Source organism: Vibrio panuliri (assembly GCF_009938205.1).
GTDB lineage: Bacteria > Pseudomonadota > Gammaproteobacteria > Enterobacterales > Vibrionaceae > Vibrio > Vibrio panuliri.
The window spans coordinates 634,388-865,073 of sequence record NZ_AP019655.1 but is presented as its reverse complement, the minus strand read 5'-3'; the positions used below and the strand labels follow the sequence as shown (position 1 = coordinate 865,073).

Here is a 230,686-nt window from a genome sequence, read left to right as displayed (position 1 = left end):
AAGGCCTGCGTTGGCAGGCCTAACTTTCGAATATTTTAACCTTAAATGTTAGCGATTTATAGCACTTGAACGCGGTCTACTTCAATCTCAGGCGTGTTACCCCCCTCAAACTCGCCAAAAAGACGTACTTGGGTGGTCGCATCAAGTGGTTGTGCTAGATTGATGTCGTCATCCAGTTCAACTTGTACTTCTGCTTGACCATCACTGAAAATGAATTTTTCGTGGTTGATTTGACGTACCAGCTTACCTTCCACAACGACTTTTTGTTCAGTGAACATTGAACTATCGGCAAGAAGTTGAGTGAGGTTTGTTAGTTCAACCGGACCTTTGTATTGAACAGGGTTATGTTTTTGGTGGTCTCCGCCTGCAAGTGCAACGGTAGGAGCTAGGATAAGAGCAGCAATAGCGATGATTTTTTTCATGTTGTTTCCTTAGTAATATGTTTGGGCACTACGCCCTTGCTTGATGGTGCTATTAAACAACAGTGAATGTGAACCAATGCTGATTGGTGGATTCATTTTCCATTCATGTTTTTGTTAGTAATGGCTTGGGAAAGTCGATATGATTCTTTCAACTTAATCAAATAGATAGCTGGTTAAAATGCAATCACCTCTAAAAGCACTAATGGTTCAAGGCACGACCTCGGATGCAGGGAAAAGCGTCTTAGTGGCGGGCTTATGTCGAGTACTGGCGAGAAAAGGCGTTAAAGTAGCGCCGTTTAAGCCGCAAAATATGGCGCTTAACAGTGCGGTTACCAAAGATGGAGGTGAAATTGGCCGAGCTCAAGCGGTACAAGCAGCAGCTTGTCATATTGAGCCGAGCGTTCACATGAATCCGGTATTATTAAAACCTAATTCAGATACTGGCGCGCAAGTCATCCTGCAAGGTAAAGCGCTGACGAATATGGAAGCAACTGGCTATCACGACTATAAACTTGTCGCTATAAATACGGTGATGGACTCCTTCTCTCGATTACAGGCTGACTATGAAGCCGTCATGATTGAAGGGGCAGGTAGCCCAGCAGAGATTAACCTCAGAGCGAACGATATTGCGAACATGGGATTTGCTGAAAAAGCGGATGTTCCGGTGATTATCGTCGCTGATATTGACAGGGGGGGGGTGTTTGCCCATCTGTATGGCACGTTAGAGTTATTATCGAAAAGTGAACAAGACCGCGTGATTGGTTTTGTGATTAACCGTTTTCGAGGTGATATTGCGTTGCTGCAATCGGGGTTAGACTGGTTAGAAGAGAAGACCGGCAAACCTGTGATTGGCGTACTGCCATATTTACATGGTTTTGATCTTGAAGCAGAAGATGCGATTGATAGCCAACAGCAACTTGCTGGCACAGCTAAGCTCGTGGTTAAGGTGCCGGTATTCACCCGAATCAGTAACCATACCGACTTTGATGCCCTACGACAGAACCCAGATATTGATTTGCAATATGTCGGCAAAGGTCAGTCTCTCTCGGGGGCTGATGTGATTATTCTGCCTGGTTCAAAGTCGACATGCGCTGATCTTGTCTACTTACGAAGCCAAGGGTGGGACAAAGAGATTGCTCGACACCTACGCTTTGGTGGTAAGGTTATCGGGATTTGTGGCGGTTTTCAGATGTTGGGACGCAGTGTTGCCGACCCCCTTGGCATCGAAGGTGCGCCAGGTGTGACTGAGGGGCTTGGCTATTTAGATCTCGCGACGACAATGACAGAAAACAAAAAGCTGACGCGTGTGACGGGGACACTGGGCCTACTCGGTCAGAATGCTTGCGTATCAGGGTATGAAATTCATGCCGGCGTGAGCGATATTAACGAAGTTCAACCGATCACGCTTTCAGATGGTACACTTGATGGTGCGGTAAGTGCGTGTGGTCAGATTTTTGCCACCTATTTGCACGGGGTGTTTGATGACCCACAGGCCTTCTCACTACTTTGTGAGTGGATGGGTTGTAGCAATGTCTCTGTAGTGGATCATCATGCCAATCAAGAGCGAGCGATCAATCGTATTGCTGACGCAATTGAAGAACATTTAAACTTAGAGCGACTTTGGCCGGGATTAGGCAAGTAGAACCCATGTTAAGAACAATTAAAGACTCACTGTTGGCATTTGTGCTAACGGTTTTCGCCTCTTTACCTCAAGGGGCGCTTGCAAGCGAAAATAGTATCCGAGTTTACGCGGCGTCATCATTGACCAATGTGCTAAACGAGTTGATAAGCGACTACCAAAGTAAGCATAAGATTAAAATCGTCCCAATTTATGGCGGCTCGTCTTCCCTCGCTCGTCAAATCGAACAAGGCGCGCCAGCAGATTTGTTTATCTCTGCTAATGAGCGTTGGGTTGAGCATCTTGCCCAAAAGGGGATCGCCAATCCGCAGTTCATTCACGATTTTACTCACAACCAATTAGTGGTGGTTTCCGCCTCTAGCCGTGCGGTGCAGCTCGATGTCGCCCAAGTTAACTCTTGGATGGCAGCTCTTAATGGCGGCCGTTTGGCGGTTGGTCAACCTAACGCGGTGCCGGCAGGTATATACGCACAGCAATCTCTGGAATCATTGGGGGTATGGAGTGGTCTCAGCCAGCACCTTGCGCCAACAAACAACGTCCGTATTGCGTTGACACTGGTTGAACGTGAAGAAGCGCCGCTTGGCATTGTTTATCAATCTGATGCTTTGATTTCTAACAAAGTTCGTGTTGTTCATACGTTCGCTGACAAGACTCACGATCCGATACGTTATCCGTTGGTGGAGCTTACCCAATCGAGCGATGTTGCGGCATTTGCCGAGTATTTAGTGAGTGATCAAGCCAAGCGTGTGCTGACCCGCTTTGGTTTTAATTAGAGGGTTAGATTTGCTGTCAGAATACGAATACCAAGCCTTATTCTTAAGTCTGAAAGTCTCTTTGTACGCTGTTGCATGGTTAATTCCAATTGGTGTTGGTCTTGCGTGGTTACTAGCAAAGAAGCAGTTTGTAGGCAAGTCGATTCTCGATAGTGTGATACACCTGCCGTTAGTATTGCCGCCAGTTGTCATTGGTTATCTCCTTCTCGTTACCATGGGGCGACAGGGGATCATTGGGCAATGGTTGTATCAAGCGTTTGGTCTTACATTCTCGTTTAACTGGAAAGGGGCGGTGTTGGCAAGCGTGGTTGTGGCACTTCCTTTGATGGTAAGAGCGGTAAGGCTTAGTTTTGAAGGTGTTGATGCCAAGTTAGAGCAGGCGGCATCGACACTCGGCGCATCACCGTTGAAAGTATTTTTTACCATTACTTTACCCTTAACCTTGCCGGGCATTATCACCGGTACTATGCTGGCATTTGCCCGTAGTTTGGGCGAGTTCGGTGCGACAATTAGCTTTGTATCCAACATCCCCGGTGAAACACAAACCATTCCACTCGCCATGTATACCTTTATCGAAACTCCCGGTTCTGAACTTGAAGCGATGCGATTATGTGCAATTTCCATCGCGATTGCGCTGGGCTCACTGCTTGTTTCTGAGTGGTTGGCGAGACAATGTGCCAAAAGGTTGGGGGCAAAGCGATGAGTAAGCTAGCGATTGAGTTTACCCAAACGTTGGGTGATGCACATTTTGATATTAACGTTGAACTGCCCGCGCAAGGCATTACGGCTATTTTTGGTCGCTCAGGTGCAGGCAAAACATCGCTGATCAATGTTGTTGCAGGGCTGACCCAGCCGAAAACGGGTCATATTGAAGTAAACCAAAGGGTGCTGTTTAGCCACCAACAAGGGATCAATATCCCAACCCCAGAGCGTAAAGTTGGGTATGTGTTTCAAGAGTCACGTTTGTTTCCCCACTATCGCGTGAAGGGAAATCTACTCTATGGTGTGAAGCGTGTAGACCATGACTACTTTGAGCAAATTATTGATTTACTTGAATTGAGAGCATTGCTACGCCGTTATCCTGTTGAACTCTCCGGCGGGGAAAAACAGCGCGTCGCAATTGGCAGGGCGCTACTATCGAAACCCGATATTTTGCTAATGGATGAACCACTCGCTTCACTGGATTTGCCACGTAAGCGAGAAGTTTTACCGTTTCTTGAGCATCTTGCCAACAACGTCAATATTCCGATTTTGTACGTGACGCATAGCTTAAATGAAATTATCCGCCTTGCGGATCATGTAGTGGTGATTGATAAAGGTCGGGCAGTAACAACGGGGCCGATCGAGCAGGTGTGGGCTTCTAAAGCAATGCGTCCATGGCAATCTTTTGCAGAGCAAAGTACGCTGTTTGAAGCAAAGCTCGTTGAACAAATTGAAGAGTATGCGCTGTCTGGTCTTGAACTTGCGCCTAACGTCATGCTTTGGGTGCAAAAAGTTGAAGCGGATATAAATAGCCGTGTACGGCTACAAGTTCGCGCTAATGATGTCTCGATTAACTTAGATAAACCTGAACGAAGTTCTATTCGTAACGTCCTTCATGCTGAGATCTCCGATATTGAAACGCACCGTTTTGGTGACCATAGACAGAGTGTTTCAGTGAAGTTAAAGCTCGCAGAAGGGTGTGATTTGTGGGCGACAATTACAACTTGGGCAAAAGAAGAGCTGGCGCTTGAGGTGGGGATGACAGTCTATGCCCAAATCAAGGGTGTGAGTGTGACGCAACGTGATATTGCGATATCGCATTAAGCTACGCGTTTCTATGCACAAAAAGCCGCTAGTTTTGCTAGCGGCTTTTTACTTGTAGCGATATTACTTAGCGAACACGTCGGTAAAATCGCGTTTTAGAATTGGATCACGGCGTGCTTTTTTGATCTGCTTAACCATGTCTTTCACACAGTTGTGAAGAACTTGGTCTAGTAGTGAAGCGCGGTAATCATCTTTCTGCTCATCAGTCATATCTTGTGGCAGGTTCAGTGTTGGGAACTCTTCCATCACATTTAGACCAGCGAATGCCTGGCTAACTGAAACAAGTGCGTGAAACTGTTCAAAGTTATCTAAAATGTTTTGTGCACTTTTTGGTAACTCATTCCATGATTCGCGAACTGCTTCTTCAGACACTTCATGGATAGATACAACCATCTCGTACATCGCTTCAGGAACACCGTCAAACTCAATAACTTGGCGAAGTTCAGCCGAAACATTAGACAAATCGATGGTTTTTTTCTCAGATGGAGTCACGTCAGACATAGTCTTTTCTCTTTACGTTGTATATGCCGCGTAATGCTAGTTTTTCTACAATAAATGTCAACCTTAGTGGAGGATTTGAGACGTCTAAAGTATGCTTAAGTTTAACTAACTGATTTAGTTCCCAGTTTATGGAAGGATGTCTCAATTGGAAATAACAGGGTCAACAATGAAAATACTGCTGGTGGATGACGTTCAAATGGAACGTATGCAACTTGCAATCAGGTTGAAGCAACTCGGACATGTAGTTGAGATGGCGGAATCCGGAAGGCAAGCATTAGAACTCTACCCTCAGTTTGAGCCAGACTTGGTGTTGCTTGACATTACCATGCCAGAAATGGATGGTTTTGAAGTCGCGTGCAAAATTCGAGAACACTACCCAGAATGGATTCCGATCATCTTTCTTAGCTCTCACGATGCGCCTGAGATTATCGCTAACGCAATCGAATCGGGAGGAGACGACTATCTTGTTAAGCCTGTTGATAAATTGGTGTTGCGAGCCAAGCTTACTGCCATGCAGCGCATCGCGTTTATGCGGAATCAATTGAACAAAAAAACCTTGGCATTGGCTCGTGTGAATCAAGAGTTAGAAAGGCTCGCCAGTGAAGATGGCTTGACGAAAGTGCGCAATCGTCGTGATGTCGATAAGAAGCTTAGTGAAATGATCTCTGTTCATGGCCGTCATTCTGTTGCCTTGGCCGTGATTCTGCTCGATGTTGATTTCTTCAAGCCATATAATGACAACTATGGTCATATCCAAGGTGATCAGTGTTTAATCCAGATTGCGGCGACCCTGAAAGAGCAGTTCTCTCGTAACGGTGAAGTGGTAGGGCGCTATGGCGGTGAAGAGTTTGTGATTTTGCTTGGGCACAGTGATGTGTATCAAGCTGAGCTACAAGCAGAGCGGATAAAATCGGCATTAGAAAAACAAGCGATTACGCATGAGTTCAGTCAAGTTTCGCAGTGTGTTACGGTGTCACAAGGTTTGGTGAGTATTCAACCTAACGGCAGAGAGACGCCAGATCAACTGTACCACATGGCGGACAAAGCGCTTTATCAAGCGAAACGACAGGGCAGAAACCGCTATGTGGTATATGACCCTTCGATGGAATTACAAGAAAATTAATTAATGTCTAAGTTTGCTCTTTTATTACCGTTGTGTATTGCGGTAACGCTGCCTGTTGAAGCTAGAAGCTTCAACGCAGCAAAAACTTATGTTGAGCAAGCTTTTTCCGCTGGCATTGTTATGTCTGACAGCGAAGCCTTAACGCTTGGGGTGAAAAGTTTCGATCCCAATAAGTTGCTCAATATTAATAACGATCAAATCGGATCCGACCAGTCACTCGAGTATCGACGTGATCTTGTTGGGCTCTCCCTTCCGTATACACTCGATTTAGCAGATTATGGGCTAAGTCAAAACTCACAGTTGTTTCTTCGACTATCCGGGTTAAGCTCGGGGCAAAGCGTAGAGTATACGCCGGATCTTGAACCTGACTACCAACGTGAAACGATCATTGGTGGTTATGCAGCTTACCGTTATCAGTATCAATTAAGCGATGATTGGCAATTGATCCCCGGGATAGGGGTTCATTTGCAGTACTTCCATAATGATCACGACTATAGAACGCGTGCAAGCGAGCTGGTGATAAAAACACTCCTCGATGATGTCTTGTTTAACACCAGTGCATGGGCGCTATCGTATGAACCACACATTAAGTTAAAGTACGATACAGACACTGCATGGGGCAGTTGGAACGCATTTAGCTCCGCGCACTATTTTCAAGGGGTTGCTTGGGGGGAGGCAAACGAAGGTGATTTAGCCGGTCCTAAGGGATGGTATATATCCAACGGAATTGAGGCTTTCTATACGGTAAGTCACTGGGGTAACAGCGTTCAATCGTTGTTTTCAAGTATTAAACGGGTTGATATCGGTGGAGGAGCGAGTGGGCCACTGACGACAAACCACTACTATGAAGCGTCTTTGGGATGGTTGATGACACCACCGTTTGATTCTGAATGGATAGAGAACATTGGTATTGGTCTGAACTTGAACTACGGAAGTGCGTTAAAAGGTGGGAGTATTGTTGTTTACTTTAATCAGCAGTAGTCGCATCTTACTCAATATACTTCGCGCAGTTTCCTTTGAAGTCTTTGGTTAACTCGCGAGCAGCCACGGTACAGTTACGTCCATTGCCTTTTGCTTCGTATAGAGCTTGGTCTGCCGACTTAATGATCTTCTGCGTGTTCTTCTCATCGTAACTGTCGGCCAAACCGATACTGATGGTCAGTGAGACCGTGTTTTTCTCTTTTGCCTTACCGCGTTTTTTGCTGCCTTTACGGTTACTTCTTGGGCGTTCAGTGACATCGCGAATCGTTAGTTCATAGTCGGCAATATCGCGGCGCAACTCTTCTAAATGCTCAAATGCGTCTTCTGCTAATTTACCCTTAAATAGGACAGTGAACTCTTCACCTCCGTAGCGGTAAACTCTCGCCCCGCCACGTACACGTCGTAATTTACTCGCAACAAGCTTAAGAACATCATCCCCTGTGTCGTGACCATAGGTATCGTTAAATGACTTAAAGTGATCGATGTCGAGCATCGCAATTGAGTATTTACGGCCAAGGTGCTTAAGATCAGACTCAAGCGCAAGTCGCCCTGGAATACCAGTTAATCGGTCTGTAAACGCAAGTTCATAGCTAGCTGAGAGCAGATAAATTAGCAACAACAAGCCAGCAAGGCTGAAAAGGGCGCTTGATACATAGTTAATATGAAAGAAAACAAACGTTGCTGACCCAAGCAAAATAGAAGAGTAGACCGCCGCATCAACAATTCGGTTGTAACGTAGCACCAATATGGCGCAGGAGAGCACAATCGCGGTTAGATATAACACTATCACCATTGGCAAACGTGAAATCTGCTTTTCCACATGCAGTAGAGGGTAATTCGCCAAGTCAAAACCAGACTCTGCGGCATACCGTAAGGCAAGTTGACTCCAAAGTACGAACAACACTAATAAGAAAAGATAGCCGAAAAAGCTGCGACTTCTGATGGTGTTATCTTTAAACAAATAAATCGCTAAGCAAGCACCCGGTAAGGCGAAGGCGAGCAATGAGAGTTCAAGTAAGGTGGTGCCGGTTGAAAGAGAGGCTTGTAGGTAATTTTGAATCACCCAATAGCTGAGCAACATGGCGCAGGCGATCATCGCACAGCGACTTTGTTTAAACACATGGCCCAAAATCACGCATGCTGCAAATAATACGTAGGGTAAGGTTAAGCTAATACTTTGGTTAGCTAGAATGACAGAATTAACATTGTCTTGGCCAAACGCTACCAAAAGCATCAATCCGAGAGGAAATATAAATCGAAACCAACTAGCTGTTACGATTGAGAATGACATGGAATTGATGGACCCTTGGTATCAAGTAATACTACTGAAGCGTCAAGGATAACGGTATTAAATGATTTTCCAAGTGTTTTTAGTTACTAATTCGCTCAAAATTGTGGATTCGCGTGAACATTTCGCAAAGTTTTGTTTCGAATCAGAGATGCTTCAACTAAATTTGGTAACGATAGTGTGGATTTCATCCGGTCGAAAAGTCTCGCTAGCAATAAGTTAAAATCAGTATGTTATAGAAGGAGCATATCAGCATGCAGATAAGTGAAGATGTACACAACTATATGGAAAACTTAGTTGGGCAAGTGTTGGGGAAGCCGGAATACACAGAGGTGTTTGACCACGATCAGCTTGCGGATCTCGCTTGCTTGGCATTGATTCAGTTGCGTCCAGTTTACATACGTCATGATATTGATTTTCTCTCTACTTTATCTGAAGAGCGCCTTCTGACACTTAAGCAATATGCCGAAACGGCCGTGGCCTCTGCAAAAGGGATGATACTTGACGATCGCAGAAGCAATAGAACAGATGAGTTTCCGGTTGTCTTTACTAAGCCTCGCTTTGATGAGGATGCTGAGTTAGAGTGGTTCGAAAAGCCAATACTAAAAAAACGTTAAGGAGCTAACTTGGGACTATTTTCTCGTCTGTTTGGCGGTAACAAGTCAGACAAAGCCAAAGTTGAAGTGGAACCTATCGAATACAAAGGTTTTCTAATCTATCAAGAAGCGATTGAAGAATCGGGGCAGTACCGCATTGCAGGTCGTATCGAAAAAGAAATTGACGGAGAGTTGAAGACGCACCGTTTTATCCGTTCGGACGTACTTTCAAGCTGTTCAGATGCTGATGAGTTTATGCTCAAAAAGGCGCAGATGTTTATTGATCAAATGAACGAGCAAATTTTCGATTAGTATGGCGTGATTTGATAGATGTCATATAGTTAAGAACCATTAGCCGCTATGCTGATGGTTCTTTTTTTATGCTCATAAAACTAATCCTTTGTTTTTTCTTCTCTTTTTTGCGATCTGGTTAGACCTGTTTTAGCTCAGAAAATGTTGTTTGATTACATCGAAAATTGCAAAATTAATGGGTAGTTCTAATTCGAGCCAAGCAATTCTTGTATTTTTATTACAAAATGCTTGAAATTCGTGCTCTCGTTAGTTTAAAAAAGAATAATCATTGTGCCAATAGTCAAGGAATAGCTATGCAAATTGGTGTGCCAAAAGAAATACTCGCTGGAGAAACGCGAGTGGCTGCATCACCGAAGTCGGTTGAGCAGCTTATAAAGTTAGGTTTCGATGTTGTCGTTGAAACCCACGCAGGGGAGTTGGCGAGTTTCGACAATGCCTCATTTGAAGCCGCAGGAGCGAAAGTAGTATCGAAAGATGAAGCTTGGAACTCCGATATCATTTTTAAAGTTAACGCACCTATTATCGATAGTGAAAATGGTGTTGATGAGCTTGCATTGTTGAATGACGGTGCAACGTTAGTCAGCTTTATCTGGCCTGCCCAACACCCTGAGTTGATGGAACAACTTTCAAGTAAGAACATCAATGTGTTAGCAATGGATGCTGTACCTCGTATCTCTCGCGCTCAAGCGCTTGATGCGTTGTCATCAATGGCGAATATTGCAGGTTACCGCGCAGTTGTTGAAGCCGCACACGAGTTCGGACGCTTCTTTACCGGTCAAATTACGGCTGCTGGTAAAGTTCCGCCAGCGAAAGTACTGGTTGCAGGTGCTGGTGTTGCGGGTCTTGCGGCAATCGGCGCAGCGGGTAGCCTTGGGGCTATTGTTCGCGCGTTTGACGTACGCCCAGAAGTAAAAGAGCAAGTTCAATCAATGGGCGCTGAGTTCTTGGAAGTGGATTTCCAAGAAAACTCGGGTTCAGGTGATGGCTATGCGAAAGAAATGTCAGATGAGTTCAACAAGAAAGCTGCCGAGCTATATGCTGAGCAAGCAAAAGATGTTGATATCATCGTAACCACCGCGCTGATCCCAGGACGCCCTGCGCCGAAGCTAATTACCAAAGAAATGGTTGATAGCATGAAAGCGGGTAGTGTGATTGTCGACTTAGCAGCAGCGAACGGCGGTAACTGCGAATATACCGTTGCTGATCAGGTCATTACTACTGCAAATGGCGTCAAAGTGGTTGGTTATACTGATATGGTTGGACGTTTGCCAACGCAATCTTCTCAGTTATATGCGACTAACCTTGTCAACTTGATGAAGCTACTTTGTAAAGAAAAAGATGGCAACATCGACATCGATTTTGAAGACGTTGTTCTTCGCGGTGTGACAGTAGTTAAAGAAGGCGAAGTCACTTGGCCTGCGCCACCAATTCAAGTGTCGGCTCAACCAGAGCAAAAACCACAAGCGGCACCTGCGCCAGAGAAGAAAGTGGAAGAGCCAGTCTCTCCAGTTAAGAAAGTCGTTGGTCTTGGTGTTGCATTGGCGGCTTTTGGATGGGTTGCATCCGTTGCTCCAGCAGCGTTCTTAGCGCACTTTACCGTATTTGTGCTTGCTTGTGTGGTTGGTTACTACGTGGTTTGGAACGTGACGCATGCGCTTCACACTCCTTTAATGTCGGTAACTAACGCAATTTCAGGCATCATTGTAGTGGGCGCGTTGCTGCAAATTGGTCAAGGTAATGGCATGGTGACATTCTTGTCATTTATTGCGGTTCTAATCGCCAGTATCAACATTTTTGGTGGTTTCACCGTGACCAAGCGCATGCTTGAAATGTTCCGTAAAGATAAGTAGGAGTAACAGGGAATGTCTGCAGGACTAGTACAAGCAGCTTACATTGTTGCTGCTATATTTTTTATCTTAAGCTTAGCCGGCCTATCTAAACAGGAATCAGCGCGCTCTGGTAACTATTATGGTATCGCTGGTATGGCGATTGCGTTAATCGCGACCATTTTCAGCCCTGATGCACAAGGCTTCGTATGGATCATCGTTGCGATGGTCATTGGTGGTTCGATCGGTATTTTCTACGCTAAGAAAGTAGAAATGACAGAGATGCCAGAACTGGTTGCGATTCTTCACAGCTTTGTAGGTTTGGCGGCAGTGTTGGTTGGTTACAACAGTTACCTAGCGCCACCACCACCTGTGTCAATCGATGCGGCTGGTATTCATGCTGAACACGTTATTCACCTTGTGGAAGTATTCCTTGGTGTATTCATCGGTGCCGTGACCTTTACAGGCTCAATTGTTGCCTTTGGTAAGTTACGTGGTGTGATTTCTTCTTCACCATTAAACCTACCTCACAAGCACAAGATGAATCTAGCGGCTATCGTAGTTTCAACGCTACTGATGATCTACTTCGTAAAAGCAGATGGCAGTATGTTTGCGTTGATCGTGATGACATTGATCGCATTTGCATTTGGTTACCACCTAGTGGCGTCAATTGGTGGTGCTGACATGCCAGTTGTTGTCTCAATGCTTAACTCATACTCAGGTTGGGCAGCAGCGGCCGCTGGTTTCATGCTTGCCAATGATCTATTGATCGTAACTGGTGCGTTAGTAGGTTCTTCTGGTGCGATCCTTTCATACATTATGTGTAAAGCGATGAACCGTTCTTTTATCAGCGTAATTGCTGGTGGCTTTGGTCAAGAAGTGGTTATCTCTGGCGATGAAGAGTATGGTGAACACCGTGAGACCAATGCTGAAGATGTGGCGGATATGCTGAAAAATGCTAAATCTGTCATTATCACTCCAGGATATGGTATGGCGGTAGCGCAAGCGCAATACCCAGTACATGAAATCACTGAGAAACTTCGTGCACAGGGCGTAGAAGTACGCTTTGGTATTCACCCTGTTGCGGGTCGTCTTCCGGGTCACATGAATGTACTGCTCGCAGAAGCGAAAGTACCTTATGACATCGTACTCGAAATGGATGAAATCAATGATGATTTCCCAGAAACTGATGTAGTATTGGTTATTGGCGCAAACGACACGGTTAACCCTGCAGCTCTTGAAGATCCGAACAGCCCAATTGCTGGTATGCCAGTATTGGAAGTTTGGAATGCTAAAGATGTAATTGTATTCAAACGTTCAATGAATACGGGTTACGCAGGGGTACAAAACCCATTGTTCTTTAAAGAGAACACGCAAATGCTATTTGGTGATGCGAAAGAGAGTGTAGACGCTATTGCGAAAGCACTATAAGCTAAACTAAAGCATTGAAAGGTCAGCGCTATGCTGGCCTTTTTTTATGTTATAAATCTTGCAATAAAAGTGCATTTGAGTACTTATAATTGACACGAATATTACACATTGAGCATCAAGTGTTGTCATAATGGCAACGTCTGGTGGTAACTAGCTGATTTAATAAGATTTGCTTTGAAATTCACAAAGATTAAGTTTTTGGTATGCCTGTTTAGCTTCGCTTCTTTGAGCGCTAGTGCAGACACGCTACCAGAGCGTATTGATAAATTTGTTAATTTATTTAAGACCTCAGAAGCGTCAGTTTCATATGATGTGCGCGTGTTGCAGTCAGATTATCCAACGCGCTTACTGACGCCGCAGTCTATGCTGCCACAGACATCGAGCTATCCTTTAGAAGACATTCAACGCTTGTATCAACTGGCTGTGTCATGCACGGGCAAACTCCCTCTTAGCCCTTTGGTGACCGAGCCACTAGTGTTCACACGGGCGATGTGTAAAGGCTCGAACCTTAGTCTTACGTGGTTTGCTCGTAGCGGGTTAATTCACCCTGGAGGGGGAACGTATGCTAACCGTTACATTGTCACACACCCTGACCAAGTAACGGCGTTAGAGCAGTATATGCATATCCGCGAGCGACCGTTGGCAAACCAGAACACCTTACTTGGTCGCCTGCAAAGAATGAGCGAAGAGACCATCGTTGCCTTAATCTCAGGTGCGAGTATGTTTCTCGAAGGTGAAGACCTGTGGTTACGCAAAAATGATAGCTACTATATCTACCCTGAATCAGTGTGGAGCAAAAACGTTGCAGAAGCAGGTCTAAGCTTTACCTTAGGGCGAGATTCTGGTGCTTGCTTTGTCCAACGCGGAAACATTTGTTGGGATGTTGAAGATCACGCTGACATACTAAAAATCAGTATGATTGGTTTGGTGATCGCCAATATTCTCTTGGTTGCCGGATGGTCGGTGTACCGCTGGAACACCAAGCGTAAAGAGATGAAGAGTCGCATGTTGGTATTGCAGATTCTGACTCACGAGCTACGGACACCCATTGCGAGCTTATCGTTAACGGTTGAAGGGTTTCGGCGTGAGTTTGAGCATTTACCTGAATCTGTTTACGATGAATTTAGACGTTTGTGCGAGGACTCGCGACGTTTAAGGCAACTTGCTGAGGCAAGTAAAGATTACTTGCAGTCTGACAATAAGCCGCTCGCCTCGGAGTGGGTGCCGTCAGTACAGGAATGGTTAGAATTTAAGATTGAAGAAGAGTTCGATGAGCAAATTGAACTGGTGATCAATCATGACGTCGCGGCAAAACTTAATGTATATTGGTTAGGGACTTGCCTCGACAACTTAATTAGAAATGCGGTGAAATATGGCGTTAAGCCGATAAGATTAGAGGTGAAAACTTCTAATCAAAAGATTACGTTCAGTGTCATAGACCAAGGAAAACTGACTCAAAAAGACTGGCGCAACTTGCGTAAGCCTTTTGTTAGTAAAAGTGGTTTAGGCTTGGGCTTAACTATCGTTGATTCGATGGTAGGAAGAATGGGTGGTAAGATGTCACTCATTGGACCGCCAACAACGTTTATTTTGGAGATACCTTGTGAAACAAACACTGCTTCTCGTTGAAGACGACAAAAACTTAGCGGATGGCTTACTTGTTAGCCTTGAACAAGCAGGGTACGAATGTTACCACGCAGAAACCATCGCAGAAGTAGAGCAGTACTGGGCAAAATCCGATCTGGTAATTCTTGATCGACAACTGCCTGATGGCGATTCGGTATCACACTTACCGCAGTGGAAAGCGATCAAAGAGATCCCAGTGATCTTGCTTACTGCTTTAGTGACCGTAAAAGATAAAGTGGCGGGTTTAGATTCAGGGGCAAATGACTACCTAACTAAACCATTTGCAGAAGCAGAGCTTTTCGCCCGCATCCGAGCTCAGTTACGTACGCCTGATAGCTTAGAAGAAGATGACAGCAAAGTTCGCACAGAAAATCTGATTATTGACAAAAGCACGCGCGAAGTGTTTTTTAATGATCAACCAATCACACTAACGCGTACAGAGTTCGATTTATTGCTGTTCTTAGCAAGCAATCTTGGTCGAGTATTCACTCGAGACGAGCTTTTAGATCATGTGTGGGGCTATAACCATTTCCCAACAACTCGTACTGTAGATACACACGTACTTCAATTGCGCCAGAAGTTGCCTGGCTTAGAGATTGAGACGTTGCGTGGTGTCGGATACAAGATGAAAGCATGATCCGCCGTAGTTTGATCATCGCAGGTGCGCTGTTTAGCGCATCTGTCGCCTCGGAAGGCTTAACGTGGTTTGAGAGCAATACGCCATTAACTCAAACTCATAAGCATTTGTTAAACAATGACCTTCCAGCTATGTTCTCATCTCTAGTTGAAGTTTGGCAATTGGAAGAGAACGTCAATCTCGCCCCGCATCTCAATGATCTGCTTATTCAATCTCTGGAAGTTGATTGTGGTAAAGGTCTAGGAAACAAAGCGTTTCCGTCATGGCTTAAAGGTGTGCTGGTACAACGTTCAGAAATTCAAAGCCCTGGTCGAGATGCATTTCGTGCCACGGTAGAAGTGCAGTCAACACTGCCTATCTCGCGCGTTTCACTTACGCGTTGGGTCGATAAGTCAGTTTCAAATGACAACTCCTTGGAACGAATTCGAGAAAATCAAGCAGGGATCATCACCTATTCAAAGCGTTACAACATTAGCAATAAGTTAGCGATGGGGTTATATCGAATCGATATCGTTAGTGAGAACAATGAGTCTTGGAGTTCATGGCTAATTTTGGGCGATCCGAAACTATATATGACTGTCCGCTGGGCATCTAAAGATCATTGGCAAGTCGAACAAAATGCACTTCTGAACCCAAATTGCCCGTTGCCAAAATTGAATGCGGCACTTTATGACTATGTTGATGGCAAGTATAACCAAGTTTGGACCGGCAGCTATGAATCTGACTATCCAACCAGTCTGCCATTAAACGAAATCGACGCTGGTCGCTATGTTTTAGCCGTGTCGATGGCGCATCGTCGTTGGCAAGGACAGATAATCGTTGAACAAGCGCAAATAATCAGTAAAACGTACGACGTTTCGGTAGAGGAATAGCTAAAGTTAAGCGACAATGAGCCGATAGAATAACAACGCAACTAACTATTTAGCTCTGATATGAAAACCGTATACAAATTACTTCCTTTTGCCGTGGCCATGTCTATCGGCTCAGCTCACGCAGCTAACTATGCAATAGAAGCCCGCGGCGATGCTATGGGTGGCGTCGGTGTTGTTTCGGCAAACTTTTTAACGGCTCCATTTTACAACCCTGCTTTAACCGCGATTTATCGTCGAAGTGATGATGTAGGCATGATCACTCCAAGTATCGGTTTTAACTATACTGAAACTGGTAACTTCGTTGATGACCTAGAGTTTGCGCAAGACGTTGTTAAAAAAGGCGATGCGGCGAATGCGCAAAAAGCCATTGACCAGCTGAATGGTGATAGCCTTAACCTGGATATTGGTGGTGTAGTTGCGTTTGCTATTCCAAACCGATATGTAGCGGCGAATGTCTTTGGCAAACTTTACACCGAATCGCATGCGACCGCCGAACTGGGTAGTGGCAGCACTCCAATTGAACAAGCGGAGAATAGTCGTGTACGTGCAGTTAGTATCGGAGTTGCTGAAGCCGGTATTTCTCTCGCAAAATATCAGACTTTTCTAGGACAACACCTTTCATTTGGTGTGACGCCAAAACTGCAGCGAATCTATACCTACGTTTACGAAGCTGATATTAAGAACTACGACCTAAAAGACTTGCGTGATAATAGCCGTGGCGAAACCATGTTTAACATGGATGCGGGTTTTCTTTGGTTCTATGGACCAATCCGCGCGGGTATCTCAGCGAAAAATCTAATTTCACGCGATATTCAGACTCAGAACATCCCAGGAACGAATGTCTCTTACGCTTATGAAATGGCACCGCAATATACGGTGGGTGCGGGTATTGTTGCAGACTACTTTACCTTGAGTGTCGATTACGATTTAAAAGAAGAAGAGCGCTACCTCGGTTTCGACGACAACACACAAATGTTGCGAGTAGGTACAGAGCTTGACTTGATGCGTCAATTGAAACTGCGTGCAGGTTGGAAGAAAAACTTAGCATACGATGACAGCGACAGCACCGTTACTGCCGGTATCGGCTTGTCACCACTTAACTTATTTCAACTCGATGTTGGTGCAAGCTATACGAATGAAAACTCGATGGGTGCCTACATTAACTTCCTAACGAGTTACTAGAAATCTCGCAAAAATCATAATATAGTCGGCTCCTAAATTTAGGAGCCTTTTTTATGTTTGATGATTTAAGCCTAAGCCACGCAGAGCAGCAAAAAGCTGTTGAAGAAATTCAGAAGTTAATGGCGCAGGGGATAAGTACTGCAGAAGCGATTAAGATTGTTGCCGCACAAATTCGCGAGAACGCAGCAAAACAACAGCAATAGAAAAGGGCAGGAGACTGCCTTTTTTAATGTCTATCTAATGCACTATAACTAATTATTTCTCTAACAATTAAAACTCCTCCCGCTAGCCCACTAAACGTGACACGTTACAGGACGCGAAAAACTTTCAGTGTTCTTACATATCAACAATTGTTTTCATTCAAGGTTAACGTCATTAAAAACAATGATTTACAACAGGATTAAATGTTGTCGTGCGTATCTGTGTTTGGATTTTGTAATTTTATTACAAAGTCTAAGGTGGGTTATTTTACACCCAATAAATACTAGTGATTAATCCTGTTGCGTTAGCTTGTCACGTATAAAAGGGAAGAGTGCGTGCAATTACGTGATCCTGTCACATAGCTTTAAGTGAAACTATCTTGCTGTAATCTGTTTTGATTAGGATAACTAGGAGGCTGGCTTTATATACAGTGGTGGCATGGAGTTTGTTATTGAGCGACAAAAGTGACGACGTAACTAATGCGATTAACCAAGCCGCAGGTAGTTTTGCTATCTACTAAGAGTGAACCCAAGATGCTTGGCGTAAATGATGAACTCAATGTCTTCATTCGCCGTGCTTTGGCAGCATAATGAAAACCAAAAGCCAACGCTCAAGCGCATGGATGAAATAGAGCAGGTGCTCCATACCGCCAAAATTGATCGGTTAGAGCTGAGTGAAGATAAAGCTTTAAATCTTGATGAAATCAGCTTGAAAACCCGTGGTTGGAAAGATGATTTCGTGTTGGTTGTGGTGTTTATGCCTTTGCTTTTGTCGTTTATTCCAGATTACGCGCCAACGGTGCAACGTGGCTTTGAAGCGCTAGAGCATATACCACAACCTTACTGGTTTATCGTTGGCGCTGTAGTAGTGGATGTTTTAGGGATGAGAGCAATGCTTCGCTATGTGTTGGAGTATTTTGCAATCAAATTTAAGGGTAGAGCATTCATGTGACTGAATTTCTGACCACGCTCAACAACATGGGCTTTTCGCCCACGTTGATAGCGTTAATCGCAGCGCTTTGGAAGCTGGATAAACGGTTAACGATTATAGAGATTGCGTTAGACCTAAGAAATAAAATTTGAACTGATTTGAAAGAGACGCCAATTAGCTTTACAAAGCTATCTCTATTTGATATTTGATATGAGTTGAATATGCAAGCTAAGTTTGAGCATGAAGTTTCATTTCGATAGCATGATTTTAAAACTACTTAGTGTTGCGTATAATGCGAAAAACTGTAATTAAATCAGGTAAAAAATGAAGTTTACGTTTAAGAAAATTGGTTTTATCGATTCAGGTGAAGTTCAACTGGGGAACCTCACTGTAATATGTGGACGTAACAATACGGGCAAAACCTACGTTAGTCATAGTATTTATGGACTCCTTAAACAGTGTAGTTCTCAAAGAGTTTCAGTTGCAGATAGTGAGTCGATAGATCAGTTGTTTAGTGACGGAGAATGCATTATCGATGCTCCAAACATTTCAGAATTGGTCGCTAAGGTTTCTAGAGAATTTTCTAATTCATCACTGAAAGATGTCTTTAACTCGGAAGAAGATTCATTCAAGAGTGGTAGTGTGACTCTTACAGTTGAAGAGGAATGCAATCAAAAATTTGGACTTTATGAAAAGGAGCTGATTGTTAAGCTCGGTGAAGATAGTGATACGGAACTAAGAATTAAGACTAAAAATAATGAACATTCAGTCACAGTAAACTTAATTAACCCTAACGTTTCGAGAAGTTTTGTTCAATATGCGTTAGACAAAGCATTATCTTCACTTATTCTAGGTTCTTTCATTCCTAATTCATTTGTTATTACATCAGAGCGAACTGGTTCGGCTATGTTTTACAAAGACCTAGATAGCCAAGCCCATTCAATTCTTGACCACATTGTAGAATTAAAAGACAACAAGAAGTTAAACCCATTTTCACTATTACAAAAGATGCGTTCAAGATATTCTTTACCTATAAGAAGCAATATTGAAAGCATGAGATATGCTCAAGAAACTGCTAAAAATAAAAGTGAAATATTTATTGATAAAGAACATGACTATGTATTTAAAAAGCTAAGACAGATTGTTGGCGGAACATATAAAACTCTTGTTAATGGTGTATATTACGTACCGACGAAGAAAAGAAATAGGGATAAGGTAGAACTGCCAATGCATATGGCATCTTCTGCAACAAAATCTTTATACCTACTTGATTTATATTTAAGACATGTAGCTAAGATTGGTGACGTTTTAATCATAGACGAACCTGAATTGAATTTGCACCCAGATGCTCAGCGCACTCTCGCACAATTGCTTGTGAGAATCGTAAATACAGGTATAAAAATTATCATTACAACCCATAGCGATCATTTATTGCGAGAATTGAATTCATTAGTAATGCTGAGCTCTCCTAACATTGATCCAGAGGACCGAAACGACCTGTTTTCAAGGCATGGATTATCAGTTGAAGACACTATCGCTCCTCACAAGGTAAAAGCGTACGTCAACTCATCATCCACTCACAAGATTCATGAAATGCAAGTGGATGAGCTAGGCATACACATGCAATTATTTAATGATGAGATTAATAAATCAACGGACTTGTCTAAAGAGGTTTATTATTTAGTATCATGATAAATTCAATTAACAGCATCTACGACGCTAGTGTTAAGGTTAATATAAAGACAGGCAGAAGGATTACTATTTGCGAAGATGACGTTTCAGCTAAGTTGAAGAAGCTTCACCTTAAATTGTTTAGAGGGCATATGGAAGGTGGAACAAAAGTTAGAAACTCCATATTTATTGAGCTAGATAAAAACACCGAACCCCACGGAAGATTGTCATATTTTTTTTGCAAGGACGCAAAAAACGTAAACAAGCGAAGTGATTTAATTATTTATCATGATAAAGACGAGTATTTAGCTATATTGATATGCGATCTTAAATCAAGTCCAAGGGGATGTGATGACGAGAGAGCAATCAATCAATTTAGAAACTCGCGTAAATTCATACAATATGTAAATGACTTAAGATTATCTTATTATGAAACACTGAAGGAAACTAGAATCTTCTACGTTTCATTTTACCCATTACTCCCAATGCCTCAAACAACCCTGATCGGTGTTCAAAACCCACCAAAGCTTATTACATACGAACAAGGAATCAATTTAGAGCCTGTAAATATGGGCGAGAATGGAGAAGGTGAAGTTCTATGGGAAGAACTCTTAGGTAAACTGCCTTAACTTAGAGAAGCCCGCATTTAGCGGGCTTTTTAACGTCACCGTTTAAGCTTGGATGGAATCCAAGGTGCAGCTTGCATGCGACGTCCACCACGGAAAGGCAAAACATTCTCTTTAGCTGGTCGATAAATCGGGCTAGGCATGTGACCGTGTAACTCAATCATTTGTTGATATTCATCTTTCGCATAGGCAAAAGATTCCAATTCTTTAGGACTGAATTCAAGACCGGTTGGCGTGATGATCACCGCACGTTCTTCATCGATACGAAAACCACGCCAGCGAATGTCGTTAGGAAGATATGATGATGAGCAGCTTTTCAGCCATTGGATTGATTGGGTATTTGCCGGATAACCAACGGCGAATTGTAGCCGTGTTGACATGAAAATATTGAGCACCAGCATTAACGTTTGGGAATACGCGCCAAAAAAGGACGGTAAAAGCATCATAATCCATAAGAAAGCCTTAGTGTAATGATGATTTCTTTAGACAAATTTTTTATATAGAAATTATATATGCGTTTAATTAGTTATAACCGTCCGGACTCAGCGTCATGATGCAAAATGTAACAATATGTGTCAATGCGATAGACCCGTTTGATACAGCGACAAAAGAAGAACTAAATGTGATTAAGCCAATGTATTTAAAAGGATCAATCTAGAGGAATTGTCAGAATTGGCAAATGTTAAATTTAGATGCTCTTGTTAATGCAAATTTAAAATGTCCTGTTTTTCTCCCAGATAGAAATGTCCTGGTCAGAAAACGAGAGTGAAGGTTGGTTAGGTTTTATTGCTCGACGCTTTAAATGTATCAGGCTCAGTGAGTACTGGGTTGATGGCTCTAAGTTGCTCTTTCAGCACCCGTTTTTGGGTTCGACGTTTCGGGGCTTTTTTGCTTCGAGTGCGCTGCTGCTGAGCTTCGAATTCCTCTTGTTTTTGCTGGGCAAACTTCAAGGCTTGACCTAGACGCTTGTTGTCTATGATTTGGGGTTGCTGAACATGTTCTAACTTGTCGAAGGTTTTGAAAGCCAGTTTTCGGTGACCGTAAACAATCGCAATCTCTCCATTTGGGTAATCTAATATCTTTACGTGTTCGTGTGCCAGACGTGTATTTTCTTCTGTCGGTTCAATGAGATAAATAACTTTATCGTATTGAAATGTCAGCGATTTCGAAAGCTTACGAGTTTCTTGCCAACTGAAGATATCGTCCAACTCCTGCTTGGATTCGTATACTTTTCGGCGCATATCTTTAGAAAACTTTGCTGGTTTGGCAAAACGGCGGTTGCAGTCAGCGATGAAGTAGGGAAGCCATGCATTGGCGTCTTCGATGGTGTTGATGCCTTGTAAGCGCATCTCTTTTACCAGTCGATTTTGCAGCGTCAGATTCGCTCTTTCTACACGACCTTTGGCCTGAGAGCTGTTGGCACAGATAAGTTCTATACCCAGTTCATTTAATACTCGACCATATTGCGTCTGGCCAACTTTCTTGTGTTTTTCTTGATTGACTCGAAATATCGAGTGTTTATCGCTGTAAAACGCAATCGGCTTACCATGTTCACTCAGGTATTCTTGGGTTGCCAACATGTAATCAAACGCCGATTCGGTTTCACTGAACCTTAAGTTCATCAAGCGGCCAGTCGCATCATCGATGAAGACAAGTAGGCAGCATTTGTCGTTGCGTCCTTCAAACCAGTCATGGTGTGAGCCATCAATTTGAATGAGTTCGCCAAGGCAATCTCGGCGATAACGAGGTTGATAGACTCTGGGCTTACGGCGGGAGTATGGAGTCCAAAGACCGTCAGCGATCATCCATTTACGTAGCGTCTCTTTAGAAACACTCAGGTTGTGATACTCAGAGAGTTTTTCTAGCGCAAATGTAGGTGAAAAGTCGGAGTATTGCTCACGTACAATCCTTAATACTTCGGCTCGGAAACAATCATTATAGCGGTGGTTGCTTGGACGGCCTCGAGCAGCATGTGCCAAGCTTTGAGCACCATAAGTTGCCAATTGATTTAGCAAGCGTCTGACATGTCGAGTAGAGATATTTAAAATATCAGCAGCATCGACTTGTCGTAAGCGTTTTTCTCGGACATCCGTTAGGACTTTAAATCGATTAATCTCGTGATCACTCATAGCAATTAACATCAGTTTAGGTCCTCATTAGCAAACAATGATTTAAGCTTATGAGGACATTTCAAAGTTGTTCAAACCGGACATTACTATATTGCCTTTACAAGTCCAGTGCGTATTATCTGCATTATGTTAAATAAGTGTGTTAAAAGTGCATAAAATCATGCGTTTACATGCCGTGATTGCTTAACTATTCGAAATATCTATAATTTACGCTTACTTATTTTAATGCTTACGATAAATGTAATTTATTAAGAGTACATAGAACGACAAAAAACTTTTGTGAAAATAACGACAGATATTTTGCTTGACATGCATTTTTACGGGGACTTAGGCGCAGCCGCGGTCTTTTTGGGACGGTCAGAGTCAACCATCAGAAGGTGGTGTAGATGTGATACCTTGCCTGAATGGGCTCACTCTATGCTAAGGTTTAAGAATTACGGGTCTATGCGTTTGCATGGCGATAAGTGGAAACATTGGAAGGTAGACGTGGACGGCTTAACCACGCCTAATGGCAATAGGATCACACACAAGCAGTTACTTGCGTATTCTGCTTGGATTGATTCGAACCACTTTATCACCAGTGATGCAATGGCCGTTATGGCTACGAAAATAAAAAATACAACGTAACAAAACAAAAAGCCCACCAAATCGGTGGGCTTCTTTTTGCTAGGCTCCTTCAGTGGGATTAAAAACTTCCAATAGGAAATCAATTTCTTCCTGAGTAATTTTACTAGTAATATCTCTTGTTAATTTTATATCTATCAAAGCCTTAACCTCTTTCAACTGATAATCAGAAAGAGTATCAATACGTTTTTTTACTATCTCAAATTTACGTTGATTGATTTCCATAATAGTCACACACCTAACCTCAGTTATTAATGCATAACAGTAGGATTATTTTAATCATGCTGACGACTTATGACTATAGTATAACCCTACATAATCTAGTGCTACTAACGCTGCTTAATCCATTCTGATAAGGCTGCGATACATTCCTGCCTTTTCTTCCGATTTATATGTTCAAGCTAAGCAAACGCAATGATAAATACCAATAAAATATGTTAATGAAGTGTTGATTTTCTCCTATTGACTTTAAACACATGAAAAATTGATGCTGGCACTGAAATTTATATCGCATAAGTCCTATGGGATATAGGTATAGCTCGGTTTGGACATGCTTTATCTTCTGTTAGGAGGAGCATGGAATGATTAGAACAGTTGATATTATGAAAATGCTAAAGGCTCGTCACGGTAACATTTCTAACAGGGAATTAGCCAAAAAGATCGGTTTAAGCAACTACATAGTAAATATCTGCTTTAGAGGTCACTCTTTGTCAGTTGACAACGCCTTGCGCTTTGCTGATGAGTTGGGGCTAGATAGATATGCTGTATTGATTGGTAACTTATGCGAAAAGCACCTTGTTTCTCAACAAGCTAGGGAAATGCTAGCAGCGTTAATTGGCGAAGATATAAAACTAAAACCAGACCGAATAACAGAAGTCTTGAGAGAGGCTAGCAAAAAGGAGACAACACATACTGATATTTAGGTAGAACTGGTTATAAAACAAGAAGCCCACCGATTTGGTGGGCTTCATTGTATTAGTTAGTCGCTTCATTTTCGCTTTTTCGCTACGCTCTTTTTCTTAGCTGGCGTTCGCTTGGTCTTCACCGCCTTTTTCTTTGTGGTACCAGCTTTAACTACTGTGCCGCCTTTCTTAAATTTGTAGCCCTTTTTTAACTGACCGTTTGCTTTCAAACCTTCTTTAGCCATGTTCTCTATTTCCTTTCATTGAGTTAACGATTGTTTCTAATACTGTAATTCGCTTGTCTTGTTTCCAAAGCAGTGCAATCAATGCTACGCCAGCAGGTGATAAGCCGATTTCATTTAACGACTTAAACACCTCAAAAATTTCGGTCATTTCACTCCTAGCCTTTTATTTATCCAGTGTTCAAAGGCCACTCGCAACATGCGACGAAATCCGAACGTATCGATATATACCATTGCCAGCGCATACCAAAAGTATTCTGGTACATTCTCTTTTAATGCGGCAAAGCCCTCAGCCACATAAGGCGCAAAGTCAGGGATAAACGTAAGAATGAGAGGCGCTGTCGTCAGCACTAGCAAGTATTCATCTTTCCAACCACGCCCTTTCAAGCTGATTGCGTCCAAATCTGCAGCGCTTGCGTCCCCCTGCTCTATTCGCTTGGTTTGTGCATCCGTGACAGCCTGCTCTAACTGGTCTTGGCGCTCTTGTCGTTTGGCTTTGATTCTCTGCTTGTTTTTGAAATAACCTGCAATCAAACTCACGCCTTGGAGTAAAGCGCCTATCATGCTGCAATCCCCGCCAATCTCGCGCCTTTGTTCACCGTGTCTCTATCGAGATATTGACCATTCTCATGTTTGATCATGTGATAAAGCAGCTCCGGAATATCGCTTTCTAGAATTGGGGCATAAGGACTCACGCCAAGTTTAGACGCTACGTGCTCTGCGTACGCGTTTGTGTCGTTTTCAATACTTGGAGCCCAACGGTTAATGATAGCCGACACGGTTTTTAGGTTGTATCGGCGCATGTAGTTTTGAATAAGCTTAGCGGCGGCTCGCACGCCATACTCCATCGATGAGAACTTAGCAAAGCGTGGATTGCTGACACCCGTCTCAATACCAACTTGGCCGCTCCAGTTGTTGGCATTGTTAAAGTCGATGTTTAGTGGATTGTTGTTACGAAATCCACGAGGCTTTAGTAGTGTTTTTTTCATGATAATCACCATTAAAAGCAAGATGATCACAGCGACATAAATCCAATTTTTCATCTTACTTTTCCTTGTTTAAAAATCAGAACTTGGCAGTGAGGCAATCAATACTTCACGTGCTCGGTTTCGGTTGTTCATCACTTCTTTTGGAATGGCTACGCCCGTCTCGATCTTACGAACGACGTAAAAATCCGTTTCTTTCAGATAGCGATGGGCTTTCAATTCACGGTTTTGCTGCTCATCATTGATGGGCTCGATATCCAACTTAATAAATTCGCTTCCGTTCCATTGGTAGCAGAAAGGCTGCGCTAGAATTTCTTTCGTTGGCTCGATATCAAGAGTGGTCAGTTCGTCGTCATCAATTTTGATATTGATGCTCTTGATGCGACCATTTTTATCAATCTGGATCACGGTCTTTTCTCCTCTAGAAAATTAAGCGTTGATTAAAGCTAATCACTAGATAGTCATAAGCGGCATTTATCGGCGTTTTAAGCTTGATTCGCTTTGTGCCTTTGGGTACCGAAATAGTGAAAGGTTGTGGTTTATCTAGTCCGTAATGTGTCGCAAACGTGAGTCTGCAAAACTCTTTGTCTTTATCGTCTAACGCAACAAACATCAACGGCTCTCCTCGACTTGTAAACTCCATCGGTGCAGATACAGTCCCAAATATCAATTCTTGCTTTCCAGAAAGCTCGATAAACGGGCTTTCTTTGCTTTGGCTAAGCTCGATAGATTGATTGAGTTCTGACAGCCCCGTCACCTTAATTTCGTTTAACGTACCTACGGCTTTTTGACTCGCGGCGACGTCCGAGCGAGTACCATCAATGGCATCACTCAGCGCTATTTGCTCAGGAAACTCGATTTTGAATGGTGGCGGGATAATTTGACTCATGCGGTCACCTCACTAACGTAAAGTTTGCAGTTCGTAGGAATCAGCACTTCTACTTCCGCACCATTAGACAGAATAAACCCGCTAGCAGGTTCGATCTCAAAGCCACGACCAACAAAACCACCGAGCCAAATTGAAGCTTGGTTTCCTGCGTCCGCTTTCAAAATGAGCTCTTTGCGCTTGGCGTTGCCTGTGATTTTTCCTGTCGCGGTCATCGTGTCATGCGCTACAAATTTTAGATTTGGCTCTGACTGCTGCACTACGTGCACCTTTTGCACATCAGGATTTTTTTGCTGGTTTTGCACCTCCACCGCCATTACTGGCGGTAGGTTTGTAATTTCAGCTTTTACCTTTTGTGAGTCCGGTAATGAGACAGGCTGACGACCAATAAAGTTAACGGATAAACCATCTTTGATTTGTAAGTCTGCGTTGATGTCGAGCTTTGAACCGTCCACACCTGCGTTAAACGGGATTGGTGAGGCCAAGAACTCCAGCGATTCAACGTCTGAAAGATTGGTTATCGTGAATTGCGTAAACTCCTCTTCCAAGTCGAACACGTAGCCGCGGGGCATTACTAGCGGTTTACCATTGACCACCGCCGTGACTAGAGCACCCTCTTTCAGCATCAGATAGCGGCCTGTTGCTTTCACTTCGGATTGCTGGCCGTTACGTAAACGAATTTCAGTGATCATTATTTACTTACCTTTAAACACAATAATTAGGACCAGGATTAAAATGACTGAGCTGATACTGATATAGAGATATTTTTGATTATCCAAAATATCGGCAGCGCCGCCTGAGTTGTCATTTCTAATCGTCTTCTGGATACCTTCCAGCAGCTTATAATTGTTGCTAGCTTGAGAGCCTTGCAGCCCTGCAAGCGCATCTAATGAGCGATTGTTTTGCTCTTGGAATCGTTCTAAAGCGGCGCTTATCACTTGCTTATTGGTATCAAACGCTTCCTCGCTCAGTTCGTCATACTTATCAATAGCGTGCTTGGTGATGTCTTTATTAGCCTCTAACGCTTCTTGCGTGGTGCTTTTAGCCACATCGATGGCATTGTCGACACTGTCGAACGCCTCACCTGCTATACCGTCCGCAAAATCAAAGCTGGCCTTTATTGCGCCGCCGTCAAGCACATTATTGATATTGGTGTTGCTTACATTGCTACTTTGTGAGCTTCTAGAACGACTCATATCACAGCCCCCAAATCAACACGATAAGCGCCAGTATCGAAACCCTCCCCCTTGATTTCTACCGGACGAAATCGACGCCAAAAACGCACAATCGCTTTTTCATCATCCGCCACATGAAAGCGCATGGTTGTTGCGCCTGCTCGTTTTGCCGTGAGTAAAATTTCCTTCACATGCGAATGAATACCGGTGCCCAATGTCGCCATCCAAACCAGCTCTTTCCCTTCGCCACGAATGACGATGTAAAGCGAACCAAATCGCCATACCTCGCCAAGCGTTGTAAGCTCTTTGATAATGGCAGGGGTAAACCCTGCCTTTTCAAATTTGGCGATAAGCTCATGAGTCCAGACTATTTTTTGAGCCATAACACCCCCAAAACCAAAGCCACTAATAGCACCGCATAAACGGCGTAATTGCTGCCACTAGAGCCTTGATTGTTATTAAACGTGACGCTGCCACCCGTTCGACCGCCAGCAAAGTCGCCATTTTTGGCGCTTGAGGTGCCGCCTGTTATACCGCCGCCACCCGTGGAAACGCCGCCACCAATACCCGGCATCATTTCAGCCACCCTTGACGCCATGCGACAAATAAAAGCACCAACACCACGCCAATTGCGAGATAAGGCGAACGGCCTCCTTCGCCACCCGTAGCTGAATCAACGACTTCTTTTGTCCACCATGCGCCACCAATGCCACCGACAAGAAAAGGAATTAACATAAAAGGCATAAATCCCCCTTACTTAAAGGCAAAGATGATGAGTACCACGATAAGGAGCAACACACCGCCACCTATGGCGTACATTTCCATGCGTTGGCGGGCTTCTGCCTTTTGCTCTTCAAGTTCGCGGCGATTCACTTCTGCAATGCGTGCTTGCTGAGAAGCTGTGGCATTATCATTAACGGAGCGCTTGGCATTGGCTTGCGCCTCTTCGTTTGATAAATAGGCTTTACCAAGGTCAGAGCTTTTTTCTAATAGGTTGTCAAAAAAGCCGTCCCAGTACCCTTTTTGCGCTTCTGCCATAAGCCCCCCTTAAAGCTGCGGCAACTGTTCAATCTCGATAAAATCGTTATACACATCGATTTCACCGGGTGTGCGTTTGGTGATGAGTAGCTTCAAGCTGTTTCGTGCAACCGGAATAAACGCTTGCTCGTTTGCAAAGCCTGTCTCAACAAATGGCAACCAAACCCCTTTTGCTGGCGCTTTCATGTCACCAAAGCGAGCCATTTCAAATTTGAGATCTTCAACACTCGACTCCCAAATGATCTCGTTATCACGGCGAATCGCTATGTGGGTAATATCGTCGTTTTGAGTTTCAAGCAGCATTGAGCGAAGACGGACGTTTGCGCCGACAAGCGGGAATTCGTGAGCCTGTTCGCCTGTTTGCGTTTGAGTGATCGAGGTTTGGGTGTAACGTTGCTGGAAAAAACGCTCCGGCTGATAGTCAACCACGCGAGCTTTAGCGCTAAACTCTGGGAAATCAGGGTCACCCTCTTCTTTGCTTTTCACCGCTACTTTCAGTGTCAGTAACTCACCTTCAAGGTGAACCAGCTCACCACGGCGAATGCCTGCCAAAGTACGCAATGTTTCGTCTGCAAACGGAATGACCAATCGTGTTTTGGTTGCGTTCGCTACGCCTTTTGCCATGACTGGTAAGTTTTTCTTGGTGTCATTCTTATGAAACCAAATCGCGTCGATACCGATGAACTCTTTGCCATTGCGTTCAAATGACACACGGCCTAGGCGTTCAATCGGTAGGTCTGTTTGCACTTCAAGAGACGCAAAGGCGTATAGGTCTTTGATGTCTAGAATTGCGTGCTTACTGAAAGGCGAACCAGACCGAAATGGGTCCAACTCAATAGGGCGTACATTAAACGGCCCTTTTACTACTGAGATGTACGCTGCTTGTTGTGCTGCTGTAACTGCCATAATTTTTTTACCTTCTACTGGTTTTGATAAACGGGAATAAACGCTATGGCGTTATTATTTCAAGCCGACTTTGTCTTTCACGGGCTTTAATGCATCAACGTTTGACAGCGCATACATCACGATAAGCATCACCACGACTGCGACCGAAATCATTTGCCATTGTTTTTTGGTTAAACCAAACATATTTTCGATTCCTTTACTGATTAATAAATCAAATAAGATTGTTGACATAACACCTCACCGTTATTGGTTAAGGCTTAATTAGGAGTTCATATCAAAAAGGAAATCGAGCGATGATAGAAGAAGGTTTAACCTATAGGTTAAGCGGGTAACCTATAGGTTAGATTGAGGGGTTAACGAGCGTATTTTTGCCCCGTGACACAATGAAAAGCGGCTTTTTGGGCTTGTCCAATATCATCGCTAATCAAATATTCGGCGATAGGTTTACCTATCAATTTCATGTTTTGCTTAGCGCTTATCAACGAGGCGAGCAAACGCTCATCGATATCACGCTGATTTACCATCCAATTAATATCGCGCCCTGAGTTGAGCTTACCAATCCACCATGTATCGGATTGGTCGGTCACGGTCTTGGGTACCTCTTGCGGTTTTTGAAACAAAGTGTGTACGACAATGCCGAACTGGCGACCACCCCGAAGCAGTTCGCCCGGCTTGCCTTGCAGTTTTCCCGCCGTATCGATGCAAGAAGCTAACTCTTCAATCACCGTGTGAAGCTCACAGGAGCGCCCATTACCTACAGACCACACCGCAGCACTAAAAAACTCCAATTCCTCCGCACAAGCGCCCTGAAGCGGCAAATAAGCGAGCTTAAACGGCTTACCTTGCTTTCTAGCTGTTACGAGTGACTTAACAAACAGCATCCGTGATGATGTGCCGACCACGAGCTGTCCTTTGAGTTTTTTCCCCACATACCCCGAATACGGGTCAAAAATCACGACTTGAGATTTCTTGGGGATGGTATCCATATGAAAAATTGCGGAGGTCTTGCCCCCGCCCGTACCCGCCACATAAATCGTATGTTTTGGGTCTAGTGACGCATTTGAGTTAACCGGATTGGGGAACCTAAGCGGCGACGGCTTCGCTTTCTTTGCCATTGGCGAGCGCCTCCTGTTTTTGCTTCGCTATGGTTTGGCGTGCACTGAAGAGAAGACCAAGCACAGCGATAACTAGTGTTGCCTCTTCGATGTAATTACCAAACATACTCATTGCGTTGTATTTATTGAGTACGGGCGCCGCGGCTTGGATAACGCTCTCTTTGCCTTTTTCGTCAAAATGAAATTCAATGCCAGCGGCTAAGCTTGTGACTTGCTCTAAGATCACAAACACGACACTCCCTAACGCCTGCATTGAATCCTCTGTCACGTTGTTATACGTCACTTTCTCACTCGCTGCGCTTGGTGCTTCGTCGTCGCTTTCTGTTTGCTGCTCTTCGGTTTTAAGTTGGTTAAACACGCTTGAGAAGTCACCCCAATCATCACCGTTTGAATCAACCGTTACGCTTTCGGTTACCTCGGTTAGTTCTTCGGTTTCATTCAGTTTAGGCATGGTCGGTACTCTCTTTGTTTTCGGTTACACCTTCGGTTTTCGGCATTAGCTGACGGATAGCCCAAACCAAGAAGAACAACATTAGCAGCACCATCCCTGTTTTTTTGAGCCACGGTTTCGACTCGTTGGCCATGGTGTTCGGCTTTTCGGTTTCCTTAGCGCTTGAAACCTTATCGTTATTGGCTTTAGTCGCTATTTCGGTAACCGAATCAGTAGCGCTTATCGCCTCGATTAGCTCACCTTCTTGTTCGGTTAACTCTTCGGTTACCAGCGTTGCATTCTCGGTTAGTTTTTCTGGTTGGTTTTCGGTTACTTCCGGTTGAACTTCGGTTTGGCCTACCGTAGGCAAATCGGATTCATGTTCGACAACATGCTGGTCTATGTAACTTGAACCGCTTTTACTGATAGCGCTATTTCCGCAGTCTGGGCAGCGGTAATACTTAAGACCGATGTTTCGACTGTTTTTTGGTGGTTCGCCTGTTTCGATTAACTGGCCTTCGCCAACTTGGTGAACAGTAGACGCCTTTTGGCAAACTGGGCAACGTATAAAGCCACGAACGGGATTCGGATATTTAGCCATGATTCACCACCTCAGCGGCTCCCAATGTCGCTAAATCAGCGTCAAGGCGTTCACGTAGTTTTTTACGTGCAACGGCGTTCAGGCTCTCATAGGCTTCAAGTTGCTGTATTAGATTCGAGGGTAATCCGATTTTCTCGAGCGAGAACTTACCTGACATAATCATAGGTAACGCCCGTTTAATGATGGATTGCACATCGACGTCTTTCATTTTGGCGACTTCGGCGTTAATGGCCTCTGCTAGTGCATCAGTTTGCTCCAGCGCTTTAATATCACGCTGGATAGATTCTTTATTGAAGTGTTTCATTGCGTTCCCCTGTCTCACGACGTTGGTTTAAATGAATTATTAGAAAGGAATACCCCTGTTTCACAACGTTGGTAGTGTTGGTTAAGTAACCAACAATGCCATTTTAGCGCTAACTAATGTATGTGTCACTAATTTAGCTATTACTAATTATTGTATTAAGCGCTGAGAATCGCTCTAAAGCGCTATAGCCAATATTTGCCCCCTTACCTTGCTAGGCCGTGGCGAAGCCACATATAACGGCGTTGAGACGTAAGCGCATACAGCGTTTATCGCCATGCTATCTATGTCGAGTGTCTAAGGCATCAGCTAGCTTCAGCTAGCTCGATATGCCGCTTCATTAACTTATCCCCGTTTTTACGGGGATTAATACACTTATTCTTTTTTATTTATATTCAGGCTTTAGACTGATGGTGTGTAAATACTTAGATCAACACCTTGGAGTACTTTCGAGAGCGAACGGCTTGTTATACATGTAGTTATCCACAGTCGGTTAAAAAAGGATCAAATGTGAAAGTTGATAAGATCAAAAACTGAACAACGGTAGCTATTGCTAAATTAGCTTGCATAACCAATTTAAAAGTGAATTAGTTTTTTACGAATTGTTACGTCTAAATTATATACACACAAGTCACGCGATAACGCCGAAAGCCCCAGTTAAGGGGCTTTTTTATCTCTTCGGTTTTGGGTTTGGTCTAGTAAGGTATGTCGGCGCAGCGCTTGCGGTTTTTGTAGTCTTTAAAATACGCTTCCCAGCTTACAGTCAGCGTCTTTTTGATTTTGCGGAGCATTGATATAGGGGTCAGTAAATAACCCACAGGAAGAGACATAGATTTTGATTTATCGACAATCTTAGTAATAGCCGCGTTCTTTGCTTCTTCTTTGGCTTTCGTTAAGCCTAGATCATCAAAGTATTTTTGAGTAACACGTTTGATTGAGGCTAGGCAAACCCACTCGCCATTCTCGTACTCTTTGGGTTGATCTGATGTCACCCACTCTCGAGATTCAGCAAAGATTTTACATTGCTTAACGCGCCATTCTGGCACGCCCATTTTATCGGCAATATAAGCCCACGTTCTAACAAGAAAACCTGATCGAGTATCTACGCCTATTTTGTTGGTGATGAAATCCATTTCGGAGATCATCACATCCATAAACTTTGCCACATCGAGCAAGAGAGACATACGCACAGCGCAACCACGGTCAGAAAGCGCAAATGCGCTTGCTGACGGGCATTTAATAACGTTGTCCCAGTGCAAGCGGTTTAGCTTGGCTAGGCCTCGGTTACTGCGTTGTAGATTGCGTTTAGTCATTGCTTGTTCTATTTCTCGAATTTATCTAATAGTTCGTTGGCTTCTTTGAAAAAGGGATTAATTTTTTCGTTCTCACTTTCGATTGATAATCCATCTAAAAATGTACTCAATGATTGGCTATGATCGATTCTCATCTCTTTATCTATAGTGAAGATACTCAATCGGCTAACGTGACCACCGAAATCTATGTAGATGGCAGTGTCTGTTGTGCTTGTAATTTCTAGCGCACGACGGAACAGCGCACACGCTTTGTCGATATGTTCTTGGCTGTACTTAGTTTTCATTAGTCGTAAACCCCACTTCTTTGTAAATCTTCTCAAGTTGGTTCTTCGATACCTCGGCCATTCCGCAAAGTTTGCCGTTGTTGAACAACTTAAGCTCTCCTGCGTTATTTGTGCGAGTCACTGAATCGAACACGATAGACATATCGTTTGATGCAGAAGATAAGCACCAAAGGCCGGAGTATTCTAAAAACGAGATTGTTTTCATTTCCCTAAAACTCCATGCACAAATGAGGCTTGCATACTAAAACGTACACAAACTTACGTATACCCCTATGTATACCGACCTTTTTCGTTATTCAATAATGCTTGAGGAGGTCTGCATGATTACTTCAATTGATATTTTAAATAAGCTAAGTGTCAGATATAACGTAAGTACTTATAGAGAACTAGCTTGTTTAATGGGCATTAGCCACGGTTTGATATTGAGATATAAAAAAGGAGAATCTTTGTCTATTAGTAATGCACTTAGATTTGCAGATGAGCTCGGATTAGATAAGTATCATGTCCTTATAGGTAATCTATGCGAAAAAAGCCTTATACCTCAAGAAGCTAAGGAGATGTTGGCAGCAACGATAGGCGAGGATTTGAGGCTAAAACCCGACAAAATTACTACTCTTTTGAGGGACTCTAACAAAGAGGAAACAACGCAAACGGATTCGGTATGAAATGTGCATTTTGCACAGCCGTGCACAGGGGCTTTTTAGTCCCTATCTCATTGTAGTTATTGGATTTTTTGAAATGTTAACGTAGTACGAATTGTCTATCTTATGTTAAATATAATCCACATTAGTTTAAGGTGTATTCTGGTTGGTATGTCTACTCTCTTGTGCTTTGCCTGTAATACTTAACATAACTGATTTACCATAAAGTACTTAATATACAACCTAATCATCGTTGATTGATTTGGTTGTATATTGCTTGCGATTTCTTAACGCATTTTATTTAGTGATATTCTGAAACGAGCAACTTTCTTAGGATTGCCTCACACTGGCTGACGCTCATTTCGATTGGCACAGGATATTCGCCAAACGCTTCTTTAATCGAAGACTTTGCGAGTTCGTTGATATCGTCAGCTTTGAGCATCGGTAGATTTAAAGGAACCGAAAGCGCCTTAAGTAAGGTGTCTATTCGTTTGATAAGTTGATCGCTGTTTTGGTAGCTTAAGTCGTGTGCCAATTTTGTCAGCCTTGGGCACTGATTATCGCGGTAGAACTTAAGCACGTGAGTCAAAACTATTGCGTTCGCCCTGCCGTGTGGAACGTGATACGTAGCGCCAAGTTGATGTGCAATGGCGTGAACGTAACCAACATAAGTACGAGTAAACGCGAGACCTGCTTGATAACTGGCAATCGCCATTTGCTCCCTCGCAACTTGATCCGTCCCCTTGTTAGCGGCAAGCTCTAAGTAGCTAAATATGCGAGCAATTGAATCTAGTGACAATTTTCGGGTATATGATGTTGAATAGAAGCTTAGATATGACTCTATTGCGTGTGTCAAAGCATCAATGCCTGTCTCGGCTGTCATATTGGTTGGAAGTCCCACCATCAGTTGCGCGTCAACTAAGGCAATTTTAGGTACGATAAATGGATCTGTAATCACGCGTTTTTTACGCTTCTCGGTGTCACTTAAAACCGCTGCGACTGTTCCTTCTGAACCTGTTCCCGCGGTAGTTGGAATTGCGATAACAGGCATTAGACGTCGGCGTACAGTCAGCAACCCCGGCAACTTAGCAATATCTTTATTGGTTTTTATACAGGCTGTAATGGCTTTTGCGCAATCAATAACGGAACCACCACCTAACGCGATTACAGAGTCTCTAGCATGCTGTTTGTATAGTGCAACGCCCCTTCGAACCGTTAAAAAACCAGGATCGGGTTCAACGTCTTTAAATATACAGGGCTGAATATTGCTTTGGTGCAACGGGTTCAACAGGCGATCTAATAAGCCGATTTGAACAATGTTACTGTCGGTGACGATTAATGGTTTAGTTACTCCAAGTTCGCGGCAAACATTCGCAATCTCGGATATTTTCCCCCAACCAATAATTGCCTTGGGTTCTGGCACCGGCACCGCTTTAATAAATGGTTGTTTAAGTCGTACTAGACATTGATGCAGCACAGTTTGCTCCCTATACGATACTTCCTTTTATACACGCTAACCCTAAGGTGCTTGAGTATATAATAAAAATGAAATAGCGAGGTTGGCAAAAACTGGTCCAATAAGATGAGATGTAGAGCGCTATATTTCAGCCGTTTAAGATCACAAAGAGCGCTTTAAAGCGCTCTTTCACTGGGTTGAATTAACCGCCAGCTAGCTTAACTGTATGGCCTTTTTTCTCAAGGTGAGCTTTGATTTTATCTCGAGCATCACCTTGAATTTCGATCGTGCCATCCTTCACTGCACCGCCACATCCACAGACTTTTTTGAGTTCTGCTGCGATCAGTTTTAGTTGCACGTCATCCATATCTAGACCTGTGATAATGCTAACGCCCTTACCTTTTCGGCCTTTAGTTTGCTTTTGGATACGAACAATACCGTCGCCTTTTGGGCGTGTTGGCTTTTCTTCTTCCTGCTTAATGCGACCGACTTCGGTCGAATATACTAATGTCATGACTATTTCTTTTGTTGCTCAGCTCGCTTTTTGGCGACAAGATAACCTTCAATGTGTTTTTGAATGGCCAATTTTCCGCCTTTGATAAGCTTTCCATTAAAAAAACAATACCAAGCGTTTGGTTCGCCAGTATCGTTTTTAATGATATAGCCATTAAAGTTTTCTTGCACTGCTTTTGATGAGCCTTCTCTTGTTTTTGCAAGGGAAGCAAACTCTTTCGGATCTATTAAGGTGGCAGAATCACAGAACCAGTCGATACTCTTCTTGAGCGCCGCCATCTGTCCTTGTAATACACGGTTTTTTATTTGGACTTGCCAAATCTCAGTTGTTGAGCCAACTGATTTCAATTCGAATCCTCGATATGTTGCAACAGCCATACTTATTGTTCTTTTCATCAGTGTTACTAGTAATCATAATTGTAAAATACTGTTAAGCAAGTATATTTGTCACGATACTTTACTAAATGGTGATTCTGTTTGAAAAATAACGTACCGATAGTGACAGATTTAGAAAAAATTCAGCACTATAGCCGCCAATTTTCTCAATCTGTAGAGACCGATCAGGTCAATGAGCTTACGGGGCACGCCTATTCCTCGAGCTCTTTGCTGGCGTTAACCAAAGATTGGAACTTGTTTGTTGAGTTTTGTCATGAGAAAGGCGTGACGATGCTGCCAGCTTCAAGTACTGCGGTGCGTATGTATGTAGAGAAAGCCTCATTAAAGCGTAAATACGCGACGATTAAACGTTACATTGTCACTATATCTGTCATTCATCGTGTGCTGAGTTATCCTGACCCAACCAAAAACAGCCGAGTTCAAACTGCGTTGGCGGCAATACGTCTTGATAAGAAAGGTGATGCTCATTCGACCAATGCGTTTACTCGTGAGCATCTCGATACGTTACATCAAGTATTATTGCATTCGCCTTCGATAAAGGATTGGCGAGACTTAGCGCTCTACCACGTGATGTTCGAAGGGGTACTGAAGCGATTTGAATTGAAACAGTTAAGCTTCAACCACCTGATCATTAATGATGATTATATTGCTCTTATGGTGGGAAACGAGGAAATCACCTTATCTCGCGCGGCAAGCCTAGCACTTTATCGTTGGTTAAATGTTCGTGGCAATGAGGGAGAGTTTGTGTTTACAGCCATTGATAGACACGGGAATCTTAGTTACGAGCCACTTAATGACTCTTCTATCTACCGTATTCTTAAGAATGCTAGCGAACGTCTTGGCCTAAGTTATCACTTTTCTGGGCAGTCTTTGCGTGTTGGTGCTGTGCAAGATCTTGCTAAGCAAGGTGTGAAAATTCGTGATATTCAATATGCGGGACGCTGGTTAAGTCCTGCCATGCCTTATCAATACGTAGGCAATGAGGCACGAGCAGAACTTGAGAAAATGCGCTACTTATCATTCACGCATATCGAGCGCTAAATCGATGATTTTACGCAATCGGCAAGAAACTCGTGGAACTTGTGTCCATGGTTCTCAAGCATTTTAGGGAACATCGAAATTGGCGTCATTCCTGGGAAGGTGTTCACCTCATTGAGGTAAATATCACCTTCTGGTGTTAAGAAGAAGTCGATACGCGAAAGGTGGCGTAATTTCATCTGCTTAAACACTTTCTCAGCATTAACTCGAATGGTTTCAACCTGCTCTTGAGTCAGATTCTGCGCCACAATATCCGTTGTTGAGTGACTATCAGAAGCATATTTCTCTTCGTAGCTGTAGAACGTATCTTCAGGTGCTTTCACTTCACCTGGTAAGGTAAGGATTAGCTCGCCTTGGTATTCGTATGCGGCAACTTCGAGTTCACGCGGTTTAACGGCTTTCTCTACTAATACTTGGTTAGAGAAGGTAAACGCATCATCAATGGCTTGTTGTAGCTGCTCAATTGACGTGACCTTGTAACATCCTACCGATGAGCCCTGACATGCTGCTTTGACAAACACACTTCCCCACTCTTTCATCGCATTTGCAGTGCGTTGGAAGGCTTCAGGGCTATTCTCTGAAAGGAATAAATATGGCGTATTTGGAATACCGAGTGCGTCATACCAAAGCTTTGAGGTGATTTTATTGAAACTATTTGTGCTGGCTTCAGCACGGCAGCCTAGATAAGGAATCCCCGATAGCTCAAGTAAGGATTGAATATCGCCTGTTTCTCCAGGGAAACCGTGAATACATGGAATGACAAAATCTATATGTAGGCTGTTGCCACCGAAGTTGAGCTGGCCTGAGTTAGTATCAAGGAGCGCGAGTTCACCTTGTTCCGTGAACCAACCCTCTTTCTTCATTTCTACACGAATAACATCAAAGTCAGGAGTAAGACGAAGTTGTGATTGCAGATAGTTGGCGGAAACTAATGATACTTCGTGCTCTGATGAGCCGCCGCCGCATAGAAGAAGAATAGATGTTGTTTTCATTAAAAATCTTTCCGTGATGCCTAAAAGCTAGTGAGGCGATATGATAATAAAATCACGTTAAAGATACACGCCATAAGCTCTACTTTTCTTTTCGTTTTGCTCTGACAGACGAAAAAATGAGCCTTGTTCGCACGCACGATTGACGCATGACATGGCTATATGGGCCGAGAACTTGAATGCAATACGAATAAGAGTGCGTGGATATGACATTAACGTGTTGGCGTTAGGATAAAAAAAGGGGCTCGCGCCCCCTTCTTAAAGTTAGTTCAGCTTATTGAGCGTTGGGTATGGAGAGTTCTTGATTGTATCAATGCTCTTCACAAATGGTTTTAGCGCTTGGAACTCACTAGGAAGACGTGAGATCGCTTTTTTAGCATCTGCTTGTGTGGCGTAGTCTCCGTAAAGAACTGTGTACCATTTGGTACCATTCACAACTTTGTAGTTCTCCCAAATCGGCTGACCGTTATTTGGTAATTGACGCGCAAAATGGTCTACCTTGGTTTGAGAGCCAACAGCAACTACTTGGATAGTGTAACCATAACGTGCCATTTGAGCATTTTGCTGTTTGTTAGACGGCGGAATAATGGTCACAGCTGGTTTGTTCTGAGCTGGTGTTGTCACCACCTCTTCAACGACCGTTTCAGTTACAGGTTGCTCAACTTGTGCAACTTTGTAATCTTCGCGGTAACTTTCTGAACTCACATCAGTCGTGTACTGACTTGAAACACAAGCAGACAGTAATACGGACAAACCAACGATTGCTATTTTTTTCATGGAATCTTTAAGCCCTAGATAGAAATTACATTAAATCATGCCGTTAGAAGGCGGCAGAATCAAGCCAACAAAGCTATTATATTACGAGACTCTGTGACTTGTAACACAAAGTAATCAAAGCTTAGGTTGATCTGATTAAAACTCCATCAAATTATTCTGCCGTATCCAATTATCTCCGTTACGATATAGTAAATAACACGTTAGGAAGATGATGTATGAGCAATCTGAACCACCTGCTGAAACCAAGCTCTATTGCCGTGATTGGCGCTTCTATACAGCCAATGCGCGCAGGCAATATTGTTATGAAAAATTTGTTACTTGGCGGATTTGAAGGCGCAATCATGCCTGTGACACCAAAGTACAAATCTGTTGCAGGTGTGCTTGCTTATCGTGATATTGATTCTCTCCCTATCGTGCCGGATGTTGCAATTCTTTGTACGCATGCAAGCCGCAATATTGAGCTGTTCAATCAGTTGGCAGCCAAAGGGGTTAAATCCGTCATTGTGTTGTCTGCTGACATGCATGAAGCCAGCAGCACAGGAGAAACCATTCAAGAGCTATGCGTCGGCATCGCTCAAGCTTCTGGAATTCGTCTTCTTGGGCCTAATAGTCTTGGCATCATGTTACCTTGGTTGAAGTTTAACGCTTCTTTTTCACCAGTGAGCCCGAAAAAAGGCAAGATTGCTTTTATCTCTCAATCTGCGGCGATGTGCACCACAATTCTCGATTGGGCCAATGATAAGAATATTGGCTTTTCTGCGTTTATCTCTCTGGGCAACGCGATTGATGTCGATTTTGCAGATCTTTTGGATCATCTCAGTACAGACAGTCACACTGAAGCGATCCTTCTTTACGTTGATTCGATTAAAGATGCGCGACGATTTATGTCTGCAGCGCGAGGGGCTTCTCGAAATCGACGTATCCTCGTTCTCAAAGGGGGAAAAACGGTTGAAGGACGTAGAGCCGCAAAAGCACATACCGGTGGAAGCGATACATTAGATATCATTTATGATTCCGCGATTCGCCGTACAGGGATGTTAAGAGTACAAAACTCTCACGAGTTATTCGCAGCGGTAGAAACTCTGACTCACTCAGTGCCACTAAGGGGTGAAAGGCTCGCGATAATTACTAATGGTGGTGGGCCGGCGATAATGGCTGTCGATACTTTGCTAGATCGAGGCGGTAAATTAGCCAGTTTAGATGACTACACCATGTCTAAACTCGACAAAATACTCCCAAGTAGTTGGAGCCGCAGTAACCCGATCGATATGGTGGGTGACGCGAGCGCCAAGCGTTATATTGATACACTCAATAGTTTAATGGACAGTGACTGTTGTGATGCGATTTTGATCATGCATAGCCCTTCAGCGATTGCTCATTCCGAAGATACGGCGCGTGCTATCGTTGACGCTGTAAAAGCACATCCTCGGCATCGCCGTTTTAATATTTTAACCAATTGGTCTGGCGAACTGACGGCTCGCCCCGCTCGCTCCATTTTTACTGAGGCTGGTATCCCGACTTACCGCACCGCAGAGAGCGCCGTCGTGGCGTTCATGCATTTGGTCGAATACCGCCGAAATCAAAAACAGTTAATGGAAACCCCAACAACGGCTGAACCTGTTCATGTGAGTGAAGTGACTAGCGCCAACCAATGGTTGACGAGGCAGTTAGCCGATCAAGAGTCAATTAACCTCGATACTCATCAAATTGGTCCATTTCTTAAGTACTTTAAGTTTGACGTATTACCGACATGGATAGCCAGTGATGCAAGCGAAGCTGTGCATGTGGCAAGTGAAATTGGTTATCCAGTGGCGGTGAAACTGCGTTCACCGGATATCGCGCACAAATCGGACGTGCAAGGTGTGATGCTGAATTTGCGCAATAGTGCTGAAGTTGCCAGTGCGGCACAAGCGATCCTCGATCGAACCCAACTCTCCTACCCGTCGGCCAATATCCATGGTTTGTTGGTGCAAGGAATGGCAAAACTTGCCGGAGGAGAAGAGCTACGAATTAAAGTTAAGTATGATGAGACCTTCGGTCCGGTGATATTGCTTGGTCAAGGTGGCTCGGAATGGGACGAAAACATTGATGCCGCTTCGGCTTTGCCTCCACTGAACATGACACTTGCGCGTTATCTAATCGTGCGAGCGATCAAAGGGGGCAAAATACGGCTACAAAAACTTCCCGAGCCAATTGATATAGATGGCTTGTCTGAAGTGTTAGTTAAAATCTCTCAGATTGTTGTTGATTGTCCGCAAGTTCATGAACTGGATATTCATCCAGTACTCGCGAATGGTCGCCAATTTTCGATTCTCGATGCGGATATGACGCTTAAGCAATATCAAGGTGACGCCCAGCGCAGACTGGCGATTAGACCCTATCCGGTTGAGTATGAGGAGCAAAGCATGCTCAAAGATGGCAGTAATATATTGCTGCGCCCTATACTGCCGGAAGATGAGCCGCTACACGCTGCGTTTATCCATGGTGTCTCACGAGATGATCTTTATAAACGATTCTTCTCTGAGGTCGGCGAGTTTAATCATGAAGCTCTCGCAAAACTGACCCAAATTGATTACGACAGAGAGATGGCGTTTGTTGCGGTATATAATGTAGGTAATCGCCAAGAAATTATTGGCGTCAGCCGTGCATTGATCAATCACGACAATAGTGACGCTGAATTTGCAGTGTTGATACGCTCTGACTTAAAAGGCAAAGGCTTGGGTAAAATTCTCATGACGAAAGTCATCGATTACTGTCGCAACAAAGGAACGCTTCGTATGTCAGGTATTACCATGCCAAGCAATAGAGGTATGTTGATGCTAGCGCAAAGCCTTGGTTTTAAAACCGATATCCAGTTCGAAGATGGTACAGCTGATATGGTATTACCCTTACAAGAGTAAGTTAGTAGCCAACGCTTGAACTGTTTGTGTTTTCTTATTCAGTTCAAGCGTAATCAATCATCCAGAGTTTTGCTGCCAATGTTTCTTTAAGTATTGGATACACCAAGATTTTGCTTCACCAATTTGATTGCGCTTCCACGCCATAATGACTTCAATTTTGGATAGCTGAGTACCGTCAATTTGGCTTAACTTTCCCTGTTCAATCAGAGGTTTTGCTGCTGACAAAGGTAAGGTGCCAATCCCCAACCCTGCGACTAATGCGTCAACCTTTGCCGCTAAATTACTCACTGTTAGGCGGGGCTGTCGCTGCAAGACATTAACCGACATAGCCGGCTGTTCTCTTGCAGTATCAGCAATGGCAATCACTCGGTACTTCTCTCTTGCTTGTTCATTGAACTCACCGACACGTCGGTGAACATAATGATTCGTTGCTGCCACCCATATCATATCGATATGCCCTATTGTCTCTGACTTTACATCAAGAGGCAGAGAATCTAACTTGGGGCAAACGAGCAGATCAGCCCGACCTTCTTCCAACGTTTCCCAGCAGCCAGCGAGGATCTCTTCTTGAAGGCGAACGCGAGTCGAACTCACGTTGCCAAGTGCTTCAACTAACGGAAACAGGTGGTTGACTTGAACAATGCCATCAAACGCGATGGTAATGTCTAATTCCCATCCGTTGGCTAACACACTGGCATCATTGACTAATTTTTCTGTCGCGGTGAGCAATGTGCGTCCTCTTTCAAGGATCAACTTGCCGGCTTCGGTGAATACCGCTTTGTGACCAGAGCGATCAAATATGGTGATGTCGAGGTCTTGTTCGAGCTTTTGGATTTGGTAGCTAAGAGATGATGGTGCTCTGTCGAGCTCGTTCGCTGCTGCTGCGAAACTTCCCCGTCGGTCAATTGCATCGAGAATGTGTAATGCTTCAAGCGTTATGGGACTATGCACGAGAGACTTCCTGCCAAGTTGCACTAGGTAATAGCTACACCTTAACACTGCCTAGTCGAAGGAGAAAGCATCGTAACCCTTTCTCGGCGTCAAAAAAGACAAAAGCCAGCAAAATGCCGGCCTCTCTGTCATTTCATTCAGAAAAGTATAAAAAAATGGGTTGAATGAATGATTATTTTGAGTTTGCCATCTCTTTTTTAACCATAACAGCTGCTGCTACGATGAAAGCGATGATTAGCCCTAGTTCCATACCTTACCCCTACTCAACAAAATTTGCGATTCAAAATTAATGGATTTCCCGAGTATTCTAACAGTTTTTTTCGAACATTAAATCGATTCACAAAAAGATTTAATGTTTTGTGAGTAATGTTACATAAAGCAGTAAACAGGCGCTTGATTGTGCGATTTTATAAGAGAACCAACAAGTTAATTGCCAATAAAGCAGCATTATTTGCTAATGACCTTACCACCTATCATTTTGTATGCTGGGGTGCCACGCACAAGAGTGTCTCTGGCAAACTCTTTGCCACACTTTGGACATATACAGGGCGTTGTCGTGTTGTCTTCGACGATGCGTTCCTTAAAACATTTCACTAACGCCCCTTTTCCGCCTTTGCGGTACTTAAAAAGCTGAAATTTACAATTTGCACAATAAATTTCAACGGTCTTACTGGGCTGTTTTTTGTTAGGTTTCGCCACGCAAATTATCTCTCATTTGATGGTTTTACCCACACTTTACTAAAATCAAACCACCCTAGCGCATTGCACTTAGCATTTTGCAACGAGCCACATTGATCTTGATTCACCCCCAACCAACAGTGAAACATCGGCACTAACTGAAGGTTGTCAGCTAGGGCTTTACCTATTTCATGGGCAGGAAACGCGGCGTCTTCTTGGGCTTGCCAACCAGTAATCACTTCAACCAGTCGAGTAAAATCAGCAGGACGGCTCATCATTTCAATATCGCTAAAGTCCATCAACCAACCCACAATCGCGTCTTCCCGATGGTTCGCGATACTCATTGGCTTTAACCAAATGTCCACTTCACTTGTATTGGGCACGTCAAGATCGTAAGTGTGTAGCATCACTTCAAGTCCATCTTGCTTGAGCAGATTTTCCAGCGCTTTGGCGAGGGCGGGAAACATAGGATGCTTGTCATAGTATGCGATATTAATGGTGCGGTAGCTCGGTGGCGGAGCGTAGTGGGCTTGGCGAGTATGATGATACCAACCCGGCTTTAATCCATGTGCAGGTAACGCACCAAGCTCAATAATTTTATCTTGTGGGAGTTGATTGAACACATTTAAGGATGAGAGGCGCTGAGTAAAGTACATCGCCCAATCATCCGATTTCGCCAGCCCATCATATCGATTAAGTAATAAGTAAGTACAACCTGGATCCAGTTTGACATCATCGCTGACTACCGCTGACTGCGGAGCGATGGGTTTAGAAAGACTTGGGAAGACCATCGAGGAATGTAAGTCATCAATCATCCAAACTTCTACGCTGTCAATCAGCGGTCGAAAACCGAAATAGCCATCGAAGGCGTGAAGGACTAATCGTTTCTCATCATTTTGTGCCACGCGATAAGGACCGGTTCCGATGGGAAACTGGTCATATTCATCACTGCGACTTGCGCTTGGTAACAGTATTTTGGCACAAGACTCCGCCAGTAAGATGGGCAGGTGATAATCGCTACGGCTTAGATGAAGATCTACCACGTTTTTTTGTGCTGTCGTGACTTTTTCTACGTGAGCAAACAGCTTACGTTGGCGAAGCCCAACGAGGCTTTCGACAATCGCATCAGTAGTCAAAAGATCACCATTGTGAAAACGCACCGAGGGACGAATATAAAAACGCCAATGCGTCGGCGTGAGCATTTCCCATGTATGCGCCAAATCAGGCTTTAATTCTTCGTTTTCATCAAGTTTAGTCAGTCCGCTAAAGAGTTGACGAACAATATGTCGCTCTGAACGGCGGATGTTATCCAGCGGGTTAAGGGTGAGCAAAGGGCGATAATAAGGTAAACGAACCACTTGCCGCCCTTCTTGTTGTTGCACGCCAAGATAACTCTCAACCACCTGAGCCAGTTTCGCTGTATCTTGGTCGAGTACTTTTAAGGCATGCCCTATTTTTCCCTCTTCGAGATAGCGTCTTGCGAGGTTTTCACTCACATCCGCACGGCTGCGGCGGAAGTTTAGTTGTGACAGTTTTCCTCGCCCAGGAGACGGGTGCCATTCAATCCAGCCCTCTTCTTCCATCTTATTTAACACGATCCGTGCGTTGCGGCGCGTGCAGCAAAGAATGTCGGTGATTTCTTCCAGTTGGACACCACAGTTCGTACCATCATAATGTTCGAACAAGGTTTCGAATTGGACTCTAAGACGGGGGCTACTCATAAAGAGGAAAACTCACATTGGGAAATGACAACCCATTTTCCTCATTTATCTGGACGTAATCAAGCGGTTACTCTATTGCAATCCCGATTTGTGCAGCCAGGTCAAGCAGTTGTTGTTCATTATCAAGTTTGATAGACCACTTCGCTTCGCTGCAGTTTGCTGTGACAACATTGGCACCGCGACCAATCAACTGAATGGCATCAGTCTGGGCTTGCAAAGTGATCATCTGAGTCCCTTGGATTTTAATCACCACTTCGTGCGGCGTAGCGATAATTTTTCCGATTGAAAATTCAATTACCATGGTGCGGATTCTTCTCTTTTACTCTGAAGTCATTTGACTGGCTGTCATAGGGTTACTTCTCGCGGCTCGATGCTTTTTTACTGCAATAGTTAGGCGACTGGTGCAAACAAGACGATCACGCTCATCGGTGATGTTAATTTGCCAAACCTGAGTAGAAACCCCTAAGTGAATTGGCGTGGCCTTGCCTGTGACGGTTCCTGAACGCATCGCTCTTACATGATTTGCGTTGATATCTAAGCCCACACAGTAACTGTCCTCCGCTACACAGAAATTTGCCGCCACAGACCCCAGTGTTTCTGCCAATACCACGGAAGCACCGCCATGCAGCATCCCTAGTGGTTGATGAGTGAAGTGGCAAACTGGCATGGTCGCACAGATATAGTCATCGCCAAGCTGACTATACTTAATGTGTAAATGCTCTATCAGTGTGTTTTGTGACGTTTGATTAAGTCGGTCTAGGTTGATGTCGCGTTTCCAAATTTTCATCTTGATATCCGCTTACGTAGGTTACTGATATTGTAACCTAATGTTATGATTAGCCAATATAGAGAAATTACATGGAGAGTACTATGTCATGGTTTAAGTGGAGTGCACTAGCTCTCGCTGTTGGTCTTACAGCTTGCAGTTCGTCTCCTACTGGACGAAATCAGTTGTTGCTCTTTTCTGATTCCGATATGAGTAACTTAGGAGCTCAGTCTTTCGAGCAGATGAAGCAGCAACAGAAAGTCAGTACCGATGCGAAGTTAAATCGCTATGTCCAATGCGTCGCCTCTGCGGTGACGCAACAGGTACCAAAGCAACCGACTTTTGAGCAGTGGGAAGTCGTGGTGTTTGATAGTGAACAAGTCAATGCTTTTGCCCTACCCGGGGGTAAAATTGGCGTATACACCGGCCTTTTGAACGTGGCAAAAAACCAAGATCAATTGGCGACAGTCATTGGTCATGAAATTGCCCACGTGTTAGCTGATCATAGTAACGAGCGTTTGTCACAAACCCAACTCGCCAATGCTGGACTGCAAATAACTAACGCTGCACTGGGGGCATCTGAATACGCACAATACCGAAATGTCACCATGAGTGCGTTGGGGTTGGGTGTGCAGGTGGGAGTTTTATTACCTTATGGGCGAACTCAAGAATCTGAAGCCGATATTGTTGGCTTAGAGCTAATGGCACGCGCAGGGTTTGACCCTCGGCAAAGTATCGCATTGTGGCAAAATATGGCGAAAGCATCCAAAGGGCAACAACCGCCAGAGTTACTCTCAACTCACCCTTCTCATGGAACCCGCATTGAAGATTTAACGGCAACTATGCGTAAGTTGCCAAGCTATGGAGCGCAAAAGCCTAACTGCAAAGTATAAGGTTAATTGTAGTTAAAATAGAAAAGGAGCGCCGTTGAACGCTCCTTTTTTATGCAGCTGGCTAGGTGCCCAGAATTTGCAGTGGTAATTGCAATAGAGCATCACCTGATTGCGCAAAGTACCATAGGATTCCGATGAGCCCTGACACTAATGCTATATACCAGATACCCGCGACGACTTGACCATAGCGATCCAACGGTAGTAAGTGGCTAGCATGTCGATATCGCCACTCAAGCAAAATCTCTAACATACCCATAATCAATAGAAAGCCAAGCAAGCTAAGGCCAAGTGTGTAACTTAATGCGATACCCGCGACAGCCGCTGCGGTACATAGTACTAGCCCCATAACGCTGTTCATTGAAAAACTGATGCTTTTCAGAATATGACCACCGTCGAGTGGCAATATTGGCAGTAAGTTAAACAAGTTGAGAAACGCGTTGAAGGCGGCAAGTCCAGCAAAGAATATTTCGCCGGTAAGCCAGTAGATAAGCACAAGTATCACTGATAGGACGAAGCCAAACATGGGGCCCATGATAGAGATAACTACATCTTGCCAGCGCGTGTTAATCTTCTCATCAGAAAGCGCAAGCCCGCCTAGAAATGGGATCAAGTAAATCCCTTTAGTCTTCATACCAAAATACTTCATTGCTCTGACATGGCCGTACTCATGCACCACTAAACAAGCAATCAAGGCAAGCGCAAACTGAAATGAAAACAACCATGAATAAGCAGCTAAGCTCGCTGAAGCAAGAACGACTTTAATCAGTTTGGCACTTTTGAGCATTTTCATACCCAAAGAAACAAGACCAATCAAACTAAAACGACGCTCCGCTTTGGGCGGATTAATCGGCGTTTGCTGTTCGATATCCTTGGGATTTCGTTGCCCTTGCTCAAGCACGTCACCATTTAATTTGGCTGTGTAAGATAAGGCAAAAGGCTGCCAAATTAAGGCAATCTCCAATTCACAAAGTAAGGTTTCTTCACCTTTTTGTAATTGAAAGCGGTGTGAGGTGGTTTCACCACGTTCTGAGTCTGCTACGACTTGCGACACGACCTGATTGTCCCAATACAGTTCTTGCCAACCAGCCATACTCCCTTCAAGGCGTAGAGGGCGGCCGAGAAAATCAATCGACAGAAGTTCCACTGTTAACCTATTAATTTGCTATAACAACGCTAGCGATTATGCCGTGCAGCACTAAAGAGGTAAAGTAAATGCAACGTCATGTTACAATGTCACACAGCATAAGTTATTGAGATGTCAGTGAGTGTTGTTTATTTGGACGAAAAACGCGATGGAAAATCAGTTTACACCAGTTAATCCTTTGCTTTACCGAATACCCCTTTTAATTAGTCGGATAAAGTGCATAATAGCCACCGTTATTAATCCCGACTATATGTGAGTCCATTATGTCTATTGAAGCTACAATGCTACAACGTTGCGAATCTAAGTGTGAATTATGTGCTGCTGAAGCACCTCTTACTGCTTATGCGGTACCACCGCACAGCCACGTAACTGTGGATTACGGCATCATGGTATGTGACAAATGTCTGGGCGAAATTGATGAACCAAAAGACATTAACCACTGGCGTTGTCTAAACGACAGCATGTGGAGTCAAGTAGTACCAGTTCAAGTTACTGCATGGCGTCAGCTTACTCGCCTTAACAGCGAGAGCTGGGCACAAGATGCACTTGATATGATGTACATGGAAGAAGAAACCAAAAACTGGGCAATGATCGGTATGTCTGCTGATGATAAGCCTCTTGATTGCAACGGCGTTGAATTGAAAAAAGGTGACGACGTAACAGTAATCAAAGACCTTCCAATCAAAGGCTCAACTCAAGTGATCAAGCAAGGTACAGTTATCCGTGGTATTGGTCTTACTGATGATCCTACACACATCTCAGGTAAGGTTAACGGCGGCCAATCTATGTACGTGATCGCTGAATACTGCCGTAAGAAGTAATTCTTCACATCCGAAAGAAAAGCACCCATGTGGTGCTTTTCTTTTATCTGCCTTATAAAGGCTTAACTCGCGATCTTCTCAATCACTAGCTTAAGCTCATTGGTGCTCTGTTGAACTTGGCTGTTCATTTGATTGGTTTGTGTCATCAACTCGTACGAATCCGCATACTTCAAATTGATTGATTGGATGTTTTCGTTGATTTCATCGGAAACGTGTACTTGCTCTTCAATTGCCACCGCGATTTGTTGATTGCGGTCAACAACGTCTTGCACCAACTCCTCTAAGCGTTGAATTTTGTCTTGCGCTTGAGTAATAGACTCAACGGTGCGGCTGGATTTCTCATTGCCTTTTATCAAGGCATCAACCGCAGAGTTACTACCTACTTGAATGTTCTCAATGGCAGATTTAATCTCAGTCGTTGATTCTTGAGTACGTTGCGCTAGCGTGCGAACTTCATCAGCAACCACGGCAAAACCTCGTCCTTGTTCGCCGGCCCTTGCCGCTTCAATCGCGGCGTTTAATGCAAGTAAGTTAGTTTGCTCTGCAATGTCATTAATCACCTCTACGACTGAACCGATTTGATTGGTTTGCTGGTTTAGTTCGGTCACCGTGTTGGAAATGGCTTGTAGCTCGTTAACCAACTCAAGTACGGAGTGATTGACGTCATCAATGACAGCACGACTTTCCGTCATAGTATTTTCGGCTTTGAGTGTCGCGTCTGCGGTTGCTTGCGCATTTTGCGATATTTCTGCCGATGCCGCTTGCATCTCATTAACTGATGTCGCCACGACGTCAATCTCGATTTTCTGCTCACTGAGGTTTTGTGTTACCTGTTCACTGTTTGCGGCTGCATTGTCGGCATTTGCACGCGTTTCGTGGCAAGAGTCCATGACAGAAATCCCAACGCGCCCAAGTAGTGCGTTAGCGTATTGCTTGCGCATCTTCATTCCGAGTTCTATTTCGGCAAGATCATTCACACGTCCGCAGTATATATACTCCATCAAAGGGTTATTGAAATCTTTTTTGGCGTCTTGAGCGATACGTTCAAGGGGACGTGTAAGTGCATAGATGGAAGCGATAGAGCCTAGCCCGATTGTTAGACTTGCAAGAAGTGGAGAATACCCAAGCGTAAGTTGCCATAATCCGGCGAGCATAAACAAGGTAATAAAGAACGCGCTGCGCATCCAAAGTCGTGTCCGAGGCATAAGGATCGATAACGGTCTCTTATCTTGCCTCAACTTTGCATACACCTTTTCAGCGCGTTTAACGTGAATTCGTTCCGGTTTAAAACGAACCGATTGGAACTCAACAATCTCTCCATTATGTAGAATGGGTGACGCAAAGGCATCAACCCAGTAGTAGCCCCCACCCTTGCGTTGATTCTTCACCATGCCCATCCAATGTTTACCGGATTGCAGATGACTCCAAAGATCTTTAAATGCGGCTTTAGGCATGTCTCGATGTCTGACGATATTGTGCGGTTGGCCCTTCAATTCGCCATCTTTGTAACCAGCAACTTCGCTAAAGTGTTGACTGGCATATTTGATATAACTGGAGGGATCAGTAATTGAGATTAGATTGTAGCTAGAGGGATAATCGTATTCCATTTCACTCATATCGTTTCCTTACCTAGAGCCAATGTTCATGTGCAACTACGCACTTAAATATCACCTCTAAAGATAGAGCAAAATAGTAGTAAAGTGTGATGGACGCCTTAATTAATTTGATTGATTACCGATAAGTACATAGTTTATCGGGATTTATTCCATAAAAAAACGCCAGTATAGTACTGACGTTTCTTTCGTTTGTGCGTTTAGCGGTATAGTCCGATATCTTTTTGCATATGCCCTGACAACTCAGCCGCGTAATGAGTACGAGGTTCTGCTCGGTCAGTAAACAAGATATCTAATAAGTGAACAATTAATCCTTTAATGTTAACCGAGTAGGTTTTTCTTTCCTTAGAGATAGGTGTTAATACGGTATTAGCGTCAAGAACTTGTGCCATATGCGCCTCTCTTGTAAATCGGATAACTTTTCGACAGTTGAATGTTAGCGGCTTTTTCGTTGCTCAAATAATGACAAATCTTAGATTGTAAGATTAGTTTTTCTAATATTACATTTCGTTCACATGCGCATTTTGAGGAATATGCTTTTAGAGTGGCCTGAGGTGTTTAAATAGTCGAATTTACTGCATTAATATCAACATATAAAAAAGCCCCTCGCCCTAAGTAACAATACTTTTACAAAAGCAATCTTACTAGTACGAGGAGCTCATCACACTTTAATTATATGAGATTAAAGTGTTTCTTGTGACGCTTGAACTTGAGAACGTTGCTTCATCACAGAAGCGATAACTGCTACTGTCATTGTAATCAATAGTACCAGTAGCGATACTGCTGTTGGGATTGCCCATGCAGTGCCAACAAGTAGCATTTTGATACCGATAAAGATCATAATAAATGACAGTGCTGGTTTAAGATAAATAAACTTATCCATCATACCTTGTAGTACAAAGTACAGTGAGCGTAGACCCAGCAACGCAAATACGTTAGCTGCAAGCACTAAGAACGGTTCACGTGTCACGGCAAAGATTGCCGGAATTGAGTCTAGCGCAAACATAACGTCCATAAACGCGATCACACCGATCACTATCATCATTGGCGTTACACAGCGTTTACCATTTTCAACCACCGTTAGCGCGTTTTCGCGGTAACCGTCAGTAACGGTTGCAAACTTGCGAATGATCTTCTCTGGTAACGGGTTAACTTCTTCCTCTTCACCTTTATCACGAGCGAGTTGAATACCTGTCCAAATTAGGAATGCTGCAAATAGGTATAAGATCCAGTGATATTGAGCGAGCAATTGTGCGCCCACACCGATCATGATTGCACGTAATATCAACGCACCAATCACACCCCACAACAGAGCGCGAGGACGTAGGTGTTCGGGTACTGAGTATTGAGTAAAAATAATCGCAAAGACAAACAAGTTGTCGACACTTAGCGATTTCTCTAGCAAATAACCCGTAATAAATGACACGGTGGCTTTTTCAGCGCTGTAACTACTACCCGGTGCGTATACATCCCAGAAGAAATAAATGGATGCAGCAAAAACGAATGCCAATACAAACCAAAAGACACTCCAGATTGCAGCTTTACGAATAGTGATTTTTCCACCGCGAGTTTGCCAGATATCGAGCGCAACTAGCGTTAGAGTTAGAACGGCGAAGCCGATATATGTAGACGGGGTCATGCGTCCTCCTAAAAGTCGGAGGGATCGAGGGGTAACAACAACGATCCCTTCCGCAAACAAAAGACCTCCTTCCCTCAAGGAAAGAGAATTTGATTACGTTGGTCTCGTCGAAGCGGATAACGCTTATACTTACCGGAAAGGCTTGAAACCTAACGAGATGACGATAAGTAAACCAGAGGCGACTACTCCCCAAACGGGGCGGATTGTAAGTCTCCGGAAGCGACTTTGCAACTGCAATAATACAAATTTTAAATTAATTTATTTCGCGACAAATTATGAATGGACTATTGGTAAAACGTTGCTCGTTAACAAGTGGAGTAAAAGAAAAGTCATTTGGGTCAATCATGAGATTACTGCATGACTTCAATGCGAAAAAGGGACTTAAATCGTCCCTTTGTGAGTATCGTTAACGCTAAAATTGATAGGCGGCAGAAAGCTTATAGTTGCGACCAGGTTCATGGTCATCAAACACAATGATCCCATTACGGTTTACGATTCCCGAACGAGAGGCATGCGACGTATATTGCTCATTAAAGATATTGTCTATGCCAAAGGTAATTGTTAGACCTTCTACTGAATGAGGGATCCACTGAGCATAAAGGTTGTGAACATCGTACGCTTGCTTTGGTGGTTGGCCGTCAAAGACATTGTCTTCTTGTTTAACCCAGATGGAGCTCCAGCCAAAGATTGTATCAAGGCTGTGTGCTTGATAGTCAAAGTTAAGGGCTATGCTATCACCCATATCAATGCTTCTTCCGTTCCCTCCAGCAACAGGGTCACCGTTTTCTCGGTTTTCGGTGTCGGATTTAGAGTATGAGAGTTTACTTGCAAAACTTTCGTAGCCATAACTCACGCTGGCTTCGAAGCCTTCAATTCTAACATCCCCTAAATTGTAGAAACGATACGTACCTGTGGCACGGTTCGACTCATCGGTGATGTAGTCATCAATATCAGTTTGGAAAACCGTTAGATTCATCCCTAGCGTATGCTTATCAAATCGCTGATTAAAACGTAAACCACCTTGGCTATTTCTTCCGGTTTCCGGTTTTAAATCTGCATCGAGAAATGCCACATTTTGATAGGCGATGAACGTTTCCATCAGTTCAGGCCCTTTAAACAAGGTTCGCGTACTAGCAAATAGTGTCAGAGAATCAGTAACATCAAGCTCCCCGGCAAGTGACCAAGTTAACTCATCGTAGTTATTGGTTCCGACCACCGCTTTACGCTTATAATCATCATATCGAACACCGGCAGTAATATTAAACCAGTCAGTAAAGAGGAATTGGTTTTCAGCAAAAACATCGCTAGAGACCGTCGACTCTTCCATAAACTTACTGGTGCCGTAATAACTGCTAGTGGTTTTATCTAGGTAGTCTCCTCCATAAGTGATTTGATTACCCAAACCTGCAAGATTGTAGTCCGATTGAAATTTGATCCCCAACCCAAAGTTTTGATTTTTCGCTGAGTTTTTCGATACTCGATTTCCTGGCCATGCACCGGCCATCACACTCTCATCACGAACCACTTCGGTTTCAGTATTGTATAGAGTGATGCTTCCTTTGTGTTGTTCCCCACTCAGTTGATAACTTAGAGCAATCGTGTCGCGGTCATAGTCTGTAGGTATCAACAGGGATTTTGATAGGTCGACATTCGCTTGACCCGACATGTCAGGGCGCGGGCTGTAGTCGCCGCTGTCTCGGTATAAATCATAAGACACTTCGAATCTATGGATATCACTAAGTTGATAACCAAACTTGGTTAGTACATTATAGATATCACCTTCAGAACCAAAGGTTTTTACGCCATCCCCATCTTCAAAATCATCACGTGACACATAGTGCCCGTAAACCATGGCATCGACTTTTTCGCCTAGCAATCCATACAAGGTTAACGACCCTTGCTGAGAGTCATTTGTTGCGTATCCCCCAAACAAGCGTGCGCCAAACGTCTCATCATACCTGAGCAAGTCACGCGCATCTTTGGTTTCAAAGTACACGGAGCCGCCCAAACCACTTTGCGTTACAGAGTTATTCCCCACTTGAATATCGGCCGATTTTAAAATGTCGGGATTAAGAGTTAGGTTGCCGATGTGATGGAACATATTGGCGTGTTGGGAAGCGCCATCCAAACGAATATCAAGGTCGGTTTCACTTAAGCCGCGAATGTTAATGCGTTGGTTAATCGAGTGTGTTCCACCAACATCCACACCGGGTATGTCACGAAGTAAATCTGACAGGTGATCAGCTTGCTTAAGAGACATGTCATCAGCAAACATAGACTCAGTATTACTTGATACTTTTGTCCCCCACACAACCACTTCATCGAAGTGGGAAGTGTCACTGTCGCTTGCAAATGCAACATGGCTAGTTGCGACTGCGATCGCCAAACTAATGTTTGTTGGTGTAAAAATTAACCTCAATGGGGCTCGCATAATAAATCCCTTTAATGTAAATGATAATATTTCGCAACAATGATAAGGTCGTTATTAATAAACAAAAAGGTGATTTAGTTATGGAAGATCGTCGATGAGTTGTGAGGAAACGGCAAATGGGTGTGGATAGCTTAAAAACAGCTAAAATTGGCAAAGTCGTTCTGACTAAAAAGTTGTGTGAAGAAGAAAACGAGGTCATTGTTGCTCGCGATCGTGATGCAAAAACCAAATTGGCCGAAGGAAGATTTATATCGTGTAACTTTAATGATCAGATCGTGGTGCACGGCGGTACTTCTTATGAGCTGCGGGACAGTGATATTGTGTCAACGGCTCACCCTTCGGTTTATATTATCCTTTTGCTAAGTGGCGAACTCGAATTTAGTTACGATGGTTTGAAGTTTCACTTAGATGCACAGGAGCACCCTCAAGGGGTTGTGGTTAACCTACTGACTCCCGCCAATTTTTGTCGCGCGATTAGAGAGCACAATCAAGTCAGTAAGCTCAATATCGTCCTCAAACCCGCATGGTTCAATCAAAGACAGCAACTTAAGGAGTATCGTGATTTTTTCAATCGCGACCGTTGCTATTACAAACTCTCATTAGACAAACCGATCGCCCTTTTGCTCAAGCAAGCAATATCCATCAGTACCCCTTCAACATTTGTCGAACATATGGAATTTGAAAGCCTCACTCATCAAATTATTGCCGAGTGTTTGAAGCAGACGCCGAAACTCCCTTTGATTGCCTCCCCTTCAGAGGAATCGAACAGTGAGATACAAGTGGCGGATATCGTGAGCTACATAGAAACGCACCTCGACAGCAACCTTTCATTAGAGCAGTTGTCTCAGCAGTTTTCGATGAGTATTTCTAAGTTACAGAGGCAGTTTAAGCAAGCTTTAAACATAACGGTTAATGGCTATATTCGCTTTCGTCGTCTTGAGATTGCTTATAATCATTTGCAGCGAGGTTTAGTTTCGATTACTGAAGCAGCGTATGAAGCCGGTTATCAACATCCGGCAAACTTTACCCATGCGTTTAAACGCGAGTTTGGCATGACTCCCCATGAACTGGTAAGGCGCAGCCACTAAAATTAGAAGGAGCAGAGCACTGCTCCTCATTTCTACATGACGCCATTGGGAATGATATAAATCATTGCAACCCACACGCTAACCCAGCTAACGACCACCGCCACGTCGACCCAATCTCTACCCCACATAATGACTCCTTAATCATTTGATGAAAATGAATCATAGAAAACAGAGCAAAGTTCGTACCATCTGTTTGAAAGTTAACCTATTGTGTCGACAGATTGCGATGAAGAGTCCAAAATTGATGGATTATCAGTCAAATACTCAATAAAACAATCTGCCATTGAGAAATTAGTCACCTGACCTTCATTGTGCATATTCAAAATAGCCTCATACCCCTCTTTACCCTTCATTGTGTAAGCTGATGATGTGCCTCTATAGAGTTGCTCTGGCTGTACTAATTGCCACTGATCGTTAAGCTTGATCTCTAATTGGCTAATACGTTCACCCAGTTTTGCATGCGTATCATAGCTAAAGCGAAGATTTGCGGTATAAGGATAAGAGCCTGAGCCCGTGCCGTCGACGCCGTTATTGGTTGCATTGTTAATGGCGCCTTCGAGGATTCTGGAAATGAACTTACCTTTAATCTCATAGGTGCCGATTGGTACCAAAAACGGCAAGACTTTTCCGGCGATATCGGCAACGGAGATTGAACCCGGATTAATAGAGTTTCTCACACCACCAGCATTGTGGATGGCAAAGTCAACCAAGTAGCCTTGCTTGCGCATCGTATGCATAAAGGACTGGGCGACTAAAGGTGCAATCTCACTGCCTCCTTTTTCGTCAGGAAGCCGAACGTGGCGCAGCTTACGGCTAGTCTGCGCAATATAAGTCTGTTGTAACTCCAAGACTCGTGCCTGATAGCGCTCTTTAAGCAGCAGTTTTATCGTCGGATCTTTCCGGCAAACCACGACATTGGGATGGTGATCGATCAAGTCACGTAAGACAGGATACGAACGCGCTTGCCAAGATTCGCTGCGGCTTGTATCGACAAACAGTCTACGCCCAACCAGCAGCTCGTTCTTACCGTTGAAAGAGTTCACTCGGCCATTTGAGTCGAACTCGATATCACAATGCCCGAGGGCGATTGAATGGAAGCCAGCTTGTACTATGTAGGTATTATTGACTCTCATACCATATGGGTCCGCAGCGCCTAAACCAAGTTGAGTGAAATCGCCTTGTAATACATGGCTATGTCCGCCAACTATCAAAGAGATTCCTGCAACATGATTCGGTAAGTCAAGATCGGCTTCATACCCCATATGGCTAAGCAATATGATCTTATTGATCCCAGCTTTATGGATTTGCTTTACGGTATTTTCCGCAGTTTTTATCGCGTCAACAAACGGCGTGTCGATATCAGGGTTAGAGATGTCTGCCATCTTATCTAACGCTAGCGAGAAGATAGCCACCGGTTCTTGATCGACATGTTTGACAATCCATTGGGCTGCCTGCGTCGACGGTTTATAGCTGTATACGTTCGGGTTACCGCTGAGCAACAATGGTTTGCTATGAAGCTCGTTTGAAAGATCCCAGTTACCTGCTAGCAATGGGAAATCGATGCGCTGGGCAAATTCAGCAACAGGTAAGTTCCCCATATCTAGCTCATGGTTACCCACCGCCATTGCATCTAAACCAAGTTGGTTAAGCAGTGTTGAGTTCGCCTCGCCTTTAAACAGCGAGAAGTAAAGCGTGCCCTGAAAACAATCACCCGCATGAAGAAATAAGAATCCTTGATTATCTTGCTGAGCTTGTTGTTTTAACGCTTCGACACGGGTTTTAATTCGAGCGAAACCGCCAGTGCTAACGAAGGGGCTAGCTTGCGCCTCATCTATATTTATATTGAGTTGAAGAGACGTGGGGTCAAAATAGGAATGTGTATCATTGATGTGAGCCACTTTAAGTTTGATGGCTCTGTTTTTAATCTTAGTCATATCTCATCTCACTTTACAGCGCCATGCTAACGTATTCTGTATGACATGTAGATGACTTTTTAAGGTTTTCTTTGTGACACTGGAGTTATGTGACCTAAGCGTCTGCTTATATTGAATTTTTCTTTTATTCTTTAAGAAAACAACATTAAGAGGGTCAAGCCTATGCTGCTAGAGCGTATTGAAATCGCTGGGTTTAGAGGAATTAAGCGCCTTTCGATCTCTTTTGAGCAACTTACGGCACTCATTGGTGAGAATACTTGGGGTAAATCCACACTACTCGATGCATTGTCTGTCTCACTACCTCCTGAAGGAGAGCCTTATCAATTTAAAATGACAGACTTTCACGTTGACTATTCTGTCTCCCACCCTCAGACACAAGACCTTCAAATTGTCATTAGCTTATTGGCTAACGATATCAAGGAAGTCAATTCACGTCGCTACCGCCGAATCAAGCCTGTTTGGGTGACTGACGAACAAGGTCAACATCGCATTTACTATCGGATTAGTGCCAGCCGTGACGGATATGACATAGAAACACACTATGATTTCTTAAACAGAGATGGCGATCCTATAGCGTTGCATCATAGCGAAAAAATCGCTCAAGAGCTGATGACTCTACACCCTGTAATACGCCTCAAAGATTCTCGACGTTTCGAACGTAGTAAAGAATCCAACGGCAGTTTTAACGAGCGCGTTGAGAAACGGATTAATAACACCTGCCGTCGTTTGATGGCGATTCCAGGTCACGTCAATAAAGGTGAAATGCGCAGCAGTTTGAAATCTATGGGGATGTTGGTTGAGCACTACTTTTCTTTTAAGTCGAATGCGCGCATCGAACACAAACAACCCCGAGATGGAATTTTCTACGCACGAAAATCGGATTCAATTTCTCTTAATGAGTATGTTGAGCAATCAAACAACAAACAGACACGTCTGCTTCTATTGGGGTTACTCAACGCGTATTTGGAGGCGAAAGGCCCGAACCGTTTCCGCAAAGGTGCAAGACCGATCTTAATCATTGAAGACCCGGAAGGCCGATTACACCCTACCCAACTCGCCCGTGCATGGGGTTTGTTGCAGATGCTACCCATGCAAAAAATCCTCACCACCAATAGTGGTGATCTTTTAGCTCAGTTGCCTATTTACTGCATACGCCGATTAGTCCGTCAATCTGACAAGACGATTTGTACTAGTCTTTCCACACAAGGTTTATCTAAAGATGAGCTTCGTCGGGTGGGATTTCATCTGCGTTTTCACCGCTCAAGTGCTTTGTTTGCACGCTGCTGGCTACTTGTTGAAGGGGAAACTGAGGTTTGGTTGTTTAACGAGTTAGCGAATCAATGTGGCTACAACTTAGCTGCCGAAGGCGTTCAAATTATCGAGTTCGCCCAATCAGGGTTAAAGTCGCTGCTTAAGGTGGCAAAAGCATTTGGTATTGATTGGCATGTCGTTACCGATGGTGACCCTGCTGGCAAAAAGTATGCAGCAACGGTCAGAGCGCGATTGGGGCATGACCAAGAACGGCATCGTTTAACCGAATTACCGGACAAAGACATAGAACACTATCTCTATAACAATGGCTTTGAACCGTTTTTTAGAGATATGGTAAAGATACCATTAGACCACCCTATCCCTGCTAAAAAAGTGGTAAATAAGGTGCTTAAGAAATTTGCTAAACCTGATCTTGCCCTTGCCATCGTTTCGCACTGTGAGGACAAGGGAACAGAATGCATTCCCTTGTTACTTCGTTGGACACTAAAACGTGTTGTGACAATGGCAAATGGCAACACCTAACCTTGATTCAAACTCTTTTATTAGGGTAATAATTAAAATTTACCCTTTTATTTAGTTTGCATTACTCCGCTCTCTGATAGTTGGTTGCACTTACTGTGCAGCCACATACCGCTAGTTTTCATTGCATAACCAAACAGTCCACCAACAATCAAAGATGGCACGACAAGTTGCCAATCGCCGTTGGCAGCAAAAGTTGCGCATGAACCAATGAATGTCCCAGGAATGTATGCCAACCAAGACTGTTTGGCTTGTATGCACATAAATAGCGTCACTACGCCGGTTAAGACATAAGTGAGAATTTCAGTAGAGATAAACTCGCCACCCTTGATGATCATCATCGCCCAGAAAACGCCACTTAGATTCGTGATAAGGCTTATCAGTAATCCTTTGATACCGTCTTTTGGCGCGCCAAAGAAGCTGGTGCAACCAAGAAATCCGGCCCAAGCAAGTAGACCTAAGCTGACAGCAACCCAACCCCATAAGCCGGATAAAATTGCGGTAGTAATAGAAATTGCCACTAGTGTGCTCATAAATAGGATCTCAAGCTTTGATTGGGTTCGGCGACACTATAGTGGCTAGCGGCCGACTTTTCACAACTGAGATCACATATTTACTGAATTGACATTGTTCACTTGCATCAAATTGCGTGAGCAAACGATACAACAACAGAATTAGTAAAAGCCTAAATCATCAGACTTAGGCTTTCAAACGACGGGATGGGCGGAGTTAGAAGACAGATTTTCCTTTCATCATGCGTAACCCCTCTCGCTTGATACATTCAACCAACGGATTTTCAATCATGTCCGCACGCCAAACAAACGACAGCGTTCTTTCCATACTCAACTCTGGAACATTAAGCGCAACCAGTAAGCCTGTTTCAATAAAGCGTTCGACATCCAAGTAAGGCAAACACGTTAAATATTGCCCATTGGCAACCATACTGCGGAGAACAGGAACGTGCTCATATTCACGCCATACATCTAAATCTTCAATAAGATGATGGATTGAGCTATCAAAGACCATACGAGTACCCGAGCCATGCTCTCTTAGCACCCAACGAGCTTGTTCTAGCTGAGACAAACTAACACGATCAGATTTTGCGAATGGATGGTGTGCCGAGGCAACAACCGTTAAATGATCACGACACCAAATTTCTTGATGAAGACGATTATCGTCACAGCGTCCTTCAATAATACCGATATCGTACTTGTAATCGATTAAACCCTGCAGAACGTTATCGGTACTCTGCACACTGAGTTTGATGCGTAACTCAGGAAAGTCGTTATCAATTCGACTCATAAGGTCGGGGATCAAGTGTTCTGCTGGTGTTTGACTGGCACCAACATTAAGTTCACCGCTTAATAAATGTTGCTCGATAAAGCCCATTTCAATTTGCTGTGCATCTTGTAAAAGCCGTTTTGCTTTGGGCCTAAGCCAGTTCCCCCAGTGAGTGAGGGCCATTTGCTTACCTTGCCTTTCAAATAAAGGTCGACCAAGCATTTTTTCTAATTGCGCTAACGACATGCTTGTCGCGGATTGGGTCAATGCAAGTTTATCAGCAGCCAGACTCACGCTCCCCGTGTCTGCTACTGCATCAAAGACTGCCAACTGTTTCAGTGAATAACGCATAACACTCCTTATCGTTATAACGTTAATGGTTGTTGGTTTGGGTTTGTAGTGATGTAGAAACTACAAGTTGCATATTTTACGCGTTATTTTTTCCTTATCAAATTTTCTGATGAGTTTTGTAAACATTATCAATTTTACCTCTACAGATTTCGAGCTTAGTCTGAAATGGCGATGCAGCAATTGGCACGCAAAATCACTAAGGAGGTAACTTATGAAAATCATAACTAGGAGCGCGTATGTCATCTAACCACGCGAACGACCAATGTTTCTCTCCAGTAGAAATGATGGCTGAAGCAGAAAAGTTTGCTTTGAGTAAAGCCAAAAAAAATACTGGGATGACATTGAGCTTGGCCATCATGGCAGGTGCATTTATCGGACTGGCATTTCTTTTCTATATCACGGTCACTACCGGTGCTACTCAGTCCGGTTGGGGATTAAGCCGCTTAGCCGGTGGTCTGGCTTTCAGCATGGGTCTTATCCTAATTGTGATATGTGGAGGGGAGCTTTTTACCAGTTCAGTTCTATCGAGTATTTCATGGGCAAACAGTCAAATTAGTTTTGGCAAAATGCTCTCAATCTGGGGAAAAGTTTACATCGGTAACTTTATTGGCGCGATGTTGTTATTGGCAATCGTCACCGCAGCTGGCTTGTATCAATTAGATCATGGTCAATGGGGACTGAATGCTCTCAATATTGCTCAGCATAAGTTACACCACACAATGGTGCAGGCGTTTGCTCTTGGCATTCTATGTAACTTATTGGTGTGTTTAGCGATATGGCTGACATTCAGTAGCGCAAATGCCATGACTAAAGCAGCAATGACCATCATGCCTGTCGCTATGTTTGTCTCTAGTGGTTTTGAGCACTGTGTCGCGAACATGTTTATGGTGCCACTAGGTATTGTGATTCAAAACTTTGCTCCTGAATCGTTTTGGGCAACAACTGGCGCAACTGCCGCTCAGTATGCAGATCTAAATATTACGCAGTTCATTACTGCAAACCTAATCCCGGTAACGCTAGGCAATATTGTTGGTGGTGCTGTGCTTGTCGGGCTGGCGAACTGGTGTATCTATCGCCGACCTCAACTTAAAGCAGCCAACATTTCAACAATTACAACTACCGCGAATATTGCGTCAGTTAAGGAGAACACTATGAACAGCAACATCATCGTAAAAAACATTATGAACACTCAACCTGTAACGCTAAGTGCAGATATGACAACGCCTAAAGCGATTGATCATCTCATCTCTCACCATGAAGTGAGTGCACCCGTAACAGACGTTCAAGGTCGATTGGTCGGTTTCTTTTCTGCACACGATGTGATGGTTGATCTTTGGTGCCAAGATTACATTCCAACTCAAGGTCAAAAAGTGGTTGATTTGATGGAGCGTGATGTAATTGCAATTGATGCAAATGACCGTTTGGTCGATGTCGCGGAGTATCTATGTATCGATAAAGAGCAACTTTACCCAACGACATCAATGGGCATAGCGACGCGTTTCTCAACCCTTTCTTTGGAAGAACGTGCCAAGAGTATGAAAGTGAGTAAGCCTCATGTACTACCAGTGCTTGAGAACGGTCAAATGGTTGGTGTTATCAATCGACTTGATATCTTAGATGCACTACGTGCCGTCTATGGAAAACCTGAATTAGTTGAAGAAACTGCACAACTAGCATAATTAAAAAAGCACTAACAATGTGTTGGCTATAAGACCAAGCGCCTCAACTGAGGCGCTTTTTTCGTCATTGAATTGTGAGGCTATTTCTTGATTCCTTCCACATGGAGTTCCATATCGACATAACTGGAATCGCCCATTACTGGAATATTGAAATCTGCTAACTCTAGACGTGTTGTACCAATAAAGCCGGCACGCTCACCTCCCCAAGGGTCTTGACCTTGACCAATAACCTGCGCATTGATCGTGATAGGCTTAGTGACGCCGTGTAAGTTAAGATCACCAATTAAATCGAACTTGCCCTCACCTTTATCGACCACTTGGTTACTACTAAATGTCGCAGTGGAGTACTTTCCTGCATCAATAAAGTCACCACTACGAATGTGTTTGTCACGTTCTGCATGGTTTGAGTCTAAGCTGGTTGTATCTACATTCACGGTTATCGTCGATGCAGTAATGTTTTCAGGGTCATAAGAAAATTCACCATCAAAAGTATTGAAGCGACCTTTAATAAAGCTATAACCCAAATGGCTCACTTTAAAGTTAATTGAAGCATGAGCGCCTTTAGTATCAATCACGTAATCCGCTGCGCTTGCCACCATTGGAGATAACATCGCCAAGGTTAGTCCTGTTGCAAGTAACGTTTTTTTCATTTTGAAGCTCCTATCATTTTGCGTAGCGTATTGTCTTTATCGATAATGTGATGTTTCACTGCGGCAAGTGCATGCACCCCAGCGAGAATAATTAATGCCCAAGCGGCGTAAAAATGAACCTCACCAGAAATGTCGGCCTGTCCCTCGAACAGTGCCCCCATCCCGGGAACAGAAAACCAATTGAAAACGTCGATTGAACGCCCATCCTCTGTCGAAATCAGATAGCCAGACGCAAACAAAGTGAACAAAAGCAAATACATCAGACGATGAACAAGCTTTGCACCGACGATTTCCCATGCTTTTCCTTCAATCCTTGGTGACACTGTCACTATTTTCCATAGCAAACGAAATAGAGTGATACTCGCGAGTAAAATGCCAATGGACTTATGCCAATGCGGCGCGGTGCGATACCACTCACTGTAATATGAGAGGTCTACCATCCACAGCCCTACTGCAAACATAGCGACAATCACGATAGCTGATAGCCAATGTAAACCTCTTGCTACTACGTTGTAGTTGTTAACTGCCTGTTTCATTGCCTCTCCGTCTTTAATTGGTTGCTTTAGCTTTACAAGTGATACCCAAGTCACCTCAATCTCGAAGTCACTCTGTTATAACACAATTATTCACCAGTTTGCGTTTCGTTAACATCTTTGACATTTGATGAACTTATTCAATTTTTTTGAAGAGGTGATTAAGAAAGATTTAAGCCCGCTATTTGGCGCTTTAAACGCCAGTGGCTAGACCATCCAAACAGCAAGGATGTGATGTAAATTCAATCTTAGAGATAAATCTGCTTTAACAAGATATTTCGCGCGAATTTGTGCAACGACTTTAACAAACCGCATGGTAACCTCTGTCGTTCACTGACTAACTAAGGAGAGACGGCTTGTTACTGGATGTACTCATTCAAAGCGTTAACGAGTTTCAGGCTGATTGCATGGCTTTGTGTGAAAAGCACTACCCGACCATTCATAACCGTGGCATGAGTGAACATCACTTGGCTATGGCGTTTTCTCGACGTTTGGCCCGCACTCTTACAGAGTTTGGACATGATTGCCGTTATTCCCCACTGGAAACTTATCCGTTTACCGAACAAGCAAGCCACTTTAGAGTTTCATCTGACGCAGGAACAGTTTGGATTCTTACGGCGCACCTACTGAGTGCTGGTAGTACTTGTCGCAATAAACTCTTTAAGACAGTCGAAAATTGGCAAGCTGAATACGCATATGCGATTCAACCGAATGATCTACTGCTACTACTGTCCGACCATTGGATAACAAGAAGCAAGCAGAGCCGCGAATTGATTCATTGGTGGACAGGCGATCTACCTGACGATGTTGAAACCTATCGCTCTCAAGGTGTGAACTTGTATACGAGTGACTCGCAGTTATCGTTGTCACTTGAACAGAAGTTTTCCATAACGCCTTATTACACTAAAGTGACGCACCCTTTGAAACGAGCGTCGGACCAGCAATTGGTGCGCAAATATGTTCAGCTGTATTCGGTGGTCCAGCTCAGTTGACTTGTCATCTTTTTTTCACTCTTGCTGGGTATACTGGTATCAAGATAGTCTGACCGACAAACTTGGGTGAAAAAACTTAAACGCTATCAATATGAACGCTACGCCGTTTTATGCAGTTTGGCTTACCAACGGGTATTCAAGCAAACTCGCTATGGCTTTGCACCCAATGGACAAAGGGTCATTGCCAATCGCTTTGGCAAACCTATGATTAGAGTGCTTTGGGGACGCGAAAGTAATGAAGTGATTGTGGTGATTAAAGGCTCGCACAATTTGCCCGATTGGTTGCTCAATTTAATGCTTTTTAAGGTGAAGGTAAGCAAGCGCCTTAATTACCGAATCCATGCTGGCTATGCGAGACAAATTTATCAAGAGAGCAGCCCTTGGTATAATCACGATCAACTTGGCATGAGCGTTTATCAACGCCTCCTTAACGTTTTAACACCTCTCGCGCAATCTGGAAAAAGATTCACCTTTACTGGTCACTCTTCGGGCGGAGCTATCGCGTGCGTACTCGCCGATGTTATCGAAACAAGGTATCCAAAATCGGTAAAAAGAGTAGTGACATTCGGTCAACCGGCGGTTGGTGGTGTCGACTTTAAGCGCCAATTTAAGCTTAAACACCGTACCTATCGAATCTGCTGCGACTTAGATATTGTCACTTACCTTCCCCCTATCCCTTTATATTATCAACATGTTGGCAAAATGCTGTGGTTATACAACGGTCGTATTTATGAGAACACACCAACCGTAATAAGATTGCTGAGATCATTGGCCTCATGGTTGTTACGTCCGTTTTCTTATCATCTGATGTCAAAGTACATACGAAACAAAGACTTCTTTGATGAACGCTAAGTGGTCAATCAATTGCTGACAAAAATGATTTCTGCGTCGTCTATAAGCGCTTGCTTTCATTTACTCAAAACGAAGGTAAATTAAGCAAATTTGATGTTTTTTATTAACTTTATTCGTTGACAAAAAAATGTACTAACTAATATCATGCCTCATGCAACAAAGAGCTTAAACACCTAAGCTAATACTGATTATAGGCTGTCGTACTATGCTGTTATCTACAAAAAATCAGTTCCAACAACTCATTACAACTAATGAGGATTTTGTATTTACTGGTAGTTATAAAGATTTAACACTTAAGAGTGTTTATCAGCCTATATTTGATGCTGACGATCAAGCAGTCGGCATTGAGGCATTAGTACGAATCAACCATGCTTCTGATGGAATCATTCGTCCCGATCAGTTTTTCAACTCGCCAGATTTCTCATTAGAAGACAAGATTAATGTAGAACGTCTTTCGCGCGTTATTCATATCCGCAACTTCGCCCATTCTCAGTACAGTCAACTTAATCTTTTTCTTAACGTACTGCCCTCGGCTGGCGAGTTTTTTGCTCTGGAAGACATTCGTACTAGTCTGCTTTGTAAACGATTGTTTTCTTTAGGTCTTGTACCAAAGCAACTCATTATGGAAGTGGTTGAACACGATACTCGTGACGAAGAGTGTTTAAAACACGCAATGGCGAAGCTTTCAAAGTGTGGGTTTCAAATCGCGATTGATGATTTTGGTATTCAAGCCTCAAACCATGAGCGTGTCGAGCGCATCAAACCGGACATTATTAAAATCGACCGATCATTGATGCTTTCTTACATGCAAGACGACAAATTGCCGCTTTTGAAAGGTTTGGAGCTAGCAAAGCGCATAAACGCCAAAGTTGTGGTTGAAGGGATAGAAACAGCTCAGCAGCTTCAAGCAATGAAACAACTCGAGATCGATTACTACCAAGGTTATTTCCTTGCTATGCCACAACCGATACATCTAGTTAACATTGAATCAAATAATGCTATCTAACTAGCAATATGCCCTCAATATCATCTAATTTGGGTTTCAACCACCTTACAAAACGCTATTTATTTAAAATAAATCAATTTATTGTCTTAGATCATAATGAGTACATTTATTACTCGTGCTACAAGACATTTTTCGGTAGATTCGGTGTCACATTTTGACACAGCTTGTCATATTTTTAATTATCTACTGAGGTTATTTATGCTGGAGCTTCTAATTGGATTAGTGGTCACCATTGCAGTGGGCTATTTTATTGTCAAGGGATACAAACCTGCCGGCGTTCTTCTTTCTTCCGGTATTTTGCTACTTTTAATTACTGGTCTTCTTGGCCATTCAGTATTACCAAGTAAAATTGCTTCAACAGGCAATATGGTGACTGATGCGCTTGAGTACGTGAAATTCATGCTGCAAAACCGCGGCGGCGGTTTAGGTATGCAAATCATGCTTCTGTGCGGTTTTGCGTCTTATATGACTCATATTGGTGCAAACAATGTGGTGGTAAAACAGTTTTCGAAACCACTTTCTGTGATTAAATCGCCATACGCACTTTTGGTTGCTGCTTATGTGGTAGCGTGCCTGATGTCCTTAGCCGTTAGCTCGGCGACAGGCCTTGGTGTTCTATTGATGGCAACACTGTTCCCTATGATGACAGCAATGGGGATTTCTCGCCCTGCTGCTGTGGCAGTGTGTGCATCACCAGCAGCCATTATTCTTTCACCAACATCAGGTGACGTAGTAATCGCAGCTGAGAAGTCAGGTATGGCGCTAGATGTGTTTGCCGTGCAAACCGTTCTGCCTGTTTCAATTGCCGCAATCATTGTAATGTCGATTGCAGCCTACTTTTGGAACAAGTACCTAGATAAAAAAGAAAACACTCCAATGGAGCGTGTGGACGTTTCTGAAATTGAAGTAAAAGCTCCGGCTTACTACTCAGTATTGCCTTTCCTACCGATCATTGGTGTTTTCCTATTTAACGGTCGCACAATTCCAGGCCTTGAACTTGATATCTACACGATTGTTGTTCTGTCTATTTTTGTTGGTGCCCTGGTTGATTACGCTTCTAAACGTTTTGATGGTCAAGCTACGCTGCATGATCTGGAATCTTGCTACGACGGTATGGCAGACGCATTTAAAGGCGTAGTAATGCTATTAGTGGCGGCGGGTGTATTCGCTCAAGGTCTAATGTCTATCGGCGCAATTGATAACCTACTGCACTTAGCTGAAACCGCGGGTGCGGGCGGTATTGCTCTAATGTTGATCTTAACCGGTTTAACGGTTGCGGCTGCTGTTGCAACAGGTTCAGGTAACGCACCATTCTACGCTTTCGTTGAACTTGCTCCTGCTCTTGCTGCTAAGATGGGACTGAGCCCTGCGTTCCTAATTATCCCGATGCTTCAAGCGTCAAACTTGGGTCGTACTATATCTCCTGTTTCTGGCGTTGTTGTTGCAACATCGGGTATGGGTAAGATCAGCCCATTTGAGGTGGTTAAACGTACTTCAGTGCCGGTTCTAGGCGGTCTAATCACCGTCATCATCGGTACCTTGGTGCTTGTACCTATGTACGCGTAATTCCCCTTTTATTCCCAAGGGCGCTTAATCAGCGCCCTTTTTTGATCTCTAAAGATAACCAACTGTAGTTAAACCCATTTTAATAAGCTGGTAGCAAGTTCACAGACCAAGAGCAGACGTTTACTGTAGTCTTAAGTTCAGAATTAAAAACGCCAATCTCCCCACTCATGCGCGTCCACTGTCTACACTTTTTTGTAGTGGCTCGTCGGTGTTTTTATGCGCACAAATGGAATAGAACAAGGACTTATCAATGAGTAAATCAGTCATCACTTTGAACTGTGATATGGGCGAAAGTTATGGCCCTTGGGTGATGGGGAATGACACACAAGTGATGCCTTTAATTGATATGGCGAACATTGCGTGCGGCTTTCATGCTTCTGACCCTAAAACTATGGCTGAAACAGTCAAGCTCGCCATTCAACATGATGTCAATATCGGCGCACACCCAAGCTATCCGGACTTGTTAGGCTTTGGACGTCGCACTATTGTAATGAACAGCGAAGAGCTGACTTATAGTTTGATTTACCAAATTGGTGCCTTGAAAGCCATTTGCGATAGTTTCAATACCGAGTTGAGTTACGTCAAGCCCCACGGTGCTCTGTATAACGATATGCTCAACGACCTTTCTATTTTTGAATCCGTGGTCGATGCGGTTTCCTGTTTTTCGATTCCGTTAATGATGCTGGCTCACCCTGAGTCACAACCGTTTCTTGACATAGCGGATCGATATGAAGTGCCCTTGTTGTTTGAAGCATTTGCCGACCGCGCTTATTTGAGTAATGGTCAGCTTGCTCCGAGAAATCGCGAAGGTGCCGTTCTGATCGACGCAGAGTCAGTGATTAACCAAGTTGAGCAGTTGATTCAATATGGCAAAGTAATGACTCTAGAAGGTGATGTGATCGAGATCGACGCCGACACCATCTGCGTCCATGGTGATAATCCACAAGCCGTTACTATTTTGCACCAATTACGCACAAGGATATGATGTGAACGCACTAAAACAAGTCAACATTGAACCCGTTGCGGAGTGCGCATTGTTGGTGACCTTCGAAACCAATCAGCCGCAGCAATTACCTTTTCTTATCGGCTCGCTGACAGCAGAGTTTTACCACCGATGGCACCATGTCATCATGAACATTACTCCCGCCAGTCAGTCAATTTTGGTGGATTACCTCCCCCACCGAATCAGTTTCGAGCAGTTGAGTTCATACCTTCGCAATTGCATTGAAGAACATGCGCAAGTCACTTTAAACACCTCGACAGCGCCAGCGATTAAACTACCGGTCTATTACGCTCTGGAAGTCGGGCCTGATATTCATCGTTATCAGCAGAATCATATCGAGCTTGATGAGCTTATAGAACTCCATACTCAATTGGAGTATACCGTCGAAGCGATTGGTTTTGCCCCGGGCTTTGCCTTTATGAGCGATGTTCATAGCAAGTTGCGCTTACCGCGCCTCACTACTCCACGCCTTATGGTACCCAAAGGTAGTGTCGCTATCGCTGAATCGCGAACCGCAGTCTACCCAAGTGATTCTCCTGGGGGATGGAACATTATTGGCAACTGCCCTATCAATCTTTATCAACCAGAACATAATCCAATCACGCCTTTACAAGTTGGTAGTCGGGTTCAATTTTATGCTGTTGATCGAAACGAGTTTGTTCAGTTAGGTGGAAAGCTTTCGAGGGGATTTGAATGAGTAAAGCAGAGCTTAAAGTGCTGAAGCCGGGGCCGTTAAGCCTAATTCAAGATTTGGGTCGTTTTGGTCATGCTCATACTGGTATCACACAAGGAGGTCCACTTGATGAGTATGCCTACAGTTGGGCTAACTATTTACTTGGCAACAAAGTTAATTTGCCTTGTATCGAGATTACCCTAGGGCAGACACAATTTGAAGTGGGTGCCAAAAGCGCGTTTTCCATATGTGGAGCAAACCTGAATGCTACGCTAGATGATATCCCTATTACCAACTGGTCCTCGTTTATCGCCAAACAAGGACAGGTGATCCGCTTTTCACTCGCCAAAAATGGCCTACGGGCATATTTAGGTGTGCTGGGTGGATTTGATGTGCCGTTAGCTCATGGCAGTTGTTCGACTGTTCAGAGAGATCAACTGGGTGGACTTGTTGGTGGGAATGCCCTTAAACAAGGTGATCGTATTCGTTACCACTCACTACTCGCCAATCAATACTTTGAAAAAAAACAACTCAGTTTTCGATATCAACCTGATTATGATTTGCCGATTACGTTACGAGTCGTAGAGGGCTACCAAAAAAACGTGCTACCAAAGCACGTCGTCGAATGGTTTTATCATACGGAATTTGAAGTCAGTAAAAACATCGACCGAATGGGCTATCGGTTACAAGGCTCGTCGATTGATATGCCGACAATAGAAATGCGCAGTGAAGGTATTGCGTTGGGTGCCATTCAGTTGCCACCAGATGGGCAACCCATTGTCTTACTCAACGATAGGCAGACAATTGGAGGCTACCCCAAAATCGGCTGTGTTTCACGTATCGACCTACCACGTCTGGCGCAGGCAAAACCCGGTCAGAAAGTACGCTTTGTCAAAGGGCATTTAGATGAACTGCAGTCGGATTGGGTAATGTGGGCAAACTACTTTGGTTACTGACAAAAAGAGGTAAGCCAGTCAAATGACTGGCTTGTCCTTTATTGACCGTAAACTTCTGCCAACTCTTGTGGATATCCACGACTAATAGCAAGCTGTTTGGCTTTTTCCTCAACGGCATCGGCGTTGAGTGTGGTCGCATTGGGGTGCAACTCTTCAATGGTGAGCGCGGTTTGACTTGCTGGGGCAAGCTGCCAGCAGGCTACGATTTTGCGAATAGCTTCCAGCGCAGATGACCCTTTAACAACTTCGATACGTGCATAATGCTTTTGCGAGAAAGAGACATCTGCTGCACGTAGTGTCTCATCGTCCCCTGGTATCTGTTGCGCGCCAAATAATGGCAGTCCATGTTCCATCGCACTGGCATAGCTTGGTACAAATCGACTCATATGTTGAATGGCTTTGATGCTTCGCTCGACGCGAGTTTGCTCACTCCATCCTTGTTCAATTTTGTTGTTTAAACGCAACGGCAGCTTAGGTTGTGATGAACGCTCACAGTTACTCACCAATCCATCATCAAACAAGGTGATCTCTTTCGTCATTCCATGCAGTTGAAATACGGAGTTGGCGTATGGCGTTAACTGAGCCATGCCGTTTTCAGTGCCTCTTGGACCGTGAAAAATCACTTCAGGCCACAACTGATTATTTTGCTGCCACTTAGTCACATATGCCGCTTTAAACTCGACCATACGCTGGCGAGGTGCTTGTGCGAGGTCGTCAATTTCACCAGTCTCAAAGCCACAGGCATTGATCACATAGTCGTAGCTTTGCTGCTCGATCTGTTTGAAACCATCACGTATCGATTCCAATGATAATTGCCATTGTTGGTTATGCCAGTGCATATCCACTAAACGTGTGTCTGTTTTTAGTTCGCAATGCGCAGACTGCTCCAAGACCAACATGGCAGAAGCTGCAATACGGAACACACTCCAACCATACTCGTTTACCCCAACGACTGGATATTTAATGTTATCTAGGTCGGCGTGCTGCGCGAATGGAATTAGCCAGTCATCGTAACTACTTGGGTGTTCAGGTTGCTTAAGCTGCTTAAGCTGCTCTAACTGCTCACGATAGTAGAGAGTAAAGTAATCTTCTGGATTGCCCAACACGGCATTACTTGGGTCTTCATCAACCAACTGTTTGTACACCGCGCGAATTTGCTCTAAGCGAGGCAATAATTGCTGAGGATCACCACCATCACTAAAAGGAACCACAATCAGCGTTGGCCTGCGGTTGACTGTATGTGGATAAAGTCGAACAGAATCTATCGACTGCTTCAGAAGATCGACACACTGCTCAACAGAGATCTCGCGATACAGGTTGCCACCAGCATGCAGATGGCAGATCGGTGGCCCACTGACGAGGCTCGGTTTTTTTTCAATTAAATCGACGTTTACGCCAAGTTCAGCGAGGTGCAGTGCGGCAGTAGCGCCGGCTACACCGCCACCGATCACGGCGACTTTAGGATTCGAAACTGGATCAATATCTTGGGTCATTGGTCTTTGTTATTCATTAATTCTGACGACATTTTAATGCGTTTAGTTTGTTAATAAAATCACATTTTTTTCGTGCCAATTCAGGCTTATTTTCATCATAAAAAAAACGAAAAAAAGCTTGACGTATTTTCATTGGATTTGCGAAAGACGCTTTGTGAGCATCGTTAACTTGCGCTAAACGCGGAGGCTACTGGGTTGCCGCGTTTGCGCAAATAACTACCTACTGAGTTATCCCAAACTTTATCCACAAGTTCTGTGGGTAAGTGAAGATTTTAGCGTACACAATATCAACTAAAGTCTTTATTAATAGGGATTAATAACCGTTTCATCAGGCTGTTCACAACTAAGGCAAGTGTGCAAAAAGCCAGCAGTGGAAGCAAGATCCACAGTGGATAATGGAGCTGACTTTCCATATCAAAACCAAAGATCATAATGCCGCTCACGACCAACTCTGCCCCTAATACGGCAATGGAACCAGCAACTAATCCCATAACACCATACTCTGCCCATATCGTTCTTACGACCCGTTTCTTACTCGCACCAAGTGTGCGGTAAAGTTGTATCTCACTCTGCCTTTGTCCAAGACTTAGGCGGAGCAAAGTAAAGATCAAAATCGCGCCAGCAATTACACTCAAACCAGCTAATAGTGTCACTGCCGAAACGATTTGCTGCACAAGTTGCTGAATCTTCGCTCCCATCACTCTTATATCCATCAAGCTTACCGTAGGATGCTGTCTTGATAGACGGTTAAGCAATTGATCATGTTGAGAATCAAGTCTAAAACTCACCAAATAGGTCGATGGAATTTGCGCGAGCACATCAGGTGTAAAGATAAAATAGAAGTTTGGCTTCATGTCGCGCCATTCGACATGCCGGATAGAGTCGACACGAGCACTCACCGGTTGGCTGTTGATAACAAACCCCAAAGTGTCACCAAGCTGGATGCCCAGATCCTCAGCGACCTCTTTTTCTACCGACACCCCACCAGTGGCGATCCATTCACCAGCCAACACGTCATTATGTGCTGGGATGCCGCTTGCAAAGGTAAAGTTTATCTCGCGGCGCAGCGCATCATTATCGTTTCCTCCTTGAGAATATTCTTTGGCGTTCGAGCCATTAATTGTCTCGAGACGCCCACGAATAATTGGATAGGCATCACTACGTTCAATGTTGCTCTCATCGAGAGCGTTTAAATAGCTCTCTTTTTCATAAGGCGCGATATTCAATGCAAACGCATTAGGCGCGTCATCAGGTAACGTGCGCTGCCAATCTGAGAGTAAATCCGTTCTCACCAACCACATGATAGCTAAAAGCATAAGCGATAATGACAGTGCACCGAACTGAACTCCGGTTGAAATGGATGAACGATTAATGCGGCTTAGCGCAAGTTTAAACTCGGTACTGAGTGGCAAACGAGCTAAAACGCGAGTGATGACCACACTCACCAACCCCAACACCACAAACAATGCCACCATTCCGCCCAGCACAAGCCACACCAATAGGTTGTTACTATAAGCAAGCAACATCGGTAGTACCGGAACGAGAATCAAGGCGTAAGAACGCTTAGAGATATTGGTCATCTGCGGCTGCATGACATTCACAGCACTGACGCGCATTAAATGAAGAAATGGAATCCCTAGAGCTGGTATTGCGATAAGAAGACTGGTTCCAATCGCTACAAATGCTGGCATCACACCGTAAGAAGGCAACGGAGTTGGCAACAGATCAGTTAGCGGAATCCGCAGCAAAAATTCAAGCACGACACCAAGTAATGAGCCAACCACGGATGCCCACACCAAGAGAATCGCGATTTGAATCAACAGCCATCGACTTAACCAACGACGAGTAGCCCCTAAGCTTTTCAACATAGCGATGGTCTTCTGCCTTGTCGCGACATAATGCTGACAAGTGAGCACTAGCGTGGTTGCAGCCATAATCACGACGATAGCAACCGTTAAAGAGAGATATTGTTGAGTGCGCTGGAACATTTCGTTAGTTCGACTCGCACTATTTTGATCGCGCCATGAATCGCTCGGCGTCAATTCAACTTGCTGCTTAAGCTGCTCCAGTTGAGTATCTAGCGCGTTAAGATACAAGTTGTACCGAACTCGGCTTCCTAGCTGAACGGCGCCGGTTTTTTCGAGATCGGATTGATGAATATAAGCAGAGGGCATTTGCTGGAATGGATTGAAACTTAGCCCAGGTTCCTCAACAACTCGTCCAGTGATAGTGAAATCTGCGTCCCCAACAGTGACAACGTCACCCTCCGTGACATTGAGTTGCGAAAAGAGTCGTTCATCAAGCCACAACTGATTGTCCAACACGGTAGAGTGCTGCCCTTCTTTACTTTGCAGCTTCAACTCGCCTTGAAGTGGATAATTTGACTCTACCGCTTTTACCGTGATGAGTTTCATCGCTGAATCACTAAAGGCCATCGTGGCGAAGCGAACCATTGATGAACTCTCTAACTTCTGCTGAGCAACCAATGTAGTAAGTTGTTCTGGAATAGGGTTTGATGAGCTAAACACGCTGTCTGCGGTGAGCGCCTCTTTGCCCTGCTTTACAATGACCTGTTCCATCCGTTCTGTTAGAGCGGTAAGTGCAAAGATAGAGGCGATGATAAGTGTAAGCGCAACCGATACAGGCCAAAGTTGTCCGTGGCGAATTTCGCCCATGCTCCAGTTGTACAAATAGCGATTTAAGTTGCTTGGGCTTAAACGTGACATTAACTCACCTCCAATTGCCCAGCTTGAATGGTTAAGGTTCTATCGCACTTTTCTGCCAAGTTCATATCGTGCGTCACTAACACTAATGTCGTCCCATGCTTTTTGTTTAGCTCAAACAACAGCTCGACAACCTTAGTCGCCGTTTTTTGGTCGAGGTTACCAGTCGGTTCATCAGCGAATAGGATTTTAGGTTCAATCATAAAGGCTCGCGCTAACGCAACTCGTTGTTGCTCGCCTCCAGACAACTGGGCAGGAGAATGGTGAATGCGATGCCCCAGACCTACAGACTCAAGTAATTGAGTCGCCCGTGGTTTGTTCTCAGCTTCACCTTTAAGCAAGCATGGTAAAGTCACATTGTCGAGTGCAGATAAGCTCGGTATCAACAAAAAGCTTTGAAATACAAACCCAACAGATTCACTACGAATTTTTGCTCTGGCTTCATCATCAAGTTGAGATAAAGGCTGCCCTAGTAACTCAACTTGTCCCTCACTTGGCGTATCTAACCCAGCCAATAACGTCATCAAAGTTGATTTACCCGCGCCAGAGGTTCCAACGATCGCGACACTTTCCCCAGCTTGGATTTCTAGGTTTATGCCATTAAGGATTGTTAATTTTTCTTGATTGGTGGAAACTGTCTTGCACAGAGACGTTGCCTTAATTACGGATGTTTGCATGTTACGACTACTTTCCTTATTTATCGCTTGCTTTATTATCAACCCTGTCTCAGCGACCACATTGTTGGTTCTCGGGGATAGCTTAAGTGCAGGCTATCAAATGCCTATTGAAAAAGCTTGGCCTAGTTTATTACCAAATGTTATGGCTGATAAGGGTAAGCCTCTCACTGTCGTAAACGGCAGTATTTCAGGTGACACCACAGGTAACGGTTTAGCGCGTCTTCCCCAGTTGCTTGATGAGCATCAACCCAGCCTCGTTCTGATTGAGCTCGGCGCTAACGATGGTCTGCGCGGTTTTCCACCGTCACTGATTGAGGGCAATCTTGTTTCTATTATCGATCAAATCAAAGCCGCGAACGCCAAACCACTGCTAATGCAGATCCATATTCTTCCTAATTACGGTAAACGCTATACCCAAGCCTTCTCGTCGCTGTACCCTAAGATTGCTCAACAGCATGACGTTGCGTTAATGCCCTTTATGCTCGAACCTATCATGCGAGATAATCCCGACTGGATAATGCCCGACGGTCTGCACCCCAAACCTGATGCTCAACCATGGATTGCAGAATTTGTTTCCCATCAGTTAATAAAGCACCTCTAATTGCCATAGCTCAATAAAATTTACCAAGCTTTACGTTAACTTAACTCTTTGACCTGTCGGTTTTGGAGCAAAGAATGATAATTAAACCAGAGATATCGGGCGTGGTAGCACGGAGTGCTCATCCACTTGGTTGCGAAAAGGCAATTCTTCAACAGATTGATTACGTTAAAAATGCCGATCCGATCAAACAAGGTCCAAAGCGTGTTCTAATTATTGGTGCTTCATCGGGTTTTGGCTTAGCTGCACGTATCGCCCTCACATTCGGCGGAGCAAAGGCGGATACCATTGGTGTCTCTTTTGAGCGAGGACCATCAGAAAAAGGCGTTGGTAGTGCAGGCTATTACAACAACTTGTTTTTTCAAAAACATGCAAAGGCAGAAGGCCGTTTAGCGCTTAACATTCAGGCAGATGCCTTTTCGCCACAGACCAAAGAAGAAGTTATCGAGGCCATCGAAACCTATTTCGAAGGTGAAGTGGATTTAATCATCTACAGCGTCGCCAGTGGTATCCGTCCTAACTACCAAACTGGCGAAATGTGGCGTTCTGCCATCAAGCCGATTGGCAACTCAGTCAAGGGCGCGTCTCTCTCTTTGGAACACGACCAATGGTTAGAAAACGAGCTTGAGCCTGCATCTAATGAAGAGATCGAAGGCACACTCAAAGTCATGGGTGGCGATGACTGGGAAGCATGGGTCGATACCTTGATTAACTCGGAGTCGATTGCAGAAGGGTGTAAAACGGTCGCATTTTCTTATATTGGTCCTGAACTGACCCACCCTATTTACCTCGATGGAACATTGGGGCGAGCGAAGATCGACCTACATCAAACCAGTCACTCGCTTAACCTAAAATTGGCCAACTTTGACGGCGGCGCTTATGCCACTGTCTGCAAAGCACTTGTGACCAAAGCCAGTGTGTTTATTCCAGGGCTCACCCCGTACCTGATGGCTTTATACCAAGTGATGAAGCAAAAAAGGACCCATGAAGGCTGTATCGAGCAAATGCATCGCTTGTTTACCACTAAGTTGTACGGAGTAAACAAAGTGCCCGTTGACTGTGAACGTCTAATCCGCATTGATGATTTGGAGTTAGACGAAGATACTCAAAGACAAGTCAATGAGATGGTGGCGAAGATGAATGCTGACAACTTCAAGCAAATTGGTGATTACCAAGGCTTAAAGCAAGAGTTTATGCAGTTAAATGGCTTTGAGTTAGACGATGTGGATTATCTGGCAGATATCGACATCGAGCAACTCGTAAAATCATTAACTTAGTCCTTATTAAGCCCTGACACCTCGTCTCAAATTTAAGAACAACTAAAACTGATGCCAGCGCCCCGCTCTCTTGTGGCGCTGGCTCTGATACAGTTACGGACAATCAGAGAAGGAAATTAACGACTACTATAATAATAACAGCATGGAACGCTCGTTATGGCATAAGCCACAAGGATTCTGATGAATGTCGAAAATTAACACTAGCAATTTACATATCCCTCATGCAATGAGCGAGAACTGGCAAGTCATCGTCAACCTCATCGCCCAACTTATACCCGTGCCTGCCGCACTTATCATGCGTGTTCATCGTGACACCATCGAAGTTTTCTCCTGTAATAACAACATCAATCACCCTTATAAGCGTGGTGACACTGAGCAACTTGGGCAAGGACTATACTGCGAGTATGTTATCAAGCACCAGAAACAGTTGGTGGTAAAAAACGCCCTCGAAGCTCCAAACTGGAGCAACAACCCTGATATTAAACTTGGTATGATTTCTTATTGTGGTTTTCCGATCAGTTGGCCTAACGGCGAACCATTCGGGACCATTTGCGTGCTTGATTCGAAAGCTCGTGAATTGTCTGATATCGCAACGCAGTTGTTGGCCAGCTACAAAGAGTCTTTGGAAGCCCAACTTGCCACCTTGTATCAAAATCAGCAGTTGAAAATTCTCAACTCTGAACTTCAATCACGAGTTAACACCCGAACACAAGATTTAGTCGACCTTAACTTTTCACTTAATCAAGAAATTGACAAGCGCCGTGCCGCTGAGCAAAAAGTGATTTACCATCAGAGACATGATTTAGGCACTGGTTTTCTAAATCGAAACACGCTTGAATTCGAAGCATCGCGAGCAGTCGATATCACGATCGAACATCCGCAGTTTGGCGCAAGCGCTGTCCACATTGGGTTTAGTAATGGCAAGTTGATTCAAAGCCGATTTGGATTTGCTGTATGGGAAGGAATTTTAGTTCAACTAAGAGAAAAGATTGGCTATTTGTCTCGTTATCATCTGCAAACCTCACGTCCTACCTCGACGGAGTTGGTATTTCTTATTGAATCAAATAACCTCGCTCAAGATCTTGAGCAATTCACTCAGCAACTTGTCGAGGTCAGTCACTCTTCATTTGATGTCGAGGGAGAGTCGATTCACTTACATAGCTATGTGGGTGTCAGTACGACCAACAACGCCAGCTCAGGACATATATTATTGCAACAAGCCTCAGAAGCGATGCGGTCATGTAAAGACTCAGGGCATAAATTGATCTACTACTCTGAAGCCATTTCAATGGCGCAGAACAACCTCAATCATTTAGAAAACTATCTCTTGCAAGCTGTGCGCAGTGATGACCTGTTGCTCTACTTCCAACCGAAAGTCTCCCCGACCACACATCGCTGGATTGGTGCAGAAGCTCTGCTTAGATGGCGACACCCAGTATTGGGCGACGTATCCAATGAAGCATTAATAAAAATGGCAGAGAAGAACGGCCTAATTTTTGAAGTGGGTAACTTTGTTTTGCGTTCCGCCATCGCTAAGGCATCAGAATGGTCCGCAGTGATTAGGGATTTCAAAATTGCCGTCAATATCTCAGCGGTACAACTTAAAAACCAGCACTTTGCGGAGCAAATAGAAGATCTGTTGACTGCCTATCACCTTCCAGCAGAATGCCTTGAGCTAGAGGTAACCGAGAGTACGCTAATCGCAGACGAACAAGTTGCTCACACGACTTTGCTGGCTCTGCATCAACTAGGCGTGACATTGTCACTTGATGATTTTGGTACCGGTTATTCATCCTTCGATTACCTTAAGAAGTTCCCTTTCGATGCGATTAAGGTTGATAAAAGCTTTATTAAGCAGTTGAACATTAGTGAGCATGACAAAACCATTGTCCAATCCATTATCAAGATAGCTAAGAAACTGGACCTAGCGGTCACCGTAGAGGGCATCGAGACACTCGAGCATGAAAAGTTCATCATCGAGGAAGGGTGTGAATATGGACAAGGTTTTTACTATGGCAAACCTATGCCATGCGATGAGTTTGAAGTCTGTTTGATGAGTAAGCATTATCCAGATAACCTAAATCAAAGCTTTCAGTAGCTTAACTCTTTACTCATCGGCGAGTGATTTTTATAATCCCCGCCTTTATAACCTCTCAAATGTGAGTTCACTATGGATCAATTGATCGCAACTCTTAAAAAAATCGAAAAACAGAACTACCGCGCCTATCAACAGATAAAAGGTAGCTATGATTTCACTGACTTCACGCTGTTTGTCGATTACGTACAAGCCGACCCGTTTGCGTCGGCGTCAAGACTGCGTGCAATTCGTCCTTGGTCAGTAACTGGCCTTGATTGGCTTAAAGAGACGTCCCCAGCTTATCAAGTAGCGGCTCGTGACTTTATCGCACGTCAGTTTGCTGAGTTTGCGCGCCAAGAAGCTCACATCAGTATTGCTCTTACTGGACAAACGGTTCTTGATTCGACATCTGTCCTCTTTACTGACGAGGGTATTGAACTGCGTTTTCGAGCCAACCTTCCCGCAGAAGGACGCTCTGCATTAGGCAAAAAAGCGATCAACATTCTCACCTTCCATCTGCCTAAATTTATTCGTCGTGCAACGCTTGAACGCGAGCTTGATAAACAAGCGTTGATCAATCACTGTCAGGTTATTGAAGATCAGCAGGCGATGCGTGAACAACTTGATGAACATAACTTGATTGCTTTTATTGGCGATGGCGCAGTACTGCCAAGACTTGCTGGTAATAGTGACTTGCCAATGAAAGAAGCCGTGGCATTCGTCGCTCCCGAATCGTTGGCAGTAACACTAAATACCCCTAACCAAGGTTCGATTCGCGGTATGGGTATTCCAAAAGGCATCACCTTGATAGTGGGTGGAGGCTTTCACGGTAAGTCAACGCTGTTAACTGCCATCGAGCGCTCCATTTACGACCATATCCCAGGTGACGGTCGCGAACACGTGGTGACAAACAGCGCAAGTATGAAAATACGTGCTGAAGATGGACGTTGCGTTCACAACCTAAACTTGTCGAACTACATTAACCATCTTCCTATGGGCAAAGATACGGCTGACTTTTCAACACAAGACGCATCTGGCTCAACCTCACAAGCGGCATGGTTGCAAGAGTCAATTGAGAGTGGCGCTCGTAGTCTGTTGATTGACGAAGATACCTCTGCAACAAACTTTATGATTCGCGATGAGCGTATGCAGGCTCTAGTAAGCAAAGGCGATGAGCCCATCACTCCGCTAGTGGATAGAATCGGCCAACTGCGCGACGAGCTGGATATCTCAACCATCGTTGTTATGGGTGGTTCTGGTGATTACCTAGATGTTGCGAATACCGTTATTCAAATGCATGATTATCAAGCCGTGGATGTCACTGAAAAGGCGCAACAAGTTATCGCTCAGCACCCTACCCAACGCCATAACGAGAGTGAGTCTGCGTTACTTACTTTTAGACCGCGCAGTCTAAATCGAGCGGCGTTGCAAGGCATCCTAACTGAGGGCAAATTTCGAGTATCGGCCAAAGGCACAGACTCATTGCGTTTCGGCAAAGAGTTCGCTGATTTAAGCGCGCTTGAGCAGCTAGAATCGCCGTCGGAAGTCAATGCGATCGGTTGGTTGTGGTTCCAGCTGGCTCAGTTACCAGGTTGGTCGAACAATCCAGCTAAAGAGATCGAGCAAATGTTGTCTAACCGTTGGTACAGCACCATGCCAAATCAAGGCGATCTGGCAAAGCCTCGCGTTTTAGACGTAATGGCCGCGTTAAACCGTATGCGAAAATCTCAGTTCAAAAACAGTCATTAATAAAAGCGCTTCGGCGCTTTTTCTTTAAAGGCGCAACACATTCCAAGCTTCACAGACTAAACGGAACTTCTCACTGTCTCCGTTTTGTCTGTCTGGGTGCCATTTCAATGCGAGTTTTCGCCAACGTTTTCGAATCTCAAGTTCACTCGCCCCTTCCGAAAGTTCAAACACCCTAAGCGCTTTATCTCGAGTAACATCGCCAAACTTTGCTTGAGTACTGCCAACAAAATCACGGTAGCGCGTCCAAAACTCATCCAAAAGCCGTCTTATTTCACCTTGCTCAGCTTCGTAATGCTGCCATTGGGTGTAGTAGTCACGTAGTGGGTCTTGATTATCAAGGCTAAGTCTATGCACCACGCCGCGATTACTCAAAAGCGCGATGTCCATTGCTTCCACCTGCACGTAGTGATCCGGATAGAGTGTCTCTTGCAACTGATAGAGTGCATTCATGATCAAAAAGTTGCGTTTAAAGAGATCTTTTTCCGGCTTCTCGTCCAGTACTGGCATTAACTCTAAGGCAATGAGTTCGCTCGCTAAGGTATGCACTTTCCAACCGTTATGCCTTTTTTTCAATACCTCAAAAATAGGCCACAAAAGTGGATTCTCAATGCTATTGATGTTTGCAAGTGGGCAACTCTGCATGACTTCTCTTTAATACGTTGGCATTATTTCTAGTGTAGCTTACTCATTTTACTTTTTACTGTTCAATAAAAAACTCACCTTGGTACTCAGGCTTTTGAACTAAGCCCTCAGTTTTACCCGCCCTTTTAACTAACCGATTCATTTATTGCGTAATCACTAAATAAAACAGCGTTCAAAATAATAATTGAACACTGTTTTATTATGCTTTACTATGCTTTCATCATGACAAATAAATGGACAATTTTGATGGATAACAAACGTAGTTTAACAACTTTAACTCTACTGACCCTTGCTTACTCGGCGGTATTTGTATTCTCAGCTATCGAGCCCATGTCTCGAGCGGTGTGGATTGCCGAAATCATACCTGTGGTATTGGCGCTTGGCATCATCTGGGTACTTTCAATCAACTACAAGTTTTCCAACACTTCTTACATTTTGATGTTTGTCTGGATCTTCATGCATACCATAGGATCTAAATACACCTTTGCTGAAGTCCCTTTCGATTGGTTTAACGAACTGATTGGTTCACAAGACAGAAATCACTTTGATCGTGTCGCTCACTTTTCAATTGGATTTTACGCCTACCCGATTGCTGAGTACCTAATTAAAAAGCATGCCGTTAAGCCCGTCATCGCGTTGCTGTTTGGCTTGTTTTCTATTATGTCGCTCGCTGCTGGATATGAAATTATCGAGTGGTGGTATGCAGAACTTGCTGGTGGCGACGAGGGTATCGCCTTCTTAGGTTCACAAGGCGATATCTGGGATGCTCAAAAAGATATGCTAATGGACACGTTAGGCGCTCTAACGTCACTCACTTTATTGGTTTTTCAACGTCGAGTATTTTCATCAAGCCAAGCTAAGTAAGGGTTAAACCCATCAGTAAAAGGCACTTTCACGACTTGCGGTACTTCATAACAATGCAGTGCCACAAGTCGTTGTTGTAACTGCTCGAAACATCGGTCAGTGGTTTTAATCACCAACAGGATTTCTTGATCGCAACATACTTCTCCTTGCCAAACGTAGTGACTGTCTATCGCCATACTTTGTATACATGCGGCAAGCTCTTGCTCAAGCAAATCGTTAATAATCGCTTGTTTGTTCTCTACACTATTTGTTGTGGTTAAAACAATACAGTAATCAGCTTTCATTTTTTGCTTCTCTTTTTTGCTCTTATTCAATGTTTAAGCAACCAAATTTGGGAGCGATCGCTTATTAATGACTATTCTCTTAGTAAATTTACACAAAACTTACGTTGCTATGAACATCTAATGATACGCTTTAAACCTATTTCGATAATTCATGAGTTGAGTCCCATAGTTAATCGAAATAGATAGAAAGTTGATTTGCAATCAACTCTTATGAACTAAACTGAATACGCAATATAGTAGTAACAGAAATTTAATTTCAATAACAATAATTATAACTTTAAGCGGTAAACCGTTTGATCACTTTGCTGCAGGAGATATCGTGAAAGACAAATTACGCCCTTTTCAAGAGATAGAGCACTGCCCGTTATGTAACTGTGACGAACTGATGCTGTCAGATTCTGGCGCAATGCTCTGCGCCCAGTGTGGCTCATTCTTCAAAGATGTTAAGCAGATCGTTTCTTTTGAACCGCTCCCCCCTAAAGTCATTCTGAACGTTTCGCACAGTAGTTCAGTGCGAGCCCACTAAAACTGAGAGACCCAATTGGGTCTCTTCTAATTTATACCAGTTCTTCAACTTCTTCTAAGCTTTGGATTGAACCAAACACACCAGGAAAAGAGGATTTGCTGACACCTTCAAGTTGAATGGTCTTAATACCGGCCCTCACGCCAGCCTCTAAGCCCTTGGGCGTATCATCGATGTACAAACATTCTTCCGGACGGTACCCCATACTCATGGCACTGAAAAGAATCGAGTCCGGTTCTGGCTTCCAACTGTTAGTGTCAAAGGCAGAATAGATTTTCCCCACAAAGTAATCGAGTAGCCCTGTTAGTTCTAACGCATGTTCGATCTTGTCTCTCGGGCCATTAGAAACGACACAATACTCGATATTGTTGTCAGTTAGAAACTTCAATAAAGATTTCGCACCTGGCATTGGTTTGAGCTCAGACTCAAACAGATTCCTCAACGTCACTCGATAGAGAGGTTCTAAAACATCGAGTGATATATTTAAACCGAGCCTATCTCGAGTATCCATTAAGATATCAGCGAGCTTCCCACCAACAAAATGGTCCATCGCTTGCTCTACCGTAAGTGTTGCTCCGAAAGTTTCAAATACCGATGATAATGCTTGGCAGCACAAGATTTCACTGTCGACAAGAGTTCCTTCACAATCAAAGATGACGCACTGGGTTTTATTCATTTGAATAACCTCTACTAATTATTTTTCATCTCTAATTATTAATTTTATTTTGCACATATGAAAGGTTGTAGTTAACAGTTCAGGTTATCCAAACCGACTATTTGTTAAATAATCGGTTTGCATCACTTTTGCATATTTTACGTATTTGAATGGCGATTCTCGTTATCTGGATACATATTTCGGATATCTATAAATTGCTGCATGTTATCGATCAGCAAATCGGTCAGATTTGGATCAAACTGCTTTCCTCGTTCACGCTGAAATAATGCGATAACGTCTTCAAGTGGCCACGCTTTTTTATAGCACCGCACACTGAGAAGCGCATCGAATACATCGGCGACGGCTGTGATTCTTGAGAAGATGTGGATATCGCGCTCTGCAATACCATGCGGGTAGCCATTTCCATCCCAATGCTCATGATGTTGCAACGCAATCAAAGCAGAGAGCCTAAATACATCCCCTTTACTCGCACTAAGCAACTTATGTCCATGAATTGTATGCGTTTTCATTATTTCTCGTTCATCTTCATCGAGTTGCGCTGGCTTGTCTAAAATATGCTCCGGAATGACAATTTTACCCACATCATGCATCGGCGAAACGACTTCAATAAGTTCAAGTTCTCGGTGAGAAAGTCCGTATAGTTTCCCCAATAGATAAGAGACCTTCGCCACTCTTTTAACGTGGTTACCCGTTTCTCCAGAGCGACTCTCAATCGCCTCTCCAAGAACAACAATCATATCCTTTTGCGTTTGCAAGGTTCGTTTGTGCAAACCAACAATTCGCTTGTTCTGCTTATTGATCTTACGTTTCTGTCTAATCATCTCTGCTTGAGTGACAATCACCAGCATCATAATGAGGAAAATCGCAAAACCCGCACTGAGTAGATGCCAGTTTTGCTTAAAATAGCTTTGAGGTTCATTGAGGTACTGAGTGTTGTCCGGTAGCAGGTGCGCACCCACCCCAAATCTCTGCATGGCGAGATAGTCAACCATCGGCTTGTTGATCTCTCCGCGCTGAATCTCTCCTCCAGTGGGAAATGACATAAACTCGCCGAGTGCTGCAATCATTTGCGCCCCTATTTCACTCGAGTTTTGCACATATCCCCCAAATACGCCTTGTGAGATGTAAAACTTCCAAAGCACAAACACGGGAGCCGCACTATGACTAGAAAACTGGTGAGCGAGATAGTTATAGCTATAGTACTGGTTATTCAGAATTTCAGTGTTGTAATGAGTCAGTAAGACGGCATCTTGAGATGAGATATGCGTCAGTTGGTTAAGCGCTTCGTCTAGCGGTAGATCGCGAATCTCTCTAAGTTGGAGTTGCCTGCTACCTTTCAGCTCTTGCTTTACTTGCTGGCGGATAAACTCAGAGGTGGTGCTTCTGTCAGAGACATAGTAAAGCGTTTTCATGTTTGGTCTAACATTGGCGATCAGTTCAAGCGTTTTAGCGATTTGATCCTGTTCAAAAATGATATGACTTTTATCGGTGACTGAGTCGAGCGAGGCTAAAGGGTTATTGATCCCACCAGCAACCATGGGTAGGCCCTTAAGGGGATTGTCTTGCCACTGATTAATAAGGGAGAGTGCACCATCGTCGGTAATCAAGACAGCATCAAAATGATAGTCACGATACTTTGCGTCAAAGTAGCGCTCAAAATGTTTAAAATATTGCTTGTCTAGTATTCGTTTAGTGTCTAAGTACTCAATAGAGAGCGTGATATTAGATTGGCTATCCAGAATGGCTTGTTCAATGCCCGACTGCATGTCTGCGGTCCATTGATACGAGGGTGCGTAGGAGTGTAACACAAGTACATTGTTGCTTTGCCACTGCTCTGCAGGCACCGAACTACAGAACAGGGCGGATACTATTAGGCAACTTTTCAGTCGTAACTTCACTGTCTTTTTGCATATTAAACCAAAATGACAGTCAAGATATCACACCCTATTGAAACTTATTGATAATCCGTTAAATTTCAAGATAAGCATCACTAATCACGTCAAGCAATTTACTTGTTTCATTCTTAGTAACGAGCGCGTGAATGAATGACGCCTGCAATGCAGGGTCAACCAGTGTTACATCAGACACTAACAGTTCTTCATCGCTTTGAGTCACGATCGCCGCTGCCATAGGCTCTCCATCTTTAAACCCAAGGTAGAGTTGACATGGTTCGGAGTAAATTATCTGAGTCAAAAACTCCACGATAAACTGCTGCTCTTCTTCGTTAGCCCATCGTTTTGACTGCAACAGTGAAAACAGAACCGTTAAACGATGAAAGTCAACAAGGTAGATGTCATCTACAGAAAAGCTGTTCTGCTTATCGTGATCCGCCAGATAGTTTGCCAAGTTCACGTAGTTTCGTTCTGCGACTGAGGTTTTGTACAGTTCCCTACCCGTTAAACTTTCTTTGGTAGGAAACTCAACATCAACTTGTTGGTAAAGCCATTCATTTTTGGTGGTGGCAATTTTCGGAACGTGACGAGTCATAGGTTTATAGCCAGATAGAATTACTTGGTGAAGCTTAATCACCGTCGCGTTCAAATACAAGCATTAACTCAAGTAACCTCAAGGTGTTTGATTCGGCGAGAATAAGTTGGTTTATAGACAAGGCAGAGAACTGAAGTCACTTGAGTATATAATCTTTGGTGTTAATAGTGCGCTAAAGTGCTTATGATTGTATTAAATGATTATAAATTGATAGGAACAACTATGTTAAAACAGATTTCAACTTTACTGTTGGTTAGTGCCGCATTAACAGGCTGTGATAGCGGCGAAGTCGGAGACGTCAGCTTGGGGCTTTTCACGATGAAAGACATTAAGCTTAACCACCTTCAAGATCCTATCGTAACTGGCGTAACTTGCCATATCGCCTCTATTGAAGCGGACTTTAGCTTGGCCGACCCGAGCGACAGCTCTATCTCTTGCCGACAAACAGGCGAAATTACCCCTGAGATGATTCAGCAAATCGACAAGTCTAATGACGGCGAAGTGGTATTTAAAAAGTCAAAAAGCATCTTCTTTAAGTCGATGAAAGTTCGTCGAATCTTTGATGCAGAAAATCAAACCTTGATGTACCTATCCTACTCAACCAAAGAAACGTCCGGTAGTTTTAAGCACAGCTTGTCAACCGTACCGCTATGGGGCACCAAAGCTTACGGCCTATACCAAGCAGAGAAGTAGCTCAAAATTGTGCCAAACGGCGATGTTTGGCACAATAAAGTGAAATTTTGATGAAATAAATCTATCATCAATGTGATATGATGCAGAAAATTTTTTAATCCCCCTTAAAGATGAAATTTCCAGGTCAGCGTAAATCTAAGCACTATTTCCCAACTCATGCCCGTGATCCATTGGTCAACCAAGCGAAGCAACCATCAAAGCTATATCGACCAATCATTGTTGGTGTCGGTCAAACAATTGTAGATATTGAAGCTCGCGTGGACGATGAATTTCTCTCTAAGTATGGACTGAGTAAAGGCCACTCACTGGTTCTTGAAGAAAACAAAGCCGATGAGCTCTATGTAGAGCTTGTTGAGCGTGGATTGATTACTCATCAATATCCTGGTGACACTATTGGCAACACGCTGCACAACTACTCAGTATTGGCTGACAGTAAGTCAGTGCTACTCGGTGTTATGTCACGTAACATTGAAGTAGGTTCATTTGCTTATCGTTACCTATGTCGTACATCTGCTCGTATGAACTTAAACCATCTACAAATGGTTGAAGGTCCAATTGGTCGTTGTTACACACTCATTACTGAAGATGGTGAACGTACTTTCGCTATTAACGAAGGTCATATGAACCAGCTTCAACCAGAAAGCATTCCAGAAAGCGTTTTCGACAAAGCATCAGCTCTAGTGGTTTCATCCTACCTTATGCGCGGTAAACCTGAAGATCCGATGCCAAAAGCAGTTGCTCGCGCAATTGAGATCGCTAAAGCGAAGAACGTTCCTGTCGTTCTCACCCTTGGAACAAAATGGGTGATCGAAGGTAACGCAGAGTGGTGGCAAGAGTACCTCAAAGAAAACATCACGATTGTCGCGATGAACGAAGAGGAAGGCTTGGCACTCACTGGCATCAGTGATCCTTTACAAGCCGCAGACCGCGCACTTGAGTGGGTAGACTTAGTTCTGTGTACCGCAGGTCCTAATGGTCTTTATATGGCGGGCTACAGTGACGTTGAAGCATTGCGTGAAACAGATTATATGCTGCAACACGGTGTGATCTCTGAGTTTAACCGTTACGAGTTTAGCCGAGCTATGCGCAAAGTGGATTGTGTCACCCCGCAAAAAGTGTACTCGCACATTGGTCCTTACCTTGGTGGCCCTATTGAGATTAAAAACACTAACGGTGCTGGTGATGCCGCTTTATCAGCTTTGCTTCATGATATTGCCGCAAACAGCTTCCATGTGGTGACGGTGCCGGACTCAATGAAGCACGATCGCCCTTACCTCACTTACTCATCACTGTCACAGATTTGTAAGTACGCAAACCGTGTAAGCTATGAAGTGCTCACTCAGCACTCTCCTCGCCTATCGAGCTCGTTACCAGAACGAGAAGATAGCCTAGAAGAAGCATACTGGGATAGATAATGATTAAAGCCGCGAACGCGGCTTTAATTTTATGTTGAACTAACTAAGCTTAGCTGCAAGGATGAAATACCAGCTCCTCGCCAACCACCATGACACAATCCATTCCCGCAGCATGAGCCGCTTGCTTGCCAAGTTCAGTGTCCTCAAACACTAAGCACTTTTGTGGCTCAACTTGCAATAGATTGGCAGCTTTAAGAAACGTATCGGGGGACGGTTTATGATTCTCGACATCATTGGCACTAACCAGTACTTCCACTTTATCCGCTAAGCCACAGTCTGAGAGTAAACGTTCGGCACTCTCGCGCTGGCTCCCCGTCCCAATCGCGATCCGCTTGGTCTGATGATAGGTATTGAGCACATTAAGCGTTGCGGCAATGGGATTTATTTCATTCGACATGGTTTTAAACGCAGCCATTTTGAATTGAGAAGCGTCATAAGCGTCGATGTTAAGAGCAAATTTGCTGTTAATCTGCTCAACAATTTTGCTGCTTGGCATGCCTCCCATGCTATGTACCCACTCACGACTAAAGGGAAAGCTAAACTCTCGAGCCGTTAACTCCCACGCATCTAAATGAGCAGGCATTGTATCGAGTAAGGTTCCATCCATATCGAAAATAAATGCTTGGTATTGGTCGTAATCTAATAACATAACCGTCAGCTTCACTTGTTATTTGGTGATCTAGAAAAGTAACTTACCAAACATTTGCCGACGATAGTGTTAACCAGCAAAAGAAATGAGAATGCGGTAACAATACAATGCCCAAGCCCCAAGAGCGGGGGCTTGGTTTTGCGGTTAAGGGTTAGGGTCACTAATCAACAAGCTGAGCTGTTCATTGATCGGGCCTGCGATTTGATCCGCAATGTCGTTGATTTGAATCGATTGAGATTGCCCGCCTTTGGTTATCGTCAATGTCACATCGTTATCGTTAACCTGCGCACTGACGTTGTCGAGTATATCGTCAATGGTCTCACCGGGTTCAAGTATATCCGACAAGTCGATTTGATCTTCTCCGACCTTGAAATCATGGATAACATCAAGACCGCCATCAAAATCGTCGAACTGCCATACGAAGGTATCACCGCCTCCAAAACCAAACAGAATATCGTCGCCTAAGCTTGCTTCCATTGTATCTGCTTGCTCAGTTCCTTGTTGCAACATTGAGCCTTGTGGCAATACCGTGATATCAATCGGGCTTGTTTTGACTACGACATTCTCATCAGTAAACACCACCACATCAAACGAGTAGTTGCCTGGGTCACTCACTTGAACAGAGAGGCCCGATAAATCACCATCATAACTGCTGACATCGACATAGCCGTTACCATCTGCGACCAGTTCATCATCACCAATCTTGAACTTGGTATCATTTGGCAATTCCCCTAGGTCTAACTTCACTTTGAAATCGTCAAGATTAAGTTGGTCGCTGCCTAAGTTGACACTGATATTACTCACTGGCAGATAGCCATCTTCAAACCCGACATTGTTGAGAGTCTCTAGCTTGATATTGTCTAACAGTGCGCCGTAACTATCAGCATCAGTGGACTCAAAGGTCACTCGGTAATCGCCTGCGGTCGCAGTTTGGAAGTGAATAATCTCAGACGTCCAATCCTTACTCTGATCGTAAGTGTAAAGAAGTTCTTTACTCACGCCATCTGCAGATTCGAGGAAAATCGCCATTGGTGATAATCGATTGCCTCGTCTTGCAACATCAAATGCTAAGGTGAAGAACTGCCCCTCACGCGTGTTACTTAACTCGGTGAACAGCTGGTTGTCGCCTCTACGCGCCTCGAGTTCGAGCACTTGATTCTGTTTATCATCCGTATGCCGATAAACACTCTCCTTACCCACCTCAACGCTATCTTTTGCGTTGTCTGTTCCCCAAACACCTTCAGCGCCATCGGAGATGCCCGCAACGGTATTCGCGTCATTTAACTCTTCGGCATCAATATAGCTCCAACGCCCTACATCAATTTGGTCGAAGTCATGGAACGATATTATCGTATCATCCTCTTGCTCGATAGTGATGTCTGCAATCGTTCCGGTTGACGACACGCCGTCAACGATAAGAGTGAACTCTTCTAAATTATCGTCAATATCATCGATGACAGTAGGTAATACCACCGAAAATTCACTCACACCCACTGGCACGATGATTTTGCCGCTTTGCTCGTCGTAAGTCACACCATGGGTAAACACCACATTAGCCAAGTCAATATCAGCGGCGTCAGCACTATCACTAGGATGGCCAAATTCAATGCCGAGCATCGTCGGTGTCAGTGGACCGGCATTAAGGAATACTTTAAATAATAAGTGGTCTCCCTCGACTACGACATCGTCGATCATATTGATGCAATGAACACAGATCTCTTCTGGCACTGGGTTAACAATAATATTGACCGTCGCCTCTGCAAAGCCACCTTTATCATCAGTAATTTCATAGTCGAAAGTCGTCGGGCCGGTAAAATCGTCATCGAGATCAACATAAACAATGCCGTCTTCAACCCAAATCTGCGCATTGTTTGCCTCAGAAACATGGGTAAAGCGAATTTGGTCAGAGTCTGGGTCAAAATCATTGCCCAACAGTTCCTCGACCGGAATTTGCAGTACTTCACCTTGGTTCGCCGCATAAGCACCAGATCCTGATGCGGTAAATCCTGTTAAGAAGTAATCTGATGAGTCCATTCCCCGCGCAGGCTCATTGACAAAATCCACCGCTTCAAACACCACTCGGTCAAAAGCAATGTCATCTGAAAAACTGTAACTACCGTAGTTACTACCCTGATTGGCGATAAACATACCACTGGCAACCGCAGTATTGCCCAAATACGCGACCCATTTCCCTTGCTCATGATTACCCGGACCACCTTCATTTTTATAAAGATTTGAGAAGGTGAAACTGAATTCGGTAGCGGGTTTGGCGAGGTTAAATGTGAACTGCTCTGACAGGCCTTCCTCGCGATTATATTGAATTTGGTTGGCAGGACCGCCATTTTCGTCACCAGTCACGCCGCGTTTTAAACCACTTCCCGACACTTGCTGCTCTTGTCCATTGTATGCGGCGGTAATATCACCATCTTGGTACTGCCACATATCGTTATCAAACGTACCGTAAGCTACGTGGAAGCCCATTGGGTCATCAATCGCCACTGGCGGCGTGTTTTCTGCAGCAATAAGAGTTACCGTGCTTTCATCACTAACGTTGTTGTCACTGTCTATCGCACGGTAGTCAAACGAGTCATCCGGGGTGTTTGTCTCTAGATAGCGCAACTCCCAATTACCTGGCCCCATTGTTGAGGCTTCGATATGAGTGATCTTAGCCCCAGAAGAACTGTCTGGTACATCAATCGTGATCTCTTTAAACAACTCACTGTTGCCTGAAGTGTTCTTGGTTATAAGTTGCTCGATCACCGTGCCGTCATCAAGTGTGGCGGTGATCATGACTTTGGTTTCTTTAGGATGACCGGCCTCAAACCAACCACCCATTCCATCCAGTCCTAAAGTGACAGATTCGGCAGGTCGTTGAGACATATCGATCGTGATAGTTTCGCCCTGATTGATACCATTCCCACCGCCAACACCTAATCCATAACCAATATGGTTTTTGTCCGCATAATATTGTGTTGGCGCCCCACCGCTGGTGGTAATAAAAATCTGATCAACAATGTTTTCTTCATCATCGGTGAAATTCAGCACGCGTACGTTTGGATCGTCAGTGGATTGACCCCAGTTGAGAAACGCGCTGTTACTTTCGTCACCATCAAGACCTTCAGGCGCATTTTTCACACCGAGGATAAAACCAGTAGACTGATCATCATTTTGATAAGTGAACAGATCAGGGTCAAAAACGTTTAACTCACCCACTACTGCACCATCTTCATCAAACTGAGTAATCATAGATTCGGTGACAGGGTCACCGTCATACAGTAGTGTTCCCGATTGAGGAAGGCTGGTAATAACGACACCAAGCGGTTTATTATCGATATCATCTTCAAGATCAGAGATATGATCATTCATCGCCACGTCGCTATTAAAGACGACCGCCGCCTCCCCTTGCGGGTTGAGCGCGACATTGAAGTCTTCGGATTCAGGTGGCGTATCCGACAAGTCTAAAATGGTGCCCTGCGCACTTGCTCCACCCAGTTGCAGAGTGAAGGTTTCTTCGTTGTCGTACTCATTATCTTCAACCGTTGGGACAATCACGGTAAACGCGCTCACCCCAATAGGAACCAACACTTTACCCGAACCAGAATCGTAAGTGACGCCGTTGGTAAACTGCACATTGCTTAGGTCAACATCAGCGTGAGTTGCCGTGTCTCCTGGAGAGCCGAAGATGATATCGTATTCGGTCGGCGTTAAAACGCCGTCTTCCAATACCACTTTGTACATTAAGCTATCGCCTTCAGGCACGGTGTCATCGAGTAAGCTAATCGTAGTAACACCGACGTCTGATGCTTGAGGATTAACGATAATGCTCACGGTCGCTTCGGCAAAGCCGCCTTTATCATCCGTGATTTCGTATTCAAATGTCGTGGGGCCGGTAAAGTCATCATCGAGATCCACATAAACGATGCCATCCTCAACCCAAATTTGTGCGTTGTTCGCTTCAGAAACGTGAGTAAATCGAATTTGATCAGAGTCGGGGTCAAAGTCATTTCCTAACAACTCTTCAATCGGGATTTGCAGCACTTCACCTTGATTTGCAGCGTAAGCGCCCGGGCCAGACGCGGTAAAGCCAGTAAGGAAGTAGTCTGAAGAGTCACTGCCTCGTGCAGGTTGATTAACAAAGTCGACCGCTTCAAAGATCACACGATCAAAAGCGACATCACCTGAGAAAGTATACGTACCTTGGTTATCACCATCATTGGCAATAAACATCTCACTCGCGACCGCAGTATCACCTAAATAGGCGACCCATTTCCCTTGTTCATGGTTACCATCGCCGCCTTCATCTAAAAATAGATTGGAGAAAGTGAAACTAAACTGTGTCGCTGGTTTTTCTAAGTTAAAGGTAAGCTGTTCCGACTTGCCATCTTCGCGATTATATTGAATTTGGTTAGCTGGGCCGCCATTCTCATCCCCGCTAACCCCTCTCTTTATCCCGTCGCCAGAGACCTGCTGTTGCTCGCCATCGTAAGAAGCGACAACCTCATCATCACCGAACTCCCACACGTCATCGTTATAGGTACCATAAGCCACACTGAAACCCATAGGGTCATCAATGGCCACTGGCGGCGTGTTTTCCGCAGCCGCTAACGTCACAGTGCGTTCTTCACTAACGTTATTGCTGCTATCAACCGCTCGGTAATCAAAAGCATCATCTGGAACATTTGTTTCTAAATAACGTAGCTCCCAGTTACCCGGGCCGAGTGTCGATACTTCCACGTTAGTGATTTTTGCCCCCTCAGACGACTCAGGAACATCAACGGTTATCTCTCGAAATAGATCTGTGTTGCCTGACGTATTTTTCGTGACAAACTGTTCGATGACGCTACCATCGTCAAGGGTCACTCTGATCACGACCTGAGTTTCTTGAGGGTGGCCTTCTTCAAACCAGCCGCCCATACCATCAAGTCCGAGAGTTACGGATTCAGCAGGGCGCTGAGACAAATCAATATTGATCGTTTCGCCTTGGTTTATTCCGTCTCCACCACCAACACCCAAGCCATAGCCGATATGATTTTTGTCGGCATAATATTGTGTTGGTGCGCCACCGCTTGTCGTGATGGTAATTTGATCGACAATGTTGTTTTCATCATCAGTGAAAGTGAGCACCCGGACATTTGGGTCATCTGTCGGCTCACCCCAGTTTAAAAATGCCGTGCTGCTCTCGTCTCCGTCACGACCATCTGGCGCGTTTTTGACACCAAGGATAAACCCTGTCGACTGGTCATCATTTTGATAACTAAACAGCTCAGGATCGAGTATCTGTAAGTCACCGACAACGTTACCTTGATCGTCAAACTCGGTCAGCATCTCGTCGGTCACCGGTTCGCCATCATAAAGGAGCGTACCCGATTGAGGTAAAGAGGTAATGACCACGCCAAGTGGTGTATTTGAGGCATCGTCTTCGAGATCTGAAATGTGGTCTTGAGAGGCATCTTCACTGTTGAACTGCACAGCGGCGCGACCAAAGGAGTCAAGCTCGACTGTAAAGTTTTCCGCTAATGGAGGCGTGTCTGGAGTCGGAGGCGTAAGAATCGACGGTAGGACCAAAGCGCGGAACTGTTCAAGCAGTGTGAGACTTTGCGTTGTCGAGAGGCCAATGCTTTCAAGCCCTTCTGTCTCAAAAAGTGTGTTAGCAATGGTCTCCGAGCCGTCTCTTGATACGCTGTCGAGCACCGTACCGCTTGAACTGTCCTCGCTCCCCGCTTCAGAAGCAAATTCTTCTTCCAGCTCTGCGGGATCCTGACCTTGTTCAATCGCTTCGATGACCTGAGCAACATCATTAGTTATGTCGATATTATCGCCGTCTTGATTGACCAAAGTCGCCTGAATGCTTTCATCTGGGTTAGACTGGATAATGACCTCACCATCATTCAGTGGCTCGCTTAAGTTAACGATCCTTGCATTGCCTTCAGCATCAATAACAACTGCTTGCCCCACTGCCAGCTTGCTGACTATTGCTAATGTATCCAGTCCCATAACAACCACCATTTATCTCTAACACAGCTTCTCAGTTCTAATTATTGACCATTTTAACTACTAAAAACTTGCCCAATGGTCTAGCGATAGCAAATGTATTGGTGAGGTCACAACTAGTGAGCAATTTTTTAACATCGATTCATAGAGTTAAAACTGCCGCAAGCGTCAGTCTCATTTTTGAGAATCACCGTTTTGAGCGCACTATCGCTCCCCGCACAAGCAGAGCCAGTCGATGACAACATCGTTCAAACTATCGCGAATAATTACTCACCTTCGTGCTAACAAAAATGTTTGTCTTGAATGCGACTGGAGTATTTCAAACACTGAGAATTAAGGTATCCTCTGCAACTTGATAAACAGCGTTGCAGATTGATACTCAAATGACTTCAAGGTGCTAGATTCAAAGCATTGTCATAGGTTCGAGTACAAAGAAAACTGCGACGTGAAATAGCCATCTATTTTCAAGTAGTTATATATATGGATAAGAGCCAAGTTCGATTTACCATTTTTGGTTGTGTCGCGATACTATTTTGGAGCTGCTTGCTAGCAAGTGCGCGATTGGTCACCGAGCATCTAGGCCCTGTTGGAGGCAGTGCGATGCTCTATAGTGTCGCATCGATACTTTTAATGATTGTGGTGGGGATTCCAAAACCATCGCTGTTTTCAGTACGTTATCTGATTATCGGTGGCGCACTTTTTGTCGCCTATGAAATGTTGTTGGCTTTATCGTTGGGCTACTCCAACAATCGTGCACAAGCCATTGAAGTCTCTATCGTCAATTACCTCTGGCCTGCTCTTACCGTTTTGTTTGCAGTCATGACCAGTAGTCAGCGGCCAAATAAATTACTCTATCCGGCAATCATGATGGCGTTTGTTGGCGTTGCGATAACGGTGAGTGGCGATCAAGGCTTTTCTATCCAGCAATTAATCAATAATGTCGGTGATAACCCAAAAGTCTATTTGATGGCATTAACGGGAGCAGTGCTGTGGGCGTTTTACTGCAACTTAACCCGCAGACAGCAATCTAAGCATAATGCCATCACACTATTTTTTATCGCAACAGCCGTATCACTCTGGATTAAGTATGCGTTCAGCAATGAACCACCGATGGAGTTTTCTTGGACCGCATCACTGACTTTATTTGCGACCGCATTCCTAATGGCTGGAGGTTATGGTCTTTGGAATATCGCGATTATTGGTGGCAACATGGTGTTTCTAGCAACGCTATCTAACTTCACGCCGGTACTGTCCGCTCTGTTTTCGTCGCTTATTCTTGGCGTAAGCCTAAGTCATAACTTTTGGTACGGAGTAATAATGGTCACTTTAGGGTCATTGACTTGCTGGTACGTTACCCGAGAAAAGGTCGCGAAAAACGCGGTGCAGACATCCTCATAATACTAGGATAAATAGCAAAATATCTGCCTAAGCAAAGTGTTCTATGCTCACTTTGCTTAGCGTCAGAAGTCTACTAGTCGTTGTGCACCGCAAAAGCTGTGATTGCTCTAACCATCGCTTCTAAGCCCTGTGTCCTACTAGAGCTGAGGTGACTGCTAAGTTCCAACTGTTTAAACCAAGCTTCGATATCGAAATCACACACTTGGTTTTTACTCTTACCGTCATAGGCAATAAGCACTAGCTTTAGCAATCCTTTAACGAGTGCAGCATCACTCGTGGCACGGATGTTTAATTGATCATCTTGATAGCGTTGCACCAACCAAACCCGACTTTGACAACCTGGCAAAAGAAACTGCTCGGTCATTTGTTCTTGAGGGAAGTTCGGTAGTTGCTCCCCGAGTTCAATCAGATATAGGTAACGTTCTTCCCAATCGCTGCATCGCGCAAAGTTTTTAACGACTTTTTCAGGTGTCATAACTACCTCAATAACTGCTTGATACGACTTAATCCATGCACCAATGCATCTACATCTTGAGATTGACTATACATACCAATCGATGCTCTACAGACCGCACTTTGACCAAGATGCTTGATTAACGGCATCGCGCAATGATGCCCAGTACGAATTGCCACACCATATCGGTCAAGAAATGAGCCTATATCAAATGCATGCTGACCTGATACGTTAAACGAAAGCACGCCAACTCGCGCATCATCATTGCCATAAGTTTCAACACCACTTAGCGAACTCATAGCGTCCGTAAGATACCGCATTACCTTTGTTTCATGATGGGCAATATTTTCTATTCCGATCTCTTGTAAGTAGCGAATGGCGACCCCCAAACCTAATATTCCTACAATATTCGGCGTACCCGCTTCAAATCGCCAAGGTGCTTTACCGTAAGAAGTGCCGCTAGGTAAAGTGACCTGATCAATCATCGCTCCCCCGCCTTCCCAAGGAATCATTCTTTCTAAATGTTTTGATTTAGCATAAAGCACACCGGTGCCAGTGGGGCCATATAGTTTGTGTGCAGAAAAGACATAAAAATCGCAATCAAGACTTGTAACGTCGACACGTTGATGCATTACCGCCTGAGCCCCGTCGACTAGAACCGCAATATTATTTTTTCGAGCTAGATTCACGACGGCTTTGATTGGGTTAACAACCCCTAAGACGTTCGACACATGAGTTACCGCTATCAGTCGCGTCTTACTGGTGATAAGTTGCTGTAAGTGTTCGATAGATAGCTGATCATTGCGATTTAGCCCCCAAACCTTTATCTGGGCTCCGCACATATCTGCAATTAACTGCCACGGCACAATATTGGCGTGATGCTCCATCTCACTGATAATAATTTCATCACCGGGAGCAAGTAACGGTTTCAAGTAGCTGTACGCAACCAAATTTATGGCCTCAGTACTGCCTTTGGTAAAGATGATATTGTTTGACGATCCCGCCTGCACAAACTTCGCAACCTCATGGCGAACCATCTCCATATCTTCGGTTGCTTTCGCGCTCATGTAGTGAATACCTCGATGCACGGAGGCGTATTCCTGTTGATAAAAACGCGTCATTCTATCAATAACACAATTAGGCGTTTGTGCTGTTGCAGCGGTATCAAGATACACCAACCGACTGTCATACACCTTTTGCTTTAGTGTCGGAAAATCATCAAACCACGGACTAATGATCGCTTGACTACTTCGCATCACGATCACCTCGTACTAGATGGTCTATCCTCGCAAGGACATGTTCTTTTACCAATGGGTTGCGCAACTTAAATGCGACCTCACTTGCAAATGCTTTCAGTAGCATACTCTCAGCAAGCGACTTCGGAATGCCACGAGCTCGCATATAGTCAATTTGGTCACGATTAAGTTGTCCAGAGGTCGCTCCGTGACTGCATTTAACATCATCCGCGTATATCTCTAACTGAGGCTTAGTATTCACTGTGGCACTTTCACCAAGTAGCAAATTGTGACTGTCCATCTGCCCATCGGTTTGTTGTGCTACTGGAGCGACGTAAATCATTCCCTCAAACACGCCGGTTGCCTCATCTTTGGCAATAATTTTATGCAGTTGCTTACTGATACAATGCGCAGCTGCATGGCTTAAATAGGTTCGATTATCAAAGGTGTGTTGCGCATGGGGTAACGATAAGCTGTTCATCTCTATATAACCATTTTCGCCACGCAGTGCGCTGCTATTTTGGTGGCGGACCAATCGTCCAGACAAGGCCATGGTAGTGGTTTGCGCAAAAGCATCTCGTTCTAGCACAGTATCATTGTGTCCAAAATGGTGCTGTTGACCTGACTCTTCAATCAACTTGGTATGGTAGAAGCGTGCTCCATTTTGAACCAAACCAGTTAACCGTGACAGCGTCACCCCACCTCCTTGTTCGAGCGATACGTGGTGTTCAATAATTTCGCACTGGGCTCCTGTCCCAAGGTCGACATGATGTCTGTAACTACATACATCACCTTTGTTACCACTGTTGATATGAAGCAGGTAAATGGGTTTATCAATCACGCGGTTTGCTGCCACTTCAATCAACACGCCTCCACTCGCCGTAGCATCGGTCAAGTAAACAAATGCATCGGGTTTGATCGCTTTTCGTAACTCATGGCTGTCTACGTCAGTGACGCAATGCAAAGGCGTTATCGTCGCATGAGGTATCCAATCAGAGCAACGGAAGGAGAATCGCCCATCAAAAAATACCAACCGATAACTGTCTAAACCTAAGCTGAGGCTTTCGTATGAGATGTTTTCCGCTGGTTGGAACTTGGCATAACGCAATGGTAACTGCTTAAACGATGACAATGGCGTATACCGCCAGGCTTCATCACTAGAGTCTGGCAACCCTACTTCCGCGAGCCTACTCCATTGTGCTTTCTGCCATGTACTCTCCTGAGTCATCTTTGCCAAGCTTCTGTTTAAGTGTGCGTCATTCATTAGAGGTAAGCCAGCCATAACCCTTTTCCTCTAATTCTTTAGCGAGTGAATGATCGCCTGATTTGATAATTTTCCCTTGGTACAAAACATGAACAAAATCGGGTTTAATGTAATCAAGAATGCGCTGGTAATGCGTCACCATTATAAATGAACGTTGACCATCTCTAAGCGCGTTGACACCAGTTGCCACCGCTTTCAATGCGTCAATATCCAAGCCTGAGTCCGTCTCATCGAGAATGCATAACTGGGGGGAAAGAACAGCCATTTGTAAAATGTCATTCCGTTTCTTTTCACCACCAGAGAAGCCTTCGTTGACAGAGCGCTGCAATAAATCGACAGGCATTTGCAACAGTGTCGCCTTCTCTTCAAGTAAGTCTTCAAACTCGAATCGGTCGATCTCATTTTCTCCTCGATATGAGCGAATGCCGTTCAAGGCGGTTCTTAAGAACAGCTTGTTGCTCACCCCAGGAATCTCCACCGGGTATTGGAATGCCAAGAAGACACCTTCACCGGCTCGCTCATCGGCTTCCAACTCAACCAAGTCTTTACCTTTGAACCAAATCGACCCTTGATCGATTTGGTACTCTTCTTTACCAGCCAGCGCAGACGAAAGCGTACTCTTACCCGAACCATTAGGCCCCATGATTGCGTGCACTTCACCGGGCTTTATCGACAAATTGATACCTCGAAGGATCGGTTTATCCTCAACACTCACATGCAAATCATTAATTTCTAGCATTTTTACCCCACGCTATGTTCAAGGCTGATTGAAAGAAGCTTTTGCGCTTCGACAGCAAACTCTAACGGCAACTCCGAAAACACATCTTTGCAAAAGCCGTTCACTATCATTGAGATTGCGTCATCTTCACTGATGCCGCGTTGCACGCAGTAAAACAATTGATCTTCTCCGATACGGGATGTCGTCGCTTCATGCTCAACTTGAGCGGTTGGATTTTTTACTTCAATATAAGGAAAGGTATGCGCACCACATTCACTGCCAATAAGCATTGAGTCACATTGCGTGAAATTGCGCGCTCCATGAGCGGTTGGAAGAATTTTGACTAATCCACGATAACTGTTTTCACTTTTACCCGCGGAGATACCTTTAGAGATAATGGTCGAACGGCTGTTTTTGCCGATATGAATCATCTTCGTCCCTGTATCCGCTTGTTGGGTTCCGTTTGTTAGCGCGACAGAGAAAAACTCACCAACCGAGTGATCACCTTTTAAGATAACACTTGGATATTTCCATGTGATGGCAGAGCCCGTTTCAGACTGAGTCCACGACATTTTGCTGTTTTCCCCCTCACAAATCGCACGCTTAGTAACAAAGTTTAATATGCCACCTTGTGTTTCACCTTCTCCGGAAAACCAGTTCTGAACGGTTGAATATTTTACCTCCGCATTGCGATGAATAATGACTTCCACAACCGCAGCATGCAGTTGATAGGAGTCACGCATCGGTGCTGAGCAGCCTTCGATATAGCTGACATATGAGTCTTCATCAGCGATCAATATCGTACGTTCAAACTGTCCCGTTTTGGCTTGATTGATTCTGAAGTAAGTTGAGAGTTCTCGTGGGCAACGAACCCCTTTAGGGATATAGACGAAAGTTCCGTCCGAAGCGACCGCAGCATTCAGTGCCGCAAAAAAATTGTCGTTGCTAGGCACGACGGTCCCGAGATACTTTTGAACTAAGTCTGGATGCGCTTGAATGGCTTCGCTGAATGAGCAAAAAATAATGCCATGTTGTTTAAGTTCATTTTGATAGGTTGTGGTCACAGAAACCGAGTCAAAAATTGCGTCAACAGCGATATCGCTGCCTTCTCGAACGGGTACACCCAACTTTTCGAATGCGTTTTCAACTTCTTGGGTTAAGTATTCATTGGAACCATCATCGTTTTCTGCACTGCCATCGCATTTTTCACATGAGGGTGCCGAATAGTAACTGTATGCCTGATAGTCAAGTGATGGATATTGTGCTTTAAGCCAATGTGGTTCTGTCATCTTTTGCCACTGACGAAATGCATTGAGTCTAAACTCAAGCATCCAACTTGGCTCATTTCGCTTGGCTGATATTGCCCTCACGACGTCTTCATTGATGCCTACAGACAGGGTATCTGAGCTAAGCTCAGTATAGAAACCCTCAGCATAGCCGCGTTCATGAAGTAGTTCTTGTACTTCTGATTGTGTCTCTACTGCTGACATTTCAGACTCCAAAACTTTCACCACAACCACACATATTTTTTACGTTTGGATTGTGATAAACAAAACTACTGTTTAGACCTTGTCTTACATAATCGATTTCTGTGCCGTCGAGCATCGGCATAGCGTTAAGCGCGACATAAAACTCAACATCTTGACTGACAAATCGAATATCGTCGTGACTAGGAGACTCTATCAGTTGAACTTGGTAAGCAAAGCCTGTGCATCCAGAGGGTCTAACACTTACATGGAAGTAGCTTCCTTCTTGGCAAAGTTGAAAAACTCTCTTTGCTGCATCCGCAGTTAAGCACACTCCTTTCCATTCCATATCTAACAATGAAATCTGTGCGGCTTGTGATTTTTGTGCGTTCATTGCACCACCTTAAACAGGAAAATTATCCGAATGATAATCATTATCACAATATTATCAACCATGACATTTGTGGGGAAATTATAAGAACAACCAACATATTGACATCGTGTTTTTTGAAATACCATATGTAGTATCTAAACAATAATGAGTATCATTTAATGAAAGGAGATAACTATGGACATCATTGTTTATTCAAAACCTCAATGTGTGCAATGTACAGCGACAGTCAAAGCACTCAACACTAAGGGGATCCCACATAAAGTTATCGATCTCACCCAAGATGAGCGTGCGATGAGCACGGTTCAATCGATGGGATATAAGCAAGCGCCTGTCGTGGTTGCTGGAACGCAACATTGGTCAGGCTTTCGCCCTGATATGATCAGCCAAATCAACTGATGATCGTTTACTACTCCAGCGCTTCAGGCAATACGCATCGCTTTATTAAGCAACTAGCTTTGCCAGCAATTCGGTTACCAATTGACCCGAGCAAACCGACCCCGCGTATTGATCAACCATTTGTATTGATTTGCCCGACGTACGCAGATGGCAATGGAAAAGGCGCTGTTCCGAAATCAGTTATTAAAGCACTTAACGATATTAGAACACGTTCATTGCTCGCTGGGGTGATTGCAACGGGTAATCGAAATTTTGGGGCATTGTTTGCCCAATCAGGCCGAGTCATCGCTGATAAATGCGGTGTACCAATCCTGTATCGATTTGAACTATCCGGCACTCCACGCGACGTACAGGCTGTACGTCAAGGACTCTCACAGTTTTGGAACCATCATGGACAATCAATTTCCTAACCAATCACTCAACTACCATGAGTTGAATGCGATGCTCAACCTGCTCAATGAGCATGGTGAAATCCAGTTCGACGCTGATCGGCAAGCTGCCCGACAGTTTTTCTTGCAACACGTCAATCAAAACACCGTTTTCTTTCATAATTTGAACGAAAAGCTCGATTATCTGGTTAACGAAGGTTATTACGACGCCCATGTGTTAGAACAATATAGCCCAGAGTTCATCACGCAAATTTGGGATCAAGCCTATGGCGTTAAATTCCGCTTCCGTACCTTTCTCGGCGCATACAAATTCTTTACCTCCTACGCGCTGAAAACTCGGGATGGGCAACGTTATCTAGAACGCTTCGAAGACCGTGTAGTAATGACCGCATTAACGCTAGCACGAGGTGACGAAACACTCGCCGCGCAGTTGATGTTTGAAATCATTTATCAGCGCTTTCAACCAGCGACACCCACATTTATCAACGCAGGTAAGAAAAGTCGCGGTGAGCTGATTTCGTGTTTTCTATTGCGTATTGAAGACAATATGGAAAGTATTGGGCGTGCAATCAATTCCTCACTCCAATTGTCTCGTCGGGGAGGCGGAGTCGCGTTACTTTTATCTAATTTACGTGAACAAGGTGCGCCAATTAAAGGGATCCTTAACCAGAGTTCTGGGGTTATTCCTGTGATGAAGTTGCTTGAAGATAGCTTCTCTTACGCGAATCAGTTAGGGGCTAGGCAAGGCGCAGGCGCGGTTTATCTGAATGTTCATCATCCCGATATCATGCAATTTCTGGATACGAAAAGAGAGAATGCTGATGAAAAGATCCGTATCAAGACCTTAAGCTTAGGGGTAGTGATTCCTGATATTACCCTTGAATTAGCGAAGCAAAACAAAGATATGTACCTTTTCTCTCCCCACGATGTTGAAAAGGTTTACGGTAAAGCATTTTCTGAAATCAGCATCACTGACCAATATCATGAAATGGTCGATGACCCACGTATTCGAAAAAGCAAAATTAGTGCGCGTGGCTTGTTCCAAACATTGGCCGAAATTCAGTTTGAATCTGGTTATCCTTACATTATGTTCGAGGATACGGTAAATCGTGCTAACCCAATTGAGGGTCGTATTAATATGTCGAATCTCTGTTCAGAGATTCTGCAAGTCAACGATGCCAGTCAGTTTAACGACGACTTAAGCTACGCCCATTTAGGTCGTGATATATCCTGCAACTTAGGCTCAATCAATATTGCTAAAGCAATCGATGGAGGTGATGTTGCCCATACCATTGATGTTTCTGTTCGTGCGCTCAATGCTGTCTCTGAAATGAGCCAAATTGACAGTGTCCCCTCTATTCGACGAGGAAATGATGAAAGTCATGCAATTGGTTTAGGCCAGATGAACTTGCATGGTTTCTTAGCAAGGGAGAGAATTCACTACGATAGCATTGAAGCGATCGATTTTACCCAAGCCTACTTTTCTACCGTGCTGTTCCATTGTTTAGTGACTTCAAATCGTTTGGCGAAGGAGAAACAATCTAGCTTTAGTGGCTTTGATCGCTCAACTTATGCCACGGGAGAGTTCTTTCAAAAGTATCTTGAACAATCTTATCAACCAACCACAGATAAGGTCGCCTCTTTGTTGGATAAATTTGGCCTGACTGTACCTAATCAAGATGACTGGGCAACGCTCAAACAGCAAGTGATGCTGGATGGACTTTACAATCGCAACCTACAAGCGATTCCTCCTACCGGTTCAATCAGTTATATCAACGACGCAACCGCCTCAATTCATCCGGTCACATCCAAGGTAGAAATCCGTAAAGAGGGTAAAATTGGCCGAGTCTACTTCCCTGCTCCCTATCTCGATAATAGCAATCTTGACTACTATCGTGATGCGTACGAGATCGGGCCTAATGCCATTATTGATGTTTATGCCGCGGCAACCGAACATGTCGATCAAGGGCTCTCTTTAACATTGTTCTTCGGCGACAATGTGACCACTCGGGATATAAACAAAGCCCAAATCTACGCGTGGAAGAAGAACATTAAAACGCTCTACTACATTCGAATGCGACAAAAAGCCCTTGAGGGAACACAAGTCGATGGCTGTGTTTCATGCACGCTTTAGTATAGGGACTAGATATTATGATAACCCCACCAATTGACGCGCCAGTAAAAGCAATCAACTGGAACAAGCTCCAAGATGACAAAGATCTTGAGATATGGAACCGACTAACGGTCAATTTTTGGCTACCAGAGAAGGTGCCTTTATCAAATGATATACAAACTTGGAAGCAACTGACTGACGAGGAACAAACTCTGACCATTCGAGTTTTTACTGGACTCACTTTGCTAGACACGATTCAAAACTCTGTGGGAGCGCCTAGCTTAATGCCTGACGCTCGCACACAACATGAAGAAGCGGTACTGACCAATATCGCTTTTATGGAGGCTGTGCACGCACGTAGCTATTCTTCTGTCTTCTCAACCCTATGCACCACGCCACAAATTGATGAAGCATTTCGTTGGGCAGAAGAAAACCCGTTTTTACAACAAAAAGCCAAACTGATTCTGCAAGACTATCAAGCCAATCAAAACCCGCTGAAAAAGAAAGTGGCGAGTGTTTTTCTAGAAAGTTTTCTTTTTTATTCTGGGTTTTATCTACCGATGCATTGGTCCAGTCGCGCTAAACTGACCAATACCGCGGATCTGATTCGCCTCATCATCCGAGATGAAGCGATTCACGGTTACTATATCGGTTACAAATTTCAACAAGCCTACAACGAACTCTCAGTTGACGAGCAAACTCACATCAAAGACGAAGCGTTTGCGTTGATGTTTTCTTTGTATGAAATTGAGTGTGAGTACACGGAAACACTCTACGATAATGTTGGGCTCACTGAAGATGTAAAACACTTTCTGCATTACAACGCAAATAAAGCTCTGATGAACCTTGGCTTTGAACCTCTGTTCCCAGATGAGCTATGCCAAGTGAGCCCAGCGATTATGGCGGCGCTTTCACCCAATGCTGATGAAAACCACGATTTCTTTTCTGGATCCGGCTCATCCTATGTCATTGGTAAAGCGGTTGCGACAGAAGATGAAGACTGGGACTTCTGATAAAAAAAGAGAAGTACCATGTACTTCTCTTTATTACTTGCTGGTGTTGGCTAGTTCGCTTCTAACGAGAGAAGAACTTCACTAGCATCTTGTTTAATATCAAAGCGGCTATCAAGCAAAAAGACCCGTGATGCATCGATTTTCACCACATCAACTAAATAGGCTTTCACTGCCTGAGCACGTTGTTGAGCAAGCTTACCCAACTCGCCTTCAGACACCTGTTGGTGATTTAGAGTTAAGTTATACAACGCAATATGCCAACGTCGATCAAGATCCTCATCCGTATACTGCTCGTTGTTATCATCTAACTCTTGTTCGATTTTATCGCGTACCGTCTCTGCTTCTTGACCAAACTCATTCTTATAAAGTGCTTGAAGAGCGTCAGAAAGTGGCCCCTCAATAGGAACCGTCGTCGCACTCAAATCAGCCGGAAGCTGTTCTGCCGTTGTTTTCGCTTGCGCAGCCAAAAGCTGATCAAACTTAATCAGCGCAAGCGCTTTACTGTCTTCAACGGCATTGACTGAACCATCCACTGACAAGGTCAGCTTAGGACGACTCGTTAGCGCTTCGCCGAGTGTCGTCAACTTCTCTTGTTGCTCTGTGCTCAGTTGCGACACGCCAGAGGCAAAATCAATCACATTCAGCTCGTCATCCGCATCGGCTAGCCCAGCGATAAATGAAAATGGTGCCGTTACGGCCTTGGTAATGATGTTAGTAATGGTATGCCAAATCACACCACCAAGGCTAAAGTCCGGATCGTTAATATCACCAGAAACATCAACCCCTAAATCAATCACGCCATCTCGGTCTTGTAACAGCGCAATCGCCAGCTCGATAGGCAGATCGGTGGCAAGGTCACTTTCACTCGCTTGACCCAACTTAAGTTGGTCAATCACAACATGGTTTGACCCTTTCAGCTGATTGTTTTCAAGTTGATAGTTTAGTGCCAAAGTTAGCTGACCTTTATCAATGTAATGGCCCGCGTATGTACCTGAATAAGGGTTCACCGTAGTTAACTCAACACTCTTAAACAGCACATCCAAATCAAGATACGGTTTCTCCAACAGAGGGTTAATTTCCCCTTTGATTTTTACCGGAGCATAACGATCAATATTGCCACTAATATCAACCGATGCTTTGGTACCAGGTACGCTAGAAATATGACCGACCTGTCCGTTGAGTTGCTCAATACCCGAAGAGAAATTTGGCGTTAATGAGTTATCAGCGAAAAACGCAGAGCCATTATTAAACGCCACTTTGCGCACGCTTAACGCAAATGGCTGACTTTGCGATTTGACTTTCTGGTTGGCTTGCCCTTTTTGCTCACTCTTTGGCTGTTGCACCACTAAGTCGCCCAAGTTTGTCGTTCGATCTTTGTTGATCACCACTCGCGCATAAGGCTGACTGAGCGTTAACGTGTCGATGGCTAACTTAGATTTCTCGATGTCAAAGTCAAACTTATTAACCGCAAGAGAACGCCATTTAACGAAAGGCTTTTTGAGTTTGTTATCGCGCACTGAAAGATGAGTAACTTTTGCACTACCACTCGCTTTTACTTTGCCGTCCGCTGCTGCAATCAACTTAGTGTTGGTATTGAGTTCACCGCTGGTTAATGTCGCATTAACCGCAGTAGCAATATAAGGCTGGAATTGCGATAACTTCAACGCTTCAACATCAATATCCGCATCAACCGCTTGTTTACTAATGTCTGCTTGACCTTGCACGCCGATATTTCCCTTGCCATTTAGTGAGGCAAAAAGATCGAACTCTATCGGTTGCGAAAAATCACTCGAAATCTGCTTAGTCGAAAGATTAATTGGACTCACGACCCATTGATTGGCTTTTGCCGTGATTAGCTTCTCTGACACATTTAGCTGGTAGTCTTTTAAGTCAATCCCAGCCAGTTTAACCAACCATGGCTGCTCGCTATCGCTTGTGCTTTCCGCGTTGTTTTCCTCTGGTTTTACGTCAGCCTCTTGCCCCAAAGATTTTGGCGTGAATAAACTCGCTAGGTCCACACCACTATCATCAACCGATACTGCAACATTTAAACCATGTGACTCGATAGTGCCAAGCGTGACGAGTTGTTTATTCACATTTGCGGCAATATCGCTGACAGATAGACTAGGCAAAGAGACGACTGACTTACCATTGCCATCAAAGTTCACTTGTTCAATAGAAAAGCGACCAGAATCAGTAGCAATACTCATCGTATCTTGCTCTGGCAACTCACCTAACGTTTGTTCAACGCGATAGTTGGAAGAGAAACTTAACGTCCCAGAGGTTAATTTGGCATCGAAGTTATCGGCAGCAAAACCCCATAGCCGTGGTAATTGAATCTGCTCAATATCAATATTACCCACCACTTTTAATGGTTTTAGTTGCATCGCACCGCTTGCTGATATTGTCGCTGAATCCGAATCTTTGATGGTAAGTTGATAGCGGTTCGCTTGCGCATCGAATATTTGCTGAGTAAAAAACTCGCCTAACGACAAATTGATGCTTGGGTAGCTCAACTTGGTACCTGAAACGCCATCCACAAACTCGACTTGTCCATCGCTCAAACGCGTATGCAAAATACGCACGGGAAATAACGCAGCGTTGCTGTCGGTTACGTCGTTTGATTGCTCTGTTGGTTGCTCAGCGGTGGCGGTGTTTTTTGCCACAGCCGCAATAATATCACTGAAGTTAAACTCTACTTGATCTGGGTTATCGAGACGTTTGAGATTGACATACGGTTTATCAAGTTTGATATGTTCGATCGCCACTTCAGCATTTAGAAGTGATTGCCAAAAGTTAATCTGAAAATCAGCGTCTTCAAAACGAACAAATGGCTGATCCTGCTCTAAGATCGCAAACTGATGAAGGTTAAATTGGAGAGTGAAAGGATTAATCTTCACGTCAGTCAATGTTACAGGACGCTCAATCAGTTTGCTTAACTGTTCGGGTATTTGCTGCTTAGCAACATATGGCACTAATAGACCAAGTAGCGCGGCATAGGATAGATAGCCACCCGCCGCATAGGCTCCCCAACGAACAGGTTTCGGCAAAGCTTTAAACTTTGTCACGGCTTGCTTAAATTTGCTTGGCATTGTACCCCACTACTCCAACATCATAGACTGACAAGAATACTCGTATTTCCGAATGTACTCTTATTAAACAGACAGTTCTCTCTTATCAATCACCTTTCTTGGCAAACAGAACGTAAGATTGATCAAATTGAACAAAGCAAAGGTCATGAAACGCAGCGCGCTGAAAAGTCCATGAGCCTTTGCTGATAGCACTTATTTTTTAAGCTGTTCTTTCGCCGCTTCTACTTTAGCGAAATCCAAGCCCAATTCATTAACAGCTTCCTTGATCAACGCAGGATTTTGCATGACCTGCCCCATCAATAACTGCAACTTATCTTGTGGCAATCCAAGTTGAGAGATCGTTGCCATCGCCGCCAATGGGTTTTGAGTTAATGCTTCAAAAAGCGCTTTGATTTGCTCGTCACTAATGTTGTGTTCTTTGAGCATCGCAAGAATAGGGTTCATCAAATTACCTCTAATTTCGATTTGGTATGGAGAGATTTTACCATTTGCACATTTGACGTTGAACTGGAAACAATAGTACGAAAACTGTTTGCACAATGGTTAAACAGTTCTGTGTTGTTACCGTTCATTTTCCCATCACTGGGCAAGGGCTTTGTTAGCGAATCCGTTGTTGGTCCTTTAACCATCGTAAAACGACTAACGCAGCAAGAGAGCATATTGGCTGGTCACTACTATCAATGTATCGCAGTTCTTCAATTTCAGCTGCAGTTGCAAGCTCACCAGAGAAATCAGCAAAATAGCAAGTTAACTGAACAGACACGCCCTCTGCCTTACCATCTGCTTGGGCAGTAAAAGTACCAGCATAATGAATAGAGCTCGGAACTAAATCAACGGACAACTCCTCTTTGATTTCACGTACTAGCGCCTGCTCATCACTTTCGCCCAACTCCCGTTTACCACCCGGCAAGTAGAACAGCTCTTTGCCCTGAGAGCGCACCGCCAAAAACTTACCATCTTTGATGGTAATCCAAGCCAGTTTATCGATCACTTTTCCCACGATTTCTTCCATTATTAACAGTTAACTAAACTGCCATTATATCCAAGTCACTATGATCTGTTCTAGTTTCTAACTAGGCGAATTCTAACGTTATATTGATGAGTTTTGATTAATAGGTGATGGAGTTAAAAACTCTACACAAAACCAAACACAATTTCATTGCCGCAAGCTCACTTGGTAGATAATCTCGCACTCTACTCAAATCTAATTATCTAAACCATCAATAATGGAGTCGCGAAATTGCAATACTTAGGCGAGATCTCTGCCCTGTCAGCAGCGGCAGTATGGGCAATTGCGACATGGATTTATGGGCAGTTCAGCCACCAGTTTTCAGCGCTGCAACTCAATATAATAAAAGGTTGCATAGCCTCTATTATGATGGCGCTCGTCTTGCCTATCGCGGTCACCATACCTAGTGAGCTATCGACTCATCATTTAGCCATACTCGCCGTATCCGGTATTATCGGCATTGCAATTGGTGATAGCGCATACTTTGCTGCGTTAAAAAGAATTGGCGCCAACAAAACCCTACTTTTAGAGTCGCTCGCCCCTCCTTTGTCAGGCATTCTCGCATTGGTGTTTATTGGTAGTGTGTTGCCTTTGCAGAGCTGGTTTGGCGTTTTGATTACCACTATCGCAGTAACATTCGTTATCTTGCAGCCGAACGCTGATAACAGCAGCCAAATTAACTGGAGTGGAATTGGATTTGGCCTACTGGCAAGTGTTTGCCAAGCCTCTGGCGTTGTGATTTCTCACTATGCACTTGTTGCGGGAGATCTACCTCCGCTACTTGGAGCCCTAATACGCCTCACTGTCGGTGTGCTCGCGGTGGTCGCGATCATTATTTTTGTGGAAAATAAGCCCTTTCGTAAAATACTCGATAACTTTAGGCAGTTGACTCAAAAAGCGTTTCTAACACTCCTGTTGGCTATTTTTGTCGGTACCTTCCTCGCGTTGTGGCTTCAACAATCGGCGCTGAAATATGCCAGTCCAGCTGTCGCACAAACAATCATTGCCACCAGCCCACTCTTTATGCTTGGCATTTGTGCACTAAAAGGGGAAAGAGTCACCCTCAAAAGTCTACTGGGAACACTCGCTGCTATTGGCGGCATCTCCCTGTTTTTCATTAAATAGTAAGGGATAGCGTTTGACTGGCATGGTTCAAACGCTAAAACACTTAAGGTTCTGATGCGTCTGCCAGCCTTGTTTACATTCGTATCCCACCATCGATTTCAATCACGCGACCTGTTAAGAAATCATTTTCAAATATGTACTTAACCGTCGAAGCGATTTCCGATGCCTGACCTAAACGGCCGACGGGCACCATTGAGATCAGCCGTTCCATGGCTTGCGGTTTGATTTGATCTGTCATCGCAGTTTTTATCACCCCTGGTGCGATGGCCATAGAACGGATGCCGTAGCGACCGAGTTCCTTTGCCCATACCGTTGCCATCGCCGCTACTGCAGCTTTCGATGCTGAGTAATTGGTTTGCCCGATATTTCCCGCCCGCGCGACGCTAGAAATATTGATCAGCACCCCTTTGCTATCAGTATTAAGCATTGTCTTAGCCGCCTCGCGTCCACACAAAAAACTGCCGGTTACATTCACATCCATCACTGACTGAAATTGCTCTAGCGACATCGCCGTCATTTGCCCATCTTTGAGCTTTACAAACAGTCCATCACGCATAATCCCTGCGTTGTTTACCAACCCATTTAGTTGGTTAAAATCCGCTTCAATTCGCTGAAATGTTGCGACAACCTGCCCTTCGTCCGTAACGTTTGCTTGGTATCCGCGCGCACTCACTCCATGCTGAAGGCACGCTTCGATCGTTTGCTCCAACTCTGCTATTTCAAGATCAATCAGAGCTAGGTTGACGCCATTGGCGGCTAATGAAATCGCTATTTGGCGCCCCAGCCCATGACTTGCGCCAGTAACCGCAATGACTTTGTTCGCTAACTCCATCGGCACTCCTTAGCCTTTTGACTGTTGCTGATAAAACTCAAACAAACTAGAAAAATCTTTGTTCCCGTTACCTTGACTAGAGTGAATGTTAAAAAGATTGCGGGCAACACTCCCCATTGGTGTGGACGAATGACTTGCCACTGCCGCTTCCATGGCTAACCCCAGATCTTTTGCCATCAACTGCGTCATAAATCCACCTTGATAGCCGTTACTCGCCGGAGCGGTCTCCATAACATTAGGGCATGGATTATAGAGTTCTAGCGCCCAGTTGCGCCCGGAACTCTGGAGCATAATATCGGACAATACTTTCGGGTCTAATCCATTGTCGATCCCCAAATTAAGCGCCTCGCAAGTCCCACTCATTAAAATGCCCAACATCATGTTGTTACAGATCTTTGCTACTTGCCCAGATCCTGCATCGCCAGCATGAAAAATGTTTTTACCCATGTGTTGTAGGATATCCCTCGCCTGAGCAAAGCTCTCGTCGCTTCCACCAACAATAAACGTAAGAGTGCCGGCCCCTGCCCCTGCAACCCCGCCTGAAACCGGAGCATCAACAAAAGCAAGGCCGTGTTCATTTGCCTGCGTCGCGACTTGGCGTGCTGTCGCTGGGTCGATGGTCGAAGAGTCGATCAAAAGTGTCCCTTCTTCGGCACTCTCCAGTACCCCGTTAGGGCCCAAGTAAACGCTTTGTACGTGTTGGCCTGCTGGTAGCATGGTAATCACAACGTCAGCACCGATGACCGCTTGCTGTAAAGAACTTGCGCTCGTCGCACCCATTTCTGTTAGCTCTAAAGTCGCGTTCGGATTCAGGTCAAACACTTCAACCTGTAATCCTGCTTTCAACAGATTCTTAGCCATGGGTGTTCCCATGTTACCAAGACCAATAAAGGTAATTTTGTTCATCATATGTCCTTATAAAATCACATCATATGTCCTTATAAAATCACACTGACGTCATTTCTGTTTGTGAGCGGGTATTGAGGAGAATTTATCGGAGAAAAGAAGCGAGCCAGCTCTTGCGGGGTCACTTCGGAAACATTCGCGTGCAGCCACTTAGGTTGATTGGTTTTGTCCACCAACAACGCTCGCACCCCTTCGCGAAAATCACCTTCCAGTCCGCAACGCAAAGTTAATCCGAACTCCAACTCAAAGCATTCTTTTAGTGTTAGGTCATGATACTGCGTCAGTTGTTGGTAGCAGAGGTGCAACGACAATGGACTCGCATAGGCGGTAGTCTTTTGCGCACTACGTAACCATTTGTCCTCGGTGTCGATTTGTCCAATCGCACTGACAATTTGCTCTAAATCACCTTGGCAAACCTGTTCAATGACTGATGAATGAGACATCAACCATCCGGGGATATCCTCACTATGATGACGATGACTTAATACCGACGAAATGGTCATCTCAACATCATGTTGTTGTTTCCACTCAATTTGACTCAGTTGATCAAGCACACTGTGCTTGTCAGTGGCATCAATTATCCATTCACTCAAGCCTAGCGCTTGCATATCAGATGCATTGATTTGGCAAGCTGTTAGGGCAATAAACAGTGCCAAGTGTTGAGGGATCTGGCTTAGGAAATAGGTACCGCCAACATCAGGATAGAGGCCAATTTTTACTTCCGGCATTGCGAAACGAGTATTGGAATCAACGACGCGATGACTCGCCCCCATAAACAGCCCGACACCACCGCCCATTAAATATCCGTGTCCCCACGCGATGATAGGTTTTCTATACGTGTGGATCAGAAAGTCACAACGGTACTCCAACGTAAAGAAGTCGGCAGTCACGTCAAAAGCATGCTCAAAATCCTGCTCTTTGGTCTCTAACGCGCGATACATCGCTTGAACATCACCACCTGCACAAAATGCTTTTTCTCCGTGACCGTGTAACATAACAGCGACAATATTTTCATCGTCTTGCCATTGAAGCAGTTGGTGGTAGAGTTGCTCAATCATTTGATAGTCAAGAGCATTAAGCGACGAAGGATTACAAAGCTCAGCTATGCCAATCACGGAACCGTCACGGCAGTGTTGATGAGAGAAATTAACCATACCTGTCATAAAATCTCCTTTAACTGTTGGTCCAGTTAGGTGCACGTTTTTGCAAAAACGCGTTAACGCCTTCTTGTTGATCGTTGGTATTAAACAGTTGCATAAATAACTCTCGCTCTAACACCAACCCTGCGGCATGCGTATTCGTTCGGTGATTCTGAATTAACGTTTTACAAGCACTCACCGAACTAGGCGATTGCTTCGCAACTTGACTTGCAAGCGACATCGCCACCTTGAGTGCTTCGCCAGTCTCAACGACTTGTTCAGCCAACCCAATACGCTCTGCGGTCAATGCATCAACTCGCTCGCCACACAAAATCATCCGTTTTGCCCATCCTTCTCCAACCAAAGCGGTCAAGTTTTGCGTACCTCCAGCACAAGGAAGTAAACCTACAGAAGCTTCGGGGAGCGCCAGTTGCGCTTGCTGTTCAACAATTCGAATATCGCACGCGAGCGCGACTTCTAAGCCGCCTCCCATCGCATAACCGTTAATTGCTGCTATCGTCACCCCATCAAAAGCCGACAACGCCTCAAATGCCTCACCAAAAGCGAACGCCATATCCAATGCCTGCGATTTATCACCAGAAGCAAAGGTATTTAAGTCCGCGCCCGCTGAAAAAAACTTGCTCCCCTGTCCGGTGATAACTAAAGCATAAATGGTGCGATCTTGACTCAGCTCTAATGCAAGCGATTTTAGATGCTTTAGCGACGCTAGTGTCCATGTGTTGGCGGGAGGATTGTTAATCGTCACCTGGGCGATATGATCGGTTCTCTCGAGTTTGATCAATTCTGTCATTGTCCAGTCCTTTAGATAAGTAAACGGTAGAGCATGCCAATCAGCGTTAGATTAGATGCTTAAATAAGATGTACGGCTAAACCAACTCAACGCCTTCTGCCAGCATGCGCCTAGCGATGATTAGCCGCATGATTTCATTGGTTCCTTCTAATATTTGATGGACGCGCACATCCCTAAAGTGCCTCTCAACCGGATACTCTTTAATGTAGCCATAACCGCCATGTATTTGCAGCGCTTGGTCGCAAACTTGAAAACCGACGTCGGTGGCAAATCGTTTTGCCATTGCACAGTAGGCCGTTTTCTCAGAATGACCCGCATCAAGTTTTGCAGCAGCAAGCCTGACCATTTGCCTTGCAGCAACCAGATCCGTTGCCATGTCAGCCAACTTAAACTGTAACGCTTGAAAATGAGCTAAGGTGCGACCGAACTGCTTGCGTTCAGTCATGTATTGCTTGGCTTCGTTAAGAGCTTGCTGAGCGGTACCTACCGAACAGGTAGCAATGTTAATTCGCCCACCGTCCAACCCGAGCATGGCAAACTTAAAGCCCTCACCCTCTTCGCCGAGTAAATAGTCGGCTGGAATTCTGACATTCTCAAAGCTAATCATTCTCGTTGGTTGACAGTTCCAACCCATTTTCGCCTCTTTCTTACCGTAGCTGATCCCTTCACTATTGGCAGGTACAATAAACGCAGAAATACCATTGGCACCTTCACCACAAGAGCGTGCCATCACCACCAGTACGTCAGTGTCTCCAGCTCCAGAAATAAAGACTTTTGAACCATTTAAGACAAACTCGTCCCCTTGCCGCTGTGCACTTGTGGTTAGCGATGCCGCATCTGAGCCAGCATTGGGTTCTGTTAGACAGTAAGACGCAAGTTGTTCACCGGAGACGAGTTGCTCACTAAATTGAGCAGCAACTTCGGTTTTTGCAAAAGAGGTGATCATCCATGTCGCCATATTATGAATGGTCATAAATGCGGTGGTTGCAGTACATCCCATCGCAAGCTGCTCAAAGATTATCGCAGCGTCTAGTCGCGATAACCCCATGCCACCATGATCTTCTGGTGTATAAATGCTTAGAAAGCCAAGTTCTCCGGCCTGACGAAGTATCTCTTTAGGAAAAATCGCTTCTTCATCCCATTGTGCGGCATTGGGTGCAAGCATTTGTTCTGCAAATTGTTTGGCTGCCTCAGCAAATGCTAATTGATCTTCACTTAACTCAAAATCCATCTTGAAACCTCAACTCTGTTATCGCCATAGCACCAACAGCCAACACTTCGATTGGCTGTTGGTTTCAATATTTATTTAAGTTGAATCGTCATATTTGGACCGCTTGGAATGTCGTCATCGAACCAGCGCGCTGTGACCGTTTTGGTTTCAGTAAAAAAGCGCACCGCTTGCTTACCATAGGCGTGTAAATCACCATAGAAACTCCCCTTCCAACCAGTAAATGAGAAAAACGGCAGTGGCACGGGGATCGGAACGTTGATACCAACATTCCCCACTTCTATGTTGTGCTGATACTTACGTGCCGCAGCACCATTGGCAGTAAAGATTGAGGTACCATTACCAAACGGACTCGAATTTACCAGAGCGATCGCTTCATCAAGATCTTCCGCTTCCATGGTGAGCAATACCGGGCCAAAGATCTCCTCGGTATAAATAGACATCTCTGTCGTTACATTGCTAAACAGTGTCGGACCAACCCAATTTCCGTTTGGCAAGCCAGCAACTTGGCAATCTGAACCATCCAAGAGACAGTTCGCGCCTGCCGCTTTGCCTTCGTTAATTAAGTTCACCACACGTTGCTTAGCTTGTGGACTAATCAAAGGTCCATAACCAGCTTGCTCGTCATCCCATGCTCCCGGTTGAACTTGAGCTAACGCCTCCTTAAGCTCTGGTATCCATTGTTTGGTTTCTCCAACGAAAACCGCAACAGAGATTGCCATACAACGCTGTCCTGCAGCCCCAACTGAAGCGCCGACTAGATTGTTGATCACTTGCTGTTTATTGGCGTCAGGCATAATTACCATGTGATTCTTGGCGCCGGCAAAAGACTGCACACGTTTGAGATTATCAGTCCCTGTTTTATAGATATATTCACCAACAGATACCGATCCGACGAACGAGATAGTACGCACTCTTGGATCCGTAAGAATAAAGTCCACTTGCTCTTTCTTACCATGGACGATCTGCAGCACACCTTTCGGTGCACCCGCTTTCTCAAACAACTCAGCCAATAGCATTGCAGTTAACGGCACTTGCTCTGAAGGCTTCAGCACGAAGGTATTGCCACACGCAATAGCCATTGGGAACATCCATAACGGAATCATTGCAGGAAAGTTAAACGGGGTGATCCCCGCGCACACACCAAGAGGTTGGACATAAGAGTAACCGTCGATCCCTGTTGCAACATTTTCAACAGTTTCGCCCATCATCGCGCTACAAATATTGGCGGCTTGCTCCACCACTTCAATACCCCGCCAGACATCACCTTTCGCATCCGCGAGGGTTTTGCCCGTTTCACTGGACAATAAAATGGCAATTTTGTCGTGATTCTCTTTGAGAATATGTTGATAACGGAGCATTAATCGAGCACGTTCTGGTGCCGCGACTTCCTTCCACGTTTGAAACACTTTCGCAGCACTGGCAATGGCAGCATTCATTTCTGACTCAGTCGCACATGGCACTTCTGCGATCACGTCATTGCTTGCTGGGTTCGTCACTGCCACCCATTGTTCGGATTGAGAACTGGCAAACTCACCATTGATATATTGCTTTACTCTTTCTGTCATGCTGACGTCCTTGTATCTTTCAATTTTCAATGAGCATCGTTAGCTAGCCTAAGACACCCGTGTTGTTAAAATCCGGTTAGTCGATCTCAATCGCAATGGCGGTAGCTTCACCGCCTCCTATACACAAAGAGGCAATGCCACGTTTGCCACCAGTCTGCTTAAGTGCGTGCAGTAAGGTAACAATGATCCGGTTTCCGCTTGCTCCGATAGGATGACCTAAAGCACATGCACCACCACGAACATTCACCTTTGCAGGATCCAACTCCAACGTTTTGACTGCATGTTGAGTGACCACAGCAAAAGCCTCATTAATCTCCCATAAATCGACATCCGACTTATCCCACCCCAACTTGTCTAACAATTTTTCGATTGCATACACGGGCGCGATGGTGAACTCCTGTGGCTCTCTGGCATGTGTTGTATGAGCATGAACTTTGGCGAGGGGTTGCAACTGATGTTGTTTCGCAAAAGTGCTACTCACTAGCACCATGGCTGATGCACCATCAGAAATGGAGCTTGAGTTTGCCGCGGTCACCGCGCCTTCTTTGGCAAATGCTGGTCTTAGAGTAGGAATTTTTGCCGCATCCAATTGGCTTGGCTGCTGATCTTCTTGATACGTTTCAGTGGATTGCTTGAGCTTGACCGTTACCGGGGTAATTTCTTGCTTAAACAACCCCTGATCAATCGCGTGTTTAGCGCGCTTAAGCGATTGAGTAGCCCAATCATCCATGCTCTGACGGCTGAACTGGAAACGTTGCGCCGTCTGCTCAGCAAAAACGCCCATTAATTCACCTTGATAGGAATCTTGCAGACCGTCATAAAACATATGATCTAACACCTGATCGTGACCAAGACGAAAACCTTGTCGCGCGTTTGGCAATATATAAGGAGAAGCAGACATGTTTTCCATACCGCCCGCAACAACAACGTCCGCACTGCCTGCTTGAATCAAATCATGCGCAAGCATTGCGGCCTTCATACCTGAACCACATACTTTATTTAACGTCGTACAGCCCGCACTATAAGGGATATCTGCCTTTAAACTTGCCTGACGCGCAGGAGCTTGACCGACACCAGCTGGCAATACACAACCGATAAACACTTCATTGACGGTATCAGCAGGCAGTTGACTCTCCGCAAGTGCAGCGCGGATGGCACAAGCACCTAATTCAGTCACATCGGTGTGAGCAAACATACCTTGAAAAGCGCCGATAGGTGTTCTTTTTGCCCCAACAATCCATGTTTGACGATTCATTTTATTAACCTTTTGTTGACGTTCACGTAATAACTATACTAACATTTACGTTAACGTCAAGTTATGAGGTTATTGTCGAACGGTTCAACTAGGCCATTTTAGATAAAAGGCTGTAATTTCAAGGCTCCAGAGATACTGCAATTTATTTACTTTAACGTTAACGAGTTGTATATTCTTATTAAAGGTTATACAAAAGTCGCAAGGGTTAAGGGATGAATACATTTAAAATCAGTGAACTTGCTAAAGAGTTTGATATTACTACTCGTAGTATTCGCTTTTATGAAGACTTAGGGCTAATCACCCCTGACCGTAAAGGCAGTACACGTATCTATAACGGTCGTGACCGAATCAGACTAAAACTGATACTGCGCGGGAAGCGCTTAGGCTTTTCCCTCGCAGACATCAAAGAGTTGTTTGAGCTTTACGATACCGATCAAAGCACAGAGCAGTTGCACTACATGATTCGGCTTATCGAAGACAAAAAGGCAACATTGCAGCAGCAAGCTAATGATATCAATGCGGTAATGATGGAACTTAATGCGGCCAAGTTGCGATGTGAAAATACACTTAAATCGATGAAAGGTGATAGCGTCATCTAACCGCAGTTTAAGAGGATGTCGGTGATGCTATTGGCAAGGATAAGCAATGAAATCGACCTACTCTTCCCTAAAATTCGTCTATGACGAGAACACTGATTTGCTCCGTGAGCAAATCAACAGCTTTGCAGCCAGCGAAATCGCTCCGCTTGCCCAATCTATTGACCAATCAAACGACTTTCCCAACCACCTCTGGACAAAACTTGGCGATATGGGACTGCTCGGCGTCACGATCGAAGAACAGTTCGGTGGCGCCAATATGGGCTATTTGGCCCACGTTATTGCGATGGAAGAAATCAGCCGAGCTTCTGCATCCGTTGGGTTAAGTTACGGCGCACATTCTAACTTGTGCGTTAACCAAATCCACCGCAACGGTAACCCCGCTCAAAAAGAGAAATACCTACCTAAACTCGTATCTGGTGAACATGTTGGTGCATTAGCAATGAGTGAACCTGGAGCGGGCTCCGATGTGGTCGCAATGCAACTTCGAGCAGAGCGCAAAGGTGATCACTTTATTTTAAATGGCAACAAAATGTGGATCACAAACGGCCCCGATGCCAATACCTACGTGGTTTACGCTAAGACAAACCCAAGTGCCAACGCCAAAGGTATTACTGCATTTATTATTGAACGAGGCTTTGTTGGTTTTTCTCAAGCACAAAAGCTGGACAAGCTTGGAATGCGCGGTTCAAACACTTGTGAGTTGGTGTTTGAGAACTGCCAAGTCCCTGCCGAAAATATACTCGGAGAAGAGAATCAAGGCGTGAAAGTGCTAATGAGCGGCCTCGATTATGAACGAGTAGTATTAGCAGGCGGTCCACTTGGCATTATGCAAGCGTGTATGGATAACGTTATTCCTTACATCCATGATCGCAAGCAATTTGGCCAAGCCATTGGCGAATTCCAACTTGTGCAAGCTAAAGTCGCCGATATGTACACCCAAATGAATGCTGCTAAAGCGTACGTTTACGCAGTGGCGGCTGCGTGCGATCGTGGGGAAGCAAGCCGAAAAGATGCCGCCGGAGCAATTCTGTTTAGCGCTGAACTTGCGACCAAAATGGCTCTCGACGCCATTCAATTGTTAGGTGGTAATGGTTATATCAACGAGTTTGATACCGGACGTCTATTACGCGATGCGAAGTTGTATGAAATTGGTGCCGGAACCTCAGAAATACGCCGAATGCTTATCGGTCGTGAATTGTTTAACGAAAGTGCTTAGCGCACACCTTTAATACACAGTTTCGCGTTCGAAATATCCTTGAACGTAAAGCTTGTTCACTAAATAGAGGAGCAATTCATGGCAAAAATAGTCAGTAAAGTTAATCTTCAATCTGAACTGTATCAACACAACTATAAGGCAATGGCGGCGCTGGTCGATGAGCTTTATACCACCGTCAATAAGATTGAGGATGGCGGTGGTGAAGTGGCGCGTGAGCACCAGCGCAACAAAGGGAAAATGGCGGTACGGGAACGCATTCTTGCGCTGCTCGACCCAGGTTCGTCTTTTTTAGAAGTCGGTCAATTTGCGGCATGGGAAGTTTATCCTGACTACGTCCCTTGTGCCGGAGTTGTCGCGGGCATCGGAATGATCAACGGCACAGAGTGTATGATTGTTGCCAACGATGTTACTGTTAAAGGCGGCAGCTACTACCCATTAACCGTCAAAAAACATCTCCGCGCTCAAGAGATTGCACTGAAATGCCGCTTACCTTGTGTCTACTTAGTTGATTCTGGCGGTGCCAATCTTCCCCGACAAGACGAAGTCTTCCCAGATAAAGACCATTTTGGGCGCATCTTCTATAATCAAGCCCGCATGTCAGCGCAAGGAATTGGTCAAATTGCAGTGGTAATGGGTTTATGTACCGCTGGTGGTGCTTATGTTCCGGCGATGTGTGATGTATCAATCATCGTAAAGCAACAAGGCACCATTTTCCTTGCAGGCCCCCCTTTGGTCAAAGCCGCGACGGGTGAAACTGTCAGTGCAGAAGAACTGGGGGGCGCAGATGTTCATTGCCGCACGTCTGGCGTGGCAGATTACTGCGCAGAAAACGACCACCATGCTCTGCAACTGGCGCGTCAAGCCGTCGCCCAACTCAACGTGATCAAACCCAATTCACTACACCAGCAAACCGTCTTACCCCCACAATACGAGGCCAATGAATTGTATGGCATCGTTGGTACGGATTTGAAAAAACCTTTTGATGCACGTGAAGTCATTGCTCGTATCGTCGACGACTCACAATTTGATGAGTTCAAAGCTCTGTTTGGCGAAACTCTTGTCTGTGGTTTTGCACACATTCACGGAATGCCAATAGGTATTGTTGCCAACAACGGCATCCTGTTTTCAGAGTCTGCGCAAAAAGGTGCGCATTTCATTGAGCTCTGCGCGCAACGTAAAATCCCTCTGCTTTTTCTACAAAACATCACCGGTTTTATGGTGGGGAAAAAATATGAAGCCGAAGGCATTGCCAAACATGGCGCCAAGATGGTGATGGCGGTGTCTTGTGCTGACGTACCCAAATTCACGGTTATTATCGGTGGCTCCTATGGCGCAGGGAATTATGGCATGTGTGGCAGAGCTTACGACCCAACGATGATGTGGATGTGGCCCAATGCCCGCATCTCTGTTATGGGTGGAGACCAAGCCGCTAATGTGATGGCACAGGTCACTCGAGATATCAAAACTCGTAAAGGAGAAAGCTGGAGCAGCGAGCAAGAACAGCAATTTAAGCAGCCGATAATCGACCAATACCAAACTCAAAGCCACGCATACTATGCCAGCGCACGTCTATGGGATGATGGCATTATCGACCCAGCCAAAACCCGTGATGTAGTGGGTATCGCCTTATCTGCCGCATTGAATGCTCCTCTGCAAGAAAGCAAATTCGGCATTTTCCGTATGTAACTAACATATTGATATTTATCTACTAAAATTAGAAAAGAGATAAGTTCTAAGTTGACTTTGACACAGGACGTCATATGACAGCACTACTGCTTGAAAAAGATAAAAGCGGCGTGGCTTGGCTAAGCCTTAATCGCCCAGAAAAGCACAATGCATTCGACGATGCATTGATTTCAGATTTGATTGAGCGCTTAACTGAACTTGAACAAGACCCAACACTCACAGCACTGGTTTTAGGCGCTCGAGGCAGGCATTTTTCGGCAGGTGCCGACCTAAACTGGATGAAGTCGATGGCTAATCTATCGCAACAAGAAAACTTGCGGGATGCGCAGCAACTGGCGTTATTGCTGCACAAGCTCGATACGTTTCCTACCCCGACTTTGGTGCTCGTGCACGGCGCTGCTTTTGGCGGTGCACTCGGTTTAATTTGTTGCTGTGATATTGCCATCGGAACGGCTGACACTCGTTTCTGTTTAAGCGAAGTTAAGTTGGGCTTGCTACCCGCGACCATAGGGCCTTATGTAATAAGAACGATTGGACAAAGACAAAGCCGCCGCTACTTTTTGACCGCAGAAGTCATGGATAGCGACACTGCATTACAGCTCGGTATCTTGCACCATATCAGCGAAACGCCGGAGAAACACGCCACAAACATCATAGATCAACTCGCTAATCACGGTCCTAACGCATTGAGAGCAGCAAAGGAGCTTTGCCTACGCTGTGATAATTATCCTATCGACCAATCATTGATTGATTATACCAGTCAGGCAATCGCCGCCGCCCGTGTGTCCGACGAGGGGCAAGAAGGCTTAAGTGCGTTTTTTGCTAAGCGCTCACCGGTTTGGAGGTAACATGTTTAAACGAATTTTAATCGCCAATCGCGGTGAAATTGCCTGTCGCGTGATTCGTACAGCACGCTCCATGGGCATCGAAACTGTGGCTATTTTCTCAACGGCTGATCGTCACAGTCAGCATAGTAAACAAGCCGATATCGCCGAGTATGTGGGTCCCTCGCCTGCTAGCGAATCCTATTTAAACATTGATAAAATAATCCAAATCGCGCTAAAACACCGCGTTGACGCAATTCATCCTGGCTACGGTTTTCTATCGGAAAACGCACAGTTCGCCAAAGCATGCAGTGATAATGGCATCATCTTTATTGGCCCTCCAGTGCAAGCCATTGAACAGATGGGGTCTAAATCCCAAGCGAAAGCCATTATGGCACAAGCCGATGTCCCTCTTGTCCCTGGTTATCATGGTAATAATAACTCGCTGCAAAACCTACTCGCAGAAGCAGAAAAAATTGGCTATCCCGTCATGCTTAAGGCAGTGATGGGTGGCGGTGGTAAAGGGATGCGTGTGGTCAACAATGCGCAAGCGATGCCTTTTGCAATTGAAAGTGCGCAACGTGAGGCACAATCCAGTTTTGGCGACCAACATCTTCTTATCGAAAAATGCATTGTTAAGCCGCGACATGTGGAAATCCAAGTATTCGCTGATCAACACGGCCATTGCCTCTACCTTTCGGACCGCGACTGTTCAATTCAACGCCGCCATCAAAAAGTCGTTGAAGAAGCGCCCGCTCCCGGGTTAAGCGTGCAACTGCGTAAAGAGATGGGGGAAGCTGCCGTCCAAGCGGCTAAAGCAATAAACTATGTTGGCGCTGGCACGGTAGAATTTCTGCTTGATAGCAGTGGCGAGTTCTACTTTATGGAGATGAATACCCGCCTGCAAGTCGAGCACCCAGTTACTGAGCTCATTACGGGGATTGATCTTGTCGAATGGCAGTTACGCGTGGCATTTGGCGAAGAGCTGCCTATTTCTCAAGCACAAATTGCCCATCGCGGTCATGCAATTGAGCTGCGGATTTATGCTGAAGATCCAGAGCGTGATTTCATGCCTTCGACAGGCGCGATCACTTACCTTTCTGAACCCAGTTCGATTGACGATGTGCGTATCGATAGTGGTATTGTTCAAGGTGATTCTATCAGTGAGTTTTACGACCCAATGATTAGCAAGTTAATCGTTTTTGGTCAAACTCGTTCAAGTGCCATTTCACAGCTTAAACAGGCATTAATGAACTATCACATCCTGGGAATTAACACCAATATCGGCTACTTATACAGCATCGTCAGCCAACCCGCTTTTGCCGATCTTGCGTTGGATACCGACTTTCTGCTGACCCATCAAGATTCTATTCAACAGCAGCAAGCGTGTGCGCCCTCGATCTGGTTAACCTTAGCGGCACTTGCACGATTAGCGGTATTGCGCGCACAAGACTCCACTCTGCCGGCTCCAACTCGGCAAGGATTTCGTCTGTCTCAGCAGCAAACATCGCGCTTTGACTTCGCTCAACTTCGGGTGAACCATCACGTGATTCTCTGCCACACAACCGAAGACAACAAGCTCACAGTTTATGCTGATGAGCACACTCATGAGGTTTCTATTATAGAACCCTCCCCTTGGTTTAAAGTCGACATTGATGGGACACGTTATGAGTTTCAATCGCGCATAACCGCCGACTCAACCACGATCTTTCAAAACGGGCAGCAACAGACATTCTCCCACTCCGCAAATCATGAGTCTAACCAAACTCAGCTTGATGAACTCAACCCCACAGCACCACTTAATGGCATCATTTCCGCATTGTTGGTCGAGAAAGGCGATCATGTCGAGAAAGGCGATCCTCTTCTCGTGTTGGAAGCGATGAAGATGGAATACACCATTAGTGCCACACAAGGTGCCGTGATTGATGAGGTTCTGTGTGAGTTTGGTGATCAAGTTGAACACGGCGCGGTTCTCTTGCAGCTATCCGTCAAGCAAGACAAAGACTCGACGTTGGAGGAAAAGCATGCTTCCAAATAAGGTGAATATTATTGAAGTTGGGGCTCGTGACGGACTACAAAATGAAAAATCCGTCACACTTGCTGACAAAGTTCGTCTGATTGACCGCTTAAGTCTCAGTGGCCTCTCACATATTGAAGCAGGCTCATTTGTTTCGCCCAAGTGGGTGCCACAAATGGCAGATTCTGCGCAGGTTTTTGCCAGTATCCAACAACAAGCTGACATTGTATATTCCGCTCTAACACCCAACCTTGCCGGATTAGAACGTGCAATCGCGAGTGGTGTTAAGCAAGTCGCTATTTTTGGTTCTGCCTCTGAGTCCTTTAGTCAAAAAAACATCAACTGTTCGATTAGCGAAAGTCTTGAGCGGTTTGAATCTGTTATCGCCCTTGCTAAGCAGCACAATATTGCAGTACGTGGCTATCTATCCTGTACGATGGTCTGCCCTTACGAAGGTATTATTGAGCCCAAACAAACGGCAAGCATCGCGAAACAGTTGTTTGCTATGGGTTGCTACGAAATTTCACTAGGTGATACGGTCGGTAAAGGTACACCGAACCGCGTATCAGCCATGCTGGAAGAGCTGTTGACTCAGTTACCTAAAGAGGCGTTGGCGATGCACTTCCACGACACGTACGGCCAAGCGTTAGCCAATATTTACCAGGGGTTACTGATGGGTATCAGCACTATCGATAGTGCCGTTGCTGGCTTAGGAGGCTGCCCTTATGCCAAAGGCGCCAGCGGTAACGTGGCAACAGAAGACGTACTCTACCTTTGTGATAATCTTGGCATTGAAACGGGCGTTGATCTTGAGGCTATTAATCTAGCCGGTTGGGAAATTTGTCGAGCGTTAGACAAGCAGCCGGTATCCAAAGTCGCGTTGGCGATGGGAGATTGCCGTGTTTAAGACAACCGACAACTCTCAACCACATCAGTTAACAGGCTTAGGATTTGGCAAAAAAGACACGGATACCAGCCCCAAATAGGATGTCTGTCGAGTTATCCATGTTGCGCATGTTTTCTGTTACGGTTAACTCCAAAGCGACAAGCTCATAGTGATAGCGATAACCAACAACCAGTTCATGGGAAGCTTTGGAAAACTCGCTATCGTCATCAGCCCCACCTTGATAGAGATGGTACTCGCCAATTAAATGATGACGAGGGTTTAACTGATAGCTGTAGCCAAGCGCAAAAGCTCCAGTGAAATCTCTAGCCTCAATTTCCCCTAAAATTAGCTTATCACCTCGGTGTGTAACACCCACTGTGGAAAACAAAACAGAATTATCAAACTTTCGGCTGTAGTTCAGTTGAACACCTTGCTCAAAACCGCCCTCGACAAACGACTCGTCGACGCCATTCATATACAAGGTTCCACCAATTGACCATGCGTCGACCGCAGTTTGGTGCAACAAAAACTCAATATTGACATGCATTCCGTTGACAAACACATCATCTTCGAAGTTCTCGTGCGTAAACCCATAAGTATCACTGTGTATATGAAAACGGTCTTCCGCGACTTGGTCACGACCATTTTGACCAATATTGAATGCATCGTGGAAGTTCATTACAAACGAATCAAGGCCATTGTTTCTCGCCCAAGAATATTGATACATAATCTCGGTTTTGACTCGGCTGTTCACTTGCCACTGAATACCCGTTTGCACTTGGTTTTGATAATAATCGAGGGAGAAGTCATGACTGTGCGCCCACACACTCGCCATCGATGTGTGAAAAAACACCTCAACGTCTTGCTTCTGAAACGCAGAGCGAAGCTGGGTAGATAAACTCGAAGACTGGTAAGGAGACGCAGCATAAGTTCGAAGCGGTTCCACTGCAACGTCAGCATAGGTAGAAAATGAACCACTGAAGAACAACAGCATGGTACAAAATGGTCCAAACTTAGACATTTTTTCTCTCGTTATTGTGCGAAACATACTCCTTAGGCAAAAAGACTAATCATCATCCATGATGATTAGTCACGTCGACAATACTCAATTAAACAACTCTTTAAGGTGAATCGTGGATGTAATTGCTCATTCGAGCGCACGTTCGACAGGCGACATTGTTACGGAATCTGATGAGCGCTTAAACCGCTCTTGGTGAGACTCAGTGTCACGAAATATGGACTTTATTAGCGTTATTATTTGCGCAAAATACCCTCAAGGTTGTCTTTGAGCACCTCACTTCCCTATTTGTAGTATTAATGCACGCTTGAACTTATTGGCGAATTATCTGAGAGAATGTATGAGAACGCGTTTCGGTCTGTTAATACTGGTTAGCCTGCTTAGTGGCTGCACTACGGTGAGTCAGCCGGAAAACCGTTTACAAAAAGATATCAGCACCGAACTCGACCAACATGCCTTTTCTCGACTCGAACATCGAGACAACCATGTTACTGTTATCTTAGCTTTTTCAGGGGGAGGAAAGAGAGCGGCAGCCCTATCCTATGGCGTGTTAAAACAGCTCAACGACATCACAATAACCCAGAAAAATGGATATTCTTCCACGCTATTAGATGAAGTCGATGTGATAAGCTCAGTGTCAGGGGGAAGCTTCACCGCCGCCTATTACGCCCTCTATCATGAAAAAACGTTCACACACTATGAAGACGAGTTTTTACAAGCAGATGTGAAGCAAGACCTTATTTCAACCTATCTCAGTCCGACAAGATGGTTTACCAAGCACTCTCGCACCGAAATCGCTCGTCGCTATTATCAAACACAACTTTTCGGTGACGCTACCTTTGCCGATATTGATGACGATAAGTCACCATATTTGATTATTAATGCTTCAGACATTACGACAGGTGTACGCTTTTCCTTTATTCAAGAGTACTTTAGTTTCCTATGCTCAGATATAAGCCAATATCCGATATCTAAAGCCGTTGCTGCATCTACCGCTGTCCCTATATTGTTTGAGCCAGTCGCATTAGAGAATCATTCCGGATGCAACACCACTGCACATACCTCCTATCAGCCAATGCAGATCGAGCAGCTCTCATTTCGAGCACAAAAAACTGTGCAGAGCATTGAACGATACAAAGACAAGGATAAGCATCAATACATCCATTTAGTTGATGGTGGAATCACGGATAATTTAGGGCTATTAGCCATATACGACATACTCGAAGTCGGAAAAATTCATCAATCCACTAATGGGGATCTCGGTACCAAACATCACGTTGTGGTTATCGCTGTTGATGCCTCAACAAAACCCGATTTAGGACTGGGTTTATCGATGGAGCCGCCAACGACCGTACAAACTCTCAACTCTGTTACTGATATCCAATTACACCGTTATAATGATGCAACCAAAGAGGTCTTTAAACGAGCAATGAATCAATGGGCAGCGGAAGCATCAACTGCTGAGAATCAAGTTGTGCCTCACTTTATCGAGGTGACCTTTAGCCATACTCGTGACCCCAAAAAGCGCCATGAGTTTAATCAAGTGCCTACCGATTTAACTCTGCCTTTTGAGAGCGTGGACGCAATCATTAAGGAAGGCCAATATCAAATTCAAACCCACCCTGCATTGCAAAAGGTACTGCTAGAGATCAATTATCCATCAAGCGATTAACTACACTAATAACGCCACTCGCGGAGATAGCGTCTTATTGCCATGTAGCACTGTTCAAGTAATGCTCCTATTGTCGAGCACGAGCAATCTCCCAGAATCGGGCTCCGCCCCAATCAGTTGTTGCATTTTAGTTAATTTGTCAATTCAACTTTGCTACTCTAAGGACAAATATAATTTAAGCAAACCACCAGCTAATTGTTTTCAGTGAGGTTGGAAGCTATGACGAAAAAGTCCATTGCAATCATTGGAGCTGGCATTATCGGCATCACGAGTGCTTACTTGCTCAAGAAAGCGGGATACAAAGTGATCTTACTAGACGCCGAGCAAGGACCTGCACTCAAAACAAGCTACGCTAACGGCTGCCAGCTAAGCTACTCATACGTAGACGCGATGTCTTCCCCTAGCTTAGTCAAAAAAATGCCGAAAATTATCGCAGGAATGGATCCTGCTTTTCGTATTAAGCTATCGACCGATATCCGTTTGGCGAGTTGGGGAAGCAAGTTCTTAAGTAACGCACGCAGTGAAAAAGAACAATCAAACACCCAACACCTTATGCGGCTCTCGCAACATTCCCAGCATGTACTTCATGCACTATTGAGCGAATCCAAGCTAGAGTTTGAACATCGCACTTGCGGAAAACTTCTAATTTACACAAATCAAAACGAGCTGGATAAAGCGTTGAAACGAGTTGAACAAAAGCTCACGTGGGGCTGCGAACAACGAATACTCAGTGCCAAGCAATGTTTAGAGTTAGAACCTAACCTCGAACAATTGACGCAGCCGATTGTTGGAGGAATTTACACCGAGACGGATGAAGTGGGTGACCCGCATCATTTTGCCAATCAACTGCTTAAGATGATGTCGCAAGACGATGATTTCGAACCCCATTTTAATTGTCGTGTCACGCAATTAGTCAAAAAAGCGAATTCAATTGATTATCTTGCAACCTCCTCTGGAGAAATTCGCGCCGATGCGTACGTTCTTGCGACAGGACCAGAGAGTCTAACGCTCGCTCAAGATATTGGCGTTACCCTACCTATTTACCCAATCAAAGGCTATAGCATTACGGTACCCGCTACCAAACATGCTCCTGAAGTCTGTGTCACGGATATTGCCAATAAGGTGGTTGTTAGCCGAGTTGGTGACAAACTTAGAATGGCCGGTTGCGCTGATATTGTTGGGGATGAAAGCAATATTGAGAAAAGCCGAATAGACCATCTACTCAAAGTCTGTATGACTAACTTTCCAAAAGCAGGCATCTACAGTGAAATCATCCACACATGGGCTGGTTTTCGCCCGGTAACACCAAGTAGCGTGCCCATTATTGGTCAAGCAGGTGCCGACAATCTTTTCTTGAACATTGGTCATGGCATGTTTGGATGGACATTAGCCACTGGGTCGGCGTCGCTACTTACCGCTCAGGTAAATCAACAAACACCACCTATTGATCCTACTGGAATGACCCCACGCGATCACGGCATCGCCGGGGCATTACAACTGTAGCGATAAATTCATTACAGCCAAGTCTTAGGGAGTATTATGAACATCGGCATCTACATCTATGACCAAGCAGAAGTTTTGGATTTCGCTGGGCCTTTTGAGGTGTTTAGTACAGCAAAACGATTAGGTGCAACCAATCTCAACGTTTTCCTCATTTCAGAGCAACTCCAAACAGTTTCCGCCCGAGGACATTTTAAGGTGATGCCTGATTATTCACTGCAAAATCACCCAAATATTGATTTGCTGGTTGTGGTTGGCGGCTTCCACGAAGATGAAGTTAACAAGCCTCATATTATTGAATGGGTGGCCTCAGTAGGAGCGTCTGCACAACATGTCGCCTCCGTGTGTACTGGCGCATTTCTTCTCGCTAAAGCGGGATTGCTTGATGGTTCTACTGTCACCACGCACTGGGAAGACATCTCTGCCCTAGCCAGTCAATTTCCTAATCTACAGGTCATTGATAATAGACGCTGGATAACGTCAGATAAGTTCACCACTTCAGGAGGAATTTCCGCTGGTATCGACATGAGCTTACAATTAGTCTCCAAATACTACGGCTTGCCTCTTGCCCAAACCGTCGCGAGGCAGATTGAGTATCAATGGCAAACTAGCAATTAGATGCTATCGTTTTAGCAAAAAAAAAACGTATGTGGGTTTAGCCACATACGTTTAACCGTTCCATCAAATCTAGCCTTTATTTTAACTAGCTCAAATCAATATCTTTCGTGCCAAAGAGTAAGGTTGTGAAAAAGCCAGCGACATACGATACAACCAAACCACACACAAACACTGCCATTCCAAGGAAAATACCTTCATTCGACGTCATCAAAGGAATCGCGACAATACCAGAGGGACCAAAGACTGTGTTTAAACCTACAGGTAACCCTAAATATGAGATCAAGCCGATAAAGAAACCACCCGCTGCACCGCCTATACATGCAGTCACAAATGGTTTCACTCGCGGTAAAGTCACACCGTAAATAAGTGGCTCACCAATACCTAAAATACCGGGAATAATCGCACCACGAATTTGGGTTCGCAGCACTGAGCTCTTATCCGATTTCCAGTATAGAGCCAACGATGCCCCTACTTGTCCTGCGCCCGCCATCGCAAGGATCGGGAACAACGAGTTAAAGCCTTGCGCTTCCATCAAAGCAAAATAAACGGGAACAAAACCTTGGTGGATACCAAATACAACCGAAATTAAGAACAAGCCCGCCAAAATAGCCGCGCCGAGTGGGTTGTCATTGAGGTTCAAGAACAACCAAGACATGCCTTTAAACAACACGCCCCCTACTGGCATGATAACAATAAAGGTGACCGCCCCCATAATCAGCAAAGTCACGACAGAAGTTAAAATCATATCTAGGTCATCTGGCATATACTGGCGAACGATCCGTTCAACTTTTGCACCGATAATTGCCGCAAGTAACACACCAATGATATTGCCTCGAGGATCAATAGCAAAGCCAAAGAAATCACTCATACCTGAATAGATTCCTGAAGTGGCTTCAGGGTTGTATCCCAACACAAACAACGAAGCGAGAATCGCGCCATTGACGCCAGAACCACCAAAGGCTTGTTGGGCATTGTAACCAATCAAAATACTGAGGAAGGCAAATAACCCTTTACCAAAAATCTTCATATAAGCGACAATGCTTATAATGAAAGAGCTCGCATCTTGCCCGACGATCATGGTTTGCTCTATGAGAGTCGCAATACCTAGCAGCAAACCGGCAGCAATAAAGCCAGGAATAAGCGGTGTAAAGATGGTTGCAAACTTACTTAAAAAGCGCTGCACAGCACTGGTTTGTTTGCTTTTTACCTGAGACTTTTGCTGCTTGGCTATAGACGCTAAGTCTTGTTCCGGCTTCTCCTCTGCGTCATCACCCAGTAACCCTTCCAACAATTCATTCATCATCTCTGATGCTTGTTGCGCTTTGCCCGGCCCCATGATGATTTGTAGTTGCTCATCCGACTCAACTACCCCCATCACAGCGCCCATCGCATTAAGAGTCTCTTTATCAACTTTGCCAAAGTCGGCCAGAGTAAGGCGTAATCGCGTCATGCAGTTGCCTGCTTTCACGATGTTGCCCCCTCCGCCAACTGCGGCAAGGATATCTTTCATGGTATTTGTATTAATCTTAGCCATAGTGATTTCCTTAATGACAGCTAAACGTCAGACAATGCAGCGCGGATAAACCCGCGTTTTTGGGCCAGTAACTTGGCCGCTTCATCTGCCGTTAAATCCGCAAGCAACATAAGAATTGCCGTTTTGCAATGACGACCGCATGCCTCTAGCGCCAGTTCCGCTTGTGCATCAGTACAGCCCGTTGCTTCCACGACAATGTTGGTTTGACGTTGCACCAATTTGGCATTGGTCGCCTCAACATCAACCATTAGATTGCCAAATACTTTACCTGAGCGAATCATCGCTCCAGTCGTCAGCATATTTAGCACGAGCTTTTGCGCTGTGCCTGCTTTCATTCGAGAAGAGCCTGTTACCACTTCAGGTCCAACGATTGGCGTAATCGCAACATCGGCGGCATCAATCATTGGGCATGTTGGGTTACAAACGATACAAGCGACAAACGCGCCTTGTTTCTTGGCATACTCCATACCACCAATCACATAAGGGGTACGTCCGCTTGCTGCAATTCCGACCAACACATCCTTATGACTAAAGTTGATCTGTTCAAGATCAGTAACAGCAAGTTGCGGAGAATCCTCAGCGTTTTCCACCGCTTTAAAGATGGCTGTGTGCCCACCAGCAATCACCCCTACCACTTGCTCTGCGGGCGTACCATAAGTAGGAGGACACTCACTCGCATCCAAGATGCCCAATCGACCTGATGTGCCTGCCCCCATGTAAATCAGACGCCCGCCTTGTTCAAAAGCAGAGGTCACCGCATCAACAACTTGAGTAATTTCATTGAGTGTCTTTTCCACTGCATATGCGACCGTTTTATCTTCATCATTAATCACTTTAAGCATCTCAAATGTAGAGAGCGTATCTATATTCTGGCTTGCAACGTTGCGCGTTTCAGTGACTAGATGGTTAATGTCTAACTTCATAATCTATCTCGAAATATCGGTTCTTTGAGGCGATAATAGATAATTCGATATTGGCAATTAGTGACATCCGTCACAGGATTATTTATTCCAAATTCACGTAAATATGGAATAATTTAGCCAGATTGAACACAAAAGACACACCTTACCCTTTTGATGTTCGAAGCAACCCACCCCAATGAATGAATAATCAGCCGTAAGTTGGAATATTAGCGAACCAAGAAAGAAGGAAGATGTGATGTCGATCACCCATATAATTCTGCTATCTCGCAACAAGTTACCGACGAGTGGCAGGCGCATTGCTGATTGGATTATCGCTAATCCCGAAGAAGTACTCGCCCTAACAAGCCAAGAATTAGCCACTAAAATTGAAGTTGGGCAATCGAGTATCGTTAAATTTACTCAGCGTTTAGGTTATCGCGGATTTAGTCAGTTCAAACGCGCATTGATAGAAGAAATGAGTCGTAAAAGTGCTATCCAGCACGCTCCATTGCACGCCAATATCGAGACGAGTGATTCTACCGCCACTATTATTCAAAAGCTGATAAAAGCTAAGTCGGAAGCGATCTTCCAGACCAGCAATGCGCTAATTAACAGCCCGTTCGAAAGCGTTGTTAATCTTGTTGATCAAGCCAATCGTGTCCAGATCGTCGGTATGGGAGGGTCTGCACTCTCTGGCAAAGACCTAGCCTATAAACTACTTAAACTGGGTGTTGCCGTGATTAGTGAGTTTGATAGCCACGTTCAAGTCGGAATCGCCAGAACACTTGGCCCTAAGGATGTGCAAATTGCCCTTTCGTTTTCAGGACAAACCAAAGAGATTAACGCAGCGGCGGAAGCAGCAAAAGAGCGAGGAGCAACAGTGGTAGCGCTTACCGCGCCAACGCCAAGCGAACTGCGCGATCTTGCCGATTTTAACCTCGATACCATCGCTGATGAATCACAACATCGAGCCTCATCCATGAGTGCCAGAACCGCGCAAAATGTGGTCACGGATGCGCTATTTATTAGTTTAGTTAAACTCAGGGGCGACTCTGGTCAGGAGATGATTCAAGATATTGCATCACATATCAAACAGCTAAGTTGACATACGCAATATCAACTCAAAATTGCAGTTAAGCGCAGAAATGCGTTTCAAACGCGCAATCCGCAGTTCAGCAAGACTTTGCTGGATTGCTTTCTTTACCCTTGGTGTTGCAGTTTTTCAATTCACTCCGCTTCTTTCTCTCGCGAGCAAAACCGAGCAAAACAAAGACAGGTTCGATTTATCGCTTTTGCCAAATCATCCAGTACTCTTTGCCAGCAAACACTGCGACGCTGTCTTTAACTGGGGAGCAAGTGATGCATTTAAACGCCTCACCAAGCCGTTGAGCAAGTTCGCCCGTCTGCAGGCAAAAAGGAGGGAAGCGCGAGCGGTAATCATCGCTAATAACGAAATACCCCACGAGTAAACCTCCGGTTGGTAATAGTTGCTCAACCATTTTAAAGTAGTCTTGCCAATAATCCCTTGGTAGTGCCGCTAAAAACGCCCGTTCGTAGATTATCTCAAACGGATGGGCAAACTGAGCGCTAAATACATCGCCATACTGAACCGCATCGGCATGTTGACCAAGTTGACTTCTCGCTACGCTCACCGCTTGCTGACTGTAATCCATCGCGATGACTTGATAACCGTGCTCAATGAAACTCTTTACCTCGTATGCTGCCCCACATCCGGGGATAAATACATGCGTCGCTTTATGGGGCTTAGATGGCAAAGAATTAGCAGAGAGAAATTGTGCGAGCTCCTTTGGGGTTTGATTTCTGTCCCACGGCATATTGCCAGTCGTAAAGAGTTGGTCCCAAAACTGGGCATCAATTTGTGGTGCTTGTGATTTTTCCATCAAACCGCCTATCCATAGCAGAGTAATTACAGGGGCAGTGAGTCACTATCCCCCATTTACTTTAGTTCGTACGTAAGTCCTTGATTAACGAGCGATCGTCCTGACGTTCAGCAACAAAGAGTACGTCCCCTTTCAGTTTAGTCACTGATTGCATCGTGACTTGAATATCTTGCGCAGCAACGTGACTATCATGACAACAGAAGGTAATGGTGTCTTTTACCCCATCTCGCTCGATCAATAATGACCCCTTAACATTATGTCTTCGACAGATCTCTTGCACCTGATGCGGGTAAATAAAAAGCCCTTTGACTTTAACCGCTGAGTCCGCTCTTCCCAACCAGCCTTTTAAACGCATGTTAGTACGAGACGACGGCGGCTTGGCAACAACTTGCGCCGACAAATCACCCGTGGCATAGCGAATTAGCGGAAACTTATCATCAAGGGATGTCACGACGACTTCTCCTACCTCCCCTTGTTCAACCGGACTTCCATCAGGGTCAACAATTTCAACGATAATATCTTCAGCAACGACCAAGTCAGACGAACCTGTTTCTTGATACGCAATTAAGCCAAGTTCCGCGCTAGCATAAGCCTGCGTCACTGTAACACCATAACGCTTAAACAATACTTCCATCTCACCAGTCACCGCTTCTCCCGACACCAATGCTTTGGTAATGGAGCCGCTTTTTTGGAACATCTGTTGATAACGCTCTAATAAGGTGACCAAATAAGATGGCGTGCCGGCATAACCTGTTGGCTTGAGCTGCTCAATTGCTTCAACTTGAGCGTCGGTGTTGCCAACACCGGCGGGAAATACCGCGCAGCCGCATGCTCTCGCACCACCATCCATAATGAATCCACCTGGCGAGAAATGATAAGACATCGAGTTGTGGACAAGCTCACCGCGGCGGAACCCAGCCGCAAAAAATGCTCGCCCCATACGCCAAAAATCTCGCTCATGACTTTGCCCCTCATATAAAGGGCCGGGCGACTGAAACACTCTTGCCATCTCACCCAGCGAAACGTTATTGATGCCGCCAAAGGGAGGATTTTGCTTTTGCTGCATCGGTAGATGAAACTTGCGCGTAATCGGTAGCGTTGCCAGTGAATGGCGATCGACAATGTCAGTTGAATTACAATCCGCCAACAACAGCGCATAATGTTCACTCTGCCGTTTAGCCAGTTCGAGCAGTTTTGGTAACGGGCCAAATAGACGCTGCTCTCGTTGTTGTTGGTTCATTGATTCTTTGTCATCAAACACCGCTTTGCTTCCATCTTTGAGTAATTCGCTCATGACTTCTCCTTATAACCAACGCTTACGGCGTTTATACGACTTAAGGTTTTTGAAGCTTTTGCGCTCGCCTTCGCCACCACCCAAATAGAACTCTTTCACATCCTCATTGTTGAGCAACGCATGTTTACTGCCATCTAGCACTATCTTGCCCGATTCCATGATGTAGCCATAATCCGCCGCTTGCAGGGCGAAATTGGCATTTTGCTCAACTAATAGCATGGTAATGCCATGTTCCTTATTGATTTTCTCAATAATGCCAAACACTTCTTTTACCAGTAGTGGCGACAATCCCATCGAGGGTTCATCGAGCAAAATCATCTTTGGGCGAGCCATTAATGCGCGCCCAATCGCGAGCATCTGTTGCTCTCCACCAGATAAATAGCCAGCCAAACCTGTACGCTCTTTCAAGCGGGGAAAATAGTTAAACACCATTTCTATGTCTTGTTCGACTTCATTATCTGTTCGCGTATACGCCCCCAAGCGCAAGTTTTCAATCACGGTCATATCTTCAACGATACGGCGACCTTCCATCACCTGAAAGATACCTGAACGAACAATTTCCTCTGGATTTTTGTTGTCTATCCGCTCGCCCATAAAGGTAATTTCGCCACGGGTCACTTCACCATCTTCCGTTTTCAACAAACCGGAAATCGCTTTTAGTGTTGTTGATTTTCCCGCACCATTCGCCCCTAACAGCGTGACAATTTGGCCCTTAGGAACCTCAAGGCTTACCCCACGTAAAACGAGAATCACTTCGTCATACACAACTTCAATATTGTTGACTGATAGCAGGATTTCTGCGGGTTCTACTTGCTGTGCTAATTCACTCATTAAGTCGCTCCTTGCAGGGTGAGAGTTGCCCCTCACCCAATAACAATCCAATAGAGATTAGTAACCTAGCCAATCATCCCTGCGTGACAATGTCACCTCGGCAACTTTATTGATGTCTACGTTACCTCCTTGGTTGTTACCCATAAATACATTGACGGTTGTTGTGCCTCGGTGGTCGTCTTGCTGCCAATTGGCCGGAATGCACACACCCTCAAGACCTTTAGGAACCCAGTTATCACGGACGTACATACCTTGCTTAATATTTTCTCCGGTAATCCCCCCATTGGCTTTCGCCCATTCCATCGCTTCTTTCATATAAAACGCAGAACAAACGCCTCGGATATAATGGTGAGTACGGAATTGGTTAGGATCTTGAGATGATTGCGCGGAGATCTCTTCCACCAGCTTCATCCCTTCACTGTCATCCCCCCAGAATGCTGTCATACCCGGAAATACGTAGTCTTTAAGACCATCACCCGCGGCTTCAATCACTGGTTTGTCACCACCCCAAATATTGGCCATATATTGGAAGTCTGTCCCCACCGTATTACAGGACTTAACCAGTGAAATCACCGAGCCACCTAAATTGGCAATGTAGCCATAGTTAGTTCCCGACTCTTTGAGTGACAGACATTGTGCTTTGAAATCTCCTGGTTTTAGCGACACCACCACTGGATTTTGCACTTCAAAACCCAGCTCCTTCGCATACTCTGCGCATGCTTTTTTCGGCGCATTTGGGAATGGGTGGTTATCACCTATGTGGGTAAATTTAGGCGCACCGGTGTTTCCTTTGGCATCCCAATCGTCTTTCGCCCATTTCACCAACGCACGACAAGCATCTGAATATGACGCGCCATAAAAGAAGTTATAAGGTGCTGGTTTAGCGGTCTTAGGATTCTTGCCGGTAGGATCGGTTAAGTGACCAGAGTAAGAGGCCGAAAAAACGGGAACCTTGTCTTTGGTAACGAATGAAATAAGCGCTTCTGTATCCGCGGTACCCCACCCTTGCATCGCCACCATGTTCTTGCGAGCAACCCAACGCTTATAGTTGGAAATAGCGACTGGAACTTTATAGGCCATATCGACGGTTTCGAACTCCAACTCGGTGCCATCAATACCACCATTTGCGTTAATCCATTTAAGCGCATCTCGAACTCCCGAACCATAAGGCTTACTCACGTAAGCGGTTGGGCCAGAGAAATCCACTAAGTGCCCAACAAACACCGAATCTTTCGCCTGTACCGTGCCTGTGAACAGGGCTGATGACAAAACCAACGTTGTTGCTAGATATCCTTTGTTCATAGCTTGTAATCCTTGTTATTTAGGTCATTTCACCCATATCCAAGCGACAGGCATCCTCATGACGCCTCGTAACTGGATAAGGTGATTACAGTTGATTAATAAGAGAACGGATAATGTTTCCAATATGCTCGAATCTGTTGCCAGCGATGAGCTAACCCTTGTGGTTCGAAAATAAGGAACAGCATAATTACCAGTCCGACCGCCATTTCTTTGATGTAAGCCAAACCATCAGTAAACGCAGTACTTGTCCCGAAAATAGATAAGCCTGCGACACCAAATTCTAAGACCTCGGGCAGTAACACTATAAAGATGGTGCCCATCAAAGTGCCTTTCACTGAACCGAGTCCACCAATGATGATCATGGCCAGAAACTGGATCGACATCATGATGGTAAAACCTTCAGCCGAAACAAAGCCTAAGTAGTGGCCGTACAGCGCACCACCGATTCCAGCATAGAAGGCACAAATTCCGAATGAGAGCAGACGATATTTGGTCAAATTAATGCCCATAATTTCTGCCGAGAGATAATGGTCTCGCACGGAAACAAACGCGCGACCATCACGAGAGCGAATTAAATTTGCCGCCCACATATACATAAATACTAAGGCGAACAAAGCGACATAGAAAAAACTCTCGTCGCTGTAAAATTCGTAACCAAAGAGCGCCACTGGGTTGGCACTCGCACCATAAGATCCACCACTAAACCACTCAGCACGCGCGAAAAAGTCTTCTAAAATAAATTGCGCCGCTAACGTGGCAATCGCCAAATAGAGCCCTTTAATGCGGGCGGCAGGCAACCCGAACAGCATGCCAACAATCATGGTTAAATAGCCTGCGAGCGGAATAGCAAGCACCACAGGAATGTTGAATTGGTTGTTTAGCCAAGCTGAAGCAAATGCGCCAAAGCCAAAAAACGCACCGTGGCCTAATGAGATTTGCCCAGTAAACCCAACGAGAATATTCAGTCCAAGCGCTGCTATACCAAGGTAGGCAATTTGGATAAACAGGTTGAGAAAGTAAATATCTAGCACTAACGGCGCCGCTAACATAGCGATTAACCCAATAATCGCGAGTGAACGAATCGTCTTTGTTTCAAAAATTGGCGTATCACTTTTGTAGGTGGTGCGAAAATCACCACACGGACGCATACTTACATGAGCCATACTTTTTCTCCTTAAATACGCTCGATGTCTTTCGTACCAAACAGACCATATGGCTTGAAGGCGAGAATGATTAACAGCACGTAGAAGGGAGCAATATTGTACAAGTTGCCCACCTGCAAATATTGGCTGTCCACAAACTCAGCAAGATTCTCTAACAGACCAATCGTAATCCCACCAACAATTGCCCCGACAACCGAATCTAAACCGCCGAGAATAACCGCCGGAAATACCTTAATACCGATAATCGAAAGTGCGTCAGATACACCATTAACAATACCAATTACAATTCCAGCGGTGGCGGAGACCATCGCTGAAATCGCCCAACTAATCGCAAATACTTTTTTGATTGAGATTCCCAAGCTTTGCGCCACTTGCTGATTGAAGGCAGTAGCTCGCATCGCTAAGCCCATTTTGCTGAACTTAAAGAACCAGTAAAATGCGCCCATAATGATCACAGAGAAGATCAAGCTAAGTATGTAAGCGAACTCGACGTTAAGACCACCAATATTCACCACGTTAGTTTCAAACACTTGTGGGTAAGAGACGGCTGAAACACCAAAGATCCACTTCATCAGTGCTTGGAAAAACATCGACAAGCCGATCGTCACCATAATGACTGAAATAATCGGCTCACCAATCAGCGGGCGTAATACAATGGTTTGTACTGCGATGCCAAACAACGTCATAAATGCTAACGTCAATAAGAAGCCGACAAAGAAAGGCAACTGTAAATAGACCAATGCCGCCCAACAGACCCAAGCGCCAATCAATAAGAATTCACCTTGGGCAAAGTTCACCACTTGAGTCGATTTGTAAATCAGTACAAAACACATGGCGACCACACCGTATAACATGCCAACTATTACGCCGTTGATGACGAGTTGTAATAATAAGTCCGTATTCACTATGCGATCCTCCGTTGTTCGCGGGTGATGGGTTGCGGTTGATGCTCTATCAGCGTTTCGACCACTAAAGAGGTTTTTATGCGAGTTTTGGTGCCGTCCTGATAGGTAATCACAGTGTCGACATCTACATTGGGTTGGTCGCTGTAGATGGTCTCGATAATGTCGCTATATTTCTCGGCTACGACGCCACGACGAACTTTTCGCGTTCGAGTTAACTCGCCATCATCAGCATCTAACTCTTTGTAAAGCAGAATAAACTTGCTGATTTTTTGCGCCTCTGGCAGCGATTCATTTACCTTTTGCACTTCATTACGAATTGCACGATAAACCTCAGGCTGAGCGGAAAGATTGGTATAGTTGGTAAACGCGATACCTTTTTGCTCTGCCCATTTGGCGACGATCGCATAGCGAATACAGATGATTGCTGACAACCAAGGTCGTTGCTTACCCAGCACCACGGCTTCTGCAATAAAGGGCGAGAATTTAAGCTTGTTCTCAATAAACTGGGGAGAATATCGAGCCCCTTGGCTGGTCTCTGACATATCTTTGAGTCGATCTATCACGACCAGATGACCGGAAGGTTTGAAGTACCCCGCATCACCAGTATGCATCCAACCGTCACGTACATCCTCGTGATAAGCATCCATATTATTGAGGTAGCCGGTGAACATGCCACTACTTTGCGCAATGATTTCACCAACGCCATTACTGTCAGGATTGATCACTTTCACCTGTGCGTTATCAAACGCAACACCAACCGAGTCGTAATCCACATCATCGGATTGATGCACGGTATACGCGCCACACATTTCGGTCTGCCCATAAAGCTGCTTGAGGGGCACCCCAATTGCTTGCAGATATCGGAAAGTATCTGGTCCCATCGCTGCGCCGCCCGTTGCTGCGGATGTGAGGTTCGAGAAACCCAATCGATCCCGCAGTGCACGTAACAGAATAAACTCAGCGAGCTTGGAACGCTTACCTTGCTCAAGCGCCTGATTCGCCAGTTTCATTCCCCAGTTGTACATCTTTTGTTTGAAAGGCGTCGAGTCCATCATTCGAGCGGACACGTCGGCGACGATGTTTTCCCAAACTCGCGGCGCCAATAAAACAAAGTTCGGTCCTATTTCACGCAAATCAGACATCATCGTTTCTTGCTCTTCGACAAAATTAACGATTTGGCGTGCAACTAGCGCCTGCCCTACGACATACACTTGCTCCATGATCCAAGGTAGTGGCAACACTGAGACATAGTTGTCGCCCGGAGCGCGAGGGTCAGCTCTCAAATAGGCGGAGCAGTGGTCTAAAAAAGGCCCGCTGTGCAACAGTGCAAGTTTGGGTTTGGATGTGGTCCCCGAAGTGGTGCACAGGATGGACAGATCATTACCATGGGTTGCATTGACCAATGCCGAGTATCGTTCAGGTTGAGCCTGATCCAACGCTTGTCCTTGTTGATAAAGCGTTTCAACGTCAACTAAACGAGGATCATCATATTTACGCATCCCACGAGTGTCGCAATATACAATCAACTCTACACTTGGAATGGTATCACCCAGTTCAAGTAACTTATCACACTGCTCCTCGTCTTCTGCGATAACCACTTTCGCTTGGGCATAATTAATTAAATAAGCCACTTCATCATGCATCGAGTCTTGATAGATACCTAGCGAGTAAGCTTTTATAGCATGGGCGGCAAGCTCTCCCCATACCCACTCAGGTCGATTATCACCCAGCAAACCAATCACATCACTTTGACCGATTCCAAATTCTTGCAACGCCAGCGAGAGCCACTTGACGCGATTTTGATAGTCAAGCCAACTAAACTCTCGCCAAATACCAAACTCTTTTTCACGCATTGCAATATCATTTGGCCAATGCTCAGCATTGTATTGCAGCACTTTGGGGAAGGTATCGAGGATATCAATATCAGCCCAGTCTTTACGTTGCTGTACCATTACGCGCTCTCCTCTAAACTTGGCATCTCCTCACCAAGATAGGCCTTCTTAACATGAGGATTTTCCATCACTTGTTCAGGGTTACCCATCGCGATATGTTTGCCAAAATCTAACACCAGAACGCGATTAGAGATGTCCATCACTACCCCCATATCGTGCTCAATCATAATGATGGTGATATCCAGTTCCTCATTGAGATCCATGATGTAACGCGCCATGTCCTCTTTCTCTTCTAGATTCATACCTGCCATCGGTTCATCGAGTAAAAGCAACTTAGGTTTGAGCGCAATGGCACGAGCAAGCTCAACGCGTTTGCGCAATCCATACGAAAGGGTTCCAGCGGTAGCTTTACGAATATGCTGAATCTCGAGAAAATCAATCACCTCTTCCACATACTTACGGTGAGCCATTTCCTCTTTCTGTGCATTCGAAAACCAATACAGAGGCCCGGTGACAAAGTTGTTCTTTAATAAGTGATGGCGTCCAACCATAATGTTGTCGAGAACCGACATATGAGAAAAAAGTGCTAGGTTTTGAAAGGTGCGGCCAATGCCCAATTGAGCGCGCTGACTTGGCGTGCGCTTGGTGACATCTTTACCGGCAAAAACAACTGAGCCTTTGTTGGGTGTATAGCGGCCGGATATACAATTTAGCATTGAGGTCTTACCCGCACCGTTTGGGCCAATGATAGAGAAAATTTCTTTCTCATTCACATGGAAGCTCACATCGGTTAGTGCTTTAACCCCACCAAAAGCGAGTGAAATATCGTTTACCTGCAGCAGAGGCGTCTCCGATACCATAGTTGATCTCCCTATCGTTTTGTTTCGTGCTTTTCAAAGAGCACTATTTGAAATCAAACGTAACTTTGATACCGGCAACCGCTTTAAAACCTATGCATCAATTTGTTAATTCAGTTTACGTAAACGTCAACTAAAATTCAGAATAGTGTCTCGGTGATTAAGTTGCAATCAAGTTCATGGTGAAAGATTTGAACTAGCGCAAATTTTAGGTAAATAAAATGTTAATTGTTAATAAATCAATTAGTCGGTTGACTACATATTGGGATAGTTTGGTCCACCACCACCTTCTGGGGGAGTCCAATGAATGTTCTGACTGGGATCTTTGATATCGCAGGTTTTGCAGTGAATACAATTCGCCGCATTGATTTGCAGCCTAGGTTGCTGCTGTTCTAGGACGATTTCATATACACCAGCCGGACAGTATCGCTGGGCAGGCTCTGCATAACGCTCAAGATTTTGCTCAATTGGAATGCGTTCGTTGAGCAAGCGAAGATGGCAAGGTTGATTCTCTTCATGATAAATATTGGCTAAGTAGACCGAGGAAAGGCGATCAAAACTTAACACTCCGTCAGGCTTGGGATAAACAATCTTTGGAGCATCAGACGCCAAGATTAAGTGATGATGATCTTGACGGTTATAGCGGATATTCCAAGGAGCTTTTCCTTGCAAAACATTCTGCTCCAACACTGCAACCCCTCCCCCTGTTAGAGTTCCAAAACGATGGATACCATGGGAGAAATTGCGTGCCTGATAAAGCTCCTTATACAACCATGATTGCTCAAAGAACGCTTTATAATCAGCAACTTGACTTTGATTAATTAGTGCATCAACCACAGACTCCGCAGCGAGCAATCCTGACTTCATTGCGGTGTGTGTCCCTTTAATTTTGGCGGGATTGAGCGTACCGGCATCACATCCAATCAGTAACCCACCCGCGAATTGCTGAGTCGGTAGTGAATGTAAGCCACCTTTAGCAATCGCGCGAGCTCCATAGCTAATACGGTTGCCGTTTTGCAGGTACTGCTTTAACAAAGGATGGTGTTTGACACGTTGGAACTCATCAAATGGGCTAAGATGCGGATTGGCGTAGTTCAAATCTACAATTAGTCCGACCGCGACTTGGTTGTTCTCTAGATGGTACAGATACCCACCACCAGATGCTTCATGTTGCAACGGCCAACCTGTAAAATGGAGCACTAAGCCCGCTTGATGTTGGTGCGGTGGCACTTCCCACAACTCTTTAAAGCCAATGGCGTAATGTTGCGGCGTTTGCTCTTTGTCCAATTGATAATGCTGGATAATTTGCTTACCAAGATGCCCTCTCGCACCTTCAGAAAATAAAGTGAATTTGGCTCTAAGCTCAATACCCGCGGCAAAGTTGGTCTTTGGCTCGCCTGATTGGTTCAACCCCATATCGCCAGTAACAACGCCAACAATGCGTTTATCTTCAAAAATAGGACTTTCGGCGCTAAAACCTGGATAGATCTCTACCCCCATGGCTTCCGCTTGTTCAGCTAACCAGCGGCATAAATTTCCCAGACTAATGATATAGTTACCATGATTATGTAGTGTTTTAGGCACTGCCCAATGAGGGATGGAGTAGCTTGAATCGTCACTCGAAAGATAGTATGTCTGATCCTGTGATACCGCAGTCTCAAGCGGTGCTGAAAGCTTTTGCCAGTCTGGAAACAGCTCACTCAAACTCCGTGTTTCAAACAGCGCTCCAGATAAAATATGCGCTCCGACTTCTGAGCCCTTCTCCACCACACACACTGAGATATCTAACTGCTGTTCAACTGCTAATTGCTTGATTCGACACGCAGCAGAAAGCCCGGCGGGTCCTGCTCCGACAATCAGCACGTCAAACTCCATGCGCTCTCTTTCCATGGTTTTGCACCTTTTTGTTTTATGTTGCCAACTTGTTAATCACAAATATATTTTAAGTTGACGTAAACGTAAAGGTAAATTAACATCATTTTAAAATAATGATTACAAAACCTTCACTGTAATAAGGAACATAACGTGAAAATACTAGTGCCAATTAAGCGGGTCATTGACCCCTACATTAAGGTTCGCGTAAAGCCAGACAACAGCGATGTTGAAATGAATAATGTCAAAATGACCGTCAATCCATTTTGCGAAATTGCGGTGGAAGAAGCGGTTAGACTCAAGGAGCAAGGTATCGCGAGTGAAGTGATTGTGGTAAGTGCTGGAGAAAGCTCAAGTCAAGAACAGCTTCGCACCGCTCTCGCACTGGGCGCTGATCGTTCCATCCATATCGACACCCCAAGGGATATAGAGCCTTTAATCGTCGCCAAGTTGCTTGCTACCATCGTACAACGTGAGCAAGTCGGTTTGGTCATCACTGGAAAACAGTCAATTGATACCGACAATAATCAAGTTGCACAAATGTTGGCCGCTCTGCTCGACTGGCCACAAGCCACTTTCGCCTCGCAGGTTTCGCTCATTGACCAGCAACTGGAGGTGGTCCGCGAAGTTGATGGAGGTTTAATGACGGTAGCAATGTCATTACCCGCAGTCATTAGTACCGACTTAAGACTTAACGAACCCCGCTTCGCTTCTTTGCCAAATATTATGAAAGCGAAGAAGAAACCTATGCAAACACTCAGTGCGCAAGAGTTAGGAGTCGAGGTTGAATTTACCCAGACCATCACCGAAGTCTCCCCTCCCCAAGCGCGTAAAAGTGGCATAAAAGTCGCCACCGTAGAAGAACTGATCGATAAACTGCGTCACGAGGCTAAGGTGATTGTATGAAAAACTTAATTATTGCAGAGCACGACAATCAACATCTCCATGTTGATACGCTTAAAGTGATACAAGCCGCCAGTCATACTGGCACTGCGAACACGGTTTTGGTTATCGGCAGTGACTGCCAATCAGTTGCTGAGCAAGCAGCCAAAGCGGAAACGGTTTCTCAAGTGTTGATTGTCGATACTCCAGAGTTTGGTTATCACTTTGCTGAAATGCTAAGTCCAGTTATCACTAACTTAGCGTCAGATTATCAAGGGATTTGGTTTTGCGCATCGTCCCAGGGCAAAGACCTTGCTCCAAGAGTTGCGGCGAAAATGGGTGTTGGGCAGCTTTCAGATATCGTCCAAGTAATAAGTGAAGATACCTTTGTTCGTCCTATTTATGCTGGCAACGCCTTTGCGAAAGTAACCACTCGTGATAGTACTCGCGTTATTACGGTTCGTGGTTCCGCATTTGACCCTGTCAGACTCAACAACAACGCCCCTATTGAGCAATTCCAAATAGATGCGCCACCAGCAACAGTTTCAATGGTCCGTTTTGACAAAACCGAAAACGAGCGTCCGGAACTGACCGCAGCAGAGATCGTCATTTCCGGGGGACGCGGGGTTGGCAGCAAAGAGAATTTTGCTTTGATTGAGCAATTGGCTGATAAGTTGGGTGCCGCAATTGGAGCGTCACGTGCTGCAGTGGATGCGGGATTTGTTGCCAACGATTTACAAGTCGGGCAAACCGGTAAAATTGTCGCTCCCAAACTTTATATTGCTGTTGGTATCTCTGGTGCGATTCAACACTTAGCAGGCATGAAAGAGTCGAAAGTCATCGTGGCTATTAATAAAGATCCCGACAGTCCAATTTTTGAAGTCGCAGACTACGGCTTGGTTGGCGATCTGTTTGAAATACTGCCACAACTTACCGAGCAACTGTAATAGTTTGGAAATGGGATCAGAGCCATTGGGATAGGTTATTACACCTGCCCTTGGCCGCTTATTGGGTTTGAAAGAAAGGAAAGTTAGAGGCCAGTATGGAAACACAATCACCAATTTGGTCACCCTCTGAAACACGTATCGCTGAAAGTAACCTTCTGCGCTTTACGCAGGACATTAATCAGTTATCGCCCTCTAACCCAATCGGCAATTATGCCGACCTTCATCAATGGTCGCTAGACAACAGCCCACAATTTTGGCGAGAAATTTGGCAATTTTGTCAAATTATCGGCGATCTTGGTGACAAAACGACTTCTATCGGAAAATCAAAATGGCAAACCCTTACCTCTAATCGCGATACAATTTGGTTTGAGGATAGCCAGCTCAACTACGCTGAGAACCTGCTAAATTTCGCGCAACAACAGCCCAAACAAATCATGCTGCGCTTTTGTAATGAAAGCGGTGAACAGCGACGGCTCAACGGACGTGAGCTAATCGCACAAGTATCAAGCATTCAGCAATGGTTAGTCTCCTCCGGGGTTAAGAAAGGCGATGTAGTCGCCGCTTATCTGCCTTACATACCAGAAGCAGTTATTGCAATGCTTGCAACAACCAGTCTGGGCGCGATATGGACATCTACCTCTCCCGATTTTGGCGCCGATAGTGTGCTCGAACGTTTTGGGCAAGTTAAACCTAAAGTACTGTTCTGTTGTGATGGCTATAAGTTCAACGGCAAAACATATCCCATGAATGCAAAAAACAAGGTGGTTAGCAGCAAGCTAAGCCGCAACCTCAAGGTGTGCCAAATTGATTACCTCAACGAGCATTGCTCTTCGGTCAACAACCATGTAACTTGGCAAAATCTCTTAGATCATTACTCGCCGCAAGCACTTTCATACTTGCGCGTTTCATTCAACCATCCTTTGTTTATTCTCTATTCTTCCGGCACGACTGGACAACCTAAATGTATCGTTCATTCTGTTGGTGGTACGTTGATCAATCACCTAAAAGAGCACGTGTTACACTGTGACGTAAAACCAGAAGATAATCTATTTTACTATACAACGTGCGGGTGGATGATGTGGAACTGGCATGTCTCCGCATTAGCCAGTGGCGCAACCCTTGTTATTTATGACGGCAGCCCCGTTTTCCCAGCAAGCGACATTTTATGGCATTTGGCCGAACGCGAGTCCGTCACGCTGTTTGGTACCTCTGCTAAGTATCTTGAAGCCATAGAACAGAGCGGTTACTCCCCCAACCAGCACCATAAGCTAAGCAAGTTACGTACAATTTGTTCAACCGGCTCCGTACTGTACCCAGAGCAGTTTAGTTTTGTTTATCAACACATTAAGACCGATGTTCATTTAGCCTCTATCTCTGGGGGCACCGACATCTGCGGCTGCTTCGTTCTTGGCAACCCTATTTCACCGGTTTTTCGGGGTGAATGTCAGCAAGCTGGCTTAGGTGTTGATGCACAAGTCTTGGATGAGAGCGGGACACAAGTATGGCAAGCTCGCGGAGAGTTGACCTGCACAAACTCACTGCCCAATTTTCCGATTGGCTTTTGGAATGACGATGGACAGCGTTATCACAAAGCCTACTGGGATAAGTTCGATAATGTTTGGCACCACGGCGACGACGTGATGCAAAGTAGAAATGGCGGATTTGTTTTTTATGGTCGAAGTGACACGACACTTAACCCTGGCGGCGTTCGCATTGGTACCGCAGAAATATACCAACAAGTTAATGCTATTGAAGGGATCTGCGACTCTATTGCGGTTGGAAAGCTAACTCAACAAACCGAAGATATCTGGCTGCTAATTAAACTTGAACCACAATCAATGCTCGATAAGGCTCTAAAGCAACGGATCTGTTCCATTTTGAAAACCAACTGTTCACCAAGGCATGTACCGCAACGTATTTTTGCCATTAGTGATATCCCTAGAACTCGTTCCGGGAAACTGGTTGAGTTAGCGGTTAAGCAAGTCATCAATGGCCTTGAGGTGAAAAATGTTGGTGCGATTGCCAATCCTGAAGTGCTCGATGAGATCAAAATACTCTGTTACGCAGATAACACCGTATGACCATTCTCACAACCGCCCAACTTACAAACAACTATAGGTAGGCAGATAACTCAATAACCTCAGTATAAACGCTTTACTCGCATAATTTTGTTGCAAATTTGTTATGTCAAACAGTGAATCTATTCATTCTTCAAATCGTAAAATAGGAAATTACAGCATTAACGCCTACAAATGCGCAGATGAAACAACATTTTACTGATGTACAACGGCCAACATAAAGCACATTTTAACAAATTGATTACACTTACTGTATTAGGTTACAGCAAAATTCAGCACTACTTTGGCTGTTTGTGTCGCAGCAAGACGTAACCGGAAGGCCAATTGTTAATTGAAAGCAGTACCACAAAATACCTTCTGGCTCCTGAGCAAATGCTGTAATCCACATTTTGGCAGTCAAACTCAGCTACCCACTTTGAGTTTGGTTAAGTGAACAGTTGCAGTCCAAAAGACACGCAACGTCAAAAGGAGCTTGAGATGAATGTTCAGGCATTACCCATGCAGCGGTTTATCGACCATGATGGGAACCTTGTCAGCCAACTTCCCTCATGGGCTGATCTCGATACCCTAGTTGGGTTTTACCAAGATATGGTTTTAACCCGAACTTATGACAACAAGGCGGTGGCTCTGCAGCGCACCGGTAAGTTAGGAACCTACCCTTCTCACTTGGGCTCGGAAGCAATAGGCATAGCCGTAGGTCGAGCTTTGCAGGTAAGCGATGTCTTCGTGCCATATTACCGTGATATGCCGGCGATGTGGTGCCGAGGCGTAGCGATGGAAAAGAATCTTCAATATTGGGGAGGTGATGAACGTGGTAGTGACTTCGCTCCAACAGGAAGCCCTTTCCCTAGTAGAGACTTACCATTTTGCGTCCCGATTGCTACACAATGTACTCATGCCGTTGGCGTTGCATCCGCGTTAAAAATCCAAGGGAACCATCACGCAGCCTTGGTCATGTGTGGTGATGGCGGCACTTCAAAAGGTGATTTTCTTGAATCCATCAACTGCGCCGGAGCGTGGAACATCCCTCTAGTGTTTGTCGTAAACAACAACCAATGGGCGATTTCGGTACCGCGCAGCCTACAGTGTGCAGCCGAGTTTTTGTCAGAAAAAGCCAAAGGCGCGGGTATTCCCGGCATTACCGTCGATGGTAATGATGTAATTGCAGTTTATGATGCAACCATAAATGCCCTTGCAAGAGCACGCAAAGGCAAAGGCGCAACAATGATCGAAGCGGTGAGTTATCGTCTAAGTGACCACACCACCGCCGATGATGCAACCCGTTACCGCGATGAAGATGAGGTGCAAACCGCGTGGCAATATGAGCCGATCCATCGCCTTAAAACCTTCTTGATCAATCAACGCGCATGGAGCCATGAACAAGAGCAGCATTGGCAGCAGCGCTGTAAAGAGCAAGTGGAACTGGCGGTAGAGCATTACCTCAATATCCCGGAGCAAGCGCCTGAAACTGGGTTCGACTACCTATATGAATCATTACCCCAAGAACTGCATTCACAGCGCGATCATTTGATCAACAAAGCAATGCGTATGCAAGGAGGTAAACATGGCTGAAATCACCCTAGTAGAAGCAGTGAATCTCGCACTTCATCATGAGATGGATAAAGATGCCAATGTCATCGTTCTTGGTGAAGATGTGGGTGACAACGGCGGTGTCTTTCGCGCTACCGTTGGATTAAAGCAGAAGTTTGGGTTAAGACGAGTTATCGACACACCTCTTGCCGAAGCGCTGATTGGTGGCGTTGCGGTAGGCATGGCAACACAAGGGTTACGTCCCGTTGCTGAGTTTCAATTTCAAGGTTTTGTTTTTCCTGCGATGGAGCACTTAATTTGTCATGCCGCACGTATGCGCAACCGAACTCGTGGACGCCTCACCTGCCCTGCCGTTTTTCGTGCACCATTTGGTGGTGGGATCCACGCTCCTGAGCATCATTCTGAGAGTATTGAAGCGCTCTTTGCCCACACCGCAGGCTTTAGGGTTGTCATTCCATCCTCGCCACAACGCGCTTATGGACTATTGCTCGCAGCGATACGCTGCAATGATCCTGTGATGTTTTTCGAGCCCAAGCGCATCTATCGAACCGTCAAATCAAACGTACTCGACAACGGCGAAGCACTACCCCTGGATAGTTGCTTTACCTTACGCAAAGGTCGCGATATCACTCTCGTGACTTGGGGAGCATGCGTGGTTGAGTCTCTTCAGGCCGCTCAAGCACTCTCAGAACTCGGTATCGAAGTCGAAGTTATTGATCTTGCGAGCATAAAACCAATGGATACAGCGACTATTTTCCGCTCTTTAGAGAAAACTGGCCGCTTACTGGTGGTGCATGAAGCGAGTAAGACTTGTGGTGTTGGCAGTGAACTATTGGCACGTACAGCGGAGCATGCGATGTGCCTACTCAAAGCACCACCCAAGCGTGTAACGGGTATGGATACGATAATGCCCTACTACCGCAATGAAGATTATTACATGATCCAACAACAGGATATTGTGCTCGCGGCGCGAGAACTTATGGAGGACTGGCAATGAAGACATTCAACTTACCCGACCTAGGTGAAGGCCTTGCCGAGTCTGAAATCGTCAAGTGGCATATCAATGTTGGAGACGTGGTGAAGCTTGACCAAGTGGTGCTCACCGTCGAAACAGCAAAAGCAACCGTCGACGTACCTGCGCCCTACAGCGGTAAAATTGTCAGTCGCCATGGTGAGGAAGGTGATGTGGTCAATATCGGTGCACTATTGTTGGAAATTGACGATACTGGCGGGGATAGCGCCAGTGCGGAACACGCACAAACTGCGGATGCTGCCACCGTAGTTGGCAACGTCTCGCAGCACACTCATAGCGTAAACGTTGATGATTTTTGGATTGGTGGCGAGCACAACACCTCGATTGATGAACTCACTTCTGCCCTACCTTCAGCGCGTTTGCTCGCTCAAAAGCTTGGGGTAAATTTAGATCACGTTAAAGGCAGTGGACCGGATGGACTGATTGTTGATGCCGATATTTACCACGAAGCGGGCAAACAGCGCCCCGGAACTGAAGTTCTCAAAGGTGCAAGACGAACCATGGTAGCAACGATGGCAGAGTCCCATCAAAATGTTGCCTCAGTAACAATAACTGAAGAAGCGGTGCTCGATGGGTGGAGCCATGATGAAGATATAAGCATTCGTCTTATTCAAGCGATTGTCCATGCCTGCCAAGAAGAACCCGCGATGAATGCATGGTTTGACGCCGAAACCATGACCCGCTGTGTACACAGTACCGTCAATATTGGTATTGCAGTCGACAGTCGGCACGGTTTATATGCACCGGTCTTGCGCCATGCGGATGAATTTCAACCTCACGAGTTACGTCGATGGCTCGACCAAACCGTGCAAGGTATTCGTGAAAGGAAATTAGCCCGAGAACAACTACAACACGCAACAATTACACTATCAAACTTTGGAGCGATTGCCGGGATCTACGCCACGCCAGTGGTCACTCCTCCACAAGTTGCCATTGTTGGTGCGGGGCGAATTATCGAAAAAGTCGTTATACGTCACGGCCAAGTCACTGCCATAAAAGCCATGCCCCTTTCCATCACCTTTGATCACCGAGCATGTACAGGTGGCGAGGCGGCAAGATTTACCAAAGCTCTCGCACAGCACTTAAGGAAAGCAAGTCATGAGTTAACAGCGTAGTTTTGAAGGGAGCAAAGCAATGGAAAGAGAATGCATGGAGTTCGATGTGGTTATCGTGGGGGCCGGTCCTGCTGGGTTAAGCGCTGCCTGTCGACTCGCTCAATTAAATCAACAAAGTGATCAAGAACCTCTCTCTATTTGTGTGATTGAAAAAGGATCTGAAGTTGGCGCGCATATACTATCTGGTGCGGTGTTTGAAACGCGCGCTCTAGAAGAGCTCTTTCCAGACTGGCGCACGCTTGGTGCCCCTGTCACGGTTGCGGTCCAAGACGATTCTTTACTCTATCTGACGACTGAGTATAACCATGTGCGAGTACCTCACTTTCTCACTCCCAAGCCGTTGCAAAACAGCACAGATAACTATGTGATTAGCCTTGCCAACCTGTGTCGCTGGTTGGCAGAACAAGCGGAGTCCCTTGGTGTAGAGATATTTCCAGGCTTTGCCGCTTCGAGTATCAATTACGATGCCAATGGCGTTGTCACTGGGATTAACACCAGTGACATGGGACGCGACAAAAATCATCAACCCAAATCCAACTTTCAAGCCGGTATTGAGCTTAAAGCCCAATACACGATTTTTGCCGAAGGATGTCGGGGCCATTTAGGCAAGCAACTGATTAAGAATTTCTCGCTAGATAAAGGCAAACAGCCACAGCACTACGCACTAGGTTTAAAAGAGATATGGCAGATGCCAGCAGATACCACTCCACCGATTGGCAAGGTAATACATTCAACAGGTTGGCCGCTCAGTGAGTCGCGTACTTCTGGAGGCGGTTTTGTTTATCATCTAGATAACAACCAAGTCAGTATCGGCTTGATTGTCGATTTAAACTACCGCAATCCTTACCTTGACCCATTTGAAGAATTTCAACGCTTTAAACATCACCCCGCAATTAAACAACATTTGCAAGGCGCAGAGCGAGTGGCTTATGGAGCAAGGGCGATAGCCAAAGGTGGGATATCTTCATTGCCAAAACAACAGTTCCACGGCGGTCTTTTGATCGGTTGCGATGCCGGAACACTGAACGTCGCGAAAATCAAAGGTAGCCATAGCGCAATGAAGTCAGGGTTACTGGCGGCGGAGGCCATATTTCATGCCTTTTCAACGTCTGAAAAAGTCCCCGACTATCAGGGTCGATTCGAGCAATCGTGGCTCTATGAGGAGCTATATGACACTCGCAACGCTGGGAGTTATATTCATCAATTCGGTACACTGCTCGGCGGAGCACTTTCAGCCTTTGAGCATAACTTGTGGCATCCGCTACTTAAGCAACCTGTACCGTGGACAGTCCACGATAAGCAGCATGATCACCAGCAACTGCGCACCTCTCATGATTGTCTGCCGATCAATTACCCCAAGCCTGATGGCATTCTTAGCTTTGATAGACCATCGTCAGTTTTCCTTTCTGCTACACAACATGAGGAAAATCAGCCATGCCATTTAGTTCTAACCGATGAAACTATCCCAATTGATGTGCATCTCGGTCAGTTTGATGAACCTAGTCAACGTTATTGCCCCGCCGGCGTCTATGAATTTGTGGAGGTTAACGGCAAACTCAATTTCCAAATTAACGCCAGTAACTGTATTCACTGCAAAACATGCGACATAAAAGACCCATCACAAAATATTCGCTGGCAAACTCCTGAAGGCGGTGGCGGACCTAATTATCAGAATATGTAGTTAAGCAATATAACTCTGAACGACGGGTATGCTAATAGCTAATATAATATCTCTGGTAAGTAGCGCGCATCAAAGTTGCTATATCGTGATAACTGTTACTCAATTGATAAATCAGAAAAATCGGCGCACATGTTATTTCAAACTTTTAATAACAACATAATACTCATAGAAAAAACCTAAGTAATATCAGTCAGTCACACCAAAAAAACAAGCGTTCAAAAAACAACCACCGCAAGCGTTAAAGTACGTTTATATTGTATAAATTGCATTCGATAATAAATGTTTTTTATTGTTTCGTATATGAGACCTTGATTATTTAATCGTCATGTATATAATTATTTATTGTTTATAAATTGATACAGGAAGTCTACTAACGTACATACTTAGGTGTAATTACATCAAGTTACATTGCTTAGCTAACAGATATTCATCGACTTACAATAACAATCATAGCGACCGTTAATATCAAAAAAACTAAAGCAACTTATATCACTAATATAATTTTAATCAAGAAAAACCAAACACAAATAAGGGTCCTAAATCATCATCAAATTCCGATGATTAACTAACACGTCAAACAACACTATCTGTATAACAACTCACAGTGTTTAGAGGCCTATTAGCTTATTGCTAGTACGCTATCGGTTGAGCTATGAAGAATAATAGTATCACTCTGATTCTCGGTAATTTCACCTGGGATGCGGAGTCAAAAAAAATGGAACGAGTCCAAAAAGAAAACCACCCAAAAGTAGGAGAAGACATTACAATCACGCCAAAGCAATTTCGTCTTTTACAGTGTTTGTATCAAGCACACCCTGAAGTGCTTCAACGCAAAGATATTGTTGATTTTGTCTGGGAGTCAAAACCAACCTCGCCAGAGAGTTTGCCACAGCTAATCAATCGTACAAGAATAGTGCTTGAAGATACTGAAAAAGACATTTTGGTTAATGTGCCAGGTGTGGGATATTCATTAAACTTTGAGTTATCAGACAAAGAAAATCAAACATCAATTAATGAGCAAACGATTCCAAATGAGTTGTTTCCTCCAAGTTTGGGAAAAAAACCAGGATATAAACTACTTCCAAAATTGGCACTTGCATTGTTTTTGGGAGTGACCATTTTGAACTTATGGTCGACAGCGAAAGCTTATTACTATGCGAACCAGTTTAAAAAAGTTTTCCAAGCTGTTCCTTATCCACATATGAACCCACTTGATGACAACCGAATTTCTATCGTAATTGATGACAATGAATGTATATATAGAAAAAGCACTCAAATTCTTACATGCGCATAAGCAATGCTGCATATTCTCTTTACTGGTACTTAATATCGCATGTCTTTACATAACTGCTAACTCAGAGCTCACCATTTATGGACGAATAGAAACCAGCGAGTACAGAAAATCTGCACTTTCGACTCTGTATAAAAATGATTTTAATACCAGAACTGTCCACTCAAGAATTGATGACCCAAATTCTGATGCTAGTTCTTCGTGCGAAACATACAAGTATTGCGCAGCAAAAGACAATTCATTCATTACGCTAGGGCTGGGTGAATCCATTGCTATAAACCACCACCGAATTTTTTCGGTCGATGAAAATTGTGCGTTGTTTTTTAGCGGCCAACATAAATTCTCAATGGAGAACATATCATTGAGATGCTTTTACTAATATAAAAATAGCGCCTAGGAGTCTTTTCTAGGCGCTATTCAGGTTATGATTAAAAGGCAATTACACATTTTGTTCAGAAATCAAGATGGCAATTTTCGACACTAATCTTCACTTGGTTATTCAAAAGGTTAATAAGAAGAAAAGAACGGCGTTCGCCATCAGGCTCTTCGTAGATGGCTTGAACACCTAAATATTGTCCACTAACCACCCTCACTATATCGCCGGAAACTGGAATTTCACTCACACATCGTTGCGAATCATCTATCGCTTTGAGACCCACTATTAGATCTTCACTGACTACCTGAGGAGATAGCCCACAACGCACAAAATCCACAACTCCCCGAGTAGAACGGATCGTGGTAAAAGATGGCCCAACATCGGCATCAAAGTTAATAAAGATATAACTCGGAAATAGAGGTTCTCGTACTTTTTTTACTTTGCCCCTTACGTTTTTTTCCACTTCTAACTCTGGGTAAAAGCAATCCACCCCTTGATTTTCCAAGTGAGTTTTTGCCCTCAACTGCTCCTGTTTCTTACAAAACAGCAAATACCAAGACTTCATACACAATACAACACTTAAAGCTCAAACCTATGTAACAACAGCTACTTTTGTCGCGGGTATACTCACGTATTTTAAGGAGAATATCAACATACATATTATCTAGGTTTTAAAGTGAAGTAATAGATTGCTGAACTTTGGGCTTAAACGCTTTGCAATAACGAGTCACAGAAACTGAAACACTCTCTAGCATATACCCATTTCGATTTTTCCTTGACTTATTTGCTTTTCTAAACTTAAGTTAGCTATCGCATAGCAAAGGAAAGTGAGAGAAAAAACGACGAGGCATGCAAACTGATTTATCGCATAAAAATGGCACCAAAGACCCACACTTGCTAAACATAGCGCAGTCCCAGATAGTAGCAGCAATATTTTATTGGCACTTAAGCCGCATTCTAACAATAGATGGTGGATATGAGTTCGATCAGCGCTGGTTAATGATTGTCTTCGCATTCCACGCTTGATAATTACCAACATCATGTCCATAAAAGGAATAGCAATAAACCAAAGCACATATATAGGTTTGATCACTCCAAAAGGATAATCTGTCATGCTTTTAGGTTGAGTGAGAAACAAAAGTAACCAGATGATGATAAAACCTACAAACGCACTACCCGCATCCCCCATAAATACGCGATGCCTTGCTTTACTAAAAACATTAAAAGCAATGTAAGGCAACATCGCGATGATAAAACCTGCACAAAATAGAGCATATTTTTCTAGTTCAGCCAAATGAAACACAATAAACAGACTAAGAAAAGTGACACTCGATAAGACGCCAAGCAGGCCATCCAGACCATCGATCATATTAAACGCTGTTACACAACCAATGATTGCTGCGACGGTAAACAACAGAATAAAAATCTGACTGAGAAAAATGTCACCGTTTCCGAACAGGTTTCCTAAGTAGAACAACGCAACCTCTTCCACACCTCCAACCCAGACTGATAGAACGAGCAACAAAATCAGCCTCAGCTTAACACTCAAACTGTACTTGTCATCAAAAAAACCAATCGCTAAAAAGCCAACTGCTAGGCATATAAACTGGTATTGCTTATCAAGCACCTCTGGCTGAGTCAACACTAAAGCAATGACACCAAATAGAATAGATAATCCCCCAACCAATGGAACATCTCCCTGATGCACCTTGCGTTGACTAGGAGAATCAAGCCAATTATAAATCTTTGCTACACGAGTTAGTATCAACAGAGATACCAAAGCAGTAGCAAATATCACTAGGAAAAGAAAACCTGTCTGCATTTGCAAAAACACTAATAAATGGATGAACTATGAACTTAGTTATAAACAACGGACAACCAATATTGACCATAACTTGCTAACTACTTTTGGTCGGCAAATAACCAACAGGGATAATTCGATGGTATCCTGCTTTAGATCCCACCAAACATGAAATACCACAAATATTTAAAGGATGCTCTAACTGCCGGAGACACTCAGCATTTGGCGATATGCTTAACACGCTTGAGCATGAGTAATAACCGAAGCTTGGTTTCTTTTACCTCAACTGAACCGCATTTCATCTGCCGCACTCGCTCAATAGCCTGCTCAGCGCTGCATAAGCGGCGTGTCAGCGGATCGACGTAAGTAGGATAATTAATCAGTGTAAAATACACCAAACTTTCCAAACTGTGACGACGCTTACGACGCTCGCAGGTCATCATATCCCTAGTCAAGCCCCATCCGGCATAAAACGGCATGCCATAGGTAGTCACCTTCTTACCGCGTAAAAGCGCTTCAAACCCAGTAAGCGAGGTCATCGTATGCACTTCATTAACCTGTTCAAGAAGTTGTGCCATGGCAATCTCCACCTCAACGTGGTCCGCTAAGGAAGTAAAGTCACCTTGCCATTTGCCTTGATCACGCTGACCAGCAACCACATCAGGATGCGGTTTATAGATAATATAGGCATCCGGCTCAGCATCGCGTGCCGCCCTGAGCAACGCTTCGTTGGTCGTTACCTCAAGCGAACCGCAACGGATAGAGGCATCACTTTCCACCTGACCCGGCACCAAGATGACCTTTCGGCCAACAGGTAAATCCAACACAGTATCAGTACCGACGTTGTATTTGGTTAGATTGGCAGAGAGCAACCGGGTGATAAGCTCTTGTGCTCGCCACTGTCCCCAGTCAGAACACTTAGTGTGATTAAGAGCATATTCCAAATCACTCTCGACTCGGGCATCAAAGTAAATTCCCCGACGATCACATACCAAAGACACCGGACGGTTAAAGTGAACCCCCAACCCCACCGAACGGATAAAGCCATCCTCGATACAGAAGCCTTCCTCATCCGGCTCTCCTCTGCCCCAACGGATTGAACTACCACTAGCTGACAGCTTAAAACCCCAAGCACGCATGTAATCATCGAGCCAGAGCCGTTTCCACCACGACAAACTTGAAAGGCAAACCTTCGTCTTCGCGTTTGCTTGCCATGCGATCTGATCGCTAAGATAGCTGATAATCTGCTCTATCTCGCAACGTTCGCCCAAAATCGGGTCTACATAACGGGCATACTGAATATAGGCCGCATCGAATATTTGCTCTAGGGTGCGCGACTTGTTGCGGCGCTCGCATCTTTGCTGATCGTAGGTTAGCCCCCAACCCGCATAGAACGGCATGCCGAAGCAATGTACCTGCGCACCTGCCATCAGAGCCTCGAATCCCATTAGGCTAGAGACCGTATAAACGTGTGTGCTTGTTTCCAGAAAATCCCATGGATTCACTGGCTCGGCATACAACTTTACGTTGGGATGCTCAAACGGCAATGGATACAAAAACCCCTTTTTTTGGCCGTGCACTACATCTGGATGTACCTTAACCCAAACCGTTTCATTAGGATGCGATTCTACTGCACAGCGCAGCATATCAATGAAAGTCTCTTGATTCGCCATGGCTCCCTCTACAGAGGCATCACCTTGCGTCTGATCAATCACCACGATCTTGGGCGCAGCCGCGCGCAACTGCGGATCGCTTTGGTTTTGATTATATTTAGACAGGCGATACTCGCGAATGGCTGAAATGCACCGCCGGCTGCGAGACTCAGCCTCTTTCGTAATGTCTGCGTTGGCTGTGATCAGTTGCTCCAGTCGTGAAGGCTTCCGTGCATCGTAATAGATACCTACCTCATCAACGACTAAACTTAGTGGCTGCACACCATCAACCCCCAACCCAATAGAGCGCAAAAAGCCATCCTCTAGCGCGCAATAAGTTCGGTTTAATATAGCTGCTAAGCTAATAGCTCTTCTTGATGAATGCTTGTTACCCCACCCTATTACTCTACTAAACTGACTTGTATCTGATGGATCCGTCGCAGTGATAAATTTACGAAGATGTTTTATTTTTAATATTCCGATTGATATGCAAATCACGAAAAGCAGCCATTACTATAGATATCATCCTCCAAGACAGATTTGAACGTCGAGATGAAATCACTATAATCTAGATTGTCAAAATAATTCTCAACTGAGACCAGCGGACTCACATCCAATGCAGGAGGCCTAGTAAAATAATCAGTCTCTATGCGGAGAAATTCTTTAGTGGAACTAAAAACAATATCCGAACGACTCGTTATCAAAAGTTCTTTTTCAAGTAATTCCAGATGATAATCGCTCACATACACGAATGTATTTTTTTGATGAACAAAGCCAAGCATTACCATCGATGATATATCAGTAACGATCGTATTGTAGTAACAAGGCCCGAATTTACCGAATCGCTCATTTGCACTAAAAATATTATCAGAACTGTTATCTATATATACAAAACAATCTTTGCGAGCAAACTGAGACAAAATAGAGTCAATTTTTTCTTTATACGCAGGTGTTCTTATACCTGTTGATGGGTGAGGCTGAAAATATACGGTCAAACCTCTAGAAAGCATGTTTTCAATCAAATCTGTTGCGATTAACAATGATGAATAGGCTTGATTGATATCAGCCCCTTCCCAGGTTGGCGCATACAAAACACCTTGCACATTGGCGGTAGTTAAAGACTCTCCCGCAGTATTACAACTGATATAAGGAACACCAATTTTCACACACTTCCCGTTAATAACATCATATTCAGTAACTAATTTATTTCTTGTCAATCTCTCAATAGAAACGTCACCAGATACAAAAACATGGTCATACATTCTAATCATTGGATTGACTGATGCGAGTTTATCACTTTCACCATGGCCAATAAAAACATGTATCACATTCCTATTTTTCATTATAATCTGATTGGTATTTGTATTAAAAGGATAGAATATGAAATCAAAATCAGAAATAGAAATTGATGAGTACTTGTTATAAGCAACAAACTGGATTGAGTTTTCATCAAAAAATCGTTCAAATGAAAAAAATCCTCTGACGTAACCCCGTAAAATAACCACTGTTTCAGACTTGCTAAAGAACCCAGATTCAAACCATTTCATAACATGAACTAGAGTATTAACGTCTTTGCTATCCAAATATATCGCGTATCTAAATGAACGAGTCATTTCCATCATTGTAATCTGAGTGGTTACAATAGGAACACCAAAGATTTTTAAGTAATTCTTATTAGATATATTTGATATCGGCGTTACAAAGAAGTAGTTCCAAATTAAGTTTTTTATCGCAGAAGTAAGCCTCACCAATCACTCCCCTATAATTAATGTTGGCCCAAAGCATTCAGGCCAACACATCAATCACTTGCCAAAACATCCAGCAAAATTGTCCGGGTCAAAGTTGTTCAGTAGGAATGCTTTCCACTGATCAAAGTGACTTCTACTAAATTTCTCAATTTCAATGCTAATATTATTAGCCCTACCATCCACTGTATTAACAAATGGTAAATCACTAAAAAAGTATCTATAGTCTTTAGGAGAACCTTTATAGTTCTCGTCCCTAAAAATATATAGCGGACTTCCAGAGTAAATGTGATCCAATGTTACATTTTCATAGTCAACAATGACCATCTTCTTAGATAGTAGGCTATTTATTTCGTTTGTCAGAAAGATATTCAAATCAAACATATGTTCAAATTCGATTATGTTTTCTCTTAGCCTGTCTTGGATCTTGTTATTACATATTAGAGTTACATTCCTAACACCATTAGCAACCAAAGACATTAGAGTAGAATACAAACTTCGATCAACAAGACATCCATCGCTGATTACCAATGAAACATCATTAGAATCACAGTTTCCCACAGGAATATCAACTCCGATAGATTCAAATTTAACGCCAGAACTATAAACGTTCGACTCTTTGAATTTATCCATAGCAAAGCAACCACTCACATATATCGAGTCATATGCCTTATAGTAGTTGGTAGGTATAGAATATAGATCTGTATTTTTATTTCCTATGAAAACATGCTCATAGTTGTTAAACCTCAACGTATGAATATTCATAGCGAAGTTATTCAAATATACAATCGTCTTTAGTGATGGAAACTCACTGATTACACCTTCAACATCCAACGGAGATTTAGCATAAACAAAATCAATAAACCTTAGCTCTTCCTTAATTTTAAGATAGAAATCATAGTCTCTAACTAGAACCGAGAACTTTACAGATGAACGTAAGAATCGCGCAGACCAATGTCTGAGATATCTGCTCGACTTGTTATAGTCACCAGGAAGATGAATTAAGTATTTAACTCTACTTCTTTTTAGTTTACTTAACATATTAATACTGAACATCTTCAAACCTTCCAGACTCTAACAACTTATTAAATGCATTGCCAATGGTTGCATTGCGACCAAGAATATACTCCATTGCTTGCTCTCTATTTTCCGACAAATAATCATCTTTATTCACAACGACCCTCATCAACAATTCTTCTAGTTCGAACTCGTCATGAAAAACGTAGCAATAATGTGAATATGGCATTTTACTTTCAGATAAATTTATTTTTTTATCCTTAGGTATGTAAATAAAAATTGGTGCATTCAATGATAGACATTCTGATACAACAGCAGAAATATCACATATAAACACATTATAATCAGAAATAAATGTGGACAACGGTTGGTCAGCACTAAATATATTGCTATCTTTGCTACACTCGGATACGCATTTCAAACACTCAGGGTCACGCGAACCAGTCATCGGATGAAATTTAGCTGAAAAAACTGACAGCTTATTAACAATATTTGATATTTTGCCACTCAATGAGATTGATGAATAATTTTGCTCATTGTAAACACCCTCCCAAGTTGGAAGGTATAATACGTTTAGTTTACCAGAAAAACGATCACTCCAAGAACACGTGTTACCACAAAGGATATCGCGCATATTTGGTCGGCCAACCTTTCTGAATTGAAGACCATTCGTTGTTATCTTTGAAAAACGATCGATGTTAGCGTCACCAGCAACCCAGTTTTCATCGTAAACACGGAAAAACTTGTGAGCACTAGCTGATTTGTCACTATCACCATGCCCAATAAACACATGCTTAATTCCGGTTTGCTTCAGTGGATGAATATTGTTTCCAGTATTAGATGGATAAAAGCAAGCTTTAACACCGACACATTTTCTAAACAGTTCATCAACATCTTTTTCAGATTTACACAGTACAACCATGTTTGGATAATCATGCTTTTTTAGGTACAAGCTAATTGAATCAAAAGCGACCTGATTTCTTGTCAAGATTAGTGTTCTTGTTGAATACGCGGCCCGAAAACTCGGATACCAAATTGATATGTGCGGTACAGCAGCTTTGCCTTCACCTGTATGAATAATATATTCTATAGGAAACATGAAATTTATATCATTCACCATTGTAGCCTTAACCTTCATTAAATTACTATTTATATTTACTTTTGATAAACCAGATGATTTAGCGGATACTATTATTTTATTTGAGACACAGTATCCACGACGCTTTAATTCACTTTTTAATCGCTTTCTCATTCCTTTTGGAAGGAGTTTTTTAAAACATTAAATATCTTATTTTGAATTAAAGTATTCATTTCTCTCCAAAACATTATCAAACTTAACATTGACGATATGCCCTGAGGATAGAGAAACTAGAGTGTTCAATGAAGCAACGGCAACATCCTCAGATTTCAAGAGTGTAGTAGGATCTTCATGACCAAAATTTGTTCTTCTCATTGGTGTTGATGTCCTCTCGGGATTAATGCAATTTACTTTGACATTAAAATCGTACCACTCTTCTGCAAGTGACTGGGTTAAGTTAACAACCCCTGCCTTTGAACTACAATATGAGCTGTAATAGGATCTACCACGAGTGTAGGAACTAGATGTAAAGTTTAACATCGCACCTTGCGTTTGCTTCAAATATGGAAATGCCTTTTTTGCCAGTAAAATTGCACCATACAAGTTCACATCAATTATATTTTTAATCTCACTATCTGACATGTTCATTAATGGTTTCTTTTTTCAAAAGAGCAGCACTATTAATAACAAAATCAATTCTACCCTCGTTATCGAAAACTTTCTTTAGTGAATATTCAATATCTGCGGAGTTTGAAATGTCAGTATTAGTCTGACCACGACTAAATGAGTAGGTTATTGCACCACATTCATTTGCTAGGTCTATAATATCTTGACCAATACCATAGCTTCCACCATAAACGACAAGTACTTTGTCTCTAATTCTATTTCTTAGTTCTTTTTTTTAGGAAAGATAATCTATTCTCACCTTTTTGCTGAAAGACGTAATCAGCAATTGAAATATCAATAGGCTCGGTAATTTTAATATTCGTATCATGGCCGTGTACTGTTGATATCTTCACGTGTGGCATAACCTGTAGCAGCACACCACAATCACACGTGACTTTCATGTTTTCTTGAGCTTTAGCCAAAACATATGCTTCATACAAAACATGAAACTTAAAGCACTGTGGTGTTTGACCTCTGCGCAGTTTACTTCGTTCCGGGATATTAACTAAGTTTCCATCATCGTCCACTTCAACGATTGTGTCCGCACTATTTATGACAACATCAACTGCGTCAAAGATATTTAATTCGTTAATACAAGCCGTGATAATTTCATCACTTACAAACGGTCTAACTGCATCGTGGATAATCAAATTTATATCGCTAGTTGCATCATAATTATCTCGAATATATTCTAGAGCATTGAACGTTGAGTCCATTCTTTCATTGCCACCTGAAATTACACTCTTAATTTTATGATAACCATTTTTGTTAACCATTTCCCAGATTAAATCAACGAAGCCCCCTTTGGAAACGACTATCACATCATCAATATCTGAATTAATTTCAAAAACATCTAATGTATGTTCGATCAAAGTTTTACCCGCAACTTTGGCAAACTGCTTCGGATAAGCTTTGCCAAATCTAGAACCGACACCACCGGCTAAAACTACTGCAATATTCATTACCTATATTCCCAACTAAACTTATTCTCTCTAAATATAGAGAGTATATTCATTATATTTACGAGTGAAATAGCATCCTCTTTGCTAAAAATACTAAATCCATGACTTGAACTTTCCGAATGGTTAACAATCATTTTCCCATTCGCAACCTTCATTAATGAATTTATAAGATTATAAGCATTCCTTGTATCAAATCTTAAGTGATTAAAACTTAAATATATTGGTGGAATGTGTTTTTGGTTACTAGATATATATTTATCCAGATCAACCCAGCATCCGCTTTCCTTTATTTTTCTAATGTCACCAATCAATTTTACCTTGGGGTTATTAGGAAATGAAACTGTCGCAAACTCTACGGTTTCATTAAATGACACTTGTGGAGCGAATGAAATGACATTCAAATCCAACTCAATACCAATTCTAATAGCCACGGTTCCAGACATGCTAGAACCCATAATAAAGCAATCTTTTCTGTAAAACTTTGAGATATAATGTCTGATAATTTCCACATACTCTTTATGATTATCACAGTAATCATAGTAATTATCATCAGGGTTGTTCAAATACAAAAGATTGGCTACTTCGTTGTATATTAAATATTTTTTCCAAGAAAAATTATCTCCTTGATTGTGAGGAGAAAGTATAATTAGCAACCTATCACTTGATTTGTTCTCTATAAATAAATATTTCTTGCTTTTATACGTTTCCGTATTCGATTTTACGATATTTTCTATGCTGTTCAATTTGCACTTCTCTATTAATTGCACAAGCGTCTAACTTGCCACTCTTACACCCATCCAATATGCTCTCTAATAATTCCTAACCCCAATAGACCAATTGCCCAACTCATCAAACTCGCTATCAAGACGGTAACGACCGACTTCACGCGCTTCGGCTCAATTGCTTCATCTGGGTTAATCGGAACCACAAAGGTTGCTAAGTAGCGATGTTTTCGCGATGCTTCAATGCGTGCGGCTTCAAGAGATGCAAGTGCAGATGTAAAGGCTTTTTCAGCAAACGTCCGCTCTACCAGCAACGGTTCATAGTCTTCAAACAACCCGCTCAATGCCGGCTGAGTTTTACTGTCACCAGTAATATTCTGTTTTTCTACCTGAATCTGCAGAGTCAGTGCCTCTACCCTACGGGTAAGATTGGCGACCGCCGGGGCTTGATCATTCATATAACTGTTTAAAGCGTTCAGCTCTGCATGAGCTTTAGACAGTTGGACTTCCAGTTCACCGATTAGCATCATTTTCGCACTAGCGGTTTGGGTTGGATCGAGATCTTTAAATTCGTTACGGAAATCATTCATCGCCACCCGAACTGTTGTCACGCGGGCTTCTGCCCTTGCGACTTCATTTTCAGCAAAGGCCAGATCATCAGTTCTAGCGACCTCAGATAAGTTGTTGACCAAAACCTCACTTTGATTCAACACAGCCTCGGCCAATAGGGTTGCCTCCATCGAACTGAATGCCCGTGACTTCAACGTAATGATGGTGGTAGTAGGGTCATAAGAGACTGTGACCCGCTTACGCCAGTAGCTCAGCAGTTCTTCTTGTGTAGGCTGTTCACCCAACTTCGAAAACCAATCAGCATCTTGGTGATTGAAAATAGAATACAAATCCAAGTCGTCATTAATCGCATGAATGATATCAATCGACTGAACGTAATCTTGGACAATATATGAGTCTGTCGTGCTGCCAGTTCGAGGAGGCATACCTGCCAAGCCGCTCAGCAAATCAATTTGCTGCATTTCATTTCCCTTTACAGCAAAACGTGTTTCTACCACGTATAAGTCAGCAGCAAAAAAACTGTAATATATACCCGCTAGCAAAGTAGGAAGAATCACCACCAATGAGAAGCTACGTTGCTTGTTGTTACGGTTTTTCCAAAACTTGTTGAGAATTATTTTGTACTTTTTCTGTAATTTCATTTTGAAAGTGTCAAATAGTTATCTATTGCATCATTGATATCTTCAAAGAAGGTCAGCTCACCGCCAGACAATACCAATCCCAGATCACAGTGCTCTTTAAGAGTCGACATGTTGTGTGAAACCATAATCAAGCTGGATTTTTCGCTTCGGGCCCTAAAGGCATCTCGGCACTTATCCTGAAACCTTCGATCGCCTACCCCAGTAATTTCGTCGACCAAGTAGCAATCAAAGTCAATGGCCATCGATAATCCAAATGCCAACCTAGCCTTCATGCCCGAGCTGTAACTTCGAATTGGCATATCCAAATAGTCATCCAGTTCAGAAAACGACTTGACAAACTCAGTCACCTTATTGATGTCGGCTCCGTAAATCCGGCTAACGAAACGCAAGTTCTCTGCCCCAGTCATCGATCCGTTGAAACCACCCGCAAATCCGAGAGGCCACGACATTTTGATATTCCTCTTAATCAAGCCACTCGTTGGCGCCTCTGAGCCCGCAATCATCCGTAGTAATGTCGATTTTCCAGCGCCGTTCACTCCCAAAAGACCGATGTTTCGTCCCTTTGGAAACTTGAGATTACAAGGTTTGAGTACCTGCTTTTTTCCACTTGCTGTTTGGTAGATTTTTGAAACGTTAATTAGCTCAATCATAAGTTGCGCGCTTTGTGTCGAGTGTATTGAGTCAAAGTTAGACCTAGCAAAACCATCACTATGCTGCTGACCACAGCGTAGCTATAGTTGATATAAGTGTTCTGGTAGGTTGAAAAAAAACCACTGCGCACCCACTCAACACATTGAAAAATCGGATTCCATTGCAAATACTCCCGTGCCTGAGGCGGAAGACTGGCAGCCGTGAAAAAAATACCGGACAAAAAGTAAAATGGACGGTTAAAAGCACTAAATAGTTTGTCCCAACTATCGAAATAGATCCTGATTGCTGAGTTAATCATTCCCACGCCTGTCGAGAAGACAACCAGTACCATTAATCCCATCAAAACATGGAACAAATCGTAAACAGCCAGCGCCTTCCCCATTAATTGGAGTAATGCCACAAGCAACACAAAAACCACCAGCATAGTTATCGACTCTAGTAATGCTCGCCCCATCAAAACATCAAAAGGCGTTACATGTGGGTATGAAAGCAGTGCTTGATTGGCACCCAGCGCACCCGATAATCGCGAAGAAATACCGCTATAGATCAGCCAAGGTACTATTCCAGTAGTGAAAAACACAGCCAAGTCACCACCAACTGGCGATTGCCTTCCTAACGCCGAAAATATCGTTACTAAAACCAAAACCTGCAAAGAAGGCTCGAACACAGCCCACAAATAGCCAATATGACTCTTGCCGTATTTAGCAAGTGCCTCTCGTAAAATTAGCGCGTAAATTACCCGCCCTTGCACGCTTAGTGCTTGCCTTAACTCATTCATCTAAATATTCAACAATTTATCCAGAGCAGCGTTGCTATCTCTGTCGGCTATAAGTAGGAGTGAAGAGACCTGCTTACGCACGTTCTCTCCAACATCTGAGAGCATGTCGATTTTGAACCGTTTTTTAGGGGCAATTTCATCCCGTCGTTTTGTTCAAGCTCATAAAAATCGGCTTGCGAAAAAGCACTCTGAGAAATCATCCGTTGCGTAATTGACGGGTTTCAACCCAGAAACCATAACCTTCATATTTAAGCAACAGAGTTATTTGCAACATGTTGATCGAGCGAACCAACGTCTTTTTCTAGTAAAAAATCGAGTTTACTGACGAGCAATTCGGTTTGATAAGAAGCACCAGCGCCGGTTAAAAGATAGTTATTTGCTAAGTAAGCGAGAAAGTTCTCTCTCTCTTTTGTGCAAACGTTCTTTATCGCTTTTTGATAAACACTCGTACTCTCTTCGGTTCCACTCCAATAGATACCTAATCCTCGCCGTGCATATATGGATTTGCCAAGTAGGATCAGAGGAGTATTAGTATCTAATACATCTATTACTGCGCTAGAGTTAACCGTTATAACAAGGTCTGCTTGCTTAGATAGAATCTTATTATCCCCATCAACAAACTGTTGATAATTCGAAAAACTATAGCTTTTTGGATCAAGAGGATGTTTTTTTATCACCAAGTTCAAATTGTTTTTTTCGCAGAAAGCGCCAACCAGCTTAATGATTTGCTCATTACTGTTATAAGAGCTGTGCTGAACAATCTGCGAATCATTTTCAAGTTGTAAAAAAAGCAATGCGGTTTTGTTTTCCACATATGACTGTTTCCTACCTCTCGCGAACAGCTTTCTTCTGAGCCTACGGATATACTTGGCAATCGAGTAATCGTTATGCATATAACTCAGCACACTATCTCGCCTTAACCACTTTTCAGCCATTAGATAGAGAAGAAAGACACCAAACATGCAGATTGAACGCAAAGAATCATGTTTATCTGTTACTTTTACTTTGGTTCTTGGCGCTATATTTCGATAGTCCACACCCGATAAGTAGTTGATCTCGGCATTAACATTACAACCTCGTCTATCAAGCACGGTTGTATGTGGCCTGATAAGTCCTTGCTCAGTAACCAAATACTCAATATTCAGTTTTTTGCATAGGCTAACTGCAATTGCGTGATACCAACGAGTATCGTTATGTAACAAGACCAATGAAATATCATGTTGTTTTATGTACCGTTCAAGTGCCATATAGAACTTTGCCATATAGATCAGCTCTTCTTCGTTTAAGTGTCGCTTTTCTATTTTCTCTACGTAGAAGTGGTAATAACTTTCTAGCTTGCCCACGGTATCTAGGTAAGGATTTGCTTCCTCCACAGATATTTTGTTGATCATTTTCTGGGCAAGTTCTTTTCTAAAACCTCGCAGATAGAGTTGCTTTGACCAACATGACGTAATTGCATACGATTCCCTCCCAATGAGGTGAGCTATTTTCGAATGTAACGGCGAAAACATTGGATCTAGAGAAAGTACAATATAGTCATTTTTCATTTTTAGTTGATCGCCACGTTCGCCGCTACAGCGATTTGATAGATGATCTGAGTGATATCTTTAACCGCTTGCATCGTTTTGGTATCAACTTTTGGCAATACCAAAATTTGATCGCCTTTTTGAATCGGCTTATTGCTATCAAACTCAACTAAGCCGTTAGCGCGAATAACAGCGATACGCTGATCTTCTGCCCTTTCAGTAAAGCCACCTGCCCACGCAATGTAATCATCAACATTTGCTTGAGAGTTAAACACCACGGCTTGTGGCATTAGCACTTCGCCACCGATTTGAACCAAGTCAGTTTTTGGCGGGATAACGATCACATCACCTTGCTCAAGTAAGATATTGGCAACATTACCTTGATCAGAGACGATCACTTTGCCAAGCGGCTTAATCTTTCTCGCACGCTCTGTAAAACGTAAAACCATTTCCGCTTCACGAGCACGAATCGCGGCTTCGCCATCCGAGGAAGCAGGAGCGGTGAACACGCTGCGCTCAAGGCGGTTTAGCGATTCATCAAGCATCTCTTTTTGCTTTAACGCAACGCTTTCTCTCAGAATATAAATCGATTGATAGTCTGCAAGCCCAGCTTGGATTGGCACATGGTTAAGAAGTTCATGTAAACGCGTTTGCTTGCTAACAGCAAAATAGGACGGTCCTTCGTAGCTACCTGACAGTTGAACGTCGATAATCTGGGCATGTAAATCATCGTTAAACATGACTTTATCACCATCAAATAGCTCAAAGTCATGGAATTCTTTAACCGGCATATAGATGGAGATCGGGCCTTGCGCTCGGTTACCGACAACACCAACATGGCTAACTTTTGCCAAAGGGCGGGCGTACTTGATCAGTTGCTCACCTTTAGAGACAGAATTAACAAGCTCAAAGCGGAATGGATTTCGAACCCCGCCAGCAACAGTAATGGCTGCCTTTTGCGGTTTAACCAGAATAACGTCGCCATCTTTAAAGTTGAAATCTGGCATCAAACCCGATTGCACAAAATCGTAAAGGTCAATAGTAAGAACGGATTCTTGTTCTCTAATAACCTCAATCGCTCTATAGCTACCTCGTTCTGAGTCGATACCACCTGCCCTCTTTAGGAAATAGAGCAAGCTATCAGATGCCATACCTGCATATTGACCCGGACGGATGACGGAGCCAGTGAGATACACGCTGACGGGGGTTGAGGTCAGCAAGTTGACGTAAACATTAACGTTGTTGGTATAGACGCGTTTGATCTTTGAGGTAACCAAGGTGTTTATATTACTAGCAGGTACATCTTGAACTTGAATAGGTCCAACCTCAGGGATAAATATATTCCCCTGGTTGTCAACGGTTAACACATTCGAGAAGTTAACGGCGCCCCACAGCCAAAGGTTAATTTTATCGCCAGGTGCGATTAAGTAGTTATCATTAAGACCATCAGCCCTTTCCGTTTCATATCCTCCAGCAAATAGATTTGCACCAAAAGGAGGCGGCAGGTTTTCACCACTAGAAGGAAGAAGGTCACGTACATCCACTTCCCCTGGCAAAAGTAAATCGCTTCGATGCTGCTTATTATACTGGCCGTTTGACAAGTTTTCGTTAGTTACAATGTCACTCGAAAAATCATCTGGCGTATTTGAAAGTGCTGAGCCGCTTGGAATTGTTCCACTACTACGCATCATTGCTTGCATCTGCTCGGCATTTGATAGTGACGCAGTAGCGTTATCAGCTGATACCAACGAAACACATAAAAATGCCGTCGGCAAAAAATGGAGTTTTTTCATATTACAGGTTCGTGTTAATAAATATATTAAAGATTAGGAATGAAATACCAAGCTCTAACTTGATCACTAAATAATTTATTCTCTGTGCACGCTACCCGTTTTACTGAAACTCCATTATTTGATTCAAATAGTACATTTCGACATTTTTGTCCTAAAGCAGATAAATACGAATCTTGAAAGTATATAGCTTGCTCGGGTGTTAGTAGTGATTCGTTCTCATTTGATTCGAGAAACTGTCTATATAAAGTCGGAACTTTTTCACCGTTTTTTTCTACTCTTGTTTCAACGAGCGGAACTTTCGCCTCTACGTTTCGCGTCGAACTCGTACATCCAACCATCAAGACTAACACTCCGGCTATACATATATACTTAAACATCACCGACCTTTTAAAATAAATACGCTACCGCCCGTTGATGTAACGCAAACCACATAGCGCAAGTTGAAACAAATTAAATTGTATGAGTCTGGTATAGGAACTAACACCTGCTCAATTAAGCGATTTTTAAAAACCGAGAACGTTATACTCCAAGCATCAAGAGAAACTCAACTTACAAAAAAACTAATATCAATGTAATTAATAATTAATGCTGAATTAGATTAGAATCGCGGCGACGAATTAACACATTCGTCTAATGTTCATTAATTCAAGGACTAAAACATGAAAAAAACTGCACTAACACTGATGGTAGCGCTTATTGCGTCAACATCGGCCTATGCAGCAACCGAAACAGCAGCAGCTACAACTGCTAGCACCACGGGTGGTGCGGCAGGTGCGACAGCAGCAACGGCAACAGCGACGGGCGTCGCTGCAACAACGGCCGTAGCTGTAGGCGTTGGCGCTGCAGCTGTCGCTGCCGTTGCTGCCGCGTCAGACAACGACGGCACAACCAACACAAATACGTCTAAATAGTAGGCGGAAATATAAAATCAAAGCACTTAGGTTAGATTTAAGTGCTTTTATAATTCGTATAATTTGGATGTAATTGATGCTTTTTTATACAAAATGTGCACTATTATTGCTCAGCGTGATGACAATGGGTGGTTGTAGCCAAAAATTTAGCGATATCAACGCAACATTGAATGAAGCATTATTCGGTCTTCCAGATGTGCCTATTTCTAAGCAGAGCGTGCAAAGTATTCCTTATGCAAGTATTAAAGTGAACCTTAACGATGGACCATCCATTGTAATGGTGCTTGCTTTTGCAGATACAGACCCAGATAGTGGACAAGTAATGCTTAAATGGATGTCTGAAGATGGCGCAATGCTTGTTACACAAAATGGAAGAATAATAAAGACATTAAACCTATATGGCGCGAACTTACTCCATATAGAACTCCCCTCCACTATTTACGAGGGTAAGTCCCATGAATTATCTTATGATGCTTTTTATGATTGGCAACCAGGCTATTCTTATAGCCAGAAAGCTTCTGTCACTTCAAAAGCATTAGAAAAAGCGACAATTACATCATACATATGGAATAAAGAAACCACACTTATAGAAGAAACTGTGGAATTTATTGACCTTGGTATAAAGCACCAAAACCAATATTATTATGATGCCAATAATACTGTCGTAAAAAGTAATCAGTGGCTAGTGCCAAATAAATTAAACATAAAGTATGAATTATTAAAGCCGTATCATGAGTAAATTATCATTTTCTAGAATGGGGACGTTTTATGCGCTCCTGATTATTCTTGCCCTCACCTTTACCTCTAGAAAATCAGAAGCAAACAATTCGACCACAGTCGCAATACCTGCGACGCAACAGCAACTCACGTTTTCAAAACCATTGCCTTTGGAGGCGTTTTTATCGGCTTTACATCAGTCTAAGTCGTTTACTAAGTTGCATACTTTTCCACTCAGCTATCAACTATTCGACACCAATAGAGAACTAGAGGCAGTTGAGTTTCAAACTACGGTTCTCGAGAAGCTGCAGTTTTTAGCTCAAAGTAACCATACACTGAAAACCTCTGCAGAGTTGCTATTACAGCAAGTGAAACGCTGGGATATCGGCTACCGCATTTTTACGCCTCTAGACTGGGATGTTGTAAGAATTGATAGCGATAGCAATCTCACATTGAGTGGCAACTATGAGTTGCTTACTCCCTTACGCAAAGAACGAGTCATTTTTGAAGGGTTGCTGGTTGCACCGCAAAGCATAGCGCTAAAAAGCACGAACTCACTTAGTGCTTATACATCGCAAATTCGCATGCTATCTAGTGCGAACCCTAGTTACGCATGGGTCATCTACCCCGACGGTACGACTCGCAAAGTGGGATATGCCCTTTGGAATGAAACCCCTGTTAATCTAACACCCAATAGCGTTGTTTTCTTCGGCTTTAATAGCGAAGAACCTTCCCTCACTCAGTTAGAAAAAGACATCGTTAAACTGATCACTATGAGAAAAGCACTGTGAACAAATTCAATCGTATTACCTTAGTGCTTGCCTGTCTTGGGCTAAGCAGTATCAATACTGCCGTTGCCTCTCAACTCGCAACTTGGAAAGTTTCACAAAGTGATTTCGGTGGCACAGGTTTAATGCAAACTCCTACCGGGCGAATGGCTGACGAGGGTGAGTTTAACTTTGGAGTCACGCTAAACGATGACTACCAACACTATATGGTTTCAATGCAACTGATGAGTTGGTTGGAAACCACTATCCGTTACACTCGTGTTCCAGATGTGCTCTACAACGAAGATTATGAGTTCAGTGGCGATAATCTATACACAGATAAGGGTATCGACCTAAAGCTGCGTTTACTTAATGAGAGCTACTGGCTTCCCGAGACTTCTTTTGGCGTACGTGACCTTGGTGGTACAGGGCTTTTTGATGGTGAGTATTTAGTCGCAACTAAGCGATTTGGTAATCTAGATGTCTCTTTGGGCTTAGGCTGGGGATATTTAGGACAAAGCGGCAACGTGACCAATCCATTTTGCAAAGCCAGCGATACGTATTGCCAGCGCGGTGACAATTATAAAGGTTCTGGCGGCAGCGTTGATTTCGAACGCTGGTTCAAAGGCCCTGCGGCAGTGTTTGGCGGTATTGAATATCAAACGCCTTACGAACCACTGCGCCTGAAAATTGAGTATGATGGAAATGACTATACGGGTGATTTCCCCACTTTTAGCGGGCCTAAAAATCCATCCCCTAAGTCAATGCCACAAGACACACCATGGAACTTCGGTATCAACTATAGAATTAGCGACTGGGGTGACTTCAAGTTGAGTTATCAAAGGGGTAATACCATTACCGCAGGCTTTAACTTGTATACGAACTTCAATGATATAAAAGCGACATGGCGCGATACCCCACCAGAAAAGCCCGTTAGTACACCAAGACCAACCAATACCGACTGGGATGAAGTTGCCAAGAAATTAGAAAGCAGTGCTGGTTACTCAGAGAGTGAAATAAGCATCTCTGAAGATTCTATCTATCTGGTTGGTAAGCAAACTAAATACCGAAACAGAGAGGAAGCGCTATCTCGTGCATCAGTTATCTTAGATAACAATGCCGCTGACAACATTGAGACATTTAACGTCATCGAGCGAAATCAAGGCGTTGAACTCACTCATATAATCATTGAGCGTGATAAATCCGCCGACAATCGCAACCGCCAACTTTCTGATGTAAGCTCGTCAAGTTCAAAGAGCAAACCATCATCAGCAAACAAAGAGGTCGTCGCTTCGAATGATTCTTGGTGGGATTTTGGCGTCAACCCAACACTGAGACAAAGTTTTGGTGGTCCGGAGGCGTTTTACTTGTATAGCGTTGGATTCAATACCGACGCGAGTATTAAGCTAAGCGACAATCTAGAGTTAAGTGGTTCGATCTACTTTAACCTATTCGATAACTACGACAAGTTCAATTATGTAGAGCAGTCTCCACATATAGGAAGTGAAGTCACTCCTCGCGTGAGAACATTATCGCGAGCGTATATCCACGATAATCCAGTTCGCCTAAACCATTTGCAACTTACGTGGTTCGAGCAACCATTTGAAAATATATACACGCAGGCTTATGGTGGCTATCTAGAGATGATGTTTGCCGGTGTCGGTAGTGAGGTGCTTTATCGCCCACTTAACTCCAATTGGGCGCTGGGCGTAGATGCGAACTTAATTTCTCAACGCGATCCGGACTCATGGTTTGGTGTATATAAAGACGACTATTTCTTCTACGATGAAGAGAAATGCAGTGAAGCCACGATGAAGCGCCAAGCCTATGTACTTAGTCAAGGCTTTACTGGCCACGTTACCGCTTACTACATGCCAAAATGGCAATTCTTAGAAAGTACACTTTTTAAAGTTAGTGCTGGTAAATTTTTAGGTGGTGACGTAGGTACTCGCGTTGATTTCTCTAAGCAATTTGACTCTGGTGTGACCGTCGGTGCGTATGCCACCATTACTAACCTCTCTGCTGAAGAGTATGGCGAAGGCAGTTACAACAAAGGTTTTTATATCTCAATTCCTATGGATGTCATGACGATAAAACCAAGTACCAGTCGAGCCACTATATCATGGGAACCAATCACGCGAGACGGCGGACAAATGCTGAAGAAGAAATACCAACTGTTTGAAGTGACTGATCCACGCTCTCCTTGGTATCAAAGAGCAAGTCACTAGCTAAGAGATCTCTCCTGATTTATCTGCCAATCAACAACAAAGGTGCCCTGAGCACCTTTGTTGTCTTTCCAAACACACGATTCAATTCGAACTGATAATTTTACAAATTTCTCAAACATAAGAAATTAGCACTATTTGTTGCAGTTATTGCTCTTTCTGATGGGAATAATACGCTCCGACAGACTCCCCTCGTTGGCATATTTTTGAGAATCTGTATCATAGGTTAGAAATATCTGTCTCAATTAAGATACATTTTGAAATTATCATCACACTACTGTTAATTGATATATTAATTCATTAGCGAAAAATATAAGATTCACCTGTTTCACACCTAGGCCATTGTTCTAAAGGCTTGGTGCAGTGGTAAAAACACATATCGCTAGAAACTTGGGTTTACTCAATTGAATTAACGAACAGGGCAATTTATGAAAGTCGCGATACTTGGCTCTAATGACCGAGCAGCTTTGGTCACAGTGAGACAACTCAGCTTAGAGCCATCAATAAGCGAAATTCTCGTTGTAAGACATAGTAAAAAGCGCTCATTGGCGTGCGTTTCTAAACACACTTCTCAATCACAGTACTATGACTTCAATCAGCGTGATCCTGAGTTATTAATTGAGCAACTCAAACGCCAACAGGTGGACATGATCATTCCAATCAATGACATTACTTCACTGTTTGTCGCAGAGCATTACATCGAGCTTAATCAATACTTTAAACTTGCAGCGCCCAAGCCCCAATCTTATTTCCGCGCGATCGACAAATGGTCTATCCACCAACTTTGTGATGGTCGTTTGCTGAAGTATCCCCAAAGTCACCTTGTTGAAAAAGATCGAGAAGCGAATGAGGTCGCCCTAGAAGAAAACGATGTTTATTTCAAAACTCGTTACAGCGTTGTCTACCATGACGATCAGTACAACAAGTATGCAGTAAAGAAGCTCACTCAACATCAAGATAAACTAAGTTTCCTTCATGACCATTTGGCTCGCACCGATGTCATATGTCAAAAGCAACTCATTGGAACAGGAGTAGGTCTGAACGTCTTAGCTCATAATGGCGACGTAATCGCGCTCAACCAGAATGAAAGACTACATCAACCTAAAGATGGAGGAGGTTCGTCTTATCGGCAGACCTCAACTAAGATCCCATGTGAACTCGCTGAAATCGCTGCCAAGATAACAAAAGATCTTGTTTGGTCTGGTGTTATGATGATCGAACTATTGCAGACTGAAAATGGCTACTATCTCATTGAAATCAACCCAAGATTTTGGGGTTCACTCGCTCTAACCGAGTTTTGCGGTGCAAACTTCGTGCGTAATTTATATCGACAAACCTCAGGGTTAGAACTTTTGCCTTCTACGCAAAAAGAAGTACGCGCTCGACATTTACTCAACGACCTAAAGTGGCTACTAAAAAACCTAAGCGTTGCCAACTTAACCGATTTTGTAATGTCTCCGCTGCGGGTTATATCGCGCCAAGAGAAATACGATGTTGAGCAACTTTCCGACTTAAAGCCTGCATTTTTTCAGTTGGCGATCTTGTCTGAACAAGTATTTCGTACTATTTCGCAGAAACTCAGATAATTATATAAATATAAGTTGAGAGTATAGAGCACATGTTACCGCTTCAAACACCGACAGTCGAAAAGTCTGCAATGAAAAAAGTCATCGATTTGCTGATTCAAAAACTATTTGCCTTCGATGAATGGCGAGTAGGGCTAATTCCTAGCGATCAACTTTCTAGTATTATCCAGAGCCAGCAATGTGATGAGTCTACCGTTATCTGGTTGGACATTGATGGTTGTCATTATCAGGCTGACCCATTCCTGTTTGAGGTCGACTCAGAGTTAGTCTTAGCCTATGAGTCGATGTCTCAATGGCACCGTATCGGAAAAGTAAAATGTGCCAACTTGCAAGGCGAACCATTACCTTACTTTGATACGCTGTCCTCCCGCGAAGGTCACCAGTCCTTTCCCTACGTCTTCACTTACCAGGGAGAACTGTATTGCCTACCCGAAACCGCGGACACTGGAAAATTAAAGTTATTCAAGTATGACTCCCACAGCAAGCAATTTGAGTTTTTCCGCACTCTATTATCTGATGTTTCTGTCGTAGATTCATTCATTTACCCAAAGGACGGAATCCTCTATTTGTTCTGCACCCATAAAGTAGACGGAAACTTCGTTCAAAAACTGCATGTTTCTCGCTGTTTTGGGCAAGACTTTCAGGAACACCCCTCCTCTCCTATCGCGTCTGGAAAATCACACGGACGAAATGCAGGTGGTCTAGTCGAACACGCTGGAAAGCTCTATCGCATTTCCCAAGAGTGTGGGCGCTTCTATGGAGAAGGACTAAACTTTCATCACATCCAGACGATGAATAGAGACGAATACATTGAGTCTAAGGCGTTTAACCTAACCTTCTCTAATACCAGTAAGTACGGATACCACACTTTTGGCGTGTATAGAGACTGGATAGTGATTGATGGTAAGGAAAGACGCTATTCTTTATTAGCACCTTTTATGAAGATAAAAGCCAAGCTAAGCAAGTGGCGCATGCGTGTAAGCTCATCTCCCAAGCGTTTAGATACCTCAGCAGAAGCCCACAATTACCTAGAACATGAACACAGAGAGTGATAAGAAAACAGCGAGCAAAGTCGTGAGCACGTAATTAGCTGAAATACTATTTGAATGGATAGGTAATGTTGCAGAACAGATGCGATTAAAGAGAGTTTTCGATTTGGAGCGTACTGCGGAGTTCCCAACTTTGTGCTTGATGATTGGATTGTTAGTATGAAGCATGAAAGTTACCTCTTATTGTCTTTGATTTCGGATTCAGCATCTTTAATCAAAGTGGGTAACTATCTTCTTTTCAAATTGAAGTGTCAGACCTAGTAGGAACTAAGACATATTAGTAATATCATAACTGTTCATCGACAACGCTCACCCCCCTTTTGGTCAAAGCCTTTCTCAAGAAATAACTTTATCTTTCTGCGCTTAATAGACAACGCAATTTCAAGCCGTTGCTCGTAAGTACGGCGTCTCATAGTCTCTTGAGAAACGATTTTTTTCTGACGATCTCTAATCCATTCTTCAATTCCAAATTTCATACAACAAAATCTACTATCGAGTAACAGACACATTTCAAATGGGACTAAATCCAACTGAATTGAGTCCCAAGGCGATTTCCATAGTTCATTGACGATTTTGCCACAAACTTTAAATTGCCCGTCGCGACAACCATAAGTCCCATGTAGCATTCAATCACCAATTTAGAGTCCAATGCTTCACCATTACACCCATTCAAGAAAGTCAACCAATCGAGGCACTTTACTAGCAGCAGAATAACAGCCAAGATCGAGAAAAATAACTCCTTTGCCTATTAGCTTAGAATTATGTCGTAAGTAGTATTTCGTGACACACAGAAATGTTCACAAAACGCTTGCTAGGAAAAATAACCGACCAGCACGACTAACTCAGCATCTTGCGTCAATTTCTTATGCCTCTGCTTGAGCCTTGAAATGTTTAATAAGGCTATATCTTCATTTTTCACAAACTAACCAGAATGATCATCGACCTACATACTTCAGACAATGTAATTTTGATTTAGTTACAATATTGTCAACTCTATATACAAATTAAGTATCAGATTATTATTTTCACACCAATTTTACCTAGGCTATTCCTGTTGACCGGAATAGAGTAATGATCAGGAGTGACTAGTCGACGCGACTTGAACATCAAACACTTCCCCTATAGAGTTAATTAAGACAATCGTTTGAAATACTTCGTCGGTGACATATTTCCCCCAAATATAGCGCCAACAACTATATGGTCTGGCTATCTTATGTAATAGATAACATATTTTAAGCGGAAACCAACGATAGTCGTAACCAAAGTTGGGAATCCCCAAATCACCTCATTTCCCCCCGATAAAGATATGGATTGATTTAACTCATTAAATTATGTCCCACCCTAATGTTCGAGAGTGTAAGGACAAACATAAATCCGATCAGGCTGCGCCGGAGAAGAATGTTTATACATATCCATTAATCAAACTTGCCATGTTCTAATTTTTCCATAAAAGCGTCACAATCAACCAGATGCCCATTAATAATATCTCTTTCTTATTGTTCGAAGCGTGCCTTTATCTTCATTAGTTTTAGTGCTTCAAGTTGTTCATATTCATCACATGATATAATAACCACCACAGAAAAACCTTCATTAGCATGTCTCCAAATTTTGAATTCGCATTATTCGCGGTTAATGTTTGCATATCAGTATCCTTGTCGTTCATTGTAAGCAAATCGAATTATCGCCCGACCATATCAAATCTCCTTGTGGTAGGAGGTTTGATCTTATGGCTGACTCACCATGACAAGAATGTGGGTTTTATGACGCGCTTACAAAACTTCGAAGTGTGCATCTATTACTTTGCGCTCAGAAACACCTCCGGAGGTGTTTATACTTTTACTTTCATCGGTCAATAGTTAGTTCAAAATAGATTGTCTCGCCATCCTTTGCGCTTGTATCTACGATGAAGTGATCACCTTCAACGCTTACTGTGTTTTGATAAGCCGGTTCCAATATCAGGTTACTCTCTTTAGGAAACAACAAGCTGATTTGGTTTTGTGAACGCGTTGGCTGTGATGCCCAGACTTTGATTTTGTTCAATTTCTTTTCAAAAAGCACCGCAGAGGGAGCAGATACTTCCAGCACTTCACTGACGTAACCATCTTCGTCAAAAATGTTAGCCGCAACTAGCCCTAAACTCGGCACAGATATAACATGCGCATCACCTGATACGGTTAAAACATCTACACCAACTTTATCGCTTACGGCTAACTTACTATTAAACTCAGCCAAGCTAATAGAGGGTATTACAATATATGCATACTTATCATAAACGCTTCCACCAATACCGTGCATAATATCGATATTCACGGTGTTGTATTCCATATACGGGTTAGACATACGCTCTTCATTTACCGTATTGACTTCAGTCCAATTCCCCACCTGCTTTACTTTCTTCTCAAATTTGACGTTATCGTTTCCTAAAAAGACGTAGCCTCTTGACGAACTCACGATGTCACCTTCCAAAAAGATAGATTTTGGATTGCCACTATAATCAATCGGCGTCAAACCGGATGGGTGCCGCACGCCATCAATGTATATCTTGTTACCCGCTGAGCTTTTAATCTTCCTAAACTCTACGGCGGTTTTCGTCGAATCATATTCAGACGAAGTCAAACCGCCGCCAAGTGCAACAATCATATCTTCCAGCATGAACCAAGATTTTTTAATTTCGACTGAATCATCGTAACTAAAGAAATGCATACCATAACTACCAATTCCACCGCTAACTTGATCTTGCTTCCTTGTCGATATCCCTCCTACCCATCTCATGTTTTGCTTTTTCAATGAACCGGTTTCTATTTGTGTACAATCTTCGGGAGTAATTGAAATGTCTTCAGTGGTTCCTACAGGCAGTAACGGATCCAGCATTGGCCAATAGTTAAAATATTGCTCTTGGTCACTATCGTAGATGTATGTCATACCATCGCCAGTTCTGTACCCTTTCAGATTCTCTCCATTTAAACATTCGTAGTTACCTGTGCGGTATGAGTGGGCTGAGACTAAAAACATCCAATCACTCTTTCTGTGTGCAACCCTGTCCATCGAGTTAAACAAGAAGTTACCTACGAGTGGCCCACGCTGAACAAGTTCTGTATCTCCCAGCACCTGCTCGTTGGCAATCGCCAACGAAACAAAATCATTCGCGTAGAAATCAATGAAGTAACGCTCTCTTTGTTCTTCCGGACTTAGCAATTGCTCCTTAATCAACCTACTAAGTTTGTTTTTGTACTCAGTTGGGGCTGACGGATAGAGTCTTAAGAATGACTGAATAATATTTTGTGCTTCCTTTCGAGAAGTAGCCCACCCTCGAGATGACGAGCGTCCCCTTACGCCCTCAGCCAACTGTGACTTAAAGATAAAAGGCTCAAAAGTGTCGAAAATCCTGTCGTACATAAAATTGAAGGCAGACAAGTCATAGCTTTTATCTGTGTTTGATAACACATAAGACACCTTGCTGACCGTTTCCAACAATACCGCACCATACCCGCCAATATAGGGGTAATCGACATGCTGGACCAAGCCGCCGTCCCTATAAAAACCATCCCCGCTTTCTACGATTGTCAAGGTACTTGCAATTAAGTTTACAGACTCCTGCACCTGCGTCACGTTACCCTGGAGAACAGAGCGCAACATGTGTATTTGAGCAAGATCCGTCCTATTCGCCCCAGTTGAAAGCTCAGAAACCCGCTCTGATGCTGTTCCCACACTATTGAAAATATATCTAGGATCGGGAGCCATAGCATAGGAAATCTCAATACCCTTGCTAAGTAATGCAGGTGGAAGATCAAGGTAGGTTAACGCTAAAAAGTCCATTAGTATTTTGTTAGTACCAATCTCCCAGTACCACCAGTTTCCAACGTGCTTGCTGTCAACGGTATAGTAATTCGAAAACAGCTCCCACGTTGCACTAACGATCTTCTCCAACACTTCAGGATTTCGATACAGGCTATTAAAGTTGAATTCATTATTCGGAATGTAATACGCATTAGCAACAAAAAGAAGGTACTGAAACGTAGCTCGGACGGCGACCGGGTCTATTTCACCACTACTGTCAAGTAATTCGACGCCCTCAAAGATTTCATTTTCCTTAAAAACCATTTGTTCATAGCGTTTTAAACCGTTTGCTGTTTTACCTTCTGCCAGCTTACTGAAACCATCCGTTTCGAACATGTATGGCTGTCCAATAAGAAACGCGTTCCAATTGTCTATCAATAATTTTGAGTTAACAGCTTTTACACTGCGATAAACATCGATCGCGCCAACATTGGTTCCTTGCACAGAAAAGCTACTGTCGCATCCATTCAGATGCAACAGTAGCAAAAAAAACAAAGACAAACGCATAATTTTAGAAACCAAACTTTTGGTCACAGGCTGTTTCCTTTTCGAGAAGTGTATTTACGTAAACGTCTACGCGTCTTTTTGTATGTTCACTCTTAAATATAGTATGATCCTTACCGTTTGCAATGCCGTAATAGACAGCTAATCCTTCGTTTTCAAAGAAATTTTCAACAGCGTCTATTCTTCGTTTAGCCAAGGACAAGTTGTAGCTTTCAGAGCCTTTGTCGTCTGTATAGCCAACCAATGTCACGCTATTGAAGTTGTTAGCATTCGCGTATTGAACAACAGCCCTCAACTCCGCTCTATTGTTAGCACTGAGCACACTCTCATCGAAGTTAAAGATAATTGGCGTGATTATCTTATTACAAAACTTCATTGGCACAACTGCACTGGCTACCGTCGTGGACTGCTCTTCAACGAAGAATTCTTCATCAACCCCTCGCTCCGCAGGAGGTGTAATTTCATCGCGCCCTCCAAATGAATATCTAGCCCCAAATAACATGTTGTGCGCATCATATTCACCAGTGAACAGATCACCTATGGCATTTACATATTGGTAAGAGAGACTTACCGATATGTTTTTATTAATATCGTAATTAAACCCGACTCTTGTTATTGGAGCCACACCATTCGCCTTAATTTTACCGCTGCCTTGGTACTTCGTCATCTTCCAATAACCTATACCCAAACCAGCTACAACACTTACATCATGACCAACAGGATAGCGATACGAAAGTTCGTAATTAAAAAATTTTGTTTTTACTGACAGGCTTTTACTATCTACATCTATTTTTGAATAGTCTTGGTATTGGGCTTTTAGATCTACGTTTTTATATATCTCCATACCTGAAGCAATACCATATACACCAGAATTTTCCGACAGGTCAATAGCAGAATCTAGAGCCCTACTATAACCCCCAACTACTTCAATAAAAGGGGTAAACGGAAAATCTGCTTCAGCAGATACCACTGAGTAAGCTGGCAATACATTTAAACAGATCAATAGACAAAGCGAATTTAGTTTTATCATACAAATTATTCTTAATAAATACGCCAAAATATATGGACGAACTAGGTAGATAAGCACCATCCGTGTGCTCAATATATGTAATTTATTTCCGTAACGTGGTTAGTCGCATTCAATCACAAAATACATGCCGCATATCCATATCCAGTTTCAACCATTGTCGCTGGAATATTTCGGCTCATATTTACAACAATTCGATTAGCAGAATTGTCAGGATCAATACTTGATGTCCAATATTTTATGTAGGTAGGGAATCCATAGTTTGTATAAACCTTGAAGTTAGAATCGACAATTTTATCTACTTCTAAGAATATCGTTCCTAGTTCAGCTCTAGTCGGCAATCGCCCACCGACAGCAGTACAGTATGCAACAGCTTCGTTATATCTCAGTTTGTCGGTGACCTGCTCGTTGATTTCATAGACGCCAACTGACGCCCCAGAATAGACAAAGTCTCTCTTCGTCAAACTCTTAGGTCGAGTAAAGTTGTTAGAAGGACAACTCAAAGTCAGACCTCCTGCTGTAATCTGGCTATAGCAGCTCACATTTCTCGGTGTCACAGTAGAAATACTCTCTACATTGGAGCGAACTGTCGCACCCTTATTGTTTACGTCGACGATAGATGCAGACACGTCCGCACTTACACCCGCCATTCCAGCGTCAACTCCTGCGTTTGTATCAAGTACGCCGTCAGTTCCATTGTCAGTCTTTGAACCAATAACAAACTCTGTGCTGCTCCAACTTACATTGTTCGTTACATCTTTTTTCTGGCCGTTACTGTACGTAGCCTCTGCGATAAATTGGAAACGTGATTTTGCGTTTAACGCGCTAGCAACGTTTGATTTTTTAACAGCTAGCGAAACGATCGTCGCTTCATCTACAATAAGTATCCTTTCTGCAGTAATCGCATTTACACCAGTTCCTAAAGTAGCGGTCAAGGTGACTGTATTTCCTCCAACCAGAGACGACAAACTATAGCTCGCCACTGAACTGCTTACGCTGATGACACTACCAATGCTATAACTGAAACGTAAGTTGCTATCACCAAACAAACTGCCTTTAGTACCATTTGAGTAAGTTGCAATAACATCGAAAGACTGACTAGTACCTACAGTCACCGTCTCAGGCAGCCCACTAATTGCAATAGAATCAACAACGGGATCTGTTACATGAACAACACGTGAATCAGATATACCGTTAATTGTGGCTGTTATCGTAGCGTCGCCGACCGCCTTCGGATTCACCAAGCCGACATTGCTTACCGTAGCAATACTTGTGTCGCTCGATCGCCAATTGATGCCTGAATTAGTTCCAACATTACTAACCGTACCATCAGTGTATGTTGCAAGAGCAGAAACCTGTGTTGCTCGTCCTTTAGGTAACGTAACGTCACTTCCTACAGACAGTGACGCAATTTCTGCCTCTGTTACTGTCACATTTACTGGAGTACTATTGACTCCTAATGCGGTTGCTACAATGGTTGTATTCCCTGGGCTCACAGCAGTTGCTAACCCGCTGTCGTTTATAGTCACAGCATTTGTTTCGTTGCTTTGCCAAGTAACGTTGTTCAAAACCAGTTCTGTACCATCGCTGTATCGACCCGTTGCTCGAAACTGTTTCGTTAGACCTTTAGCCATACTCACAGCTGTATTTGGTGTTACTGCGACGCTCATCAACGCCGCATCAATGACGGTGATTGCAATTTCGTTACTGTCTACTCCGCCAAAGGAGGCTTTGATGGTCACAGGTGTTCCAATTGTGGAGCTTATTGCCGTTAACAAATTGCTGGCTGAAATCGTCACTTTTGTCGAATCTGAAATCCTCCAAGCCGGAGTAACAGAATTAGTAGTGCCGTCGCTATAAGTCGCCTTTACAAAAAGATTCAGCGCATTGCCTCGCGGCAGACTACGCGCACCTTCTGGTGTTAATGCCAAGCTTGAAACGACAGCCGCTGTCGTTACGACATCCACTTTATTACTTTCTACGCCTTTATATGACGCCTTAATACCCGTAGCAGTACCGGAACTATCGGCAATGGCAGTGACAACCCCGCCCGTCACAACATTCAAGAAACTATCGTTGTCTCGAGCATAGCTAGCAAGCGACGTTACATCTAAAACGTTACCGTCTTGAAACGTTGCTTGTGCTGTCAACCTCGCCGATTCGCCCTTAGCGATTGTGTTGGCAGTTGTTGTAAGCTGAATGCTATCAACCCGGTTTTCTACAACATTTGCCACGCTTTTATTACTTTCCAGTGGTGACGATTTTAACAAGACGGAGATTTGCGCCTTACCTTTTTTAACTGCAGTTACCAAACCTGAATCATTGACTGTTGCCACACTCGTATCAGAACTTACCCAATCGATCATGGCAGTGTTCGAAGACACATTCACACTAAGCCCGTTGTTGTAATTTGCGTCAGCTCGAAGTTGATATGTTGCACCTTCAATGACGTCAAAGCTTGGTGGTGTAACTTGCAGTGAAACTAGTGCCACGTCGACAATATTTACACTCGTATTATTTGTGCTCTTCACACTTCCTAAACTCGCAGAAACTTTCACCTTTCCGGTGTTTTTTCCAGTAAGAAACGTTCCGTTGCCTTGATTTGTCAATTTTGTTGTTCCTTCAACCGACCACTTCACTTCCCCAGTTATATTCCGAAAACTACCATCAGAATAATATCCTGTAGCGGTTAAATTCACTTGCGTATCAACAGCAAGATCTACATAAGGAGGTGTAACAGCAATATTCAACAGCCTCTGGTTAGTTAGTATCTGTCCCGAGCCCGAGCCAACCTTAACTTGAGTATCTGAAAAAGCACCTTCACCATCACTATTACAGGCTGCAAGTACCACTGCGAATAAAATAGTCAAAATTTTTCTGTACGATTTATTAAACATTTTGCCACCAGCAATAAAAAACTACGAGTGCAGTCTCTTTTAACTAACTCGATGCTTAAGGTTAAACCCCAGCGTGTGCAGAGTTTCAATTTATATATTCACTTACGCTTCATCATGAAAATTAAATATAGAGGGACAACTAACAACAGGAATGGTTATCACACCTCTCTGATTAATGTAGATTTCTAATGGATAAATAAATTATTTTGAAGAATACATTTCGGTAACACTGATGGATAACAAAAAATATTGTCATTATAATAAAAATATTTTGTCGTCAAGCAAGTATACTCATAACCATTGAAGATATTTGATTTTCAATAGAGTTAGTAGCCGCATTAAGGCTGTTTTACTAGCTTCTAAAGGTTGGAGTTAGACTATGATTTCACAAGCTGTTCGCATTCATGAATCGACCGTTGTACATCATCTTAGCGACTACGTCCATTCTGTAAAAGTTAAGCCTGAAAACGGCGGAAACCAAAGCAATATCTGCTGCTGTGATTGATATTTTTTGCCATGTAGGGCTTAGTGAAGGAAACTTTGCTGTAGGTATCAAGCATGTATGCGGGTAGATAAGATCAACATCTAAAACGTGTCTTGAGAGACTAGATAACCTGAATGGGTTGTTTCTATCTCACAACAAACTTTTTCATCATGCTTAATTACGCTTAAGGGCAATAACTTGCTCGTCCGTTTGAATGACACCATTTTCAGCAACCTTAAAGCGATAAGGCGCCTTTTGAAGTTTTCTAGATCATTACGAAACCAAATTGAGCGTGCGCCACCTGAAAAATTAATACGCTACTCCTTTGGTGATATAATCCATTTGTACTTCTTGACAACTGTAAAAATGTGAGTGTAGCCAGAATTCTCTCATTGCGAAGCCTTCAAGTTTATGAGTTGTTTTTACTAATTTACATCTGTGGGACTAAAAATTTCCAACAAAAAATCAACCTCTTCCGAGGTGATGTTACATGAGCTATCTCTTGTTAATTTTGCATCTATCAAGGTTTTAAGTTCTTTCAACTGATTATCAGAGATAGTATCAATACGCCTTTTTAATATCTCAAATTCACGTTTAGTGATCCCCATAACACTGACCCTCAATTTTCGATAAAACACTTAAGCACACTAAAACATCTTGCGGTTAGATAATCCTCTTACGTAATTGCTATTATCTTCCTTTGTATTTCGGTTTATCGTCACAGAGTATGAGTAGACAACAATGAATAACAATCAAATTTATTAATGTAATTTTATCGCTTAGTTGTTGACTTTTAACACCATAGAAAAGAAGCAATACATACTAATGACTAGTTAAAACTGGTCCATACGATGAACCCCACCAAACTTGTGGGCCTCATTAAATTAGGGGATTCATTTTCGCTTTTTTGTTACGTTCTTTTTCTTAACTAGCGAACCTAGATTTGCAAACATTCTGGCTTAGGTTGAAGAGTTTTGAACTAGGATTACCTGCTTGCTTCTAATTTAAACTTGGTACTAAAGCACTACCTTGTGCATATTTCATAATATTCTTGTGAAGTGGTGGTATGTCTTCTAACTAAATGGCCAATCTCACTATACCACTAAACAATTAGCGCCTACTCTGAGTAACATATGTTAACACTAGCGGTTACACAGAATTATTTGTGAGCTCATCTGGGCTAGAAAATCTAGCCCAGATATGAACATAAACTGCAAAGTACTACGTCTGAATAGTACAACTTCGTCCATCGTACCATTAAGAACTTTTATTTCCTATATTTGATGCTTGCACACTCCTCTTTAGATGTACATCTTAATTGGTTTAGCGATATTGACGGGTTTGATGACATTGCAGTTATTGAATCATTAATAGCCATTTCAACATCGTTTTTCAATGAGAGCGGAATACCGTCATCCCTAGTGATATTAATACTGCTAGTGTCAAAGCCTGTGCCTGAAATTGCCGTAGATTTTCCTTTTGCTCCAGCTACTACATTTATCTGTTGCTGTGCCGACTGAATATTACCTGTGGCGACTAAAGCGACACCCGAATCAGTATCTGCTGTAACAGATAGATTCTCAGACTTAACATCTCCTGACAGACTGACCCCATTACCCAGTTTAGAAACCCCTCCTAAATTAAGATTATTTGAAGAAGTAATTTTTCCGCCTTTTTCAACGTTTAATCCATCTCCAGAAAAAGAACTACCAACGATGTTCACGTTATCAGTAGACTCAATACTACCGCCAACAGAAACACCAAAACCACTGGTTGATCTACCGCTAATACCAATATCTCCAGTGGAAATAATTTTCTCCGAGATATTAACTCCTTTCCCTGAAACTGACTGGCCTGAAAAACTAGAATTACCTGAGGTAGTCACACCCTTATCAACAGTAATGCCCGCGCCGCTAGTACTAATACCTGCGACATTTAAATTGTCGCCTTTTATTACACTTTGGATAGAAACCCCGTTACCAGAAACTGAATTCCCTTTAAGGGTTATATTTGAAAGGGTGGTAGAACCCCCTTCTACCAAAATTCCATCCCCTTTGTTTGATTCTCCTGTGAGAGCTACACTTCCTTTGTTTTTCGATGTATCAAAAGTTTCAGTATTAAGAGCAATTCCTGACAATACAGGTGCTTTACCATTAATGGTGAAATTCGAACCTTCTGAAGAGGCAATATATACATTCGAAGGCCCACCATCATTTGACGATGGCTCTTTGAAATTTACCCCAATTCCTTCAGGTGAATCTGTATCACCCTCTAATGCGATACTACCTTGGTTATCAAACATAAAAGAGGGCGCCCCAAAAAAGCCTAATGTAGAAATTCCCGATACTGCGCTGGCACCATATGCTCCGCCCGACACACCAGTAGCGTGCCCTAGCATAGTTAATGTTGACCCGGGTGTGACTTCAAATGTAATAGCAGGTCTATCACTTTTATTCATCCTATTGTAGAAGACTAGTCCTGAGTTGGAGATACCGCTGCCTTCAAAGCGTACGTGACCATTTATCTTAAATTTAGGTTTAAAGGAGGGGTCTAGTGAAGTTTCCCCGTTTGTAATAATCCTTATTCCAGCGGTCTGTAAATTAGTACCTTCACGCAAGTCCCTACCTATCACTTCACCATTTTCGACATTAAATTCGACCTGACCACCAGCAATAAATATACCGTCTCCCGGAAGTCCGTTTTCTCCTAAAGAAGTGTTTCCTTCAATATGTAAGTTTTTAGCTGTAATGATTGGATTGTACAAACTAACACCACGAGTACTACCTAATATAGATAGTAAACCGCCTTTCAAGGTCACCGTTTTTGAACTGCCATCATATCTACCTATTAGTGATTGGGTGGCTCTAATCTCTACTTTTCCTTGCCCCGCGTCTAACATAGCTCCATTTTGAAACACGGCCCTTGCGTTAAAGTTAGGATCATCATTACTTGAAATTATATTTACATCTATATCCCCGGAATCTACAGCTTTAATTGTTGAATTCGGATATAACCAAACATAATCATTCCCTAATAAATGAATAGTCGAGCCATTCTTACCCACAATGTGTCCGGGGGTTTCTAGACCTGCTCCGACTATAATTCTCGAGCCTTTTAATGTTACTACACCATCCAGATTTACTGTGTCATGTATATTAATTACACCTTTTGCTGTCGCATTTAAATTTCCGGAAATGAAGTCACCATCGGTGATAGAGGATGTTGAAAGTGTAACATTTGCCCCTCTAATGACTGAGCCATCGCCTAGTGTTATACCCGCAGGATTAACGACATAAAGCTGACCATTAGGTACATTCAGTTGACCAAAAATATTGGTAGCACTTCCAGACACACGGTAAAGAGCAGACGCCGCATTTGGCATAGTAACATTGACAGATTCACCAACACCGATATTAAACGACTTCCAATTAAGAATAGACTTATTTGCCGTGTGATTAATCAACATTGAAGAACCAGTAGTAGTCACTTGACCATCACCACTTACAATCGTTGGAGATGCATTAGGTAATGCAAATGCTCTAAAGCTGGCTACGGTAACAGCAATACTTAAGTAGATACTATTAATTTTCATACATCCTCCCCTAAAAATTAAAGGTTTTACCTATTGTAAATAAAAATCTATCATCGTGGAGTGCATTATGCACTTTAGCACCAAGTGCTTTGCTGAAAGACATTTCGTAACTTAAACCACTCCACTCCCCTTTTAAGAATAACGAAAGATCATAGATATTAACCTTGTTGTTATCGCTGAAATAAGGCTGAGCATCTTGAATATAGCCATAAGCATTTGATAGTTTACCCCATATTTCAGATTTTGATTGAAAACCAAATCATATCTTGATAGTGAAATAGCATTTAATATTCCATCATTAATGGTGAAACCGCGTTGATAAGAAAATAGACTATCTCCAATATCAATTTTTAACTCATTAGCTAAGTTTTTATGATTAGCCAACTGACCTCTCATAAGTAATTCTACTTCGTATGGAAAAAACTGATAAGATGCATTAAAATACGAACGCAATATTTTAAAGTTACCACCAATATTGACGGAGTCCGAATCGATCTCTTCAGCTTGTTGATCACCAAAGCTCACATCCCCGCTCACATAGTTAAAGTTGACAACAGCACGAAACCCATCAAAGTTATCGTATTTTTTTTGTATAGCCAATCTCACTATAAACAATATCTTTATCTGTTGATAATCCTAATAAATGACTTGTATTATCAACAAAGGTAACCCCTGCATTTATGGATGACGCATAATCAAAAAAGGGAACCTTTCTTATCATAAACGAGTATTTAAAACTATCTCCAGTTATTTGGAATTTTTGTAATTCCTTTTTTAAAAGATAATAGTCATATACAGCTGCGACGTCATAATTAGCATCTATTGATGGTAAGTAATCACTATAATAAATGGATGCCGACTTCTTCCCAATTAGATTGGACGTTTCAAATTTTGTATTAATCTGATCATAGTTGGTAAATGTGGAATTAATTTGTCCATAAAGTGAATACACGTAATTACCCGTGTATTCATTACCTCGATTATCCGCCTCTAGACGCAAAAAAATTTTTCTTTGGTTTTACATCAACAATCAAATCGCTATGCCTTGGTAAACTACCCGGTAAAAGTTCCAAATGAGCAGATAAGGAGTTAATGCTATCGATGCTATTAACAACACCCAACAAGTCCTTTTTACGAATGTCATTTTTAGAACATAATTGTTCACAGACTAGATTATGAATATTATCATCAAAATTATCTGTGATACTTTCATATTGACTAGCTTCAGCTTTTATTACATCAAACCCATCATTATTCTCAATTGAAATAATAGGAACTAAAATATCGTATTTATCAATTAAAATACTCTTAAGATTTGAATCCAACAATTCAAAAGAAAGTGATGTACCTAACGTAGAGTCTTCAATTATTTTCGTAATATCTTCGTCGTTGAGAATAGTAGACTCAATAACCAAATTTGAACTGGCAAAGGAGAAACTTGATGCTGTAAAGCACACCACACCAAACAGCACACTTAACAACTCGCTTTGTAGGTTTTGTTTACATTTCATATACAGTTGATATCTCTATTGGACTGACTAATTGTTAGTCCTGAGTATCGAAACTTAAAAATAAAAACACAACACAAACAAAATTAGCCACAGAGCCAGATTGCAAATTAATTATTTATAAACAATAACTTACCCACCACAACGGATATGAAAAAAAAATTATTGTCATTCAATAAAAATATTTCAACAACTTTTATTGATGGTAGTAGATGTAGCACAATTTAACGTTCTAGCTCTAATAGGTTTGGATTAAGTAACATCATGAAATTATTTGGAAAGTTATAATAAAGCGAAAGAAAAATGTTATCATAATAGCTGACTTAGCTATAGCTATTACGCCTAGTACTTTATTAATATAATGTCCCCAACAAAATAATTACTTCAAGTCTCAACCAAAATGCAATGTAGATTTCGATGAAGGATCGGTTAATCGCTCCTTGTAATGACATGAAACTATTACTGAGTGGCACGACAGACGAATATTTTGGGAAAGCTCTTAAACCGTGACTAATTTTAGTTGACCACTACACCCGGCACTTTATCCCAGTATAGCAACACCACGCCAGAGCCAAGAATTTCTACAAAACGCTGATTTTCCCGACTCCCAATCTCGGTGTCGTAGCCATGAGCGCTGCGTTGATAATATGTTTGTGGATATGTTGCGTCATGTTTTGCAATTTTACGTGCGCGAAGAAACCATCACAGCGACAAGCACCGAGATCATAAACCAACACCATCCCGTTTATTGAGGTGCACGGATCTGGCCAGCTATCTTTATCCGACGCACAGCACTTTCGGATCCGAGCCGACAGCTTGTTGGCTGCATATTATACCCGGTACTACTGCTACTGCGAGAAAGCGATTGGCATCTATACCCATGTGTCCGATCAATATTCGGTCTACTTAACACAGTGAAACTACCAAACGGGGTTTAGAGTTGATAATTGCCTTATCAACTCGTTTTGGCGTTGGAAATTTATATATATTTGCCATGACCTTGACCCCTTCATACTTACGTGCTGAAATTACGCCGCTTTATGCTTGGTATCACACCTATGGAGCAGTGACCTGATATGACAACACCAAGTCACAAACACCAGCTTTAAGCTGAGGCTTTTCTCTGTCTATGCTCCAACTCTCGACTATTAACTACAGTAACTTCAATCACTTTCTTAGTATCTTCGTATAGCGACGTTCCTTGTTTGATATTGAATCCATCCATCAATTCAATCCCAGACCATACCGCAGATACATCAAGCAATAACAATGCAGCATTATCCATTAATAACTTATCCGCTTCTTGCTCACCCAAGTAGATAAGAGGAAATCCGTATCGGGAGCTATTGCTCATCATCCAAAAATAAACAAACTAACTCAGACTTAGATCTGGCAAATCAATTGTTCAATATTGAGGTCGTTTTCAACTAAAATCGGTTTCCTTCCAATCAAAACTCACATTAAGATATTTTTTGCCACAAGCCCCACAGCTCATTGCTTCATGCTATTAATTTTGAATTACTTCATGCGGACATTAATGGTCATCGACGCAGTCCACGTTTTAGGCACTTCAATCCAGCGCGTACTTACTTCCGACAAATGGGAAGTAAAACTGCCAATGACGTCACAAATCACAGTCGGCTCGCGAGTGCCATCAATAATGGCTTCAATCGACACACTCGATTCTGGACGAATGTAGGTTTCATTCATCATTTTTCCCGCCTCGTTAAAGCGATACTCATCATTGATGTAATCGCCTAAGTACCAACGAATAAGGCTGAATGCAGCCCATCCAATACTGTTGTTGTACGCTTCGGCAAAAAATTTATCTGTAACACCTTTCCGCTTATATAAAGCACCAAACGCAGATTCAACCGAAAAGCTCAGAGCGCCCTTAACGGTACGTTCATCTTTGGTTTTACCAAGTGCTTCAATACTAATGCGCTGTTTCACAATATTGCCATTAAGAACGACTGAAGCACCATTAATATCCACAATGCTGACTTCTGGTGCGAGTCCACGGCGTCCAGTACTGGCGTCGCTTTTCATATAACCTAGAACTAAAGCCGCGCGACCCTTCGCATTCTTGACTGCGTAATTAAACACAAACGCCTCACCATCTCGAGTCGCCTCATTCTCAACTGCGAACCAGTCCGTTGCCCAAGCGCGAGTAGTAGGCTCTAATTGCCATAACCAGTTAGGCGCGGTTTCTAGGACTGAGCCTGAGAACTCAATGTCGCTCGGCATCACAAATTGTTTGGTTTCGGCCGGCACTGCGGTTGCACCTAATAAAAGCCATAAGAACAATCTCTTCTTTTTCATAATGAACCTTGTACATCCTCGCGTGGTGGGGTGAATGAATCAACGCTGTCTGCTGAGTTTCACTTGTTGGAATAACACTGAGGTAGTCCTGTTTTAAAAATGAATATCTTGTTAATATTTACAACGGATAAGTCAGAAAGCATGCCCCCCTAAAAGTGGGGAGCATGACTTAACCTTCGCTGAGTATTATTTCATAGAAATCGTCACAGGGATGGTCGCGTTCCAAGAGGTGGGAACGCTGGCTGTTGGGAAAACTAGCTTGAAGTTGTTAATTTTAGAGGCGTACCCAGCAGATACAAAACTATTTCTTCCTATGTCGGCTTTACCAATATCTCCTCTAAGGAACCGGAGTATATCATTCTGGAAAAAGTTGGAGCCCGCACTTGTATCCTCGTTAGTGTAGACAGCAGAAAAATGTTTTACATTATTACGCATAATTTGAGCTGCAGTAAGTAGAATTGGAACAGAAACAGGCGCGCTTACACCATCATAAACAATTGATTTAAAGCCACTTCCAGTAAGATCAGCATACCTTAACGCTATTGACACCCCTTGAGTAACGTCAAATGTCATTGTCCCCGTATTCGCCGTTGTTGCAGACTCACCCGTGCCCGTTGTGGTTGTCACTGTAACCGAGCGCGGGGATGCACTATTATCTTCATTCCACTTTGTGCCCGCAATCGTCACAACTGGTGTCATACCTGCACCACCACCAGCCACCGAAGCAGTTTTCGTATAGCCCTGTAAAAAGTCCAGTGTTTCGCCTTTTAACACTTCAAACTCACTATTTTCGCCGTTTGGTATAGCTGTGATTTTGTAGGTAACGATGTTGCTAACTTTAGCCTTAGTCGCATCTGGAATTTGCCACAACCATTTAGGGTTGATGTTGGTTAGGGTGCCCGTAATAGTCAGGTCTCCGTTCGCTGGCGCATCCGAAAAAGCCGCGAGAGCTTGGTTTGCTGACACAAGTGCGGTCAGCATAGAAAGTGCTATTAGTGTCTTTTTCATGATTCTATACCTAATTTATTTAATCAAACTAACGACGACTGAACTTATTTCAGTGTAACCGTGACCGGAATAATCGCGGCCCAAGTGTCTGGTAAGCTTCCCGATGGGAACATCAACGTGTAATCATCGATACTCACCGAGTACGCACCCGATATTTTCGTGCTTGCTTGGTTAGCTAGAAGCGCTTCAGCTTGTGCAAACGTACTCGTGCCCTCTGCGATACTTGGGTAAATTGTAGTAAACCCAGTTTGGTTGTCAGCTAACAAGGTTTGAGCTTGAGTCGCACCGAAGTATTTCGCCGCTGTACCATCAAACAATGCACCACCTAGGTAAGCGGTTGCATTCACACGCATCGTACCTGCTGCAACCGCTGTGCCTGATATAGTCCCTGTTGCAACAACCGTTACTGCTTGCGTCGTACCATTCATTGTTACCGTTGATCCGTCGTTACCCACTTTAATCACAGGCGTCAGACCAATACCACCCATTGCTGAGATGCCTTTCATGTAACCGTGGATAAGCGTTACCGCATCTTTCGATGGAAAAGTGAACGTGGTGCTACCGTTACGTTGAATACCGTTAATAACAAGTGCACTTAATCCCGTCATCGCTGTTTTTGATGCATCAGGAATTTCCCAAACCCATACAGGACGGACATCCAAAATCGTACCACTAAAAGTCAGGTTGTAAGATGCATTGCCAGTGGCTGATTCAACGAACGCCGCATTTACGCCCCCCGACAATCCCATCAAGGTAAATAGCACTATCGCTAAATATTTTTTCATGAGTTCATCCTCTCTTTGTGAGAATTAATAAAGTGTGAAACCTTAAACAGCGTGTCACATTCAATTGCGGTCAGCTGTTAACCGCAATGGAATACGCACTCAATCTCTAAGTAGAACGTCATTAAGATTGACCTTCTATCTCAATGTCAAATTGAAACGGTCCTTTAAAACTCACTGGCAATGTGATACTAAGTGGTGACATAGCTCTTACCTCTAATTGCTTGAAAGCCGCAGGCACCGTCAGTAACACAGAACTCCCCGACGCTTTAGCACTCATATTTACAGCCTCATCGTCTAACCAAAGCCCTAGCGATAAGTGCGTACGAATGCGTTGATTGCGCTGCATGGTGGTGAGCAATATTTCCACTGCCCCTCCCGACTGTTGAATAAGTTGCACATCCTTTATTACAATAGTTTGTAGCGGCGCACTTAACTCCGCTTGTCGCACTGAAAGCAATACCGGATTGACTAGAGACTTTGCAATCTGCACTTCTTCGTTCACCACGTCGCCATTCACCGTCCCTAACGCATTGTTAAAGTCCGGTAGGATTAATGTTTCAGCGAAAGAGAGTGAGGCAATGACCAATCCAATCCATAACGCAACAATGGCACTACTCTTTTTCATGATTATTTCTTTTTCATTTGCTTTAACTCAAACTCTTCTAAGTTTCCGTAGTCGCTTAACGCATTAACCGATTCCACGGTATGCCCCGTCACTTCCACTCGGTCACCCGGCATAAAGAGGGTTAAATTGTCACGTTCTTCAGGGGTAAATTCGATACCTTTACCTTCGCTATCATGTACCGCACCAATGGCAAAGATGTAAGGGGTACTATTCACCAACCATTGAGAGCCAGGTTGGTATTCAATTGTCATGTTTGCTTCTGCGCCATCACGCCCTTCAACAATCGCTGTTGGTCGATAAATCAGTTTCACCTGAGTGCGAATCGCCATCGAAATACCACTTCCTTCACGGGCTTGCGGGATTTCCTGTAAATTTAGCCAGTAGACGGACTCCTTTTCTTTTGACATATGATCAGACACTTTTAGTATGCGAAACACCTGACGACCTTCTTCTTTAATGCGAAAAAAAGAAGGAGTAGCAATAAAGGTTGGTCTGGTGTCTTTTTCAACAATGTTATCTACCCAAACCTGCGCGCCATATTCACTCTTTGATTCATTATTCGCTGTCACTGAGATGAACTGCTCATTCCCTTTGTAGATGTAACGAGTTGCATCCAACGCTAGCGCTGCATGCGCACTATTCCAAGTCAGTAAAGAACCCATCAGGGCCAACATCACACGTTTTTTAATCACACGTCACCTCTTGTAATTCTATGGTTTCTTTAATTTTTGAGGCAGATATTTGGCAGTCGCCTAAAATCAAACCAGATAAGCTGACAACGGAGTTGACAAACAACACGCCATTTTGAGCAATAAAACCGAGGGGAAGCCCCGAAGCGGAGGTTGCCCACGTACCGTTTTGCACAAAGCGACCTTGCTTATCCTTGATTTGGAATAGATAACGCTTCACCTCAACAGCCTCAAAAGGTAGCAGTACCACTGAGCTGGCGGTTGGCAGTACATCTTGACTGGTAGTTAACAACTCCAAATTCAGCGGCAGTGTCGAGCCACTTAATGTGATTTTGTTCGAGCGATAGCTACGCAACGGAATAACCGCGTTACCCTTGTCATTACTCGGGTAAGGAGAGGAATCAAACTCCACTCCCGGCGTATCTTTCACATTAGCAATCGCAATCGTGTCAGAAATATTGCGCGTTAATATCCAGTCATTTTGCTTTGGAAGCACAATCACCGCGCCCGATACAGAGGCTGAGCCTGTCACGTTTCCACCACTTTGTGAAATACGACCATTTAACATGACACGATCCCCTCGGTAACTAGATTGCAGCGAATAAGTACTCTCGCCAACCGAATTTGACCAACTGGTACTTGCTGAGTAATCAACGCGTTTACCGATTGATGAACTCACGCCAGCGGTGTAATTCTCACTACCAGTATCGCTCACCGTCACCCCAGCAAAAGTCGCCACTGTCTTATCAAAGGTACTAAATGGAATCGACGCGGATAGCGAAACGTTGTAAGTATCTTCATCGCCCGTTTTGCTGTAATCCGCCCCGAGAGAGAGGCTAAGAAAATCAAAGCGCCCCGAAATTTTCCCGCTTAACCCTATATTGACATCTTCGTCATTCCAAAACGCTCGTCGGTATGCACTTAGACCTAAGTTAATTTCCGTATTGAGATGATGACTAATACTCAGCTCATACTGATTCTTTTGCTGCGTTCCAAAAAACTCTGTTTCACTTGGGTTAAAGCCTGAAAACTCAACAAACTCTTCCGAGATGTATTGCGCACTGACTAACTGTAGATCCGTCCCTTGCCCAAAGGTTTTGCCATAGGTCAGAGATAAACGACCACCATTGCGAATCAGTCCATCTTGGTACTGCGCAAATGAGTAAACCCCTTCCATACCAATTGTACCGAATGTACCCAGCCCACGAACCAACGCTAAACCTGTTGCCATGTAGTTTGCATGTAACAAAGAATTCCCGCGTAACGTGACCGCCTCAAAACCGTAACCATACGAACCTGCAACAAAAATCCCTGGCAGCTTAGATTTATCATCACGCACACCGACCTGTACGCTGTACTCCATTTCACCCGGCGTGAGCATATTCGGCAAAATCGTTAACGGAAAGAACTGCCTTGATATCTCACCATTGTTCTCCTTTATCACCATGGTCACATCCCCACTGCTGAGAAGGTTGACACCACTGATTTCAAAAGGACCCGGCGGCATTAACTCTGAATAAATTGTCACACCACCTTGCACCAAAGACACTCGCGCGTTCGTTTTAGCAATCCCTGTAAAGGCAGGGGCATAACCCAAATCACTGGGTGACATCGAGCTGTTACTCACCAAACCCACCCCCACCAAACTTACGCCACCCACCAAAGAGTTACTGGTAAAGGTTCGACCAAGCGTCAAATCCGCTTTTAAGTCGTACAACGCGCGACTAGCGGTCAGTAATGGCAAGTCAACGTTATCTTCCGTAATACTCAACGAAGAGCTGGCTACCCACTTACCAACATTTACCTTAATTCCAATAGAGCTATACATAAAAACATCCACTTCATTGGCATTCACGTTTGCGTTGTAGCTTAGTCTTAACGCGCTTGTACCGTAATCCCACTCTTGAGCTTGCTCATGCTTTTGTTGCAATCCTCGCTGAGGAATAGAGAGGGAAAACTGCTGAGTAGAAAACTCAAAATCCACCTTAGTGTTTGGCTCTAACTCCAACTGATAACACTGACGCTGCGCATCAAAAAAAAGCTGATAAAAATCGGGGCGTATTACCACACCCACTTCAGAACCCACTTCAGATAACCACTGTTCACTCAAACAAAGCACCTCGGTATCACTTTCACTAATAGTGATAATTCGGCGCCCTGCGTCCTTTTCATTCAGCGTAATATCAACCAAGTAACGTCCCGAGATGTATTTTCCGCCCAACCCTTGCACTAGCTGACTGGTATTTTGCTCTCCCCCGCGAATGAAGCTCAAATCAAGCTCGACCGCTTGAGTAACCGTTCCGTACAAACCAGCTAAAATCGCCGCGGCAACGAACGAGACTTTAACTTTAACTACTAATTTCATTGATAAGACACCATAACCGATAGATTACCGCGATAGTCCCCTACCTTTGCTCGGTCTAACCCAGTCACCTGTGCGTTAAACCCAAACACCCCACGTGTTGCAAATGCCGTGGAGTAACGAATAACCTTGTTACTCGATGTAATAGGTGCCAGTGAGCTGGCTTCACCTACATCCGTCGGAGAAACCAAGATGCGTACACCACTACCAACGCCCGTCGTCACCACACCCGTTGCATCCAATTGCCAAGGAGAGTTATAACCAAAATTCAAAGAAACCAGACCGCTGCCCACTAAAAATGCACTGCACCCTGGCGTGGTTGATCCACGTTCAAAGAGTTTTATCGAATAATTTCGACTCAACATCCCAGCTCTTAATGACTTGTTATATTGACCAAACGAGATTTGGTTATTGCGAGCACCACTGCCACCGTCAATAGAAACAGAGCAAGTAGAGCTCACGACTACCGCTTCTACGCTGACGCGCTTTTTGAGTATCGTTTCAGGGGCTGCAAAAACAGAGTTAGCACCTGTCACGAGAACCAAAAAAAGCACATACCTTTTCTTTTTTTCTTTTTTCTTTTTTTGACCCGTCCTATAATAAGGTTGACACAACCCAGTCAGAAAATTGGAGATCATGGTTTAAGTAACCTCTTAATCTACAGCAACCTTGTAAAAATTGTAAAAATTGTAAAAATTGTAAAACAAATATTATTTATTAAATGATAAATAAATTTTAACGATAAAATTATCGTGACGTATTTTTTAAACACGGTCCCAAAAAAAACAAAAAAGAGTAGTTTATTGATAAATAACAATTAATTTTGGGCAGTTCAAATAGAAACGCTAAGTCCACACGAACGAGTGAGATCAAAGAGGGGAAGAAATGGTTTTGGAATAAAAGAGGGTAAAATGTTCACTATGCAAACCATTTAAAACGCGAATAGCTATAATTTTAACTGGCATTTCATTTGAGACTATCCTAAATTCTGTGTTATTTTCAAAGTTTCAGCTTTAAAGTCTAAGGATAGACTGTCAACATCCCTTTTTTAGTGGCACTCAAAATTAGAGTTTTCCCTTTGCTGTGATTTAGCCAAATATTCCCACGGGGTTAGATCTCCTAGTGAGTTATGCGGTCGTTCATGGTTTATATTCTTTCAACCATATTCTGTACGGTCTCGAACATCACTAAACGTCTTAAACACGTGCATATTCAGAATGGCATCACGATAAGTTCTGTTAAAACGTTCAATGTATGAGTTTGGGGTAGGCTTTTCTGGCTTGATGAACTCTAGCTCCATCTGATTCAACTCAGCCCTTTCTGCTAGTTGCATCGAAATAAATTCTGGTCCGTTGTCCATCCGAATTTTTCGTGGATAGCCGCGCCAAGCTGCAACCCGCTCAAGAATTCGAAGTACACGCGCAGTCGGTAAACTCAAATCTATTTCTATGACGAGAGTTTCGCGGTTAAGATCATCTAATAGATTAAATGTTCGGAAGCGACGTCCACACATTAATGAATCGCTCATGATGTCCATAGACCAGCACATGTTTGCTTGTTCAGGAACGCAAGAGGCATCGGATTACGAGTTGATAATCGCTTCCTCGTCGTCGCATATTCAAGTTCAACAAGCGGTATACACGATGAACACGTTTATGGTTTCACTTGTAATGCCATCGTTTTAGAGTCTTGAATAACTTACTAAAACCATAAGTTGGAGAACATTTAACCGCTTTCTGAAGTGCATCAATGATCTCATCATCTCGATGGACATCTGGTTGGTATCGATAAACTGAGTCACTAATGCCAACAACTCGGCACGCTCTGCGCAAGCTGACTACGTGCTCTTGCTTCACGTAGTCAACTAGCTCACGGCGTACTGATGGCCTTACAGCTTTTTTCGATAACGTCTTTAAGAATGGAGTGACCCAAACTTAAATCGGCATACATTTGTTTTAATCGGCTATTTTCATTTTCAAGCGCTTTCAGTCGCTTAATATCGGAGCTTTCCATACCGCCGCATTTGGATTTCCAATTGTAATAGGTTGCATCTGCAATGCCGTATTCCCGACAAACATCAAACACTTTTCTCCCTAACTCAACTTCCCTCAAAAACTTAACGATCTGTGATTCTGTATAGCATGATTTTTTCATCAGCGTTCTCAGTTTGATTCAGTTTAAACAGAAGGACTCTAAGTCGGAATACACCTATTTTAGGAGTGTTTACGAATGCTTCACAAGAACACATTGAAATTCCAAATCACTTAGGTCGCCAGTTTGCGGGTACTGCACCAAATGTAGTCCGGGCTGGTGACGTTACGTATATTTGGACAAGTAATCGGTAGATGTATTTAGCGGTTGTTATCAACCTTTTTGCCTGAAAAGTGGTTGGTCGATGTCTCTATCACCTGATTCAAGGCTAACAGGCAAGGCACTTTAGATAGCTTATGAGTCCCGTGGTAAGCCTAAGGTGTTATGTTCCATAGCGATCAAGGCAGCCATTATACTAGCCGTAAATATCGTCAATTGCCGTGGCGCCTTCAAATAAAACAGAGTTTATCTCGCCGAGTAAACTGTTGGTATAATGCGCCGATGGAACGCTTCTTTAGAAGTCTGAAGACGGAATGGGGCAACTGTGGGTTATCGCAGCTTTGCTGAAGATCAACAAGAGATCCCGCTACGTTATCGGTTATTACTGCCAACTCAGGCCACATCAGTATAACGGTGGCCTAATTCCCAATGAATCAGAACGACTATATTGGGAAACCTCTAAAACCGTGGTCAATTTTAGTTGACCACTACAGTGTCAACTTACTTATATATTCAAAACAGATGTATCACAGAAATTGCTGCCTGCGCAAAATAGGGGAAACACACATTACTGGATACAAATGAATGTATTGCCATGCTTGTAGAAATAGTAGTTTCATCACGAGCAAAAAAACTCCTTACCTTAAAGTCAACAAGTCAGAGCGGTAACTTATTAGGTTCATGCAAGAATAGCACCTTTTCTACTTCTTCTATCGCGAGACATATGTTGCATTGTCCTAGATGCTTAGCATTTGGGTAGAACGTTTTGTTTGATCTTCCGTTTTCATTAGTCTGTTTTAAGGATAATCGCCTCGAACTCTACCGAGGCAAAACCATCTTTTCTCTTGAACTTGCCTAAATCAAGTATTTCTAAATCCTGCATCTAATACGATGATCGGAGAGGTGTTTTGGGTAGAATTTTCTGTAATTGGTTGAGATGTTTAATGGTTTTTCTGTGAGTTATAGTGTTTATATTCAAAAACTTGTTCATAAATGGTGACCGCTCGCCCATCGAGTGCGACGGATTCCCTAAGTGTCATATAGCGGGGTTACTTACGAGCAACAGACCAATCAAAAAGGACAATACGACATGGATTAGCTCATGTAACTGTGTGTACTTACCACTTATAAATGATGTCTGTAATTGTTGGTTTCCAAGCAGTCTGTCGACGCGTTTGACGGTGGTTTTCGTTTTCAGTTTTCTTCCAAGCTTAAGTGAAGGTTAAATCAGAGCCATTGAGAACGCTTTTAGTGACAAGTGTAAGAGATCTTGTCGTTGCTTGTGAATGTTAGGGCATTGGCCTTCAAGAGTTTGTTATAGAATTTGAATGTCACGCATCGTTAGCTATCCCTATTAGACCCGTTTGATAAGGTGTGTTTTTGGCGAAATTAATTAGATCATAATGTGCGATGCACGTCTATTCGTTCTTTTTATTAGAAATTATGAGGTGATTCGCGAGCTAGCGACTAATCATTACAATAAATGTGAACAATAACAACCACATAAAAACGCCACACATATACATTGTGCTAGCATGCGATTATCCGTCATGTAAATAGCATAAATCGTTAATTATAACAAATTTAAATATACATTTATAATGCCTTTATTGCGTGAAGAATAAATTATTTTAAAAAGCTCTACAAATTATTCCCATTTGACGACAAAAACTTTTTTTACTCTTAGTTTATTTATTATGATAGATTGAGCGCTACCATTAATTAGCAATCAATTACAATAAGATATCCAAACGCTAAATGTAGAGGTGTAGAGGTAATGATGGAGTTAGAAAAGTTGGTTAATATTAGTAGAAAGTACGCAGTAAAATCATCTATTATTTTAATTACACATAAAGAAGTTAAATCAGGTCAGGTCACAATAAAAAATTTACAGGAGAGACACAAGTTAACTCATTCCAAAGCATACGCACTGTATAGATCACTTAAGAAATTTTAATTGCTTCTATATGTATGTCAATCTTAAAAAGAAAATTAAACTCTGCCACATCACTTAGATTCCATGTTTAAATAATCCATATACTATTATGCTCAAGGTTATATAGGCGACAGTATGTTATCTGTAAACTCTTGCACCACAAAAAAATCCTCCGGCATAGTCGGAGGTTTTTCGAGGCTTTCTTACAATCAGCTCCCTGCCTCTAACATTTGCATATGACGATTACGTTTGTTCGTTAACGGGTTGTGTATGGTTTCTACAATTGCTCTCCCCATTTTATCCTGCTCTAGATGGTGCTTGATGTAACTTTGTATCTTGCTCGTATTTTTACCAACTGTATCTACATAATACCCTCGGTACCAAAGCTCGCGATTTCGCTACTTAAACTTCAAATCCCTCATAAAGCATCAGGCTACTTTTACCTTTCAAATACCCCATAAAAGCTAAATCACTCATTATGCGTGGGTTTTCTAGAAGCATGTGGATATGATCTGGGCAGCATTCCACTTAAAGAATGTTAACCTTTTTCCATTCACATAGTTGCCTCAATATTTCAACTACCACTCTACGTTTTTCTCTGTAGGACACCGGTCTTTTATATTTCGGGCAAATACTATGTGATATATAAAACTCCATCGCGTGCGCGCCAAGCTCTTTTAGTACCCCATTGGAACCCCCTTTTAATTTTGATTTAACCCTTACAGTTGCCAGACCGCAAGACTGTTATAACAAATTAAAAGGGGTTTTATATTGACTCATAGTAGAAAGCTTTACTACCCCCGGCCTGACTGGGGGATTTCTCTATACAAAAAGCTCGCCCGTTGGGGTGATAAAATAACAACTTATAAAAGTCATGTTATCACTAGTTAAGAAAGTTAAGAAAGTTAATGTTAAATAGTTGAGAAAGAATCAATTAGATACAATATCTATAATAAATTATTTTTCAGCACCTACTGAATTATGAATTTATACTATTAATCTAACTAATGAATGTTTCCATAAGGAAAATAAAAAATTACACAGGGTTGGTATAATTCCTCTCTATATCAATGCTATGAGCATCAACGAGATCATTTTTTATCGCCCCTCCAACCATGCAAGTACTCTCATCACCAAACTCCAATTCTTTCAAAGTTATAATTCTTATTTTCAAAATAGCAATGTACGTTTTCATAACTTTATATTGCTGCTCAACAAGGCTATTCTGTATTGTACTAAGAGAATCAACGCCCGAATTAAAAACTATTGCTTGTAAAAGCGAACATCTATCCTCTATAAATTCAAGCTCAATTTCCAGTTCTTCTAAAAAATTATTCATATCCAATTCCATAGTTAGTCGTCTAAGGAAGCTTTAAATGTATCAACTCTTATTTTAAAGGTAGTAGGAATACCAATTCATCGAATCATCGAATCATCGAATCATCGAACGAGTCTTTTTCTTAAAATAAGCTTATATTGCCAAGGTGCTAATATCCTAGTTTTATCGATGGGTAACCACCCCTAATAAAAGAGTGTATTTACTTATTATTTCAGCATGTTACATTTCAACTATCACATTAATACAATCACCAGACGTACTTTATTCGACAGTAAACACGTCAAACTATATAAATTTTGCATAAGGCAAACAGATACACTTGTCCTTTTGACAAATTAAATTTTACGACAAATGCCACCTTTTGCTCAAATTTAATACGAACAACGTGATCTAGATCAAGGAACTTTTCAAGAGGTGACTTCCGAATGTGTAACCATCACTGTTTTTTTTAGTGACAATTAAAATCAGATGTTCCCCCTTATTCACATTTGGCTTGATATTCCAAAGAGTGAGATCTTCAAGATAGCCATGAAAGCACTTTTCGTTTTACTCTTGTATGCATTTATCGGTCATTTCTCGAACTTGATTCAAGCTACTAAAAACGTACATATCGAGTAATTCGTTTCGATATGTACGATTAAATCGCTCAATGAATGAGTTTTGTTTTGGAACTCAAAGAACTCCAAGACAACTCACTGTTCTTTGCTCCATTCTGCAGATACCTTTGCGATCAATCTATTCCCTTTGCCTACCCTGCTCTTTGATGGTCGCGCCATGTGATAAGCCTTTGTAGGTTCGAATAAGTCGCCGTGCAGGTAAAATAAGATCTATTTAAATGTCCAATACGTCTCGATTTTAATCACCGACGATTTTTAACTTCCGGAATCGTATTCGATAATGAAGCGCATCATTAAGAAAATCCATCTTCAATCGGCCGTTCATAAGTTCAGAAACGACGAGTGGACGGCGCGTACCCTTACGACGAAAATTTAGTTTGAGCAAGCAGTAGACTCGATAAACTCGTTTGTGATTCCCCGAGTATCCCCATTGCCTGAAAAATTTGAATATTTTACAAAACCTATACGCAGGGTAACGTTTGGCTAACTCTTGGATTTTCCTAGATGGTCAAGATCCACTTTGTCGCGATAGCTTGAGCCACTAATGCCAACAGCTGGGTAGGCTAACTTTAAACTGCTGGACAACGTAATTAACGAGCTTCTCTTTTAACAAATGCTTTGCGCTGTTAAATTAACAAGGCTGACCACGATAAAAAAAATTGATCGACATGGAAATATTTTTTGTTTTATAAGTCTAGAGCTCACTAGTAATGTCCTCTGTAACAAAACGTAACACGTGCGCTTAGACATGTGTTAGTGTGAAGGATGATCAAATGGTAGAAAGAATTAAAAAACTGATATCGTCGGGGAAGCCTGTCTTTTTTCTTAAGCATGTTCCAAGCAAAGGTGATTCGGTAGTTGTTTATAATGGTGGAAAAGCACTCAAGTTTTCTTTTTTATCCCGTCCGGTTTCTTGTACAAAGGATAGTAGAATTAGAATGTTAGAAATTTTTTTCGTCTATTCGATCAATTTATTCAAAAAAAGGATTCAAAGTGTCTGATTGTGGTACATGGGATGAACCTTTGGATTATGAAATTGATAAACAGCTAGTGTTGGAGCAACTCAGATATTGTAAGCAATATGAACATCTCGATATTAATTTTTCTGTTACGATAGATGCAAGTTACTTACTGGATGGTATGTTTATTAGTGAGTTTCTAGCTAGCTTAACTTCGAAGACCATTATTAATATAAAAGGTATAAGAGAGTTATCTACAAATCCAAGCGATTCTGAAGTGCTAAAAAAGAAAATGTTTAACATAAGAAAGAGCGGTGTATCTTTTTGTATTGAAGGATTTATGCTTGGTAATAAGATTGACTTGTACACTCTTAATTTTTTTTGATTGGGAATTCATTAAAATTCCAAGAAGTTATTTCCTTAAAGAGTTGAATAATAGAGACTTATCTGAATTAACTAAAATTTTGTCAAATGAGCAGTGCAAAGTTATCATTGAAGGGATAGACAAACCAATGCATTATTTGGCTATGCAATTGCGAAACTCAATGTTGCAAGGTGATTTCATTGGCAAGCCAATGAAAATTAAAAACTCAATATACTATTTTAATAAACCATTCTCTCTCATATAAAATAAACACTGAAAGCCCACTCGGGGGGCTTTCAGTGCTTTTCAGTGTTCAAAGGTGATACTTTAATGTTGAAATTTGTGATATTGGTAGTGGCTTAGAAATGTAGTATCCTTGAAGGAGCACATGAAACTGTGTAAATTTCTTTAGCTGTGATTCATTTTCAATGCCTTCAACGACTATATACCTAAATCTCTTTAAGAATAGATTAATTAGAACCTTTAAATATTCTTCATCTTTCAAGTGCTTTTTGTCTATCTTTATACAGTCCCATTCTATCAACATTAAAGATGCAGCTTTATCTGGACTGTAATGGCTATAGTCATCTAGCCATAGTAAGATATCAAACTGCTTAATCCTTTGAATGTTAAATATTATTTTATTATAACTTTCCAAAGTCAATTCGGTACCAATATCTGTTATCTCTATAACAAATGGTCTAGAATATTGAAGGATTATTTGATCTACAAAATCATCGTCTAGAAAAAAAAAAACTAATTTGGCATTAATCGTAAATAATACCTTTTCAACACTTCCCTCTTGTACAACTTTAAGCTGTGATAGAAATATAGATTTAACAATAGAATCGTCTAAGTTTGAAAAAAAATCTTCGCTGTTTATATTGTCCTCACCCATTAAGACAGATGACAAAATCTCATAAGCAATTACAGTATTTGCAATTGGGCTAATTATCGGCTGTACCATAAGTTCAAGTTTGTATTCAATACCTTTGATAATGTAACAATCTAACTTTTGTCCTTTATTTAAAGCTAATGATTGCTTCACTTTTATCTCACTCATAGATTTACCTTGTAATCCTATTCTTTACTCCTTATTTATATTACAAACAAATTGGATTCTGAATTGAAAAATATTTATATAACCACAAAAATTCCTTATGGAAAACACAAGACCTCGTGTAAGTTATAAAAATTCTCATTTGATTTAAATGTATGTATATTTTTATGATTATGGTGAATTTATGTTTGAGGTAAAAATTTTTCAACGACGGAAGTGCTAAATGCACATTGCAAAAGCATCCACAATTTTCACTAAGCAAAAAATACCAACAAGAAGAATCTAACGAGACGCAGAAAACGGCGATAAAGTCGATAGCCAAAAAACAAAAAACCATCAATGGGGGTTGATGGGTTTTGAGTTTATGGCAAATGTATTCTGAGAATACTACTTAGTAAAGCGGAATAGACTTTAACTAAGTCCAGTAATTATAAATATAATTAATACAATTATCAACCAAAAAATAAAAACCGCTTAACCCACATCTCACTTTTAAATTCTACATAAAGAAACCAAAAAATTAAGTGGGTTTGGTTGTAGCAAGTATGTTTAAACTTATTAAATCAATCCATAGCTAATAAGCCGTTTGATCATATCTCAGCCTAAACAAACGAAAATAGTCAATTGGAAAAAGTAGTAATATAAATTTTAATTAACAAAATTTACAACAAAAATATTTTTAATAATCATAAAACATTCTGTTTATAAGTAACGTTTCCTAGAAATTACAAAGATGAGATAAGAGAAAACTTGTAGTGATAAAATATAACAAACAAGTATAAATAACAATGACATGTAGTGGTTTAATGATCCCGGACACCAAATTAGGTGGTAAAGTCTCCAACGTAAATGAGGTGTTCAATGACAAAACGACAACGACGTACATTTTCTTCTGAGTTCAAAGTAAATGCTGCAAGCTTGGTTCTTGATCAAGGTTACTCAATATCTGAGGCGGCACGCTCTCTAGATATCGGTGATACGGCCTTACGACGCTAGGTGGTCGATCAACTAAAGATGGTACGTGGCGGAGAAACGCCAACGGCTAAAGCTCTGACGCCCGAACAGGAGAAGATCCAAGAGTTAGAAGCTAAGATTAATCGCTTAGAAAGAGAAAAATCCATACTAAAAAAAGCTACAGCACTCTTAATGTCGGACGAACTCGAACATTCTCGCTAATTGACCAGTTGAGGGAGCATGAACCGGTCAAAGTTCTTTGTGACCTGTTCGATGTCGCGTCTTCCTGCTACTACGAGTTTAAACAACGAAAGCCGGATGCTAATTACATTTGGTTAGCCAGCCGAGTTAAGCAGCTCTTTAACATGAGTCGTGGCGCTGCTGGTAGTCGAACTCTTGCGTCTATACTGCAGTCTGAAGGCTTCGATGTCGGACGCTTCAAAGTACGCAAGCTTATGCAAGAAGCCGAACTGATAAGCAAACAACCTAGCTCGCATCGCTATAAGCAGGCTAAGCTAGAGCGACCAGATATCCCCAATAGGCTGAAGCGTGAGTTCTCGGTTTCCACGCCAAATGAAGTTTGGTGTGGCGATATTACTTACATCTAACATGATGTTCCACTCGAACCAAGGAAGCCAATACAGCAGCCTAAAAACCGAATGGATACCAGCTAATGAGTACTTGACTCAAACTCAGGCAAAGTATGAAAATTAGGGCACCCGTCGCACTCAATAAGCGTTCATTCACGATTTACGAAGAAGGCTTTCCAATTTAAACACTATAAGTTATCGAAAGCTATCAAATATTCCTCGACCAATTACAGAAAATCCTGCCAAGAAAACACCTGTCCGATAATAGTATCAGATGCAGGATTTAAAAATACTTTGATAAGTTCATGAGTGAAACTTACGCCTCAGCACTCATGGACTAGTGTAGTTTTTAGTTCCTTTCGAATTGCTTCTTCTTGGATAGCAACAAATAATTCTGCATCGTTTGATATTCATATTATGCTTACGCATCCGTCTGCTCCCTCGTTCAAGTGTCTAGTCCATAAAAAACTCTAGTAACATATTGCCATTGATTGTGGTTCACATCATTTTATAGAAATTAAATATCGACCAACGTTAATAAATCAATCTATACACCTGTATAACTAGACAACGTTTCAAGATTCATAAAAAAAATCAAGAATCCAACCTATCACTTGTTTTCTATTCGTTGGCATTTTTTATGAAAGAATTCCTTCGTTAAATACATCTAGTGGTAGTATCGACTTTCTTGACAAAATCAAATCCCTACAGTACTCCTTACTAAACTCTGGATGTCCTTGAATACCCAAAAAAATGCTCTCCAAACTGAATCATATAGAATGGACAAAAATTACTTCCGGCTAACACTTTAGCTTGGGGGGGTAAGGACACTACTTGATCCTCATGGCTCACAACTAATGATATACTCATTGGGCTTTTAATTTCTACATTGACTCCGCTAGGTAACTCAAATAGCCAGTGAGTCATAACACCAACTCCCCACCCTTGTGAAGCCTTTGTAACGTAGCCGCCTAAGGATTTGGCAATCAACTGATGACCAAAACAGATCCCTACTAACTTTTTCTTACTTATGTCTAATAACTTTATAAAATTAAGTAAAGGTGGAATCCACGGCAGATCGTCATTCACGCTATGGCGACTGCCCGTTGTCATATAGACATCGCATTCGTTTACGTCTTGTGGAAGCTCCCCATCCATTGCGCGAAAAAAAACTAGGTCTACACCCCCACCACCTTCGTCGAACAGCTTCGAGAACATCACAGGATAATTACCATGTTCAAGTTTTAAACCTTCACTGACATCGTCGCACTGTAGAATGCCAATCTTTATATTCATAAAACCTCCTTTGACTCACAATGGTGGAAGTCTACCATTCGCTGCATCGATAAAAATCTGACTGTATTCCTCGGCTGTAAATGCAATAGGGTTTCTACTTGCCGAAGGGTCGTTCATCGCAATCTTCCCCACACGTTGCGCGGCATCTGTGGTGATTCCGATCTCCGCTAATGTGTTAGGTATCTTCATAGCGATACGCAAATCCAAAACCCAGGACAAAAACGCATCAAAACTCGGTTTGCTTAGCTCCAAATAACGCGACAACTTTATGATTTTGTACTCAATTGCACTTCGATTCGCAACTAAAACATAAGGCATAAGAATGGCGTTCAACAGACCATGATGCTTATCATACAAAGCACCTAACGTATGGGCTATCGCATGCAAACCACCAAGGCCTTTTTGGAAGGCAGTTGCTCCCATACTAGAAGCAACAAGCATCTGCGTGCGAGCGTCAAGATCATTTCCACAAGCCACTACTTTTGGTAAATTTATTTTAACTAAGCGAATTCCCTCCATTGCGCAACCCCTTTTTTTAACTCACGTTTGCTTAAATACTCGTCAGATACGGAACAAGGCTTTGATGTTTTGTTTTTCTCGTGCATAATTCATTCTCTTATGAATACAACTCAAAAAATTCAAGTAATAACTAATAAACGCGCTCATTGTGAGGTGACCTTCAGGTTTTTTCCTTTAATTTTCGATGTAAAGAAATAAGCCGACCAATATGGTATGTTAGTTGCGTCTTTCGCTTAATTATTTTTGCGCGCTTAACACTTTTTGCAAACCTGACACTGCAATACTCGCCAACATGAAACAACTCACTTATTATCATAAACAGATAATGAGCTACTCGATATGTGTTTTAACATACCTATAACACGAACACGTTTATAGCTAATTATTTTTATCGAACGATTAGTGTTAGTGATAATTTTTTTCATATCAACCGCATACCCTAACTCTGTAAACCTTATCGATTCGATTGTCCAACAACATGTCTAAGTTTTTTAGATATCGATTATAACGGCCAATTTTTATGAAAGGCGGCGCGAGAGTTCTGTTTCCCCTCCATTCTGGATTGTCTTAAGAACGAACTGCTTATACCAATGTAAAATCGAGGTTACTTTGTGCTCGTATGTTGTACGCGAAGATCATGCCGTCAACGAATGATTAGTCGATTCAGAATTTGTAGAACAATAAGTTAGTAACGAATAAATGTTAACTGGAGGTAGTAGTTCGAAAGCACTCCGATGGAGAATATTATTTTGATATAACTTAAGTGTTAGGCTTTGGATGTGATTACAAGTAAGAAAAGGAGATATTACGTTTCGCGAATTCACTTAAATTACCAAAATCTTACTTCTTGTAAAGAAGTACTCAGTAAGTGATTGACGAAGCGGGATAAAATTTGGAGCGTACTGCGGGAATCGAACCCGCATCATCAGCTTGGAAGGCTGAGGTAATAGCCATTATACGAAGTACGCTTTGTCGTGAAGACAGATGTAATATGCCACAGATTATTGAAAAGAGAAGCTTTTTTTAACGCCCAATCGACCAAGTGTTCACAATTCACGCAAAAACAACAAAAGTCGCGCAATATTAACTCAATCACCATGACCAGAGCTTGTTACATACTCAGAATACTTTTCAGCTTTTGCTTGTTAAGCAAGCCGGTGCAGTAAAGGGTGATCAAACACAAGCCATAAACTGCAATGCCAATTGGGATGAGTAGATACATATTATCAATACCGTATTGATAATTGATGTTGACCAACACAAATAACATCGCCCCAGCGGAAAGTAATACTCCCGCGCTGGCTTTTATCGCGCTTAGCGAAGTAAGTGAAAATAGCGACTTAGTCTCAACATCTTGCTTATAAAAGAGTGGCAGAGCCGACATAAACAACGCCACAATAATCCCGTAGAGCCCCAAAATCGGCACCAGAACTAAGCTGCCTATCACCATAATACACGTCGAGAACACCGTCGCTTTCATTGTCTTATGGGTATTTTGCGTAATCACCAACACAGGAGGAACAAAAAGCTGTAGAGCAAGTACCAAGTAGTAGACACAAAGCCAGTTAGTAATATAGGCTGCTTCACTCCACTCTGGCCCAAAAAATAGATTTAGCAGTGGTAGAGAAATGGCAATCATCCCCAAATATGCCGGAGCCAGAACAAGTACACCAACATAGCTTATTGAAACATAGGCGGTTCGTAACTTTTCAATATCCGTTGAAGCGGCTTTAAGCTTACCTAACGCCCACGTAGTCAATCCATACCCTACCATGGTTCTTGGAACGTCGACTAACTTCATTGCCAAGGCAAATACGCCTGATGCATATGGACCAACGACAACCCCAAGTAAGACGATGACGCCTTTGGTTTTAAAACAACCATCGATAACATTAAACCCTGAGGGGATTCCCTCTCGAAACAGGGCGCGAAACAAACGTCGCTCATCACGTTTAAATGGCGTGAAGATCTTTCTAAATGAGAAAAGCGAAGAGCGAGTTGCCATTACCACCAGTTGAATCGTGAGATCCACTAGGCTCTGAACTAATATTGCCATTTTTACATGGCCAGCATAGGCGAGCGAAACGCCCGCGACCACACCGAGGAGCTTGCCTAATATAGATCGCAGTGCAATGGTCTTATACTCTTGGTTACGCAGTAACTCTGACAGCAACACTTTAGACAGTGAAGAAATCGGGATGTGGCAAACACACACCAAAATTAATGCAAGGTACTCATCTCCCCAATAGAGGCTCATCAGCGCATAAAGAGCAAGAAAGGTAAAGACTGAGATCAGCATCCAGCCTTTAATGCTGGCGTACATCGCCGTTGAGAAGTCCACTTTGGTTGCCAACAATGGGTTTTGCTGCATGTTATTTTGGATCGCGGTAACCAATAAGGTGGTTGCTAAAAACATTGAAGCAACCCCAAAGCCCTCTGGTCCCAATAGAATGGCGTACCAAAATGCGACGAGCATTGAGAGCGCAGCTAGCCCAACCTTCTCAAACAGTACCCAAAGCAGTCCTTTCATCTTGAATTATTACCTTAGTAGCGCAAAACACGCGCAAACTTATTGACTGTTAGAGTGAGTAAAACCTTGGCAGTAATCAAGCATCCAGTCTTGCGCAAAGAGAAACTCAGCCACTGCCAAATTTGCTGCTTACTGCCTAAATCTCCCAGTATTTGTGTTGCGATCTTGGTTAGGTAATTCACCTCACCCAACCACGTTCTTTGCTTGTTTGCTGCCGCAAACCGCTGTTCTAGCTGGGAAATGCTAAGTGACTTTTTCTGGTTGGTTTTACTCGCATGATTACCTACTCGATACAAAAACAAAGGCTGATTACTGTAGTAAAAGTGACCTCTTTGACTTAACCGAGCAAACAGTTCCCAATCTTCGCCTGAGGGAACTTCTTCATCAAACTTTTCCAATCGCGCGACACTGGTTTTGATCACCAACCCAGAGGTTCCGCAGTAAGCATTGCCCTTTTTGAGTTTTTCCTGATCAACCCACTCCGAAGACGGACTCTCTTTGCGCTCTCTACCATCCATAAATTGATAGGAACACAAACTCGCAACACAATCAGGTAAACGCGCAAACAACGCTGCGGCGCACGACAAACGCTGCGGCATAAATGCATCATCATCATCCAAAAAGGCGATGTAGTCGCAGCTCGAATGATCAATACCGAGATTACGCGAATGACTTGCCCCGCGGCGAAATGGCTTAGTAACGATCTTAAGCGGCAATTGAGAGAAATCTTCTAGTAACTCGCTGACAGAGAAATCGGAACAATCATCGACGACCACGATTTCTGTGGCGGGGAACTCTTGTTCAGCAACACTTCTCACCGCATTGACCAAATACTCTGGCCGATTATAGCTGGTGATCACCACACTAAACGTCATATCCGGATTACATTCTGCCATACTACTTCCCTCAACTACTCAGCGTCTTGTCTTGTCTACCCTACGCGACTCAACTCTAAAAAGCGCTCTGCGGTATTTTCCCAAGAGTATTTTTCATGGGCTAATACTGCTAATTTCTCTCCGAGCTGCTGGCAGAAATCAGCATTGGTACTCACTCTCGCCACACTAATTTGCAACTGCTCAAAGCTATCTTTTTCAAACAACGCGTCATCCAACTCAACAACATCGCGATTTTCCTCGATGTCTGCAGCAATAATGGCTTTTCCATTAGCCATTGCGGATAACAAACTGTTCGACATACCTTCAATGACAGATGGCAAAATAAAAGCTCGACAATGTTTCATTAGGGGAGCCAGCTCGCTAGAGCTAATATGACCGATAAACATCACCTTTTCATCGTTTTCATATTGCTTTAGCTTTGCCTCATACTCCATATCATTCGAGTTCCCACCAGCGATAATCAACGGCAGTTTCTGATCGTTGGGCAGTTGACGATGCACTTCGAGCAGCAGGTGAAGCCGCTTGATCGGGTCTAAACGTGCCGCAAACAACAGATAACCGTTGCGCTCAACCTTGTACTTGTCGAGCGAAGCGCAATCTGCATCAGTAACGGCACGGCAACCATTGGGAATAAAATGGCTATCTGGGCGCTTTTTACTAAAGTTTTCAACAATCTTCTTACTGTTAGCGGTAAATTGATGAGAAAACTTCCACGCGCAGTATTCACCTAGCTTAAGAATGTTTCGGCTCAGTCGTCCCCACTTATCACGAGCACTGTCCATACCACGAATGCTCGATATGACTCGAATTCCGCCTAAACGTAAAATTGGAGCAAACACACAAGGACCAGATGCAAAGAGAAAGACAGCATTAGGTCGCAACTTAAATAACGCATGAAGTACACACGCTAAGATATAACCATGTTGCCCTAAACTCTTGTAAATCGAGCGGTTTATCGCGATTACATTTAGGTTGTCTGAATAAGCAAAAACTTCATCATTTTCGCCCTCTACGCTATAAACATTTACCGCAACATCTTCACGCTTTGAGAGCTCTTTGGCAATTTCTCGCGTCGCGTTTTCGACCCCTCCATAGCTCGAAAACAACCCTCTTCCGCCGATAAAAGCAATCGTGTGTTTACTCTTCATTTTATTTCCCATCCTAGAGATTTATTTCGGGTTATTTGCTTGATAAAAAGCTGATGTACCAAGGCATTGCCTGATGAATGCCATCACCAATCTTAAAATCTGGCTTATAACCTAAGAGCCCACTAGCTTTACTAATATCCGCTTGAGAATGACGAACATCCCCCGCCCTAAAGTCACGGTAACTTGGCTCCCCATTAATCGTGATACCACACTCTGTCAGGGCTTCAGCTATCGCAAAATAGAGCTGATTCAATGTCGTACGGTCACCAACCGCCACGTTATACACTTGATTCTTCGCCTCATCATCCGCAGTAGCAGCCAAAATGTTCATCTGCACGACATTGTCGATAAAGCAAAAATCTCGGCTGGTCTCACCATCACCGTTGATGAACACCGTTTCACCTTCAATAATGGCCGATGTCCACTTAGGGATTACCGCAGCATAGGCACCATTTGGGTCCTGACGTTTTCCGAACACGTTGAAGTAGCGCAGACCAATTGATTTAAAACCATATGAACGCGCAAATACGTCAGCGTAAACTTCGTTGACATACTTAGTTACTGCGTAAGGCGACAATGGCTTGCCAATGTTCTCTTCCACTTTTGGCAAAGCCGGATGATCACCATAAGTTGAACTGCTTGCTGCATACGTGAAGCTCGACACATTGGCTTCTCTTGCTGCATTGAGCATATTTAGGAAGCCTGTTACGTTCGCCGCATTAGTTTTAATTGGATTGGCTAAAGAACGAGGAACTGAACCTAGTGCAGCTTGATGCAGCACATAGTCCACGCCTTCAACCGCGCGCTCGCAAGTTGAGTAATCGGTAATATCACCCTCGATAAACTCAAACTTTGACCATTGTTCAGCGCTGACCAAACCTTTAACTTCATCCAAGTTGTATTGGTGACCAGTTTCGAAATTATCTAAGCCAATCACTCGTTGGTTGAGCTTTAAGAGCGCTTCCAATAGATTGGAGCCAATAAACCCCGCCACTCCGGTGACAAGCCACACTTTAGGGTTATCTTGCAGCGCCTGCTTAACTTGTAGAATCTTCGTCATCTCGATGCTCCTAGCTAAACATTACAGTCGAATATCAACTTGGTTTTTCGGCAACACGTATTTTAAATCGTAAACAACGTGCTTCTGCTTACCTAGAGCTCGGATCGCATCGGATCCCATCTGCTTAAACTCATCATGCGCGACAGCCATAATAATGCCGTCATATTGGCCTTGTTCTAGGCGAGACTTCAGCTCAATCCCATACTCTTCGACCGATTCTTCTGGCGAACACCATGGGTCATACACATCAGCATTGATATTGTATTCGCCCAGTTCTTTCACGATATCAATGACTTTGGTATTGCGTAGATCAGGACAGTTCTCTTTAAACGTTAGACCCATCACCAACACATTTGAGCTTTCAACCTGAATGCGATTCTTGATCATCGTTTTGACCAACTCAGCAACGACATGCTGGCCCATACCATCGTTGAGTCGTCGACCCGCAAGAATCATCTCTGGGTGGTAACCTACAGCCTGAGCTTTATGCGTTAAGTAATATGGATCAACACCGATACAGTGGCCGCCAACAAGACCGGGACGGAACGGTAGGAAGTTCCACTTAGTCCCTGCAGCTTCGAGAACCTCAAGAGTATCGATGCCTAATTTATTAAAGATAATAGAAAGCTCATTAATAAGTGCAATGTTGACATCGCGCTGGGTGTTCTCAATGACTTTAGCGGCTTCCGCTACTCGGATTGATGACGCTTTGTGTGTCCCCGCAGTAATGATTGAGGCATAAAGTTGATCAACAAATTCCGCAACTTCGTCATTTGAGCCACTGGTGACTTTGAGGATGTTAGTCACGCGGTGCTCTTTGTCACCTGGATTAATACGCTCTGGAGAATAGCCCGCAAAAAAGTCTTTGTTGAACGTTAAGCCCGACACTTTCTCTACAATTGGAATACAGTCATCTTCGGTCGCGCCTGGATAAACGGTAGACTCATAGACAATCACGTCTCCAGCGTTGATGATTGTACCTAGCGCTTCAGACGCTTTGATCAGTGGAGTCAAATCCGGTTGCTTATGCTCATCAATTGGCGTTGGAACCGTCACAACGTACACGTTGCATTGCTTCAGCTCTTCAAGTTGCGAAGAATACTTAAGATGGGTCGCCTCAACGAGTTCATTGTCACTACACTCCAATGTACTGTCATGACCACGTTTTAGTTCGTCGATACGGTTAGGATTAATATCAAACCCATAAGTGTCGTACTTTTTACCAAACTCAACTGCAAGTGGTAGCCCTACGTAACCTAGCCCAATAATTCCAATTTTTGCTTTTTCTATTTCGAATGACATGTGTCGTCCCTTACTTTAAAAATTAAGTATTTGAATATTTCACAAATTGCATTTCAGTAAATTCGAGATGCAGCGAGCCACACTTGGCACTCCTTAATAAAAAGGATATTCACCAAGTCTTATTCACTGACTCTTATTAAGTCATTGATTTATTATTCTGCTTAATCGCTATTTTCTTATTACTATCTATTAATGCTATTAATATTGATAAAAATATAACCCCTTCTATCTGCCAGAGTGGCATCGTCGCGACATTAAGAATTATAAACGCCGATATAGCGCCAACGAGTAATATCTTTGCCAGCCAGTTTTCTCCTTTAAAGGCTTTAACTGTGAGAGAGGTGAAAAACACCAAGAGTAAAAATAGACCGACAAATCCAACCTCATAGAAGAACGATACAAACGTATTGTGAGCGTACTTTTCAAAGAACCCTTTCCATGAGTCCATACCATGACCAAACCAGATCTGGGAAACTGAACCATTCAATGCTTCATGAATATATGAAGCCCAGAAGAAAATCCGACCTGAGAAAAAACGCCGCTCATCGCTATCAAAAAACTCAGGGAGCACAGTAAAGCTTGATGCACTCGCGAGCGCTTGTGGAATCTCTGCAAATCGTTCTGCTATTGAAGAACTATCGATATTGGCGACAACAGTGATAGCCAAAAAACCTAAAAACAGAATCGCGACCTTTTTAACCATGGATGACTTGAGAAACACCATCAGTCCAGCGGTTGCAAACAATCCCAAACACGCCAAAATCGACGTCCGGTAATTGACTAAAAACAGTAAAACAAACAGAGTGCCGATATGTAAAAATAGCAGCGAGAATCGCCGCTCTAGCGCAGCTTTAAGGATAAACATGAACATGCCGCTCAAGATGATGACTGAGAATACTGCTTCATGATTAAAACCACCGACATAACTGGTTGAACCGTCGTTTTCGGTTGCTTTGCTGACACCCAGTACCACAGACGCGACCAGCATAATAATCGGATAGAGATAAGAGAAACCGATGGTCTGAAGTACCTTAACCGCACCATCCTCTTTTACCGCGTTAAACACTAGGTTCGTCAGTTGTAGCAACATTAGCCACTTCACTAACGACGCCACCGACTGAATGTAATGGGAATTAATAACTGCGGCAAACACCATCAGAGTTAATATCAGCCCAATGAAAAGTAAGTTGGTGTCTTTTTTAATTTCAATATGATTGGATAGAAAGAATAGAAATATAAAACCGACGACAAATATTGAATAGAGAGAGACGAGTGAAAATGGCCCAATCAACTGCGGATAGGTAATATTCGGGAATGATGCCAAAATAAACCGGATTAGAATGACCCAAAATACCACGCGTGTAGACTTACCACACGCGTTAGCCCACATCCATTTATGTGCGTATACAGCCAGTAATATAAAGACTAAAACCTTTACTATATCTATCATTACACGATGCCTGGCACAGTATCTTTGGTGATCTGTTTAAATGTTGAGTAAAACTTACATTCGCTGTAGTTTTGTGCTCGCTCTTCACTTAAGACTGCTAATTCGTTATAAAGCGCGTGATTACTCTCCAGCTCCTTGAGCGCCTTTTGCAATCCTTCTATATCTCTCGGGTTAAACACTAAGCCAAACTTTGCTTTTGAAAATGACTCATCCGCCACATTGGCACTTGGCTCGAGAATATCAATTGGGCCATCGGTCATTGATGAAATAATAGGAACACCAAGCGACATTGACTCTACCATCGCATTGGGGAACCCCTCAGAATGAGAAGTCAAAGCGAAACAAAACGCTTTTTTCATATACGGATAAGGGTTTGAAACAAAACCCGGGAACGCGACACGCTCTTGAACACCAAGTTCGATGGCATGCTGCTTTAGGTTTTCAAGTTCGTCGCCGTCACCAAGGATCAATAACGGCCTTTGGATATTTGATTTCGCATAAGCGGTAATTAAATCATCAAACCCTTTTAGTTTGACTAACCGACCAATGGCAAGAATGTAACCTTCATGGTTACTCACGGTCTCTGATTCAAGCGAGCGCTTAGCAATATCATTAAAATCATAAGAGTTGTTGAGCGTCTTAATTTTGCTAGGATTCACGGAGTAATCGTCGACTAGGCAGTCACCCACTCCTTTTGAGACACAAATTATGGCATCAGCTTGTCGATAAACCGAACGAATCAACGCTTTCTTCCAAGTCACAAATTTACCCGTCAAGCGAGCATTTGGACTGCCTCGTTCACTGATAATACTCTTATAGCCGAACAACTTTGCGGCTATTACGTTGTACCAGTTTGAACGGAAAAGAAAACTCACGACAAAGTCAGGCTTGCTCTTTTGCACTAAACGGATGAACTTGAGTATCTGACCAATCACCCCAAGCGGGCTATCGATATAATGAACAGACACTGACGATGGCAGTTGATAGACTTCGACATCTCTATCCAGAACGACCACCTCTAAGCTGTAGTTTTTGGTCTGATCGGAATCCACCAATTGCAAAAGCTTGGAAAACACTTTCTCCGCGCCACCTCCCGATAGAGAGTTAATTACAAAGATTCCTTTCATTGCACCACAACCTTTTATCTATACCTTCGCTTCACCGCTCACTGTAGCCATAGACTCCATTTTATAAAGTAAACGCTGTGCGGCACTTTTAAACATGAAGACACTTATCACCCTGACGAATCACAAAGTATTAGATACTCTTAGTTCTTTTCGAGTTATATATCTGGCTTTACTCAATAAATCGGTTCGCATATTTAAATCGATTTCCAATCAGACATCATAAAGTACTGCTTTAGAGTCGATAAATTTAAGCTCTAAATTAAGTCTGGCAACTATGCCATAGGCTTGAAGAAAGAAAAGTCATTTTAAACACATTCGCTCGCGTGTCTCCTTTTTGATACACTCAATGACTAAAACTTAAGTAGCATGTGATTAATTTAACTTCTAATAAAATCCCACTACATTCTCATTTTTAATATTCCTTTCATCTATTCCCAATCAACTTGGATGTAAATTGAATTAATTAAATACTTTCTAAAAAATAAGACAGTAAATTGGGCATTAATTGGGTAAGACACCGAACAAAGAGATTTACTTTTTGTAAAATCTCGATAATAACGGATTAAGGAATGAATCATGAAAAGTCATTTAACAGTTCTGAGCCTAGCTCTGCTTTCTCTCTCTGCCCCCGCCTTGGCTCTAGAAGAGGGTCAAGCAGTTCCAGTAACAGAGCAACTTAGTGGTGTGTTAAGCGAGGCAGAAGTTGCCGCCTTTTATCAATCAAATCCTGAGTCAGTGCTCGACATACTCACACAGCTGTTAGTTAACCCGAACGTCGATCCGCAATTGGCGATTTCAGAAGCATTAGTCGTGGCTCCTGAGCAACTTCAGCAAATCGCAGACCTGGCGCGAACAGCCGGTATAAGTAACGAGGTCATTACTACAGCAGCCCTGCTAGCGGGAGTCGACCCAACAGCGGTAGCAGAAGCAACCGCCGCGGGTATTGCCAACCCTGTTGCGGCATTGTCACCACCTGCCGCTCCTGCAGTCGGCAGCAATGGAGGTGGCGGCGCAGGTGTCGTATCGCCGAATTAACCCACTGACCTCATAAACATTTTTTCCGGCGCAGTATTAACCGATGAAGTCCCTAGAGAAGTTTACATTTCACTCATTGTTATTCTTGATCGTGTTATTGCCAATTCCATTGGGAAGCAATCGCATATGGGCATGGTCGTTGATCGCTATTTATCTAACGGTGCAAAGTTTTCTACTGCTGATCGCCTATAGAGGAAAACTGCCAACGACTGCGCTCTACCATTATCGATTTCTGCTTGTCCCTATCGGCTTGTTTCAGCTTTGGGTTGTGTTACAAACCCTGCCTATTCCCCTTGGTACTTTAGCCTTGCTATCCAGTGAGGCGGCGAGTATTTACGCGAGTACAGGCGCTGAATTTGGCTATCTCTCACTCGATAGTGCAATGTCTAAACTCTCGCTCTTTAAGGGACTAAGTTACACGCTCTTCGCCATTAACGCTGCCATTCTTGTCAACGAGAGCAAAAGACTTAAGTTAACCGCTACAGCCTTAGTGTTTAGTGCAACACTGCAAGCCTTTTACGGTGCCTTCATCGTCTTGATCGGTATCGAGCACAGCCCTGTGTTTGGTTTTCCTCTCGATATCAATGCCACTGGCTCCTTTGTGTACAAAAACCACCTCGCAAACTATTTAGTCATGAGTTTGTGCATCGGAATTGGGCTGATAGTCACCCAACTTCATGTCAGTCACGCATCGTCACTCCATAGCCACTTAAGACGCATTTTAGAAGGGTTATTGAGCACAAAGATGTTTATTCGCCTTTGCCTTGTGGTGATGGTTATCGCCTTAGTAATGACACGCTCTCGGATGGGGAATACGGCGTTTTTTGCTGCCACCACAATCGGCGGATTAGTGGCTCTCATTGCCTACAAACATCGCCCTCCTGCGCTCACTGCCTTAGTGTTAAGCGTCATTGCTATCGATACCTTGATTCTAGGCTCTTTGTTTGGCTTAGAAAAAGTTAAGCAACGTTTAGTCGAAACCTCTTTCCTACAAGAGTCTCGGGATCAAGTCGTGATCTGGGCATTAGATATTATTCGTGATTTTCCAATTACCGGTACCGGAATGGCAAGCTTCTACTCTGTCTTTCCAATCTATTCACAGTCTGAGATCGGTTTTTACGACCATGCACATAATGACTACGTTCAGTTTCTCGTCGAAGCAGGGATTCCCGCAACACTATTACTTGTCACTTTAGTTTTGATCAGTTTATGGCGTACTATCAAGGTGATCAAAACGCGACATAGCCGCACAATGAAAGGCATCGCACTCGGCTCATTGATGGCCATCATTGGAATGCTTATTCATATGAGCGTCGACTTCAACCTTCAACCTAGTGCCAACGCATTTACCTTCGTCCTAGTGTTATTTTTTGCCCATGCATCATACGTACTGCCGGCACGAGGCGTATTAAAAAGCAATATCGATGTTGCAGCGCCATCGATACCAACGGAAGTCAACCATGTTTAACCGTATACTTGTTGTCTGTAGCGGAAATATCTGTCGTTCTCCGTTGGCAAAAATCCTGTTTGAGAAACATCTGCCAAGTAAACAGGTGGATTCTGCGGGACTTTATGTTGCCAGTAACCAGCTAACAAACCGTTGCGCTCACCCCAGCGCAATAAAAGTTGCAAACACCGTTCAACTCGATTTATCCAACCATAGAGCGAAACAGATATCCCCTGACTTGGTTGAAGCCAGCGACCTTATTCTCGTCATGTCTCATCAACATGCAGAGCAAATTCATCTCAGTGTCAAAGGAGCAAGAAGTAAAACTCTACTCATTGGTCAATGGCTTGGAATTGGTGAGATTGAGGATCCGATATGCGGAGATGCCGTTAAATTTGCAGAGTGTTTTGCAACGCTTGAGAAATGTGTCTTAAGCTGGAAAAAGCGAATTGAAGTCAATTAGCGAGAATTAGAGTCTTTCAGCGACAGGATTTCGGTACAATTTGGTTAAAACGTAAAAGATTACACATCTCTACTTTGGCCTTGGAATAATGAATCATATCGCTTACTTGCTGTTTATAGTTCCATTTGCTTGCCAGCCTAATAAGCTCTTGAGAAGCATGAACCTTTTCATCTAGTGAGGCTTGAGGCCATCGTGAGAAAATATGCTCAATATAGGCCAGCTTAGTGCGTTTTTGCTGTGGTCCAAACTGCATCGCTAATTGAAGATAGTGCTCAACAGCCGATTGGTCACCAGTCACAACGGCTTGCCGGTGAAGCTCAAGATAAGTAGGTGACCAACTGGGTCTGAGGTTTCGACTTTGCTTGAGTAGCGTGTCTATTTGCTGCGCTGAGGCATTATTGCCATTGAGATAGTCATACCACTGCAACAGTTTAGCTCGCACAATGAAGTCATGGGCAGTGGTGAAATATCCTTGCTGCGAATCCTCCACCACTTGTTCGGCAACTGGTGCCAAATCCCGCGTTTTGTCTAGCTCTAGTTTGCTGAGCAATGACTGAATACGCAACGTCTCAATATTCTGCCCCAAATAAGTGTAGCTAGAGACACCAAGACTCAACGCTATAAAAAGATAGATCGCTGATGGCGCAAACTTGAGCATGGCTATTGTTCCCGTCTTTTGAGTCGGTCTCGTGGTGAGTGCTTCATTCAAGCTCTGCGACTCGAAGTAAATGCACCACCACGATACTCAGTCGATAACCCTTATCGGGCTAACTTATTGGGCCGAGTTATTTCCATACGCATACTTTGAATACTCTGAGTACGCATGTTTGCCCTCTTTCCTCATCGGTACTTGATTCAAGATCACGCCATCGACAGGAATGTGGTGACGAGAAAACAGTGTCATCGTGTGTTTGTATACTGATTTACTCGTACTATTTGCCTTCATAACCAGTAAGATACCTCGAGTAAGCTTACCGACAATAAATGCATCTTTAACAGGCAAAATTGGCGGCGTATCGATAATAATTCGATCATATGAGGCGGACAACGTCTCGATTAGTTGCTCAAAGCCCTTGCCGCTGAGTAACTCTTGTGGATTGGCGACAATCATACCCGCAGTCATCACATCCAAGTTGCTGTTCTCAATGCTAGTGATGCTTTCTTCGATCGCACTATTCATCAGCAATATGTTGGTTAAACCTTGTTGGCTTGATGAGAGACCGAAACGGGTAGCAATTGAGGACTTTCTTAGGTCACAATCAATCAAAAGAACTTTTTCTAGCTTGGCAAATGACAATGCCAAACTAATCGCTGTGGTCGTTTTTCCTTCTTCTGGCACCGATGAGGATACTGCCAAAACTTTCCTTTCATCGCTTCTCAAGTTCAAATAGAGCGAGGTTCGTATTGAGTCAACACACTCTTGGAAAACGGAAAATTTCTCATCGTTAAACACCGTCGCATCCAATGGCGCTCGCTTATACCGCTTATCACGCACCAGCGGGATTGTTCCTGTTGGTAACAGACCTAGCTTGTTTTCAAAGTCTCGGCTCGACTCAATGCGATTGTTAAACGCGTCAAGACAAACAATCAAAACCACTGCAAATCCAAAGCTTCCAATCATAGCTAGGGCAATAATCAACTTACGGTTTGGTTTGTGCGGCAACTCAGGTATTAGCGCATAATCACTAAAGCGGGCGTTGGCTGCACTAAAATCGCTAGTCGCAGAGGTCTCTTTCTGGCGAGTAAGAAACAAGTCATAGAGCTCTGCATTGGTATCAACCTCACGCTTAAGCGCATCATACTCACGTTCAACCACACTTAAAGATTGAAACTCAGCTTTCTTCCCAAGCAGTTCGTTCTTAAGCAAGGCTTCTTGCTCTCGCGCACTAATGAGCTCTTTTTCAATTCCGTTGATTAACTTTTGAATCAACTTGCTCGCTCTCAACTGAATTGACTGGAGCTGTGCATTAGCTTGAATCATTTTGTCGTGCTTCGGACCATAGCGCTTTGAAAGTTCACTCACTTGCTTTTCAGCATTGGACTCTGCAAGACGAATATCGCGGATCTGAGGGTGATTCGAAATTTGTGAAATGGATGACAACGACGAAACATCAGCGTTAGGGTTGCTTCTCAGCGCGTTGTACAAAGACTGTGTTTCGATGCGCTTATCGGTAGCATTTGCTAGTCGTTCAGTCAGATTAGACAGCTCTGAACTGGTTAATGCCGAGATTCCACTGTTGTCGATTAACTCTTGACGTTTAAGAAAATCGAGCAGCGCTTGCTCTGAGGCATCAAGTTGTTGTTTTAGCGTCGCGAGGCGTTGATTTATCCAACCTGTCGCTTGCTCAGTTGCAATCAGTTTTGATTCTAAGTTGTTTTCAATGTACGCCAACCCCACTTCATTGGCGATGGTTGCAGCCAACTCAGGGTCAAATGATTCAAAGGAAATTTTGACCAACTGGGTTTTCCTAATCGGCGCAATCGTCAGTTTAGATTTAAATACCTTCAGCACGTTTTGATCAATTCGGGTTTGCTGCTTTAGCCTATCCTCATCCATGTTTGCTGGATCTTCTGCCAATAAGGAAGCAAACACAGGCAGTTCAGCGAGAGTTTTCTTTATCCCATCTAAAGGATTGGAGCCAGACTCAGCAATCGCTGGGTTAAATTCTGCCAATTGGTCAAGCTGCAACTTGTCAATCACTCGCTGCGAAACTTGGTTAGACTTAAGGATTTCAAATTGGGTCAAGTAGTACTCTTTCGCGCTGGTGTCTATTCCCACCACTTCTTCTATTGAAATCGCTTTTTTCTGCGTCGATTCAATCAACAAGGTTGCCGTTGCCCGGTATGTCGGTTTAATTGATAACGCAAACAATACGGCGATGGCGGTACACAGTAAGCAAAAAAGCGCGACTGAGACCCAACGTGTTTTTACGAGGTGAATGTAATAGCCAACATCAATGATCTGCTCTTTGGTTGGTTTGTCCTCTTTATGCTCAGTTAACATACTCATATCCGACATATAATTCATACAAATTGATTAAAAAAAGCTCTGCTCGATAACGATGATGTCGCCCGGTAAAACTTTAGATGACAACTTAACTCGGTTCTTACTCTCAGAACCGGCTTGTGAAATGCTAATCTTGCTTCGCGCCGCGCGGTCAGTAAATCCACCTGCTAGTGCGATCGCCTTATCGACAGTCAAACCCGGTTGGTACTCATAGCCACCTGGTTTTTTCACCTCACCATTAACATAGATGCTTCTAAATTCAGTGATGCTTACTCGCACCTTAGGTGAAATTAAGTAGTCACCTCTTAAACCGTTAGTGATTTCATTTTTAAGCTGTTCGGGGGTTTTGTTTATTGCCACCAATTCACCAAGGTAGGGATACTCAAACTTGCCACTGTTATTTATGTAAAGTTCTTCGATTGAGAGCTCTTCCTCTCCATATACCGATATTTGAATCTTGTCTCCGGCACCAATGATATAAGTATCTTGGAAAGCAAGCGCTTTGAACGGGGCAAGGATAAATAACAGCGTTAGCAGAACTGCATTTATCGTGTGACTCATGATGTTTCTCCAATATACTCAAACTAAAAAATTACATTGGCAGATATGTACCAAACATTTTGGTCGTAAGTGTTGCCGTTGATTGTGGAATTGTTGTTTTCGTAGCGCCATCCTGAAGAGAGGTCTACATAGTCAATAATTTCATAGCCTATCGACAAATCTGCCTTCAATAGATCATCTTCTCGACTCGACTCTGAATAGTCGTCCATCATCAGCCCTATCGAGCTGTTGGTGTAATAGTTGGATGACCAGAAATGCTTCCATGAGGCCGAAATATTCGTCTGATCAACGGAATCAAAGCCTTGGTTGGCATCGATAGCTTTTAGGCTGCCATCTAAAGTAACCGTCGAATAATCAACCGGTTGCCATCTCAATGAGAGATCCCAACTCAATCCGTCAAAATCCTTTTTAGTTGAGTCTTGGTAAGACTTGTCTTGCAAACCAACACGCAACCGACCTTCGGTTTTCCCCGTCATTTCCCATCGAGCACCCAGATAGTAGTAGGCGTCAAAGTTATCTTGGGATCTTCCTGTTTCTGGGTCGTTCAATTTATATTCACGATCAGCGACATCAATCTCAGCCAATAGTTGAGTAACAGGGGAAACACGATAGTAGAATGCGATCCCGCCTCCAAGCTCATCGTAGTCTTTGTAGCGAGTGCTGACCTGAGTTAAACCAATTAATGTAATATCGCGATAGTTCTTGAAACGCTTGTTTTCATATCTGATATTCGATTCAATTTGGCCTTTCGCTCCTTTTGAGCCAAACACATACGTGGCGCTGAGGTTATGCAGTGAATACTTAACCGGTTCATCAGCTATCGTTGACAACGAATCACCAGCGAGTAAGCCACTGCCCCGTTCTTCATGTAAGTTTAAGAAGGTATAATTGAGACCGACGCCATGTCTTCTAGACAACTGAATAAAATTATTGCTCGTTAGACGATGATCAATGAAGTTGTCATCAGAACTGTCAAAGTAGGTGCCCGATGACAATTGATAAGCCAGTTGGTAGGTATTACCATTTCTATCCGACTGAAGCGCGACGCCCGGTTCG

206 protein-coding genes, 1 tRNA gene and 9 pseudogenes (1 of these 216 only partly in view) are annotated in these 230,686 nt (G+C 43.4%); 81 read left to right on the top strand and 135 right to left on the bottom strand.

The genetic code is table 11. The annotated features are described in order from the left end of the window. Positions 1-56: 56 nt before the first annotated feature. Positions 57-422: a YgiW/YdeI family stress tolerance OB fold protein gene (locus GZK95_RS18680; protein ID WP_075710846.1), complete on the bottom strand. Its 366-nt coding sequence runs from the start codon at positions 420-422 to the stop codon at positions 57-59. Positions 423-600: 178 nt separating this feature from the next. On the opposite strand from GZK95_RS18680, the gene GZK95_RS18675 reads away from it, so the two are divergent. Genes GZK95_RS18675 through modC form a run of 4 tightly spaced genes read left to right on the top strand, consistent with a single transcriptional unit; the run spans position 601 to position 4,640 of the window. Beyond that, complete coding sequence (locus GZK95_RS18675; protein ID WP_075715127.1) at positions 601-2,064, top strand: cobyric acid synthase; 1,464 nt, start codon at positions 601-603, stop codon at positions 2,062-2,064. Positions 2,065-2,069: 5 nt separating this feature from the next. Then, positions 2,070-2,834: a molybdate ABC transporter substrate-binding protein gene (modA, locus tag GZK95_RS18670; protein WP_075715129.1), complete on the top strand. Its 765-nt coding sequence runs from the start codon at positions 2,070-2,072 to the stop codon at positions 2,832-2,834. A gap of 10 nt (positions 2,835-2,844) precedes the next feature. Then, the gene (gene modB / locus GZK95_RS18665) at positions 2,845-3,537 is read left to right on the top strand and encodes a molybdate ABC transporter permease subunit (RefSeq protein WP_075715131.1); all 693 of its coding nucleotides are present in this window, start codon (positions 2,845-2,847) and stop codon (positions 3,535-3,537) included. Then, a complete protein-coding gene (gene modC / locus GZK95_RS18660; protein ID WP_075715133.1) occupies positions 3,534-4,640 on the top strand; it encodes a molybdenum ABC transporter ATP-binding protein ModC in 1,107 nt (368 codons plus the stop codon). Before modB ends, modC begins: the two co-directional genes overlap by 4 nt. 63 nt (positions 4,641-4,703) lie before the next feature. On the opposite strand, the gene GZK95_RS18655 is transcribed toward modC, so the two are convergent. Further along, positions 4,704-5,141 (bottom strand): DUF3069 domain-containing protein, encoded by a 438-nt coding sequence (locus GZK95_RS18655; protein WP_075710836.1) that lies wholly within the window; start codon positions 5,139-5,141, stop codon positions 4,704-4,706. A gap of 166 nt (positions 5,142-5,307) precedes the next feature. Between GZK95_RS18655 and GZK95_RS18650 the strand changes: the two genes are divergently transcribed. Beyond that, positions 5,308-6,264 (top strand): GGDEF domain-containing response regulator, encoded by a 957-nt coding sequence (locus GZK95_RS18650; protein ID WP_075710834.1) that lies wholly within the window; start codon positions 5,308-5,310, stop codon positions 6,262-6,264. 3 nt (positions 6,265-6,267) lie between these two features. Next, complete coding sequence (locus GZK95_RS18645; protein ID WP_075715135.1) at positions 6,268-7,245, top strand: Solitary outer membrane autotransporter beta-barrel domain; 978 nt, start codon at positions 6,268-6,270, stop codon at positions 7,243-7,245. A 7-nt stretch (positions 7,246-7,252) separates the two neighbouring features. Here GZK95_RS18645 and GZK95_RS18640 read toward each other — a convergent pair whose 3' ends face one another. Next, entirely contained in the window at positions 7,253-8,536 is a 1,284-nt protein-coding gene (locus GZK95_RS18640) for a GGDEF domain-containing protein (protein WP_075715137.1), read from the bottom strand. A 251-nt stretch (positions 8,537-8,787) separates the two neighbouring features. On the opposite strand from GZK95_RS18640, the gene GZK95_RS18635 reads away from it, so the two are divergent. The 12 genes from GZK95_RS18635 to GZK95_RS18580 all read left to right on the top strand — a co-directional run bounded on the left by GZK95_RS18635 (position 8,788) and on the right by GZK95_RS18580 (position 20,446). Next, the gene (locus GZK95_RS18635; RefSeq protein WP_075710828.1) at positions 8,788-9,150 is read left to right on the top strand and encodes a late competence development ComFB family protein; all 363 of its coding nucleotides are present in this window, start codon (positions 8,788-8,790) and stop codon (positions 9,148-9,150) included. Between the two features lie 9 nt (positions 9,151-9,159). Next, complete coding sequence (locus GZK95_RS18630; RefSeq protein WP_075715139.1) at positions 9,160-9,441, top strand: HlyU family transcriptional regulator; 282 nt, start codon at positions 9,160-9,162, stop codon at positions 9,439-9,441. A gap of 293 nt (positions 9,442-9,734) precedes the next feature. Then, the gene (locus tag GZK95_RS18625; protein WP_075710824.1) at positions 9,735-11,291 is read left to right on the top strand and encodes a Re/Si-specific NAD(P)(+) transhydrogenase subunit alpha; all 1,557 of its coding nucleotides are present in this window, start codon (positions 9,735-9,737) and stop codon (positions 11,289-11,291) included. Positions 11,292-11,303: 12 nt separating this feature from the next. Continuing rightward, complete coding sequence (pntB, locus tag GZK95_RS18620) at positions 11,304-12,698, top strand: Re/Si-specific NAD(P)(+) transhydrogenase subunit beta (RefSeq protein WP_075715141.1); 1,395 nt, start codon at positions 11,304-11,306, stop codon at positions 12,696-12,698. A gap of 189 nt (positions 12,699-12,887) precedes the next feature. After that, complete coding sequence (gene vxrA / locus GZK95_RS18615) at positions 12,888-14,327, top strand: sensor histidine kinase VxrA (protein ID WP_318630699.1); 1,440 nt, start codon at positions 12,888-12,890, stop codon at positions 14,325-14,327. Then, complete coding sequence (gene vxrB, locus GZK95_RS18610; protein WP_075710818.1) at positions 14,302-14,961, top strand: response regulator transcription factor VxrB; 660 nt, start codon at positions 14,302-14,304, stop codon at positions 14,959-14,961. The genes vxrA and vxrB overlap by 26 nt, the downstream gene beginning before the upstream one ends. Then, complete coding sequence (locus GZK95_RS18605; RefSeq protein ID WP_075710816.1) at positions 14,958-15,833, top strand: DUF2861 family protein; 876 nt, start codon at positions 14,958-14,960, stop codon at positions 15,831-15,833. Before vxrB ends, GZK95_RS18605 begins: the two co-directional genes overlap by 4 nt. A gap of 60 nt (positions 15,834-15,893) precedes the next feature. Then, positions 15,894-17,015, top strand: a complete 1,122-nt coding sequence (locus GZK95_RS18600; RefSeq protein ID WP_075710814.1) for a conjugal transfer protein TraF — start codon at positions 15,894-15,896, stop codon at positions 17,013-17,015. A 53-nt stretch (positions 17,016-17,068) separates the two neighbouring features. Further along, positions 17,069-17,218: a YoaH family protein gene (locus tag GZK95_RS18595; RefSeq protein ID WP_075710812.1), complete on the top strand. Its 150-nt coding sequence runs from the start codon at positions 17,069-17,071 to the stop codon at positions 17,216-17,218. A gap of 556 nt (positions 17,219-17,774) precedes the next feature. After that, the gene (locus tag GZK95_RS18590) at positions 17,775-18,167 is read left to right on the top strand and encodes a hypothetical protein (protein ID WP_225623956.1); all 393 of its coding nucleotides are present in this window, start codon (positions 17,775-17,777) and stop codon (positions 18,165-18,167) included. 303 nt (positions 18,168-18,470) lie between these two features. Further along, positions 18,471-19,838, top strand: coding sequence for an AAA family ATPase (locus GZK95_RS18585; RefSeq protein WP_075715147.1), 1,368 nt, complete (start codon positions 18,471-18,473; stop codon positions 19,836-19,838). Next, entirely contained in the window at positions 19,835-20,446 is a 612-nt protein-coding gene (locus tag GZK95_RS18580; protein ID WP_075715149.1) for a hypothetical protein, read from the top strand. The genes GZK95_RS18585 and GZK95_RS18580 overlap by 4 nt, the downstream gene beginning before the upstream one ends. 35 nt (positions 20,447-20,481) lie before the next feature. On the opposite strand, the pseudogene GZK95_RS18575 reads toward GZK95_RS18580, so the two are convergent. Both GZK95_RS18575 and GZK95_RS18570 read right to left on the bottom strand, forming a co-directional pair. Further along, a pseudogene (locus GZK95_RS18575) lies at positions 20,482-20,896 on the bottom strand (DUF3653 domain-containing protein). A gap of 323 nt (positions 20,897-21,219) precedes the next feature. Continuing rightward, positions 21,220-22,572, bottom strand: coding sequence for an ISNCY family transposase (locus tag GZK95_RS18570; protein ID WP_139315065.1), 1,353 nt, complete (start codon positions 22,570-22,572; stop codon positions 21,220-21,222). 309 nt (positions 22,573-22,881) lie between these two features. Here GZK95_RS18570 and GZK95_RS22495 point away from each other — a divergent pair, with 309 nt between their 5' ends. After that, a complete protein-coding gene (locus GZK95_RS22495) occupies positions 22,882-23,199 on the top strand; it encodes a DUF3653 domain-containing protein (RefSeq protein ID WP_404817658.1) in 318 nt (105 codons plus the stop codon). A gap of 39 nt (positions 23,200-23,238) precedes the next feature. Here GZK95_RS22495 and GZK95_RS18560 read toward each other — a convergent pair whose 3' ends face one another. Further along, positions 23,239-23,421, bottom strand: a complete 183-nt coding sequence (locus GZK95_RS18560) for a hypothetical protein (RefSeq protein ID WP_075715155.1) — start codon at positions 23,419-23,421, stop codon at positions 23,239-23,241. A gap of 356 nt (positions 23,422-23,777) precedes the next feature. Between GZK95_RS18560 and GZK95_RS18555 the strand changes: the two genes are divergently transcribed. After that, on the top strand, positions 23,778-24,119 hold the full coding sequence (locus GZK95_RS18555; protein ID WP_075715157.1) for a hypothetical protein: 342 nt from the start codon (positions 23,778-23,780) through the stop codon (positions 24,117-24,119). A 65-nt stretch (positions 24,120-24,184) separates the two neighbouring features. Here GZK95_RS18555 and GZK95_RS22145 read toward each other — a convergent pair whose 3' ends face one another. The 21 genes from GZK95_RS22145 to GZK95_RS18460 all read right to left on the bottom strand — a co-directional run bounded on the left by GZK95_RS22145 (position 24,185) and on the right by GZK95_RS18460 (position 33,580). Further along, positions 24,185-24,343: a hypothetical protein gene (locus tag GZK95_RS22145; protein ID WP_170296242.1), complete on the bottom strand. Its 159-nt coding sequence runs from the start codon at positions 24,341-24,343 to the stop codon at positions 24,185-24,187. Further along, on the bottom strand, positions 24,336-24,491 hold the full coding sequence (locus GZK95_RS22140) for a hypothetical protein (protein WP_170296241.1): 156 nt from the start codon (positions 24,489-24,491) through the stop codon (positions 24,336-24,338). Before GZK95_RS22140 ends, GZK95_RS22145 begins: the two co-directional genes overlap by 8 nt. Then, on the bottom strand, positions 24,488-24,904 hold the full coding sequence (locus tag GZK95_RS18550) for a hypothetical protein (RefSeq protein ID WP_075715159.1): 417 nt from the start codon (positions 24,902-24,904) through the stop codon (positions 24,488-24,490). The genes GZK95_RS22140 and GZK95_RS18550 overlap by 4 nt, the downstream gene beginning before the upstream one ends. After that, a complete protein-coding gene (locus GZK95_RS18545) occupies positions 24,901-25,383 on the bottom strand; it encodes a structural protein P5 (protein ID WP_225623955.1) in 483 nt (160 codons plus the stop codon). The genes GZK95_RS18550 and GZK95_RS18545 overlap by 4 nt, the downstream gene beginning before the upstream one ends. 15 nt (positions 25,384-25,398) lie before the next feature. Then, positions 25,399-25,734, bottom strand: coding sequence for a hypothetical protein (locus tag GZK95_RS18540; protein ID WP_075715161.1), 336 nt, complete (start codon positions 25,732-25,734; stop codon positions 25,399-25,401). 13 nt (positions 25,735-25,747) lie between these two features. Beyond that, positions 25,748-26,215, bottom strand: coding sequence for a tail fiber protein (locus GZK95_RS18535; RefSeq protein ID WP_075715163.1), 468 nt, complete (start codon positions 26,213-26,215; stop codon positions 25,748-25,750). Beyond that, complete coding sequence (locus GZK95_RS18530) at positions 26,212-26,904, bottom strand: hypothetical protein (protein WP_075715165.1); 693 nt, start codon at positions 26,902-26,904, stop codon at positions 26,212-26,214. Before GZK95_RS18530 ends, GZK95_RS18535 begins: the two co-directional genes overlap by 4 nt. 3 nt (positions 26,905-26,907) lie before the next feature. Then, entirely contained in the window at positions 26,908-27,408 is a 501-nt protein-coding gene (locus GZK95_RS18525; protein ID WP_075715167.1) for a hypothetical protein, read from the bottom strand. Continuing rightward, the gene (locus tag GZK95_RS18520; RefSeq protein ID WP_075715169.1) at positions 27,405-27,770 is read right to left on the bottom strand and encodes a hypothetical protein; all 366 of its coding nucleotides are present in this window, start codon (positions 27,768-27,770) and stop codon (positions 27,405-27,407) included. Before GZK95_RS18520 ends, GZK95_RS18525 begins: the two co-directional genes overlap by 4 nt. Continuing rightward, positions 27,755-27,964: a hypothetical protein gene (locus tag GZK95_RS18515; protein WP_075715171.1), complete on the bottom strand. Its 210-nt coding sequence runs from the start codon at positions 27,962-27,964 to the stop codon at positions 27,755-27,757. Before GZK95_RS18515 ends, GZK95_RS18520 begins: the two co-directional genes overlap by 16 nt. After that, complete coding sequence (locus GZK95_RS18510; protein WP_161987231.1) at positions 27,961-28,131, bottom strand: hypothetical protein; 171 nt, start codon at positions 28,129-28,131, stop codon at positions 27,961-27,963. Before GZK95_RS18510 ends, GZK95_RS18515 begins: the two co-directional genes overlap by 4 nt. Before the next feature lie 9 nt (positions 28,132-28,140). Next, positions 28,141-28,425, bottom strand: a complete 285-nt coding sequence (locus GZK95_RS18505; RefSeq protein WP_075715173.1) for a hypothetical protein — start codon at positions 28,423-28,425, stop codon at positions 28,141-28,143. A 9-nt stretch (positions 28,426-28,434) separates the two neighbouring features. Next, positions 28,435-29,331, bottom strand: coding sequence for a major capsid protein P2 (locus GZK95_RS18500; protein WP_075715175.1), 897 nt, complete (start codon positions 29,329-29,331; stop codon positions 28,435-28,437). Between the two features lie 54 nt (positions 29,332-29,385). Then, positions 29,386-29,562: a hypothetical protein gene (locus tag GZK95_RS18495; RefSeq protein ID WP_161987230.1), complete on the bottom strand. Its 177-nt coding sequence runs from the start codon at positions 29,560-29,562 to the stop codon at positions 29,386-29,388. A 122-nt stretch (positions 29,563-29,684) separates the two neighbouring features. Continuing rightward, entirely contained in the window at positions 29,685-30,446 is a 762-nt protein-coding gene (locus GZK95_RS18490; RefSeq protein WP_075715177.1) for a P-loop NTPase family protein, read from the bottom strand. After that, positions 30,415-30,897, bottom strand: coding sequence for a hypothetical protein (locus tag GZK95_RS18485; RefSeq protein ID WP_083626224.1), 483 nt, complete (start codon positions 30,895-30,897; stop codon positions 30,415-30,417). Before GZK95_RS18485 ends, GZK95_RS18490 begins: the two co-directional genes overlap by 32 nt. After that, positions 30,890-31,477 carry a hypothetical protein gene (locus GZK95_RS18480; RefSeq protein ID WP_075715179.1) on the bottom strand — a complete coding sequence of 196 codons (588 nt, stop codon included), beginning with the start codon at positions 31,475-31,477 and terminating at the stop codon, positions 30,890-30,892. Before GZK95_RS18480 ends, GZK95_RS18485 begins: the two co-directional genes overlap by 8 nt. Continuing rightward, positions 31,470-31,781 carry a hypothetical protein gene (locus GZK95_RS18475; protein ID WP_075715181.1) on the bottom strand — a complete coding sequence of 104 codons (312 nt, stop codon included), beginning with the start codon at positions 31,779-31,781 and terminating at the stop codon, positions 31,470-31,472. Before GZK95_RS18475 ends, GZK95_RS18480 begins: the two co-directional genes overlap by 8 nt. A 692-nt stretch (positions 31,782-32,473) precedes the next feature. Then, the gene (locus GZK95_RS18470) at positions 32,474-33,091 is read right to left on the bottom strand and encodes a hypothetical protein (RefSeq protein ID WP_075715183.1); all 618 of its coding nucleotides are present in this window, start codon (positions 33,089-33,091) and stop codon (positions 32,474-32,476) included. A gap of 8 nt (positions 33,092-33,099) precedes the next feature. Next, entirely contained in the window at positions 33,100-33,375 is a 276-nt protein-coding gene (locus GZK95_RS18465) for a hypothetical protein (RefSeq protein WP_075715185.1), read from the bottom strand. Next, complete coding sequence (locus GZK95_RS18460) at positions 33,365-33,580, bottom strand: hypothetical protein (protein WP_075715188.1); 216 nt, start codon at positions 33,578-33,580, stop codon at positions 33,365-33,367. Before GZK95_RS18460 ends, GZK95_RS18465 begins: the two co-directional genes overlap by 11 nt. Positions 33,581-33,695: 115 nt before the next feature. Between GZK95_RS18460 and GZK95_RS18455 the strand changes: the two genes are divergently transcribed. Next, positions 33,696-34,040: a hypothetical protein gene (locus GZK95_RS18455; protein ID WP_075715191.1), complete on the top strand. Its 345-nt coding sequence runs from the start codon at positions 33,696-33,698 to the stop codon at positions 34,038-34,040. Positions 34,041-34,317: 277 nt separating this feature from the next. On the opposite strand, the gene GZK95_RS18450 is transcribed toward GZK95_RS18455, so the two are convergent. The 3 genes from GZK95_RS18450 to GZK95_RS18440 form a co-directional block, all read right to left on the bottom strand. Beyond that, complete coding sequence (locus tag GZK95_RS18450) at positions 34,318-35,493, bottom strand: iron-containing alcohol dehydrogenase (protein WP_075715193.1); 1,176 nt, start codon at positions 35,491-35,493, stop codon at positions 34,318-34,320. Between the two features lie 181 nt (positions 35,494-35,674). Beyond that, positions 35,675-35,986, bottom strand: a complete 312-nt coding sequence (gene yciH / locus GZK95_RS18445; RefSeq protein ID WP_075710803.1) for a stress response translation initiation inhibitor YciH — start codon at positions 35,984-35,986, stop codon at positions 35,675-35,677. Between the two features lie 2 nt (positions 35,987-35,988). Continuing rightward, a complete protein-coding gene (locus GZK95_RS18440; protein WP_075715195.1) occupies positions 35,989-36,363 on the bottom strand; it encodes a DUF3319 domain-containing protein in 375 nt (124 codons plus the stop codon). A gap of 99 nt (positions 36,364-36,462) precedes the next feature. Between GZK95_RS18440 and GZK95_RS18435 the strand changes: the two genes are divergently transcribed. Further along, positions 36,463-37,422, top strand: coding sequence for a tyrosine-type recombinase/integrase (locus GZK95_RS18435; RefSeq protein ID WP_075715197.1), 960 nt, complete (start codon positions 36,463-36,465; stop codon positions 37,420-37,422). Here the strand turns inward: GZK95_RS18435 and GZK95_RS18430 are convergent. Beyond that, on the bottom strand, positions 37,419-38,411 hold the full coding sequence (locus GZK95_RS18430; protein WP_075715199.1) for a D-alanine--D-alanine ligase: 993 nt from the start codon (positions 38,409-38,411) through the stop codon (positions 37,419-37,421). The genes GZK95_RS18435 and GZK95_RS18430 overlap by 4 nt on opposite strands. Before the next feature lie 261 nt (positions 38,412-38,672). Further along, positions 38,673-39,185 carry an SPOR domain-containing protein gene (locus GZK95_RS18425; RefSeq protein WP_075715201.1) on the bottom strand — a complete coding sequence of 171 codons (513 nt, stop codon included), beginning with the start codon at positions 39,183-39,185 and terminating at the stop codon, positions 38,673-38,675. Positions 39,186-39,400: 215 nt separating this feature from the next. On the opposite strand from GZK95_RS18425, the gene GZK95_RS18420 reads away from it, so the two are divergent. After that, positions 39,401-42,085: a bifunctional acetate--CoA ligase family protein/GNAT family N-acetyltransferase gene (locus tag GZK95_RS18420; protein ID WP_075715203.1), complete on the top strand. Its 2,685-nt coding sequence runs from the start codon at positions 39,401-39,403 to the stop codon at positions 42,083-42,085. Positions 42,086-42,142: 57 nt separating this feature from the next. Here GZK95_RS18420 and GZK95_RS18415 read toward each other — a convergent pair whose 3' ends face one another. The 5 genes from GZK95_RS18415 to GZK95_RS18395 all read right to left on the bottom strand — a co-directional run bounded on the left by GZK95_RS18415 (position 42,143) and on the right by GZK95_RS18395 (position 46,222). Next, the gene (locus GZK95_RS18415) at positions 42,143-43,036 is read right to left on the bottom strand and encodes a LysR family transcriptional regulator (protein WP_075715205.1); all 894 of its coding nucleotides are present in this window, start codon (positions 43,034-43,036) and stop codon (positions 42,143-42,145) included. Positions 43,037-43,483: 447 nt separating this feature from the next. Beyond that, complete coding sequence (locus tag GZK95_RS18410) at positions 43,484-43,735, bottom strand: hypothetical protein (RefSeq protein WP_075710789.1); 252 nt, start codon at positions 43,733-43,735, stop codon at positions 43,484-43,486. A gap of 5 nt (positions 43,736-43,740) precedes the next feature. After that, entirely contained in the window at positions 43,741-45,435 is a 1,695-nt protein-coding gene (locus GZK95_RS18405; RefSeq protein ID WP_075710787.1) for an SgrR family transcriptional regulator, read from the bottom strand. Positions 45,436-45,502: 67 nt separating this feature from the next. Then, positions 45,503-45,736: a DUF3389 domain-containing protein gene (locus tag GZK95_RS18400; protein ID WP_075710785.1), complete on the bottom strand. Its 234-nt coding sequence runs from the start codon at positions 45,734-45,736 to the stop codon at positions 45,503-45,505. An 18-nt stretch (positions 45,737-45,754) separates the two neighbouring features. Then, positions 45,755-46,222, bottom strand: a complete 468-nt coding sequence (locus GZK95_RS18395; protein ID WP_075715207.1) for a hotdog fold thioesterase — start codon at positions 46,220-46,222, stop codon at positions 45,755-45,757. A gap of 83 nt (positions 46,223-46,305) precedes the next feature. Between GZK95_RS18395 and GZK95_RS18390 the strand changes: the two genes are divergently transcribed. Then, positions 46,306-47,094 (top strand): M48 family metallopeptidase, encoded by a 789-nt coding sequence (locus GZK95_RS18390; RefSeq protein WP_075710781.1) that lies wholly within the window; start codon positions 46,306-46,308, stop codon positions 47,092-47,094. Between the two features lie 61 nt (positions 47,095-47,155). Here GZK95_RS18390 and GZK95_RS18385 read toward each other — a convergent pair whose 3' ends face one another. Beyond that, a complete protein-coding gene (locus GZK95_RS18385; RefSeq protein WP_171972108.1) occupies positions 47,156-48,238 on the bottom strand; it encodes a site-2 protease family protein in 1,083 nt (360 codons plus the stop codon). A 263-nt stretch (positions 48,239-48,501) separates the two neighbouring features. Here GZK95_RS18385 and GZK95_RS18380 point away from each other — a divergent pair, with 263 nt between their 5' ends. Then, positions 48,502-49,059: a PhnA domain-containing protein gene (locus GZK95_RS18380; RefSeq protein WP_075710777.1), complete on the top strand. Its 558-nt coding sequence runs from the start codon at positions 48,502-48,504 to the stop codon at positions 49,057-49,059. Positions 49,060-49,121: 62 nt separating this feature from the next. Here GZK95_RS18380 and GZK95_RS18375 read toward each other — a convergent pair whose 3' ends face one another. The 4 genes from GZK95_RS18375 to GZK95_RS18360 all read right to left on the bottom strand — a co-directional run bounded on the left by GZK95_RS18375 (position 49,122) and on the right by GZK95_RS18360 (position 54,742). Further along, entirely contained in the window at positions 49,122-50,675 is a 1,554-nt protein-coding gene (locus tag GZK95_RS18375) for a methyl-accepting chemotaxis protein (protein ID WP_075715209.1), read from the bottom strand. A gap of 197 nt (positions 50,676-50,872) precedes the next feature. Continuing rightward, positions 50,873-51,064: a hypothetical protein gene (locus tag GZK95_RS18370; RefSeq protein WP_075710774.1), complete on the bottom strand. Its 192-nt coding sequence runs from the start codon at positions 51,062-51,064 to the stop codon at positions 50,873-50,875. A gap of 290 nt (positions 51,065-51,354) precedes the next feature. Beyond that, positions 51,355-52,311, bottom strand: a complete 957-nt coding sequence (locus GZK95_RS18365) for a TerC/Alx family metal homeostasis membrane protein (protein ID WP_075710772.1) — start codon at positions 52,309-52,311, stop codon at positions 51,355-51,357. Between the two features lie 412 nt (positions 52,312-52,723). Then, positions 52,724-54,742: a TonB-dependent siderophore receptor gene (locus tag GZK95_RS18360; protein WP_075715213.1), complete on the bottom strand. Its 2,019-nt coding sequence runs from the start codon at positions 54,740-54,742 to the stop codon at positions 52,724-52,726. Positions 54,743-54,858: 116 nt separating this feature from the next. On the opposite strand from GZK95_RS18360, the gene GZK95_RS18355 reads away from it, so the two are divergent. Further along, complete coding sequence (locus GZK95_RS18355) at positions 54,859-55,830, top strand: helix-turn-helix transcriptional regulator (protein ID WP_075715215.1); 972 nt, start codon at positions 54,859-54,861, stop codon at positions 55,828-55,830. Positions 55,831-56,030: 200 nt separating this feature from the next. Here GZK95_RS18355 and GZK95_RS18350 read toward each other — a convergent pair whose 3' ends face one another. Beyond that, positions 56,031-57,764, bottom strand: a complete 1,734-nt coding sequence (locus tag GZK95_RS18350; RefSeq protein ID WP_075715217.1) for a bifunctional metallophosphatase/5'-nucleotidase — start codon at positions 57,762-57,764, stop codon at positions 56,031-56,033. A gap of 162 nt (positions 57,765-57,926) precedes the next feature. On the opposite strand from GZK95_RS18350, the gene GZK95_RS18345 reads away from it, so the two are divergent. Then, positions 57,927-59,558, top strand: coding sequence for an ATP-dependent endonuclease (locus GZK95_RS18345; protein ID WP_075710762.1), 1,632 nt, complete (start codon positions 57,927-57,929; stop codon positions 59,556-59,558). A 47-nt stretch (positions 59,559-59,605) separates the two neighbouring features. Here GZK95_RS18345 and GZK95_RS18340 read toward each other — a convergent pair whose 3' ends face one another. Both GZK95_RS18340 and GZK95_RS18335 read right to left on the bottom strand, forming a co-directional pair. Continuing rightward, the gene (locus tag GZK95_RS18340; RefSeq protein ID WP_075715219.1) at positions 59,606-60,088 is read right to left on the bottom strand and encodes a DUF1097 domain-containing protein; all 483 of its coding nucleotides are present in this window, start codon (positions 60,086-60,088) and stop codon (positions 59,606-59,608) included. 196 nt (positions 60,089-60,284) lie between these two features. Next, the gene (locus GZK95_RS18335) at positions 60,285-61,187 is read right to left on the bottom strand and encodes a LysR substrate-binding domain-containing protein (RefSeq protein ID WP_075710758.1); all 903 of its coding nucleotides are present in this window, start codon (positions 61,185-61,187) and stop codon (positions 60,285-60,287) included. A gap of 236 nt (positions 61,188-61,423) precedes the next feature. Between GZK95_RS18335 and focA the strand changes: the two genes are divergently transcribed. After that, entirely contained in the window at positions 61,424-62,866 is a 1,443-nt protein-coding gene (focA, locus tag GZK95_RS18330) for a formate transporter FocA (RefSeq protein WP_075710756.1), read from the top strand. 80 nt (positions 62,867-62,946) lie between these two features. On the opposite strand, the gene GZK95_RS18325 is transcribed toward focA, so the two are convergent. Beyond that, complete coding sequence (locus GZK95_RS18325) at positions 62,947-63,516, bottom strand: YceI family protein (protein ID WP_075715221.1); 570 nt, start codon at positions 63,514-63,516, stop codon at positions 62,947-62,949. Further along, the gene (locus GZK95_RS18320; RefSeq protein WP_075715223.1) at positions 63,513-64,052 is read right to left on the bottom strand and encodes a cytochrome b; all 540 of its coding nucleotides are present in this window, start codon (positions 64,050-64,052) and stop codon (positions 63,513-63,515) included. The genes GZK95_RS18325 and GZK95_RS18320 overlap by 4 nt, the downstream gene beginning before the upstream one ends. Before the next feature lie 353 nt (positions 64,053-64,405). Here GZK95_RS18320 and GZK95_RS18315 point away from each other — a divergent pair, with 353 nt between their 5' ends. The 7 genes from GZK95_RS18315 (at position 64,406) to GZK95_RS18285 (ending at position 71,097) form a co-directional block, all read left to right on the top strand. Further along, positions 64,406-65,041 (top strand): hypothetical protein, encoded by a 636-nt coding sequence (locus tag GZK95_RS18315; protein WP_075710752.1) that lies wholly within the window; start codon positions 64,406-64,408, stop codon positions 65,039-65,041. Between the two features lie 66 nt (positions 65,042-65,107). Further along, positions 65,108-65,893: a lipase family protein gene (locus tag GZK95_RS18310; RefSeq protein WP_075715224.1), complete on the top strand. Its 786-nt coding sequence runs from the start codon at positions 65,108-65,110 to the stop codon at positions 65,891-65,893. A gap of 205 nt (positions 65,894-66,098) precedes the next feature. After that, positions 66,099-66,899, top strand: coding sequence for an EAL domain-containing protein (locus GZK95_RS18305; protein ID WP_075715225.1), 801 nt, complete (start codon positions 66,099-66,101; stop codon positions 66,897-66,899). A gap of 198 nt (positions 66,900-67,097) precedes the next feature. Next, positions 67,098-68,465, top strand: a complete 1,368-nt coding sequence (gene dcuC, locus GZK95_RS18300) for an anaerobic C4-dicarboxylate transporter DcuC (RefSeq protein ID WP_075710746.1) — start codon at positions 67,098-67,100, stop codon at positions 68,463-68,465. Positions 68,466-68,715: 250 nt separating this feature from the next. After that, entirely contained in the window at positions 68,716-69,450 is a 735-nt protein-coding gene (locus GZK95_RS18295; protein ID WP_075715226.1) for a 5-oxoprolinase subunit PxpA, read from the top strand. A gap of 1 nt (position 69,451) precedes the next feature. Continuing rightward, a complete protein-coding gene (locus GZK95_RS18290) occupies positions 69,452-70,165 on the top strand; it encodes a 5-oxoprolinase subunit B family protein (protein WP_075715227.1) in 714 nt (237 codons plus the stop codon). Further along, positions 70,162-71,097, top strand: coding sequence for a 5-oxoprolinase subunit C family protein (locus GZK95_RS18285; RefSeq protein WP_075715228.1), 936 nt, complete (start codon positions 70,162-70,164; stop codon positions 71,095-71,097). The genes GZK95_RS18290 and GZK95_RS18285 overlap by 4 nt, the downstream gene beginning before the upstream one ends. A gap of 38 nt (positions 71,098-71,135) precedes the next feature. On the opposite strand, the gene GZK95_RS18280 is transcribed toward GZK95_RS18285, so the two are convergent. From GZK95_RS18280 to GZK95_RS18270, 3 genes are all read right to left on the bottom strand, one after another. Next, positions 71,136-72,590, bottom strand: a complete 1,455-nt coding sequence (locus GZK95_RS18280; RefSeq protein ID WP_075715229.1) for an FAD-dependent oxidoreductase — start codon at positions 72,588-72,590, stop codon at positions 71,136-71,138. Positions 72,591-72,877: 287 nt separating this feature from the next. Then, complete coding sequence (locus GZK95_RS18275; protein WP_075715230.1) at positions 72,878-75,316, bottom strand: ABC transporter permease; 2,439 nt, start codon at positions 75,314-75,316, stop codon at positions 72,878-72,880. Continuing rightward, positions 75,316-75,990: an ABC transporter ATP-binding protein gene (locus tag GZK95_RS18270; RefSeq protein ID WP_075715231.1), complete on the bottom strand. Its 675-nt coding sequence runs from the start codon at positions 75,988-75,990 to the stop codon at positions 75,316-75,318. Before GZK95_RS18270 ends, GZK95_RS18275 begins: the two co-directional genes overlap by 1 nt. On the opposite strand from GZK95_RS18270, the gene GZK95_RS18265 reads away from it, so the two are divergent. The 4 genes from GZK95_RS18265 to GZK95_RS18250 all read left to right on the top strand — a co-directional run bounded on the left by GZK95_RS18265 (position 75,989) and on the right by GZK95_RS18250 (position 81,691). Next, the gene (locus GZK95_RS18265; RefSeq protein ID WP_075710732.1) at positions 75,989-76,591 is read left to right on the top strand and encodes an arylesterase; all 603 of its coding nucleotides are present in this window, start codon (positions 75,989-75,991) and stop codon (positions 76,589-76,591) included. The two genes, GZK95_RS18270 and GZK95_RS18265, sit on opposite strands and share 2 nt — an antisense overlap. Positions 76,592-76,665: 74 nt before the next feature. Further along, entirely contained in the window at positions 76,666-77,865 is a 1,200-nt protein-coding gene (gene fabV, locus GZK95_RS18260; protein ID WP_075715232.1) for an enoyl-ACP reductase FabV, read from the top strand. Between the two features lie 184 nt (positions 77,866-78,049). After that, the gene (locus GZK95_RS18255; RefSeq protein WP_075715234.1) at positions 78,050-79,963 is read left to right on the top strand and encodes a bifunctional diguanylate cyclase/phosphodiesterase; all 1,914 of its coding nucleotides are present in this window, start codon (positions 78,050-78,052) and stop codon (positions 79,961-79,963) included. A gap of 72 nt (positions 79,964-80,035) precedes the next feature. Beyond that, entirely contained in the window at positions 80,036-81,691 is a 1,656-nt protein-coding gene (locus tag GZK95_RS18250; protein ID WP_075715236.1) for an ABC-ATPase domain-containing protein, read from the top strand. A 24-nt stretch (positions 81,692-81,715) separates the two neighbouring features. Here GZK95_RS18250 and GZK95_RS18245 read toward each other — a convergent pair whose 3' ends face one another. Next, on the bottom strand, positions 81,716-82,333 hold the full coding sequence (locus GZK95_RS18245; protein ID WP_075715238.1) for a DNA-J related domain-containing protein: 618 nt from the start codon (positions 82,331-82,333) through the stop codon (positions 81,716-81,718). A gap of 246 nt (positions 82,334-82,579) precedes the next feature. On the opposite strand from GZK95_RS18245, the gene GZK95_RS18240 reads away from it, so the two are divergent. Continuing rightward, positions 82,580-83,197, top strand: coding sequence for a DUF2238 domain-containing protein (locus tag GZK95_RS18240; protein WP_075707348.1), 618 nt, complete (start codon positions 82,580-82,582; stop codon positions 83,195-83,197). On the opposite strand, the gene cutA is transcribed toward GZK95_RS18240, so the two are convergent. After that, the gene (gene cutA / locus GZK95_RS18235; RefSeq protein ID WP_075707346.1) at positions 83,161-83,481 is read right to left on the bottom strand and encodes a divalent-cation tolerance protein CutA; all 321 of its coding nucleotides are present in this window, start codon (positions 83,479-83,481) and stop codon (positions 83,161-83,163) included. The two genes, GZK95_RS18240 and cutA, sit on opposite strands and share 37 nt — an antisense overlap. Positions 83,482-83,800: 319 nt before the next feature. Here cutA and GZK95_RS18230 point away from each other — a divergent pair, with 319 nt between their 5' ends. Continuing rightward, positions 83,801-84,007 carry a hypothetical protein gene (locus tag GZK95_RS18230; RefSeq protein ID WP_075707344.1) on the top strand — a complete coding sequence of 69 codons (207 nt, stop codon included), beginning with the start codon at positions 83,801-83,803 and terminating at the stop codon, positions 84,005-84,007. Positions 84,008-84,038: 31 nt separating this feature from the next. On the opposite strand, the gene GZK95_RS18225 is transcribed toward GZK95_RS18230, so the two are convergent. From GZK95_RS18225 to GZK95_RS18215, 3 genes are all read right to left on the bottom strand, one after another. Further along, positions 84,039-84,680 carry an HAD-IA family hydrolase gene (locus GZK95_RS18225; RefSeq protein ID WP_075707342.1) on the bottom strand — a complete coding sequence of 214 codons (642 nt, stop codon included), beginning with the start codon at positions 84,678-84,680 and terminating at the stop codon, positions 84,039-84,041. Positions 84,681-84,817: 137 nt separating this feature from the next. Beyond that, on the bottom strand, positions 84,818-86,446 hold the full coding sequence (locus tag GZK95_RS18220) for an HD domain-containing phosphohydrolase (RefSeq protein ID WP_083626153.1): 1,629 nt from the start codon (positions 86,444-86,446) through the stop codon (positions 84,818-84,820). A 202-nt stretch (positions 86,447-86,648) separates the two neighbouring features. Further along, positions 86,649-87,167, bottom strand: coding sequence for a flavodoxin (locus tag GZK95_RS18215; protein ID WP_075714111.1), 519 nt, complete (start codon positions 87,165-87,167; stop codon positions 86,649-86,651). A 222-nt stretch (positions 87,168-87,389) separates the two neighbouring features. Between GZK95_RS18215 and GZK95_RS18210 the strand changes: the two genes are divergently transcribed. Together GZK95_RS18210 and GZK95_RS18205 are read left to right on the top strand one after the other, a co-directional pair. Further along, on the top strand, positions 87,390-87,860 hold the full coding sequence (locus tag GZK95_RS18210) for a CreA family protein (RefSeq protein WP_075707340.1): 471 nt from the start codon (positions 87,390-87,392) through the stop codon (positions 87,858-87,860). Between the two features lie 110 nt (positions 87,861-87,970). Next, on the top strand, positions 87,971-89,275 hold the full coding sequence (locus GZK95_RS18205; protein WP_075707338.1) for an inosine/guanosine kinase: 1,305 nt from the start codon (positions 87,971-87,973) through the stop codon (positions 89,273-89,275). A gap of 49 nt (positions 89,276-89,324) precedes the next feature. On the opposite strand, the gene GZK95_RS18200 is transcribed toward GZK95_RS18205, so the two are convergent. Continuing rightward, entirely contained in the window at positions 89,325-89,924 is a 600-nt protein-coding gene (locus tag GZK95_RS18200; protein ID WP_075713107.1) for a beta-phosphoglucomutase family hydrolase, read from the bottom strand. Between the two features lie 144 nt (positions 89,925-90,068). Further along, the gene (locus GZK95_RS18195; protein WP_075713109.1) at positions 90,069-95,918 is read right to left on the bottom strand and encodes a cadherin-like domain-containing protein; all 5,850 of its coding nucleotides are present in this window, start codon (positions 95,916-95,918) and stop codon (positions 90,069-90,071) included. A gap of 477 nt (positions 95,919-96,395) precedes the next feature. On the opposite strand from GZK95_RS18195, the gene yddG reads away from it, so the two are divergent. Then, positions 96,396-97,313, top strand: coding sequence for an aromatic amino acid DMT transporter YddG (gene yddG / locus GZK95_RS18190; protein ID WP_075713111.1), 918 nt, complete (start codon positions 96,396-96,398; stop codon positions 97,311-97,313). Between the two features lie 73 nt (positions 97,314-97,386). Here the strand turns inward: yddG and GZK95_RS18185 are convergent, their stop codons facing one another. The 6 genes from GZK95_RS18185 to GZK95_RS18160 are packed head-to-tail and all read right to left on the bottom strand — an operon-like array spanning position 97,387 to position 102,844. Then, positions 97,387-97,788 carry a SufE family protein gene (locus tag GZK95_RS18185; protein ID WP_075713113.1) on the bottom strand — a complete coding sequence of 134 codons (402 nt, stop codon included), beginning with the start codon at positions 97,786-97,788 and terminating at the stop codon, positions 97,387-97,389. Between the two features lie 2 nt (positions 97,789-97,790). After that, positions 97,791-99,023, bottom strand: a complete 1,233-nt coding sequence (locus GZK95_RS18180; protein WP_075713115.1) for a SufS family cysteine desulfurase — start codon at positions 99,021-99,023, stop codon at positions 97,791-97,793. Beyond that, positions 99,013-100,284: a Fe-S cluster assembly protein SufD gene (gene sufD, locus GZK95_RS18175; RefSeq protein ID WP_075713117.1), complete on the bottom strand. Its 1,272-nt coding sequence runs from the start codon at positions 100,282-100,284 to the stop codon at positions 99,013-99,015. Before sufD ends, GZK95_RS18180 begins: the two co-directional genes overlap by 11 nt. Further along, complete coding sequence (sufC, locus tag GZK95_RS18170; RefSeq protein ID WP_075713119.1) at positions 100,259-101,005, bottom strand: Fe-S cluster assembly ATPase SufC; 747 nt, start codon at positions 101,003-101,005, stop codon at positions 100,259-100,261. Before sufC ends, sufD begins: the two co-directional genes overlap by 26 nt. Before the next feature lie 2 nt (positions 101,006-101,007). Continuing rightward, positions 101,008-102,474, bottom strand: coding sequence for a Fe-S cluster assembly protein SufB (sufB, locus tag GZK95_RS18165; RefSeq protein WP_075707322.1), 1,467 nt, complete (start codon positions 102,472-102,474; stop codon positions 101,008-101,010). A gap of 1 nt (position 102,475) precedes the next feature. Beyond that, entirely contained in the window at positions 102,476-102,844 is a 369-nt protein-coding gene (locus GZK95_RS18160; RefSeq protein ID WP_075707320.1) for an iron-sulfur cluster assembly accessory protein, read from the bottom strand. Positions 102,845-103,018: 174 nt separating this feature from the next. Between GZK95_RS18160 and nrdH the strand changes: the two genes are divergently transcribed. The 4 genes from nrdH to nrdF are packed head-to-tail and all read left to right on the top strand — an operon-like array spanning position 103,019 to position 106,755. Beyond that, positions 103,019-103,240, top strand: coding sequence for a glutaredoxin-like protein NrdH (gene nrdH / locus GZK95_RS18155; RefSeq protein ID WP_075707318.1), 222 nt, complete (start codon positions 103,019-103,021; stop codon positions 103,238-103,240). Further along, positions 103,240-103,650 carry a class Ib ribonucleoside-diphosphate reductase assembly flavoprotein NrdI gene (gene nrdI, locus GZK95_RS18150; protein ID WP_075713121.1) on the top strand — a complete coding sequence of 137 codons (411 nt, stop codon included), beginning with the start codon at positions 103,240-103,242 and terminating at the stop codon, positions 103,648-103,650. Before nrdH ends, nrdI begins: the two co-directional genes overlap by 1 nt. Next, positions 103,631-105,763: a class 1b ribonucleoside-diphosphate reductase subunit alpha gene (gene nrdE / locus GZK95_RS18145; protein WP_075713123.1), complete on the top strand. Its 2,133-nt coding sequence runs from the start codon at positions 103,631-103,633 to the stop codon at positions 105,761-105,763. The genes nrdI and nrdE overlap by 20 nt, the downstream gene beginning before the upstream one ends. A 17-nt stretch (positions 105,764-105,780) precedes the next feature. Further along, complete coding sequence (gene nrdF / locus GZK95_RS18140; RefSeq protein WP_075713125.1) at positions 105,781-106,755, top strand: class 1b ribonucleoside-diphosphate reductase subunit beta; 975 nt, start codon at positions 105,781-105,783, stop codon at positions 106,753-106,755. A gap of 50 nt (positions 106,756-106,805) precedes the next feature. Here the strand turns inward: nrdF and GZK95_RS18135 are convergent, their stop codons facing one another. The 3 genes from GZK95_RS18135 to GZK95_RS18125 form a co-directional block, all read right to left on the bottom strand. Further along, positions 106,806-109,847: a DUF748 domain-containing protein gene (locus tag GZK95_RS18135; protein ID WP_075713127.1), complete on the bottom strand. Its 3,042-nt coding sequence runs from the start codon at positions 109,845-109,847 to the stop codon at positions 106,806-106,808. 192 nt (positions 109,848-110,039) lie between these two features. Beyond that, the gene (locus GZK95_RS18130) at positions 110,040-110,291 is read right to left on the bottom strand and encodes a DUF2999 family protein (RefSeq protein ID WP_075707307.1); all 252 of its coding nucleotides are present in this window, start codon (positions 110,289-110,291) and stop codon (positions 110,040-110,042) included. 154 nt (positions 110,292-110,445) lie between these two features. Continuing rightward, the gene (locus GZK95_RS18125) at positions 110,446-110,847 is read right to left on the bottom strand and encodes an NUDIX hydrolase (protein ID WP_075713193.1); all 402 of its coding nucleotides are present in this window, start codon (positions 110,845-110,847) and stop codon (positions 110,446-110,448) included. Between the two features lie 240 nt (positions 110,848-111,087). Between GZK95_RS18125 and GZK95_RS18120 the strand changes: the two genes are divergently transcribed. Continuing rightward, positions 111,088-111,981, top strand: coding sequence for a DMT family transporter (locus tag GZK95_RS18120; RefSeq protein ID WP_075713129.1), 894 nt, complete (start codon positions 111,088-111,090; stop codon positions 111,979-111,981). 73 nt (positions 111,982-112,054) lie between these two features. Here the strand turns inward: GZK95_RS18120 and GZK95_RS18115 are convergent, their stop codons facing one another. The 7 genes from GZK95_RS18115 to GZK95_RS18085 form a co-directional block, all read right to left on the bottom strand. Continuing rightward, positions 112,055-112,813 carry an SDR family oxidoreductase gene (locus GZK95_RS18115; protein WP_075713131.1) on the bottom strand — a complete coding sequence of 253 codons (759 nt, stop codon included), beginning with the start codon at positions 112,811-112,813 and terminating at the stop codon, positions 112,055-112,057. Between the two features lie 9 nt (positions 112,814-112,822). Continuing rightward, on the bottom strand, positions 112,823-113,719 hold the full coding sequence (mmsB, locus tag GZK95_RS18110; protein WP_075713133.1) for a 3-hydroxyisobutyrate dehydrogenase: 897 nt from the start codon (positions 113,717-113,719) through the stop codon (positions 112,823-112,825). Positions 113,720-113,751: 32 nt separating this feature from the next. Then, positions 113,752-114,882, bottom strand: coding sequence for an enoyl-CoA hydratase/isomerase family protein (locus GZK95_RS18105; protein WP_151148817.1), 1,131 nt, complete (start codon positions 114,880-114,882; stop codon positions 113,752-113,754). 10 nt (positions 114,883-114,892) lie between these two features. Next, entirely contained in the window at positions 114,893-115,669 is a 777-nt protein-coding gene (locus GZK95_RS18100) for an enoyl-CoA hydratase (protein WP_075713137.1), read from the bottom strand. A 76-nt stretch (positions 115,670-115,745) separates the two neighbouring features. Beyond that, positions 115,746-116,900, bottom strand: coding sequence for an acyl-CoA dehydrogenase family protein (locus tag GZK95_RS18095; protein WP_075713139.1), 1,155 nt, complete (start codon positions 116,898-116,900; stop codon positions 115,746-115,748). Positions 116,901-116,971: 71 nt separating this feature from the next. After that, entirely contained in the window at positions 116,972-118,465 is a 1,494-nt protein-coding gene (locus tag GZK95_RS18090; protein WP_075713141.1) for a CoA-acylating methylmalonate-semialdehyde dehydrogenase, read from the bottom strand. A 76-nt stretch (positions 118,466-118,541) separates the two neighbouring features. Beyond that, positions 118,542-119,720: a thiolase family protein gene (locus GZK95_RS18085; protein ID WP_075713143.1), complete on the bottom strand. Its 1,179-nt coding sequence runs from the start codon at positions 119,718-119,720 to the stop codon at positions 118,542-118,544. A 212-nt stretch (positions 119,721-119,932) separates the two neighbouring features. On the opposite strand from GZK95_RS18085, the gene GZK95_RS18080 reads away from it, so the two are divergent. The 6 genes from GZK95_RS18080 to GZK95_RS18055 all read left to right on the top strand — a co-directional run bounded on the left by GZK95_RS18080 (position 119,933) and on the right by GZK95_RS18055 (position 126,969). Beyond that, the gene (locus tag GZK95_RS18080; protein WP_075707289.1) at positions 119,933-120,319 is read left to right on the top strand and encodes a MerR family transcriptional regulator; all 387 of its coding nucleotides are present in this window, start codon (positions 119,933-119,935) and stop codon (positions 120,317-120,319) included. Between the two features lie 46 nt (positions 120,320-120,365). Further along, a complete protein-coding gene (locus GZK95_RS18075) occupies positions 120,366-121,535 on the top strand; it encodes an isovaleryl-CoA dehydrogenase (RefSeq protein WP_075713145.1) in 1,170 nt (389 codons plus the stop codon). A gap of 78 nt (positions 121,536-121,613) precedes the next feature. Then, positions 121,614-123,221, top strand: coding sequence for a carboxyl transferase domain-containing protein (locus tag GZK95_RS18070; RefSeq protein ID WP_075713147.1), 1,608 nt, complete (start codon positions 121,614-121,616; stop codon positions 123,219-123,221). Positions 123,222-123,295: 74 nt separating this feature from the next. Next, entirely contained in the window at positions 123,296-124,069 is a 774-nt protein-coding gene (locus GZK95_RS18065; protein WP_075713149.1) for an enoyl-CoA hydratase-related protein, read from the top strand. A gap of 1 nt (position 124,070) precedes the next feature. After that, positions 124,071-126,083, top strand: a complete 2,013-nt coding sequence (locus GZK95_RS18060) for an acetyl-CoA carboxylase biotin carboxylase subunit (RefSeq protein WP_075713151.1) — start codon at positions 124,071-124,073, stop codon at positions 126,081-126,083. After that, on the top strand, positions 126,070-126,969 hold the full coding sequence (locus GZK95_RS18055) for a hydroxymethylglutaryl-CoA lyase (RefSeq protein ID WP_075713153.1): 900 nt from the start codon (positions 126,070-126,072) through the stop codon (positions 126,967-126,969). Before GZK95_RS18060 ends, GZK95_RS18055 begins: the two co-directional genes overlap by 14 nt. A 37-nt stretch (positions 126,970-127,006) precedes the next feature. Here the strand turns inward: GZK95_RS18055 and GZK95_RS18050 are convergent, their stop codons facing one another. Next, complete coding sequence (locus GZK95_RS18050; protein ID WP_075713155.1) at positions 127,007-127,969, bottom strand: DUF3187 family protein; 963 nt, start codon at positions 127,967-127,969, stop codon at positions 127,007-127,009. 337 nt (positions 127,970-128,306) lie between these two features. Here GZK95_RS18050 and GZK95_RS18045 point away from each other — a divergent pair, with 337 nt between their 5' ends. The 3 genes from GZK95_RS18045 (at position 128,307) to GZK95_RS18035 (ending at position 131,756) form a co-directional block, all read left to right on the top strand. Beyond that, positions 128,307-129,638, top strand: a complete 1,332-nt coding sequence (locus GZK95_RS18045; RefSeq protein ID WP_075713157.1) for a patatin-like phospholipase family protein — start codon at positions 128,307-128,309, stop codon at positions 129,636-129,638. 219 nt (positions 129,639-129,857) lie between these two features. Continuing rightward, the gene (locus GZK95_RS18040; protein WP_075713159.1) at positions 129,858-131,141 is read left to right on the top strand and encodes a D-amino acid dehydrogenase; all 1,284 of its coding nucleotides are present in this window, start codon (positions 129,858-129,860) and stop codon (positions 131,139-131,141) included. Between the two features lie 36 nt (positions 131,142-131,177). Next, positions 131,178-131,756 (top strand): DJ-1/PfpI family protein, encoded by a 579-nt coding sequence (locus GZK95_RS18035; protein ID WP_075713161.1) that lies wholly within the window; start codon positions 131,178-131,180, stop codon positions 131,754-131,756. Positions 131,757-131,841: 85 nt separating this feature from the next. On the opposite strand, the gene murP is transcribed toward GZK95_RS18035, so the two are convergent. Both murP and murQ read right to left on the bottom strand, forming a co-directional pair. Further along, a complete protein-coding gene (gene murP / locus GZK95_RS18030; protein WP_075713163.1) occupies positions 131,842-133,290 on the bottom strand; it encodes a PTS N-acetylmuramic acid transporter subunit IIBC in 1,449 nt (482 codons plus the stop codon). Positions 133,291-133,310: 20 nt separating this feature from the next. After that, positions 133,311-134,213 (bottom strand): N-acetylmuramic acid 6-phosphate etherase, encoded by a 903-nt coding sequence (gene murQ / locus GZK95_RS18025; protein WP_075713165.1) that lies wholly within the window; start codon positions 134,211-134,213, stop codon positions 133,311-133,313. A gap of 235 nt (positions 134,214-134,448) precedes the next feature. Here murQ and GZK95_RS18020 point away from each other — a divergent pair, with 235 nt between their 5' ends. Continuing rightward, entirely contained in the window at positions 134,449-135,297 is an 849-nt protein-coding gene (locus tag GZK95_RS18020; RefSeq protein ID WP_075713167.1) for a MurR/RpiR family transcriptional regulator, read from the top strand. Positions 135,298-135,475: 178 nt separating this feature from the next. On the opposite strand, the gene GZK95_RS18015 is transcribed toward GZK95_RS18020, so the two are convergent. The 9 genes from GZK95_RS18015 to GZK95_RS17975 form a co-directional block, all read right to left on the bottom strand. Beyond that, positions 135,476-136,093 carry a methyltransferase domain-containing protein gene (locus GZK95_RS18015; RefSeq protein WP_075713169.1) on the bottom strand — a complete coding sequence of 206 codons (618 nt, stop codon included), beginning with the start codon at positions 136,091-136,093 and terminating at the stop codon, positions 135,476-135,478. 61 nt (positions 136,094-136,154) lie between these two features. After that, positions 136,155-137,387, bottom strand: a complete 1,233-nt coding sequence (locus GZK95_RS18010) for a phenylacetate--CoA ligase family protein (protein ID WP_075713171.1) — start codon at positions 137,385-137,387, stop codon at positions 136,155-136,157. A gap of 9 nt (positions 137,388-137,396) precedes the next feature. Then, the gene (locus GZK95_RS18005; protein WP_075713173.1) at positions 137,397-138,218 is read right to left on the bottom strand and encodes an ABC transporter ATP-binding protein; all 822 of its coding nucleotides are present in this window, start codon (positions 138,216-138,218) and stop codon (positions 137,397-137,399) included. Positions 138,219-138,275: 57 nt separating this feature from the next. Beyond that, positions 138,276-139,520, bottom strand: a complete 1,245-nt coding sequence (locus tag GZK95_RS18000) for an ABC transporter substrate-binding protein (RefSeq protein WP_075707259.1) — start codon at positions 139,518-139,520, stop codon at positions 138,276-138,278. Positions 139,521-139,615: 95 nt separating this feature from the next. Then, positions 139,616-140,683, bottom strand: a complete 1,068-nt coding sequence (locus GZK95_RS17995; protein WP_075707257.1) for a branched-chain amino acid ABC transporter permease — start codon at positions 140,681-140,683, stop codon at positions 139,616-139,618. A gap of 11 nt (positions 140,684-140,694) precedes the next feature. Next, complete coding sequence (locus tag GZK95_RS17990) at positions 140,695-141,588, bottom strand: branched-chain amino acid ABC transporter permease (protein WP_075707255.1); 894 nt, start codon at positions 141,586-141,588, stop codon at positions 140,695-140,697. Continuing rightward, a complete protein-coding gene (locus GZK95_RS17985; protein ID WP_075713175.1) occupies positions 141,588-143,540 on the bottom strand; it encodes a long-chain fatty acid--CoA ligase in 1,953 nt (650 codons plus the stop codon). The genes GZK95_RS17990 and GZK95_RS17985 overlap by 1 nt, the downstream gene beginning before the upstream one ends. Beyond that, a complete protein-coding gene (locus GZK95_RS17980; RefSeq protein ID WP_075707251.1) occupies positions 143,540-144,340 on the bottom strand; it encodes an ABC transporter ATP-binding protein in 801 nt (266 codons plus the stop codon). The genes GZK95_RS17985 and GZK95_RS17980 overlap by 1 nt, the downstream gene beginning before the upstream one ends. A 252-nt stretch (positions 144,341-144,592) precedes the next feature. Then, positions 144,593-146,227, bottom strand: a complete 1,635-nt coding sequence (locus tag GZK95_RS17975; RefSeq protein ID WP_151148816.1) for an electron transfer flavoprotein-ubiquinone oxidoreductase — start codon at positions 146,225-146,227, stop codon at positions 144,593-144,595. A 135-nt stretch (positions 146,228-146,362) separates the two neighbouring features. On the opposite strand from GZK95_RS17975, the gene GZK95_RS17970 reads away from it, so the two are divergent. From GZK95_RS17970 to GZK95_RS17935, 8 genes are all read left to right on the top strand, one after another. Beyond that, positions 146,363-147,115 carry an electron transfer flavoprotein subunit beta/FixA family protein gene (locus GZK95_RS17970; RefSeq protein ID WP_075713179.1) on the top strand — a complete coding sequence of 251 codons (753 nt, stop codon included), beginning with the start codon at positions 146,363-146,365 and terminating at the stop codon, positions 147,113-147,115. Beyond that, on the top strand, positions 147,112-148,038 hold the full coding sequence (locus tag GZK95_RS17965) for an electron transfer flavoprotein subunit alpha/FixB family protein (RefSeq protein WP_075713181.1): 927 nt from the start codon (positions 147,112-147,114) through the stop codon (positions 148,036-148,038). Before GZK95_RS17970 ends, GZK95_RS17965 begins: the two co-directional genes overlap by 4 nt. Before the next feature lie 95 nt (positions 148,039-148,133). Further along, entirely contained in the window at positions 148,134-150,119 is a 1,986-nt protein-coding gene (locus tag GZK95_RS17960; RefSeq protein ID WP_075713183.1) for an acetoacetate--CoA ligase, read from the top strand. Between the two features lie 474 nt (positions 150,120-150,593). Then, positions 150,594-151,688, top strand: coding sequence for a pyruvate dehydrogenase (acetyl-transferring) E1 component subunit alpha (pdhA, locus tag GZK95_RS17955; protein WP_075713185.1), 1,095 nt, complete (start codon positions 150,594-150,596; stop codon positions 151,686-151,688). Beyond that, positions 151,681-152,664, top strand: a complete 984-nt coding sequence (locus GZK95_RS17950) for an alpha-ketoacid dehydrogenase subunit beta (protein WP_075713187.1) — start codon at positions 151,681-151,683, stop codon at positions 152,662-152,664. The genes pdhA and GZK95_RS17950 overlap by 8 nt, the downstream gene beginning before the upstream one ends. Continuing rightward, positions 152,661-153,815: a dihydrolipoamide acetyltransferase family protein gene (locus GZK95_RS17945; RefSeq protein ID WP_075713189.1), complete on the top strand. Its 1,155-nt coding sequence runs from the start codon at positions 152,661-152,663 to the stop codon at positions 153,813-153,815. Before GZK95_RS17950 ends, GZK95_RS17945 begins: the two co-directional genes overlap by 4 nt. 19 nt (positions 153,816-153,834) lie before the next feature. Continuing rightward, complete coding sequence (locus GZK95_RS17940; protein WP_075713191.1) at positions 153,835-155,496, top strand: electron transfer flavoprotein-ubiquinone oxidoreductase; 1,662 nt, start codon at positions 153,835-153,837, stop codon at positions 155,494-155,496. A 652-nt stretch (positions 155,497-156,148) separates the two neighbouring features. Continuing rightward, positions 156,149-156,790 carry a winged helix-turn-helix domain-containing protein gene (locus GZK95_RS17935; protein WP_075713700.1) on the top strand — a complete coding sequence of 214 codons (642 nt, stop codon included), beginning with the start codon at positions 156,149-156,151 and terminating at the stop codon, positions 156,788-156,790. A 449-nt stretch (positions 156,791-157,239) separates the two neighbouring features. Here the strand turns inward: GZK95_RS17935 and rfaH are convergent, their stop codons facing one another. The 14 genes from rfaH to GZK95_RS17870 all read right to left on the bottom strand — a co-directional run bounded on the left by rfaH (position 157,240) and on the right by GZK95_RS17870 (position 172,765). Beyond that, positions 157,240-157,728 (bottom strand): transcription/translation regulatory transformer protein RfaH, encoded by a 489-nt coding sequence (gene rfaH / locus GZK95_RS17930; protein ID WP_075713702.1) that lies wholly within the window; start codon positions 157,726-157,728, stop codon positions 157,240-157,242. Positions 157,729-157,911: 183 nt separating this feature from the next. Further along, positions 157,912-158,997 carry a hypothetical protein gene (locus GZK95_RS17925; RefSeq protein WP_139315021.1) on the bottom strand — a complete coding sequence of 362 codons (1,086 nt, stop codon included), beginning with the start codon at positions 158,995-158,997 and terminating at the stop codon, positions 157,912-157,914. Between the two features lie 182 nt (positions 158,998-159,179). After that, a complete protein-coding gene (locus tag GZK95_RS17920; RefSeq protein WP_225623953.1) occupies positions 159,180-161,114 on the bottom strand; it encodes a capsular polysaccharide biosynthesis protein in 1,935 nt (644 codons plus the stop codon). Beyond that, positions 161,111-162,364, bottom strand: a complete 1,254-nt coding sequence (locus GZK95_RS17915) for a hypothetical protein (RefSeq protein ID WP_151148815.1) — start codon at positions 162,362-162,364, stop codon at positions 161,111-161,113. The genes GZK95_RS17920 and GZK95_RS17915 overlap by 4 nt, the downstream gene beginning before the upstream one ends. 54 nt (positions 162,365-162,418) lie before the next feature. Next, on the bottom strand, positions 162,419-163,417 hold the full coding sequence (locus GZK95_RS17910) for a hypothetical protein (RefSeq protein ID WP_075714125.1): 999 nt from the start codon (positions 163,415-163,417) through the stop codon (positions 162,419-162,421). Further along, on the bottom strand, positions 163,404-164,630 hold the full coding sequence (locus tag GZK95_RS17905) for a hypothetical protein (protein WP_161987229.1): 1,227 nt from the start codon (positions 164,628-164,630) through the stop codon (positions 163,404-163,406). Before GZK95_RS17905 ends, GZK95_RS17910 begins: the two co-directional genes overlap by 14 nt. Before the next feature lie 36 nt (positions 164,631-164,666). Next, a complete protein-coding gene (locus tag GZK95_RS22210) occupies positions 164,667-165,104 on the bottom strand; it encodes an SDR family oxidoreductase (protein ID WP_197740190.1) in 438 nt (145 codons plus the stop codon). 233 nt (positions 165,105-165,337) lie between these two features. Then, positions 165,338-166,084, bottom strand: a complete 747-nt coding sequence (locus GZK95_RS22205) for an IspD/TarI family cytidylyltransferase (RefSeq protein ID WP_197740189.1) — start codon at positions 166,082-166,084, stop codon at positions 165,338-165,340. Next, the gene (locus tag GZK95_RS17895) at positions 166,084-166,827 is read right to left on the bottom strand and encodes a hypothetical protein (protein ID WP_151148813.1); all 744 of its coding nucleotides are present in this window, start codon (positions 166,825-166,827) and stop codon (positions 166,084-166,086) included. Before GZK95_RS17895 ends, GZK95_RS22205 begins: the two co-directional genes overlap by 1 nt. Before the next feature lie 44 nt (positions 166,828-166,871). Beyond that, entirely contained in the window at positions 166,872-168,017 is a 1,146-nt protein-coding gene (locus GZK95_RS17890; RefSeq protein ID WP_075716111.1) for a capsule biosynthesis protein, read from the bottom strand. Then, entirely contained in the window at positions 168,014-168,667 is a 654-nt protein-coding gene (locus tag GZK95_RS17885; protein WP_075716112.1) for an ABC transporter ATP-binding protein, read from the bottom strand. The genes GZK95_RS17890 and GZK95_RS17885 overlap by 4 nt, the downstream gene beginning before the upstream one ends. Continuing rightward, positions 168,664-169,446, bottom strand: coding sequence for an ABC transporter permease (locus tag GZK95_RS17880; protein WP_075716113.1), 783 nt, complete (start codon positions 169,444-169,446; stop codon positions 168,664-168,666). Before GZK95_RS17880 ends, GZK95_RS17885 begins: the two co-directional genes overlap by 4 nt. Before the next feature lie 248 nt (positions 169,447-169,694). Next, on the bottom strand, positions 169,695-170,993 hold the full coding sequence (locus GZK95_RS17875; RefSeq protein ID WP_075716114.1) for a capsular polysaccharide export protein, LipB/KpsS family: 1,299 nt from the start codon (positions 170,991-170,993) through the stop codon (positions 169,695-169,697). Between the two features lie 2 nt (positions 170,994-170,995). After that, a complete protein-coding gene (locus GZK95_RS17870) occupies positions 170,996-172,765 on the bottom strand; it encodes a polysaccharide biosynthesis/export family protein (protein WP_083626369.1) in 1,770 nt (589 codons plus the stop codon). 659 nt (positions 172,766-173,424) lie between these two features. Between GZK95_RS17870 and GZK95_RS17865 the strand changes: the two genes are divergently transcribed. The 6 genes from GZK95_RS17865 (at position 173,425) to GZK95_RS17840 (ending at position 180,023) form a co-directional block, all read left to right on the top strand. Continuing rightward, complete coding sequence (locus GZK95_RS17865) at positions 173,425-173,676, top strand: hypothetical protein (RefSeq protein WP_075716116.1); 252 nt, start codon at positions 173,425-173,427, stop codon at positions 173,674-173,676. 76 nt (positions 173,677-173,752) lie between these two features. Further along, entirely contained in the window at positions 173,753-174,415 is a 663-nt protein-coding gene (locus GZK95_RS17860) for a YjbF family lipoprotein (protein WP_075716117.1), read from the top strand. Further along, a complete protein-coding gene (locus tag GZK95_RS17855) occupies positions 174,408-175,184 on the top strand; it encodes a capsule biosynthesis GfcC family protein (protein WP_083626372.1) in 777 nt (258 codons plus the stop codon). Before GZK95_RS17860 ends, GZK95_RS17855 begins: the two co-directional genes overlap by 8 nt. Continuing rightward, on the top strand, positions 175,181-177,388 hold the full coding sequence (locus GZK95_RS17850; RefSeq protein ID WP_075716118.1) for a YjbH domain-containing protein: 2,208 nt from the start codon (positions 175,181-175,183) through the stop codon (positions 177,386-177,388). The genes GZK95_RS17855 and GZK95_RS17850 overlap by 4 nt, the downstream gene beginning before the upstream one ends. 425 nt (positions 177,389-177,813) lie before the next feature. Next, positions 177,814-178,971, top strand: a complete 1,158-nt coding sequence (locus GZK95_RS17845; RefSeq protein ID WP_075716119.1) for an ATP-grasp domain-containing protein — start codon at positions 177,814-177,816, stop codon at positions 178,969-178,971. A 71-nt stretch (positions 178,972-179,042) separates the two neighbouring features. Next, a complete protein-coding gene (locus GZK95_RS17840; protein WP_139315094.1) occupies positions 179,043-180,023 on the top strand; it encodes a glucosamine inositolphosphorylceramide transferase family protein in 981 nt (326 codons plus the stop codon). Positions 180,024-181,435: 1,412 nt separating this feature from the next. Here the strand turns inward: GZK95_RS17840 and GZK95_RS22310 are convergent. From GZK95_RS22310 to GZK95_RS17820, 4 genes and pseudogenes are all read right to left on the bottom strand, one after another. Continuing rightward, positions 181,436-181,662 (bottom strand): annotated as a pseudogene (locus tag GZK95_RS22310) (prevent-host-death protein). 200 nt (positions 181,663-181,862) lie between these two features. Further along, positions 181,863-184,391: a polysaccharide lyase 8 family protein gene (locus tag GZK95_RS17830; RefSeq protein ID WP_151148812.1), complete on the bottom strand. Its 2,529-nt coding sequence runs from the start codon at positions 184,389-184,391 to the stop codon at positions 181,863-181,865. Further along, complete coding sequence (locus GZK95_RS17825; protein ID WP_075716126.1) at positions 184,369-185,391, bottom strand: outer membrane beta-barrel protein; 1,023 nt, start codon at positions 185,389-185,391, stop codon at positions 184,369-184,371. The genes GZK95_RS17830 and GZK95_RS17825 overlap by 23 nt, the downstream gene beginning before the upstream one ends. A 113-nt stretch (positions 185,392-185,504) precedes the next feature. Further along, positions 185,505-188,285, bottom strand: a complete 2,781-nt coding sequence (locus tag GZK95_RS17820) for an Ig-like domain-containing protein (RefSeq protein ID WP_225623952.1) — start codon at positions 188,283-188,285, stop codon at positions 185,505-185,507. A gap of 322 nt (positions 188,286-188,607) precedes the next feature. Here GZK95_RS17820 and GZK95_RS17815 point away from each other — a divergent pair. Beyond that, a pseudogene (locus GZK95_RS17815) lies at positions 188,608-188,775 on the top strand (helix-turn-helix domain-containing protein); the annotation flags it as partial. A 98-nt stretch (positions 188,776-188,873) separates the two neighbouring features. Here the strand turns inward: GZK95_RS17815 and GZK95_RS22305 are convergent. The 5 genes and pseudogenes from GZK95_RS22305 to GZK95_RS17795 form a co-directional block, all read right to left on the bottom strand. Then, positions 188,874-189,068 (bottom strand): annotated as a pseudogene (locus GZK95_RS22305) (IS481 family transposase); the annotation flags it as partial. Between the two features lie 126 nt (positions 189,069-189,194). Continuing rightward, positions 189,195-189,377: a hypothetical protein gene (locus tag GZK95_RS17810; RefSeq protein ID WP_075716122.1), complete on the bottom strand. Its 183-nt coding sequence runs from the start codon at positions 189,375-189,377 to the stop codon at positions 189,195-189,197. Positions 189,378-190,036: 659 nt separating this feature from the next. Then, positions 190,037-192,361: a filamentous hemagglutinin N-terminal domain-containing protein gene (locus tag GZK95_RS17805; protein WP_075716385.1), complete on the bottom strand. Its 2,325-nt coding sequence runs from the start codon at positions 192,359-192,361 to the stop codon at positions 190,037-190,039. A gap of 132 nt (positions 192,362-192,493) precedes the next feature. Then, positions 192,494-192,967, bottom strand: coding sequence for a hypothetical protein (locus GZK95_RS17800; RefSeq protein WP_161987228.1), 474 nt, complete (start codon positions 192,965-192,967; stop codon positions 192,494-192,496). A gap of 374 nt (positions 192,968-193,341) precedes the next feature. Further along, complete coding sequence (locus GZK95_RS17795; protein ID WP_161987227.1) at positions 193,342-193,872, bottom strand: hypothetical protein; 531 nt, start codon at positions 193,870-193,872, stop codon at positions 193,342-193,344. Between the two features lie 735 nt (positions 193,873-194,607). Here GZK95_RS17795 and GZK95_RS22490 point away from each other — a divergent pair. Next, the gene (locus tag GZK95_RS22490) at positions 194,608-194,787 is read left to right on the top strand and encodes a transposase (RefSeq protein WP_225623969.1); all 180 of its coding nucleotides are present in this window, start codon (positions 194,608-194,610) and stop codon (positions 194,785-194,787) included. A gap of 187 nt (positions 194,788-194,974) precedes the next feature. On the opposite strand, the gene GZK95_RS17785 is transcribed toward GZK95_RS22490, so the two are convergent. The 9 genes and pseudogenes from GZK95_RS17785 to GZK95_RS17745 form a co-directional block, all read right to left on the bottom strand. Beyond that, positions 194,975-195,226: a hypothetical protein gene (locus GZK95_RS17785; RefSeq protein WP_139315103.1), complete on the bottom strand. Its 252-nt coding sequence runs from the start codon at positions 195,224-195,226 to the stop codon at positions 194,975-194,977. A 161-nt stretch (positions 195,227-195,387) separates the two neighbouring features. Beyond that, entirely contained in the window at positions 195,388-196,191 is an 804-nt protein-coding gene (locus tag GZK95_RS17780) for a F4 family fimbrial subunit (protein WP_075716388.1), read from the bottom strand. Positions 196,192-196,377: 186 nt separating this feature from the next. Further along, positions 196,378-197,199: a F4 family fimbrial subunit gene (locus GZK95_RS17775; RefSeq protein ID WP_075716389.1), complete on the bottom strand. Its 822-nt coding sequence runs from the start codon at positions 197,197-197,199 to the stop codon at positions 196,378-196,380. Between the two features lie 44 nt (positions 197,200-197,243). Next, the gene (locus GZK95_RS17770; RefSeq protein ID WP_075716390.1) at positions 197,244-197,984 is read right to left on the bottom strand and encodes a F4 family fimbrial subunit; all 741 of its coding nucleotides are present in this window, start codon (positions 197,982-197,984) and stop codon (positions 197,244-197,246) included. A 121-nt stretch (positions 197,985-198,105) separates the two neighbouring features. Next, positions 198,106-198,609, bottom strand: coding sequence for a DUF5462 family protein (locus GZK95_RS17765; protein ID WP_075716391.1), 504 nt, complete (start codon positions 198,607-198,609; stop codon positions 198,106-198,108). Positions 198,610-198,611: 2 nt separating this feature from the next. Continuing rightward, entirely contained in the window at positions 198,612-199,301 is a 690-nt protein-coding gene (locus tag GZK95_RS17760) for a fimbria/pilus periplasmic chaperone (RefSeq protein WP_197740187.1), read from the bottom strand. Next, on the bottom strand, positions 199,294-201,663 hold the full coding sequence (pefC, locus tag GZK95_RS17755; protein WP_075716392.1) for a PefC/AfrB family outer membrane usher protein: 2,370 nt from the start codon (positions 201,661-201,663) through the stop codon (positions 199,294-199,296). Before pefC ends, GZK95_RS17760 begins: the two co-directional genes overlap by 8 nt. After that, positions 201,660-202,214, bottom strand: coding sequence for a hypothetical protein (locus tag GZK95_RS17750; protein WP_075716393.1), 555 nt, complete (start codon positions 202,212-202,214; stop codon positions 201,660-201,662). Before GZK95_RS17750 ends, pefC begins: the two co-directional genes overlap by 4 nt. A 494-nt stretch (positions 202,215-202,708) precedes the next feature. Beyond that, positions 202,709-203,814 (bottom strand): annotated as a pseudogene (locus GZK95_RS17745) (IS3 family transposase). A 68-nt stretch (positions 203,815-203,882) separates the two neighbouring features. Here GZK95_RS17745 and GZK95_RS17740 point away from each other — a divergent pair. Then, positions 203,883-204,455 (top strand): annotated as a pseudogene (locus GZK95_RS17740) (IS3 family transposase); the annotation flags it as partial. A 1,660-nt stretch (positions 204,456-206,115) separates the two neighbouring features. On the opposite strand, the pseudogene tnpA reads toward GZK95_RS17740, so the two are convergent. The 3 genes and pseudogenes from tnpA to GZK95_RS22485 all read right to left on the bottom strand — a co-directional run. After that, positions 206,116-206,577 (bottom strand): annotated as a pseudogene (gene tnpA, locus GZK95_RS17735) (IS200/IS605 family transposase). Between the two features lie 365 nt (positions 206,578-206,942). Further along, complete coding sequence (locus GZK95_RS17730) at positions 206,943-207,245, bottom strand: crAss001_48 related protein (protein WP_075716396.1); 303 nt, start codon at positions 207,243-207,245, stop codon at positions 206,943-206,945. A 564-nt stretch (positions 207,246-207,809) separates the two neighbouring features. Further along, a pseudogene (locus GZK95_RS22485) lies at positions 207,810-207,914 on the bottom strand (integrase core domain-containing protein); the annotation flags it as partial. A 941-nt stretch (positions 207,915-208,855) separates the two neighbouring features. Between GZK95_RS22485 and GZK95_RS17720 the strand changes: the two are divergent. Continuing rightward, positions 208,856-209,206 (top strand): hypothetical protein, encoded by a 351-nt coding sequence (locus GZK95_RS17720; RefSeq protein WP_161987226.1) that lies wholly within the window; start codon positions 208,856-208,858, stop codon positions 209,204-209,206. A 292-nt stretch (positions 209,207-209,498) separates the two neighbouring features. Here the strand turns inward: GZK95_RS17720 and GZK95_RS17715 are convergent, their stop codons facing one another. Further along, positions 209,499-210,248: an EAL domain-containing protein gene (locus GZK95_RS17715; RefSeq protein ID WP_161987225.1), complete on the bottom strand. Its 750-nt coding sequence runs from the start codon at positions 210,246-210,248 to the stop codon at positions 209,499-209,501. Positions 210,249-211,106: 858 nt separating this feature from the next. On the opposite strand from GZK95_RS17715, the pseudogene GZK95_RS22300 reads away from it, so the two are divergent. Beyond that, positions 211,107-211,804: pseudogene (locus GZK95_RS22300) on the top strand (transposase); the annotation flags it as partial. Positions 211,805-212,509: 705 nt separating this feature from the next. On the opposite strand, the gene GZK95_RS17695 reads toward GZK95_RS22300, so the two are convergent. The 10 genes from GZK95_RS17695 to GZK95_RS17650 form a co-directional block, all read right to left on the bottom strand. Further along, on the bottom strand, positions 212,510-213,085 hold the full coding sequence (locus tag GZK95_RS17695; RefSeq protein ID WP_083626135.1) for a type 1 glutamine amidotransferase: 576 nt from the start codon (positions 213,083-213,085) through the stop codon (positions 212,510-212,512). Between the two features lie 15 nt (positions 213,086-213,100). Further along, positions 213,101-213,604 (bottom strand): dehydroquinate synthase/iron-containing alcohol dehydrogenase family protein, encoded by a 504-nt coding sequence (locus tag GZK95_RS17690; RefSeq protein ID WP_075713913.1) that lies wholly within the window; start codon positions 213,602-213,604, stop codon positions 213,101-213,103. Between the two features lie 893 nt (positions 213,605-214,497). After that, positions 214,498-214,572, bottom strand: a tRNA-Gly gene (locus GZK95_RS17685). Between the two features lie 143 nt (positions 214,573-214,715). Continuing rightward, positions 214,716-216,134 (bottom strand): oligosaccharide flippase family protein, encoded by a 1,419-nt coding sequence (locus tag GZK95_RS17680; RefSeq protein WP_151148809.1) that lies wholly within the window; start codon positions 216,132-216,134, stop codon positions 214,716-214,718. 14 nt (positions 216,135-216,148) lie between these two features. After that, complete coding sequence (locus GZK95_RS17675; protein ID WP_075713432.1) at positions 216,149-217,030, bottom strand: glycosyltransferase family 2 protein; 882 nt, start codon at positions 217,028-217,030, stop codon at positions 216,149-216,151. Between the two features lie 35 nt (positions 217,031-217,065). Then, positions 217,066-218,178 carry a glycosyltransferase family 4 protein gene (locus GZK95_RS17670; protein WP_075713434.1) on the bottom strand — a complete coding sequence of 371 codons (1,113 nt, stop codon included), beginning with the start codon at positions 218,176-218,178 and terminating at the stop codon, positions 217,066-217,068. Positions 218,179-218,209: 31 nt separating this feature from the next. Further along, positions 218,210-219,238, bottom strand: coding sequence for an NAD-dependent epimerase/dehydratase family protein (locus GZK95_RS17665; protein ID WP_075713436.1), 1,029 nt, complete (start codon positions 219,236-219,238; stop codon positions 218,210-218,212). 21 nt (positions 219,239-219,259) lie between these two features. After that, entirely contained in the window at positions 219,260-220,540 is a 1,281-nt protein-coding gene (gene tviB / locus GZK95_RS17660; RefSeq protein WP_075713438.1) for a Vi polysaccharide biosynthesis UDP-N-acetylglucosamine C-6 dehydrogenase TviB, read from the bottom strand. A gap of 136 nt (positions 220,541-220,676) precedes the next feature. Beyond that, positions 220,677-221,990 (bottom strand): O-antigen ligase family protein, encoded by a 1,314-nt coding sequence (locus tag GZK95_RS17655; RefSeq protein WP_075713440.1) that lies wholly within the window; start codon positions 221,988-221,990, stop codon positions 220,677-220,679. Further along, positions 221,990-223,117 (bottom strand): glycosyltransferase, encoded by a 1,128-nt coding sequence (locus GZK95_RS17650; RefSeq protein WP_075713442.1) that lies wholly within the window; start codon positions 223,115-223,117, stop codon positions 221,990-221,992. The genes GZK95_RS17655 and GZK95_RS17650 overlap by 1 nt, the downstream gene beginning before the upstream one ends. A gap of 576 nt (positions 223,118-223,693) precedes the next feature. On the opposite strand from GZK95_RS17650, the gene GZK95_RS17645 reads away from it, so the two are divergent. From GZK95_RS17645 to GZK95_RS17635, 3 genes are read left to right on the top strand one after another with little or no spacing between them, the layout of a single operon-like run. Next, positions 223,694-224,152: a hypothetical protein gene (locus GZK95_RS17645; RefSeq protein WP_075714724.1), complete on the top strand. Its 459-nt coding sequence runs from the start codon at positions 223,694-223,696 to the stop codon at positions 224,150-224,152. Positions 224,153-224,195: 43 nt separating this feature from the next. Beyond that, positions 224,196-225,620, top strand: a complete 1,425-nt coding sequence (locus tag GZK95_RS17640; RefSeq protein WP_075714726.1) for an O-antigen ligase family protein — start codon at positions 224,196-224,198, stop codon at positions 225,618-225,620. After that, positions 225,613-226,062, top strand: a complete 450-nt coding sequence (locus GZK95_RS17635; RefSeq protein WP_075714728.1) for a low molecular weight protein-tyrosine-phosphatase — start codon at positions 225,613-225,615, stop codon at positions 226,060-226,062. Before GZK95_RS17640 ends, GZK95_RS17635 begins: the two co-directional genes overlap by 8 nt. A gap of 16 nt (positions 226,063-226,078) precedes the next feature. Here the strand turns inward: GZK95_RS17635 and GZK95_RS17630 are convergent, their stop codons facing one another. From GZK95_RS17630 to GZK95_RS17615, 4 genes are all read right to left on the bottom strand, one after another. Beyond that, positions 226,079-226,720, bottom strand: a complete 642-nt coding sequence (locus tag GZK95_RS17630) for a hypothetical protein (protein ID WP_075714730.1) — start codon at positions 226,718-226,720, stop codon at positions 226,079-226,081. A gap of 114 nt (positions 226,721-226,834) precedes the next feature. Next, entirely contained in the window at positions 226,835-229,066 is a 2,232-nt protein-coding gene (locus GZK95_RS17625; protein ID WP_083626197.1) for a GumC family protein, read from the bottom strand. Between the two features lie 33 nt (positions 229,067-229,099). Next, positions 229,100-229,630, bottom strand: a complete 531-nt coding sequence (locus GZK95_RS17620; RefSeq protein WP_075706565.1) for a polysaccharide biosynthesis/export family protein — start codon at positions 229,628-229,630, stop codon at positions 229,100-229,102. A 23-nt stretch (positions 229,631-229,653) separates the two neighbouring features. Continuing rightward, a protein-coding gene (locus GZK95_RS17615; protein WP_075706566.1) for an outer membrane beta-barrel protein crosses the window boundary here: on the bottom strand, positions 229,654-230,686 show its 3' portion. It continues 200 nt past the right edge of the window; the window shows 1,033 of its 1,233 coding nt (coding positions 201-1,233); its start codon lies beyond the right edge, outside the window; its stop codon occupies positions 229,654-229,656.

Excerpts from the sequence above, each read along its gene's own strand:
- GZK95_RS17670 (WP_075713434.1), bottom strand. The coding sequence starts at position 218,178 with ATGAAGAGTAAACACACGATTGCTTTTATCGGCGGAAGAGGGTTGTTT.
- GZK95_RS18380 (WP_075710777.1), top strand. The coding sequence starts at position 48,502 with ATGTCTATTGAAGCTACAATGCTACAACGTTGCGAATCTAAGTGTGAA.
- GZK95_RS17935 (WP_075713700.1), top strand. The coding sequence starts at position 156,149 with ATGAAGAATAATAGTATCACTCTGATTCTCGGTAATTTCACCTGGGAT.
- GZK95_RS18075 (WP_075713145.1), top strand. The coding sequence starts at position 120,366 with ATGAAATCGACCTACTCTTCCCTAAAATTCGTCTATGACGAGAACACT.
- GZK95_RS18555 (WP_075715157.1), top strand. The coding sequence starts at position 23,778 with ATGATTAGAACAGTTGATATTATGAAAATGCTAAAGGCTCGTCACGGT.
- GZK95_RS17980 (WP_075707251.1), bottom strand. The coding sequence starts at position 144,340 with ATGGTATCGGAGACGCCTCTGCTGCAGGTAAACGATATTTCACTCGCT.
- GZK95_RS18570 (WP_139315065.1), bottom strand. The coding sequence starts at position 22,572 with ATGAGTGATCACGAGATTAATCGATTTAAAGTCCTAACGGATGTCCGA.
- GZK95_RS17650 (WP_075713442.1), bottom strand. The coding sequence starts at position 223,117 with ATGAAAGGAATCTTTGTAATTAACTCTCTATCGGGAGGTGGCGCGGAG.
- GZK95_RS17840 (WP_139315094.1), top strand. The coding sequence starts at position 179,043 with ATGAAAAAAGTCATCGATTTGCTGATTCAAAAACTATTTGCCTTCGAT.
- GZK95_RS18595 (WP_075710812.1), top strand. The coding sequence starts at position 17,069 with ATGTTTGATGATTTAAGCCTAAGCCACGCAGAGCAGCAAAAAGCTGTT.
- GZK95_RS18535 (WP_075715163.1), bottom strand. The coding sequence starts at position 26,215 with ATGAGTCAAATTATCCCGCCACCATTCAAAATCGAGTTTCCTGAGCAA.
- GZK95_RS18130 (WP_075707307.1), bottom strand. The coding sequence starts at position 110,291 with ATGAACCCTATTCTTGCGATGCTCAAAGAACACAACATTAGTGACGAG.
- GZK95_RS18500 (WP_075715175.1), bottom strand. The coding sequence starts at position 29,331 with ATGGCAGTTACAGCAGCACAACAAGCAGCGTACATCTCAGTAGTAAAA.
- GZK95_RS17680 (WP_151148809.1), bottom strand. The coding sequence starts at position 216,134 with ATGAAAGGACTGCTTTGGGTACTGTTTGAGAAGGTTGGGCTAGCTGCG.
- GZK95_RS17640 (WP_075714726.1), top strand. The coding sequence starts at position 224,196 with ATGAAGTCCCTAGAGAAGTTTACATTTCACTCATTGTTATTCTTGATC.
- GZK95_RS17795 (WP_161987227.1), bottom strand. The coding sequence starts at position 193,872 with ATGAAATGTAAACAAAACCTACAAAGCGAGTTGTTAAGTGTGCTGTTT.
- GZK95_RS18505 (WP_075715173.1), bottom strand. The coding sequence starts at position 28,425 with ATGGCAGAAGCGCAAAAAGGGTACTGGGACGGCTTTTTTGACAACCTA.
- GZK95_RS17645 (WP_075714724.1), top strand. The coding sequence starts at position 223,694 with ATGAAAAGTCATTTAACAGTTCTGAGCCTAGCTCTGCTTTCTCTCTCT.
- pefC (WP_075716392.1), bottom strand. The coding sequence starts at position 201,663 with ATGAAATTAGTAGTTAAAGTTAAAGTCTCGTTCGTTGCCGCGGCGATT.
- GZK95_RS18245 (WP_075715238.1), bottom strand. The coding sequence starts at position 82,333 with ATGCAGAGTTGCCCACTTGCAAACATCAATAGCATTGAGAATCCACTT.
- GZK95_RS17950 (WP_075713187.1), top strand. The coding sequence starts at position 151,681 with ATGGCTGAAATCACCCTAGTAGAAGCAGTGAATCTCGCACTTCATCAT.
- GZK95_RS18405 (WP_075710787.1), bottom strand. The coding sequence starts at position 45,435 with ATGAGTAGCCCCCGTCTTAGAGTCCAATTCGAAACCTTGTTCGAACAT.
- GZK95_RS18360 (WP_075715213.1), bottom strand. The coding sequence starts at position 54,742 with ATGCGAGCCCCATTGAGGTTAATTTTTACACCAACAAACATTAGTTTG.
- GZK95_RS18585 (WP_075715147.1), top strand. The coding sequence starts at position 18,471 with ATGAAGTTTACGTTTAAGAAAATTGGTTTTATCGATTCAGGTGAAGTT.
- GZK95_RS18035 (WP_075713161.1), top strand. The coding sequence starts at position 131,178 with ATGAACATCGGCATCTACATCTATGACCAAGCAGAAGTTTTGGATTTC.
- modA (WP_075715129.1), top strand. The coding sequence starts at position 2,070 with ATGTTAAGAACAATTAAAGACTCACTGTTGGCATTTGTGCTAACGGTT.
- GZK95_RS18430 (WP_075715199.1), bottom strand. The coding sequence starts at position 38,411 with ATGAAAACAACATCTATTCTTCTTCTATGCGGCGGCGGCTCATCAGAG.
- GZK95_RS18480 (WP_075715179.1), bottom strand. The coding sequence starts at position 31,477 with ATGGCTAAATATCCGAATCCCGTTCGTGGCTTTATACGTTGCCCAGTT.
- GZK95_RS18580 (WP_075715149.1), top strand. The coding sequence starts at position 19,835 with ATGATAAATTCAATTAACAGCATCTACGACGCTAGTGTTAAGGTTAAT.
- GZK95_RS18080 (WP_075707289.1), top strand. The coding sequence starts at position 119,933 with ATGAATACATTTAAAATCAGTGAACTTGCTAAAGAGTTTGATATTACT.
- GZK95_RS18485 (WP_083626224.1), bottom strand. The coding sequence starts at position 30,897 with ATGCCTAAACTGAATGAAACCGAAGAACTAACCGAGGTAACCGAAAGC.
- GZK95_RS18090 (WP_075713141.1), bottom strand. The coding sequence starts at position 118,465 with ATGACAGAAAGAGTAAAGCAATATATCAATGGTGAGTTTGCCAGTTCT.
- GZK95_RS18675 (WP_075715127.1), top strand. The coding sequence starts at position 601 with ATGCAATCACCTCTAAAAGCACTAATGGTTCAAGGCACGACCTCGGAT.
- GZK95_RS18020 (WP_075713167.1), top strand. The coding sequence starts at position 134,449 with ATGTCGATCACCCATATAATTCTGCTATCTCGCAACAAGTTACCGACG.
- GZK95_RS17765 (WP_075716391.1), bottom strand. The coding sequence starts at position 198,609 with ATGAAAAAGAGTAGTGCCATTGTTGCGTTATGGATTGGATTGGTCATT.
- GZK95_RS18200 (WP_075713107.1), bottom strand. The coding sequence starts at position 89,924 with ATGTTATTAGATTACGACCAATACCAAGCATTTATTTTCGATATGGAT.
- GZK95_RS17730 (WP_075716396.1), bottom strand. The coding sequence starts at position 207,245 with ATGAATAATTTTTTAGAAGAACTGGAAATTGAGCTTGAATTTATAGAG.
- GZK95_RS17940 (WP_075713191.1), top strand. The coding sequence starts at position 153,835 with ATGGAAAGAGAATGCATGGAGTTCGATGTGGTTATCGTGGGGGCCGGT.
- GZK95_RS18455 (WP_075715191.1), top strand. The coding sequence starts at position 33,696 with ATGATTACTTCAATTGATATTTTAAATAAGCTAAGTGTCAGATATAAC.
- GZK95_RS17695 (WP_083626135.1), bottom strand. The coding sequence starts at position 213,085 with ATGAATATAAAGATTGGCATTCTACAGTGCGACGATGTCAGTGAAGGT.
- GZK95_RS17780 (WP_075716388.1), bottom strand. The coding sequence starts at position 196,191 with ATGAAAAAGAAGAGATTGTTCTTATGGCTTTTATTAGGTGCAACCGCA.
- modC (WP_075715133.1), top strand. The coding sequence starts at position 3,534 with ATGAGTAAGCTAGCGATTGAGTTTACCCAAACGTTGGGTGATGCACAT.
- GZK95_RS18425 (WP_075715201.1), bottom strand. The coding sequence starts at position 39,185 with ATGAAAAAAATAGCAATCGTTGGTTTGTCCGTATTACTGTCTGCTTGT.
- mmsB (WP_075713133.1), bottom strand. The coding sequence starts at position 113,719 with ATGAACAAAATTACCTTTATTGGTCTTGGTAACATGGGAACACCCATG.
- GZK95_RS18225 (WP_075707342.1), bottom strand. The coding sequence starts at position 84,680 with ATGAATAAAACCCAGTGCGTCATCTTTGATTGTGAAGGAACTCTTGTC.
- GZK95_RS18460 (WP_075715188.1), bottom strand. The coding sequence starts at position 33,580 with ATGAAAACAATCTCGTTTTTAGAATACTCCGGCCTTTGGTGCTTATCT.
- GZK95_RS18215 (WP_075714111.1), bottom strand. The coding sequence starts at position 87,167 with ATGACTCGTCACGTTCCGAAAATTGCCACCACCAAAAATGAATGGCTT.
- GZK95_RS17855 (WP_083626372.1), top strand. The coding sequence starts at position 174,408 with ATGAGTAAATTATCATTTTCTAGAATGGGGACGTTTTATGCGCTCCTG.
- GZK95_RS18220 (WP_083626153.1), bottom strand. The coding sequence starts at position 86,446 with ATGCAGTCGGGCATTGAACAAGCCATTCTGGATAGCCAATCTAATATC.
- GZK95_RS18530 (WP_075715165.1), bottom strand. The coding sequence starts at position 26,904 with ATGATCACTGAAATTCGTTTACGTAACGGCCAGCAATCCGAAGTGAAA.
- GZK95_RS18475 (WP_075715181.1), bottom strand. The coding sequence starts at position 31,781 with ATGAAACACTTCAATAAAGAATCTATCCAGCGTGATATTAAAGCGCTG.
- GZK95_RS18550 (WP_075715159.1), bottom strand. The coding sequence starts at position 24,904 with ATGATAGGCGCTTTACTCCAAGGCGTGAGTTTGATTGCAGGTTATTTC.
- GZK95_RS18335 (WP_075710758.1), bottom strand. The coding sequence starts at position 61,187 with ATGCGTTATTCACTGAAACAGTTGGCAGTCTTTGATGCAGTAGCAGAC.
- GZK95_RS17825 (WP_075716126.1), bottom strand. The coding sequence starts at position 185,391 with ATGATAAAACTAAATTCGCTTTGTCTATTGATCTGTTTAAATGTATTG.
- GZK95_RS18520 (WP_075715169.1), bottom strand. The coding sequence starts at position 27,770 with ATGGCTCAAAAAATAGTCTGGACTCATGAGCTTATCGCCAAATTTGAA.
- GZK95_RS18510 (WP_161987231.1), bottom strand. The coding sequence starts at position 28,131 with ATGCCTTTTATGTTAATTCCTTTTCTTGTCGGTGGCATTGGTGGCGCA.
- GZK95_RS17715 (WP_161987225.1), bottom strand. The coding sequence starts at position 210,248 with ATGAGTGAGATAAAAGTGAAGCAATCATTAGCTTTAAATAAAGGACAA.
- GZK95_RS17880 (WP_075716113.1), bottom strand. The coding sequence starts at position 169,446 with ATGAATGAGTTAAGGCAAGCACTAAGCGTGCAAGGGCGGGTAATTTAC.
- GZK95_RS17785 (WP_139315103.1), bottom strand. The coding sequence starts at position 195,226 with ATGATGAGCAATAGCTCCCGATACGGATTTCCTCTTATCTACTTGGGT.
- GZK95_RS17905 (WP_161987229.1), bottom strand. The coding sequence starts at position 164,630 with ATGAGAAAGCGATTAAAAAGTGAATTAAAGCGTCGTGGATACTGTGTC.
- GZK95_RS18495 (WP_161987230.1), bottom strand. The coding sequence starts at position 29,562 with ATGTCAACAATCTTATTTGATTTATTAATCAGTAAAGGAATCGAAAAT.
- GZK95_RS18115 (WP_075713131.1), bottom strand. The coding sequence starts at position 112,813 with ATGGAGTTAGCGAACAAAGTCATTGCGGTTACTGGCGCAAGTCATGGG.
- GZK95_RS17620 (WP_075706565.1), bottom strand. The coding sequence starts at position 229,630 with ATGAGTCACACGATAAATGCAGTTCTGCTAACGCTGTTATTTATCCTT.
- GZK95_RS18470 (WP_075715183.1), bottom strand. The coding sequence starts at position 33,091 with ATGACTAAACGCAATCTACAACGCAGTAACCGAGGCCTAGCCAAGCTA.
- GZK95_RS18395 (WP_075715207.1), bottom strand. The coding sequence starts at position 46,222 with ATGAAAATTTGGAAACGCGACATCAACCTAGACCGACTTAATCAAACG.
- GZK95_RS18285 (WP_075715228.1), top strand. The coding sequence starts at position 70,162 with ATGAGTAAAGCAGAGCTTAAAGTGCTGAAGCCGGGGCCGTTAAGCCTA.
- GZK95_RS17630 (WP_075714730.1), bottom strand. The coding sequence starts at position 226,720 with ATGCTCAAGTTTGCGCCATCAGCGATCTATCTTTTTATAGCGTTGAGT.
- GZK95_RS18055 (WP_075713153.1), top strand. The coding sequence starts at position 126,070 with ATGCTTCCAAATAAGGTGAATATTATTGAAGTTGGGGCTCGTGACGGA.
- GZK95_RS22140 (WP_170296241.1), bottom strand. The coding sequence starts at position 24,491 with ATGACCGAAATTTTTGAGGTGTTTAAGTCGTTAAATGAAATCGGCTTA.
- GZK95_RS18305 (WP_075715225.1), top strand. The coding sequence starts at position 66,099 with ATGCTGTTATCTACAAAAAATCAGTTCCAACAACTCATTACAACTAAT.
- GZK95_RS17985 (WP_075713175.1), bottom strand. The coding sequence starts at position 143,540 with ATGGTACAGCAACGTAAAGACTGGGCTGATATTGATATCCTCGATACC.
- GZK95_RS18050 (WP_075713155.1), bottom strand. The coding sequence starts at position 127,969 with ATGTCTAAGTTTGGACCATTTTGTACCATGCTGTTGTTCTTCAGTGGT.
- GZK95_RS18340 (WP_075715219.1), bottom strand. The coding sequence starts at position 60,088 with ATGAGCACACTAGTGGCAATTTCTATTACTACCGCAATTTTATCCGGC.
- GZK95_RS17810 (WP_075716122.1), bottom strand. The coding sequence starts at position 189,377 with ATGGGGATCACTAAACGTGAATTTGAGATATTAAAAAGGCGTATTGAT.
- GZK95_RS17865 (WP_075716116.1), top strand. The coding sequence starts at position 173,425 with ATGAAAAAAACTGCACTAACACTGATGGTAGCGCTTATTGCGTCAACA.
- GZK95_RS18490 (WP_075715177.1), bottom strand. The coding sequence starts at position 30,446 with ATGGCAAAGAAAGCGAAGCCGTCGCCGCTTAGGTTCCCCAATCCGGTT.
- GZK95_RS18515 (WP_075715171.1), bottom strand. The coding sequence starts at position 27,964 with ATGATGCCGGGTATTGGTGGCGGCGTTTCCACGGGTGGCGGCGGTATA.
- GZK95_RS18365 (WP_075710772.1), bottom strand. The coding sequence starts at position 52,311 with ATGACCCCGTCTACATATATCGGCTTCGCCGTTCTAACTCTAACGCTA.
- GZK95_RS18645 (WP_075715135.1), top strand. The coding sequence starts at position 6,268 with ATGTCTAAGTTTGCTCTTTTATTACCGTTGTGTATTGCGGTAACGCTG.
- sufB (WP_075707322.1), bottom strand. The coding sequence starts at position 102,474 with ATGTCAGCAGTAGAGACACAATCAGAAGTACAAGAACTACTTCATGAA.
- GZK95_RS17820 (WP_225623952.1), bottom strand. The coding sequence starts at position 188,285 with ATGTTTAATAAATCGTACAGAAAAATTTTGACTATTTTATTCGCAGTG.
- GZK95_RS22210 (WP_197740190.1), bottom strand. The coding sequence starts at position 165,104 with ATGAACATGTCAGATAGTGAGATTAAAAATATAATTGATGTGAACTTG.
- GZK95_RS18210 (WP_075707340.1), top strand. The coding sequence starts at position 87,390 with ATGTTAAAACAGATTTCAACTTTACTGTTGGTTAGTGCCGCATTAACA.
- murP (WP_075713163.1), bottom strand. The coding sequence starts at position 133,290 with ATGGCTAAGATTAATACAAATACCATGAAAGATATCCTTGCCGCAGTT.
- GZK95_RS18440 (WP_075715195.1), bottom strand. The coding sequence starts at position 36,363 with ATGGCTGTTGCAACATATCGAGGATTCGAATTGAAATCAGTTGGCTCA.
- GZK95_RS18195 (WP_075713109.1), bottom strand. The coding sequence starts at position 95,918 with ATGGGACTGGATACATTAGCAATAGTCAGCAAGCTGGCAGTGGGGCAA.
- nrdI (WP_075713121.1), top strand. The coding sequence starts at position 103,240 with ATGATCGTTTACTACTCCAGCGCTTCAGGCAATACGCATCGCTTTATT.
- GZK95_RS18390 (WP_075710781.1), top strand. The coding sequence starts at position 46,306 with ATGTCATGGTTTAAGTGGAGTGCACTAGCTCTCGCTGTTGGTCTTACA.
- GZK95_RS18320 (WP_075715223.1), bottom strand. The coding sequence starts at position 64,052 with ATGAAACAGGCAGTTAACAACTACAACGTAGTAGCAAGAGGTTTACAT.
- GZK95_RS18105 (WP_151148817.1), bottom strand. The coding sequence starts at position 114,882 with ATGACAGGTATGGTTAATTTCTCTCATCAACACTGCCGTGACGGTTCC.
- GZK95_RS18185 (WP_075713113.1), bottom strand. The coding sequence starts at position 97,788 with ATGACACCTGAAAAAGTCGTTAAAAACTTTGCGCGATGCAGCGATTGG.
- GZK95_RS18420 (WP_075715203.1), top strand. The coding sequence starts at position 39,401 with ATGAGCAATCTGAACCACCTGCTGAAACCAAGCTCTATTGCCGTGATT.
- GZK95_RS18280 (WP_075715229.1), bottom strand. The coding sequence starts at position 72,590 with ATGACCCAAGATATTGATCCAGTTTCGAATCCTAAAGTCGCCGTGATC.
- cutA (WP_075707346.1), bottom strand. The coding sequence starts at position 83,481 with ATGAAAGCTGATTACTGTATTGTTTTAACCACAACAAATAGTGTAGAG.
- GZK95_RS18545 (WP_225623955.1), bottom strand. The coding sequence starts at position 25,383 with ATGAAAAATTGGATTTATGTCGCTGTGATCATCTTGCTTTTAATGGTG.
- GZK95_RS18325 (WP_075715221.1), bottom strand. The coding sequence starts at position 63,516 with ATGAAAAAAACGTTACTTGCAACAGGACTAACCTTGGCGATGTTATCT.
- GZK95_RS18010 (WP_075713171.1), bottom strand. The coding sequence starts at position 137,387 with ATGAGCGAATTACTCAAAGATGGAAGCAAAGCGGTGTTTGATGACAAA.
- GZK95_RS22205 (WP_197740189.1), bottom strand. The coding sequence starts at position 166,084 with ATGAATATTGCAGTAGTTTTAGCCGGTGGTGTCGGTTCTAGATTTGGC.
- rfaH (WP_075713702.1), bottom strand. The coding sequence starts at position 157,728 with ATGAAGTCTTGGTATTTGCTGTTTTGTAAGAAACAGGAGCAGTTGAGG.
- GZK95_RS18680 (WP_075710846.1), bottom strand. The coding sequence starts at position 422 with ATGAAAAAAATCATCGCTATTGCTGCTCTTATCCTAGCTCCTACCGTT.
- GZK95_RS18600 (WP_075710814.1), top strand. The coding sequence starts at position 15,894 with ATGAAAACCGTATACAAATTACTTCCTTTTGCCGTGGCCATGTCTATC.
- GZK95_RS18355 (WP_075715215.1), top strand. The coding sequence starts at position 54,859 with ATGGGTGTGGATAGCTTAAAAACAGCTAAAATTGGCAAAGTCGTTCTG.
- tviB (WP_075713438.1), bottom strand. The coding sequence starts at position 220,540 with ATGTCATTCGAAATAGAAAAAGCAAAAATTGGAATTATTGGGCTAGGT.
- GZK95_RS18160 (WP_075707320.1), bottom strand. The coding sequence starts at position 102,844 with ATGAACGCACAAAAATCACAAGCCGCACAGATTTCATTGTTAGATATG.
- GZK95_RS18250 (WP_075715236.1), top strand. The coding sequence starts at position 80,036 with ATGGATCAATTGATCGCAACTCTTAAAAAAATCGAAAAACAGAACTAC.
- GZK95_RS18270 (WP_075715231.1), bottom strand. The coding sequence starts at position 75,990 with ATGCAAACATCCGTAATTAAGGCAACGTCTCTGTGCAAGACAGTTTCC.
- dcuC (WP_075710746.1), top strand. The coding sequence starts at position 67,098 with ATGCTGGAGCTTCTAATTGGATTAGTGGTCACCATTGCAGTGGGCTAT.
- GZK95_RS17665 (WP_075713436.1), bottom strand. The coding sequence starts at position 219,238 with ATGACGAAGATTCTACAAGTTAAGCAGGCGCTGCAAGATAACCCTAAA.
- GZK95_RS18070 (WP_075713147.1), top strand. The coding sequence starts at position 121,614 with ATGGCAAAAATAGTCAGTAAAGTTAATCTTCAATCTGAACTGTATCAA.
- GZK95_RS18345 (WP_075710762.1), top strand. The coding sequence starts at position 57,927 with ATGCTGCTAGAGCGTATTGAAATCGCTGGGTTTAGAGGAATTAAGCGC.
- GZK95_RS18275 (WP_075715230.1), bottom strand. The coding sequence starts at position 75,316 with ATGTCACGTTTAAGCCCAAGCAACTTAAATCGCTATTTGTACAACTGG.
- GZK95_RS17775 (WP_075716389.1), bottom strand. The coding sequence starts at position 197,199 with ATGAAAAAGACACTAATAGCACTTTCTATGCTGACCGCACTTGTGTCA.
- GZK95_RS22495 (WP_404817658.1), top strand. The coding sequence starts at position 22,882 with ATGCATTTTTACGGGGACTTAGGCGCAGCCGCGGTCTTTTTGGGACGG.
- murQ (WP_075713165.1), bottom strand. The coding sequence starts at position 134,213 with ATGAAGTTAGACATTAACCATCTAGTCACTGAAACGCGCAACGTTGCA.
- nrdF (WP_075713125.1), top strand. The coding sequence starts at position 105,781 with ATGATAACCCCACCAATTGACGCGCCAGTAAAAGCAATCAACTGGAAC.
- GZK95_RS18370 (WP_075710774.1), bottom strand. The coding sequence starts at position 51,064 with ATGGCACAAGTTCTTGACGCTAATACCGTATTAACACCTATCTCTAAG.
- nrdH (WP_075707318.1), top strand. The coding sequence starts at position 103,019 with ATGGACATCATTGTTTATTCAAAACCTCAATGTGTGCAATGTACAGCG.
- GZK95_RS17635 (WP_075714728.1), top strand. The coding sequence starts at position 225,613 with ATGTTTAACCGTATACTTGTTGTCTGTAGCGGAAATATCTGTCGTTCT.
- GZK95_RS18000 (WP_075707259.1), bottom strand. The coding sequence starts at position 139,520 with ATGAACAAAGGATATCTAGCAACAACGTTGGTTTTGTCATCAGCCCTG.
- GZK95_RS17690 (WP_075713913.1), bottom strand. The coding sequence starts at position 213,604 with ATGGAGGGAATTCGCTTAGTTAAAATAAATTTACCAAAAGTAGTGGCT.
- GZK95_RS17770 (WP_075716390.1), bottom strand. The coding sequence starts at position 197,984 with ATGAAAAAATATTTAGCGATAGTGCTATTTACCTTGATGGGATTGTCG.
- GZK95_RS17890 (WP_075716111.1), bottom strand. The coding sequence starts at position 168,017 with ATGAAATTACAGAAAAAGTACAAAATAATTCTCAACAAGTTTTGGAAA.
- GZK95_RS18640 (WP_075715137.1), bottom strand. The coding sequence starts at position 8,536 with ATGTCATTCTCAATCGTAACAGCTAGTTGGTTTCGATTTATATTTCCT.
- GZK95_RS18015 (WP_075713169.1), bottom strand. The coding sequence starts at position 136,093 with ATGGAAAAATCACAAGCACCACAAATTGATGCCCAGTTTTGGGACCAA.
- GZK95_RS17910 (WP_075714125.1), bottom strand. The coding sequence starts at position 163,417 with ATGTTCAGTATTAATATGTTAAGTAAACTAAAAAGAAGTAGAGTTAAA.
- GZK95_RS17655 (WP_075713440.1), bottom strand. The coding sequence starts at position 221,990 with ATGATAGATATAGTAAAGGTTTTAGTCTTTATATTACTGGCTGTATAC.
- GZK95_RS17675 (WP_075713432.1), bottom strand. The coding sequence starts at position 217,030 with ATGGCAGAATGTAATCCGGATATGACGTTTAGTGTGGTGATCACCAGC.
- GZK95_RS17995 (WP_075707257.1), bottom strand. The coding sequence starts at position 140,683 with ATGGCTCATGTAAGTATGCGTCCGTGTGGTGATTTTCGCACCACCTAC.
- GZK95_RS18295 (WP_075715226.1), top strand. The coding sequence starts at position 68,716 with ATGAGTAAATCAGTCATCACTTTGAACTGTGATATGGGCGAAAGTTAT.
- GZK95_RS18265 (WP_075710732.1), top strand. The coding sequence starts at position 75,989 with ATGTTACGACTACTTTCCTTATTTATCGCTTGCTTTATTATCAACCCT.
- GZK95_RS18135 (WP_075713127.1), bottom strand. The coding sequence starts at position 109,847 with ATGCCAAGCAAATTTAAGCAAGCCGTGACAAAGTTTAAAGCTTTGCCG.
- pntB (WP_075715141.1), top strand. The coding sequence starts at position 11,304 with ATGTCTGCAGGACTAGTACAAGCAGCTTACATTGTTGCTGCTATATTT.
- GZK95_RS17885 (WP_075716112.1), bottom strand. The coding sequence starts at position 168,667 with ATGATTGAGCTAATTAACGTTTCAAAAATCTACCAAACAGCAAGTGGA.
- GZK95_RS18205 (WP_075707338.1), top strand. The coding sequence starts at position 87,971 with ATGAAATTTCCAGGTCAGCGTAAATCTAAGCACTATTTCCCAACTCAT.
- GZK95_RS18525 (WP_075715167.1), bottom strand. The coding sequence starts at position 27,408 with ATGAGTCGTTCTAGAAGCTCACAAAGTAGCAATGTAAGCAACACCAAT.
- nrdE (WP_075713123.1), top strand. The coding sequence starts at position 103,631 with ATGGACAATCAATTTCCTAACCAATCACTCAACTACCATGAGTTGAAT.
- sufD (WP_075713117.1), bottom strand. The coding sequence starts at position 100,284 with ATGGCTGGCTTACCTCTAATGAATGACGCACACTTAAACAGAAGCTTG.
- focA (WP_075710756.1), top strand. The coding sequence starts at position 61,424 with ATGTCATCTAACCACGCGAACGACCAATGTTTCTCTCCAGTAGAAATG.
- GZK95_RS18040 (WP_075713159.1), top strand. The coding sequence starts at position 129,858 with ATGACGAAAAAGTCCATTGCAATCATTGGAGCTGGCATTATCGGCATC.
- GZK95_RS17860 (WP_075716117.1), top strand. The coding sequence starts at position 173,753 with ATGCTTTTTTATACAAAATGTGCACTATTATTGCTCAGCGTGATGACA.
- yddG (WP_075713111.1), top strand. The coding sequence starts at position 96,396 with ATGGATAAGAGCCAAGTTCGATTTACCATTTTTGGTTGTGTCGCGATA.
- GZK95_RS18465 (WP_075715185.1), bottom strand. The coding sequence starts at position 33,375 with ATGAAAACTAAGTACAGCCAAGAACATATCGACAAAGCGTGTGCGCTG.
- pdhA (WP_075713185.1), top strand. The coding sequence starts at position 150,594 with ATGAATGTTCAGGCATTACCCATGCAGCGGTTTATCGACCATGATGGG.
- GZK95_RS18625 (WP_075710824.1), top strand. The coding sequence starts at position 9,735 with ATGCAAATTGGTGTGCCAAAAGAAATACTCGCTGGAGAAACGCGAGTG.
- GZK95_RS17965 (WP_075713181.1), top strand. The coding sequence starts at position 147,112 with ATGAAAAACTTAATTATTGCAGAGCACGACAATCAACATCTCCATGTT.
- GZK95_RS18060 (WP_075713151.1), top strand. The coding sequence starts at position 124,071 with ATGTTTAAACGAATTTTAATCGCCAATCGCGGTGAAATTGCCTGTCGC.
- GZK95_RS22145 (WP_170296242.1), bottom strand. The coding sequence starts at position 24,343 with ATGGCTAAAGAAGGTTTGAAAGCAAACGGTCAGTTAAAAAAGGGCTAC.
- GZK95_RS17960 (WP_075713183.1), top strand. The coding sequence starts at position 148,134 with ATGGAAACACAATCACCAATTTGGTCACCCTCTGAAACACGTATCGCT.
- GZK95_RS17805 (WP_075716385.1), bottom strand. The coding sequence starts at position 192,361 with ATGAAAATTAATAGTATCTACTTAAGTATTGCTGTTACCGTAGCCAGC.
- GZK95_RS18100 (WP_075713137.1), bottom strand. The coding sequence starts at position 115,669 with ATGACAGAATTGATCAAACTCGAGAGAACCGATCATATCGCCCAGGTG.
- GZK95_RS18655 (WP_075710836.1), bottom strand. The coding sequence starts at position 5,141 with ATGTCTGACGTGACTCCATCTGAGAAAAAAACCATCGATTTGTCTAAT.
- GZK95_RS18005 (WP_075713173.1), bottom strand. The coding sequence starts at position 138,218 with ATGAGTGAATTAGCACAGCAAGTAGAACCCGCAGAAATCCTGCTATCA.
- GZK95_RS18255 (WP_075715234.1), top strand. The coding sequence starts at position 78,050 with ATGTCGAAAATTAACACTAGCAATTTACATATCCCTCATGCAATGAGC.
- GZK95_RS17870 (WP_083626369.1), bottom strand. The coding sequence starts at position 172,765 with ATGAAAAAACTCCATTTTTTGCCGACGGCATTTTTATGTGTTTCGTTG.
- GZK95_RS17875 (WP_075716114.1), bottom strand. The coding sequence starts at position 170,993 with ATGAAAAATGACTATATTGTACTTTCTCTAGATCCAATGTTTTCGCCG.
- GZK95_RS18085 (WP_075713143.1), bottom strand. The coding sequence starts at position 119,720 with ATGAATCGTCAAACATGGATTGTTGGGGCAAAAAGAACACCTATCGGC.
- GZK95_RS17845 (WP_075716119.1), top strand. The coding sequence starts at position 177,814 with ATGAAAGTCGCGATACTTGGCTCTAATGACCGAGCAGCTTTGGTCACA.
- GZK95_RS17625 (WP_083626197.1), bottom strand. The coding sequence starts at position 229,066 with ATGTTAACTGAGCATAAAGAGGACAAACCAACCAAAGAGCAGATCATT.
- GZK95_RS18240 (WP_075707348.1), top strand. The coding sequence starts at position 82,580 with ATGGATAACAAACGTAGTTTAACAACTTTAACTCTACTGACCCTTGCT.
- GZK95_RS18095 (WP_075713139.1), bottom strand. The coding sequence starts at position 116,900 with ATGGATTTTGAGTTAAGTGAAGATCAATTAGCATTTGCTGAGGCAGCC.
- GZK95_RS17975 (WP_151148816.1), bottom strand. The coding sequence starts at position 146,227 with ATGGAAAGAGAGCGCATGGAGTTTGACGTGCTGATTGTCGGAGCAGGA.
- GZK95_RS18400 (WP_075710785.1), bottom strand. The coding sequence starts at position 45,736 with ATGGTAATTGAATTTTCAATCGGAAAAATTATCGCTACGCCGCACGAA.
- GZK95_RS18375 (WP_075715209.1), bottom strand. The coding sequence starts at position 50,675 with ATGAGTGAAATGGAATACGATTATCCCTCTAGCTACAATCTAATCTCA.
- GZK95_RS18635 (WP_075710828.1), top strand. The coding sequence starts at position 8,788 with ATGCAGATAAGTGAAGATGTACACAACTATATGGAAAACTTAGTTGGG.
- GZK95_RS18560 (WP_075715155.1), bottom strand. The coding sequence starts at position 23,421 with ATGGAAATCAATCAACGTAAATTTGAGATAGTAAAAAAACGTATTGAT.
- yciH (WP_075710803.1), bottom strand. The coding sequence starts at position 35,986 with ATGACATTAGTATATTCGACCGAAGTCGGTCGCATTAAGCAGGAAGAA.
- GZK95_RS17945 (WP_075713189.1), top strand. The coding sequence starts at position 152,661 with ATGAAGACATTCAACTTACCCGACCTAGGTGAAGGCCTTGCCGAGTCT.
- GZK95_RS18045 (WP_075713157.1), top strand. The coding sequence starts at position 128,307 with ATGAGAACGCGTTTCGGTCTGTTAATACTGGTTAGCCTGCTTAGTGGC.
- GZK95_RS18180 (WP_075713115.1), bottom strand. The coding sequence starts at position 99,023 with ATGCGAAGTAGTCAAGCGATCATTAGTCCGTGGTTTGATGATTTTCCG.
- sufC (WP_075713119.1), bottom strand. The coding sequence starts at position 101,005 with ATGCTAGAAATTAATGATTTGCATGTGAGTGTTGAGGATAAACCGATC.
- GZK95_RS18605 (WP_075710816.1), top strand. The coding sequence starts at position 14,958 with ATGATCCGCCGTAGTTTGATCATCGCAGGTGCGCTGTTTAGCGCATCT.
- GZK95_RS18350 (WP_075715217.1), bottom strand. The coding sequence starts at position 57,764 with ATGACTAAGATTAAAAACAGAGCCATCAAACTTAAAGTGGCTCACATC.
- GZK95_RS18065 (WP_075713149.1), top strand. The coding sequence starts at position 123,296 with ATGACAGCACTACTGCTTGAAAAAGATAAAAGCGGCGTGGCTTGGCTA.
- GZK95_RS18650 (WP_075710834.1), top strand. The coding sequence starts at position 5,308 with ATGAAAATACTGCTGGTGGATGACGTTCAAATGGAACGTATGCAACTT.
- fabV (WP_075715232.1), top strand. The coding sequence starts at position 76,666 with ATGATAATTAAACCAGAGATATCGGGCGTGGTAGCACGGAGTGCTCAT.
- GZK95_RS18590 (WP_225623956.1), top strand. The coding sequence starts at position 17,775 with ATGTCTTCATTCGCCGTGCTTTGGCAGCATAATGAAAACCAAAAGCCA.